Annotated in this window: 217 protein-coding genes, 2 tRNA genes, 7 pseudogenes and 1 riboswitch (2 of these 227 cut by a window edge); of the genes and pseudogenes, 104 read left to right on the forward strand and 122 right to left on the reverse strand. The window is 72.1% G+C overall.

Annotated elements, in window-relative coordinates; genetic code table 11:
* A protein-coding gene (locus IE237_RS06835) for a mechanosensitive ion channel family protein (protein WP_189800899.1) crosses the window boundary here: on the forward strand, positions 1-933 show its 3' portion. It extends 117 nt beyond the left edge of the window; 933 of the gene's 1,050 nt are visible here — the last part of the coding sequence; its start codon lies off the left edge, out of view; the stop codon is at positions 931-933.
* A gap of 73 nt (positions 934-1,006) precedes the next feature.
* Entirely contained in the window at positions 1,007-1,744 is a 738-nt protein-coding gene (locus IE237_RS06840; protein WP_189800900.1) for a VOC family protein, read from the forward strand.
* Positions 1,745-1,844: 100 nt separating this feature from the next.
* Here the strand turns inward: IE237_RS06840 and IE237_RS06845 are convergent.
* The 3 genes and pseudogenes from IE237_RS06845 to IE237_RS06855 form a co-directional block, all read right to left on the reverse strand.
* Positions 1,845-2,439, reverse strand: a pseudogene (locus IE237_RS06845) (sigma-70 family RNA polymerase sigma factor); the annotation flags it as partial.
* 65 nt (positions 2,440-2,504) lie between these two features.
* Complete coding sequence (locus IE237_RS06850) at positions 2,505-2,762, reverse strand: hypothetical protein (RefSeq protein ID WP_308433044.1); 258 nt, start codon at positions 2,760-2,762, stop codon at positions 2,505-2,507.
* A 132-nt stretch (positions 2,763-2,894) separates the two neighbouring features.
* Entirely contained in the window at positions 2,895-3,473 is a 579-nt protein-coding gene (locus IE237_RS06855) for a hypothetical protein (protein ID WP_189800901.1), read from the reverse strand.
* A gap of 293 nt (positions 3,474-3,766) precedes the next feature.
* Here IE237_RS06855 and IE237_RS06860 point away from each other — a divergent pair, with 293 nt between their 5' ends.
* The 6 genes from IE237_RS06860 (at position 3,767) to IE237_RS06885 (ending at position 18,320) form a co-directional block, all read left to right on the forward strand.
* Positions 3,767-4,642 (forward strand): DUF4132 domain-containing protein, encoded by an 876-nt coding sequence (locus IE237_RS06860; RefSeq protein ID WP_189800902.1) that lies wholly within the window; start codon positions 3,767-3,769, stop codon positions 4,640-4,642.
* Entirely contained in the window at positions 4,639-9,552 is a 4,914-nt protein-coding gene (locus IE237_RS06865) for a DNA-binding protein (protein WP_189800903.1), read from the forward strand. Before IE237_RS06860 ends, IE237_RS06865 begins: the two co-directional genes overlap by 4 nt.
* 208 nt (positions 9,553-9,760) lie before the next feature.
* On the forward strand, positions 9,761-10,915 hold the full coding sequence (locus IE237_RS06870) for an ATP-binding protein (protein WP_189800904.1): 1,155 nt from the start codon (positions 9,761-9,763) through the stop codon (positions 10,913-10,915).
* Entirely contained in the window at positions 10,912-14,757 is a 3,846-nt protein-coding gene (locus tag IE237_RS06875; RefSeq protein WP_189800905.1) for a DUF5682 family protein, read from the forward strand. Before IE237_RS06870 ends, IE237_RS06875 begins: the two co-directional genes overlap by 4 nt.
* Positions 14,754-16,697 (forward strand): SWIM zinc finger family protein, encoded by a 1,944-nt coding sequence (locus IE237_RS06880; protein WP_189800906.1) that lies wholly within the window; start codon positions 14,754-14,756, stop codon positions 16,695-16,697. Before IE237_RS06875 ends, IE237_RS06880 begins: the two co-directional genes overlap by 4 nt.
* Positions 16,698-16,859: 162 nt before the next feature.
* On the forward strand, positions 16,860-18,320 hold the full coding sequence (locus IE237_RS06885) for a catalase (RefSeq protein ID WP_189800907.1): 1,461 nt from the start codon (positions 16,860-16,862) through the stop codon (positions 18,318-18,320).
* Between the two features lie 119 nt (positions 18,321-18,439).
* Here IE237_RS06885 and IE237_RS06890 read toward each other — a convergent pair whose 3' ends face one another.
* Positions 18,440-19,192, reverse strand: a complete 753-nt coding sequence (locus IE237_RS06890) for an alpha/beta fold hydrolase (RefSeq protein WP_189800908.1) — start codon at positions 19,190-19,192, stop codon at positions 18,440-18,442.
* Positions 19,193-19,280: 88 nt separating this feature from the next.
* On the opposite strand from IE237_RS06890, the gene IE237_RS06895 reads away from it, so the two are divergent.
* Complete coding sequence (locus IE237_RS06895; RefSeq protein ID WP_189800909.1) at positions 19,281-19,808, forward strand: PadR family transcriptional regulator; 528 nt, start codon at positions 19,281-19,283, stop codon at positions 19,806-19,808.
* Positions 19,809-19,941: 133 nt separating this feature from the next.
* Positions 19,942-21,045 carry a glycoside hydrolase family 113 protein gene (locus tag IE237_RS06900; RefSeq protein ID WP_189800910.1) on the forward strand — a complete coding sequence of 368 codons (1,104 nt, stop codon included), beginning with the start codon at positions 19,942-19,944 and terminating at the stop codon, positions 21,043-21,045.
* Positions 21,046-21,114: 69 nt separating this feature from the next.
* Here IE237_RS06900 and IE237_RS06905 read toward each other — a convergent pair whose 3' ends face one another.
* The 5 genes from IE237_RS06905 to IE237_RS06925 form a co-directional block, all read right to left on the reverse strand.
* Positions 21,115-21,576, reverse strand: coding sequence for a hypothetical protein (locus tag IE237_RS06905; RefSeq protein ID WP_189800911.1), 462 nt, complete (start codon positions 21,574-21,576; stop codon positions 21,115-21,117).
* Positions 21,573-22,007, reverse strand: coding sequence for a MarR family winged helix-turn-helix transcriptional regulator (locus IE237_RS06910; RefSeq protein ID WP_189800912.1), 435 nt, complete (start codon positions 22,005-22,007; stop codon positions 21,573-21,575). The genes IE237_RS06905 and IE237_RS06910 overlap by 4 nt, the downstream gene beginning before the upstream one ends.
* A 106-nt stretch (positions 22,008-22,113) precedes the next feature.
* A complete protein-coding gene (locus IE237_RS06915; protein WP_189800913.1) occupies positions 22,114-22,728 on the reverse strand; it encodes a hypothetical protein in 615 nt (204 codons plus the stop codon).
* A gap of 151 nt (positions 22,729-22,879) precedes the next feature.
* Positions 22,880-23,476, reverse strand: coding sequence for an HDIG domain-containing metalloprotein (locus tag IE237_RS06920; RefSeq protein WP_189800914.1), 597 nt, complete (start codon positions 23,474-23,476; stop codon positions 22,880-22,882).
* A gap of 59 nt (positions 23,477-23,535) precedes the next feature.
* Entirely contained in the window at positions 23,536-24,192 is a 657-nt protein-coding gene (locus IE237_RS06925; RefSeq protein WP_189800915.1) for a TetR/AcrR family transcriptional regulator, read from the reverse strand.
* A gap of 145 nt (positions 24,193-24,337) precedes the next feature.
* Between IE237_RS06925 and IE237_RS06930 the strand changes: the two genes are divergently transcribed.
* Positions 24,338-25,348, forward strand: a complete 1,011-nt coding sequence (locus tag IE237_RS06930; RefSeq protein WP_189800916.1) for a glycoside hydrolase family 113 protein — start codon at positions 24,338-24,340, stop codon at positions 25,346-25,348.
* Positions 25,349-25,412: 64 nt separating this feature from the next.
* On the opposite strand, the gene IE237_RS06935 is transcribed toward IE237_RS06930, so the two are convergent.
* A complete protein-coding gene (locus tag IE237_RS06935; RefSeq protein ID WP_229842378.1) occupies positions 25,413-25,808 on the reverse strand; it encodes a hypothetical protein in 396 nt (131 codons plus the stop codon).
* A gap of 134 nt (positions 25,809-25,942) precedes the next feature.
* Between IE237_RS06935 and IE237_RS06940 the strand changes: the two genes are divergently transcribed.
* Entirely contained in the window at positions 25,943-26,332 is a 390-nt protein-coding gene (locus tag IE237_RS06940) for a hypothetical protein (RefSeq protein ID WP_229842379.1), read from the forward strand.
* A 66-nt stretch (positions 26,333-26,398) separates the two neighbouring features.
* Here the strand turns inward: IE237_RS06940 and IE237_RS06945 are convergent, their stop codons facing one another.
* The 6 genes from IE237_RS06945 to IE237_RS06970 all read right to left on the reverse strand — a co-directional run bounded on the left by IE237_RS06945 (position 26,399) and on the right by IE237_RS06970 (position 32,011).
* Entirely contained in the window at positions 26,399-27,070 is a 672-nt protein-coding gene (locus tag IE237_RS06945; RefSeq protein WP_189800917.1) for an alpha/beta hydrolase, read from the reverse strand.
* Between the two features lie 102 nt (positions 27,071-27,172).
* Positions 27,173-28,735 carry a hypothetical protein gene (locus tag IE237_RS06950; protein WP_189800918.1) on the reverse strand — a complete coding sequence of 521 codons (1,563 nt, stop codon included), beginning with the start codon at positions 28,733-28,735 and terminating at the stop codon, positions 27,173-27,175.
* A complete protein-coding gene (locus tag IE237_RS06955) occupies positions 28,735-29,412 on the reverse strand; it encodes a hypothetical protein (protein ID WP_189800919.1) in 678 nt (225 codons plus the stop codon). The genes IE237_RS06950 and IE237_RS06955 overlap by 1 nt, the downstream gene beginning before the upstream one ends.
* 283 nt (positions 29,413-29,695) lie before the next feature.
* The gene (locus IE237_RS06960; RefSeq protein WP_189800920.1) at positions 29,696-29,989 is read right to left on the reverse strand and encodes a hypothetical protein; all 294 of its coding nucleotides are present in this window, start codon (positions 29,987-29,989) and stop codon (positions 29,696-29,698) included.
* A 300-nt stretch (positions 29,990-30,289) separates the two neighbouring features.
* The gene (locus IE237_RS06965; protein WP_189800921.1) at positions 30,290-30,523 is read right to left on the reverse strand and encodes a hypothetical protein; all 234 of its coding nucleotides are present in this window, start codon (positions 30,521-30,523) and stop codon (positions 30,290-30,292) included.
* A gap of 249 nt (positions 30,524-30,772) precedes the next feature.
* Positions 30,773-32,011: a pyroglutamyl-peptidase I gene (locus IE237_RS06970; RefSeq protein WP_189800922.1), complete on the reverse strand. Its 1,239-nt coding sequence runs from the start codon at positions 32,009-32,011 to the stop codon at positions 30,773-30,775.
* A 247-nt stretch (positions 32,012-32,258) separates the two neighbouring features.
* Between IE237_RS06970 and IE237_RS06975 the strand changes: the two are divergent.
* The 3 genes and pseudogenes from IE237_RS06975 to IE237_RS06985 form a co-directional block, all read left to right on the forward strand.
* Positions 32,259-32,732 (forward strand): annotated as a pseudogene (locus IE237_RS06975) (SigE family RNA polymerase sigma factor); the annotation flags it as partial.
* 166 nt (positions 32,733-32,898) lie between these two features.
* Positions 32,899-33,297, forward strand: a complete 399-nt coding sequence (locus IE237_RS06980) for a hypothetical protein (protein ID WP_189800924.1) — start codon at positions 32,899-32,901, stop codon at positions 33,295-33,297.
* A 58-nt stretch (positions 33,298-33,355) separates the two neighbouring features.
* Positions 33,356-34,801, forward strand: coding sequence for a mannosyltransferase family protein (locus tag IE237_RS06985; RefSeq protein WP_229842382.1), 1,446 nt, complete (start codon positions 33,356-33,358; stop codon positions 34,799-34,801).
* 118 nt (positions 34,802-34,919) lie between these two features.
* Here the strand turns inward: IE237_RS06985 and IE237_RS06990 are convergent, their stop codons facing one another.
* Entirely contained in the window at positions 34,920-35,351 is a 432-nt protein-coding gene (locus tag IE237_RS06990) for a subtilase-type protease inhibitor (RefSeq protein ID WP_189800925.1), read from the reverse strand.
* Between the two features lie 434 nt (positions 35,352-35,785).
* Here IE237_RS06990 and IE237_RS06995 point away from each other — a divergent pair, with 434 nt between their 5' ends.
* Positions 35,786-37,102, forward strand: coding sequence for an eCIS core domain-containing protein (locus tag IE237_RS06995; RefSeq protein ID WP_229842385.1), 1,317 nt, complete (start codon positions 35,786-35,788; stop codon positions 37,100-37,102).
* Between the two features lie 142 nt (positions 37,103-37,244).
* A complete protein-coding gene (locus tag IE237_RS07000; protein WP_189800927.1) occupies positions 37,245-37,703 on the forward strand; it encodes a group II truncated hemoglobin in 459 nt (152 codons plus the stop codon).
* A 66-nt stretch (positions 37,704-37,769) separates the two neighbouring features.
* On the opposite strand, the gene IE237_RS07005 is transcribed toward IE237_RS07000, so the two are convergent.
* The 5 genes from IE237_RS07005 to IE237_RS07025 all read right to left on the reverse strand — a co-directional run bounded on the left by IE237_RS07005 (position 37,770) and on the right by IE237_RS07025 (position 42,830).
* Positions 37,770-40,187 (reverse strand): SpoIIE family protein phosphatase, encoded by a 2,418-nt coding sequence (locus IE237_RS07005; RefSeq protein WP_189800928.1) that lies wholly within the window; start codon positions 40,185-40,187, stop codon positions 37,770-37,772.
* A 105-nt stretch (positions 40,188-40,292) separates the two neighbouring features.
* Entirely contained in the window at positions 40,293-41,000 is a 708-nt protein-coding gene (locus tag IE237_RS07010; RefSeq protein WP_189800929.1) for an HAD family hydrolase, read from the reverse strand.
* Between the two features lie 17 nt (positions 41,001-41,017).
* Positions 41,018-41,341 (reverse strand): plasmid stabilization protein, encoded by a 324-nt coding sequence (locus IE237_RS07015; protein WP_189800930.1) that lies wholly within the window; start codon positions 41,339-41,341, stop codon positions 41,018-41,020.
* A 196-nt stretch (positions 41,342-41,537) separates the two neighbouring features.
* Positions 41,538-41,720 carry a CsbD family protein gene (locus IE237_RS07020; RefSeq protein ID WP_189800931.1) on the reverse strand — a complete coding sequence of 61 codons (183 nt, stop codon included), beginning with the start codon at positions 41,718-41,720 and terminating at the stop codon, positions 41,538-41,540.
* A gap of 174 nt (positions 41,721-41,894) precedes the next feature.
* Positions 41,895-42,830, reverse strand: coding sequence for an AraC family transcriptional regulator (locus tag IE237_RS07025; RefSeq protein ID WP_189800932.1), 936 nt, complete (start codon positions 42,828-42,830; stop codon positions 41,895-41,897).
* Between the two features lie 89 nt (positions 42,831-42,919).
* Between IE237_RS07025 and IE237_RS07030 the strand changes: the two genes are divergently transcribed.
* A complete protein-coding gene (locus IE237_RS07030) occupies positions 42,920-43,864 on the forward strand; it encodes an NADP-dependent oxidoreductase (protein ID WP_229842387.1) in 945 nt (314 codons plus the stop codon).
* 169 nt (positions 43,865-44,033) lie between these two features.
* On the forward strand, positions 44,034-44,609 hold the full coding sequence (locus IE237_RS07035) for a dihydrofolate reductase family protein (protein WP_189800933.1): 576 nt from the start codon (positions 44,034-44,036) through the stop codon (positions 44,607-44,609).
* 18 nt (positions 44,610-44,627) lie between these two features.
* Here the strand turns inward: IE237_RS07035 and IE237_RS07040 are convergent, their stop codons facing one another.
* A complete protein-coding gene (locus IE237_RS07040; RefSeq protein WP_189800934.1) occupies positions 44,628-45,746 on the reverse strand; it encodes an alkene reductase in 1,119 nt (372 codons plus the stop codon).
* 74 nt (positions 45,747-45,820) lie between these two features.
* On the opposite strand from IE237_RS07040, the gene IE237_RS07045 reads away from it, so the two are divergent.
* The 5 genes from IE237_RS07045 (at position 45,821) to IE237_RS07065 (ending at position 48,357) form a co-directional block, all read left to right on the forward strand.
* Complete coding sequence (locus IE237_RS07045; protein WP_189800935.1) at positions 45,821-46,183, forward strand: MerR family transcriptional regulator; 363 nt, start codon at positions 45,821-45,823, stop codon at positions 46,181-46,183.
* 167 nt (positions 46,184-46,350) lie between these two features.
* Positions 46,351-46,941 carry a YdcF family protein gene (locus tag IE237_RS07050; RefSeq protein ID WP_189800936.1) on the forward strand — a complete coding sequence of 197 codons (591 nt, stop codon included), beginning with the start codon at positions 46,351-46,353 and terminating at the stop codon, positions 46,939-46,941.
* A 163-nt stretch (positions 46,942-47,104) separates the two neighbouring features.
* On the forward strand, positions 47,105-47,353 hold the full coding sequence (locus tag IE237_RS07055; protein ID WP_189800937.1) for an antitoxin MazE7: 249 nt from the start codon (positions 47,105-47,107) through the stop codon (positions 47,351-47,353).
* Positions 47,354-47,356: 3 nt separating this feature from the next.
* Positions 47,357-47,737, forward strand: a complete 381-nt coding sequence (locus IE237_RS07060) for a toxin Doc (protein WP_189800938.1) — start codon at positions 47,357-47,359, stop codon at positions 47,735-47,737.
* A gap of 170 nt (positions 47,738-47,907) precedes the next feature.
* Positions 47,908-48,357 (forward strand): hypothetical protein, encoded by a 450-nt coding sequence (locus IE237_RS07065; protein WP_189800939.1) that lies wholly within the window; start codon positions 47,908-47,910, stop codon positions 48,355-48,357.
* Positions 48,358-48,424: 67 nt separating this feature from the next.
* On the opposite strand, the gene IE237_RS07070 is transcribed toward IE237_RS07065, so the two are convergent.
* The gene (locus tag IE237_RS07070; RefSeq protein ID WP_189800940.1) at positions 48,425-48,943 is read right to left on the reverse strand and encodes a pyridoxamine 5'-phosphate oxidase family protein; all 519 of its coding nucleotides are present in this window, start codon (positions 48,941-48,943) and stop codon (positions 48,425-48,427) included.
* A gap of 349 nt (positions 48,944-49,292) precedes the next feature.
* On the opposite strand from IE237_RS07070, the gene IE237_RS07075 reads away from it, so the two are divergent.
* Positions 49,293-50,462 (forward strand): DNA topoisomerase subunit B, encoded by a 1,170-nt coding sequence (locus tag IE237_RS07075; protein WP_189800941.1) that lies wholly within the window; start codon positions 49,293-49,295, stop codon positions 50,460-50,462.
* Positions 50,463-50,590: 128 nt separating this feature from the next.
* Here IE237_RS07075 and IE237_RS07080 read toward each other — a convergent pair whose 3' ends face one another.
* The 6 genes from IE237_RS07080 to IE237_RS07105 form a co-directional block, all read right to left on the reverse strand.
* On the reverse strand, positions 50,591-50,812 hold the full coding sequence (locus IE237_RS07080) for a helix-turn-helix domain-containing protein (RefSeq protein WP_189800942.1): 222 nt from the start codon (positions 50,810-50,812) through the stop codon (positions 50,591-50,593).
* Position 50,813: 1 nt separating this feature from the next.
* Positions 50,814-51,305 carry a DUF2975 domain-containing protein gene (locus IE237_RS07085; RefSeq protein WP_189800943.1) on the reverse strand — a complete coding sequence of 164 codons (492 nt, stop codon included), beginning with the start codon at positions 51,303-51,305 and terminating at the stop codon, positions 50,814-50,816.
* A gap of 176 nt (positions 51,306-51,481) precedes the next feature.
* The gene (locus IE237_RS07090) at positions 51,482-52,039 is read right to left on the reverse strand and encodes a hypothetical protein (protein WP_189800944.1); all 558 of its coding nucleotides are present in this window, start codon (positions 52,037-52,039) and stop codon (positions 51,482-51,484) included.
* Between the two features lie 79 nt (positions 52,040-52,118).
* Positions 52,119-52,646, reverse strand: a complete 528-nt coding sequence (locus tag IE237_RS07095) for a tetratricopeptide repeat protein (RefSeq protein ID WP_308433045.1) — start codon at positions 52,644-52,646, stop codon at positions 52,119-52,121.
* 24 nt (positions 52,647-52,670) lie between these two features.
* Entirely contained in the window at positions 52,671-53,315 is a 645-nt protein-coding gene (locus tag IE237_RS07100; RefSeq protein WP_229842389.1) for a hypothetical protein, read from the reverse strand.
* 98 nt (positions 53,316-53,413) lie between these two features.
* Positions 53,414-55,204 carry a lysyl oxidase family protein gene (locus IE237_RS07105; RefSeq protein WP_189800945.1) on the reverse strand — a complete coding sequence of 597 codons (1,791 nt, stop codon included), beginning with the start codon at positions 55,202-55,204 and terminating at the stop codon, positions 53,414-53,416.
* A 602-nt stretch (positions 55,205-55,806) separates the two neighbouring features.
* On the opposite strand from IE237_RS07105, the gene IE237_RS07110 reads away from it, so the two are divergent.
* The 3 genes from IE237_RS07110 (at position 55,807) to IE237_RS07120 (ending at position 59,860) form a co-directional block, all read left to right on the forward strand.
* Positions 55,807-57,084, forward strand: a complete 1,278-nt coding sequence (locus IE237_RS07110; protein ID WP_229842391.1) for an extracellular solute-binding protein — start codon at positions 55,807-55,809, stop codon at positions 57,082-57,084.
* Positions 57,085-57,339: 255 nt separating this feature from the next.
* Positions 57,340-59,055 (forward strand): amidohydrolase, encoded by a 1,716-nt coding sequence (locus tag IE237_RS07115; RefSeq protein WP_189800946.1) that lies wholly within the window; start codon positions 57,340-57,342, stop codon positions 59,053-59,055.
* A gap of 31 nt (positions 59,056-59,086) precedes the next feature.
* Positions 59,087-59,860 carry a helix-turn-helix transcriptional regulator gene (locus IE237_RS07120; RefSeq protein ID WP_189800947.1) on the forward strand — a complete coding sequence of 258 codons (774 nt, stop codon included), beginning with the start codon at positions 59,087-59,089 and terminating at the stop codon, positions 59,858-59,860.
* A 34-nt stretch (positions 59,861-59,894) separates the two neighbouring features.
* Here the strand turns inward: IE237_RS07120 and IE237_RS07125 are convergent, their stop codons facing one another.
* Positions 59,895-60,779: a hypothetical protein gene (locus IE237_RS07125; protein WP_189800948.1), complete on the reverse strand. Its 885-nt coding sequence runs from the start codon at positions 60,777-60,779 to the stop codon at positions 59,895-59,897.
* A 234-nt stretch (positions 60,780-61,013) separates the two neighbouring features.
* Between IE237_RS07125 and IE237_RS07130 the strand changes: the two genes are divergently transcribed.
* Complete coding sequence (locus IE237_RS07130; protein ID WP_189800949.1) at positions 61,014-62,264, forward strand: styrene monooxygenase/indole monooxygenase family protein; 1,251 nt, start codon at positions 61,014-61,016, stop codon at positions 62,262-62,264.
* Positions 62,265-62,293: 29 nt separating this feature from the next.
* Here IE237_RS07130 and IE237_RS07135 read toward each other — a convergent pair whose 3' ends face one another.
* From IE237_RS07135 to IE237_RS07145, 3 genes are all read right to left on the reverse strand, one after another.
* Positions 62,294-62,800, reverse strand: a complete 507-nt coding sequence (locus tag IE237_RS07135) for a DUF2716 domain-containing protein (protein WP_229842394.1) — start codon at positions 62,798-62,800, stop codon at positions 62,294-62,296.
* The gene (locus tag IE237_RS07140; RefSeq protein WP_189800950.1) at positions 62,797-63,588 is read right to left on the reverse strand and encodes a DUF2785 domain-containing protein; all 792 of its coding nucleotides are present in this window, start codon (positions 63,586-63,588) and stop codon (positions 62,797-62,799) included. Before IE237_RS07140 ends, IE237_RS07135 begins: the two co-directional genes overlap by 4 nt.
* Positions 63,589-63,715: 127 nt before the next feature.
* Positions 63,716-64,138 carry a MarR family winged helix-turn-helix transcriptional regulator gene (locus IE237_RS07145; protein WP_189800951.1) on the reverse strand — a complete coding sequence of 141 codons (423 nt, stop codon included), beginning with the start codon at positions 64,136-64,138 and terminating at the stop codon, positions 63,716-63,718.
* 163 nt (positions 64,139-64,301) lie between these two features.
* On the opposite strand from IE237_RS07145, the gene eno reads away from it, so the two are divergent.
* Positions 64,302-65,609 carry a phosphopyruvate hydratase gene (gene eno / locus IE237_RS07150; protein WP_189800952.1) on the forward strand — a complete coding sequence of 436 codons (1,308 nt, stop codon included), beginning with the start codon at positions 64,302-64,304 and terminating at the stop codon, positions 65,607-65,609.
* 134 nt (positions 65,610-65,743) lie between these two features.
* Here the strand turns inward: eno and IE237_RS07155 are convergent.
* The 3 genes from IE237_RS07155 to IE237_RS07165 all read right to left on the reverse strand — a co-directional run bounded on the left by IE237_RS07155 (position 65,744) and on the right by IE237_RS07165 (position 67,981).
* Positions 65,744-65,818, reverse strand: a tRNA-Trp gene (locus IE237_RS07155).
* 96 nt (positions 65,819-65,914) lie between these two features.
* Positions 65,915-67,456 (reverse strand): alpha/beta hydrolase, encoded by a 1,542-nt coding sequence (locus IE237_RS07160; protein ID WP_189800953.1) that lies wholly within the window; start codon positions 67,454-67,456, stop codon positions 65,915-65,917.
* A gap of 153 nt (positions 67,457-67,609) precedes the next feature.
* Complete coding sequence (locus tag IE237_RS07165; protein ID WP_189800954.1) at positions 67,610-67,981, reverse strand: hypothetical protein; 372 nt, start codon at positions 67,979-67,981, stop codon at positions 67,610-67,612.
* 114 nt (positions 67,982-68,095) lie between these two features.
* Here IE237_RS07165 and IE237_RS07170 point away from each other — a divergent pair, with 114 nt between their 5' ends.
* The gene (locus IE237_RS07170; RefSeq protein ID WP_189800955.1) at positions 68,096-68,587 is read left to right on the forward strand and encodes a GNAT family N-acetyltransferase; all 492 of its coding nucleotides are present in this window, start codon (positions 68,096-68,098) and stop codon (positions 68,585-68,587) included.
* Positions 68,588-68,643: 56 nt separating this feature from the next.
* Here IE237_RS07170 and IE237_RS07175 read toward each other — a convergent pair whose 3' ends face one another.
* Positions 68,644-69,414, reverse strand: coding sequence for a transposase (locus tag IE237_RS07175; RefSeq protein ID WP_189800956.1), 771 nt, complete (start codon positions 69,412-69,414; stop codon positions 68,644-68,646).
* A 159-nt stretch (positions 69,415-69,573) separates the two neighbouring features.
* On the opposite strand from IE237_RS07175, the pseudogene IE237_RS41790 reads away from it, so the two are divergent.
* Positions 69,574-69,973 (forward strand): annotated as a pseudogene (locus IE237_RS41790) (IS5 family transposase); the annotation flags it as partial.
* Between the two features lie 90 nt (positions 69,974-70,063).
* Here IE237_RS41790 and IE237_RS07185 read toward each other — a convergent pair.
* Positions 70,064-71,074 carry a quinone oxidoreductase family protein gene (locus IE237_RS07185; protein WP_189800957.1) on the reverse strand — a complete coding sequence of 337 codons (1,011 nt, stop codon included), beginning with the start codon at positions 71,072-71,074 and terminating at the stop codon, positions 70,064-70,066.
* A gap of 57 nt (positions 71,075-71,131) precedes the next feature.
* On the opposite strand from IE237_RS07185, the pseudogene IE237_RS07190 reads away from it, so the two are divergent.
* Positions 71,132-71,809: pseudogene (locus tag IE237_RS07190) on the forward strand (IS481 family transposase); the annotation flags it as partial.
* 67 nt (positions 71,810-71,876) lie between these two features.
* On the opposite strand, the gene IE237_RS07195 reads toward IE237_RS07190, so the two are convergent.
* Positions 71,877-72,692, reverse strand: coding sequence for a class I SAM-dependent methyltransferase (locus IE237_RS07195; RefSeq protein ID WP_229842396.1), 816 nt, complete (start codon positions 72,690-72,692; stop codon positions 71,877-71,879).
* Positions 72,693-72,931: 239 nt separating this feature from the next.
* Here IE237_RS07195 and IE237_RS07200 point away from each other — a divergent pair, with 239 nt between their 5' ends.
* Entirely contained in the window at positions 72,932-73,687 is a 756-nt protein-coding gene (locus IE237_RS07200; protein ID WP_229842398.1) for an acetyltransferase, read from the forward strand.
* Positions 73,688-73,893: 206 nt separating this feature from the next.
* Here the strand turns inward: IE237_RS07200 and IE237_RS07205 are convergent, their stop codons facing one another.
* Positions 73,894-74,886 (reverse strand): translation initiation factor 2, encoded by a 993-nt coding sequence (locus tag IE237_RS07205; protein WP_189800958.1) that lies wholly within the window; start codon positions 74,884-74,886, stop codon positions 73,894-73,896.
* A 139-nt stretch (positions 74,887-75,025) separates the two neighbouring features.
* Here IE237_RS07205 and IE237_RS07210 point away from each other — a divergent pair, with 139 nt between their 5' ends.
* Genes IE237_RS07210 through IE237_RS07220 form a run of 3 tightly spaced genes read left to right on the forward strand, consistent with a single transcriptional unit; the run spans position 75,026 to position 83,045 of the window.
* Entirely contained in the window at positions 75,026-79,519 is a 4,494-nt protein-coding gene (locus IE237_RS07210) for an ATP-binding protein (RefSeq protein ID WP_229842400.1), read from the forward strand.
* A 43-nt stretch (positions 79,520-79,562) separates the two neighbouring features.
* Positions 79,563-80,969: an esterase/lipase family protein gene (locus IE237_RS07215; protein WP_189800960.1), complete on the forward strand. Its 1,407-nt coding sequence runs from the start codon at positions 79,563-79,565 to the stop codon at positions 80,967-80,969.
* Between the two features lie 21 nt (positions 80,970-80,990).
* Positions 80,991-83,045: a pentapeptide repeat-containing protein gene (locus IE237_RS07220; RefSeq protein WP_229842401.1), complete on the forward strand. Its 2,055-nt coding sequence runs from the start codon at positions 80,991-80,993 to the stop codon at positions 83,043-83,045.
* 39 nt (positions 83,046-83,084) lie between these two features.
* On the opposite strand, the gene IE237_RS07225 is transcribed toward IE237_RS07220, so the two are convergent.
* Both IE237_RS07225 and IE237_RS07230 read right to left on the reverse strand, forming a co-directional pair.
* Entirely contained in the window at positions 83,085-84,023 is a 939-nt protein-coding gene (locus IE237_RS07225) for a sigma-70 family RNA polymerase sigma factor (RefSeq protein ID WP_189800961.1), read from the reverse strand.
* Between the two features lie 9 nt (positions 84,024-84,032).
* Entirely contained in the window at positions 84,033-85,223 is a 1,191-nt protein-coding gene (locus IE237_RS07230; RefSeq protein WP_189800962.1) for an NAD(P)/FAD-dependent oxidoreductase, read from the reverse strand.
* 275 nt (positions 85,224-85,498) lie between these two features.
* Between IE237_RS07230 and IE237_RS07235 the strand changes: the two genes are divergently transcribed.
* Complete coding sequence (locus IE237_RS07235; RefSeq protein WP_189800963.1) at positions 85,499-87,316, forward strand: glycoside hydrolase family 15 protein; 1,818 nt, start codon at positions 85,499-85,501, stop codon at positions 87,314-87,316.
* A gap of 45 nt (positions 87,317-87,361) precedes the next feature.
* On the opposite strand, the gene IE237_RS07240 is transcribed toward IE237_RS07235, so the two are convergent.
* A complete protein-coding gene (locus tag IE237_RS07240) occupies positions 87,362-88,150 on the reverse strand; it encodes an SMI1/KNR4 family protein (RefSeq protein WP_189800964.1) in 789 nt (262 codons plus the stop codon).
* Between the two features lie 101 nt (positions 88,151-88,251).
* Here IE237_RS07240 and IE237_RS07245 point away from each other — a divergent pair.
* A tRNA-Trp gene (locus tag IE237_RS07245) sits at positions 88,252-88,328 on the forward strand.
* A gap of 58 nt (positions 88,329-88,386) precedes the next feature.
* Here the strand turns inward: IE237_RS07245 and IE237_RS07250 are convergent.
* The 3 genes from IE237_RS07250 to IE237_RS07260 all read right to left on the reverse strand — a co-directional run bounded on the left by IE237_RS07250 (position 88,387) and on the right by IE237_RS07260 (position 91,028).
* Complete coding sequence (locus IE237_RS07250; protein ID WP_189800965.1) at positions 88,387-89,502, reverse strand: MerR family transcriptional regulator; 1,116 nt, start codon at positions 89,500-89,502, stop codon at positions 88,387-88,389.
* Positions 89,503-89,580: 78 nt separating this feature from the next.
* Entirely contained in the window at positions 89,581-90,078 is a 498-nt protein-coding gene (locus tag IE237_RS07255; protein ID WP_189800966.1) for a carboxymuconolactone decarboxylase family protein, read from the reverse strand.
* Between the two features lie 170 nt (positions 90,079-90,248).
* Positions 90,249-91,028 (reverse strand): NAD(P)H-dependent oxidoreductase, encoded by a 780-nt coding sequence (locus tag IE237_RS07260; protein ID WP_189800967.1) that lies wholly within the window; start codon positions 91,026-91,028, stop codon positions 90,249-90,251.
* Between the two features lie 139 nt (positions 91,029-91,167).
* On the opposite strand from IE237_RS07260, the gene IE237_RS07265 reads away from it, so the two are divergent.
* Both IE237_RS07265 and IE237_RS07270 read left to right on the forward strand, forming a co-directional pair.
* Positions 91,168-92,016 carry a helix-turn-helix transcriptional regulator gene (locus IE237_RS07265; protein ID WP_189800968.1) on the forward strand — a complete coding sequence of 283 codons (849 nt, stop codon included), beginning with the start codon at positions 91,168-91,170 and terminating at the stop codon, positions 92,014-92,016.
* Positions 92,017-92,103: 87 nt separating this feature from the next.
* Positions 92,104-92,493: a thiol-disulfide oxidoreductase DCC family protein gene (locus IE237_RS07270; protein ID WP_189800969.1), complete on the forward strand. Its 390-nt coding sequence runs from the start codon at positions 92,104-92,106 to the stop codon at positions 92,491-92,493.
* A 59-nt stretch (positions 92,494-92,552) separates the two neighbouring features.
* Here IE237_RS07270 and IE237_RS07275 read toward each other — a convergent pair whose 3' ends face one another.
* From IE237_RS07275 to IE237_RS07285, 3 genes are all read right to left on the reverse strand, one after another.
* Positions 92,553-92,969: a PPOX class F420-dependent oxidoreductase gene (locus IE237_RS07275; RefSeq protein WP_189800970.1), complete on the reverse strand. Its 417-nt coding sequence runs from the start codon at positions 92,967-92,969 to the stop codon at positions 92,553-92,555.
* A 196-nt stretch (positions 92,970-93,165) separates the two neighbouring features.
* A complete protein-coding gene (locus IE237_RS07280) occupies positions 93,166-93,798 on the reverse strand; it encodes a hypothetical protein (protein ID WP_189800971.1) in 633 nt (210 codons plus the stop codon).
* A 1-nt stretch (position 93,799) separates the two neighbouring features.
* Complete coding sequence (locus IE237_RS07285) at positions 93,800-94,423, reverse strand: hypothetical protein (protein ID WP_229842408.1); 624 nt, start codon at positions 94,421-94,423, stop codon at positions 93,800-93,802.
* 130 nt (positions 94,424-94,553) lie between these two features.
* Here IE237_RS07285 and IE237_RS07290 point away from each other — a divergent pair, with 130 nt between their 5' ends.
* Positions 94,554-95,681 (forward strand): sensor histidine kinase, encoded by a 1,128-nt coding sequence (locus IE237_RS07290; RefSeq protein ID WP_189800972.1) that lies wholly within the window; start codon positions 94,554-94,556, stop codon positions 95,679-95,681.
* Positions 95,678-96,388, forward strand: a complete 711-nt coding sequence (locus IE237_RS07295) for a response regulator (protein WP_189800973.1) — start codon at positions 95,678-95,680, stop codon at positions 96,386-96,388. Before IE237_RS07290 ends, IE237_RS07295 begins: the two co-directional genes overlap by 4 nt.
* Before the next feature lie 67 nt (positions 96,389-96,455).
* On the opposite strand, the gene IE237_RS07300 is transcribed toward IE237_RS07295, so the two are convergent.
* The gene (locus tag IE237_RS07300) at positions 96,456-97,043 is read right to left on the reverse strand and encodes a histidine phosphatase family protein (RefSeq protein ID WP_189800974.1); all 588 of its coding nucleotides are present in this window, start codon (positions 97,041-97,043) and stop codon (positions 96,456-96,458) included.
* A gap of 245 nt (positions 97,044-97,288) precedes the next feature.
* On the opposite strand from IE237_RS07300, the gene IE237_RS07305 reads away from it, so the two are divergent.
* Positions 97,289-97,909 (forward strand): phosphoribosylanthranilate isomerase, encoded by a 621-nt coding sequence (locus tag IE237_RS07305; RefSeq protein WP_189800975.1) that lies wholly within the window; start codon positions 97,289-97,291, stop codon positions 97,907-97,909.
* A gap of 44 nt (positions 97,910-97,953) precedes the next feature.
* Here IE237_RS07305 and IE237_RS07310 read toward each other — a convergent pair whose 3' ends face one another.
* Positions 97,954-98,487, reverse strand: coding sequence for a hypothetical protein (locus IE237_RS07310; protein ID WP_189800976.1), 534 nt, complete (start codon positions 98,485-98,487; stop codon positions 97,954-97,956).
* Entirely contained in the window at positions 98,487-98,732 is a 246-nt protein-coding gene (locus IE237_RS07315; RefSeq protein ID WP_189800977.1) for a helix-turn-helix transcriptional regulator, read from the reverse strand. The genes IE237_RS07310 and IE237_RS07315 overlap by 1 nt, the downstream gene beginning before the upstream one ends.
* A gap of 185 nt (positions 98,733-98,917) precedes the next feature.
* On the opposite strand from IE237_RS07315, the gene IE237_RS41600 reads away from it, so the two are divergent.
* Both IE237_RS41600 and IE237_RS07320 read left to right on the forward strand, forming a co-directional pair.
* Positions 98,918-99,010 (forward strand): putative leader peptide, encoded by a 93-nt coding sequence (locus IE237_RS41600; RefSeq protein WP_368858562.1) that lies wholly within the window; start codon positions 98,918-98,920, stop codon positions 99,008-99,010.
* 123 nt (positions 99,011-99,133) lie between these two features.
* A complete protein-coding gene (locus tag IE237_RS07320) occupies positions 99,134-100,537 on the forward strand; it encodes a sulfatase family protein (protein ID WP_229842409.1) in 1,404 nt (467 codons plus the stop codon).
* A 74-nt stretch (positions 100,538-100,611) separates the two neighbouring features.
* On the opposite strand, the gene IE237_RS07325 is transcribed toward IE237_RS07320, so the two are convergent.
* The 7 genes from IE237_RS07325 to IE237_RS07355 form a co-directional block, all read right to left on the reverse strand.
* Complete coding sequence (locus IE237_RS07325; protein ID WP_189800979.1) at positions 100,612-102,276, reverse strand: flavin monoamine oxidase family protein; 1,665 nt, start codon at positions 102,274-102,276, stop codon at positions 100,612-100,614.
* A 35-nt stretch (positions 102,277-102,311) separates the two neighbouring features.
* Positions 102,312-103,208, reverse strand: coding sequence for a dimethylargininase (gene ddaH / locus IE237_RS07330; RefSeq protein WP_189801601.1), 897 nt, complete (start codon positions 103,206-103,208; stop codon positions 102,312-102,314).
* On the reverse strand, positions 103,205-104,407 hold the full coding sequence (locus tag IE237_RS07335; protein ID WP_189800980.1) for an argininosuccinate synthase: 1,203 nt from the start codon (positions 104,405-104,407) through the stop codon (positions 103,205-103,207). Before IE237_RS07335 ends, ddaH begins: the two co-directional genes overlap by 4 nt.
* The gene (locus IE237_RS07340) at positions 104,404-104,985 is read right to left on the reverse strand and encodes a formyltransferase family protein (RefSeq protein ID WP_189800981.1); all 582 of its coding nucleotides are present in this window, start codon (positions 104,983-104,985) and stop codon (positions 104,404-104,406) included. Before IE237_RS07340 ends, IE237_RS07335 begins: the two co-directional genes overlap by 4 nt.
* Entirely contained in the window at positions 104,960-105,886 is a 927-nt protein-coding gene (gene yedA / locus IE237_RS07345) for a drug/metabolite exporter YedA (RefSeq protein ID WP_189800982.1), read from the reverse strand. The genes IE237_RS07340 and yedA overlap by 26 nt, the downstream gene beginning before the upstream one ends.
* Before the next feature lie 15 nt (positions 105,887-105,901).
* Positions 105,902-106,645 (reverse strand): 2OG-Fe dioxygenase family protein, encoded by a 744-nt coding sequence (locus IE237_RS07350; RefSeq protein ID WP_189800983.1) that lies wholly within the window; start codon positions 106,643-106,645, stop codon positions 105,902-105,904.
* A gap of 85 nt (positions 106,646-106,730) precedes the next feature.
* Positions 106,731-107,966 (reverse strand): 3-dehydroquinate synthase family protein, encoded by a 1,236-nt coding sequence (locus tag IE237_RS07355; protein WP_189800984.1) that lies wholly within the window; start codon positions 107,964-107,966, stop codon positions 106,731-106,733.
* A gap of 157 nt (positions 107,967-108,123) precedes the next feature.
* On the opposite strand from IE237_RS07355, the gene IE237_RS07360 reads away from it, so the two are divergent.
* The 3 genes from IE237_RS07360 (at position 108,124) to IE237_RS07370 (ending at position 111,308) form a co-directional block, all read left to right on the forward strand.
* The gene (locus tag IE237_RS07360; protein WP_189800985.1) at positions 108,124-108,801 is read left to right on the forward strand and encodes a response regulator transcription factor; all 678 of its coding nucleotides are present in this window, start codon (positions 108,124-108,126) and stop codon (positions 108,799-108,801) included.
* Positions 108,802-108,909: 108 nt separating this feature from the next.
* Positions 108,910-111,003 carry a histidine kinase gene (locus IE237_RS07365; protein WP_189800986.1) on the forward strand — a complete coding sequence of 698 codons (2,094 nt, stop codon included), beginning with the start codon at positions 108,910-108,912 and terminating at the stop codon, positions 111,001-111,003.
* A gap of 59 nt (positions 111,004-111,062) precedes the next feature.
* Positions 111,063-111,308: a hypothetical protein gene (locus IE237_RS07370; protein WP_189800987.1), complete on the forward strand. Its 246-nt coding sequence runs from the start codon at positions 111,063-111,065 to the stop codon at positions 111,306-111,308.
* 234 nt (positions 111,309-111,542) lie between these two features.
* Here IE237_RS07370 and IE237_RS07375 read toward each other — a convergent pair whose 3' ends face one another.
* The gene (locus IE237_RS07375; protein ID WP_189800988.1) at positions 111,543-112,766 is read right to left on the reverse strand and encodes a saccharopine dehydrogenase family protein; all 1,224 of its coding nucleotides are present in this window, start codon (positions 112,764-112,766) and stop codon (positions 111,543-111,545) included.
* 120 nt (positions 112,767-112,886) lie between these two features.
* Here IE237_RS07375 and IE237_RS07380 point away from each other — a divergent pair, with 120 nt between their 5' ends.
* Both IE237_RS07380 and IE237_RS07385 read left to right on the forward strand, forming a co-directional pair.
* Positions 112,887-113,609, forward strand: a complete 723-nt coding sequence (locus IE237_RS07380; RefSeq protein WP_189800989.1) for a TetR/AcrR family transcriptional regulator — start codon at positions 112,887-112,889, stop codon at positions 113,607-113,609.
* A gap of 96 nt (positions 113,610-113,705) precedes the next feature.
* Positions 113,706-114,104: a TOBE domain-containing protein gene (locus tag IE237_RS07385; RefSeq protein WP_189800990.1), complete on the forward strand. Its 399-nt coding sequence runs from the start codon at positions 113,706-113,708 to the stop codon at positions 114,102-114,104.
* A gap of 54 nt (positions 114,105-114,158) precedes the next feature.
* Here IE237_RS07385 and IE237_RS07390 read toward each other — a convergent pair whose 3' ends face one another.
* Positions 114,159-115,685: a PucR family transcriptional regulator gene (locus IE237_RS07390; RefSeq protein ID WP_189800991.1), complete on the reverse strand. Its 1,527-nt coding sequence runs from the start codon at positions 115,683-115,685 to the stop codon at positions 114,159-114,161.
* Positions 115,686-115,954: 269 nt separating this feature from the next.
* Between IE237_RS07390 and IE237_RS07395 the strand changes: the two genes are divergently transcribed.
* The 3 genes from IE237_RS07395 to IE237_RS07405 all read left to right on the forward strand — a co-directional run bounded on the left by IE237_RS07395 (position 115,955) and on the right by IE237_RS07405 (position 119,310).
* Positions 115,955-116,344 carry a TOBE domain-containing protein gene (locus IE237_RS07395; RefSeq protein ID WP_189800992.1) on the forward strand — a complete coding sequence of 130 codons (390 nt, stop codon included), beginning with the start codon at positions 115,955-115,957 and terminating at the stop codon, positions 116,342-116,344.
* 93 nt (positions 116,345-116,437) lie between these two features.
* Entirely contained in the window at positions 116,438-117,253 is an 816-nt protein-coding gene (gene modA / locus IE237_RS07400; RefSeq protein ID WP_189800993.1) for a molybdate ABC transporter substrate-binding protein, read from the forward strand.
* A 92-nt stretch (positions 117,254-117,345) separates the two neighbouring features.
* Positions 117,346-119,310: an ABC transporter permease gene (locus IE237_RS07405; RefSeq protein ID WP_189800994.1), complete on the forward strand. Its 1,965-nt coding sequence runs from the start codon at positions 117,346-117,348 to the stop codon at positions 119,308-119,310.
* Between the two features lie 101 nt (positions 119,311-119,411).
* Here IE237_RS07405 and IE237_RS07410 read toward each other — a convergent pair whose 3' ends face one another.
* Both IE237_RS07410 and IE237_RS07415 read right to left on the reverse strand, forming a co-directional pair.
* Entirely contained in the window at positions 119,412-120,557 is a 1,146-nt protein-coding gene (locus IE237_RS07410) for a molybdopterin molybdotransferase MoeA (RefSeq protein WP_189800995.1), read from the reverse strand.
* Between the two features lie 243 nt (positions 120,558-120,800).
* Entirely contained in the window at positions 120,801-121,220 is a 420-nt protein-coding gene (locus tag IE237_RS07415) for a TOBE domain-containing protein (RefSeq protein WP_189800996.1), read from the reverse strand.
* A gap of 740 nt (positions 121,221-121,960) precedes the next feature.
* On the opposite strand from IE237_RS07415, the gene IE237_RS07420 reads away from it, so the two are divergent.
* Complete coding sequence (locus IE237_RS07420) at positions 121,961-122,680, forward strand: methyltransferase domain-containing protein (protein ID WP_229842411.1); 720 nt, start codon at positions 121,961-121,963, stop codon at positions 122,678-122,680.
* Between the two features lie 7 nt (positions 122,681-122,687).
* Here the strand turns inward: IE237_RS07420 and IE237_RS07425 are convergent, their stop codons facing one another.
* From IE237_RS07425 to IE237_RS07485, 13 genes are read right to left on the reverse strand one after another with little or no spacing between them, the layout of a single operon-like run.
* Positions 122,688-123,488 carry a hypothetical protein gene (locus tag IE237_RS07425; RefSeq protein ID WP_189800998.1) on the reverse strand — a complete coding sequence of 267 codons (801 nt, stop codon included), beginning with the start codon at positions 123,486-123,488 and terminating at the stop codon, positions 122,688-122,690.
* A gap of 50 nt (positions 123,489-123,538) precedes the next feature.
* Entirely contained in the window at positions 123,539-124,081 is a 543-nt protein-coding gene (locus IE237_RS07430; protein WP_189800999.1) for an Rv1363c family protein, read from the reverse strand.
* A gap of 26 nt (positions 124,082-124,107) precedes the next feature.
* Positions 124,108-124,836, reverse strand: coding sequence for a hypothetical protein (locus tag IE237_RS07435; protein WP_189801000.1), 729 nt, complete (start codon positions 124,834-124,836; stop codon positions 124,108-124,110).
* The gene (locus IE237_RS07440; RefSeq protein WP_189801001.1) at positions 124,833-125,357 is read right to left on the reverse strand and encodes a hypothetical protein; all 525 of its coding nucleotides are present in this window, start codon (positions 125,355-125,357) and stop codon (positions 124,833-124,835) included. Before IE237_RS07440 ends, IE237_RS07435 begins: the two co-directional genes overlap by 4 nt.
* On the reverse strand, positions 125,354-126,628 hold the full coding sequence (locus IE237_RS07445; protein ID WP_189801002.1) for an MCE family protein: 1,275 nt from the start codon (positions 126,626-126,628) through the stop codon (positions 125,354-125,356). Before IE237_RS07445 ends, IE237_RS07440 begins: the two co-directional genes overlap by 4 nt.
* Positions 126,625-127,842, reverse strand: a complete 1,218-nt coding sequence (locus IE237_RS07450; protein ID WP_189801003.1) for an MCE family protein — start codon at positions 127,840-127,842, stop codon at positions 126,625-126,627. The genes IE237_RS07445 and IE237_RS07450 overlap by 4 nt, the downstream gene beginning before the upstream one ends.
* Positions 127,839-128,897, reverse strand: coding sequence for an MCE family protein (locus tag IE237_RS07455; RefSeq protein WP_189801004.1), 1,059 nt, complete (start codon positions 128,895-128,897; stop codon positions 127,839-127,841). Before IE237_RS07455 ends, IE237_RS07450 begins: the two co-directional genes overlap by 4 nt.
* Positions 128,894-129,943: an MCE family protein gene (locus IE237_RS07460; RefSeq protein WP_189801005.1), complete on the reverse strand. Its 1,050-nt coding sequence runs from the start codon at positions 129,941-129,943 to the stop codon at positions 128,894-128,896. The genes IE237_RS07455 and IE237_RS07460 overlap by 4 nt, the downstream gene beginning before the upstream one ends.
* The gene (locus IE237_RS07465) at positions 129,940-130,995 is read right to left on the reverse strand and encodes an MCE family protein (RefSeq protein WP_189801006.1); all 1,056 of its coding nucleotides are present in this window, start codon (positions 130,993-130,995) and stop codon (positions 129,940-129,942) included. Before IE237_RS07465 ends, IE237_RS07460 begins: the two co-directional genes overlap by 4 nt.
* Positions 130,992-132,245, reverse strand: a complete 1,254-nt coding sequence (locus IE237_RS07470; RefSeq protein WP_189801007.1) for an MCE family protein — start codon at positions 132,243-132,245, stop codon at positions 130,992-130,994. Before IE237_RS07470 ends, IE237_RS07465 begins: the two co-directional genes overlap by 4 nt.
* A 1-nt stretch (position 132,246) precedes the next feature.
* Positions 132,247-133,053: an MlaE family ABC transporter permease gene (locus IE237_RS07475; RefSeq protein ID WP_189801008.1), complete on the reverse strand. Its 807-nt coding sequence runs from the start codon at positions 133,051-133,053 to the stop codon at positions 132,247-132,249.
* Positions 133,054-133,058: 5 nt separating this feature from the next.
* On the reverse strand, positions 133,059-133,823 hold the full coding sequence (locus IE237_RS07480) for an MlaE family ABC transporter permease (RefSeq protein WP_030212814.1): 765 nt from the start codon (positions 133,821-133,823) through the stop codon (positions 133,059-133,061).
* The gene (locus IE237_RS07485) at positions 133,820-134,830 is read right to left on the reverse strand and encodes an ABC transporter ATP-binding protein (protein WP_189801009.1); all 1,011 of its coding nucleotides are present in this window, start codon (positions 134,828-134,830) and stop codon (positions 133,820-133,822) included. Before IE237_RS07485 ends, IE237_RS07480 begins: the two co-directional genes overlap by 4 nt.
* Before the next feature lie 620 nt (positions 134,831-135,450).
* Here IE237_RS07485 and IE237_RS07490 point away from each other — a divergent pair.
* The 4 genes from IE237_RS07490 (at position 135,451) to IE237_RS07505 (ending at position 140,237) form a co-directional block, all read left to right on the forward strand.
* Positions 135,451-136,080, forward strand: coding sequence for a hypothetical protein (locus IE237_RS07490; RefSeq protein WP_189801010.1), 630 nt, complete (start codon positions 135,451-135,453; stop codon positions 136,078-136,080).
* 160 nt (positions 136,081-136,240) lie between these two features.
* Complete coding sequence (locus IE237_RS07495; protein WP_368858563.1) at positions 136,241-137,830, forward strand: DUF6801 domain-containing protein; 1,590 nt, start codon at positions 136,241-136,243, stop codon at positions 137,828-137,830.
* Between the two features lie 39 nt (positions 137,831-137,869).
* The gene (locus tag IE237_RS07500; RefSeq protein WP_189801012.1) at positions 137,870-138,811 is read left to right on the forward strand and encodes a hypothetical protein; all 942 of its coding nucleotides are present in this window, start codon (positions 137,870-137,872) and stop codon (positions 138,809-138,811) included.
* Between the two features lie 214 nt (positions 138,812-139,025).
* Positions 139,026-140,237: a PucR family transcriptional regulator gene (locus IE237_RS07505; RefSeq protein ID WP_189801013.1), complete on the forward strand. Its 1,212-nt coding sequence runs from the start codon at positions 139,026-139,028 to the stop codon at positions 140,235-140,237.
* A gap of 28 nt (positions 140,238-140,265) precedes the next feature.
* On the opposite strand, the gene IE237_RS07510 is transcribed toward IE237_RS07505, so the two are convergent.
* Positions 140,266-140,748: a winged helix-turn-helix transcriptional regulator gene (locus IE237_RS07510; protein WP_189801602.1), complete on the reverse strand. Its 483-nt coding sequence runs from the start codon at positions 140,746-140,748 to the stop codon at positions 140,266-140,268.
* Between the two features lie 94 nt (positions 140,749-140,842).
* On the opposite strand from IE237_RS07510, the gene IE237_RS07515 reads away from it, so the two are divergent.
* Complete coding sequence (locus IE237_RS07515; protein WP_189801014.1) at positions 140,843-141,544, forward strand: SDR family oxidoreductase; 702 nt, start codon at positions 140,843-140,845, stop codon at positions 141,542-141,544.
* Between the two features lie 49 nt (positions 141,545-141,593).
* Positions 141,594-142,019, forward strand: coding sequence for a tautomerase family protein (locus IE237_RS07520; protein ID WP_189801015.1), 426 nt, complete (start codon positions 141,594-141,596; stop codon positions 142,017-142,019).
* Here the strand turns inward: IE237_RS07520 and IE237_RS07525 are convergent.
* A complete protein-coding gene (locus IE237_RS07525) occupies positions 142,013-143,506 on the reverse strand; it encodes a long-chain-fatty-acid--CoA ligase (RefSeq protein ID WP_189801016.1) in 1,494 nt (497 codons plus the stop codon). The genes IE237_RS07520 and IE237_RS07525 overlap by 7 nt on opposite strands.
* A gap of 145 nt (positions 143,507-143,651) precedes the next feature.
* Here IE237_RS07525 and IE237_RS07530 point away from each other — a divergent pair, with 145 nt between their 5' ends.
* Positions 143,652-144,818, forward strand: a complete 1,167-nt coding sequence (locus IE237_RS07530; protein ID WP_229842413.1) for a PucR family transcriptional regulator — start codon at positions 143,652-143,654, stop codon at positions 144,816-144,818.
* Between the two features lie 93 nt (positions 144,819-144,911).
* On the opposite strand, the gene IE237_RS07535 is transcribed toward IE237_RS07530, so the two are convergent.
* From IE237_RS07535 to IE237_RS07550, 4 genes are all read right to left on the reverse strand, one after another.
* The gene (locus IE237_RS07535) at positions 144,912-145,370 is read right to left on the reverse strand and encodes a DUF5709 domain-containing protein (RefSeq protein ID WP_189801017.1); all 459 of its coding nucleotides are present in this window, start codon (positions 145,368-145,370) and stop codon (positions 144,912-144,914) included.
* 45 nt (positions 145,371-145,415) lie between these two features.
* Entirely contained in the window at positions 145,416-145,583 is a 168-nt protein-coding gene (locus tag IE237_RS07540) for a hypothetical protein (RefSeq protein ID WP_189801666.1), read from the reverse strand.
* Positions 145,584-145,832: 249 nt separating this feature from the next.
* Positions 145,833-146,372, reverse strand: coding sequence for a hypothetical protein (locus tag IE237_RS07545; protein ID WP_189801018.1), 540 nt, complete (start codon positions 146,370-146,372; stop codon positions 145,833-145,835).
* A gap of 124 nt (positions 146,373-146,496) precedes the next feature.
* Entirely contained in the window at positions 146,497-147,765 is a 1,269-nt protein-coding gene (locus IE237_RS07550) for an NADH:flavin oxidoreductase/NADH oxidase family protein (RefSeq protein WP_189801019.1), read from the reverse strand.
* Between the two features lie 94 nt (positions 147,766-147,859).
* On the opposite strand from IE237_RS07550, the gene IE237_RS07555 reads away from it, so the two are divergent.
* From IE237_RS07555 to IE237_RS07565, 3 genes are all read left to right on the forward strand, one after another.
* Positions 147,860-148,483 (forward strand): TetR/AcrR family transcriptional regulator, encoded by a 624-nt coding sequence (locus IE237_RS07555; protein WP_189801020.1) that lies wholly within the window; start codon positions 147,860-147,862, stop codon positions 148,481-148,483.
* Between the two features lie 287 nt (positions 148,484-148,770).
* Entirely contained in the window at positions 148,771-149,883 is a 1,113-nt protein-coding gene (locus tag IE237_RS07560; RefSeq protein WP_189801021.1) for an ABC transporter substrate-binding protein, read from the forward strand.
* 412 nt (positions 149,884-150,295) lie between these two features.
* Positions 150,296-151,099: a hypothetical protein gene (locus IE237_RS07565; protein ID WP_308433046.1), complete on the forward strand. Its 804-nt coding sequence runs from the start codon at positions 150,296-150,298 to the stop codon at positions 151,097-151,099.
* A 28-nt stretch (positions 151,100-151,127) separates the two neighbouring features.
* Here IE237_RS07565 and IE237_RS07570 read toward each other — a convergent pair whose 3' ends face one another.
* On the reverse strand, positions 151,128-151,511 hold the full coding sequence (locus tag IE237_RS07570; protein WP_189801022.1) for a VOC family protein: 384 nt from the start codon (positions 151,509-151,511) through the stop codon (positions 151,128-151,130).
* A gap of 529 nt (positions 151,512-152,040) precedes the next feature.
* On the opposite strand from IE237_RS07570, the gene IE237_RS07575 reads away from it, so the two are divergent.
* Positions 152,041-153,534, forward strand: a complete 1,494-nt coding sequence (locus IE237_RS07575; RefSeq protein ID WP_189801023.1) for an IMP dehydrogenase — start codon at positions 152,041-152,043, stop codon at positions 153,532-153,534.
* Between the two features lie 297 nt (positions 153,535-153,831).
* Positions 153,832-154,320 (forward strand): hypothetical protein, encoded by a 489-nt coding sequence (locus tag IE237_RS07580; protein WP_189801024.1) that lies wholly within the window; start codon positions 153,832-153,834, stop codon positions 154,318-154,320.
* Positions 154,321-154,351: 31 nt separating this feature from the next.
* Here IE237_RS07580 and IE237_RS07585 read toward each other — a convergent pair whose 3' ends face one another.
* A complete protein-coding gene (locus IE237_RS07585; protein WP_189801025.1) occupies positions 154,352-155,098 on the reverse strand; it encodes an SDR family oxidoreductase in 747 nt (248 codons plus the stop codon).
* Positions 155,099-155,206: 108 nt separating this feature from the next.
* On the opposite strand from IE237_RS07585, the gene IE237_RS07590 reads away from it, so the two are divergent.
* The 4 genes from IE237_RS07590 to IE237_RS07605 all read left to right on the forward strand — a co-directional run bounded on the left by IE237_RS07590 (position 155,207) and on the right by IE237_RS07605 (position 157,864).
* Entirely contained in the window at positions 155,207-155,737 is a 531-nt protein-coding gene (locus tag IE237_RS07590) for an RrF2 family transcriptional regulator (RefSeq protein WP_189801026.1), read from the forward strand.
* A gap of 56 nt (positions 155,738-155,793) precedes the next feature.
* The gene (locus IE237_RS07595; protein WP_229842415.1) at positions 155,794-156,369 is read left to right on the forward strand and encodes a GNAT family N-acetyltransferase; all 576 of its coding nucleotides are present in this window, start codon (positions 155,794-155,796) and stop codon (positions 156,367-156,369) included.
* A 154-nt stretch (positions 156,370-156,523) separates the two neighbouring features.
* Entirely contained in the window at positions 156,524-157,114 is a 591-nt protein-coding gene (locus IE237_RS07600; protein ID WP_189801027.1) for a hypothetical protein, read from the forward strand.
* A 108-nt stretch (positions 157,115-157,222) separates the two neighbouring features.
* Positions 157,223-157,864 carry a CatB-related O-acetyltransferase gene (locus IE237_RS07605; protein ID WP_189801028.1) on the forward strand — a complete coding sequence of 214 codons (642 nt, stop codon included), beginning with the start codon at positions 157,223-157,225 and terminating at the stop codon, positions 157,862-157,864.
* A 49-nt stretch (positions 157,865-157,913) separates the two neighbouring features.
* Here IE237_RS07605 and IE237_RS07610 read toward each other — a convergent pair whose 3' ends face one another.
* Positions 157,914-158,891 (reverse strand): quinone oxidoreductase family protein, encoded by a 978-nt coding sequence (locus tag IE237_RS07610; protein ID WP_189801029.1) that lies wholly within the window; start codon positions 158,889-158,891, stop codon positions 157,914-157,916.
* 134 nt (positions 158,892-159,025) lie between these two features.
* On the opposite strand from IE237_RS07610, the gene IE237_RS07615 reads away from it, so the two are divergent.
* Positions 159,026-159,370: an ArsR/SmtB family transcription factor gene (locus IE237_RS07615; RefSeq protein WP_189801030.1), complete on the forward strand. Its 345-nt coding sequence runs from the start codon at positions 159,026-159,028 to the stop codon at positions 159,368-159,370.
* A 50-nt stretch (positions 159,371-159,420) separates the two neighbouring features.
* Here IE237_RS07615 and IE237_RS07620 read toward each other — a convergent pair whose 3' ends face one another.
* On the reverse strand, positions 159,421-160,149 hold the full coding sequence (locus IE237_RS07620) for a hypothetical protein (RefSeq protein ID WP_189801031.1): 729 nt from the start codon (positions 160,147-160,149) through the stop codon (positions 159,421-159,423).
* 163 nt (positions 160,150-160,312) lie between these two features.
* On the opposite strand from IE237_RS07620, the gene IE237_RS07625 reads away from it, so the two are divergent.
* Complete coding sequence (locus IE237_RS07625; protein ID WP_189801032.1) at positions 160,313-161,506, forward strand: MFS transporter; 1,194 nt, start codon at positions 160,313-160,315, stop codon at positions 161,504-161,506.
* A 39-nt stretch (positions 161,507-161,545) separates the two neighbouring features.
* Here the strand turns inward: IE237_RS07625 and IE237_RS07630 are convergent, their stop codons facing one another.
* The 4 genes from IE237_RS07630 to IE237_RS07645 all read right to left on the reverse strand — a co-directional run bounded on the left by IE237_RS07630 (position 161,546) and on the right by IE237_RS07645 (position 164,686).
* Positions 161,546-162,625 (reverse strand): sensor histidine kinase, encoded by a 1,080-nt coding sequence (locus IE237_RS07630; protein WP_189801033.1) that lies wholly within the window; start codon positions 162,623-162,625, stop codon positions 161,546-161,548.
* Positions 162,618-163,301, reverse strand: coding sequence for a response regulator transcription factor (locus IE237_RS07635; protein WP_189801034.1), 684 nt, complete (start codon positions 163,299-163,301; stop codon positions 162,618-162,620). Before IE237_RS07635 ends, IE237_RS07630 begins: the two co-directional genes overlap by 8 nt.
* 68 nt (positions 163,302-163,369) lie before the next feature.
* The gene (locus tag IE237_RS07640) at positions 163,370-164,074 is read right to left on the reverse strand and encodes a VanZ family protein (RefSeq protein WP_189801035.1); all 705 of its coding nucleotides are present in this window, start codon (positions 164,072-164,074) and stop codon (positions 163,370-163,372) included.
* 78 nt (positions 164,075-164,152) lie between these two features.
* Entirely contained in the window at positions 164,153-164,686 is a 534-nt protein-coding gene (locus IE237_RS07645; RefSeq protein WP_189801036.1) for a GNAT family N-acetyltransferase, read from the reverse strand.
* Positions 164,687-164,841: 155 nt separating this feature from the next.
* On the opposite strand from IE237_RS07645, the gene IE237_RS07650 reads away from it, so the two are divergent.
* From IE237_RS07650 to IE237_RS07665, 4 genes are all read left to right on the forward strand, one after another.
* A complete protein-coding gene (locus IE237_RS07650; protein ID WP_189801037.1) occupies positions 164,842-166,068 on the forward strand; it encodes a PP2C family protein-serine/threonine phosphatase in 1,227 nt (408 codons plus the stop codon).
* 105 nt (positions 166,069-166,173) lie between these two features.
* Positions 166,174-166,797 carry a histidine phosphatase family protein gene (locus IE237_RS07655; protein ID WP_189801038.1) on the forward strand — a complete coding sequence of 208 codons (624 nt, stop codon included), beginning with the start codon at positions 166,174-166,176 and terminating at the stop codon, positions 166,795-166,797.
* Positions 166,798-166,941: 144 nt separating this feature from the next.
* Entirely contained in the window at positions 166,942-167,328 is a 387-nt protein-coding gene (locus tag IE237_RS07660) for a VOC family protein (protein ID WP_189801039.1), read from the forward strand.
* Between the two features lie 123 nt (positions 167,329-167,451).
* Complete coding sequence (locus IE237_RS07665) at positions 167,452-167,937, forward strand: SRPBCC family protein (protein ID WP_189801040.1); 486 nt, start codon at positions 167,452-167,454, stop codon at positions 167,935-167,937.
* A gap of 110 nt (positions 167,938-168,047) precedes the next feature.
* Here IE237_RS07665 and IE237_RS07670 read toward each other — a convergent pair whose 3' ends face one another.
* On the reverse strand, positions 168,048-168,503 hold the full coding sequence (locus IE237_RS07670; protein WP_189801041.1) for an Lrp/AsnC family transcriptional regulator: 456 nt from the start codon (positions 168,501-168,503) through the stop codon (positions 168,048-168,050).
* 111 nt (positions 168,504-168,614) lie between these two features.
* On the opposite strand from IE237_RS07670, the gene IE237_RS07675 reads away from it, so the two are divergent.
* Genes IE237_RS07675 through IE237_RS07685 form a run of 3 tightly spaced genes read left to right on the forward strand, consistent with a single transcriptional unit; the run spans position 168,615 to position 170,830 of the window.
* Positions 168,615-169,232, forward strand: a complete 618-nt coding sequence (locus IE237_RS07675; RefSeq protein ID WP_189801042.1) for a LysE family translocator — start codon at positions 168,615-168,617, stop codon at positions 169,230-169,232.
* 51 nt (positions 169,233-169,283) lie between these two features.
* The gene (locus IE237_RS07680; protein ID WP_189801043.1) at positions 169,284-169,742 is read left to right on the forward strand and encodes a PaaI family thioesterase; all 459 of its coding nucleotides are present in this window, start codon (positions 169,284-169,286) and stop codon (positions 169,740-169,742) included.
* Positions 169,739-170,830: an MBL fold metallo-hydrolase gene (locus IE237_RS07685; protein WP_229842417.1), complete on the forward strand. Its 1,092-nt coding sequence runs from the start codon at positions 169,739-169,741 to the stop codon at positions 170,828-170,830. Before IE237_RS07680 ends, IE237_RS07685 begins: the two co-directional genes overlap by 4 nt.
* A 10-nt stretch (positions 170,831-170,840) precedes the next feature.
* Here the strand turns inward: IE237_RS07685 and IE237_RS07690 are convergent, their stop codons facing one another.
* Complete coding sequence (locus IE237_RS07690) at positions 170,841-171,803, reverse strand: SMP-30/gluconolactonase/LRE family protein (protein WP_189801044.1); 963 nt, start codon at positions 171,801-171,803, stop codon at positions 170,841-170,843.
* A gap of 127 nt (positions 171,804-171,930) precedes the next feature.
* On the opposite strand from IE237_RS07690, the gene IE237_RS07695 reads away from it, so the two are divergent.
* Positions 171,931-172,965: an ArsR/SmtB family transcription factor gene (locus IE237_RS07695; RefSeq protein WP_189801045.1), complete on the forward strand. Its 1,035-nt coding sequence runs from the start codon at positions 171,931-171,933 to the stop codon at positions 172,963-172,965.
* A gap of 15 nt (positions 172,966-172,980) precedes the next feature.
* Here the strand turns inward: IE237_RS07695 and IE237_RS40590 are convergent, their stop codons facing one another.
* Complete coding sequence (locus IE237_RS40590; protein ID WP_229842419.1) at positions 172,981-173,655, reverse strand: hypothetical protein; 675 nt, start codon at positions 173,653-173,655, stop codon at positions 172,981-172,983.
* A 65-nt stretch (positions 173,656-173,720) separates the two neighbouring features.
* Complete coding sequence (locus IE237_RS07705) at positions 173,721-174,140, reverse strand: hypothetical protein (RefSeq protein WP_189801046.1); 420 nt, start codon at positions 174,138-174,140, stop codon at positions 173,721-173,723.
* A 192-nt stretch (positions 174,141-174,332) separates the two neighbouring features.
* Between IE237_RS07705 and sigJ the strand changes: the two genes are divergently transcribed.
* Complete coding sequence (sigJ, locus tag IE237_RS07710) at positions 174,333-175,307, forward strand: RNA polymerase sigma factor SigJ (RefSeq protein ID WP_189801047.1); 975 nt, start codon at positions 174,333-174,335, stop codon at positions 175,305-175,307.
* A gap of 54 nt (positions 175,308-175,361) precedes the next feature.
* Here the strand turns inward: sigJ and IE237_RS07715 are convergent, their stop codons facing one another.
* The 3 genes and pseudogenes from IE237_RS07715 to IE237_RS07725 all read right to left on the reverse strand — a co-directional run.
* Positions 175,362-175,799 (reverse strand): glutaredoxin domain-containing protein, encoded by a 438-nt coding sequence (locus tag IE237_RS07715; RefSeq protein ID WP_189801048.1) that lies wholly within the window; start codon positions 175,797-175,799, stop codon positions 175,362-175,364.
* A gap of 57 nt (positions 175,800-175,856) precedes the next feature.
* Positions 175,857-176,717 (reverse strand): maleylpyruvate isomerase N-terminal domain-containing protein, encoded by an 861-nt coding sequence (locus IE237_RS07720; RefSeq protein WP_189801049.1) that lies wholly within the window; start codon positions 176,715-176,717, stop codon positions 175,857-175,859.
* 173 nt (positions 176,718-176,890) lie between these two features.
* Positions 176,891-177,010 (reverse strand): annotated as a pseudogene (locus tag IE237_RS07725) (heme-binding protein); the annotation flags it as partial.
* A 114-nt stretch (positions 177,011-177,124) separates the two neighbouring features.
* On the opposite strand from IE237_RS07725, the gene IE237_RS07730 reads away from it, so the two are divergent.
* From IE237_RS07730 to IE237_RS07740, 3 genes are all read left to right on the forward strand, one after another.
* The gene (locus IE237_RS07730; RefSeq protein ID WP_189801607.1) at positions 177,125-178,360 is read left to right on the forward strand and encodes a sensor histidine kinase; all 1,236 of its coding nucleotides are present in this window, start codon (positions 177,125-177,127) and stop codon (positions 178,358-178,360) included.
* Between the two features lie 157 nt (positions 178,361-178,517).
* Positions 178,518-179,738, forward strand: a complete 1,221-nt coding sequence (locus IE237_RS07735; protein ID WP_189801050.1) for a cytochrome P450 — start codon at positions 178,518-178,520, stop codon at positions 179,736-179,738.
* Positions 179,739-179,755: 17 nt separating this feature from the next.
* Positions 179,756-179,980, forward strand: coding sequence for a ferredoxin (locus IE237_RS07740; protein ID WP_189801051.1), 225 nt, complete (start codon positions 179,756-179,758; stop codon positions 179,978-179,980).
* A gap of 108 nt (positions 179,981-180,088) precedes the next feature.
* Here the strand turns inward: IE237_RS07740 and IE237_RS07745 are convergent, their stop codons facing one another.
* From IE237_RS07745 to IE237_RS07760, 4 genes are all read right to left on the reverse strand, one after another.
* The gene (locus IE237_RS07745) at positions 180,089-181,132 is read right to left on the reverse strand and encodes a metallophosphoesterase family protein (RefSeq protein WP_189801052.1); all 1,044 of its coding nucleotides are present in this window, start codon (positions 181,130-181,132) and stop codon (positions 180,089-180,091) included.
* Positions 181,133-181,329: 197 nt separating this feature from the next.
* Positions 181,330-181,602, reverse strand: coding sequence for a hypothetical protein (locus IE237_RS07750; RefSeq protein WP_189801053.1), 273 nt, complete (start codon positions 181,600-181,602; stop codon positions 181,330-181,332).
* A gap of 143 nt (positions 181,603-181,745) precedes the next feature.
* Complete coding sequence (locus IE237_RS07755) at positions 181,746-182,225, reverse strand: hypothetical protein (protein ID WP_189801054.1); 480 nt, start codon at positions 182,223-182,225, stop codon at positions 181,746-181,748.
* Between the two features lie 157 nt (positions 182,226-182,382).
* Complete coding sequence (locus tag IE237_RS07760) at positions 182,383-182,520, reverse strand: hypothetical protein (RefSeq protein WP_189801055.1); 138 nt, start codon at positions 182,518-182,520, stop codon at positions 182,383-182,385.
* 69 nt (positions 182,521-182,589) lie between these two features.
* Here IE237_RS07760 and IE237_RS07765 point away from each other — a divergent pair, with 69 nt between their 5' ends.
* From IE237_RS07765 to IE237_RS07795, 7 genes and pseudogenes are all read left to right on the forward strand, one after another.
* The gene (locus IE237_RS07765; protein WP_189801056.1) at positions 182,590-183,258 is read left to right on the forward strand and encodes a hypothetical protein; all 669 of its coding nucleotides are present in this window, start codon (positions 182,590-182,592) and stop codon (positions 183,256-183,258) included.
* Between the two features lie 742 nt (positions 183,259-184,000).
* Entirely contained in the window at positions 184,001-184,696 is a 696-nt protein-coding gene (locus IE237_RS07770) for a type 1 glutamine amidotransferase domain-containing protein (RefSeq protein ID WP_189801057.1), read from the forward strand.
* Positions 184,697-184,701: 5 nt separating this feature from the next.
* A complete protein-coding gene (locus IE237_RS07775; RefSeq protein ID WP_189801058.1) occupies positions 184,702-185,280 on the forward strand; it encodes a TetR/AcrR family transcriptional regulator in 579 nt (192 codons plus the stop codon).
* 80 nt (positions 185,281-185,360) lie between these two features.
* Positions 185,361-185,744: pseudogene (locus IE237_RS07780) on the forward strand (nuclear transport factor 2 family protein); the annotation flags it as partial.
* A 140-nt stretch (positions 185,745-185,884) separates the two neighbouring features.
* Complete coding sequence (locus tag IE237_RS07785; protein WP_189801060.1) at positions 185,885-187,372, forward strand: phytoene desaturase family protein; 1,488 nt, start codon at positions 185,885-185,887, stop codon at positions 187,370-187,372.
* Between the two features lie 60 nt (positions 187,373-187,432).
* Positions 187,433-188,590 carry a 2Fe-2S iron-sulfur cluster-binding protein gene (locus tag IE237_RS07790; protein WP_189801061.1) on the forward strand — a complete coding sequence of 386 codons (1,158 nt, stop codon included), beginning with the start codon at positions 187,433-187,435 and terminating at the stop codon, positions 188,588-188,590.
* A gap of 36 nt (positions 188,591-188,626) precedes the next feature.
* Positions 188,627-189,421, forward strand: a complete 795-nt coding sequence (locus tag IE237_RS07795; RefSeq protein ID WP_189801062.1) for a YqjF family protein — start codon at positions 188,627-188,629, stop codon at positions 189,419-189,421.
* Between the two features lie 47 nt (positions 189,422-189,468).
* Here the strand turns inward: IE237_RS07795 and ligA are convergent, their stop codons facing one another.
* From ligA to IE237_RS07820, 5 genes are all read right to left on the reverse strand, one after another.
* A complete protein-coding gene (gene ligA / locus IE237_RS07800) occupies positions 189,469-191,535 on the reverse strand; it encodes an NAD-dependent DNA ligase LigA (protein WP_189801063.1) in 2,067 nt (688 codons plus the stop codon).
* Between the two features lie 171 nt (positions 191,536-191,706).
* Positions 191,707-192,273, reverse strand: a complete 567-nt coding sequence (locus tag IE237_RS07805) for a DUF4291 domain-containing protein (protein ID WP_189801064.1) — start codon at positions 192,271-192,273, stop codon at positions 191,707-191,709.
* Between the two features lie 179 nt (positions 192,274-192,452).
* Positions 192,453-193,448, reverse strand: a complete 996-nt coding sequence (gap, locus tag IE237_RS07810) for a type I glyceraldehyde-3-phosphate dehydrogenase (RefSeq protein ID WP_189801065.1) — start codon at positions 193,446-193,448, stop codon at positions 192,453-192,455.
* 130 nt (positions 193,449-193,578) lie between these two features.
* Positions 193,579-194,535, reverse strand: a complete 957-nt coding sequence (locus IE237_RS07815; RefSeq protein WP_189801066.1) for a GlxA family transcriptional regulator — start codon at positions 194,533-194,535, stop codon at positions 193,579-193,581.
* A 105-nt stretch (positions 194,536-194,640) separates the two neighbouring features.
* The gene (locus IE237_RS07820) at positions 194,641-195,510 is read right to left on the reverse strand and encodes a poly(ethylene terephthalate) hydrolase family protein (protein WP_189801067.1); all 870 of its coding nucleotides are present in this window, start codon (positions 195,508-195,510) and stop codon (positions 194,641-194,643) included.
* A 311-nt stretch (positions 195,511-195,821) separates the two neighbouring features.
* On the opposite strand from IE237_RS07820, the gene IE237_RS07825 reads away from it, so the two are divergent.
* A complete protein-coding gene (locus IE237_RS07825) occupies positions 195,822-197,087 on the forward strand; it encodes a serine hydrolase domain-containing protein (RefSeq protein WP_229842421.1) in 1,266 nt (421 codons plus the stop codon).
* A 25-nt stretch (positions 197,088-197,112) separates the two neighbouring features.
* Here the strand turns inward: IE237_RS07825 and IE237_RS07830 are convergent, their stop codons facing one another.
* The 3 genes and pseudogenes from IE237_RS07830 to IE237_RS07840 all read right to left on the reverse strand — a co-directional run bounded on the left by IE237_RS07830 (position 197,113) and on the right by IE237_RS07840 (position 198,998).
* Positions 197,113-197,646 (reverse strand): GNAT family N-acetyltransferase, encoded by a 534-nt coding sequence (locus tag IE237_RS07830; protein ID WP_189801068.1) that lies wholly within the window; start codon positions 197,644-197,646, stop codon positions 197,113-197,115.
* A gap of 64 nt (positions 197,647-197,710) precedes the next feature.
* On the reverse strand, positions 197,711-198,139 hold the full coding sequence (locus IE237_RS07835) for a nucleoside deaminase (RefSeq protein WP_189801069.1): 429 nt from the start codon (positions 198,137-198,139) through the stop codon (positions 197,711-197,713).
* Positions 198,136-198,998: pseudogene (locus IE237_RS07840) on the reverse strand (LLM class flavin-dependent oxidoreductase). The gene IE237_RS07835 and the pseudogene IE237_RS07840 overlap by 4 nt, the downstream one beginning before the upstream one ends.
* Positions 198,999-199,092: 94 nt before the next feature.
* On the opposite strand from IE237_RS07840, the gene IE237_RS07845 reads away from it, so the two are divergent.
* On the forward strand, positions 199,093-199,557 hold the full coding sequence (locus tag IE237_RS07845; protein ID WP_189801070.1) for an Lrp/AsnC family transcriptional regulator: 465 nt from the start codon (positions 199,093-199,095) through the stop codon (positions 199,555-199,557).
* Positions 199,558-199,580: 23 nt separating this feature from the next.
* Here IE237_RS07845 and IE237_RS07850 read toward each other — a convergent pair whose 3' ends face one another.
* The gene (locus IE237_RS07850; RefSeq protein ID WP_189801071.1) at positions 199,581-200,573 is read right to left on the reverse strand and encodes a serine/threonine dehydratase; all 993 of its coding nucleotides are present in this window, start codon (positions 200,571-200,573) and stop codon (positions 199,581-199,583) included.
* A 162-nt stretch (positions 200,574-200,735) separates the two neighbouring features.
* Here IE237_RS07850 and IE237_RS07855 point away from each other — a divergent pair, with 162 nt between their 5' ends.
* Positions 200,736-202,154 (forward strand): tetratricopeptide repeat protein, encoded by a 1,419-nt coding sequence (locus IE237_RS07855; RefSeq protein WP_189801072.1) that lies wholly within the window; start codon positions 200,736-200,738, stop codon positions 202,152-202,154.
* 84 nt (positions 202,155-202,238) lie between these two features.
* Here the strand turns inward: IE237_RS07855 and IE237_RS07860 are convergent, their stop codons facing one another.
* Positions 202,239-203,453 (reverse strand): S8 family peptidase, encoded by a 1,215-nt coding sequence (locus IE237_RS07860; protein WP_189801073.1) that lies wholly within the window; start codon positions 203,451-203,453, stop codon positions 202,239-202,241.
* Positions 203,454-203,862: 409 nt separating this feature from the next.
* Here IE237_RS07860 and IE237_RS07865 point away from each other — a divergent pair, with 409 nt between their 5' ends.
* Positions 203,863-204,309 (forward strand): nitroreductase family deazaflavin-dependent oxidoreductase, encoded by a 447-nt coding sequence (locus IE237_RS07865; protein WP_189801074.1) that lies wholly within the window; start codon positions 203,863-203,865, stop codon positions 204,307-204,309.
* Between the two features lie 72 nt (positions 204,310-204,381).
* Here IE237_RS07865 and IE237_RS07870 read toward each other — a convergent pair whose 3' ends face one another.
* On the reverse strand, positions 204,382-205,308 hold the full coding sequence (locus tag IE237_RS07870; protein ID WP_229842423.1) for a DMT family transporter: 927 nt from the start codon (positions 205,306-205,308) through the stop codon (positions 204,382-204,384).
* A gap of 72 nt (positions 205,309-205,380) precedes the next feature.
* Here IE237_RS07870 and IE237_RS07875 point away from each other — a divergent pair, with 72 nt between their 5' ends.
* Complete coding sequence (locus IE237_RS07875; protein WP_189801075.1) at positions 205,381-206,256, forward strand: LysR family transcriptional regulator; 876 nt, start codon at positions 205,381-205,383, stop codon at positions 206,254-206,256.
* Between the two features lie 45 nt (positions 206,257-206,301).
* Here the strand turns inward: IE237_RS07875 and IE237_RS07880 are convergent, their stop codons facing one another.
* Both IE237_RS07880 and IE237_RS07885 read right to left on the reverse strand, forming a co-directional pair.
* Positions 206,302-207,135: a class II fructose-bisphosphate aldolase gene (locus IE237_RS07880; protein ID WP_189801076.1), complete on the reverse strand. Its 834-nt coding sequence runs from the start codon at positions 207,133-207,135 to the stop codon at positions 206,302-206,304.
* 39 nt (positions 207,136-207,174) lie between these two features.
* Entirely contained in the window at positions 207,175-208,098 is a 924-nt protein-coding gene (locus IE237_RS07885; RefSeq protein ID WP_189801077.1) for an SIS domain-containing protein, read from the reverse strand.
* 175 nt (positions 208,099-208,273) lie between these two features.
* On the opposite strand from IE237_RS07885, the gene IE237_RS07890 reads away from it, so the two are divergent.
* Both IE237_RS07890 and IE237_RS07895 read left to right on the forward strand, forming a co-directional pair.
* Positions 208,274-209,080, forward strand: coding sequence for a DeoR/GlpR family DNA-binding transcription regulator (locus tag IE237_RS07890; RefSeq protein ID WP_189801078.1), 807 nt, complete (start codon positions 208,274-208,276; stop codon positions 209,078-209,080).
* A gap of 157 nt (positions 209,081-209,237) precedes the next feature.
* On the forward strand, positions 209,238-211,262 hold the full coding sequence (locus IE237_RS07895) for a phosphocholine-specific phospholipase C (protein ID WP_189801079.1): 2,025 nt from the start codon (positions 209,238-209,240) through the stop codon (positions 211,260-211,262).
* A gap of 58 nt (positions 211,263-211,320) precedes the next feature.
* On the opposite strand, the gene IE237_RS07900 is transcribed toward IE237_RS07895, so the two are convergent.
* Entirely contained in the window at positions 211,321-211,947 is a 627-nt protein-coding gene (locus IE237_RS07900) for a DUF6197 family protein (RefSeq protein ID WP_189801080.1), read from the reverse strand.
* 381 nt (positions 211,948-212,328) lie between these two features.
* A riboswitch (cyclic di-AMP (ydaO/yuaA leader) is annotated at positions 212,329-212,487 on the forward strand.
* Between the two features lie 2 nt (positions 212,488-212,489).
* Here IE237_RS07900 and IE237_RS07905 point away from each other — a divergent pair.
* Complete coding sequence (locus tag IE237_RS07905) at positions 212,490-213,374, forward strand: LysM peptidoglycan-binding domain-containing protein (RefSeq protein WP_189801081.1); 885 nt, start codon at positions 212,490-212,492, stop codon at positions 213,372-213,374.
* On the opposite strand, the gene IE237_RS07910 is transcribed toward IE237_RS07905, so the two are convergent.
* The 3 genes from IE237_RS07910 to IE237_RS07920 form a co-directional block, all read right to left on the reverse strand.
* Positions 213,358-214,665, reverse strand: a complete 1,308-nt coding sequence (locus tag IE237_RS07910; protein ID WP_189801082.1) for a phosphoribosyltransferase family protein — start codon at positions 214,663-214,665, stop codon at positions 213,358-213,360. The two genes, IE237_RS07905 and IE237_RS07910, sit on opposite strands and share 17 nt — an antisense overlap.
* Before the next feature lie 145 nt (positions 214,666-214,810).
* Positions 214,811-215,407, reverse strand: a complete 597-nt coding sequence (locus tag IE237_RS07915) for an LURP-one-related family protein (protein ID WP_189801083.1) — start codon at positions 215,405-215,407, stop codon at positions 214,811-214,813.
* Between the two features lie 150 nt (positions 215,408-215,557).
* A complete protein-coding gene (locus IE237_RS07920; protein ID WP_189801084.1) occupies positions 215,558-216,322 on the reverse strand; it encodes an alpha/beta fold hydrolase in 765 nt (254 codons plus the stop codon).
* 232 nt (positions 216,323-216,554) lie between these two features.
* On the opposite strand from IE237_RS07920, the gene IE237_RS07925 reads away from it, so the two are divergent.
* From IE237_RS07925 to IE237_RS07935, 3 genes are all read left to right on the forward strand, one after another.
* Positions 216,555-219,086 carry a SpoIIE family protein phosphatase gene (locus tag IE237_RS07925; protein ID WP_229842425.1) on the forward strand — a complete coding sequence of 844 codons (2,532 nt, stop codon included), beginning with the start codon at positions 216,555-216,557 and terminating at the stop codon, positions 219,084-219,086.
* Positions 219,087-219,227: 141 nt separating this feature from the next.
* Positions 219,228-219,476, forward strand: coding sequence for a type B 50S ribosomal protein L31 (locus IE237_RS07930; protein ID WP_189801085.1), 249 nt, complete (start codon positions 219,228-219,230; stop codon positions 219,474-219,476).
* A gap of 130 nt (positions 219,477-219,606) precedes the next feature.
* Positions 219,607-220,443, forward strand: a complete 837-nt coding sequence (locus IE237_RS07935; RefSeq protein WP_189801086.1) for an NAD(P)H-binding protein — start codon at positions 219,607-219,609, stop codon at positions 220,441-220,443.
* A gap of 117 nt (positions 220,444-220,560) precedes the next feature.
* Here IE237_RS07935 and IE237_RS07940 read toward each other — a convergent pair whose 3' ends face one another.
* The 3 genes from IE237_RS07940 to IE237_RS07950 all read right to left on the reverse strand — a co-directional run bounded on the left by IE237_RS07940 (position 220,561) and on the right by IE237_RS07950 (position 222,073).
* Positions 220,561-221,058 (reverse strand): peptidylprolyl isomerase, encoded by a 498-nt coding sequence (locus IE237_RS07940; RefSeq protein WP_189801087.1) that lies wholly within the window; start codon positions 221,056-221,058, stop codon positions 220,561-220,563.
* 124 nt (positions 221,059-221,182) lie between these two features.
* On the reverse strand, positions 221,183-221,395 hold the full coding sequence (locus IE237_RS07945) for a hypothetical protein (protein WP_229842427.1): 213 nt from the start codon (positions 221,393-221,395) through the stop codon (positions 221,183-221,185).
* Positions 221,396-221,425: 30 nt separating this feature from the next.
* A complete protein-coding gene (locus IE237_RS07950; protein ID WP_189801088.1) occupies positions 221,426-222,073 on the reverse strand; it encodes a DUF6629 family protein in 648 nt (215 codons plus the stop codon).
* A 118-nt stretch (positions 222,074-222,191) separates the two neighbouring features.
* Between IE237_RS07950 and IE237_RS07955 the strand changes: the two genes are divergently transcribed.
* On the forward strand, positions 222,192-222,586 hold the 5' portion of the coding sequence (locus IE237_RS07955) for an AMIN-like domain-containing (lipo)protein (RefSeq protein ID WP_189801089.1). 127 nt of this gene lie beyond the right edge of the window; 395 of the gene's 522 nt are visible here — the first part of the coding sequence; its start codon is at positions 222,192-222,194; its stop codon lies off the right edge, out of view.

Raw genomic sequence — 222,586 nt, forward strand, 5'->3', positions numbered from 1 at the left:
CCTCTCCGGGGGTTGCTGAGGCGCTGCCGTACGCCGCTGTACGCCGTTCTGGTGTGCGCCGTGTTCCGCGCCTCGTACCGCGCGACGCACTGGCCTCCGCTCCTGGACCGCACCGTGGAACTGGACCACATCCTCCTGCTGTGCCTGATCGGCGCCGGCGCCTGGCTGACGGTTCGCGTCGTCTCGGCCGTCGCCGAGTCCGCGTACGCGCGGTACGCGGGACGTACGCGTGACGCGGCACGCCTGCGCCGCGTCCGTACACAGGTCACGCTGCTCACCCGGGTGGTGTCGGTGGCCGTGGGGGTCGTCGCCGCCGCCTTCGCGCTCGTCACGTTCCCGACGTTCCGGGGGCTCGGCACGTCTCTGCTCGCCTCCGCCGGGATCATCGGCATCGTGGCGGGCGTCGCGGCGCAGTCGACGCTCGGGAACCTTTTCGCCGGTTTCCAGATCGCCTTCGGCGACATGGTCCGCATCGGCGACACGGTCGTCGTCGACGGGGAATGGGGCACCGTGGAGGAGGTGACCCTCACCTTCCTCACGGTCCGGACCTGGGACGAACGCCGCGTCACCCTGCCCGTCTCCTACTTCACTTCACGACCCTTCGAGAACTGGTCGCGGGGCGGGAACGAGCTGACCGGAACGGTGTCCGTCCACTGCGACCACTCCACCCCCGTCGATCTGATGCGCACCCACCTGCGAGGCTTCCTCGACACCTGTCCCGGCTGGGACGGCCGGGCGTGGGACCTCGCCGTCACCGAGACCTCACCGACCGGCATCACCGTGCGCGCCCTCGTGACCGCCAAGGACCCCGACGACCTGTGGACGACGCGCTGCGCCGTACGGGAGGACCTGATCGGCTGGCTGGCACGAGAGCACCCGGGGGCCCTCCCCCGCATCGTCACCGCGCAGGCGGCCGACGCACCAACGCCCTGATGCGTCTTCGGCCGTGGCAGACCCCGGCATAATCGATCTTGTGGGAGTCTCGGCAGGCTCTAGGATCTGCGGCATGGCGACAAGACTCGTGCAGATCAACATGAAGGCCCACGACGACTCTGTGCTCGGCCGGTTCTGGGCGGAGGCACTCGGTTGGGGCGTCGACAGCGAGGGGCCCGGCGTGACCAACCTCGAACCGGTGGGATTCGTCTACCCCGACCCCGTGGCCGTCTGCATCGACATCGTCGCCCGCCCGGAACCCAAGACGGTGAAGAACCGGGTGCACCTCGATCTGGCCACCACCTCGACCGCCCATCAGGCGGAGTTGGTCGCGCGCCTGAAGGATCTCGGTGCGACGCTCGCCGACGTGGGTCAGGGCGACGTCCCCTGGACGGTCATGGCCGACCCGGAGGGCAACGAGTTCTGCGTCCTGGAGCCCCGGCCGATCTACCAGGACACCGGGCCGATCGCCGCCGTGGTGGTCGACTGCACCGACCCCCGGGAGATGGCCCGGTTCTGGGGCGAGGCGATGGACTGGACGCTGCACGAGGTCGCCGACGACCACGCGACCCTGCGCTCCTCCCAGGGCGTCGGCCCCTACCTGGAGTTCGTCCGCACCCCCGACACCAAGACGGTGTGGAACCGCGTCCACCTCGACGTCCGCCCCTACCCCGGTGACGACCTGGCGGCGGAGGAGGCCCGACTGCGTGCCCTGGGCGCCACCGATCCTGGGATCGACCAGTCCGCGATCCACTGGACGATTCTGGCCGACCCGGAAGGCAACGAGTTCTGCCTGCTCACGCCCAGCTGACCTCGGGCAACGGCTCAGGGCCGCTCAACGGAGGGTGAGTGGGGTCCGAGAGGTGACATGTGAGAGCTTGTCGCCGGCCTCTCTTACGTCCGCAACCCCGAGACAGCACGTCGAGGAGGCTCTGGGGGTTCCCGGTCTCGAGCGCGTGACGGAACGATTCCAGTGCTGCCCGGACCACGCTCGGGGGGACCGTCTCGCGAGGGCGCCGGGTGTCCACGTGCCGGCGGGCGCGGTGCGCGATCTGGCGGACGGCCACGGCCGTCTGTCGACGGCCGCGGCGATCTCGTCGTAGCCGAGGTCGAAGGCCTCGCGGAGGACGAAGACGGCGCGCTCGGTCGGCGACAGCGTCTCCAGGACGAGCATCATCGCCATCGACGCGCTCTCGGCGAGCTCCACGTCCTCGGCGACGTCGGGGGCGGTGAGCAGCGGTTCGGGCAGCCAGGAGCCGACGTACGCCTCCTTGCGCCGCTGCATGGTGCGCAGCCGGTTCAGTGCCTGTCGGGTCGTGATCCGGACCAGGTAGGCGCGCCGGTCGGCCACCTGGTCGAGATCGACCTTGACCCATCGCAGCCAGGTCTCGTGGAGCACGTCCTCGGCGTCGGCCGCGGATCCGAGCATCTCGTAGGCGACGGTGAAGAGCAGGTTGCGGGGGCGATGAACGCCTCGGTGGCGAGGCCGTCGGCGTGGTCGCTCATGTCCGGTCCTCCGGCTGTCCGAGTACGCATCCGGGTCAAGGTCCTTTGTGTCGAGGGACGTTCGGTCAAGCCGCTGCCCGCTGTGCTGCCGGCGTCTCGGGCTGCGCGGTCTCACGGGCCTGACCGGGCACCTCGACCTGCTCGGCCCGCTCCGTCTGCTTGGCCTGGAGCTGCCGCTGTCGTGCGGCGCCGCCCGAGACGCGGTGCAGGCGGTACCCGCCGGGCTTCTCCGCCTCGTCCGCCAGGTGCTTGACGACGCCCACGCACACGATCTCCCTGAGCTTCGCGCCCAGGCGACCGTCGATGTCGAACCACACGGCCACGTCGGACCGGTTGGCGAACTGGAAGATGCCGTCGCCCCGGCCCAGGCTGATGCACTGGGCGGCGAACGACTGGTTGAGGGTCTCGGGCGTCTCCTCGGCGGGACCGCCACGGTCGGTGTCGGGTCCGGCGTTTCACACGCGCCGGAGAACGGCTTCCTTGCCCCACTCCGAGCCGCCGAGGAGCAACGTGGCTCCCTTCAGCCTGAAGTCGATCTGCGCCTCGCTCCGGCACGTCTGCTGGGGATCCTCGGTGATGACCTCGTGAATGATCAGTTTCTCGGCCATGACGGCCACGAGGGTCAGTTCCCCCTTGCACGACGACACGGGCCAGTCGATCGTGCCGACCACCTGGCCTTCTCTCCCCGCCCGCAGACGCACGATGATCAGCTCCTCGTCATTGCTGGTGGAGCCGCGCCACGTCCCTGCCCAGCCTTCGGGGGTCCGGCCGCTGAGGGCCGGGGAGACGGGCGTCGCCGACGGGGAAGCACTCTCTCGGGGCGTCGTCGGTGCCTTCGGTTCGGAAGGTGGGGTGGTGCCCTCGGACGGTGAGCCGCCGCCGGTCCCGACCGCGGCCGGATCGCTGGTGCGCCGCTCGGCCGGTTTCGCCCCGTCGACCACCGGAAACAGCCACGCCAGTATCCCGACGACGATACTCAGAGCCGTGACACCCAGGCTCGCGAACACCGGCCATGGCGGCCTCGATTCAGCCACTCGCGTCTCCCCCGCTCGCTACGCACCCCTGATCGGGCCCACGGTGACCGATACCCGGATGTCCCGCCAGGGATGCTGACATCACGTCAGGCACGCGTGGGATCGACGGTCGAGCGCGGGTGTCGAACCCGCCGCGCACGAGGGCGGGTGCAAGGTCCCGGCACCAGGCTCGGTGGACCGGAGCCGTTGTCAGTGGCCCTCGTTAGTCTCCCCTCATATCGCAGCTCAGGGGCTTCGCCGCCCCTGGTTCCGGCTGCGCTGACATCTGACGGACTGGCGGAGGGGCACGGCACATGGCGTGGCTGGCAGCGGGTGAGGGGTACGAGATCACCCTCGAAGACGGGCGTGTGATCGCACGGCGCGTCGGGGGGCGGCAGTTGAAGACGCTGCCGAAGGCGTTGCGCGACAGTGCCGAGGCCGACCGGCTGCGTCAGCTCGCCGAGTGGCTGGACCGGCACGCGGCCTCGTGCGTGGCCCAGGTGGATGCCTGGATGGTGTCGTCGCTCCCGGTTCCGACCGAGCTGATCGCGCGGGTGTGGCCGGACGAGGCATGGCAGGCCGCGCTGCGGGACATGGCCGTCGTGGGCGACGACCCGGACGAGGTCGGCTTCCTGCGGGACGTCACGGCCGACGGGGAGCTCAAGGTCGTCGATCTCGACGGCGAGACCGTGCGGCTGTCGCCGCGCACGGTGACGCTTCCCCATCCTGTGCTCCTTCCGGACCTGGACGACGTACGCGACTTCGCGGCCGACCTCGGCATCACCCAGAAGGTGGAGCAGATCCACCGGGCCACCTGGACCAGGCCGGACGGGTCGCACGGGCCGGATGGCGAGCGTCCGGAGACGGCGACGGAGGTACGGGACTACGCGGGCGGCAAGTTCGCCTCGCGCTTCGGGCTCGCCGCGCGCGCCACGGGCCTCGGCTACCGGGTGTCCGGTGGCTACGCCACGTGCAAGGTGCGCGACGGGGGCCGCAGCACGGAGGCGTCGGTGTGGATCGGCGAGCCGTACTGGGACGGGGAGTCGGAGACCGGCGGGCTGAGCTGGCACGACGAGGACGGCCGCGCGGTGCGGCTGAGCGAGGTCGGGCCGGTGGCCTGGTCCGAGGGGATGCGCATGGCCGCTGCGCTGTACGCCGGCCGCACGATCGAAGAGGGTGGGGACGCGTGACCGGCACGGGCGAGAACGACAACAAGGGGCTGCTCGCGGCAGGGGCGGTGCTCCCGGCCGACGCCCGGGGAGCGGGACCTTCGGCGGTCGAGCTGACCGCACGGACCTACCGCCACGCGGTGTTCGGCGAGGACCGGGTCGTCGTGCGGCTGGCCGCGGCCGAACTCGGCGCCGCCGAGGACCTCGCCGCCGGGTTCCTCGGACTCGAGCCCCAGGGCGAGCCGGCCGTGGTCGGTCTCGGCCGGCGGCAGGAGCTCGGCTTCCCCGAGTGGGTGCTGGTGCACCACCCGGAGGACGGGCACCACGCCCTGGCCGTCGTGCCCGAGCTGGACCGGCTGGCCCGTCAGGCCAAGACCAAGCCCAAGGCCGCCCTGGACGCCTGCCACGAGCTGGCCGGGCGGCTCGCCTCGGCCGTCCCGCACTTCCTGCCCGTCTTCTACGAGCAGGCCGCGCGGGTCTTCCTCGCCGTCGAGAACACCACGTACGCCGGCCAGCTGTTCGGCCGCGCCCGCACGAGCGAGGCGCAGCACGGACTCACGGTAGACGAGGACCGTCTCGACGCCGTGTTCCTGGAGTTCGCCCTGGCCGGCGCGCTGCCGGTGAAGGTGCTGACCGGGTACGGCAAGGAGCTGTCGGCCCGGCTCGCGCCCGTGGAGGCGTACGAGCGGTTCCGGCGGCTGTGTGTGCGCCGGACCGCCGGGGGCCTGGCGCCTTCCGCCCAGGCCGCGGTGGAACTGAGGCGGCTCGCCCGCGCCGCGGACCTGTCCGGCAACGAGGCGGAGCAGGACTACCTCGCCGAACTCCTGCCGCTGCCGGCGACCCTGCGGGCCGCCACCGGGTGGTGGAAGTCGCATCGCGGCGCGCTGGTCGCGCTGGCGCGGCGCGTCGCGTCCGTACGGGGCACGCTGCTGTCGATGACCCCGCCCGGGGACAACGGGGACATGACCGAGCTGTGGCTCGGGCTCCTGGCCGAGTCGGGGGCGGACGCCGGTCTGACGGACTCGGGCCTCCCGCACGAGGAACGGTGCTCCGACGGGGCCGCGGGCTGGCTGGAGCGCTTCCACGCCGCCCGGCACCGCGGTTGGGGTCCGCGCCCCACGCCGTCCGCCCTGCTGGAGCTCGTGGAGCGGGCGGCCGGCCGGCTGCGCGCCGATCTGGCGGAGCGGCCCGAGGGCGGGCGGTTCCTGCGGATCGGTGTCGAGGACGTGAACCTGCTGGACCTCCTGCTCTCGCTGGAGATCGCGGTCGCGGACCCCGAGGAGAAGCCCGCTCGCCACCGGCGCGGCGACGCCCTGAACCTGTCGGACTGGGCGCGCGGCGAGGAGCGGCGGGACCTGGTCGCGCTGGCGGCCGACCTCCGCTTCCGGCCCGCGTTCCGGCGCGGGGCGGACAGCTACAACAGCGCGTCGGCCGGCGCGGACGTGATGCGGCGGCTCGCCGCCTCGCCCGGCGGCCGGCCGATGCTCGCCGACTGGATGCGTGACGTGGCCGGTGCGTCGGTGGCGGCCGGGCTCCCCGGGCTGCCGGGTGCGATCGACCGGCTGTCGTGGCTGCCCTCCGAGGCTCTCGCGCTCGCGCCTCAGGAGGTCGCGGCCGCGGCCGGCGCCGATCTCGGCGAGACCGTGGCACGGACCCTGCGCGGCGGCCTGTGGGAGGAGCTGCGCTGGCCGGCGTGGGAGGAGGCGGTGACGGAGCTGGCACCCGCACGCCACACCACGGAGGGCCTGACCGTCTCCGAGGCCTGGCCGTATCTGATCGTGGCCAACGCGGCGCAGGTGCGCGTCATCGACGCCGACTCCACCGTTCTCGTGCACGATCTCCGGGTGCCCCCCAACTCCGCGCGGCGGATGGGCTTCCACTACGTGGACGGCGCGCTGCTGGTGTTCTGGAGCGCGTACGGGCACGGCGAGCCGCAGGGCTACTGGCACACCGCGCCCGACACCGTCTTCGACATCGTCGGTGCCGACCACTGGACCATGCGTTCGGATCACCCCAGCCTGCAGCTGCCCGGCGGCGGGCGTACCACCGGCGGCGGCGTCCTGCACAGCGGCGACACCAAGCTGCCCGGGGAGCGCGCCCTGGTGTCCGACGGCACGTCGTACTGGGTGTGGCAGAACCGTGACGGGGAGGACGAGGGCGGCTGGCTCGAGTACGACCCGGTAGGGGGTGCCTATGGTCGGCGCTCGCAGCCCGGCTTCCTCGCGGACGCGCTGCGCCGCCACGCCCCCGGGGCGGCGTTGTCCGCCGGGGTGTCCTGGCTGCGGCCCGCCCCTGCGGTGGAGGGTTCGGCGCAGGGGACGTCCGCGGACGGACTGCTCGGCTGGCGTGTCGTACGGCTGCCCGACGGCGGCCACCACGGCGAGGACACCACCGGACGGACGGTCAGTCTCCCGAAGGGCTCGGACCAGCCGGTCGGCGCGCTGGTGTTCCCCGGGGACGACCGGCCGCGGGCACTGACCAGGCAGTGGCGTGAGCTGTCGCTGAGCGACCCGGAGGGTGTGGTGACGACCACGGCCCGGTGCGATCACCGCAACGAGCTGTACGGGACCGCGGGGCAGGCCCTTCCGCCGCTGCCGTACCTGTACATGCTGCGCGCGCGTGATCCGCAGGGGTCGGCGGCGCTGCGGGCAGCCGACGCGGAGTCGGCCGGCGTCCTGCTGAAGGCGGCCGTGCTGGCGGAGCGGGCGGCGGATCTGCCCGAGCTGGTGAGCGCCGCCCTGCCGCAGGTCTCGGCGCCCGAACTGATCGCCGGCGTGGTGAAGGTGCTGCGCTTCGCCGTGCACCAGCAGAGGGCGCTCGACGCCGTGGCGGCGCGGCTCGACCCGACCGCCGAGCAGGCGGAGCTTCGCGTCCAGGGGCCGAGCGACCAGCTCATCGGCAAGGCGCTGCACGGCATCGTCGGCGCCGGCTACTACCGCTACGGCGCGGACAGCGACGTGACCCACCGATACCTGGAGGAGCTGGCGGCCGTACGGGCGGACACCGCGGCCGTCGCGCTGCCGGGCCGCCTGCACTTCGACCTGCCGCCCCTGCCCTACACCGGGCTGCCGTTCGCGTCGCTGCTGGACGACCCTGCGGCGATCGCCTACCGGGCGGTCGCGCCCGGCAGCGACCCGGCGCACCGGGAGGCCCTGTTCGGTGTCCTCGACCGGATCGACGCCCTGGGCCTGGCATCGACGGCGGCCTCGGCCGGTCACTGGCGCCGGGTCCTGGTCCACCTGGCGACACCTCATCTGCACACGCCGGACGGACAGGAGCGGAACGCCTCGCACCGCAGTGTGCTGCCGCTGGGCGGCGGGGCGGCGCTCGGCATCACCGAGCACAACACGAGTGTCGACGACGGGCGGGAGTTCGGCGCGCTCCTGCACGATCCGAGCGGCCGGTTCGAGGTGCCCGGTCCCTACACGGTGCGCGGTGACGGACCGGTGGGCGACCGGGTGCGGGCGGCCGACTGGCTGACTCTGTTCCTGCGGGAGGCGCGCTCCCGTGCGGAGGCACCCTTCCGGCCGGAGGCCGCGGACGAGTTCAGCCGACTGACCGGTGCCTCCGGGGCACTGGCGCGGGTCGTTCTCGCGGGCATGCCCGACGTGGACAGCTGGGAGAACAACTTCCTGCCGACCGAGCTGCGCAAGACCCTCGGCCTGAAGGTGGCCGAGGCGGGACACGCCCGCGACGAGCTGCGCGCGCTCACGGTCGAGGTGCGCCGGGCGGTGCTCGCGGCCCTCCTGCCCGACGATCCGGCACGGCTGTGGACCGAGGGCCCGGACGTGGCATCCGCGGCGGCCGTGTGGAACGCGAAGGTGGGACGGCGCCGGCAGGTGCCCGACTGGCTCGCGGCGGAGGCCGCGCGTGGCGCGCGCGGCGGCTGGCCCGTCCACCGGGCGCTTCCGGCCCTGCTGGACCCGGCGTCGTCGCCGGAGCTCGGCGTCGACGTGGCCTGGCGCATCGAGGGCGACCGTCCGGCGACGGTGGCCCCCGCCGAGGCGCCGTTCACCTCGGCGGTGCTGGCCGGCTCGATGAGCCTGTCGGCGTGGCTGGCCCACCGGCTGCCCGCCGGCGATCCGGTGCGGGCGGCGCTGCCGAGTGCCCTGACCGCGGTACGGCAGCGGCTGGCGGCGCCCGAACTGCTGCTCTCCGTGGGGCACTACACGAGCCTCGCGGACTTCCGGAAGGTGGCCGGCGCTCCGACGGAGACGGCCCCGGACCACGAGCGGTACGGTGCGGTGCTCATGGCCACGCAGGACGGCCAGCCGCAGCCCGCCGTCAGGTCCGCCCTGCTGGACTCCACCGGATCCGACCCGTACCTGGTGGCGCTGCGCGGCGCGGATCAGCAACCGACCGCGGTCGAGACGGCACTGCGGCGCGTGCACGACCCGGCGTTCGCACGGCTGCTGGCCGACCCCGGCGCACCCGTGGCAGGAGAGACGGACGACGAGGGCATGTGGTGGCCGCAGGATCCGTCGCGTTCGGTACCCGAGCTGGTGACCGAGGTCGCCGGAACCCACGGCCTGGGCGCCGACGCCGCGACGCTGTACCTGATGCTGCTGGCCATGCCCGACCCGACGGACCGCACCACGGCGCGGTGGACGGGGTGGAAGCCGGCCCGTCTCAAGGCGGCGCGGGCCGAACTGGCGGAGACCGAGCTGGTGGTGTCGGCCGTACGGGCCCGGGCGGGACGCTCCCTGTTCCTCCCGGGTGCCTGGGCCGAGCAGTCCTCGCCGCTCCTGCCCGTCGAGCAGTGGAAGCTGCCGATGTACGGAGTGGTCACGGGCAACCGGCCGGCCCTCGGAGCCCTGGTGCCGACCGAACCGGCCGCGGAGCTGTTCGCCCGGGCGTGGCAGCGGATCCTCGACGGCGACGTCCCGCGGTTCGAGGAGCTGAAGGTCCGGCGTACGAGACGACGCCGGTGAGGCGCCGCCGCTGAGCCGCCCGATGAGGTGCCGCCGGTGAGCAACGGCCGCGGCGGCACCTCCATCGAGGCTCGCTCGACCGGCACCTGAGCCGCCGCTGACCGGCCGCCCCGTCGTCAGCACGGCGCGGCGCGCCCACCCCGGGTGCGCCGCGCCGCCCCGCCCCGCCCGTACACACGCATGCCGAACCACGACGAAGGAAACCCGAATGGCTGTCACCGAACAGACCGCCCCCGCCCGCCAGGGCCAGCCTGCCGAGGAACGCCACGCGATCGAGCTCGCGTTCCTCGCCGCCCAGGACCCCGGCCCGCGGCCGCCCGGCTGGGTACTCACCCCGCGCGCGGTCGTCACGTTCGTCTGCGGCAGCGACGGCGCGGAGCTGGCCCTGCCCGAGCGTCACGCGGAACTGCCGTCCAAGCTGGTGATCCCCCCGAAGTTCGTCGGCGAACGCGCGCTGGTCGAACGCTGCGTGGTCACCCTCGCCGGAGAGCGCGGGCTGCTGCTCACCGGTGAACCCGGTACGGCCAAGTCGATGCTGTCGGAGCTGCTCGCGGCCGCCGTCAGCGGGACCAGCGCCCTGACCGTGCAGGGGACGGCGGGCACCACCGAGGACGCGTTCCGCTACGGCTGGAACTACGCGCTGCTGCTCGCCCAGGGTCCCACCCCGCAGGCCCTGGTGGACTCCCCCGTGCTCGCCGCCATGCGGGCCGGGCGCGTGGTGCGGGTCGAGGAGATCACCCGCTGTCTGCCCGAGGTGCAGGACGCCCTCGTCTCCCTCCTGTCGGACCGGAGGATCAGCGTCCCCGAGCTGACCGCCACCGAGGACGCGGTGGTCCGCGCCGCCCCGGGCTTCACCGTCATCGCCACCGCCAACCTGCGCGACCGCGGCGTCTCCGAGATGTCCGCCGCGCTGAAGCGCCGCTTCAACTTCGAGACCGTGGACCCGATCGCCGACGCCGACGCCGAGGCCGTCCTGATCCGACGCCAGGCCGTCGCCGCCGTGCAGCGGGCGGGTGCGGCGTTCGCCGTCGACGACGCCGTCCTGGACGCCCTCGTCACCGTCTTCCGCGACCTGCGCTCCGGCCGCTCCACCGAGGGCTGGGACGTGGAGCGCCCGGGCACGGTCATGTCCACCGCCGAGGCCGTACAGGTGGCGGCCTCGCTGGGCGTCGCCGCCGCCTACCTGCCCGGCGGGGACGTGCTGGACCTGCTGCCGGGCCATCTGCTGGGCGTGGTCCGCAAGGACGATCCGGCCGACCACGCGCGACTGCTGGGCTACTGGGACGGCCCGGTGCGCCGCCGCGCCGAGACCGGTTCCGCGATGTGGCGCCGGCTCTGGGACCTGCGCGGGAGCCTGCGTTGACGACCGCCGATCCGCGAGCCGCCGTGGACGCGCTGGCCGCGTCGCGCGCGCCGTACCTGCTGGGAGTACGCCACCACAGCCCGGCTCTCGCCGCGGTGGTGCCCGCCCTGCTGGAGGAGGCGCGGGCCGAGGTGGTCTGCGTCGAGCTTCCGGCCGACTTCCAGCCCTGGCTGGAGCACCTGGCCGACCCCGAGACCGTCGCCCCGGTCGCCCTGGCCGGGGCGGGCGAGGACGGACGGCTGTCCTTCTACCCGTTCGCGGACTTCTCGCCGGAGCTCGCAGCGGTCCGCTGGGCCAGGGCCCGTGGGGTGGAGGTCGTGTGCTGCGACCTTCCCCTCGGCGACCCCGGCTGGTCGGCGGGGCTCGTCGGGACAGCGCGTGAGTCGGACGGGGACGCTGCCGTACACCCTGACGCCGACGCACCGGTGAGTGCCGGGGAATCTCTCCCCTCCGGTCCCGACGACGGTACGGCGCGGGGGCGCCGCTCGTACGCCGTGGCGCTCGCCGCCGCGGGGACCGGCCGGGACGGCGAGGACCTGTGGGACCGAGCGGTGGAGGTTCTGGCTCCGGGGTGCGCCCCGGAGGCCCTGCGCCGAGCGGCGCTGGGCGTGGGCTGGGCCCTGCGCGCCGACGGAGCCGTACCCGCCAGTGATCTGGTGCGGGAGGAACGCATGCGGCAGGTGATCGCCTCCGCCTCGGCGGGCGGGCGCCGGGTGGCAGCCGTGATCGGCGCCTTCCACGCGCCCGCGCTCCTCGCGTCCGTGGAGGTGGAGGCCGGAGCGGAGGCGGATGCCGGAACGGGGGTGGATGCCGGATCGGGCGCCGCCTTCGGGGCGGCCTCGGGCGCGTCTTCCGAGGCGCGCGACGAAGCCGCAGGGCCCGAGACCGGCTCGGTGACCGGCACCAGCACGGGGACCGGCACCAGCACGAGCACCAGTGCGCCGACTCCCGCCGGTACGGCCCGCGAGGGCTCGGCGGTGACCTCGCTCGTCCCGTACTCCTTCGACCTGCTCGACTCCCGGTCCGGCTACCCCGCCGGAATCCGCGACCCGTTGTGGCAGCAGGCCGTGCTCGCGGCGGCCGGCGACCCGGAACGGATCCGGGAGGCGGCTGCCGACGCGGTGACGGGTCTGTGCCGGGAGATGCGTCGTGCGGGGCACACCGCGGGCACCGGCGAAGCCGCCGAGACACTGCGCCTGGCCTGCGACCTGGCCGCTCTGCGCGGACTGCCCGCCCCCGGGCGCGGCGAACTGCTGGAGGCCGTCACCACCGTGCTCGGCCAGGGCGAGCCCCTCGGCCGGGGCCGGGCCCTGGCCCGTGCGCTGGAGGCCGTGTTCATCGGTACCGCGCGCGGACGGATCAGCCCGCACGCGCCCCGGTCCGGTCTCGGCCCCTCGGTCGAGGCCGAGCTCGCGGAGCTGCGGCTGCCCCGCCCGGACGACCCCGACCGCCGCGACCTGCGTCTCGACCCACTCCGTTCACCCCTGGACGGCCGCCGCGAGGTGCTGCTCCGGCGCCTGCTGGTCATCGGCGCCTCGTACGGCGAGCCCCTCTCCGTGGCGAGCACCGGCGACGGCACCGCGCTCGGCACCAAGTGGCGTCTGGCGTGGACGCCGTCCGTGCCCGCGCGCCTCGACCTCGCGGGCGTGCGCGGGGTCACCGCGGCCCAGGCCGCCGCCGGCACGCTCGCCGCGACCGCGCGCCGCGAGGCCGCCGAGGGCGGCCCCACACCGGACCAGATCCTGACCGGGCTGGTCGACGCCGCGCGCTGCGACCTGCCCGAGCTGGTCGACGCGCGCCTGCACGAGGCCTCCGCCGTACTGCCCGACAGCGCCGACCTGCCCGAACTCCTCCAGGCTCTGGACCTGTTGGAGGGACTGCGCCGTGGCCACTACCCCGGCACGACGCAGGACGCCCGCACGGCAGCCGGCGCGCTCACGGAGGAGCTTCTGGAAGCCGCCGTCCGGTCCCTGCCCGGTCTCGCCGGGAGCGACAGCGCCGCCGACGCCGGGGCGCTGGTGGCACTGGCGGACCGAACGGCCGCCCGTCACCTGGGCCTCCGGCTGGACCGGGCCCTCTCCGAGCTGGCCGCCGAGGGCTCCCCGCTCATCCAGGGCGCCGCCCTGGCCGTACGTGTGCTGCTCGACCTGGACGACGCGGCCGGGCTCGGCGACCGCACGGCCGGCTGGATCGACGGGGCCACGACTCCCGAGGCGCGCCGCGCGCTGTCGAAGCGTCTCGTCGGGCTGCTCACGGCCGCCGGCCCCCTCCTCCAGGCGTCACCGGACGCGCTCGCCCCGCTCATGGACCGGGTGGACTCCCTGGCCGACCAGGAGTTCCTCGACCGGCTCCCGGCTCTGCGCGGCGGTTTCGACGCGCTGACTCCCGCCGCTCGGGACCGTCTGCTCGCGACCGTGACGGAGCGGCTCGGGGACCGGCTCGACCTGTCGCTCGACGCCCCTTCCGAGCTGCTCGCCCTGTGGGCGGCGGCCGACGCGGCCGGATCGGCCGCGTTGAAGACCCTGGGCCTGTCGGGCACGGACGAGGCGTCCGTTCCCCGACCCGGGAACGCCCCCGAAGACCTCGCCTCCGGATCGGCGGACGAACTCCCTGCCACCGGATCCGCAGACGATGACCTCGCCTCCGGATCCGCGAGCGATGCGACCGCCGACGCGCCCGCGCCCGCGGCCGGAACCGCCCCCGCGAGCGACGCCGACCGGCGGCTGGGGCGTACCGATCGCTGGCGACTGCTGCTCGGCCGTCACAAGGAACGGCTCACGGGCGACGCGCGCCGCTACGCCCATGCCCTGGACGAGCTCTACGGCCGCGGGCGCGGCGAGGGTGCGCAGGACCTGGACGGCGGCGCGCCCGGTCAGGGAGGTGGTCAGGACCCGTCCTTCCCCACCGCCCGGGAGTGGGCGCAGGAGCTGGAGGCCCTCTTCGGCACCGACGTGCGCGAGGAGGTCCTCGCGGAGGCCGCCGACGCGGGTCGCGTCGACGTGCTCGGGCAGCTCGATCCGGCGGCGGTACGCCCGTCGGTGGAGCTGCTCAGTTCGGTGCTGTCGCTGGCCGGTGGCATGCCCGAGGCCCAACTGGCCCGGCTGCGTCCGCTGGTGAAGCGGCTCGTCGACGAGCTCGCCCGGGAGCTGGCCACCCGCCTGCGCCCGGCGCTCTCGGGTCTGTCGACGCCGCGTCCCACGCGGCGCCCCGGCGGGCGCCTCGACCTCGCCCGTACCCTCCGGGCCAACCTCGCGCACACCCGGCGCGCGGGGGACGGCCGGGTCGTCGTCGTGCCGGAGCGCCCGGTGTTCAGCACCCGGGCGAGCAAGGAGGCGGACTGGCGGCTCGTCCTCGTCGTCGACGTCTCCGGTTCCATGGAGGCCTCGGTGATCTGGTCGGCGCTGACGGCCGCGGTCCTGGGCGGGGTTCCGACCCTGTCCACGCACTTCCTGGCCTTCTCCACCCAGGTGATCGACCTGACCGACCGGGTCGAGGATCCGCTGTCGCTGCTGCTGGAGGTCCGGGTCGGCGGCGGTACGCACATCGCGGCCGGTCTCGCGCACGCGCGTTCGCTGATCACCGTACCCAGCCGGACGCTGGTCGTCGTGGTCAGCGACTTCGAGGAGGGCGCACCGCTCGCCGGGATGCTGGGCGAGGTGCGTGCCCTGGCGTCCTCGGGTGCCCATCTGCTGGGCTGCGCGGCGCTCGACGACACCGGCGCTCCGCGCTACTCGGTTCCGGTGGCGCGCCAACTCGTCGCGGCCGGCATGCCGGTGGCCGCCCTCAGCCCGCTCGCCCTCGCCCGCTGGGTGGGCGACCGCCTCCGTGGAGAACCTCGTTGAGCACCGGACTCCTTCCTCCCGTCACCCCCGACGTCCTTGCCGACGCCGTGGAGCAGCTCAGCGCGCGGCTGCGCAAGAAGCTCGACGCGGCGATCGCGGGCTGTGCCGACCGGGCCGCCGCCGCGGCGGACGGGTCGGTCGAGGTCCCCTTCGGCGAGGACGCCACGGTCACCCTGCGCCCGGGCCCGTCCGGCGCGGTCACGCACGCGGATCAGGCCGCGTGCACCTGTCTGTTGGCTCCTCGCTGCCTGCACAGGGCCGCGGTCCTGGGCGCGGCACCTCTCGTGGACGCGGAGGTTGACGCGTGCGGAGCTCACGACATGCTCGCGGACGAGGCCGCCGGCTCGGGCGCGGGCTCCGACGCGGGAGCGGGCCGCGGTGAGGACTCGCCCGCCGGCGGTCCGGCGAGCACCGGTTCCGGACAGCCCGTCGAGGCATCTGCGGGCGACCCGCGCCGTACGACCGGCACGGCTCGGGACCAGGCCGGAGCCGAGTCAGCCGCTCCGCCCGCCCTCACGACAGCGCAGGTGCGCGCCGCCGAGGCGCTCTGGGCCGCCGCCGCCGAGGCCCTGTCGGCCGGTGTCACGGCGAGTGGCGCGGTGGTGCAGGCCGAGCTGCTCCGCGCCGCCCACACCGCGCGGCTAGCCGGGCTTCCGCGGGCCGAGGCCGCCGCGCTGCGTGTCGTACGGGGCTTGAGAGCCGCACGGGAGCAGAGCCAGGGACAGCGCCTGGGCGACCTGGCGGAGGCCTTCCGAGAGCTGCTGGCCGGCGCCGCGTCGCTGAGCTCCGGGTCGGCCGACGCGGGTGTGGCGGGGTCCGCGCGGCGGGTCTACGAACAGGGCGGCAGTCTGCGGGTGTACGGCCTGTGCCGGGAGCCCGTGCTGTCCGCGACCGGGTACGCCGGAGTGACCACACATCTGATCGGTTCGGACAGTGCCGGGTACACGGTGTCCGACGTACGCCCCGGCGGCCTCGCCCGTGTGAAGGGCGCGGGGTCCGCGTCCGTGGCGCTGGGCGGCGCCGTCCTCGACCATGCCGGGCTGGCGCGCGGCGGTCTGCGGATCGTCGGCGCGACCGTCTCGGCGGACGGGCGGCTCGGCGCAGGGCGGGGCGTCAGTGCGACGCCGCTGCGCGGAGTGGACTGGTCCGAGGAGCCCGCCGCCGCGCTCTTCGCCCGGCCGGTGCGGGAGGCGATGGCCGCCGCCCTGGCCGCCGGCGCACCCGGGGCGGGCGAGCCCGGCGGGACGGCTACGCACCTGCTGGGCTGCGACGTCGAGGTGCTCGGGGCTGCCGGCGACAGTGTCGTCGTCCGCGTCTCCGGGGAGGGTCCGCTGCTGCGGCTCCGTCCCGCACACCTCCATCCGGAGCTGCCGCACGCCGCAAACCTGCGCCGGATCGCCCGGTACCCCGGGCTCGCGCTGCGTGTGCTCGGCCGTCCCGACCTGGACCGGGCGGCGACGCTTCGGCCGCTGGCGGTCGGGCCGGTGCCGGGGGCGTCGGCCACCCTGCGGCTGCCGGACGGGTGGAAGGGACGTGCCGATCTCGGCTACGACCGGCTCCAGGGTGAGCACTTCCCCGGGGGGACGGCGGGGTCTCCGGCCTCCGAGCCGGTGGCCACAGGTCCGGATCCGCTGGCGGACGCGCCCCTGTGGCGCGTGCGGCGCCTGCTGGAATCGGGCGTCGCGGGTGGTCGCCGTGCCGTGGCGGAGGCGGGCCGCGGCACGGACTCGGCCTCGCTCGTCACCCGGCTGACCCGAGCGGGACTCGGCGGAGCGGCGCACCTCGCCCAGGCCCTCACCGCGGAGGCCGGCCGCCGCCCCCGCGACGCCTTCGGCCGCCTCACCGACGCCTCGGCCGACGGCTACGCGCGGGCCTGGCTCGCCTCGGCCGTCCACCTGGCGGCGGCGGAACGATCGCTGGTGGCGTGGTCCTGGTCCTGAGCCACCGCAGGCGCCCACCGGATTCCCGGTGGGCGCCCGCGGCGCTTCTCGGGTCCCGCAGGGGCGCGCCCACGTGAGGGGCCGGGAAGGGGTGATGCCTCCGGTGGCAGCCTGAGGCGAATCGGCAGAGGGTGGGTCTGCGCGACGACGAAAGGCAGACCTATGTCCGAGAGCCGACCGGGAACGACGACCGACTCCGGGGCCCCGGTGGAGAGCGACGAGCATGCCCTGACCGTGGGGCCGGGCGGGCCGATCCTCCTCCAGGACGCCTACCTGATCGAACAGATGGCGCAGTTCAACCGGGAACGGATCCCGGAGCGCCAGCCGCACGCCAAGGGCAGCGGCGCCTTCGGCCGCTTCGAGGTCACCCACGACGTCAGCCGCTACACCCGGGCGGCCCTCTTCCAGCCCGGCGCCCGCACCGACCTGGTCGCCCGTTTCTCCACGGTGGCCGGCGAGCGCGGCAGCCCGGACACCTGGCGGGACCCGCGCGGCTTCGCGCTGAAGTTCTACACGTCCGAGGGCAACTACGACATGGTCGGCAACAACACGCCGGTCTTCTTCGTGAAGGATCCGATGAAGTTCCAGCACTTCATCCGGTCCCAGAAGCGCCGGGCGGACAGCAACCTGCGCGATCACGACATGCAGTGGGACTTCTGGACGCTCTCCCCGGAGTCCGCGCACCAGGTCACCTGGCTGATGGGAGACCGTGGCATCCCCCGGACCTGGCGCCACATGAACGGCTACACCTCCCACACGTACATGTGGATCAACGCGTCCGGGGAACGGTTCTGGGTGAAGTACCACTTCAAGACCGACCAGGGCATCGAGTTCCTCCCCCAGGACGAGGCGGACCGGCTGGCGGGGGCCGACGCCGACTTCCACATGCGGGACCTGTTCGAGCACATCCGGGACGGGGACTTCCCGTCGTGGACGCTGCACGTGCAGGTCATGCCGTACGCGGACGCGGCCGGCTACCGGTTCAACCCGTTCGACCTCACCAAGGTCTGGCCGCACGCCGACTACCCGCTCATTCCGGTCGGCCGGATGACATTGGACCGCAACCCGACCGACAACCACGCCGAGATCGAGCAGGCGGCCTTCCAGCCGAACAACTTCGTCCCCGGCATCGGGCCGAGCCCGGACCGGATGCTGCTGGGCAGACTCTTCTCCTACGCGGACGCCCACCGGGCGCGCATCGGCGCCAACTACCAGCAGCTTCCGGTGAACGCGCCCGTCGTCGACGTCCACACGTACTCGAAGGACGGCGCGATGGCGTACCGCAAGACCTCCGACCCGGTCTACGCGCCGAACTCCAAGGGCGGACCGGCGGCCGACACCGAGCGGTACGGAACCCCGCCCGGCTGGGCGGCCGACGGGGAGATCACCCGGGCGGCCTACGTCTCGCACCCGGAGGACGACGACTGGGGGCAGGCCGGCACGCTCGTGCGCGACGTGCTGGACGACGCCGCCCGCGACCGTCTGGTGGACAACGTGGTCGGCCACCTCCTCGACGGCGTGACCGAACCGGTCCTGGAGCGCGCCTTCACGTACTGGACGAACATCGACGCGACCGTGGGCAAGCGCATCACCGAGGGCGTCCGCACCCGGCAGGGCGCGTAGCGCCCCGGGAGACGGCGTAGCCGAACGGCTCGCCGGTCCAGGTGCCGTCACCTGGACCGGCGAGCCGTTCGGCGTGCGGGGCGGACGTCGGACGGTTCGCCGCCGCCCCGCCACACTCGCTAGCCGGCCACCGCGTGCGCGAAGGCGTCGGGGTTGTCGAACATGATGTTGTGACCGGCGCCGGGGACGGTCACGACGTCCACGCCGGCTTCCCGGAGCTCCTCCGCGCCCCGCAGCTCGCCACTCAGCTCACCCTGCAGGTAGACGCGCGGCACACGCGAGTGGAGGAACATCTCGCGCATCACCGGTTCGGTGCCCCGCACCAGATGGACGGAGGACCGGTGCAGGGCGAGCGGGTCGGCCAGGCGCATCGTGGCCGCCCAGGTGGGGCCGACTCGCTCCAGGACACGGGCGAAGCCCCCGCCTCGTACGAACTCCTCCTCCGTGTACGACGCGATGCCGCTGCTGCCCGCCGTGGGCGCCGGAAACGGATCCAGGTTCCCCTCGGTGATGACGAGCCGCCCCACCAGGTCGGGCCTGCGGTGGGCGAGGACGATCGCGACGGCGCCGCCCATGCTGTGCCCGGCGATCACCCCCTCACGCACCTGGGCCGCGTCGAGCGCGGCGGCCAGGGCGTCCGCGTGCTCCTCCAGCGAGTAGCCGAAGTCGGCGGGCCGATCGCTGATGCCGTGTCCTGGCAGGTCGACGAAGAGAACCCTTCGGCCGGAGAGCTCGGGCCGGGCCCCGATGTGCGCGTGGTAGACGGTCGCCGCGGACCCCAAGCCGTGCACGAACACCACCGCGGGGCCCGCCCCGACCGCCTCGGTCCACCGGATGACACTGCCCCGCTCGTCGAATCGCGCCTCGCGCACTGTCCGCTCCCCTCTCGAATACATCGGCATCACAGTACTACGCTATCGTAGTACTACGACACCGTCATTCATGAGAGAGAATGCGGGCATGCTGGAACTGTCGATCCTCGGTTTCCTCTACGAGACACCGCTGCACGGCTACGAGCTGCGCAAACGCATCACCGCCCTCACCGGCCACGTACGCCCGGTCGGCGAGTCCACGCTGTACCCGGCGATCAAACGCCTGGAGAAGGCCGGCCTGCTGGTCCGCGAGTCCCAGCCCGGCCCTGCCGCAGCTCCCCGCCAGGTCCTCACCCTCACCCCCGCGGGCCGGGACGAACTCCGGCGCCGCCTCGCCGACGCCGAAGGCCCCGACGTGACCGACGAGAACCGCTGGTTCACGCTCCTGGCCTTCCTGCGCCACCTCGACGACCCCGCCGCCCAGGCCACCGTCCTGCGCCGCCGCCTCGCCTTCCTGGAAGAGCCCGCCAGCTTCTTCTACGACGGCGAGCGCCCCTTGCACGCCGAGGACCTGGACGATCCGTTCCGCCATGGCATCCTCGCCATCGCCCGTGCCACCTCCCGGGCGGAACTCACCTGGCTCCACTCGACCCTCACGAGCCTGGAGAGTAGGTAGCGCGCTCTTCCGTGTCGTCGCGGGCGAAAGGTGACTCGTCACGTCGAAAGTCAGGCGCGGCAGCGACTTTGGTCGAAGGGTCCGAGCCCTTCGGCCGACGTGCCACCGGCACCACTCCCGAGAGAGTGGCGGCATGACCTCAGCACCCCTCGCCCGCCGGACCCTGCTCGCCGCCACCGCGGCCCTGTCCACCGCCTGCGCCGCGGGCACGGCGCGTCCCCGTACGACGCCGACCGACGCGGCGGCGTCGCCGCGAACCCCGGCCTCACTCACCTACAGGGGCGTCAACTTCGATACGGACCGCGAGGTCTGGCGGACGGAGTACGTGCGCCGGGAAATCGCCGCCATCAGGGAGCAGTTGCACGGCAATGCGGTCCTCTTGCTGGGTCACGACCTCGACCGGCTGACGGAGGCCGCGTCGATCGCGGCCGAGCACGGCCTGTTCGTCTGGTTCGAGCCACGGCGGTTCGACAAGGACGCGGAGCAGACCCTCGCGTTCCTCGCCTCGGTGGCGCGCGCCGCCGAGCGGCTGCGCAAGCGACATCCCGGCGTGGGCGTATCGGTCGGCACCGAACTGACCATCTTCATGTCCGGCCTGCTGCCGGGGAAGGACTACGACGAGCGCGGTCAGGCGCTGGCGCGCCCGGAGTCGGCGGGCTATCAGAAGAGGCTGAGCGCCTTTCTGGACCGGGCGCTGAAGACCGTACGGGCGCTGTTCGCCGGACAGGTCACGTACAGCTCCGGGGAGTGGGAGGAGGTCGCCTGGCACGGCTTCGACGTCGTCGGGGTCAACCTGTACCGGAGCGCGGACAACAAGGCCACCTACACCAAGAGGCTGCGCGCCCTGAAACGGCACGGCAAGCCCGTCGTCATCACCGAGTTCGGCTGCTGCACCTTCACGGGGGCCCGGGAGCACGGCGGGGCCGGCTTCAACGTGGTGGACTGGGAGCGGGAACCTCCGCTGGTCAAGGACGGCTATGTGCGCAACGAGCGGGAACAGGCCGGCGAGATCGGGGACCTGCTGGACCTGTACGCGGCCGAGCGGGTGCACGGCGCGTTCGTCTACAACTTCATCGCTCCCGACTCGCCGTACTCCCCGGAGCGCCGCCACGACCTGGACATCGCCAGCTTCGCGCTGGTCAGGACCTTCCCCACCGGCACGCCGCGCGGTTACGCGGAAACCGGGCGCTGGGAGCCCAAGCTGTCCTTCCAGACGGTGGCCGGCCGGTTCCGGTAGCACCTGCCGCCAGGTGGTTCCGTGCGGATCAGGCGTCGGCCCTGCGACCGGGCGAAGGCCCGGTCACGGTCACCGCGCCGCTTCCTCCCGGGGCCGCCCACGGCCGACGTCCTGCCACGGGAAGGGTGCGAGGTCGGGCTCGATCCAGTCCGCCTTCGCCTGCGCGGAGGCCAGCGTCGACGAACGGTAGAAGCGGGCTGTCAGGAGTCGCTTGTCGAGCAGGGCGGGGTGATGGTCGGCGAACGCGTCGAAGTCGTCTTCGCCGTGTTCGGCCGCATGGAAACCGACCAGCTCCACCCAGGCCCGGCTGACAGTGGCGTGGTACTTCTGGGGCGCGCCCGCATAGCGGGCGGTGCGCTGGATACCGTCGCTGACCAGGCCGATCGCGGCACGCACACCGACCCGTCGCACGGCCAGCCAGGTCAGGTGGACATGCTCCCGGTGACCGAACCGCCCGGTGGTCGCCATCACTTCGGCCAGCAAGGCGTCGAAGTCGGGTGCGTCGGCGGCGTGCGGGGGACGAACGGTCATGAGGGCACCTCGGTCAAGGCTTCCAGGCCGGCGCGCAGGCCTGCGATCGCGTCCGCCGACAGGCCGTCGAGCGCGCGACGCTCCAGATCGGCGATCGTCTGTCGAATCGTGGTGGCGGTCAGCTGCCCGGAAGCGGTGAGCTCGATGAGCACCGCGCGGCGGTCACCCGGCCTGGTGCCACGGGTGATGTGGCCGCGTCGCTCCAGGCGGTCCAGGACGCTGGTCAGCGTGGTGGGGCGGGTACCCACAGCCGCGCCGAGTTCGGACACGGTCCGGCCCCGGCCGTCGGCCAGGTTGGCCAGTGCGTTGATCTCGGAGGCGGTCAGGTCCATGTCGACGAGCCGTGCGGCAAGGACTTGCAGGGTGGCGTGGGTGGCCCGCTGCAGAGCAAGCAGGGCCGACCACTCGGATGGCACGGATTCGGATTTCACGATTTCGAACTATACGATTTCGTACTACCTGCCGGCAAGCGAGGCTGAACCCACGTACGGCATCCATCGGACAGCAGCCCATCGATGCGCGGTGGCAGCGACGTGATCAGCTGTCGAACCACACGACGAGGCGCACGTTGTCGTCACCGTGCTGCGCCGCGAGTGTCTCCATGGCCTTCCAGACGGGTTGCCACTCGATTTCGGGGACGGCTTCTCTGCGGCGGATGGTGACCGACCTATAGAGGGTATCCCCGACGAGCCACTCACTCCCTTCGGGCCACTCCCGTGCCTCGCCCGCTCTGAGACCCACAGCCTCGGCGAATTCACGGCTCCAGCCGGATTTGCCGCTGAACCTGAGTCCGTCCGGGGTCCGGCGGTACTGATGAAGTCGGCTGTCGGGCTTCTCTGCGGGCTCGTCCCAGTCGACCGCCTTCACCTCGGCCCACGTGATCCATGTGGTGTCGTGAAAGCCGTTCACGCCATACCACTCCGTCAGTTGCGCGGACCATACGCTCGCGGAACCCGATACGTCAGCGGGCAGGCCTCGATTCGGGGCCAAGGGGCGGAAGTTCGCATAGTTGCGGACGCCGAAGAGGCAGCCGAACGCATCATAGGAACAGCCCTCGTACAGGGACGCGAGATCGTCCGCGGCGCACCAGGCCGACCCCTGGCCGTCCTGTGCCGCTCGGTATTCGAGAAAGCCGTTGATGTCGGTAACCACGTCAAACACTTTGCCAGCCACGTCAACCGGTTATCCCTGCCCGGACCCAGGATCAGCACCTCTCAGCCAAGACGGCTTCCGGCAACTGCAGTGCGGGCAGAGCTGCCGATGGCCTCGTCCCACGGATCCCTGCCGGCGGGCGCCCGCCTTGTCAGGTCAGGTCATGGCCGTACGAAGCCGCCAGGCTCCCCAGTTCAGGGTCGCCGAAGTGCGCGCGCAACGCACTGAACGCCTCGACCTTGTCCTGACCGAAGCGTCCCACATACGCCGCATAGGTGTCCGGAGAGAGGAACCTCGGCGGTGCGGACTTGCTGTGGAACTTGTCCGCGTACATCACCAGCCGTTCTTCCGGCGTGACTGCGACATAGTCGGCAGGCGGCAGCGGAAGCCCCTGGTTGATCACATCCTCTTTGCTCAGCCCGACCCCGGTGTGGCACGAACAGAATCGGCACAACTCCGCCGGCATCCCCTCGGATTCCAGGATTTCATGCCCGAGCAGTCCGTGACGGATGTAGCTCAGTCCGTCGATCCGACCCTCGGCGTTGTAGAGGCGGTACACCCCGATGTCATGGAGCAGGCACCCGGCGCGCACCAGCTCTTCGTCAAAACCCCACCCTGAAAGGGAGATGACTCGCTCAGCCACCTTCCAGACGATTTCGCAGTGCGTGAAGACGAGTTCGAACACCTCGGCATTGGGGGCGTGTTTGAGGTGCAGCGCGCGAATTTCGTCCACCGAGGGAATCTCCATCCCCGCAGCATAGCCAGCCCTGCCCGGCGCACTGGAATGGTCTCCCACCTGCGAGCCCGCTACAGGCCGCCTTCGCGGGTGCGCCGCTCGGCGGCGTCGAAGGCCGGCGCCAGCGGGGCCAGCGTCGTGCGGAGGTGGTCGGGCAGGGAGCCGGCGGGCACCACCAGCCCCGCGGCGCCGACCGCCTCCGCGCTCCCCGCCGGCTGGAGCCAGTCTTCCAGCGCGATGCGCACCGCCGCGGCCACGCTTGCCGCGAGAACGCGCGCCGTGCGTGCTTCGGCGTCACCCAGACGTTCGGCGATCGCCGCCGTGAGAGGGGGCTCGATGTCGGCGGTGGCGTCGAGGAACGCGTCACGGAGTGCGGTCCGCGCGGTGATCAGCAACAGCGCCTGCTGTTCGCGCTCACCCGCGTTCGCGTACTGCTCGACCACCGCCTCGGTGACCGCGTCGGCCAGGCGCACGCCTGCCGGCCCGGCCGTGACCGCCGCCGCGATCCGCGCTTCCCTGTCCGCGGTGACAGCGGAGACGATCGCCTGCTCGCGACTGGCGAAGTAGTTGTTGTAGGTACGCGGTGACACTCCGGCCGCCTCGGCGATGTCCTCGACCCGCACCTGGTCCGGTCCGCGCTCCACGGCCAGACGCAGGGCCGCCTCGCGCAGGGCCTCCCGCGTGGCCTGCTTCTTCCGCTCCCGCAGCCCTGCCGGTGGTGTCGTCACGGCGCCAGCGTTCCACACCGTACTGCGCGCCCGCAATCTTGCGCGTACGCAATATTGCGGGCGCGCATCTTTTCTGACAACCTCGACCCGACCGAGCCCGACGGACGAGACCGACAGAGAGGCCGTCACCATGCGTGCAAGAGGAATGACCTACGACACCGGATTCGTCGTGCACGGTCAGACATCCCGAGAGGACTTCGACCCCACGGTCGTCCGGCGCGAGCTGGCCATCATCCGCGACGACCTGCACTGCAACGCGGTCCAGATCATCGGCGGCGACCCGGACCGCATCGAACTGGCCGCCGACGCCGCCGCGGAGCTCGGCCTGGAGGTCTGGTTCTCGCCCTACCCGCTGGAGCTGGATCCGGAGCAGATCCTCACGCTCTTCCGCGACTGCGCCGAGCGGGCGGAACGCCTCCGCCGGCAGGGGGCCGCGGTCGTCTTCGTCGCCGGGGTCGAGCTGAGCGTGATGAACCGCGGCTTCCTGCCCGGAGCGAGCCCCGAGGAGCGGGTCGAGCGGCTGATGAGCCGGCCCGAGCGGCGGGCCGACGCGATGCGGGAGCTCGGCGTGCGCATCAACGCGTTCCTCCACGACGCCGTGGCCACGGTCCGCGAGCGCTTCCAGGGCCGGCTCACGTACGCGTCCATCCAGTTCGAACAGGTCGACTGGACCCCCTTCGACCTGGTGACGTACGAGCTGATCCGTTCCGCCGAGGTCGCCGACCGGTTCCGGGATGCGGTGCGCACCCTGGCCCAGGTTCCCAAGCCGCTCGCCGTCACCGGGTTCGGCACTGCGGCCTACCGCGGCGCGGGAGACCGCGGTGGTCGTGTGCTGGAAGTGGTCGAGTACGACCCGGAGACGAAAGCCCCTGTGCGGCTGGACGGCGTGTACGAGCGGGACGAGGCCGGCCAGGCCGCCTATCTGGGCGAACTGCTGGAGATCTTCGAGTCCGAGGGCGTGGACAGTGCGTTCGTGTTCCTCTTCGCCCTGGCTGGCTATCCGCACCGCCCGGACGGCGACCCCAGGGACGACCTGGATCGGGCAGGCCTGGGCATTGTCGGACTCCTCGAAGGGCGCCGGGGTCAGACCTACCCCGACATGGAATGGGAACCCAAGGCTGCCTTCTCGGCCGTGGCGCAGCGGTATCGGAGGTGACATGCCCTGCGCACGGGCAGAGGGAGGCGGTACGTGCCGGAAGGCCCCATCGGGCGCGGGGCCCTCAGTCCGCGAGGTGCCGCCGAAGGAACGGCGCAACCAGGAGGACGAGCAGGGTGAAGACGGCGAGGCGTTGCAGTCCTGACTGAGCGTGCAGGCCGCTGTGCTGGATGCCGTACACCGCGTACCAGTTGGCGGTGATGTCAGTCGCCATGATCGCGCAGCAGAGGTCCATCCCTCGCCTCCTGCCGCTGATGAGCAGTCCGGCTGCGAGCGGATCGAGGAAGGCGAGCGAGGTCCAGTAGAGGTTGAGCCAGTTCGGTGCCCACTCATAAGGGCGCAGGCCGTGACGGAGGAGGTCGGTGATGTGGGAGACGGCACCGACGAACAGCAGGACAGAAGCAAGGGCGAGAGCCGTCGCCACCGCCCATCGCGGAGCCTGACGCATCCATCTGGTCACACCGTGGTCCCTCCTCGTTGTCCAGTGTCGCGATGGCTCTGACTCGCTCACTCACACCCACGCCCGGGAATCCGCTCGCCACGCCGTTCGACGTCATGGCAGCATGTGCCGCATGACGACGAACCCCAGGAGCCATGCCGCGTAGCCGGCCGCACCACATCCGAACCCGCGTCGCCCACCTCCCGCCGCGCGAGACGCAGCGGGTGATCGACGGCCTGTCCGCGAGCTCCCTCTCCGAGATCAACCGGCTGGAACTCGACCGCAACTATCTGCAGCCAGGAGACATCAGCGCGGCCCTGCGTCTGTGGCAGAACTACGTACGCCGTCCCGAGAGAGATCTCTGGTACGACTACGAGTGGGGCCATGTACACGAGGACTGCTGCGGCGACCCTTTCGAAGCCCGCGCTCTCCTCGACACCGTGATGCAAGCCCTCTCGCCTCACAGCGCCCGCCAACTGAGGCGGGTCATCAGCAGGTCCGACGCCCTCTGGAACGGAACCTCACCGCCGTACCTCGCGGACTAGGGTTCAAGTGCACCTCAGCGGTACGACACATGACCACCGGCCACGTCTCCACGAAGGACCGGACCGCTACCGGCCCCGCACAGCGGCGGCGTACCGCTCAAGCCAATCGGCCACCTCCCTCGGGCGGCTCAGCGGCAGGCAGTGCCCACCGTCGATCGCGTCGGCCTCGACACCCAGGCGGGCCTTGGCGACGCGGCGGCTCCACTCCTCGGGCATGAAGCGGTCGTCGCGGCCGATCAGTGCGCGGGAGGGGATGGAGGGCCACCGCTCCAGCGGCCAGGGCTGGTCCATCGGGGTCTCCTGTTGGATCCGCACACGGCGCTGCGCCTCGGCGGCCAGCTCGGGCGGGACGTCGTGGTAGAACAGCGCCTCCTCGTCCTCGCCCTCCCCCGGGGCGCGGACGAGCTCGGTGAAGCCGGTGCCGGTCCACCACTCGTTCGCGCTCTCGCCGGGCCGCGGGATCATGCCGGCGACGAAGACGATGAGGTCGGCACCCGTGCGCTCGGCCACAAGGGGAGCGGTGAAGCCGCCCAGGGAGTGGCCGACGACGACCAGGTCCGTCAGGTCACCGATCGCCTCGCCGACAGTGTCGGCGTACTCGTTCCAGGTCGCCTTGTCGTCCTCGCTGGGCAGGTCCACGGCCACCACGCCGTGCCCGTGCTCGCGCAACACCGCTTCCACCAGATGCCAGCTCCAGGCGCTGTCCTGGGCTCCATGGATCAGTACGAAGGTCGTCACAGAATGATCCCTTCCTCGACTCTGCCGCGGCGACACCTGGGGCCCGGACCGGTCACGGCCACCAGCGGCCGACGACGAGGATCGAATCAGTGATACGCCGGATCACGTCCCGCCGCCGAGCCGGGCGAGCGCGGGGGCGGCGTTCCTCAGGGCGAAGAGGTGATCGCTGCGGGAGAGCCGTTGCGTGGCCGCGCGCAGGAATGCCACGTACGACGTCGGCGTATCGCTCGCGATCGTCTCTCCGGCCCGGCCGACGAGTCCCGGCACCCCGAAGGGGTGGTGCTGAACGGTGACGAAGGCCAGGACGGGAGCCAGGAGACGGCCCGGCAGATGAGGGATCAGCTTGACGACGACCTCGGCCCGTTTGAGCGCATCGGTCATGGCGGCGGAGGCTTCCCATGCCTGCTCAGCCACGGCCGTCCGGCGCTCCGCGGGAAGCCGGTCGATCACCTTCAGCAGCCTCTCGGCGCGCCACTCCGGAGGGGCGGACAGCGCCCTCTCCAGGGATCGCTCGGGGTGCTCCAGCTCGTACACGGCACCGGTCGCGAAGAGTCGGGGTGCTGCCACCGACTCTCGATCCATCATGGTGCGGAGCTTGTCCAGCAGCTTCGCGCGGTCCTCCGGCCACGGGATTCCGTCGGCTTCGCACCACGCCCTCCGCAGGATGGTCCGGCGTCGCTCCGCGGAGAGGTACGGCACCAGATCGGCCCGGAACCGAGCGCGTCGACGCATGGTCGCCCGGCGGCGCAGGACGCCCGCTTCCGGTGTCGCCTCCAGCAGTCCCGGGTCCTCGATCCCCAGCAGGACCATCCTGTCGAACAGCGAGGGATCGATCAGGAGCAGGGCAGGCGTGCGCTCGTCGCTGATGGCCTCCAGTGCCTGGTCCGCCAGCGCGTTCCGGTGTTCCTCCGGGACGCTCGCGAGCAAGCGGGCGAGTGATCCGGCCCGGTCGTACCCGTCGGGGAGGGCGATGGCGTCCGCCAGCGTCCCTTCGAGCAGTTCCCGTGTGCGCCCTTCGCGGAGATCGCCCGAGAACAGGGCCTGAGAGGACAGGAGTCGGCCCAGCGCATGAGCCCTCGGAGGGACGTCGGTGATGGCGTCGATCATGTCGAGGACCTGGTCCGGCAGGGATTCCCGCCGTTGTTCAGGCAGGTGGCGCGCGGCAGCGGCCAGGGTCTCGACGCGGGAGGACGGGGAGGGGATCGACTCCGCGGCATCCAGGCACATCTCGGCCACCGCTCGCCGGTGTTCGGGCGCCACGTTCTCCATGAGCGCTTTCAGCGTGCGGACTTGAAGGTAGCCGGAGTCCACGCCGGCCATGATGGCCACAACCCGTCCGGCCAGGTCCAGCTGATGCGACAGGGCGGTGTGCCCGATCAGGTCGGTCACCGCCCCGGCGTCGTGGTGCCGCTGGTCGATGGCACCGGCCTCGGCCAGGAACCGTTCTGTCGCGGCTCGGCGGTGTTCCGGAGACAAGAGGTCGAGGAGCTCGGGCAGCATCTGGGCGCGCGCGTAACGGGAACCCGGCTTGTCGAGTTCCTCCACCAGCTGTTCGAGCACGGTGGGCAGATGCTCGGCCGGAAGGTGCTGGACCAGTCGCGTGCGATCGAGCAGCGTGTCCGGGTCGGTGACGGCTCCCGCCGCCTCCCGCAGGACGAGGTCCATCACCTTCTCCCGCTGCCCGGGGGCAGGCTCGGGGCCAGGTCGGCCAGCTCCCGCACGCGTGCGTTCTTGTTCACGATGGCGGTCGCGTCGTTCAGTGCCCGCGCCAGTACCTCCTGTCTGCGAGCGGCGGGAAGGTGGCGAGCCACGAGTCTCAGCGCCCGGACGCGCGAGGAATCCCTCAGGCGGTGCGCGGCCGAAAGTACGGACTCCGCCGGGAGCGACCCGCTCCCGGCGGGGAGGTGTTCGAGCAGCTCGGCCATCGCCCGTGCCCAGCTGCCGTATCGGTCGTCCGGGATGCTCACCACGGCCCTCCAGGCCCGCTCGACGGAGTCCGCCCGGAGGTGCTGCGGCAGCCGCTCGATCACACCGGTCAGTGCCTGCGCACGGGCAGCGGGGTGACTGATCCGCTCCGCGGCCAGCTGAGCCGACCGGACCATCCCCACCTGGTCTGCGGGCGGCACGTACTGGACCAGGTCGGTGAACGTCCCGGCGCGGGCCTGCGGATTCTCCAGGCCGGCCGCGATGCCCCGGACGTCACCCGCCACCGCCGGCCAGTGCCCGGCGGGCATGGAGGCGACCACCCTGACCAGCTCTCGGCCACGGAAATGGTCACTGGCGACGCCGGACACGGCGTGCAGTGCCGCCTCGATCACCTCCCGCTGCCCTTCGGCAGGCATGAGGGGGACCAAGGAGGAGAGCGCGTGTGCCCGCGTCTGGTTGCTCGTCAGCCTCCGAGCGAAGGCCAGGGGTGCCTCCGGCGCCGACCGCGCTCGCCGGACGCCTGCACCCGTATCGAATCTCGCCCCATGCCAGGACGGTAACGGTGCGGGCGCCGTGCGCGTGGAGCACTTCGCCGCATCTCCCCGATCGCGCCGCGCGTCCCCCGCCATCCACACGCCGATGCCCCGGACGTGGCGGGTCCGGGGCATCTGGCGAAGCTCAGACTCTGCCTGAACGCCCCTACCTGACGACGACGTTGTGCGCCGGAATGATCGTCGGCTGCACGTCGGCCTGGCCGAGGTCCTCCAGGATCGGGCCGAACGTCTTCGCGTGGTGCTCGAGGGCCTCGACACTCTCCCAGACCTCGGTCACGCGGAACCCACCGTCGACCGGCCCCGCCGCGTGAGAGATGAGGCCCGTGTTCGGCAGGTCTGCGAACTGCGTGAAGCCCCGCCCATCGGTCACCCGCTCGATGACCGTGTCATAGAGCTCCTGCCCGGCGCCGGAGAATTCGAAGGTGACGATGACAGCCATGGAGATGCCCCTTGCCTCGGTCCGTCCGCCGCACGGCTGCGGCAACGCCCCGCGATTCTAGCCGTACGTAACCAAGGGAATGCACAGAGCGACGAAACGCTCCCCGCTCCGACCAGGACCCGGATACATCGGACGGACTGATCGGGAACTCGGCCGACAGCCGAGGTGCTCCGGTTGCCCCCTGGCGAAGCAAGTCGGCCCGCCCTCGCGTGCGAGGGCGGGCCGTTGCCGCAGGCCGTGCGCGGTCACGGCACGCGCGGGTCCTTCAGAGCGGTGTCCGTTGCCGGACGTGACCGCAGGTCAGTGGGCGCCGAGGAAGGAACCCTCCGCGCCCTCTTCCCAACCCTTGTCCGAGCAGGAGCCGGTGAAGATCGTTCCGTACACGGACGGAACGCCGCTCACCGAACAGTGCGAGCTGAAGCCGGCGCCACCCTCGTCGAAGTACCCGATCCCGACGCCGTCGTTGGCGAGCGCGGCACCGGCGCCGCCCAGCAGAATCCCCACGGCCAGAACAGACGCGGCCAGAGAACGCATAGCTACTCCTCAATGTCTCCGTGTGACGTGCCAGAAAGTGGCCGTCGCGCGGTCAAACGCCGCACGGAGGCAACGAGACACGACGTCTCACTCCAATGCCGGACAGCCGGTCGCGGGGCCTTCCAGAGCGCAGAAACGTTGCCTTCCAGCCACCCCTTGAAAAATCGTGATCACCCCCGTGACCTGGGATTCACCACCTCGGCTCAGCGCCCGGGTCACTCGTTCGGCAGGTCCGACGCAGCGCGCGGACTACCGGGACCCGGCCGCCACGGCGACGATCGCCCGCACCTGGGCGATGATGTCGAGACGGTTCCGTACGAACTCCTCGTCCGTGACCGTTCCCGTCGCCGGGTCGGTGTTTCCGGGGCCGAACTGAAGGACCGGAGTGTGCACATGGCCGCCGGGCAGCCGCGTCAGGCCGAGGCGGTCGCGCAGCAGGGTGACCCGGTAGGCGATCTCGTTGGACAGATAGTTCCCGCCACCGCCCGCCCGGGCGGCGGAGCCGGGAGTCGGCCCGTCGGGGCGGACCACGGGAGTGTCGGTCCCGACCGGCAGCTCGGTCACCGAGGTGTTGTCGTACACCGGGAAGCGGCCGGTGGATGCCGCCGTGATCGCTGCGTACGGAAGGGTCGTCGACGTCCACTGGGGCTGCGTGGCCGCATCCGCGACGGGCACGGTCTCCGTGCGGGACAGGTTCTCGTTGTCGGGGAAGCCTCCGCGCCAGGCTCCGTTGGTCCGCTCGATGTCGAACCGTCCGGGCCGGCCCTGGCTCACCGTGGTGAAGAGATCCACCTTCGGCAGGTGCGGACGCAGGGTCCGCTCGACCGTGCCGTCGGCGAAGTCCTGCCAGCGGACGGGGAAGACGGCCGTCTCGACCCGCGCGAGTGAACCGTCGGACGTACGCAGCCAGGTGCCGTCCAGGGCGAGCGCGGTCGCTCCGGAGGGGTTGCTGATCCGGGTGTCGCGGTCGAGCGTGAACGGGTCGAAGCCGGTCAGCAGGATCCGCTTCACGCCCTTCCCCGCCGGGTAGCGGATCGAGTCCTGGCCGCGCGAGGAGCGTTCGAGGCGGTCGAGCAGCCGGCTCCGGCCCTCCTCCGTGATCCCGAATCCGGGTTGCCAGCTGCGGAGTTCACGGGTGAGCGCGAGTCGCGACCAGTACAGGGGCCGGTCGTCGTCCCGCGAGAGGTCGCCTCCCGCCGCTCCCCTGCCCTGGGCCCTGTCCACAGCGCGCCGCCAGAGCCCCGATCCGTACCGGGCGGCCGTCCGCTCAGCCGCCGCGAAGGAGTCGGTGTCGGCGAGCGCGTCGGCGAACTCCGGTGCCAGGGAGGCGAATCCACTGCGCTTCAGGATCTCCTGCGGTGCGGCCCGGTCGAGCCGGGCCTCCTCGACGGAGACCGTGGCCGGTGCGGCGGCCGAGGCGGGCGGGGTCGCCAAGGCCAGGGAGACGGCGGCGAGGGGGAGGGCGACTGCACTGCGTATCGAGGTCACTGGGGTCCTTTCGTACGAACGAGGTGTTCCGTGAGCAGTGGACCTTCGCCAAGGAACTCATGCCAGGGCGCACTCACCCCGCTGGCCGAAAGTGCCACCGTGCCTCGCGCGGAACCCGTCGCAAGACGTGTGTCGTCCGCGCGCAGCCGTGTGACCACCATCACCTTGGTTCACGGGATCCCGTGTCAACCGGGAGACCCACGGCAGGCGTATGCGGGGTGTATTCGGAGATCCAGGAGTGTGTTCGTTGACCGTCGAGGAGTTCGAAGAGTTCTACGCCCATGCGGTGGCGCGGCTCACGGGCCAGCTGTACGTCATGCTCGGCGACCTGCACGAAGCGCAGGACGTCGTACAGGAAGCCTTCGTCAAGGGGTGGAACCGGCGGCGGCAGCTGGACCGTGACGGGCAGCCGGAGGCGTGGATCCGTACCGTCGCCTGGCGCCTCGCCGTGAGCCGATGGCGGTTCCGTCGGCGCACGTCCGAGGCGTGGCGGCGCGGCGGGGCGCCCCCCGTGGTCGAGGGGCCGGAGCCGGACCACCTCGTGCTCGTCGAGGCGCTGCGCGGACTCCCGGCGCAGCAGCGGCGCACTCTCGCCCTCCACTACCTCTGCGACCTGAGCGTCGACCAGGTCGCCGCCGAGACCGGCCTTTCGACCGGCACGGTCAAGACCCATCTCTCCCGGGGGCGCGCGACCCTCGCCCAGCGCATGGACGATCCTCGCGCCCCCGGCACCGAGGCGGAGCCGCCTGTTCCTGGAGGCCATGGAGAACCGCGCGGAGCCCGGCCGCCCGCACGCCCTCGCGACCCCCGAGGCGACGGGTCGCGGCCTGACCACGACCGCGCCGACCAGCCCCGTACCGACCGTCCGACCGGCGAGGAGGCACCCGGTGAATGAGTCCCACGACCCGCTGAAGCCGCTCTTCGAGAAGGCCGCCGCAGCGGCCCGCGCCCAGGCCCGCTATGCGCCGGCCACCGAGATCAGCGCGCGCGGCCGACGTCTCCACCGGCGGCGCCTCGCCGTGCTCGCCGCCGGCGCCTGCCTCGTCGTGGGCGGCGGAGGAGCCGCGCTCGCCTCCCTGCTGGCCGGCCCCTCACAGCCCGTCGTTCCCGCTGTCTCCCCGTCGACGGGCGGCCCCGCCCCCATGAGCACGAGCACCACCCTTCCCACCTCGACGGAGATGCCGTCCGGCGGCACACGGACCTCCCCGCCCGCCTCCGTACCGCCGCAGGGCACGCCCACCAGTTCCTCCACGACGACGAACCCGCCCGGCGGCACCACCGGCTGAACCGCCTCCATCCCGCCCCCGGGACCGCCACGCACCACGGGCCGTCCCGCGCCCCGCCATGCCCTCCACGAGAATCCGGACGCTCTCCATGGCCCTGCCGAACCCGACTCCGTCCCCCGCACGGCCGACCGTGCCGGACACCCCGACCGCCCTCGCCTCGCCGGACACCCTGACCACCCTGGCCCCACCGGACACTCTGACCACCTCCGTACGGCCCTCCGCGCCGGACACCCCGCCTACCCCTGTACGGCCCACCGCGCCGGACACCCCGCCTACCCCTGTACGGCCCACCGCGCCGGACACCCCGCCCGCCCCCGCCTCGCCGAACGCCCTGTCGGACGGAACCGCCCCTCCGCCCGCGTGGCGTCGTCTCCCGCGCCTCGACGCGGTCGACCGTGACGTCCTGACGCTCTACCTGTTCACGCGCGTCGCGCTCGCCGTCGTCGCGTACTGCACCGCCTGGCTGTTCCCGCGCAGTCCCGAGGCCCACTCCCCCGGCCTGTTCACGGAGGTGGTCGGCCAGTGGGACTGGAGCCACTACCTGCACATCGCCCGCGACGGCTACTTCCCCGACGACCCCGCCGCCCGGCCCGCGGAGTGGGACAACCGGGAGGCCTTCTTCCCCGGCTTCCCGCTCGTACTGAGGGCCGTGCACCTCGTCGTACCGGAATGGACCGCGGCCGGCCTTCTCGTCTCGCTCGTCGCCGGTGCCGTCGCCGTCCTGGCGCTCGCCCGCATAGCCCGCCTCCATCTGCCCCGCGCCGCCGACGCCCGCCGCGCCGCGCTCCTGCTGCTCGTCTCGCCCTGCGCCGTCTTCCTCGCCGTCGGCTACACCGAGTCGCTCTTCCTCGCCCTCGCCCTCCCCGCCTGGCTCGCCGCCCGTCGCCAGGACTGGCGCGCCGCCGCGCTCCTCGCGGCCGGCGCCACGACCGTGCGTGTCAGCGGCCTCTTCCTCGTCGCCGCGCTCGTCGTCCACTTCGCCCTGGCGGCCCGCGCGCGCGGCACGCTGCGCGGCCTGCCGTGGCTGGCCGTGCCCGCGCTCCCGCCGTTTCTCTACTCCTGGTACCTGCACGCGCGCACCGGTGACTGGATGGCGTGGAAGCACGCCCAGGAACGCGGCTGGTACCGCGAGTTCCACGCGCCGTGGGAGGCCTGGGGGACGACGTGGGACGCCGCGTTCGGGCACGGCTACACCACGCCGTACGCGCTCATGTGGCAGGCGGAGCTGGTCGCCATGGCCGTCGGGGTGGTCACGGTGGCTCTTCTGGTCCGCGCCCGGCGCTGGCCGGAGGCCTGCTACATCGTGCTGAGTCTGTGGGCGCTCGGCACCTCGTACTGGTACATGTCCATCCCCCGCGCCACTCTCCTGTGGTGGCCCTTGTGGATCGGGATCGCGTCCTGGACGCTGCGCAGGCCCCGGTGGCTCGCCGCCTGGCTCTGTCTCTCGGCGCCCCTCTCCGTCGTCCTCGCCGTCACCTTCTTCTCCGGACGCTGGGCAGGCTGACCCTGCCGACCCCTGCCCAGCGCGGCGGACCAGTCGCGGGGGCGGGGGTCGCCCGCCCCCGCAGACCGGACGCTTCCCCCTCGCAGCGGCGTCGCGCCACCACGTCCTCCCGCGCCGGTCAGAACGCGAAAGCCGCCCCGCCGTTCAGAGTGGCGTCCATGGTGCAGGCGTTGGCGAAGGTGTACTGCCACGAGGTGCGGGATCCTTCCCACACTCCGTCCACGTTGATGGTGACGGGGTCGAAGTGCTGCGGGCACATCCGGTCCGGGGCCGGAGACGTCAGCAGCCCCTCGAAGGTGCCCCCCGGAGACGTGGCCTTGAGCTCGGCGCAGGCGTACTCGGGGGCGGGGTGCGTTCCGCCGGCGGTCGGGGCGCAGCTGAGCGTGACCGCGCGCAGGACGGTGGCCGAACCCGCGTCGGCGCCCTTGCCGATGCTCAGCACGACGGCGGAGGGCGCGTACAGGCTGTCGGTCCGGGCTTCCGCGATACCGGCGGTGCCGGCGAGACAGAGGAGAGCGGACGCGGAGACCGCAGTGGATCGGCGCAGCATAGCGGGGACCTGCCTTCGATTCGAAGAGATGAGGAGGAGTTTTCCTTTCAACTACCACCTCGATTGCGCTTCGGAGTGTGTCTGATACGGAGTGCGATCGCATCTTCGCTGTCACTATCCGGACATTCAGTTCCACATGGCGGTGATCGAAGGCTTGTTCAGCAGGTCAGGCCCGACGCCGGACCGGTTCGGCGAGGGTCCGCGTCCGTCGCGCTCCAGCGCCGCAGCGGCTGCCGTCCTGCTCATCGACGTGCCGGATTTACCGAACGGTCGTTCAGTACGACCGATTAACGACGCTGACCCGCATGCGAGGTCCGCCTCTCGCGCAGGTCTGCCCTTCCGGTCGGACGCGCTGCCCTCCCGTACCTCGCGGGAAGTCCGCTCCGTTCGGTACACCGGAAAGGCCGCATGCCCACACCCAGAGAGGCCTCCCCTTGCGCGACCACGACAAGGTCCCCCGGACCCACGGCCCGGCGCCGGCCCGCACTCCCACACCTCCGACCCCGGCGGCCGGGCTGCTCGCCCTGCAGAACTCCGCAGGGAACGCCGCCGTCGTCCAGATGCTCCGTGAAGCCGACCACGCCTGGACGCAGGACGCGCACCACCACGGTCCCGGCTGCGGACACCAGCGCACCGACCAGCCGGCGCCCGCGGTCCAGCGGTCGGCCGTCCCCGACGTGCTGCGCGCCTCCGGCAAGCCGCTGGACCCGGCGACCCAGGCGGACATGGGGGCGCGCCTGGGCGCCGACTTCTCCGAGGTCCGCGTCCACACCGACGCCGCCGCCAGGGCGTCCGCCGCCTCGCTCGGCGCCCGCGCCTACACCTCCGGCAACCACATCGTCATCGGCGAAGGAGGCGGGGACAGGCACACCCTCGCGCACGAGCTCACCCACGTCATCCAGCAGCGCCGGGGTCCCGTCTCCGGCACCGACCACGGAGACGGGCTGAGCGTCTCCGATCCTTCCGACCGTTTCGAGCGCGAAGCGGAGGCGAGCGCGACACGGGCTCTGGCGGGCAGGGCTCCGGAGCCGGCACGGCAGGATGTCCAGCGGGCTCCCGCAACCGGCTCCTCGCGGGTCGCGATACAGCGGGTCACCCAGGGACACAAGCAGGGCGAACACATCTTCAACGCCCTCGACGACCTGACGCAGAAGTGCTCGCGCATCCTCCTGGAGCTCTTGGACGAGCAGATCAAGCTGCTCCAGACGAACAAGGCGCCGACGGGCAGTCCCGCCTACAAGGCGTTGTGGGAGGCGCAGGCACAGGCGGAAGTCCTGTCGGATTACGCCGGCACGACGGGCCGGGACCGCAACAACGACGCTTTCAAGACAGCATCCCGTGGCGCTCCGCTGAACGACCAGGGGCAGGACCAGAACTCCATCGACTACAGCGCTCTGTCCAATCGAGCCAAAGATGCCATGGCCCTGTGCGGGACGACGGGCTGGGCTGCCGCGCTCGCCGGTCTGCGGACCATCGAAGGGACGCTCCCCGGCGCTATCACCGACCAAGTCGCCCATGACGTCAAGCGCGACGAAGACCTTCGTACGACAGACCGACCCGCCTTCGACACGTGGTTCACCACCACAGGGGCCGCCCTCAAGGGCGTGTTCACCGCCCTGATCCTCACCGGCAACCTCACGGACGCGGCCCTGCGCAACAGCGACCGGGCGGCGCTGGGGTACGAACCGGGCGATGAGGTCCCGGCCTTCCGCAAGCGGGCGCGGGCGGGGCAGGCCGCCGAGTACGCCTGACGACTCTCACTGTCCGGCCCGCCTCCTGGACCGAGCTCTCGCACCGGCCACGCCGGCCACGCCGCCCAGAGCGAACATCCTTGGATTCGGGACCTGTTGAGGGAAAGCTGGGAGGCCACATCACGGATCACGGAGGCCTTCCATGAGCGCCGAGCACACGAACACCCTGTACGAGGCCGTGGGAGGCGCCGACGCGCTGCGCCGCCTTTCCGAGACGTTCTACGAGGGAGTCCTGGCCGACCCCCTCCTGGCGCCCGTCTTCGCCGACTTCACCGCCACCCATGTGGAGCACGTGGCCGTGTGGCTGGCGGAGGTCTTCTCGGGACCGGCCGATTTCACCGCGGAGCACGGCGGGCATCAGGCCCTGCTCCGTGCCCATCTCGGGCTCGGCATCACCGAGGAACAGCGACTGCGCTGGATGGAGCTGATGACGGCGGCCGTGGAGAAGGAGCTGCCGGACGACGCGCTGCTGCGCCGCCGGGTGGTGGAGTACTTCGACTGGGGCACGCGGATCGCCAAGGACGTCTCGGCCTCGGCCCCGGGTACGGATCTCGGCGAGCCCGGCCCCACCCCGCGCTGGGGCTGGGACGGCCTGGCCTGATCCCACCACCGGGCCGGAGCTCGCGCTTGAGCTCCGGTCCGGTTCCGCATCCGGCGCCGGCGCCGATCAGGAATCGTCAGGGAGGTGGATGTCCAGGACGCAGATGTCGTCCCGGTTCTCCGACCGCAGCCCGGCGAGGGTGCGGGCGAGCATGGCGCCGCCGGCCTCCCCCAGGAGTTTCACCGCGCTCCCTGCCAGCCGCTCGAGGCCCAGCTCGATGTCCTCGCCCGGCTCCTCCACGAGGCCGTCCGTGTAGAAGAGCAGGTGGTCCCCGGGGAGCAGGTCGATCGCTTCCTGCCCGTACGTCGCATGGAAGGCGGCGCCCAGCAGGCAGCCCTCGGGTTGTGGCAGGAAGGTCGCCTCACCGCCGCGGATCAGCAGGGGCGGCAGATGCCCGGCGCGGACCCAGTCCAGGCGTCGGTCCCAGGGCTGGTAGCGCCCCATGACCATGGTCGCGGTGGCTCCGCCCCGATCCGTCGCCGTGTGGAGCAGGAGGGCGTTGAGCCTGCCGAGGACGTCGGGAAGCGCCGAACCGGTGACGGTCATGCCCTTCGTGTAGAACCGCAGCTGAGCCATGGTGCCGACGGCGGCCAGTCCGTGGCCTGAGACGTCCCCGACCACGAACAGGGCGCTCTGGTCGGGCAGTTCGATCGCGGAGTACCAGTCGCCGCCGACGTTGACCCCGCTGTCGGCCGGGACGTACGCGACGTCGACACACAGGCCCGCGAGTTCGAGCGACTGCTCGGGGACCGGAAGCAGCGTGTCCTGCAGCCGGGCTCCCAGGGCGCGTTCGGCCTTGAGCATGCCGCGCTGGACGAGGACGGCGCGTTCGCTCTCGACCAGGGCCAGTTCGGCGTCGCGCAGGGCGGTGAGGTCCTGGAAGAAGCCGTGGACCTCGACCGGGGCTCCGTCCGCGTCGGTCCGCACCTCCGCGACGATCCGCAGGTGGCGCACCCCGTTCGCCGTGTTGACGCGGAACGACTCGTCGACAGCCCGGCCGTCACCCAGCAGCCGTCGGACGGCCGAACCCAGCCTCGGCACGTCTTCCGCCACCAGATGGTCAGGCAGTTCCTCCATCCGTATGGGGCCCAGCTCGGGGTCGCGGTCGAAGACGGCGTACACGTGGTCGGACCAGGTGATCTCGTCCGTGACCAGGTTCCAGCCGACCCATCCGAGGTTGCCCAGACGCTGCAACTGGGCGAGCCTGCGGGCCTCGCGCTCGCTGGTGTCGTGTCGGATCCAGGACACCACCAGTCGCTCTCCCAGGCGGGACACCCGGACCGAGTACACCGACTGCCGCGGGACTCCCGCTGTCACTTCGTCGTAGGCGAAGGGTTCGCTCTCGTAGACCGTCCCGGTGGCCAGCGTCTCGCGGTACCCGTCCCACAGGGCGGTGCCCGCCACGGTGGGGTACGTCTCCAGGACCCGCCGCCCGACGAGTTCCCGGCCGCGTCGGCCGACCACATCGACCGACTCCGGCGCCGCTGCGTCGATCCGGTAGTCCTCCACCTCCCCCGCCTGCGACCTCAGGGGGGTGAGCAGGACCATCGGCCCGGGCATGGTGTCGAAGATCGTCTGAACGGCCTCGACGTCCCCGAGGCCCGCACCTGGTCCGGGAGGCTCCCAGGCTTCCCGGAGGGTGCCGCTGCAGAGCCTGACCGCCCGCCGCAGCAGGGTGCGGGTGGAAGGGTCGAAGGAGCCTGGCCGGGAGCGGAAGAACCCCACGACCGTCGTCGTCGGCGGGCTTCCCGGTACGGGGAGCCAGGCGCGCGAAGGCCATCGCTCGGGCGGATCACCGATCAGCAGGTAGTCGACCGCGTCCGCCTCCAGGTCTTCGAGCCACACTCCCTCGCGGGTGGCGGACGCCTCCAGCGCCGCCACGCCACTGAGCGGCGGGATGTGGCTCCATTGCTCGGCCAGCGCCGCGTCGATGCCGGCGTCCCCTGCGAGCTCCAGGCTTCCGGTGGGTGCCAGCCGGTAGATCATGACGGCGTCCACGTCCTCCTCGTCGCCGAGCACCGCCCGTAGCAGTTCCGCCACGTCGTCCGCGGAACGCACGCTCGCGAGGCCCTTGGCCAGCCGTGCCAGGAGCACCCGGCGCGCGCCCGGCCGGCGGTCACCGGGGCCGGAGCGGCTCGTACGGAGCGACGCGGAGTCCAGCAGGTCCACCGACTCGGACGACGCACCCTGTGGAACTGTCGGCGTCGGTCGCGAGCCGATCCGGCTCAGGATGATCCAGGACTCCTCCAGAAGGGTCCCCCGGCGCCGCTCCGCCCGGTCGAGCAGCAGCTGGTGCGCGGCGTCCGCCGAAACGCCGGCCTGGGCCATCAGCACGCCCTTGGCCCTCTCCACGACGGCCGCCACCGAGGCCACACCCTCAAGGTCGGCGACCTCGGCACGGAGCCGCGTCACGACCTTGGCCAGCGCCAGCACCTCGGGGGCCGTGCCGACGCCGGAGTCGGGACGTATGGAATCGCCTTCCATACACATGAGCATCCCACGCCGGGGAGGGGGCGGCCTGTTCCCCGGCGGTCTCCCCGGAGCGTTCGACGGCCTTGAGCGGCGAGCGTGGCCGCACGGAGCCGATCCTCACACAGTGTTCCGATCCGAGTTCGCGAAGTGACGGCCCCCGCGCCCGGTCTCTCCGAACGGACTGGCGTCGAGGTGGGCGAGGAGGTCGGCGGGGTTCCGGTACACCGCTCGGGCTCCGGCGTCGTCGAGGTCGCCGCGGGGTATGCCGCCGCACAGGAGCCCCACACAGATGACGCCGGCGCTGCTGCCGGCCCGCATGTCCCAGACCGTGTCGCCGACGAAGACGGATCCACGTGCGGGTGCGTCGGCGAGACCGAGGGCGTGGTGCACCGGATCGGGCGCGGGTTTTCCCTGCTCGACGTCGTCGGCGCTGGCCGTTGCGGTGACGGCCTCGTCGGCATCGATGGCCCGCAGCAGGGCGTCGAGTTCGGTCTGCCGCGCGGAGGTGACGAGCACCACGCTCCATCCGCGCCCGTCCAGCGCCCGGAGCAGGTCCGCGGCCGATTCCAGCGGCGGCAGCCGGTCGAAGTACGTTCCGTAGAGGGTGTCGTGCGCGGCGGACAGTGCGCCGTCCTCGTCCGCGTCGCGGTCCTCGCCCAGCAGATGGGCGAGGAGGTCCTCGCCCGGCAGGCCGATCGCGCGGTGGATGTCGTGCATGGCGACGTCGTGTCCGGCCTGCCGGAAGGCCTCCCACCAGCTCGTGACGTGCAGGTGGTTGGTGTCGGCGAGCGTGCCGTCGACGTCGAACAGCGCGGCCCTGTTCATTCGGGCCTCCCTGGTGTTCAGTGACCGAGCTTGCGCTTGAGCTCGGCTTTGTTCATGGAGGAACGGCCGTGCAGGTTGCGTCGCTGCGCCTCCGCGTAGAGCTGGTCGTACGTGGGTCCCTGCGCGCCGCTGTGGGAGCGCTGTCCACCGCGCTTGCCCGAGGACATGTCCTGGGTCGAGCTCTTGCTCGCCGTCCTGGACTCGCCCGCGCGGGCCCGTTCCTTGTTCACGGTCCGTGCCGCGATCTCCTTCGCCCGCTTCGGGCTCTCGCCGCGTTCTTCCGCGCTCTCCTTGATGTGCTCGTACTGCCGTTCCCGCTTGGGACTGGATCCTCGGGGCATGACGACTCCTTCGCCGGGAGGGGACCGACCGGGACACCGCGGTGCAGTGCGGTCGATCAACAGGGAACCTGTCGGGCGCCTACCCGCCCCGGCCCTTCGCACGCCTCGTGCCGTCGGTATTCCACGGAATCGGACGAGGTGACCGGCAGGCGTCTGCGGGCACAGTGTGCGCACTGTGCCCGCAGACGCCTGCCGGTCACCTCTTCTTCTCTCCCATCCTCCGCATCCGAGAGGCGGCGTCCGCCGAGGATTCCTCGACGCGTCCCTTGGCCTTCTCTGCCTTCCCCTTCATCTCCATGCTCTTGTCGTCGGTCATCGAGCCGATCTCTTCCTTCGTCTTGCCCTTGATCTGCTCGGCCTTGCCCTTCAGCTTGCCCATGGAGCCTGCCTCCCGGATGACGGGTACCGGCCGGTGCGGGTACCTACTGCCTGGCGGCTACCCACGAAAGGGGTCCTCATGCTGCGGCCTGCCGGAAGCCCCGGAACGGACGCCACCGGGATGGACACGGAGGTGGGCCATACTCGCCGGCCCGAGCCCGAGCGCCCCTCCGGATCAGCCCGTCCGCCGGTACTTCCCGGGGGCGGTCCCGTGCGCGCGTTTGAACGCGTGGGCGAAAGCGAACTCGGATGTGTACCCCACCTGCGCTGCGACGGCTCTCAACGGCGCGTCGGATGTTCGAAGCAGACGCGCTGCCGTGGTCATCCGCCACCAGGTCAGGTAGCCGAGCGGCGGCTGGCCGATCAGCAGGGCGAAGCGCCGGGCGAAAGGTGCCCGGGACAGCCCGGCTTCCGCGGCGAGCGTCGCCACCGTCCAGGGAGCGGACGGGTCCCGGTGGATGGCGTGGAGGGCGGCCGTGACCGACGGATCGTTCAGTGCGGCGGCCCAACCGGTGACGTCTCCTCGGTCCGGCTGCGCCTTGAACCAGATACGCAGGATGTACAGGAGGAGTGTGTCCAGGAGCGCGGGGACGACCGCGTCCGTTCCCAGCCGTGGGTTCTCCAGCTCGGCGGCGAGCAGTGCCACGGCTGCGCGCAACTCCGGATGGCGATCCGATCGCTCCGGCAAGTGGATGAGATCCGGGAGGGTCAGGAGAAGGGGGTGCGTGCGGGACGGGTCGAGCTGATAGGCCCCGCAGAGCACAACGGTGACCGGACCACCGTCCCCGCTCCGGTCGACGCTGTCCGAGGCGTAGGCGTCGTACGGCTCGTGGTCACCGGGCTCGCACGCGGGGGCTGTCACCAGACTTTCGGGGCTGTCGGCCAGGACGTGCCCACTGCCGCGGGGCAGGAACACCACATCGCCCGCGTTCAGTCGGACAGGCTCTGTGTGCGGGGACGACAGCCAGCAGGAACCCTGCAGGATCACTTGGAAGCCCGCCGACCCGGGGACGGCGGCGAACTCCTGTCCCCACGGGGCATGCCACCGCACGTGTGCCGACCGGGGCCGGCCGGTCCGCGTCACCGCGACCACGTCGCTGAGTAGGTCCATGAGCCGAGCGTAGGGGAGCGAGACGCATGCGCATGAAGGAGAGGTCCTGACACATGGATCGTCTCGATGTGCGCTCGTAGATTCGCGGCATGACGATGACGACGAAGATGATGAAGACCGCGCGCATCCACGAGTACGGCGACACCTCCGTGATCCGCTACGACTCCGTTCCTCGTCCGCGACCCGCCTTCGGTGAAGTGCTTCTCCGCGTCGCGGCGACCTCGTTCAATCCCACCGAGGCCGCTCTGCGCGCCGGGCTGCTCCACGCGTTCCTCCCCGTGGACCTGCCCTACACCCTCTGCTGGGACGTCGCGGGCACCGTGACCGAGGTCGGCCCTGGGGCGGAGGGGTTCGCGGTCGGCGACCGGGTCATCGGGCGGCTCGACGGCGGGGGTGCGGCTGCCGAGTACGTCCGGGCGCCCGCCGCACTCCTGGTCACGGCACCGAAGTCCGTCCCGCTGGCACACGCGGCGGCCCTTCCCGTGGCCGGCCTGACGGCCTGGCAGGCCGTATTCGAGCACGGCGAGGTAGCCGCCGGTCAAAGGGTGCTGGTCAACGGTGCGGGTGGCGGAGTCGGAGGCTTCGTCACGCAGCTCGCCCAGCGCGCGGGGGCGAAGGTGAGCGCCACGGCCAGTCCGCGGAGCACCGCGGCGGTCCTGCGGCAGGGGGCGGACCAAGTGATCGACTACACCGCCGGACCGGTGGACGCCGCGCTGGACGGTCCGGTGGACACCCTGCTCAATCTGGTCCCGCTGAGCCCGTCGGACGCCGCAGCGCTGGCGCCTCTGGTACGGCCGGGAGGGAGGATCGTCTCGATCGCGACCCCGATCGAGCCGACCGCGGGCACGGGGGTGAGCACGATGCACGTGGTCGCCCGCAACGACGTCGCCCACCTCGCGGCGCTCGTGGAACTCGTCGACGCGGACGCACTCGGCATCGACATCAGCGAGTCACGTCCCCTCACCGACCTCGCCGACGTCCATCACCTCAGCGAGACAGGCCGGATCCGGGGCAAGGTCCTCATCGTTCCCTGAACGCGCCGTCCCCGCGTCTCGCTCCACCGCATCGCCCGCACGTATCCACCAGAAGCCTGGGCGGAGAGATCCTCGCCCTGGATAGGGATCTGGGCGATCCCGCGAGCCGTGTGGGTTCGGCGGGCGTCGGCCGTCGTAGGGTCGGACCCGTTCCCGAGGAGGACTCCTGATGCGCGACGTGACCTACGCGATGAACGTCTCACTGGACGGCTACATCGTCGGGCCGGACGGCTCCTTCGAATGGACCGTGCCCGACGACGAGGTGTTCCGCTTCTGGATCGACGAGATCCGGGACGTCGGCGTCCACCTGTTGGGGCGACGGCTGTACGAGACGATGCTGTACTGGGAGACGGCCGACCAGGATCCGTCGCTCGACGACTCCCAGCGCGAGTGGATCTCGCTCTGGAATCCGCTCCCCAAGGTGGTGTTCTCCACCACCCTGTCGGAGGTGCAGGGCCATGCCCGCCTGGTCTCCGGCGGCCTGGCGGAGGAGATCGAGCGGCTGCGGGCCGAGCCGGGGGACGGCGACATCGCGATCGGCGGCGCGACTCTCGCCGCCGAGGCGGCGGCGCTGGGGCTGATCGACGAGTACCGGGTCATGCTCTACCCGGTGCTGGTCGGCGGTGGCACTCCGTACTTTCCCCGGCACGAGCGCCGGGTGGATCTCGAACTCGTCGAGACCCGCACCTTCAACTCGAAGGTCGTCTACCTCCGCTACCGCGTGGACCGCCAGGCCGTGCGCTAGCGACCGCCCCTGAATCCCTCAGGCGGAGGCGAGCGCCGGCGCGCGCAGGGTGGGGTAGTCGGTGTAGCCCGTCTCCCCGCCCGTGTACATCAGGTACTCGTCCCGTACGGCATTGAGCGGCGCACCGCGACGCAGGCGTTCGACGAGATCCGGGTTGGCCAGGAAGCCGCGGCCGAGGGAGATCAGGTCGGCTCCGGCGGCGAGCAGCCGTTCACCGGCCTCCCGGCCGCCGTCGGCGGGCAGGGGTCCTCCCCACCCGAGGACGGGGTTGGCGATCAGCGCGCCCGGCCAGGCCTTCCGGATCTCCTGGAACAGCGGCTGCTCCGGGTCGGCGAACACGACGTGCAGGTAGGCGAGCCCCCGGTCGGCCAGGGCGGCGACGAGAGCCGGGTAGATGCTGTCGGTGTCGCCCTCCTCGATGCCGTTGACGCCGACTCCCGGGGAGATGCGCACCCCGACCCGCTCGGGGCCGATCGCGTCCGCGACGGCCTGGACCACCTCGACGGCGAACCGGATCCGGTGCGCGACCGTCCCGCCGTAGGTGTCGGTGCGCAGGTTGGTGTTCTTCGCGAGGAACTGGTGGATCAGGTAGCCGTTGGCGGCGTGCACCTCGACCCCCTCGAAGCCCGCGTCGACCGCCCGTCGCGCGGCGGCGGCGAAGTCGGCCACGGTCGAGCGGATCTCTTCGACGGTCAACTCGCGGGGGACGACGGACGCGCGGCGACCGCCGGCGGTGTGGATCTCCTCGGGAAGCGCCACGGGTGAGGGGGCGACGGGGACGAGACCGCTGGTGTCGGGGTGTCCGACGCGCCCGCCGTGCTGCAGCTGCACGAACATCCGCCCTCCGGCCTCCCGTACGGCGTCGGTGACCCGTCGCCAGCCGGCGACGTGGTCGGAGGTGTGGAGCGCGGGGATGTTGGCGTAGGTCTGGCCGACGGTGTTCGGCGTGGTGGCCTCGGCGATGATCAGGCCGGCGGAGGCTCGCTGCGCGTAGTACGTGGCCATCAGCGGTGTGGGCACCCCGTCGTCGGCGGCGCGGTTGCGTGTCAGCGGGGCCATGACCAGTCGGTTGGGGAGGGAGAGGGGGCCGAGGCCGGCGGTTTCGAAGAGGCGGGATGCGCCTGCGTTGTTCGTCATGCCGGTACCGTAGAACTTGACACCGGTGTCAGATTCAAGAGCGAATCGCGGGACGGGACGGGACGGGGCGGACGATGCGGATCGGTGAACTGGCACGACGCGCCGGGGTGAGCGAGCGCTCCCTGCGCTACTACGAACAGCAGGGCCTGCTGCTCTCCGAGCGCACCCCCGGCGGCCACCGCTCCTACGGGGAATGGGCCGTGGACCGCGTCATCCGCATCCAGGCGCTCTACGCGGCGGGTCTGGGCAGCAAGAAGATCGCGCTTCTGCTTCCGTGCATGCGGGACGCGGACGGCGGCCCGACCGAGCGCACCACCGGCGAACTGGTCGAGGAACTGACCGCCGAGCGCGACCGCATCGACCGCATGATCCTCGATCTCGTCCGCTCCCGTGACGTACTGGACGAGGTCATCGACGCCGCGACCGCCAAGGCCTGAGGCCTGCCAGGACAGCCGGGCGATCCCCGGGCTGGCCGGGCTGGCCGGGTGGGCCGGGTGGGCCGGGCTGGCCGGGCTGGCCGGGCTGGCCGGAAATCTCGCTCTGCGGGAGTCGACGTCGGCGTCCAGCAGACGTTCCCTGTTGCTCGGACCTAGGATCCCTTCCCATGCGAGCGTGGACATTGCCGGCCGCCGGAATCGCGCTTCTGGTGTGGGGCGAGTGGTTGAACCGGCGTTGGTCCCGGACCCTGGTCACGGCCGACCGCGGGGGCTCCCGAGCCGTGGTCGTGCTCGGCTGCCGCAACCCGTCCGAGTCGATCAATCCCATCAACCGCTGGCGGGTCCGGGCCGGGCTCCGCTCCGTCGGTACAGGTGCCGGGAGCGACACCGTGGTCGTCTTCAGCGGAGGGCCGGTGGGCGGCGGCACCGCCGAGGCGCGGCTGATGGCCGAGTACGCACGGTCTGCTCTGCACTTCGAAGGCCGCATTCTCATCGAGGACCAGAGCAGGACAACGTGGGAGAACATCACCAACGTGGTGCCGCTGCTCGAGGATGCACAGCGCATCGCGATCACGTCCCAGCCGGCACACGCGCTCAAGGCCCGCGCGTACCTGCGGCGCCAGCGGCCCGACCTCGCCGACAGGCTGGTCCGGGCCGATGACTACCGCCTCGGCGAATGGACGCTGCTCAAGCCGCTGTTGGCGGCGTACGGCCTCTGGACACTGCGCGGTCTCACAGGAGCCGAACGCCGACAGTGACGCTCGCTCCCGGACACCCCGGTCGACGGGGCACGTCTGCGGCACCTGGTTCGCGGGAGCGGGAGGTGCGACGAGCGGCGGTTCCCGGCACGCCGGCAGGGTGGTCTCCCTGCGCCTTGTCCGACCCCTGGCCCCGCTGCATACTCTGCGGCATACTTTCCGTATGCCAGACACCAGTGTCAGGATCGACGAGACCACGCGGGACCGCTTCAAGGCCCTCGCCGACGCCGCCGGGCTGTCCGTGAAGGACTACCTGGAGCGCGTCGCCGACGAGAAGGAGCGCGAGCACCTCCTCGACACCGCCACGGCCGCCTTCCGCCGCGCCATCGGCGCCCCCGGTGTCGCCGGCCGCTTCGACGCCGACTTCGGCGGGCTGCCGCCGGCCAAGCACGCGACCGAGCGGGCGGCCTGACCCGTGCGGCTTCTCGTCGACGCCCGCTGGCTTCTCGACCGCCAGGAGGACATCCTCCGCAGGGACCTCACGGTCAGCGACTACTCGGTCCTGGCCGGCATGGCCGCCCGCCACCGCGTGAACACCCCGCACCTCGACCAGGCCGACCCGGACGCCTTCTGGCGCGCCGCGGTCTTCCTCCAGGAGTGCGTACTGCTCCGTCCGCTGCCCACCCGCAACGAGCTGTACGGATACGGCGTCGCCATCGCCTACCTGGAAGCCTCCGGGCACCGCGTCGACACCTCGTACGAGCCCTGGCGCGATCTCATCCGGGACATCCAGAGCCTGCGGCTCACGAGCTACGACACCGCCGACCGGCTCCGATCGTTCCAGCAGCAGTCCTAGGCCGAGGCCCACCGCCCGGACGAGGTCAACATCTTGACCGCGCGAGCTCCAACCGGCCTCGCGTACCGGTCACCGCGTCATGCGATCATCCTGGGGCGCAGGTTGCCTGAGGCAAGTCGGCCTGAGCACCCTTTTGATCATGGCTAAGCCCGAGTCGCAGGAGATGCCGCATGTGGGAGTCCCTCTCCGCCATCGTGCTCGTGGCGATCGTCGCCGAGCCGCTCCTTCGCCGGACACGGAATCGATGGCGCAGGAGGCGCGTGTCGCAGACCGTCGGCGCTCTCAGCCGTGGCCGAACAGTCCGCATCAAGTGCGCCGCGCGATTCCGTCACTCTGGCGGAGGCCGGCAGCGGGCTCACCTGACGGTGAGGGCAGAGGAGGCCTTCCTCTCGACCCTCGACGGTACCGTCTCGAAGGTCCAGCTCGGAGCTCCGGGCACCACACTCGAAATCATCGCTGAGCAGTCGATGATCGTGTGTGACGTCGCCGGACGACAGCTCGAGGTCTTGTTGCCGACCGGGGAGGAACAGCTTCTCCAAGCAGTGGCGACCCGCCTCTCGGACAGCGCCACGAACGCTCCGCAACCAGGAACGGGCGCCCAGCAGATCGCTTCAGGCTGAGGAGACGCGACGCATCACAGCAGGTGAATCAGCGCCGGGGCCCGTCGGCCGGTCAGGGCATGCCGGACTACTGACCCGGCCTGGTCCAGAACTGCCGCGGCGCATAGCCCTCGCGCCGTAGCCAGTGCTCGGTATAGACGATCCGCTCTGCCTCGACCACGACGAGAGGCCCGGACGGAGGTTCGTCGAGAGACCGCGACCGCTCGACATGGTCGGACTGCCAGCGGAACGCCGGCCAGTAGTGCGCGAAGTCCGCGTCCTCCTCCGACAGCACGCGCGCTCGCCCGAAGATCTGGGCCCCTCGGCTGCTGGCCTGCCCGACCAGTGGAGCGAAGATCCCCACCGATGCCCGCGGGTCGGCAGAGAGGTTCCTCATCTTCGGCGATGCGGGAGCCGTGCTGAACATCACCGCGAAGTCGAGGTGGAAGTACCGCACCGGCGTCGCGAGCGGCCCCTCCGGACCCGCCGTCGCGATCACGCACATGTTCTGCGACGACAGCAGGTTGAGTATGCGCTCTTCCAGATGCTCTCGATCGAGGCGCTTCTTCGGGGACGGGCCGGCCAGCCACGGGTTGGTTACAGACATGATCAATTGTCCCACGCCTCGAACTTGGCTCTGCGGAACCGGGGGTGAGCGAACACAGCCAGGACGCGCACCCGTCAGCTCTGGGATGAGGCAGTCGGGCACGGCATTCCTGTAGGCGTGTGACGCTCGGGAAATCAGTGACCTCAGCTGCGCCGGAATCAGGGGCATCCACAGCCCGCACGGGCCCGGAGACTTCCTTCGGGTAAGGCTCGCGACCCCTGGGCCGCGCGACTCCTGGCACTCTCCCAGCTGTACGTCCACGGCTTCGCCAGAAGGGCTCTGACCTGGCATTTTCCCGCGATCCCCCTAGGCTGATGGTTCTGCTGGACGCCTTCTGGAGGGGGACCTCATGAGCGACGCCACGAACCCGTACGACGCCAGCCACATCCAGGTTCTGGAAGGGTGCGAGGCCATGCGGAAACGGCCCGGCATGTACGTCGGCTCCACCACTGAACGCGGTCTGCATCAGATGGTGTTCGATCTCACAGGACGGGCGGTGAACGAAGTCCTGGCCGGCCGAGCGAGCTCCGTCGACGTCACTCTCACGCCCGACGGCGGCGTGTGTGTCACCGACGACGGACCCGGCATCTCCCTCGAGGCCGTCGGGGACGACGGCACTCCCGGCCTCGAGGAGTTCCTGACCCGTATGTATCCCGGGACATTGCCCTGCGGGCGCCACGCCGTGGCCATGAGTCTCTTCGGTATCGGGCCCTGCGTCACCAACGCCCTGTCGAGCCGCCTGACGGCCGAGGTGCGGCGCGAGGGAGTTCTCTGGTTCCAGGAGTACGCTCGCGGCGTCGCGCTCGCCCCGCCGGCCGCCACTGGGCAGACGCACGCAAGCGGGACCACGATCGCCTTCTGGCCGGACACGGACATCTTCGGGACGGCAGAGTGCTCGTTCGACGTCCTGTCCGAGCGCTTCAGGGAACTCGCCTTCCTGAACCACGGACTGGCGATCTCGCTCACCGACGAACGGCCCCAGGCCGGGCCCCGGTCAGTACGGTTCCGGTTCCCGGGCGGGGCCCGGGAGCTCGTCGCTCTCCTGGACGCCGAGGCGGCCCCACCCGTCCACCCGGATGTCATCGGCTTCGAGTGCGACGACCCGCGGATGGCCGGAACGGTCGAGGTGGCCCTTCGATGGTCCGGCTCCCACGAGGAACGGGTACGGGGCTACGCCAACAGCGAGCCCACCCCCGAGGGCGGCACGCACGTGGCGGGCTTCCGCGACGGGGTGGCGGCCGCGGTCAACTCGTACGCGCGGAGCAGCCGGCTCCTGGCGGAGGCCGCCCCCGCACTGAGCGCCGACCAGATCGGGCAGGGCCTGACGGCCGTCGTGTCGGTGAAGCTGGACCACCCCGAGTTCTCCGGCGCCACCCGCGGCATGCTCGGAGGCGGCACCACGGTTCAAGCCGGCGTGGAAGAGGCCGTGGTGGAACACCTCGGCAACTGGCTGGAACAGCACCCTGAGCAGGCCGCCGCCATCGTCGACCGGATCAGTCAAGGCGCCTGTCGGCACTGAGCGGAGCAGGGCGGCATCAGGCGACCCCGTCGCGGCCCCGGCTGCAACCGCTCGACGACGGGCCCCTGTCCTTCCGCGTGGAAGGACAGGGGCCCGTCGTCTCGGTCTCGCATGTGCGCCGGGGAACCTCACTCGTCGCCGGCGACCTCGGCCTCCCAGCGCAGCAGGTCGCCCGGCTGGCAGTCGAGCACCTCGCAGAGCGCGGCGAGTGTCGCGAAGCGGACCGCCTTGGCGCGACCGTTCTTGAGCACCGCCAGGTTCGCGGGCGTGATCCCTACCCGCTCCGCCAGCTCACCCACGGACATCTTCCGCCTGGCCAGCATGACGTCGATGTCGACGGTGATCGGCACGTCAGATCACCTCGTCCAGCTCAGCGCGCATCTCCGACGCTTCCACGTCGCGCGCGACAGCCTGGGCCAGCAGCATCCGCAGCACGAGCACGATGAGCGCGACCCCGAGGATGGCCACGCCCACCCCGCCCATGATGACGGTGACGCCCGGGTCCTCCCGCTGGCCCGGCGCGTTGACGGCCGTGACCGCGAACCACAGCAGGGCGGCCGCCACGATCGCGCCGATCACCCCGTCCACGTACCGGAAGGCGGCGTGGGAGAACACGGTTCCGCGCCGCACCATCGTCACCAGCCGCCATACACAGACCAGGGCCACCTGGGCGGTCGCCATGCCCAGGATCACGATCACGCGCAGCGGGGTGAGCGGGAGGGACCCGTCCTCCGGGTCGTTCCCGCTGACCAACACCCACACCATCAATGCCTGTACGAACACGGTGCCGGTGAGCACCACCGCGAGCACGGTGCGCAGCGCGCGCACTGTCAGCTTCCCCACGCCTCCTCCTTCCATCGAGTCACGATGGAAATCTATCGAGAATCGATAGATGGGGCAAGAGTCCGTGGCGTGCCCGTTCCAGGCGTGGATTCACTCGTGGACCGCACCCACGACGCGGCCGGTGGTCCGGTCAGCTCGGCCTCAAGCGGTCCGCCGCCACCGGGCGGTCGGTGGAATCATCGGCCGCGACGGTTCGCGGCACCTCGGCCCTGGCGGGCACGCGGGGGGCGCTGGCTGCGACGCGCGGCGGAGACCTCGTCGGCGTCGGTCGCCTGCGGGGAGGAGAAGATGGCCTGAACCGGCGCCGGCGGCGCGGGCTTGGTCGCCGCGGGAGCAGGGCTGCCGGGCTGTGCGGGAGCGCCTGGAAGGACGGTGGCGTTGACGATGTGAGGGGCGCAGGCCTGGCACACCTCGGTCAGGGTCCAGACGTCGCCCACGGCGCGGTTGTGGATGAGGACCAGCAGGGTTCGGCCGGTGCATGTCGTTCTGGTGGTGTGGTGGCGGCAGTCGGCCGCTCCGCAGGCGCAGGTGGCGTTGGGGCGCGGGGTGGCGGACCGTGCGTGGGCCTGGACGTGCTGGTGCGCGAAGCGGCGCAGGGCGTTGATGTCCTTGGACCGCGGGGGCATCCGGCAGGCCGCGGTGCTGCAGGCGACGGTGGCGGAGTGGTCCGGGTGTCCGGTGAGTCGGACGGTCCAGGTTCTGCCCGGCAGGCGTGATCCGGGGAGACTGCTCACTTCGTGTTTCCGTTCGATCGGGGGTGTGATGGATTGGTTCTACCCTCCCGAGGCGTGGGGGTCACGTCGGGGGCTGCTGTTACGGCGTGCCGTGGGCGCACGACGGCCGAATGCGGACCTTGCGCGGAGGCGCGGGCCGCCTGCGCGGGCGGGCGCCTGTCTGGCCGTGCCTCTGTTCACGAGAGCGGGTACGTGCTCCAGGCAGTGCCCGGTGGATCCTGTGACCAGGGACCGGAAAGCCCCCTGACTGGCACCGGGTGCTCGCCGCGCGCAGGGTGACTTCCTGAGGTTCGTGTTCCAGGCCCCGTTCGACGAGGCTCGCGGCTGCGGCGAAGGCACCTTGCTCGGCACGCACGTCCGCCAGGTCCAGGCAGAGGGACCCGTTGGCAGAGTCCAGGAGCAGGGCGGATTCGAAGGCGGCAGCGGCCTGATCCAGGTCGCCCCTCACACGCCAGGTGGCCGCTCGTGCGACGGCCGTCCACATGACCCGATCGACGGCATCGGCGCGGTCGCACAGCGCGAAGGACAGCGAGCCGCTCCCGCATCTCGTCGGTGGGACTGACTCCCGCTGCCACTGACTGGTCAGACATCGCCAGAGAATGCCCATGGCCAAAGGCTCACCAGACACTGCCTAGGTCTGTGGAATCGCGCGGACCTGGTCGGCCGAGAGATGGAGTTCGTACGGCAGGCAGCAATCGGAACAGAGGGTCGCGACGAGGGTGCCGCAGGCGCACAGCTGGTTCATGCCGCCATCCGGAGTCGCTCCGCAGCAGGCGGGGGAAGCATGGCGCAGGCTCAGTCCACGCGCATCATCCGGGTTGATGACGACATTGCCGCGAGGGCCTTGCGACACCAAGGGCTTTCCCTCCGCGTTCCGGTGCTCTCCGTGGCGCGGCATCACAGGCCCGGGCACGTCGGTGACCACCAAGGGCGCACCGTACGGCTCCGTCTCGATCGCGTAGAAGCCCGACGGCACCGTCGCCGGCGACGGGCCCGGTTCATCCGCGTCCCACCACGCGGAGAAGGGAGCCTCCGGAACAGCGGGCAGCCGCGTGAGTGCGGGTGTCAGCGCGGCTCCGCATGTCGCACAGGCGAAGACAGCCGTTTCGGTCTCCCTCTCGGACGCACGCCTGCGCGCCCGCTGCGCCTCCAAGGCAGCCCGCGCCGCGGCGGCCTCCCGCTCGACCCGCTCCGTCAGCAGGCGTACGCGAGCCTCCCGCTCCGCACCGGTCAGGCCCGTCAGGCCCAGCCTGGCGTCACGCTCCTCCTGAGACACAGCACCTTCCCTCTCTGCACGACGCGTAAGCGACCGAGCCGGCCCCGCTGGGCCGGCTCGGTCCTACTCTCCCACTCGGGACTGCGAGTGGCGGGTGATCAGTTCGCGTTCACGAGGTCGTGCGCGGGGACGGTGACGGTCCGGCTGCCGGGCGTGCCGCCGAGGACGACCTTCCGCAGGGCGCTGTTGTTGTCGAGGTTGGTTTCCTTCAGGCGCTTGGCGGGGTTGGCGAGCACCTGGATGTAGTAGGTGCCGTTGGGCACGTCCGTGATGTCGAAGGACTGTCCCGGCAGGTCCTGGGTGTAGGTGTCACCGGAGCCGACGTCCAGCACTTCGCGGACCGAGATGGAGTTCTCCTGGCCGCAGGCGGTGGACAGATCGGTGTTGTACGGGTGCCAGTTGGCGTTCTTCACGGTGTAGTCGACGGCGTCGGTGTTGGCCAGGCAGAAGGCCTCCTTGCCGCTCCGGACCGCTTCCTTCTTGTCGGCCTTCAGCAGCCGGTAGCTGGCGAAGTCCGTGAAGTGCCAGTGCACGTGGCCGGGACGCGGGTCCCACTCCATGGTGCCGGTCGGGGTGTAGCCGACCTGCTTGCCCCGGGCGTCGTAGAAGTACTGGTAGGCGTCCATCTTGGCCTTGCCGGGCGAGCGGAAGCCGTCCACCACGAGCTGGGCCGGTCCGGCGTTCCACACGTTGGCGCTGAAGGCCAGGTAGTCCTTGCCGGGGATGTTCTGGCCGCCGTCGCTGATGGTGATGCCGTACGCCGGCAGCGACCGCAGGTCGGGCTTGGGAACGTTCGGGACGGAAGGGGTCCCGGCGGGCCGCTGGGACCGCGGCGTGAGGGCCGGGGCCTTGCGCGAGCCGTCGGTCTGCCCGGCGGCGTCAACGGCGCCCTGCGCGTCCGCGCGCGCCGCCTGCTGCCTCTTCACCGCCCACGGCACCGCCGGAGGCGCGGCCTTCAGCGGTCCGTGGCCCACGTTGTACGAGGGTCCCGCGCCACTGGTCTCCGGTGCGCCGGCCTGGGCGGGCGTCGGAGCGTGTCCCGGTCCGTGTCCGGAGTGCGCCGCGGGGGCCTGGTGCGAGGCGCCGTGCCCGGCGTGGCCCGCAGGTGCCTGGTGAGCGGCTCCGTGCCCGGCGTGCTCCCCGGAAGCCGACCGCGCGGCGCGGGCGCCGGGACCGTCCTCCCAGCTGCGCTCCTGGACGGTGACCTTCACCGTCGCCGGCTTGTCGGCGATCCCGAAGAGGTCCCGGTACTTCTTGGCGACCCTGACCTTGGCCGTGTACGTGCCCGCCGCGAGCTTCACCGGCTGGGTGTAGGAACCGGCGTAGGTGTTGGCGGCCCACCCCTTCTCGACACCCCACACGGAACCGAGGGTGAAGGGGTTGGTGGGGCAGCTCTCCGGATACTTCGAGGTGGAGGGCGCGTCGGGCCGGACCCGTCCGCTGGCGTTGTTCGGGCAGAAGTTCTCCGCCCGGTTGGCGACCACCTTGCCCGTCCTGTCGGTGACGGTGATCTCGGCGAAGCCGGGCAGCCCGGAGAAGTCCTTCACGGTGCCCTGGGGCAGCGTCTTCGTCTTGGTCCTGCCACCCTCGAACACGGTCTGGGTGATGGTCACCGGGTCCTTGTAGGACTTCCGGGTCACCTTCAGCTCCAGCGGCGTTCCCTCCGCGGTCAGGTAGGTGCCCAGGTCCAGGTAGACGCCGGGCTCCTCCTTCCACGAGGTGAGCGTGACCGAGCCGGTCGCCGCGATGAGACTCAGCTTCGGCCCTGTCGCGGCCTTCGCCTGCTCCGGTGTGGCGGCCATGAAACCGACCGTCACGGCCATGGCGGCAACGGCCGTGGTCCCCGCGAGCAGCGGACGCCGTAGGCGGGTGGTGCGCGTATTGGTCATCGTTCCCTCGTCCTCCGATGCTGTGACAAGAAAGCGGCCGCGGCCCGACGGGACGGGACTGCCGTCCGCCCCGCGCCGTGTGGGGCACGCGCGCTGCGCTCGTGGTGTGAGAGGAAGGGACCGGATTCCTGGTTGTCCGGAGAGCCGAAATCGTCAGGATATTGGCCGGATGACGCCCCTGTGGTGGAGGACGAACAGGCCGCCGACGGCGCGCCTCACCTGGGGCTGGACAGGCAGACAGAAGCGATCCGCTCGACACTCCGTGGCCCAAAAGCGCGGGTTGCCACGAAAGGACTTTCCCGACACGCCGTCGGAGCTTCGCGCGTTGCCCCATCCAGAGCCATATCTGCAGGTATGGCTGTTTCGCGGTCAACACGGCACTGCCGCACAGCGCGCCTCCGTCAATGCGCCTCGGCGGAGTCGCCCTGGACGTGATGGAGAGTTCTACGCGCGATGAAATGCAGAGCGGTATATCGGAAAACACCATGCGGAATCTTCCCAGTTGGAGATAGGCCCACAACCCCTCAGTAGGGGGCGAAATGCGCCTCGACTCGGGAGATGATTTCGGACGCACTGTCCAAAAACTGCAAGAGGAACGACCCATGCGACCAAGACTCTTCGGGATGACCGCCTCCGTGGCCGCATTCGGACTCCTGGGATCCGCCATGACCGCCTGTGGCTCGTCCGAGAGCGACGCGACGACACTGCGCCTGGTGGCCCCCGAGTACGGCACCGGCCCTGCGACCAGTTCCAAGGCGTACTGGGACAAGCTGACCGCCGCCTTCACCGCCGCGCATCCCGGCAAGAAGGTCGAGGTGACGCTCCGGCCGTGGGCCGATGTCGACCGCGAGGTCACCCGCATGGTCCAGGAGGACGACGCCCCCGACGTGGCTCTGATGGGCGCCTACTCCGACTTCGCCGCGCAGGGCCGCCTCTACGCCGCCAGCGAGGTCATGTCGGTCCGGGCGGAGGCGAACTTCCTGCGGCCGCTCGCGGACGCGGGCTCGGTCGACGGCACTCTCTACGGCCTGCCCTTCGTGGCCAGCAGCCGACTGCTCTTCTACAACGAGAGGCTGTTCGACGAGGCGGGAGCGAAGCCGCCGAAGACCTGGTCGGACCTGAAGGACGCGGCCGAGGCGCTGAAGAAGGAGGGCGTCCTCTACCCGTACGCCCTGCCGCTCGGCCCCGAGGAGGCGCACGCCGAGGCCCTGATCTGGGAACTGAGCAACGGCGGCGGGTACACCGACGACAGCGGCGGCTACAACATCGCGTCCGAACAGAACGCCGAGACCTTCCTCTGGATCAAGAACAACCTGGTCACGCCGGCCCTCACCGGCCCGATCCCGCCCGCCGAACTCAACCGCCAGGACGCCTTCGCCGCCTTCCTGCGCGGCGATGTGGGCATGGTCAACGGCTATCCCTCCCTCCTTCACGAAGCGAGGGCGAAGGGCATGAAGGTCGGCACCGTCCGCATGCCGGTCTCGGACACTCTGGGCGACCAGAAGACCCCGCCGGCGGCGGGCGTCGCCGACTGGATGATGGCCTTCAAGCACGACGGCAACCGTGAACTCGTGAGCTCGTTCCTGAACTTCGTCTACGAGGACAAGAACCTCAGCGAGTTCGCGGGGCGCTATCACCTGTTGCCGTCGACGGTGTCCGCCACCGAGGCATCCCAGTACGCGGCGGCGGACCCCAGCGCCGAGCAGTTCCTCACCGCGCTGCGCGGTGCCGAGCTCTACCCGGTCGACGAACCGTCCTGGCTCCAGGTCAGCGACACCATCAAGCGGAACATCGGCAAGGCCGTTTCGCCCTCGGCCGATCCGAAGGCCGTGCTGGAGCAGATCGCCCAGCAGACCCGGGACATAGCTCAGCAGAGGTAGCCGCCGCTCTCCGATCTCGCCGGGGCACGTTCCCGCCCCTCCCCCGCCGCCGGTCTGATGCGTCGCTCGCGAGCACCCACAAGGTGCGCGGGCCTCGGCCGTCCCCATCCCGCGACAGCGGTCGGAGCTCCCAGGCCCCCAGGCCGCGTGCGTATCGGTGGGATGACCGATGTGCGGAGCGTGGGGGTCTCGCCATAGTCCTCGGGAGATCGTTCGCGGGTGCCGTGGCGCACCCGCTCTTCGGAGGGAACTTCTGTGGACACGTATGCGGACCTGGTGTTTCTCGGCGGACGGGTGGTCACCGTCGACGCGGAGTTCTCCGTCGCCTCGGCCCTCGCGGTGACCGGTGGGATCATCACCGCCGTCGGTGGTCGCGAGGACGTCGCGCCGCTCGTCGGACCCGGCACCCGCGTCGTCGACCTGCGGGGCGCGACGCTGCTTCCGGGCATCAACGACTCCCATCTGCACGGATGTGCCTTCGGCATGGCGACACCGCCTCTCTCGCTGGAAGTCGGCCATCCCGCCGTGTCCTCCCTCGCGGACGTGGCCCAGGCGGTACGGGACGCCGTCGGGCGGGTTCCGGGCGGGCAGTGGATCACCGGGCACGGCTGGGACACCGGCTACCTCGACGAGTGCGTCTCCGATCCGGCGCGGCAACCCTCACGGCACGACCTCGACGCCGTCAGCCCGGACCACCCCGTCGTCCTGTACTCCTTCTCCGGGCACGCCACCTGGGTCAACTCCAAGGCGCTGGAGCTCATCGGCATCGACCGGGACACCGTCGCGCCCCCCGGCGGAGCCATCGTCGTGGACGGGGCCGGGGAGCCGACCGGGCTGCTCCACGAGGGAGCCCAGGCCCTCGTGCAGAACGCGCTGCCGCCGCTCAGCCGCCAGGAGCGGACCGATGCGATCCGGTCGACGCTCGCCACGCTCGCCCGGCTCGGCGTGACCAGCTACACCGAGCCCGGGCTCGGCCCCGGCGGCGACGGCATCATGCGGGGAGCGCTCGGCGCGGAGACCCTGGACGTCTACCGCCGTCTGCTGGCCGACGGCGAACTGACCGCCCGCGTCGGTGTCCTGCTCCTCCCCACCGGCATGGCCGGCACCGCGGAGGAGTTCGCCCGCAACCTCCCCGCCCGCGGTGCGTCCGAGGCCGAGTCCGGCGACATCGATCCGCGCCGCCTCGCGATCCACGGGGTCAAGATCTTCGCCGACGGCATCGTCCCCAACAAGACGTCCTGGATGCACGATCCGTACATCGGCGGCGGCTGCGGCTCCCTGTGCGTCGGCGGCGAGACCGACGCCGAGCGGGTCGCCGAGATCGGAGCCATCGTCCGGCACGCCCACGCGACCGGGCACCAGATGGGCGTGCACGTCACCGGCGACCGGGCCTGCGACACGGTCGCGGACGCCTTCGCCGCGGCCATGGCCGAGCACCCGCGACCCGACGCCCGCCACTACGTCATCCACGGGGACTTCCTCACGGCGCACAGCATGAAGGTGCTGGCCGCGCACGGCTTCGGCGTCAACATGAACCCCACCATCAAGTGGACCGTCGCCGACATGGAGGAGGAGTTCGTCGGCACGGAGCGGGCGGCGTACGCATGGCCGTACCGCGATGCCATCGACGCCGGTGTACGGGTCGCGAGCGGGTCCGACGCCCCCGTCACCCACCCGGACTGGCGCCAGGGCATCGCCACCATGGTGCTCCGCGAGTCGAAGGCCGCCGGCCGGGTCAGCGGCCCCGAGCAGCGCATCGGCCTGGCCGAGGCGATCCGTACGTACACGATCGACGCGGCCTGGCAGGACTTCGCCGAGGACTGGAAGGGTTCCCTGGAGAAGGGCAAGGTCGCCGACCTCTGCGTGCTCGACGGGGACCTGCTCACCGCCGACCCCCGCGACATCCCGGAGATGCCCGTCGTCCTCACCGTGGTGGACGGACGGGTCGTGCACGACACGCTCGGAAATTGACGCCATACCGGCACATGATCATCCTTGGGGGATGGGAGCGGAACGGAGCACGGCGGACATCCTGGACGCGGCTGTCCACGTCCGGGAGGCCGCCAGGAGCGCCACGATGGGCACGGCCGGTGTCGACACGGTCCTGGCGGCGCTTTCGCAGGTGATGGAGTACGACCACGCCTCCCTGGCCCGCTGGGACCCTCGGCGCCGGTGTCACACCACCCTGGCCGGGAGCTACCCGGACGACGCCACGGCCTACATCGAGACCCGCCTCCACCAGGATCCCGTGTTCTCGGTGCTCCGCAGCCCGGCCCGAGGGGGTCTCTGGCTCAGGGACGTTCCCCGGCAGCTCCTGGCCGCGTCGCCGGGCTTCCAGGAGGTGCTCAGCCCCCTCGGGATCGAGGACGGCGTGGCCCAGTGCCTGTTCTCCGCCGACGGCCGGTACGTCGGCATGCTGAACGTCAGCACCCGCCGGCCGCGGAGCGCACCCGATCCGGCGCGCGCCGTGGTCACCCTCCTCACCGAAGCCCTCGCCGCGACCCTCGACCCCGGTGTGCGCCCGCCGGGTGAGGGGGCCGCCACGGACGCCCGGCCTCCTCACCCGGGCAGGCCGGGCGGACTCTCTCCGCGGGAGCTCCAGGTGCTGGCGGAGCTGACCGCCGGCCGTACCAACCGGGAGATCGCCGAGCGGCTGTACATCACACCGCGGACGGTCGGGACCCACATCGAGCACATCCTCGCCAAGCTCGACCTCCCCAACCGCGCAGCCGCCGCCGCTCGGGCCGCCGCTTGGGGCATCGGACCCGCCCGCTGAGCCCGGCAGCGCCCATCCGTGCCGACGTGGTCTTCTACGACCCTCCCTGCTCCAGGCGTTCCACCGTACGAGCGGCTCGTTGCGCAGCCCGGCGCGCCTGCTGAAGGTCACGTTCCGCGGTCGTCACCGCCTTGCCCGCGGTCGACGCGGCTCTCTGCGAGTCGAGCCGTGTCTGCCGGGCCTCCCGCAGTCCGGTCTCCAGGCGGCCGACTTCCGCGGCTGCTTCCTCCGCCTCCGCCGTCGCGGCCTGCCGCTGCCGCTGTGCCTCTTCGAGCTCCTGCTCGCGCCGGGCGACCTCGGCGTCGGCGTCCTCGGCCGCCGCGCGTGCACGCTCAACGCTCCGGCGATGCGTCGCTTCGCGGTCCGGTTCATTCGTGGGCTTGGGCTTCGGCTCCGGCCGTTGCCCGGTGGGAACCTGGGACAGTGCTGTCTCCTCCGGGGCGATCGCGGTGAAGCCGACAGCGGCCTCCGGCACCTTCGTGAGCCGCCCCCGCGACCACAGCTCGGCGACGTCCTGGTGGGCGAGCACACCGTGCAGGGTCTGCTCGACCTCGTGCACCACCGTCTCGCTCACCGGCTGCCCCGCCTCCCGGGCCAGCTCGGCGGCCGTACGGGCGAGTGCGGTGACGAGCCGGTGCTGCTCCCGGCTCGCCGCCCGCAACCGCTCGGCGTCGAGCGTCCGGTGCGCCTCGCGCAGCCTCTCCCCCAGCGTGAGGAAGCGCTGTGCCTCCTGCCGTCGTTCCCTGGCGAGCCGGTTCGCCGCCCACGCGGCGAGCGCCGGCTTCCGCAGCGCGGCGATCTCCTTCGCCGCCACCCCGTCCTTCGCCCTGCGTGCCTCGGCGACATACGCGTCGCGTGCCGCGACGAACTCGCCCGGCTTCAGCCCGTACAACTCCTCGGTGATCTGCTCGACATCCACACCGCCTACTCTCGCCGCTCGCACGGCCCGAGGCCCTCGTGCCCGTGACGGCTCAGCCGGATGCCCGGATCCGGTCACCCGAGCGGGCCCGGACCGTTGCTTCCACGAGCGTCGTGGAGAAGCCGCCGCGGGCGACCGAACCGTTGACACCGGCGCATTCACCACTCACCGCCCCACGTCACTCCGTACGACCATGGCAGCGCACACCGGATTCGGCAGATGAGGGGCGGCTTCATGCGCAGGATCGCGATCGTCGGGGCGGGACAGTCGGGCCTGCAGCTGGCCCTGGGGCTCCAGGCCGGCGGGTACGAGGTCACGCTGGTGTCCGCCCGTACCCCCGACCGGATCAGAAGCGGGCACGTCACGTCGACCCAGGCGATGTTCGGACCCGCGTTGCGTCTGGAGCGCGAGGCCCGGCTCAACGCCTGGGAGGACCGGGCGCCACGGGTGACGGGCATGGTGTTCACGCTCGCCACCCCGCCGGCCGGAACCCCGGCCCTCGCGTTCGGCGCACGGCTGGAGGGCGGACAGCAGTCGGTCGACCAGCGGGTGAAGACGGCCGACTGGCTGGAGCTGTACGAGGACAGGGGTGGGCACGTCGAGTACCGCGACGCGGGCCCGGAGGAGATCGCGCGCCTGGCAGAGGGCCACGACCTCACCGTGGTCGCCGCCGGCCGCGGTCCCGTGACGGACCTCTTCCCCCGCGACGCCGTCCGCTCCCCTTTCGAACGTCCCCAGCGGACGCTCGCGTGCGTCTACCTCCACGGCGTGGCGGCCCCGGAGGACATCCCGCACGAGGTCGTCCGCATCCACGCCGTCGCCGGGGGCGGGGAACTGTTCCTGCAGCCGGCGCTCACCCTGAGCGGCCCGTGCACGATCCTGCTCTGGGAGTCCCACCCGGGCGGACCGCTCGACGTCTTCGCGGACCGCCCCGGGCCGACCGCGATGCTGGAAAGGTCTCTCGGCCTCCTCCGCCGCCATGTGCCCTGGGAGTACGAGCGCTGCCGGGAGGCGGAGCCCACCGACTCGGGCAGCACCCTCTACGGGTCCGTCACACCCGTCGTACGGCACCCGATCGCGGCCGTCGGCGACGGCCGGCCACTGAAGGTCCTGGGTATGGCCGACGTCCTCGTCACCAACGATCCCGTGACGGGGCAGGGCTCCAACAACGCGGCCCAGTGCGCCGCCCGCTACCTGCGGGCCATCACCGAACGCGGCGAGGCCCCCTTCGACGAGGCCTGGATGCGCTCCGCTCACGCGTCCTTCTGGGATCACGCCCGCCACACCGTCGACTTCACCAACACGATGCTCGCCCAGCCCCTGCCCGACCACATCCAGCAGGTCATGACCGCCGCCGCGTCACGACCTGAGGTCGCCCACCGGTTCGCGAACGGCTACGCGAACCCGGCCGACCTGTGCGACTGGCTGCTCGACCCGGCCGCCACCGACGTCTACCTGGCCTCCACCGCCGAGAGGACGTCCTGATCCGGCTCCACCGCGCCCGGCGCAGGCCCTCAGCCGGAACAGCGGCGGATCGGCGGACCGAGGACGCTCTCGACCTCGGCCGACACGGCGTCGAGGAGTTCCTCGCCGAACAGACAGAGGGAATCCTCCCAGGGATGCCCGAAGCTGCCCGTGCGGAAGTCTTCCGAGAGGTAGATGTAGTAGTCGCCGTCGGGGACCGGGCTCAGCGGCCACGCCGGCTGCCCGGCACCGCCGACGTCCTGCGGGACGAAGCGGTACGACGTGTGCTGCCAGTCGAGCGCGTAGAGCGGGCCCCGCGGGCCCACGCAGGAGGCGAGCCCCCGCCTGACCACGTCGACCAGGAGGTCCAGCCGTTCGTAGTCCGGGTCGTCGGAAAGGGCCGCCAGGCTCCAGGTCACCGACGGGGCAGGCTCCCTGATGGCCGGCCACGTGAGCGGGCTCGTACTCGGCCGGAAGCCGAACTGCTCGTAGAAGCGGTCCCAGACGTGTCGGTACTCGGCCTCCGGCAACTCGACCACGGGGGTGTCGCCGCTCACCGTCGGACGATCCTGTCGAGGACCGTGGCGATGCCGGACTTGACCGCGTGGCCGTGGTGGAGGGGTTCCGCGGGCAGCTCGCTGGTGGGACGCACGCCCCGGTCGGCGAGGATGTAGAGCAGGCGCAGGGTGCGCAGGCAGTTGCTGAGGTGTGCGGGCACGGGAGTGCTGATGCGGTCGGCCCCGAAGCGGTCGGCGATCGGATCCAGCCAGCCGACGGCGTCGGCTTCGCTCAGGTCGGTGCGGGTGAGGACCCGGGCGATCGCCCGGGCCAACCGGTCGTCCTCCAACTGGTCGTAGACGTGGTCGGTGGGCGCTGTCAGCCGCGCGGCGGCGAGATCCAGCATCCGCACCGGCTCCGCCTCGGGATGGAGGCCGAAGCCGGCGAGCAGGTCCGCGCCGTGTGCCACCGCGTGGAGCCAGCCGAGGGTCTCGTCGTGGCCGCGCAGATCCTGTTCGGCCGGGTACCAGCGCGCGAAGGCGTCCACCCATTCGGCTTTGAAGTCGCCCGCCCCCACCAGCATGTCGAGGACGAGGGGCGCGAAGGTGCGGGCCTCGATGCGCGGGTCGGTGAACCGGGCGGCCATCTCGTCGCCCAGCTCCAGCCGGCGGGGCTTCTCGATCACCCCTCGGGCGATCCAGGTGGCGAGGACGGTGTAGGGCGCGCCGTCCCGGACCAGCGGATCCGGATCCGCCAGGGCACGGGACAGTTCGCGAACGAGGTCGTCCAGGGGCCGGTCGGCGGGCACGGCGCAGCCGGCGGCCTCGACGCTCTTCCAATCGATCATGAAAGGCAGAATAGATCTTGCTATTGGTACGCGCTTGCGAATTATGCCCAGCTCTGCGCCTCGAATCGCCGACTGCCGCTACCGAAGCGCGTCACCGAGGACGGACCAACGACCGGCGACGCAGCGACTAACGCGTGGCGAGCCGGTCCAGCAGGGCGGCGCTCCGCGCAAGCAAGGTCCGCTCCTCATCCGTGAGTTCGGCCTCGATGGCCTGCGCGAGCCAGCCGGCCCTGCGGCCGCGCTCGGCTTCGAGCGCGCTCCGGCCTTCGTCCGTCAGCTCGACCAGCGACTTGCGGCCGTCCGTGGGGTGCGCCCGGCGCGTGATCAGGTTCTGCTCCATCAGCAGCCCCACCGACCGGGCCATCGACTGAGGGCGTACGCGCTGATCGACGGCGAGGTCGCTGGTCGTCATGGCGCCGTTGCGGTCCAGTGCGCCGAGCACGGCGGCCTGGCCCAGAGGGATGCGGTCCTCGTCCTTGACGCGTCGGGTGAGCTTGCCCATCGCGGTGCGCAGTTCTACGGCGATGGCGGCGGCTTCCGAGGTGGGCATAGGGCACTTTACCCCGCTGACCAGCATTGCCGTGTACCTGACCTGTACAGCAAAACTGCACAGCAAAACTGCACAGCATTGCTGTATGGTTTGGTGTTGTCGGGCCCAGCGCCAGCGCTGTCGCAGCCGGGGCCACGGCACACGACAACGGGGAGGAACCACCATGTCCACCACGACAGCCGAGACCGTCGACGCCACCATCGAGACCGTCGCGGCCCGCCGCATCATCGACAGCCGGGGCAACCCCACGGTCGAGGTCGATGTCGTCCTCACGGACGGATCCCTGGGGCGCGCGGCCGTCCCGTCCGGCGCCTCCACCGGCGCCCGCGAAGCCGTGGAACTGCGCGACGGGGACTCCGCGCGCTGGCACGGCAAGGGCGTCGACCGCGCCGTGGCCCACGTCAACGGGGAGATCGCCGCGTCCGTGCGCGGCCGCGCCGCTTCGGACCAGGCCGGGCTCGACGCCTCGCTGATCGCCCTCGACGGCACCCCCACGAAGTCCCGGCTCGGCGCCAACGCGGTCCTCGGCGTCTCCCTCGCCGCCGCCAAGGCCGCCGCGGCGGCTCACCGTCAGCCCCTCTACCGCTACCTCGGCGGCGCCGACGCCCACCTCCTGCCGCTGCCGATGATGAACATCGTCAACGGAGGCGCCCACGCCGACAATCCGCTGGACTTCCAGGAGTTCATGATCGCGCCCGTGGGCGCGGACTCCTTCGCCGAAGCCGTCCGCATGGGCAGCGAGGTCTTCCACACCCTGCGCCGCGACCTCCTGGCCGCGGGTCACGCGACCGGCGTCGGCGACGAGGGCGGATTCGCGCCCGCGCTGCGTACCGCCGAGGAGGCGCTCGACTTCGTGACGGCCGCCATCGAGCGGACCGGCTACCGTCCTGGCGCGGACATCGCCCTGATCATGGACCCGGCGTCCTCGGAGTTCTTCCGCGACGGGGTCTACGACTACGTGGGCGAGGGGGTGCGGCGCACCCCCTCCGAGAACGCCGACTACCTGGCCAAGCTCATCGACGCCTACCCCATCGTCTCCATCGAGGACCCGATGGCGGAGAACGACCTGGACGGCTGGCGCGAGCTGACCGCCCGTGTCGGCGACCGCTGCCAGCTCACCGGCGACGACGTGTTCTGCACGAACGAGACGCTGCTCCGCGAGGGCATCCGTACCGGCGTCGGCAACTCGATCCTGGTCAAGGTCAACCAGATCGGGACCCTCACCGAGGCGCTGTCCGCAGTGGCCACGGCCCACGAGGCCGGCTGGACGGCCGTCATGTCGCACCGCTCGGGCGAGACCGAGGACACCACCATCGCGGACCTCGCGGTGGCGACCGGCTGCGGTCAGATCAAGACCGGCTCGCTCTCCCGCTCCGACCGAACGGCGAAGTACAACCAGCTGATCCGGATCGAGGAGGAGCTCGGCGACTCGGCGCGCTACGCCGGCCGCTCCGCCCTGCGTCAGGTGTGAGCGGCGGGCGCAGGAAGACGAGTTCGCGCTGCGGCGTGGATGCCGCGGGAGGGGGATCGGCTTCCTGAGCTCCGCCACCGGCCCGTGCCCGTGGTCCGTTCCCGTCCGTTCCAGTCTGTCGGCCGAGGGATGGGCGGAGCCGGCCGGAGTCGAACCGGCGTCCTCGCGATGTTGGAGACCGCGCGCGTCGACCTCTGCGCTACGGCCCCGCCCGGCCGATCGTACGACGGCATTCCTTCGGAACGGGCCGATCAAGGTCCCGGAGCCTGTCCCGACGAGTGCTCGCTGGGGACCTCCCGACGGGGCTACGCCTCGCAGGTGGGGTCGTGGGCGGGGAGCCGTCCCGTACGCAGGTACGCGTTGACGCGCTCGTCGACGCAGGTGCTGCCGTACTCGCCGTACAGACCGTGCTGGCGAGCGCCCTTCACCGTGAGGAGTCGGGAGCTCGGCCACTGCCTGCGTATGGCCTCGGCGCCGGCGTAGAGCGTGCGGGGGTCGCCGGTGGCGTTGACGAGCAGGGCGGGGACGTCGTTGTCGAGCACGGTCGGTGCCTCGACGGGCCGGTCCCAGAACTCGCAGGGGGTGATGTTGTTGGCCAGCGGCCCGACGAGGGGGTTTCGGTCGCGGGACTTCTCCACCGCGCGCCAGTAGCTGCCGACGCCGCGCCGCTCGGCGACGTCGCCGCAGATGATCGCGGTCATCTGGCTGGAGGGCGCCGAACCTGCCGAGGTCAGCAGGAACTCCAGCTGCCCGGCGAACGCTTCGGAGGGTTCGACCGGCTCGCGGTCCGCAGCACGGGCCAGGAGCCGTACGGTCCCCGCCAGGTCGGCGCGCCGCGCGTCGAGGTCGCTGCCGAGGCCGCCTACGAAGAGGGCGGGGAGGATGTGCTCGTCCAGCTGGAAGGTCCTCCCGATCCGCAGCGGCTTCTCAGCGGCGGCGGCGAGGACGTGCGTCACCGTTTCCAGGACCTCGCCGCGCGTGGTGCCGAGCCCGTAGGTGTCGTGCCGTGCGGCGGCCCACGACGCCCATGCGCGCAGGGCGGCTTCGTTGGCCCCTTCGGCGCCGCGGAGCAGGGTCTGGTTGTAGTACTCCGGGGAATTGACCCCGTCGAGCACCATGCGGTCGGTACGGCCGGGGAAGAGCTGCGTGTAGACCTCACCGAGGTAACTGCCGTAGGAGTAGCCGAGGTAGGAGAACGTGCTCTCGCCGAGGGCGGCGCGGATGACGTCCATGTCACGGGCGGTGTTGCGGGTGGTGACGTACGGCAGCACGTCACCCTGGGCGCGTTTGCACCGCGCCGCGAGCTCGCGTGCGACGGCGACCTCCTCGCGGTACGCCGCCCGGTCGTCGCCCGCGGAGCGGACGAGCGCGGAGCCGATGTCCCAGCCGCAGTCCAGCGGGGTGCTGCGACCGACGAAGCGCGGGTCCATTCCGACGAGGTCGTAGCGGTGGGCGACCTCGCCCATCACCTTCGACTTGGTCAGGGGCATGTGGAGGCTGGGGCCTGCCGGTCCCCCGTCGTTGAGCAGCAGCGCGCCGATGCGGTGGGCTGTGTCGGTGGCCTTCAGACGGGACACGGCGACGGTGATGGTACGACCGCCGGGGTCGGTGTAGTTGAGCGGGACGGTGATGTCGGCGCAGTCGGCACCGGCGGCGTCCAGCGCCCCGCCGAGTTCGTCGCCTTCGCCGAGGGCGCAGGCGTGCCAGTCGACGGACTGACTGTGGAGGCGGGCTAACGGGTCAGGGCCGGTGACGGCCGTGGTGGCGGCTGTGGCGACGGGCGTCGCGGTGGCGACGAGCACCACCGCGCACGCTGCGAAGGCCTTGATGCGTCGGGAAGTTGACATACCTGAACGCTAGGACGGCGCACACCTCGCAGCACTCCGGGAAAGCCCCGAAACTGGGTGGGGTTGTTCCCCGAGAAGACCCCAGGTCTCCTGTCAGGGTGTCCGTTACGTGTGGCACACCCGGGCCTCCATCGCGCCGCTGGCACGACCGACTCAACGGCCCTCTCCACAGCTCCCGAAAGCACGAATGACCCACTGATCCAAGCGGTTCCCGAAGTCCGAAGCGGAGGTGATGTCGGACGCAGGCAGGCAACCTGCGTCGTCGAGGTCGGCAATGAAGTCCACATCGGCCCAGCCGCCACGGAACATCACGACCGACAGCACGGCCTCCGCAGGACCGGATATGACCACGCCGACCGAGTCCGGATCACGAATGACGTCCCTGTCGGTCTCCAGTGGCTGGGGCCAGGGCGCCCGGGCGTCCCTCCAGGTCACCCGCCCGACGTCAAGCCCGGCCGATGTCCAGTCCCTGGCCCGATCGGCCAGAACGACTGCCACCTCGTCGAGATCGACAACTCGTTCCATGAGGGGATCCTCCCTTGGTCGCTTTGCACAGCCGTGAGCCTGGAGTGCGGGTCGTGGAAACGGCTTTGCCTCCGGTCTCGTCGGCGTGGATGCTGACGGCCGGAGGTACTCACGATGATGGACATTGTGCTGAAACCATCGGTCCGGGATCTGGTCCATGCGGACCTGGCGTCGTGCGGTTGGGCTGGGTCTGACCACCACTTGGTGGGCGTCGCCAGGCAGCTGGAACGTGCCCGGGCCGGCGCCGTCGACTACCTGGCGGTCTGCCTCGCCGCAACCGGCATCCCCGTGGCGAAGGGCGGCGTCGACTACCAGGTCGAGGAGGGTGCCGGCACGCTGTGGCAGCTGGCGGTCCACCCCGCGTTGCAGTCGTGTGGGATCGGCACGTTCCTTGTCGAAGCCGCAGAGGCGCGGATCAGAGGACGCGGTGTGCGGCGGGCCGAGCTGGCGGTCGAGGAAAGCAATCCCAGGGCCCGTGCGCTCTACGAACGACTGGGCTACGTCGCGTACGACCGCCGGCCGGACGCGTGGGACGAGCAAGCCCCTGATGGATCGTTGCACCGCTACGAAACGATGTGCACGTTGATGCGTAAGAAACTGTCCTAAAGGGTGTTGCAGAAGGTCCGCTCCGGGCAGGCCGGAATGGCGTTTGACCTGTTGTTTCATCGTGTCATGGCGAGGTTGTGCAGGGCGGCGACGGCCTGGACCGCGTGGTGGAGGCCGTCTCCTTTCTGGCGGCAGTCGCGCAGGATCTTCCAGTTCTTCATCCGGGCGAAGGTGTGCTCGACACGGGCCCTGACCCTTCGGTGCTCGGCGTTGTCCTCCTCCTGCCCGCGCAGGAGGGGGCGGCCGGCTCTCTTGCGGTGCGGGACGATCAGGCCGGTGCCGAGGTAGGCGCCGTCCGCGATCACGGTCGTGCCGGCCGCCAGGGCGGGCAGGTCCGACTCGCGCCACACGTGGGCGTCGGCCTTGTTGCCCGGCGCCGGCCGGGCCGCCGCGATGACCAGGCGGGTGTCCGCGTCGATGATGACCTGCACGTTCACCGAGAACCGGTAGTTGCGGGACGAGGCTCCGATCTTCCGGTCGCGGACCGGGATCAGGGTGCCGTCCACGATCCACAACCGTTCGGTGTCCGCCACCGGCCGCGGAGCCCGCTCGAGCGCCAGCAGCGGACGGAGCCGCTGGATGACCCGGCAGACCGTGGCGGGCGAAATACCGAACAGCGGTGCCAGCTGCCGCATGGTGAGGTTCGTCCGGTAGTACACGGCCACCAGCAAGACCCGGTCCGGCAGCGACAGACACCAAGGCCTGCCCCCACCCGGACCGTTCCCGCCCCGCTCCTTCACTACCTTCACCAGCTTCGCGAACCGGTCGATCCGCAAGCCCGTGAACGTCTCGACCCACACCGGCTCAGCCCGCAACACCCCACCCATACAGGCAAAATGCCCAGAACTGAGCCTTCTGCAACACCTTTTAGGGCCTGTGTCGAAAGTGGATCTTGCCCCGTGAATGATCTTCGTTCATGGGGCGGGGTGATCTCACTGTTGAACAGTGGGCGGTGTCGGAGCCGTTGTTGCCGATGGAGCCCGGAGCAGGGCAACCTTCAGAAGGAACCGCCGGGTGGTGTCTTCACCGAGCCCGTGATCATGGACTGGGACGCTCTCGTAGCAGGTTCACCACGACTCGCCGCAGTTCGAAGCCGTGCTGAGGAAGGTCCGCGTGCCCCTCATCGGGCCGGGCCGGCCGCGCGTCCGCCCCGATCGGGTGGGTGCTGATAAGGCGTACGCCTCCCGCCGGAACCGCGCTTACCTGGGTCGCCGAGGGATCCGCTGCACCATCCCGGACAAGGTCGACCAGGCGCGCCACCGCAAACAGCGCGGCTCTCGCGGCAGCCGGCCGCCGCAGTTCGACCCAGTCGACTGCCGTGAGCGCCACGCGGTCGAGTGTGGGATCACCCGTCTCAAGAGGCACCGCGCCGTCACCACGCGATACGTGCCTGGCGCTGTCGGGGATCTTGGCGATGGCGGTCGGCCATGCCCTCGACATCTCAGTCTCCAAGATCCCCGACCTCGTCACCCGCGATCAGCTCTGTGTCTCCTCGCGGCGTCCCATAGCGGCCGCATCGGGTACGACGAGCAGCTTGCCGGTGGTACGCCGAGCCTCCAGATCGCTGTGGGCCTGGGCGGCCTCGGACAATGCGTAGCGGCCCGTTACGGTGACCTCGAGCGCCTTGGAGCGCACCCACTCGAACACATCGGCGGCCCGTCGGAGCAGTTCGGACCGATCGGCGATGAAGTCCCCGAGGCTGGGCCGGATCAGGGTCAGCGAACCGCCGTGGGCGAGCCGAATCGGATCGAACGGCGGCACGGCACCACTCGCCGCGCCGAAGAGCACGAGATGGCCGCGGGTTCGCAGGCTGGCGAGGCTCGCATCGAAGGTGTGCGCGCCGACGCCGTCGAAGACAACCGGCAGTCCCTGACCGCCGTTGAGCCGCCTCACCTCGGCTGCGAGATCGTCGACTTCGGAGGAAAGGATCACCTCAGCGGCCCCGGCACGTTTCGCCAGCTCGGCCTTCGCCGTGGTCGACGTCGTGCCGATCACCCTGCCGCCGAGATGGGTGATGAGCTGGGTCAGAAGCAGCCCCATGCCACCAGCAGCCGCATGCACGAGCACCGTGTCGCCCCCCTGAACCGGGTAGGCGTCCTTGACGAGATAGTGCGCGGTCATGCCTTGGAGGAGTACGGCGGCGGCTTTCTCGAAGCCGATGTCGTCGGGCAGCGGCACCAGCCGGGAGGAGTCCACGACGGCCCGCTCGGCATACGTGCCGGGAATCTCCACCCAACCGACCCGGTCCCCGACTGCGACGTCAGCGACGCCGGCTCCCACTTCGACGACCGTGCCGGCGCCCTCAGCGCCCGGGGTGAAGGGCAGCGGGAGGCTGTACCGGCCTTCGCGGTGGTAGACGTCGAGGAAGTTGACCCCGGATGCGGCGACCTCCACGACAGCCTCGCCCGGACCCGGCCGCGGCTGGTCCACCTCGGCCTCCTGCAGCACCTCGGGACCGCCCACTTCGTACACCTGAATCGCTCGCATGACCCTCCAATTAACGGCTCATCCCCCACCAACCCCGTTGATGGCGCTCCGATTCCCGGCAAGCTGCTCGGCCTGGTCCCCTCGACCGTCCACCGCGTCCTGACCCGCTACCGGCCGGCCCGCCTGACCCACCTCGACCGCTCGACCGGGCACGTCATACGCCGCCACGAACGCGAGAATCCCGGCGAGCTCGTGCACGTCGACATCAAGAAGGTCGGCAACATCCCCGACGGCGGCGGACACGAGGTCCTGGGCCGGCAAGCGGGCCGCAAGACCCGCAGGAACGCCGACCACAGCTACCTGCACACCGCCGTCGACGACCACTCCCGCCTCGCCTACAGCGAGATCCACGCGGACGAGAAGAAGGAGACCTCCACCGCCTTCTGGCAACGGGCCCACGCCTTCTTCACCGGCGCTGGGATCACCGTCGAACGGGTTCTGACCGACAACGGCTCCTGCTACCGCTCACGCGACTGGCGCGACAGCCTGGCGGCGGCCGGGATCACCCACAAACGAACCCGGCCCTACCGGCCCCAGACCAACGGCAAGATCGAACGCTTCAACCGCACCCTGCTCGACGAATGGGCCTACGCCCGCCCCTACCGGTCAGACATCGAACGACGCGAAGCGTTCCCCGGCTGGCTCCACTCCTACAATCACCACCGCGGACACACCGCACTCGCGGGCAAACCACCCGCAAGCCGCGTCCCCAGCCTAACGAGGCAATACACCTAGAGCCTGTCCGATGGGTCGCGTGACCCCGGTCGAGCTCGACTCACGCCCACCCCGGGCGACGGCGCATCTACGTTCGGACCGTCGCCGCGCGGAAGACGTACGCCGACATCGGGGCGGTGACCGGCCCCGGACCCAGCCGCACCGTCATCTCCTCGATGACGGTGGCCCGGACGGCCGGTCCGCCCCCGCGCTCCTCGACGGCCATGCGCACCGGTGTCCCGGTGAGGTACCCGGTGGCGAGGTCGGCGGTCGACGCAGCCCGGCCCTGCAGCGTCAGTTCCTGCTCGTCCTCGACCGCGAACCCCGCGGCCACCAGGTCGGCGGCAACGACAGCGGGGTCGGAGTAGCCGTGCGGAACCGCAGAGAGGAACCGCGGCGGGTCGACCGGAAAGGCTCGCTCCAGCCCGGCCTGCAGCGCAACCTCGAAGGTGTGCGTCCTGAGCGGGCCCCAGGTGCTGAACAGGAATCGACCGCCCGGGGCCAGTACGCGGCGGATTTCGGTGAAGGCCCCGGTGCGGTCGGGGAAGAACATCACGCCGAACTGGCAGACCACCAGGTCGAAGCTCTGGTCTGGGAACGGCAGCCGCTGGGCATCGGCTTGCCGCCACACCGCGCCCGGGGCCCGGGCGGACCCGAAAGCGACCATGGCCTCGTTCAGGTCGGTGGCCGTCACCTCGGCCGAGGGTGCCGCTGAGAGCAGGGTCGACGTCAACACGCCTGTTCCCGCGGCAAGTTCGAGGACTCGACCAGGGTGGAGTGCTGCCGCCCGGGCGCTCAGGTCCTCCGCGAAGGGCCGGAAGACCACCGGCACGAGGTACTGCTCATAGGCCGCCGGCATGGACGCGGACCATCGCCGCTCGGCATCGATTCCGGTCACGTTCATGACGGTACCGCCATGCCGGGAAGCCGGTTCCCCGCCGCGCCGCCATGCGCCCTGGAGCCGGCACCGCCTGGCAGAACGGGAGGGCCAACGTTCTCGACTCGGCCGTGCGGCGTGGCGGGTACTGCCTCGTCTCGCGTAAATCCCTTGGGTGAAGGGCACATGTATCGGTCAGGCGTTCGTCGTGATCGGGGGGAAGCGTGCCGCGCAGGATCAGGATCGGTCAGCAGGTGCGGCCCGGGGTGCTTGTCGGGCGTCGGCTGACCCGGCCTCCGGCACGGACCGGCGTCGAGCTGCTGGTCGTCGGTGCCGGCGGCATGGGGCGGGCCGTCGCCTCGATGTGCGCGCAGGATGTCGACCGGGCGGGGCGTGCGCGGTGGAACGTGCTGGGCTTCATCGATGAGGACGTGGCTCTTCACGGTTCGCTCGTGGACGGCCGGCCCGTGCTCGGGGGTCTGCGGGCCGTCGCCCGGTACCCCGCGGCGCGTCTGGTCGTCTCGGTCTGCCACGTCGACCACCACGGGGCGCGGCGCAGGATCGTCGAGGCCTTGGGGCTGCCCGCCGAGCGCTATGCGACGGTCGTGCACAGGACGGCCGTGATCGATCCGAGTTGCAGGATCGGGCGTGGTGCGGTCGTGATGCCGATGGTGTGCGCCCTGCCCGGAGGCACGATCGGTGACCACGTGATCGTGCGGCCGCAGACGATGATGGCGGCCGACGTCGCGCTGCGGGACTACGCCACGGTCGGGGCTCAGGTGTTCCTGGGGCGTGGTGCGACGGTGGAGGAGAACGCCTACGTCGGGGCCGGTGCCGTGGCGCGGGAGCGTGTGCGTGTGGGGCCGTGGGCCGTCGTCGGGATGGGGTCGCTCGTGCTGGACGATGTGCCCGGGCATCAGGTGTGGGCGGGCAGGCCACCGCGGTTCCTCGGGTCGGCGGCCGTGGAACGTGTGCGGGTGGGGGGCGGCGGGGAGTTCGGGAGGTTCGCCGCCTGCGAGTGAGTGGCGACCATTTGCCCACGCCCTCGGGGCCTCCCCCGACCTCCCAGGCTTCCCGGGCTTCCCCAGCGGCCCCCGACCTCCCAGGCTTCCCAGGCTTCCCCAGCGGCCCCCGACCTCCCCCGCCTCTCCGGACCGCGTTTCCTCCCCGTGCGGGCCCGCTCGTACCCGTACCGACACGGGCGGGCCCGACGGGCCCTACTCGCCCCTCAGAGGTTCCTGGTTTCGATGACCTCCTGTTCGGCCCTCTCCACCGTGAAGCGTGCGGCGGGGTCGCCCCCCGCGCTGCGTACGGCGGCGCGTACCAGCGCGAGGTAGAAGAGGGCCGGGGCGCAGGGGGTCCAGCGCTCCTCGGGCTGGTCGGCGATGAAGCCGAGGACGGAGGCCGGGTCGGCGGGTACGAACTCGAAGCGGTCGTGCTCCCACTTGTCGGCGACGCCCCGCGTCCAGCGCAGCCGCAGGGTCTTCTCGTCGAGCTCGGGCAGGACCGCGCGGAAGAAGCCCGCCCACTGGTGGTTGTCCAGGTCCAGTCCGAAGCCGAGGAGTTCGAGGTCGAGGGCATCGGTGGCGTGGACGGCGAGTTCTTCGTGCAGGGCGCGGCGGGCGACGGCGTGCAGGCTGATGGGGCGGTGGTCCTCGGGGAGGTCGTGCTTGCGGGCCAGGCCTTCGTTGGCGGAGGAGTTCCACCGTCGGCTGTTGGGTCCGGCGACGTGGCTGCTGCGCCGGGAGAACAGCATCTTGCCGTCCTTGCCCGTCTCCACGGCGACGTTGACGCCGAAGCTGCAGTTCATCCAGGCCGGTGCGCGGGCGGGGTCCTGGCTCTCCAGGTACTGCTCGCGCAGGGTCTGGCCGTTTTCCTGCCGGCGTTCCAGGTTGAGCGAGGTGGTGAGGAAGTCGTAGTAGTCGGCGTCCTGGAGGGCCAGGGTGACGACGGGTTCCTCGTCCAGGTGGGTCCGTGTGAGGACGACCCGTTCGACGGCGAAGCGGTCGTTGTTCCAGCGGTGCGGGAGTCCGCGGGCCGCCTTGCGCTGCTCCTCGGCCTCGATGGCGTACCGCCATGCGCCGATCTCCGCCGGGAACTCCACCCGCTGCGGACGGTACTTGACGCGGATGTTGTCCTCGAGGATGGGACGGGTCCCGTCACCTTCGTAGATGTGGCAGCCGGTCTCCCGGGAGACCACGGTGAACCTGTCCCTGTTCATCGTCAACTTCCCCTCTTGTACGCTTCATTGACTGATCATCAGAACCTTGGCCGCAGACAGCTTCATGATACGGAGTGATGTGGGCACCGACTTGTCTCATGTCCGGTCCGCGCGGCGGTCCTCGTCGCTCGTGGGCACCGTGGCGGTGTCCGACTACGCGCATCCCGACGAGGCGAGGCGGCACGAGCTGAGACGGCCGCATCTGGCGGGCGTCCGCGACGAGTTCGGTGAGATCACCCGTGACCGGCTGGGTTTCGGGGACCACAGGCGCCTCGACGAGGCGGGGGCCGGCCGTCGGCAGCTCTGGGGCGCCCTGGAGGACTTCCTCGCCCACGACGCCGAGCGGAAGATCCTGTACTGGACGGGGCACGGTGTCCACCGGGGGCCGGAGGGGTACTTCCTGGCCTGCGCCGACTCCTGGGTGTCCGGGCGCTTCGTGCCCGGACAGGCCGTCGCCCTGACGGATCTGGTGGACCGTCTGCTGCGCCCCGACTGCGAGACCGACACGCTTCTGGTCATCGACGCGTGTTCCTCCCACGACCATCTCACCGCCGCCCTGCGTCACGCGCTGGACCTGGAGCACCGGAGTGTGACGTGGGCGCGGCACAACCGGCGGTCGGGGTTCGCCGTCATCGGCACTTCGGGGTTCGACGCGCAGGTCGCCGAGGGCCGCTGGGTGCGATGGTTGAAGGAGGCTCTGACCAAACCGGAGTTCGTGGCACCGGACCACGCCCGCCCGTTCGAGCCGTCGGCGCTCTATCTGCCCCTGCCCTATCTGCGGGACGCCGTGGACGCCGAGGCCGCGGCCTCCGGTCTCGACGAGCCGGCGCAGCGCCCGGGGTTCACCGAGGTCCGGGCGCTGCCGAACGGGTTCCTGCTCAACCCTCACTTCCGGGACGGCGAGCGTCGCATCTACACGCCCGCGACGCTGGTGGGGCGCACGCCGTGGGCCGAGGCCGAACCGTTCGGGCTGGAGAAGGACGGCCATCTCCGGCGCCACTTCGCGGGCAGGCAGGGCGCCCTGGCGCGGATCGTGCGATGGATGGACACCCACCCCAGGGGGCTGCTCGTCGTGACGGGCCTGGCGGGGGCGGGGAAGACCGCTCTGCTGGGGCGGCTGGCCCTGGCCTCGACGCCGGAGCGGCGCGAGACCCTGGGGGCCGGGGTCGATCCGTCGACGCTGCCGAGGACGGGCACGGTGCATGCCGCCCTGAGCTGCCGGGGTCACTCGGTCCACTCGCTGGTCACGGCGCTGTGGCAGGTGCTGTCGCACTTCGAGGAGATGGAGGCCCTGCCCGAAGGGTCTGTCACCGCGGAGCAGTGCCGCACTGCCGTCGACCGCCTCGTCTCCAGGGTCGGCTCCCTGAACCTGCTGTTCGACGCGCTCGACGAAGCGCTGGCGGACCAGGCCCACGACATCGCCCGGCACCTGCTCAACCCTCTGGCCGCGCTCTCGGGTGTACGCGTCGTCGTCGGGACCCGGGCCCAGCCCCGCCGGCGTACGACCGCGCCTTCCGAGGAGGAGTCGCTGCTCGACACGCTGGACCAGAGCGTGGGCGCCGTGGTCCTGGGGGACGACGAGGAGGCACGGCGGAGCATCTCCGGCATGGCCCTGTCGGTACTCGACGTCGAGGGTTCCCCGTACGCGGGGCGGGAGGCGGCCGACGTCCGTGACCAGAGTGCCCGGCTGATCGCGGCGGGCAGCCACGGCTCGTTCCTGGTCGCACGGCTCGCCGCGGCGGAACTGGCCCGCCGGCCCCTGGCCGTCGGCGAGGAGGAACTGTCGTCCTGGATGCGTTCGGGCGGCATGGACCTGCACGAACGCCTCGCCGAGGAGGTACGGCATCTACGGGGGCAGCGGGGTGCGGAGCGCGCGCACGAGGTGCTGCGTGCGCCGGCCGTGCTGCAGAGCTCCGGCCTGCCACCAGGACGGACCTGGCTGGCCATGGCCAACGCCCTGCGGGACCCGGGGACGCCCGAGCTCGGTCTCGGTGATCTGCGGCAGGTGTGCGGGAGCGCCGGCGGTGGCATCGTCGCCGCCCAGAGGCCCCGGCACGGGGACGGGGCGGCGTACACGACCTATCAGCTGGCCCATCCCAGCTACGGCGAGTTCTTCCTGGCGGGTGCCGGGCTCGACACGCAGGCCGCTCACCAGCGGGTCCTGGAGGCCCTGCGTGCCCAGAGCGCGCGTGACTGGAGCGACGCGGACGCGTACACCTGCGGGTATCTGGGCGCCCATGCCGCGCAGGCGGGGCCGCGGGAACTGCGCCGGCTCTTCGAGGACGTGGACTTCCTGCTGCGGACCGACCCGGACGTGATGCTCCCGCTCGCGGCCGGACTCGCACGCGACTGCGACGAGGCGGCCCTCTACGGGCGGGTGGCGGGCTTCTTCGGCGCGGCCGCCTTCCCGATCTCCGCGGACGCCCTGGCGTCCCGCAAGGCGCTGTTGAGGGCCACCGCCTTCGTCTCGCACCGGGAGGGGGCCTACCGGACGCTGGCGGGCAGGGAGGGCTTCCTGCCGTGGCAGGAGTACTGGACGGACCGGAGCCCGGATCCGGTGGAGTGGCGGCGGGCGGCCCCCCTGGGCGGGGCCATGGCGCTGAGCTGGCGTGCCGGTACGGGGGCGGGGGCGGGTCTCGTGCTCGGCGACACGCTGACCGCGGGCGGGCGCGGGGAGGTCCTGGTCCTGCATCCGGAGTCCGGCACCAGGCTGCTGACCCGCCGGACCCGCGGCTCTTCGGACGGGCGGGGCAGTGCCCTGACCGAGGTGCGGGAGGTGGGGACGGGTCCGCACCGGACCACTGTCGCCCGTGACGAGGGGGCCGTGTACTTCTGGGGCTCCGGATCCCGCCTGCCGGATCACGTGTATCGCTGGGGTGGTGCGGTGGGGGCGCTCGCCGCGGCCGAGAGGGCGTCGGGGACCGTCGTTCTCGCCGCGGACGGGCGGCGCATGTGGATGTGGTCCTGGAAGGGTGACATGCCCCGGCAGGGAACCCCGCTGACGGACATCCGCCGCATGAACGTCGACCGGCTGGCAGCCCTGCCGATGGGATCCCGGCTCTTCGTGCTCGCCGCCGGAGCCCGTGCCGAACTCCTCGAAGTGCACCCGGGCCTCAGCGGAGCCGACCGCCTCGGGGAGACACGCACGGACCTCGGTGAACTCGCCGCGCCCGCCCAGGCCGCCGCCGCGTTCTCCGAACCGGCGCGTCCGGGCGCGGTGCACTCCTCCGGGCCGGCCGTCTCCGAGGGCGGGGACGGTGCGGCGGCGCAGAGGCCGGGCGACGTACGGCACGGCTGGATCGCCGTGGCCGACGGCCGGCGCATTCGTGTCTGGCACTGCGAGACCGACCCGGCGGCGCCTCTCGCGCCGCCCACGGTACGGCTCCTCCGGGAACTCGACTCCCCCGCCCGGGGCCTCGCCTTCGGCCGTCACGGCGGCGAGCTCCTCCTCGCGGGCTACGAGGAGGTCACCGTCCGCGTCTGGGCCCTCGATCCGCCCCACCGGGAAGCGGTCTTCCAGCTCACCGCGCCCCGGGACGGAGCCATGGCCTTCGAACCGGGCGGTCGAGGAATGCTCGCCGTCGCCGACGGCCCCGACATCCGCATGCTCGACGTGGCCTCCGCGCTGAAGGCCGGACACGGCACCCGGCGGCGACCCGGCAACCAGACGCCCGCCCTCGCCCTGGCCCAGGCACCCGACGGGCCGCCGCTGCTGTGCCGGACCTGGGGCGAGCAGATCCTGGTCTCCCGCCCGGGGCCGGGCGCGTCCGCCTCGGACCCGCTCACGGTCCTCACCCACCAGAAGCTGGTGACCGCCGTGGCGGCGGTGCACACAGCGGGCGGCTGGGCGGTGGTCGCCGCCGCGGAGCGCACGGTCCGCATGTGGCGGCTGTCCGAGGACGGCCTGTCCGTCGAGGCTCGGCACGACCTCCGGCTCCGCGGCGACGCGGGCGAACGCGTCCCGTCCCTCGGCCTCGCCGTCGACTCCTCCGCGACGAGGCTGCGGGTCTGCGTCCCGGACGCGGGCAGTGTCGTCCACGCCGACATGCCGGCCGACGGCTCCGACGGCTGGAGCGAGGGCAAACCGACGTGGGCGGGGCTGCAGTGCTGTGGCGTCGACGCCCGCGTCATGCGGGACGGAACGTACTGGCTGGCCACCGACCTCAGCGACGGACTGCGCCTGTGGAAGCACGGTGAGGAGCGCCGCTCGACGGAGCACCCCCTCACGTCCATGCGCCCGGCCCATCTGACGCTGGGCGAACGGTACGACCCCGAGGACGAGGAGTCCTTCCCCGTGCTGGCCTGGGTGGACGGCGGCATCTACGTGAAGGACTGCTCGGCCGGATTCGCCCTGGCTCCCCGACGGCTCCCGGGAGACGCCGACGGGGTGACGGCGCTGGCGTTCGCGGGTCCGCCCGAGCGGCCCCTGCTGCTGGTGTGCGGCGAACGCACGGCACTGCGGATCTGGGACGTGACGGCCCGCGGCTGGCTCCACGAACAAGGCGTCCCCTGGCGCGGATACACCGTGCACGCGGTGGACGCCGCCCTGGACCCGGCGGGCCTGGTGGTGGCTCTCCAGGGCATGGACCGATGTGACCTGATCCGGCTGCCCGGCGCCTTCTTCGCGGGGTAGGAACTCTCGTGCCGCGTGGCGGCCGTGACATGAGGAGGACGTGGTGGAGCACGATCTCGTGGTTTTCGTACCGGGGTTTCTCGGCACTCGGCTGACCAAGGACGGCCAGGACCTCTGGGGCGAGTACAGCGAGGCCCTGCTCGGGAGCGGGCCGCCGGCCCCGGCCCCGGCGGGGCTCGTCCTTCCTCCGGGCCTCGGCGACGGGATGCCGGACGCGCGCTTCCGGCCGGCGGCGGACGAGTTGCTCATGGTTCCGGACGCGATGCCGGGGCTGCTGTCCTGCATGGGGTACCCCGACATCCGGGCGGCCCTCGGTGATCCGGTCGAGGGCCAGTTCGTCCCCTTTCCCTACGACTGGCGCCTGTCCCACCGGCTGACCGCCGACCTTCTCAAGGTGCGGGTGGAGCGAGAACTGGCCCGGTGGTCCGAGCAGGTCGACAGCCACTATCCCGACCGCCCGGACGACCCGAAGGTCGTGCTCGTCTGCCACTCCACCGGAGGACTCGTCGGTCGCCACTACCTCGAATGCTCGGGCGGACGGGAGACCGCCAGGACTCTGGTCACGCTCGGCACGCCCCAGCAGGGCCTGGCCCAGGCCGTCCGGCTCCTGACCGGCAACGCCGTCGGAGAAGACGAGGCCCCGGGCGCGGACGCCCGGCCGCTGAACGAGGCCCTGCGCGACCTCGCCCTCAGCTGGCCGTCGGTGGCCCAGCTGCTGCCCGTCTACGACGCGGTCCGTGTCGAGGGAAAGAGCCGCCTCCGTACCCTCGACGACCACCGCTACCCCGTCCCCGACCTGCCCACCGCCCTGGTCGAGGACGCCGTGTCCTTCCACAGCGTCTTTCAGCAGGCACGCGAGGCGCACCGCCACACCGACGCCGGCGGCCGCCTCCCCTACGAGGTCCTCTGTGTCGGCAGCACCGCCTTCCCCACGGAGCGGACCGTCGGGCTCACCCCCGACGGCACCCGGCTGCTCGCCCGGCGCGACGAGAGCCTCCTCGCGCCGGGCGACGGAACCGTACCCGGCGAGTCCGCCGTCGCGGAGTGGGCCCTGCGGGACACCACGGCCATGCACTGGACCGAACACCGCCACGCCGACCTGGCCGGCGCCGCCGCGGTCGGCGAGGTGCTCACGGCCGTCCGGAAGGGCGAGCCGGCCGGTGGCATGCTCGCCGGCGACGAGCAGATCTCCGTCTACGCCCCCGAATCCGCGACCGCGGACAAGCCGTTCGCCGCGTCCGTCGTGGGAACCGGCCTGCGCGAGCGGAACGTACAGGCCCACATCTGGCGCATCGGTCGGCCCACCAAGGAGCCGGTCGTCTTCACCGCGACGGGGTCTGAGCTGTACCGGGCGGAACTCCGGGCCGGGCCCGGCAAATGGGTGGTGGAAGCCACGGCCGACGGGCCCCACCGCTCCGACCGCAAGGTCATCATCCTGTACAGCAACTGACCGGCGCGACCTCTCCGGTGCGTGGCCGGGGGGACGTGTCCCGGAGCCGAGGGAACAAGGAGTACGGACATCATCTCGCCATCGAACGCCGCGGCGTCCGAAGTCCCCGACTGGCCTCCCTGCGACCACCACGGTGCCGCGGGGCGCTGCCGCGGCCGGAGGACCGAACCCCACACCGCGTGCCTGGCGCACCTCGGCGCGGCCCAGCGCGCCGCGTACCACGCCTCCCTGCTGCCGGGCGCCGACCTGGACCACCGGGGCACGCCCTTCACCCAGACCCTTCTGGACGAACTGCTCGGCGCCCTCGTGGACCCGGTGAGCGGGCGGCACCTCGTGGGGCGCGCCGAGTTCGACGAGGCGCGGTTCAGTGGCGACGTGCGGTTCGACCGGGTCGACTTCACCGGTGTGGCGTCCTTCGGGCAGGCGCGCTTCGACGGCGGTGTCCGCTTCCGCGCGACCCGGTTCGGGTCGGACGCCCGCTTCGGTGAGATGGCGGTCGCGGGGGATGTCCGGTTCGACGGGGCGGATCCGCACGGCGGGGTGCGGATGCGCGGCGGAGTCTGGATGGCCCGGGCCACGATCGGTGGAGCTCTGCGGTTCCAGGTCGAACGGGTCGACGGTCGCGCCGTCTTCGACGGGCTGAGCACCGGCGGGCGGGCGGAGTTCACCGGGGTCGTGTTCGGGGAGGTGGCCGCCTTCACCGGCCTGGCCGTCGCGGGCGAGGCCTGGTTCGACGGGACGGAGTTCCTTCAGGACGCCCGGTTCACGGAGGCGGCGTTCTCCCGCAAGGCCTGGTTCGACGGGGCGGTGTTCCACCGGGGCGCCGACTTCGGCGGTGCCACCCTGGGGCAGGACGTCTCCTTCGGCGACGCCCACTTCGGAACGGGCGCCGTCTTCACCGGGGCGGTGATCACCCGCGACGCGGAGTTCCACCGGGCTGTCATACGCGGAGACGTCTCCTTCCGGAAGGCCACGTTCCAGCGCACGGCACGACTCGGCCCCCTGGTGCTGCCGGGGCTGCTCGACCTGTCCGAGGCCGGCTTCCAGTCCGCGGTCACCATCGAGGCGGCCACCACGGCCGTACGCTGCCGACGGACGCGCTGGGGGTCGACCGCGGCGCTGCGGCTCCGCCACGCCACCCTGGACCTCGGCGACGCCGTCCTGGAGTTCCCCGTGAGCGTCTCGGGCCGCTCCCGCCCGTTCGTCACCGACGACGGCACCGAGGCCGAGGAGGACGGGCTCACCGATCCGCGGGTACGCGTCGTCTCCCTGCGGGGCACCGACGCGGCTCACCTGCTCCTCGCCGATGTCGACCTGACCCAGTGCCTGTTCACCGAGACCGTGCACCTCGACCAGCTGAGACTGGAGGGGCGCTGCCCACTCCCCCAGGCCCCTCCGGGGATACGTCTCCGCCGATGGCGGCCGGTGCGCTGGACGCGCCGCCGCACCCTCGTCGAGGAGCATCACTGGCGGGCCGCCAGAGCGCACACCACCGGATGGACCCACGCGCCGGCAGGCACGGACGTACGCGAGGCCGCGGCGCTCGCGCCGGTCTACCGACAGCTGCGCAAGGCGCTCGAAGACGCCAAGAACGAGCCCGGAGCCGCCGACTTCTACTACGGCGAGATGGAGATGCGGCGCCACGACCACGAATCGCCCTGGAGCGAGCGGGCACTGCTCCACCTGTACTGGGCGGCCTCGGGGTACGGCCTGCGCGCCATGCGCGCCCTCGGCTGGCTGCTGCTGGCCATGAGCGCCACGGTCGTGGCGATGATGCTGTGGGGCATACCGAAGGACGACCCCCTGCCACGCAGCACCGGCCACATCTCCGGCACGGCCATCAGCCTCACGACCGACAAGGCCGACCCCGTCAACCCCGAAGGCGCCTACGGCCGTCGCATGTCGGACGAACGGTTCGACAAGGCCCTCAAAGTCGTCATCAACTCCGTCGTGTTCCGCTCCTCCGGCCAGGACCTCACCACGACCGGCACCTACGTCGAGATGGCCTCGCGCATCCTCGAACCCACCCTGATCGGCCTGACCGCCCTCGCCGTCCGCAACCGGGTCAAGCGCTGAAGGGCCGCCACTCCGACCGCCGGACCGTGCCGGTCCCGGTCACCACGTGCTGATGGCCGGCTCGTCGGGTACGTGGTGCCGCCAGGCCTCGTTGAGGCGCGCGAGCCGTCCCTGTGCGGCGATGCCGCACAGGGACGCGATCCGCCCGTCGCTCACCTCGAACGCCACGGCGCCCACGACCCGGTCGCCGACCACGGCGACGGCGGCCGGGGAACCGTTGACCAGCACGATGTGGAACGCGGGCGTGCCGCCCGCCAGCCGCCGCTTCGCCTCGGTCGGCCTGAACCCGGCCCGTACGGAGGAGGCGATGCGCTCGCGCGTCGTGGCCCGCAGCAGTCGCCTGGCCAGTCCGGCACCGTCCGAGACCGCGGTCGCGTCGGCGGTGAGCATCGCCACCAGCCGTTCGGTGCGCCCCGACGCGGCGGCGGCGAGGAACTCCTCGACGATCCGGCGCGCGGCCGCGGGGTCCACCTCGGCGCCGCCGCGGCGCTCGGCGGTGATCCGGCGCCGGGCCCGGTGGACGTGCTGCTGGCTCGCGGACTCGGTGATGTCGAGGATCCCGGCGATCTCGGCGTGGGGGTACGAGAAGGCCTCGCGCAGGACGTACGCGGCCCGCTCGGGCGGCGAGAGGCGCTCCATCAGGGTCAGTACGGCCAACGAAACCGATTCGCGCTGCTCGAAGGTCTCGGCGGGGCCCAGCATCACGTCGCCGTCGAGGAGTGGCTCGGGCAGCCAGTCCCCGGCGGCGCGCTCGTGGCGTGCCTGTGCCGAACGGAGCCGGTCGAGGCAGAGATGGGTGACGACCTTGGTCAGCCACGCCTCCGGCACCTCGATGTGGTCCCGGTCCGCGGCCTGCCAGCGCAGGAACGCGTCCTGTACGGCGTCCTCGGCGTCGGCCGCGGAGCCGAGCAGACGGTAGGCGAGCGAGGCCAGCCGGTCCCGGCCGGCCTCGAACCGTGCGATCACCGCGCTGTCCATGCGGGCAGCCTAGGCGGCGGCCGTGGGACGGGCCGCGACGGGCGCCGCGACCAGTCGCCGCCGACGCCCCGGCGCGCCGAAGGTCGGGTGGCCGACGCTCCACGCGGCCGACCGGACGATGCCCGACTTGAGTCGCGCGGCGGCCCGGCCGCCCAGGTACCAGGACTTCGACCGGGCTTGCCCGTCCACCATCTGGAAGATGGCGTCCCGGCGGCCGAGGCTGATGTGGTTGCCGTAGTACTTCATGCCGACCTCAGGGAGCTTGGCGCCCGTCAGGCGGGCGACGATCGCACCGGTCGCCTGCATGGCGGTGAAACCGGCCGAGGCGCAGGACATCGGCAGCGGGCGGCCGTTCTCGCCGATCACGTGGGCGCAGTCACCGGCCGCGTAGACGTCCGGGTGGGAGACCGAGCGCATGGTGCCGTCGACGACGATCTGGCCGGTCCCGGCGACCTCAAGGCCGCTCGCTGCCGCGAGGGGGTGCACGGCGAACCCCGCCGTCCACACCGTCACGTCGGCCGGGATGGACCTGCCGTCGGCGGCGACCGCCCCGGTCGGCCCGACGGCTTCGATGCCGGTGTGCTCGTGAACCGTGATGCCGAACCGGTCGCAGGCTCGCCGCAGGTGGCGGCGGGCCTGCGGGGAGAGCCACGCGCCCAGCTCACCGCGAGCGGCCAGCGCGATCGACAGGTCCGGCCGGGACTCCGCGAACTCGGTGGCGGTCTCGATGCCGGTGAGCCCCTCGCCGACGACCAGGACGGTGCCGCCCTCGCCCAGGCCCGCGAGACGCTCGCGCAGGCGCAGCGCCGAGGACGGGCCGGCCACGTCGAAGGCGTGCTCGGCCACGCCGGGGACGGCATGACGGGCCACGGAGCTTCCGAGCGTGTAGAGGAGCGTGTCGTACCCGAGCTCGTCGTCACCGTCGTCGCCGGTCACGGCGACCGTCCCGCGCTCCGGGTCGACGCCGGTGACGCGCGCCAGGCGCAGCCGTACGCCGCTGCCGGCGAAGACGTCGGCGAGCCGGCGGACCGCGAGGTCCTGACCGCTCGCGAGCTGGTGGAGCCGCATCCGCTCGACGAACTCGGGCAGGGCGTTCACGACGGTGATCTCGACGTCGAGGGGAGAGAGCCGACGGGCCAGGGTTCCGGCGGCGAAGGCCCCGGCGTATCCGGCGCCGAGTACGACGATACGGTGCTTCATCTCGTTGCTCCTGTCTCGTTCACGTGCACCCTGAACGAGACAGCGGCCCGATCCCTGACAGGATCTCCCTGTGACCTGGGTCACCGGGCGAAGAGGTCGGACGGCGCGGCTCATGGGTCGCGCTGCGGACGCGGTGCCGCAGCGGGGCGCGGTGCGATCCGCCGACGCCGGCTCGTATCCCCTGTTCGGCGCAGTTCCGATGGCCCGGATCACCGGCCGGCCGGAGGGTGATGGGGAGGGCCGTCCACCACCCCCAGCCCACGAGGACCGTGCCGATGCACCGCTACCCGCCCATCGCCGACCACGGACTCATCGGAGACCTGCAGACGTGCGCGCTGGTGTCCGCCGAAGGCGTGGTGGACTGGTTCTGCTCGCCCCGCTTCGACTCACCGAGCATCTTCGGCAGGCTGCTGGACCACCAGCGCGGCGGCCACTTCTCGATCACCGTCGACACGCCGGGCACGACGGTACGTCAGCTGTACCTGGCCGACAGCGCGGTGCTCCTCACCCGCTTCCTCACCCCCGACGGGGTCGGCGAGGTGGCCGACTTCATGCCGCTCGCCGCCGACCCGACGGTGGCCTCCGACCGGCACACCCTGATCCGGGTCCTGCGGGTGGTGCGCGGCACGGTCCGCTTCACCGTGGAGTGCCGGCCGCGCTTCGACTACGGCCGGGAACGGCACGGACTGGTCCTCGACGGCACCACCGCGCATTTCACGGGCGCCACGGCCACCACGCACCTCCAGGTCCTCGGCGCCGTCGAGCTGCGGCGCGACGGCGACGACGTCCACGCCGAGGTCGTCCTGACCGCCGGTCAGCGCGCCGCCGCCGTACTGACCCTGGACGCGCCCGGTGCCCCGCCGCCCCCGCCGGCGGACGAGGCGAGTCTGCGCGCCGAATTCGACAAGGTCCGCTCCTTCTGGCACGAATGGATCGGCCGCTGCCGCTACCGGGGCCGCTGGCAGCAGCAGGTCAACCGCTCGGCGATCACGCTGAAGCTCCTCACGTACGCCCCGAGCGGCGCACCGGTCGCCGCGGCCACCATGGGCCTGCCCGAGCAGGTCGGCGGCGAACGCAACTGGGACTACCGCTACACCTGGATCCGGGACGCCTCGCTGTCGGTCCGCGCCATGGTCGATCTGGGGTTCACCGAGGAGGCGGACGCCTTCCGCCGCTGGCTCGGCGCGCGGCTCCGGGCCGGTGGCACGGTCAGCGGCGAGCCGTTGCAGATCATGTACCGGGTGGACGGCGACCCGCACCTGCACGAGGAGGTACTGGACCATCTGGAGGGCTGGCGCGGCTCGGCCCCGGTCCGCGCCGGCAACGGCGCCGCCGACCAGCTCCAGCTCGACATCTACGGCGAGGCCGTCTTCGCCTTCGCGCAGGCGCGCGACCTGGCCCAGATGGCGGGCTACGACGGCTGGCTGCGCTTCGCCGCCACGGTGGACTGGCTGTGCGACAACTGGGACCGCCCCGACGAGGGGATCTGGGAGACGCGCGGCGGCCGCCAGGACTTCACGTACAGCCGGATGATGTGCTGGGTCGCCTTCGACCGCGCGGTACGGATGGCCGTCGGGCTCAGCCGCCCCGCCGACCTGGCCCGCTGGACCGCCGCCCGGGACGCGGTGCTGCACCAGGTGATGGAACACGGCTGGTCCACCGAGCGGCGGGCCTTCGTGCAGCACTACGGAAGCGAGGTGCTGGACGCGTCACTGCTCCTGATGCCGATCTCGGGCTTCATCGCTCCGCGCGACCCGCGCTGGCTGTCCACCCTGGACGCGATGGACAGCGAACTGGTCTCCGACAGTCTGGTCTACCGCTACGACCCGGCCGCCTCCCCCGACGGCCTGCGCGGCTCCGAGGGCACCTTCTCCCTGTGCAGCTTCCTGTACGTGGACGCCCTCGCCCGGGCCGGCCGCCTGGACCAGGCCCGGTACGCCTTCGACAAGATGCTCACCTACGCCAACCACGTCGGCCTGTTCGCGGAGGAGATCGGCCCGACCGGCGAACAACTGGGCAACTTCCCGCAGGCTTTCACCCACCTCGCCCTCATCACCGCGGCGATGACCCTCGACTCGGCCCTGGACCGCTGAGCCCGTGGCACCGCCTCGGCGGGAGCAACAGAAGGAACCCGTTCCTCACCGGCCGAGGATCTGCGCGTTGGGTGCGAAGGACGTCCTCTCGTCCTGGTCGACCGGGTCGTCGAGGTCTGTGAAGTAGTACGACGACGTCGTGCCGGCCACCACGTCGAGGAGGAACCGGCTGCACGAGGCCGCATGGGCCTCCCACAGAGGACCTCGCCCCTCGTTGAGGACGACCGTCCATTCCTCCGGCTCGACACCGGGCCGGACCAGCCAGTAGAGGACGTGTCCGGCACCCTCCACGTACCCCCAGGGCACCAGCCTGACATCACCCCGGAGCTGTGGAGGCCTGTCCTCGCCCGCTGCCCAGAGTTCGGCAAGGATCTCCTCGCGTTCCGCGGTCTGAGCCACCAGGTCGTACATCGCGTCCGGGCAGTCGGGCTCCAGCAGCCAGAGCGCACCTGCGAAGACTCCACCGCCGTACATCTCGACCAGCCGTTTGTAGTCGGCCGGCAGAGCGACGCCCAATGCCTCCTCCACGACGGCCCATTCAACGGTCCGACCTGGTGCGGGAGGAGGGCAGAGGCGCGTCAGCGGTTCCGTATGGCGCAGGCTTCGGGCCACACGGACGTCGCTCGGCAGAGCGCTCAGCCGGGGCGGAGTCCTCGTGGCATCCAGTACGACTGCGCGCATCCGGTCCCCGACCGCCGCACGGGGAGCCTCGGACCACCACGAGGGGTGCTTGGCCTGGTCGATGAAGCCTTCGTACGCGTCCGCCCGGACAACGATCCCCACGGAGGCCACGGCCGTGACGACCACGTCGAGTTCTTGATGGTCAGCAAGCATGACCTCCACTCTGCCCCATGCCGGCAGGGCGGCCTCACGGCCCGTCCAGGAAATCGATTGGCGCTCGGCTCCACCCTCGTGCCAAGCTGCAGGCACACCGAAGGGGTGTAGCTCAGATGGCCAGAGCGCCGGTCTCCAAAACCGGATGTCGCAGGTTCGACTCCTGTCACCCCTGCCAAGGCGAGTCCCCGGTCCGTGTGTCCTTGCGACCTATGCGACCTACGCCCCGCGGCAGTTCACGCCACGAGAAGGCGGAGTCCGAGCTCCGCCGCGTCGAGGCCCACGAGCTCGCGGTTGCGCTCGGCCCACCGGCCGGAGGCGAGGTCCTCCCGGAGCCGCTCCACCGCCCGCCGCTCGGCCTGTGGCCCGACCCGGGTCCATACCGAGACCGCGCGGCGCACATGCTCCTCCACGTACGCCTCGGGGCGGCGCCAGTAGGCCTCCAGGAAGCCGTCGGCGCAGTCCCACGGGATGAGCACCGGCTCCAGACGGGCCCCGATCGCGTCGGCCAGTCGGTCCACCGAGGGCCGCCCGGCGACCAGGCCCGCGACTTCGGGCAGGTAGTCCCGGGTGAGCCAGAACCGATGAAGCCAACCGGTCTCGCTGTCGTCGTGCGTGAACACCACCACGCGCCGGGCCACCCGCCGCATCTCGCGCAGCCCCGCGATCGGGTCCTGCCAGTGGTGCACGGTGCTGAAGGCCATCGCGGCGTCGAAGGACTGGTCCGCGAACGGCAGGTTCTCCGCCGTGGCGGCCACGCACGGCGCCGCGCCCGCGGGACGCTGCGCCCGCATGACCGCCGACGGCTCCACCGCGGTCACCTCGCGGTCCGGGGGCTCGTACGAGCCGGTGCCGGCGCCGACGTTCAGTACCGTCCGCGCGTCCCCGAGCGCGTCCCAGACCTTCGCGGCGATCCGCGGCTCGGTCCGTCGCGTCGCCGGGTACGCGGAGCCGATGGCCTCGTACAACTGAGCCCCGAATACTTCCAGTTGCTGCTGCGGTGTCGTCCTGATCCCCATCGCGCGTGCCTCCAGCTCCCTGTCGATGGCCGTGACCATGGCGGCCGCGCGGTCGCGCTGGTCCAGCAGCAGGCCTCGCAGCCTGTGCAGGTGCGCGACCGCGTCGGTGTGCGGATCGTCGACGAGATCGGCGATCTCCCGCAGTCCGAAGCCCAGCCGCCGGTAGGCGAGCACCTCCCGCAGTCGCTCCACGTCGCCCGCCGAGTAGGCCCGGTATCCGGCGGAGGTCCGCGCGGACGGTAGTACGAGACCGATCTCGTCGTAGTGATGCAGCGTGCGGACGCTCACGCCCGCCAGCTCGGCGACACGTCCCACGGTCAGGTGTTCCTCCATGCCACCGACCATGCGGCATCACGCCACGTGAGGGTCAAGCGGGTCTCCCCCGGCCGCGTTCGGGGCCCGGGTCGTTCGTCAGTCCCACTGCTGGTCGGCGAGGGACTCGACGGGCTGCGGCTTGCCGATCACGGCGAGGGCGATGAAGAAGTTGATCTGGCCGATCGCGATGGTGAGGGTGGCCAGCGCCTTGTCGTCGTAGTGCCGGGCCGCCTCGGCGTACACCTCGTCCGTGACCCGCTCACGGCCGTGCGGGGCGGGCTGGAGGGTGGCCTCGACCAGTGCGAGCGCGGCGCGCTCGGCGGGGGTGAAGTAGGGGGCGTCCTGCCAGGACGCGACCGCGGTGATCCGCGCCTCGGACTCCCCCGCCTTGCGGAGGAAGCCCGTGTTCAGGACGGTCAGGTAGGTGTTGTGGACGATCTGGCCCGCCCGCAGGTGCATCAGGTTGATCGTCGTACGGGGAACGGATCGGTTGCCGGTGGCGCGGAAGAGCGCGGCACTGACGTCGGCCAGCTCGGGCACGAACTCGCCCGGGTTCGGCATGCGGGAGATCGAAACAGCGGCGGTGTTCGTCATGACAGGGACTCTCCGTCTTCCAGTGGGTCGGTACCTCCGGCACGCTCGCCGGCGGCTGCACAGCACTGACGGAACAGCCGGGAGGAACGTGACAGGAGCGGCGGGCCGTGGGGCGTTCTGGGACAACGCCCGAGACCGCCTCCCCGGCCCGCCGGCCCCGGCGTCCGTGGTCAGCCCCGCACGTGCAGCCCGAAGCCCGTGCGGCCCGTCGGTTCCAGGCCCTCCTTCAGGTGCAGTGAGGGGATCTCGTAGTCGCCGAAGTTCTGCGGTCGGAACGCGATCGGCTCGGTCGAATCCAGGCTGAGCAGGCGCTGCTCCCAGGCCTTGGCGACCTCCGGGTAGGCCTCGTCGGTCAGCCGGTCGGTGCCGTGCAGCACGAACGGGGGCAGCACCTCGATGCCCGGGTAGTAGAGGATGCCGTGGTGGAACGGGAACAGCAGGTCCTCGATGGGGCCGTTGATCCCGCGTGCGGAGTAGTGCGACGCCGGACCTCCGACGGTCACCGACAGCAGAGCCCTCCGGCCCGCGAGGGTGCCTTCGCCGAAGCGTTCGCCGTACTTGGTCTCGCTGTGCTCGCCGACCCCGTACGCGAACCGGTAGGTGAACACCCGGTCCACCCAGCCCTTGAGGATCGCGGGCATCGTGTACCACCACAGCGGGAACTGGAAGATGATCGTGTCGGCCCACAGCAGCTTCTCCTGCTCGGCGCGGACGTCCGGGGTGAGCGTCCCGGCCTCGAAGGCCCGGCCCGAGTCGCGGGCGACCCTCAGCGGACTCGACGCCTCCGGGCCGTAGTCGGCGGCGTCCACGACCGCCTTCCAGTTCATCGCGTAGAGATCGCTCACCCGCACCTCGTGCCCGGCGGCCTCCAACGTGGAGACCGCGAGGTCCTTCAGCGAGCTGTTGAGCGACTTCGGCTCCGGGTGGGCGTGGACGATCAGCGTCTTCATGGCAACTCCTCGGGATCGGATGCCGTCGACTCTGCCCGCCGCGGCGTGCGGTGTTCAGGGGCGCCGCTTCCGTCGGACCGGCGTTCCTGGTACTGGCAGGGCCACCTTCACGGGGCGCCGGCGAGGCCATACTGGGGGCATGGACGATCTTGCGGGTTTTCTGCGGACCCGGCGTTCCCGGGTCGATCCGGCAACGGTCGGCATCCCCACCGACAGCCGCCGCCGGGTCGAAGGGCTGCGCCGTGAAGAGGTGGCGCACCTGTCGGGAGTCAGCGTCGACTACTACGTACGCCTGGAGCAGGGGCGCGCGACCCAGCCGTCCGAGCAGGTCCTCGACGCGCTCGCCCGTGTCCTCGGTCTCGACGAGACCGAACGCGGGCACCTCTACCGGCTCGCCCGGCAGCGCCGCCGCCCCGCGAAGGCACCGGGCGGACGCCTCCGGCCGGAGGTGCTGCGCGTCCTCGACCTGGTCGCCGACGCACCCGCGCTGATCATGAACCAGCGACTGGACGTCCTCGCCGGCAACCGTCTCGCCCAGCTCCTCTACGGGCGGCCGATTCCGGGCCTGAACACCGCCCGGCACATCTTCCTCGAAGAGACCGAGCGCGGCCTCTACGCGGACTGGGAGTCATGCACCCTCGACGTGGTCGGACACCTCCGTCTGGCCGCCGGGAAGCATCCCGACGACCCGCGTCTCGCCTCGCTCATCGGCGAGCTCGCGATGGGCAGCGAACGGTTCCGCCGTCTCTGGGCCCGCGCGGACGTCCGCGCCCGCACCCACGGCCGCAAGGCGTACCGGCACCCGCTGGTGGGGCTGCTGGAACTGCACCAGGAGAACTTCGCGCTGCCCGACGAGTCGGGCATGGAGCTGCTGGTGCTGTCGGCGGCGCCCGGCAGCCCCGCCGAGGACGGGCTGCGCCTCCTCGCCGGCCTGGGCGCGGACAGTGACGCCGCGCGTCCCGCGGCCGACGCCCACGCCCGGGAGTGACCGGACGACCGCCCGCCCGTCCCCACGCTCGACGTCGCGGCGAGCCCCTCCCTGACCGCCGGGGTGCGGACGCGGCATGATGGATGCATGCGGACTCGGCCTGTACTTGTTTTCGATGGGGACTGCGGCTTCTGCACCACCTCGGTGAGATTCGCCGAGCGGCGCATTCGTCCTCGTTGCGAGACGACGCCCTGGCAGTTCGCGGATCTGGACGCTCTGGGCATCACAGCGGCGCGCGCCGAACACGAAGTGCTGTGGGTGACGCCCGGCGGCGTCGTGTACGGGGGCGCCCAGGCTGTCGCGAAGGCACTGCTGAGCGCGGGTGGCGGGTGGTCCCTGGCGGGAGCGCTGCTCACGCTGCCGCCCGTACGGTGGGTCGCCCACGGTGTGTATCGACTGGTGGCCGTCAACCGTCACCGCATGCCGGGAGGCACCGCGGCCTGCGCGGTGCCCAGCCGTCGGGCCGTCGGCCTCTAGACAGCGTCCGGCCGATCATGTGGCTGTCGGATTGGCAGCCCATGACTCGCCGGACAGAACTAGGCGGTCCTGGTGGCGTTGCCGAGGATCTTGGTCGGGGTGATGCGGACGACCACTCGAACCTCTTCCGGCGGGGCCTCCAGGTACTCCTTGCCGCCACCCGGGCCGAGGTATTCCTCGGCGATGCGGACGGCCACCGCGCGGTCGGCGTCCTCGGTGACGGTGGCCGTGCCGCGGATCTCGACGTACAGGTAGGGGTTGGCGAGGTCGAAGACGGTCAGGCCGACGCGTGGGTCGCGGAGTATGTTCCGTTCCTTGCGCCGGCCCTGCTCGGTGGAGATCAGCAGCTCGCCGCCGTCACGGCTCACCCAGACCACCGAACTCTGCGGGCTGCCGTCAGGGTTGAGGGTGGACAAGACGGCCGGGTGCGGTACGTCGAGCAGGCTGCGCACGGTGTCGTTCATCTCAATGGGCATGTCGAGGAGGCTAACCGGGCTCTCTGGTGTGGCGCGCCGGAATGGATTCCCGTCGTACCGGATCGCCCAGGTGGGGCCCTCAGGCCCCCCTGCCGGCGCCCGGACAGGGAAGCGCCGCCCAGGGGATTCTTGGCGCGCCGGCCCTGGTGGAACGGTGACCGGTGGGTATCCAGGAGCGCGAGCGCAAGGCGCCGTCTCATCGGGGCGCCACGCCGGCCACTGTCGCGGCGGGCCGGGGCCTGTGCCCCGCACGGCGCCGCCAGTAGGCGACGGTCAGCCAGCCGAGCAGAGGGCCCCACAGCAGGAGCGGCGCGTAGGCGGCGGCCATCAGCGCCGAGTGCCAGTCGTGCAGGGTCATCGGGTTGTCGGGCGGCAGCGGCCGCCAGTCGGCGGTCCGGCCGAAGGCCTCGGTGACGGTGGCCCAGCTCCACATCGCGGTCAGGATCGTTGCACCGAGCCCCGCGGGAATCACGGCCGCGAGCACCGGGACCGGCCGGCCTCGCAGGCGCGGGATCCAGCGTGGCCACACCTCGCCCCAGCCCGCGATCAGGCCGAAGGCCGGCAGCGCCAGCGCTTCGGACAGGACCGAGATCAGGAGGACGTAGAACTCCATCGGCAGCCAGGCCGGAACCTGCCCGCGCCCCGGGTGCAGACCGCCGTCGAGTGGCAGGTGGAAGGTGATCCCGGCGATCCGCCAGATGCTCGCGGGAAGCACGGTGAACGGGATGACGGCGGCCATGAGGCGGGTACCGCGCGAGACCCCCGCCACGGGGGTGTGGAAGGCGGCCCAGGCGGTCCGGAGCCGCCCGTGAGGCGCGGGCTCGCTCATCTCAGCGTCCTTTCGTGGTGGTGCGGCGGCGGTAGTAGGCGTGGGTGACGGCGCCGAGCAGCACCGGCCAGGCGACCAGCGGCAGGTAGCAGGCCACGAACAGCGCCTGTGACCAACCGCTGACCTCCAGGTGCGAGGTCGCCGTCCCCTTGTCACCGATCGACGGCGTGAAGTGGATGTGGAAGAGGACGGGGTTCAGGAAGAAGTACGCGACGAGCAGCATCAGCAGGGCCGCGCCGACGGTCGCCGGGATCACCGCCGCCTTGATCGCGACGCGGCGTCCGCCCAGGAGGGGTATCCAGCCCGGGAAGACCTCGCCCCAGGGCTTGACCAGACCGAGGGTCAGCAGCGCGAGCCCCTCGGAGACCACGGACAGGAGGAGGACGTAGAGGTAGTCGCTGAGCCGGGAGTGGTAGCCCGGGTTGGCGGAGTGGTCGGCCCCGGACACTCCGGCGGCCAGGAGCAGCCGCCAGATGCTGGAGGGCAGCACCACCAGCGGGACCGCGTGCGCGGCGAGCTGAGCCCAACGGGGGGTGCCAGGGACGTACTTCGGCTTCGCGGAGCCCCGCTTCGTGCGCTCGGACGTGGGGGCGGTGGTCGGTGGGGCCGACGGGATCGCTGTCATGCCTCAAGCGTGGTCGGGCCGCCACCCGTGCGGACATGTGCCGTTGGGCACCGAGATCGCGGGCGGGCCGGTCGCGGCCGTGCCGAAAGACACAGGCGCACACGGTGCCCGCACGCGTACCGTCGGGGTTGTGTTGATCATCACGGTCCCAGCCGTCCTGTCCGGCGCGGCAGCGCTGTTCGTCTTCGCGGGCCGGTCGCGGTCGCGTCCGCTGATCGCCTGGGCGACCGGAGCCGCCGCCGCGGTGTCGCTCGTCGTGACGGTCGCTCATCCGTCCGGAGCGACCGGCCCCGGGCCGGGCACGGTGGGCACGCTGGAAGCCGTCGCGCTGCTCGCCGTGCTGGTGCCGGTCACACGCCACGCCCCGCCGCCGCAGGCGATCGCGGCCGGAACGCTGGCCCACGTCGCGGTGACGCTGTGGGTGCTGCGCGCCTGGAGCATCGACTCGGTCCGTGGCATCGTCGGCGCCTGTGTCTTCTGGTCGTTGCTGGCGACCGGCGCGGCGGCGGGCGGGGTGTATCTGCGGGTGCTGGACGCCCGGCGGGTCAGCTCGGTGGCCGAGGCCCGGCGGCGGCAGCGCCAGGATCTGGCCCGGGACCTGCACGACTTCGTCGCCCACGACGTCAGCGAGATGGTCGCGCAGGCGCAGACCGGGCGGTTTCTCGGGTCGGACGATCCGGGTGTCGCGCTCGATGCGCTGCGGCGGGTCGAGGAGGCCGGGCTTCGGGCTCTGGCCGCGATGGACCGCACCGTGCACATGCTCCACGACCAGCGGGACGGCGATCCCCGACACACGGTCAAGGGCCTGGACGAGGTGCCGGAACTGGTCCGGCGCTTCCGCGAGTCGAGCGCGGGCCGGATCGAACTCGCCATCGCCCCGGGCCTGCTCGACCAGGTCGCCCGCGAGGTCTCCGGCACGGGGTACCGGATCGTGGTGGAGGCGCTGACCAACGTGCGTCGCCATGCGCCGGACGCCGACGTGACCGTGACGCTGGACCGGTCGGCGTCCGGACTCACCGTCGCCGTCAGCAACAGTGCCGCCGCCGGCCGGTCGCGGCAGCAGGGCGACCGGGCCGGTGGGCTGGGGCTGCCCGGCCTGGCCGAGCGGGTGACCTCGCTCGGCGGATCGCTGACGGCCGGGCCCCGCCCCGGCGGCGGCTGGCACCTGGCGGCCGAGCTGCCGCTCGCGGGCGACCGAGGCACCCGCCGCCCCTCCCTTCCCGCCCTCTACCGCCCCGGAAAGGCCCAGCCCCGATGAGCGACACCTCGACGACCACGGCACCGCCCCACACCGGCCCGATCCGCGTCCTGCTCGCCGACGACCAGGAGAGCATCCGCAGTGCCTTCCGGATGGTCCTCGACGCCCAGCCGGACATCCAGGTCGTCGGCGAGGCCGCGGACGGCGGCGCCGCGGTCGAGCTGGCCCGGCAGTTGCGGCCGGACGTGGTCCTCGCCGACATCCGCATGCCGCGCATCGACGGGCTCGAACTCACCCGCCTGCTGGCCGGCCCCGACGTGGCCGCCCCTCTCCGGGTGGTCGTGGTGACCACGTTCGACCTGGACGAGTACGTGCACGCCGCGCTCCGAAACGGCGCCGCGGGTTTCCTTCTCAAACGATCGGGTCCGACCCTGCTGATCGAGGCGGTCCGCGCGGCGGCGGTAGGGGACACCCTGATCAGTCCGCAGGTCACGGTCCGGCTGCTGCGCGAACTCACCGCCGGTCCGACCGCGACGGACCCGGACGAAGGAGCGGAGCCGCTGACCGACCGTGAGCGGGAGATCGTGACGCTGCTGGCCGGCGGCGGCACCAACGCAGAGATCGCGGCGCGGCTCTTCATCGCCACCGGGACGGTGAAGAACCACGTGGCGAGCGTCCAGCGCAAGCTGGGAGTGCGCAACCGGGTCGGCATCGCCGCCTGGGCCTGGGAGCACGGGGTCTGCCGGCCCTCACCCGGCCACCTGTGATCGAGCCGCCCCGGCCATGATCCGCCGGACAGGTCCCGGCCGGACCTCGCGTCCCGGTGTGCCCTTGCTACGGGACGTTCCAGGCGGAGAGGAACGGCTGCCCGTCCTCGATCGCCAGGAAGCCGAGCGTGCCCGGGTGCGGGTGGCCGAGCAGGCGACTGGCCGAGGCGTCGAGGCCGAGCCAGCGCACGGTGAGCACCCGTGCCAGATGACCGTGCGCGACGACGGCGACGTCGCCGCCGCTCAGCAGCGGGCGAATCCGGTCCAGTACGGCGTCGGTGCGGGCGGCCACCTGCGCGAGCTCTTCGCCGGGATGGTCGGCGTCGCCCGGGACGACGCCGTCCCGCCACAGGTCCCAGCCCGGCCTCGACGCGCGGATCTGCTCGGCGGTCAGGCCCTCGTAGCCGCCGTAGTCCCACTCCAGCAGGTCCGGATCGGGCTTGACGCCGGTCAGACCGGCCAGCTCGGCGGTCCGCATGGCGCGGCTCAGCGGACTGCTGAACACATGGGCCGGTCGGTGGCGGGCGAGCCTCGGCGCGAGAGCCCTGGCCGCGGCCTCGCCCGCGTCCGTCAGCGGAACGTCCGTCCGGCCGGCGTGCCGGCCCGAGAGGCTCCACTCGGTCTGACCGTGCCTGATCACTATCAGCTCACCCATGGCCGGGCACGCTATCCGATCTTGCGCGGAGCCGAGATGGATTCTCCACCACCGCCTTCGCCGTCCCTCACGTGCCACGGGCGGAAACCGGCCGACCGGAGGCCTCACGGAGGTCGGACCGGGCCGTTGTCCCCACGGCGCGCTCCCGGCGCCGGGTCCGGCAGGCGGCGTCGATCCGTGTCCGGCTCGCCGCCGGAGGTGAGTAGGCTCGGGGTGCCACGCCGGGGTCAGCAGAGGAGAGACACGTGTTCGTGAAGGTGTGCGGGCTCGGGACGGTCGCCGACATCGATGTGGCCGTCGCGGCCGGGGCCGACGCCGTCGGTCTGGTCGTCAGCGGGACCAGCGTGCGCGGGCTCGACCCGGAACGGGCCGTACGGCTCGCCGCTCATGTGCCGCCCGGCGTCCTGTCCGTGCTCGTGGTCAACGACACCCCCGCCGTCGACGCCGCCCGCATGGCCGGAGACCTCGGCATCGGCGCGCTGCAACTGCACGGCAGGGCCTATCGCGAGGAGGACTTCGCGGCCGCCGCCGAGGTCTTCCCCCGGCTGTGGCGGGCCACGTCCCTGAGCGACCGTCCCGACACGCGGGTCGGTGCCTACGGCGAGGAGGTCCTCCTCCTCGACTCGCCCCGGGCCGGTTCCGGCGAACCGTGGGACCTGTCCCTGCTCGAGACGGCCCGGCCCGAAGGCGCATGGCTGCTCGCCGGTGGGCTCGCGCCGCACAACGTCGGCGAGGCGATCGGCCGGGCCCGGCCCTGGGGGGTCGACGTGTCCAGTGGCGTCGAGTCGGCGCCGGGCGTCAAGGACCACGAGCTGATCCGTGCCTTCGTCACCGCCGCGAAGCAGGCCGTCCCCCGGGGAGCCTGACCCGGCCGGCGGGGCCTGCCACCGGATGCGGCAGGCCCCGGGCCTCAGGCCCCGGCCCCGACTTCGCCGATGTCGCCCATGTCGTCGACCAGGTCGTCCTTGACCCGCAGCCCCGCCACCCACAACGGCATCATCCAATGCGCGGCGAGCACACCGACGAGGACCGGGGTCACGGCCGCCCGCAGGGGCTCGTCCGTCAGGACACCGTAGGAGCCGGCTGCGACCACCACGGCCACGAGCAGCCACAGGGTGATGCGGTGGGCCAGGGCGCGGACCTGGTCGCGTTCGACGAGCTGGCGCTCGTCGAGCATCCGGCCGCGCAGTTCGAGCAGTCCGCGCGTGGAGCCGTTGAGCATGCCGGTGAGCAGCACCCAGGGCAGCAACAGCACGGCGACCACGATCGCCGGGCCGTATCCGGGCCCGAAAACCGTGCCGATCCAGGCGGCCACGCCGGCGACGGTGAGGACGACGTGCGCCCCCACCAGCACGCGGCGCCGGGTCACGGTGGCATAGACCGCCGCCGCCCGTCGGTCGTTCATCACGGCGTACATCCGTCGGTCGTAACGCGTCGCGGTCATCACTGCTTCCTCCCGTAGACCTCGTCGGTGAGCGGCTGGAACGGCTCCAGGGAGAACAGCGCCTCCACCGGCAGTCCGAAGAACCGGGCCACCTTCAGGGCCAGGTCGAGGCCGGGGTTGTACTGGCCGCGTTCGATGTAGCCGATGGTCTGGTAGTGGACTCCCACTGCCTCGGCCAGTGCCTGTCGCGACACTTTGCGCTCTGCCCTGACAACGGCCAGCCTGTTGTGCACCTGCTCGCTCATGTATAAGAAGTACTACATTCGAATGCAGGAGCACAACATCCCCAGGGCTTCCGCCTGACGGTTCGACAGTCGGCCGCACGCGGCCCCGCAAGGATTTCTCCGGCGTTTCGATCATGCGAACTACGCGCGTCAACCAGCCCGTTCGCCGTTGACGGCCCCTTCCGGCTCGACGAGACTCCTGCCTCATGCAGCCCTCGTGTGACCACTCGGTCACCCTCGTCCAGCGCCGGCACGTGGACCTCGTCCGTGTCGCGAGCGCCGTCTGTCGCTGCGTCTGACGGCCGGTCCGCTCACCCGCCGTACCCCCACGCTCCTCCGCCCGCCCCGCCCGCGGCGCCGTCCCCCGCCCGCCGGGCCCCGGAGGCATGCCCGCACGTCCGCACGCCCTTCTGGAGTCCCGTATGTCCACGCCCCTGTCCCGCCGCGCCCTCGGCGGGGTCGCCGCCGGTGCCGCCGCCGCGGCCGCCCTCGGCGCCACCGCGCCCGCCGCCCAGGCGGCCCCCGCGACCGACGCGCAGGAGCGTCCGTTCCGGGCCGCGCACCCGCGCCGCCACTCCCGGCGGCCCAACATCCTCTTCATCCTGGGCGACGATCTCGGCTGGGCCGACCTCTCCTCCTACGGCTCCCCCCACATCCGTACGCCCCACCTCGACCGCCTCGCCCGCGAGGGCGTCCGCTTCACCGACGCCTACTCCGGCTCCGCGACCTGCTCCCCCACCCGCTTCAGCCTCTACACCGGCCGCTACCCGGGCCGTACGAAGGGCGGGCTCGCCGAGCCGATCGCCGACAAGTCCGTCGGCCTGGAGCCCACCCATCCCACGCTCGCCTCGCTGCTGCGGGACTCCGGCTACGCGACCGCCCTCATCGGCAAGTGGCACTGCGGCTACCTGCCCGACTACTCGCCCACCCGTTCCGGCTGGGACGAGTTCTTCGGCAACTTCGGCGGGGCCCTGGAGTACTACTCCAAGCTCGGCCTCGGCGGCGAGTACGACCTCTACGAGGGAGACGCCGAGTACAAGGACCTGCGCTACTACACCCGGATCCTCACCGAGCGGGCGAGTGAGTACGTCAACCGCGACCACGAGAAGCCCTGGCTGCTCAACCTGAACTTCACCACCCCGCACTGGCCCTGGATCGCCGACGGCGACAAGGAGGCGAGCGACGAGATCGTCCGCCGCATCAAGGCGGGTGACCGCTCGGCCCTCTGGCACCAGGACGGCGGCTCCGTCGAGAAGTACAAGGAGATGGTCGAGGACCTCGACCGCTCGATCGGGCAGGTCCTCAAGGCGCTGAAGCGTTCCGGTCAGGAGCAGGACACCCTCGTCTTCTTCGCCAGCGACAACGGCGGCGAGCGCTTCTCCTACAACTGGCCGCTCGCCGGCAACAAGGGCTCCCTCCAGGAGGGCGGCATCCGCGTCCCCTCGATCCTGCGCTGGCCCGCCCGGATCGACGGGGGCCAGGTCAGCGACCTGCCCGTGTTCTCGCCCGACTGGACCGCGACCCTGCTCGACCTGGCCGGGGCCCGCCCCCACCCCGCGTACCCCCTCGACGGCACCAGCCTCGCCGGGCATCTGCTGCGCGGCGCCGAGGTGCCCGAGCGGGACCTCTTCTGGCGGGTGCGGGGTGAGCGGGCGCTGCGGCGCGGCGACTGGAAGTACTACCGGGGCAAGTCCGGTCGCGACCAGCTCTTCCGCCTGACCGGGGACGCGCGCGAGCAGGCGGACCGGGCGCCGTTCGAGCAGGCCCGGCTCGCCGAACTGCGGTCCGCCTGGGAGCGGATCGACGCGGGGCTGCTCCGCTACTGACTCCCGTTCCGCCCCGGCCCGCCGTCCTCCCGGACGGGGGGAGCGGGCCGGCGTGCGGAACCCTTCGTGTCGCCTCAGACCAGGCCCTGCGTGAGGGCGACGGAGTCCGGGACGGTGATCACCTCCCGGACCGTCCGGGGCATCACGCCCAGGATCTGCTGGGTGACGTACTGGGCCGACATCATCGCTCCCTCCTGCCAGCCCGGCAGCGGGGAGATCTGGTCGCCGGTGACGTAGAAGACGTCACCGCCCTCGGGCTGGAGGAGTTGCCGGTAGGCCGTGCGGTGGTCCTCGCGGTCCGGGTTCCATTCCGGCCAGCCGCCGAGCTGGTAGGGGACCTTGTGCCAGGCGAGGGTGATGCCCTTGTCCTGGGGGACGAGGGTGTCGTCCGCGAACTCGGGGTGCAGTTCGGTGGCCCCCGCGCGGGCCAGCGCCAGTCGTTCGCCGGTGGACAGGCCGCCGAAGTACTCGGCGTCCGCGCCGAAGTTGTAGGCGCCGGTCAGCGTGCCCGTGGCGGAGAAGTAGCCCGTGGACGGGTACCAGATCTGCGTGATGGTGTGCGAGGTCCAGCTGATGCCCCCGTACACGCATGCGCCGTCGTCCTCCCAGAAGCGCCGGTTGGCCTGCCAGCCCGCCTTGCAGGTCTTCTCGAACTCGACGACCCGGACGGCGGACTCGAACGCCGGCGAGAAACCGGTCCGGCCGACGCCCCTGAGCACCGGTACGGGGATGCTGCTCACGCAGTGGCGGGCCTCGGCCCGGAAGGTCCTGCCGTCCCTGCGGTAGGTCACCCGGGCGCGGGGCAGGTCCGTGCCCGCCGTGATGGCGATGTCGGTCACCTCGGCGCCGAGCACGATGTCCGCGCCCGCGCGCCGGGCCTGCCGTGCCAGCGCCTCGACGATCCGGTCCATGCCGCCGGTCGGCTGGAACATCGACGGCTGCCACGGGTGGTCGAGCGGCTGGTAGAACCGCGTCTTCCAGAATCCGGACTCGATCAGCTCCTCAAAGGTCAGTGGCGGTACGGGAACCGGGAACGGCTCGCCCTCCGCCGGATCGTGAAGATGGCCCGACCGCTGGGCCACGGAATACTTGCCGTCGTCGTCGAGCGCCCCGAACACCCGCAGCAGATCACGGACCTCGCGGGTGAACGCGTCGTCCGTCGTCAGCGTCTCCGCGAGCTTCGCCGCGAGGTGGCCGCGCGTGTCGTTGGCCACCCGGCGGTGGGGCAGGGCGTGGGCGAGGTGCGGCGGACGGACGAGATTGGCCGTGGTCTCCATGACGTACGGCTCCAGCTCCACCTGGAACGCACGGCAGTACGAGAGCACCCTGCGGTGGTGGTACGGGATGCGGCCCGGGCCCATGTCGAGGTACAGCCCGTCGTCGAACGCGCAGGTGTGGGTGCGGACGGGGACGCCGGACCGGTCGTCGATCTCGTACAGCTCGTCGCCCCTGCGCACCGTGCGGCTGCGTCCGCCGATCCGATGCGCCGCCTCCAGGACGGTGCAGTCGTAGCCGAGCCGGCTCAGCTCGTACGCCGTGGTCAGGCCGGCGACTCCGGCGCCGAGGATCAGCACCTTCTCGCCCGGCCGCAGGGGCTCCGGGAGCCGCGGCGGGCCGATCCAGCCGGTCGCGCCCGGGCCGGCGGCCCCGGTCATGGCATGGTGGAGCGCGCGTGCGGTGGGTTCCGCGGGGATCGGCGGTGGGACCGTCCGCTCGAATCGGTCGTTCTCGGGGAGCATGTCTTAACCTCTTCTCCGTGGTGCAGGGGGCGGGCTCAGCCCGGACGCAGCTCCAACGTGCAGCACTTCACGCTGCCACCCGCCTTCAGGAGCTCGGACAGATCGACCCCGATCGGCTCGAAGCCGCGCGCCGCGAGCACCCCGGCCAGGCGGGTCGCGGCCGCCGGCAGCAACACGTGCCGGCCGTCCGAGAGCGCGTTGAGTCCGAAGGCCGCCGCGTCCTCGGCCTCCGCCAGGACCGCGTCGGGGTACAGGGTCTCCAGGAGCGCGCGGCTCCCCTCGGAGAACGCCGGCGGGTAGTACATGATCTCGGTGTCGGAGAGCACGCTCAGGGCCGTGTCCAGGTGGTAGTACGCGGGGTCCACCAGGGTGAGGGTGACCACCGGGAGGCCGAAGAACTCCTCGGCCTCCTCGTGCGCCCGGGGCTCCGTGCGGAAGCCGGTCCCGGCCAGGATGGTCCGGCCCACGAGCAGGTAGTCGCCCTCGCCCTCGTTGACGAAGCGCGGGGCGCGGATCGTCCCGTAGCCTCGGTCGGCGGCCTGCTCGGCGAACCAGGACAGGTACGCCGGTCCTTCCGCGGCCCGCTCCGGGTGGCGGAAGCGGGCGCCGAGCACCCGGCCACCGATGACGGTGGCCCCGTTGGCGGCGAAGACCATGTCCGGCAGCCTCGGGTCGGGGCGGATCTCCTGGACGGTGTGCCCGAGCCGGCGGTACAGGTCGCGCAGCCCGGCCCACTGCCGCAGGGCACGCGACGGGTCGGCGCCCTCCTCCGGCCTCATCCACGGGTTGATGGCGTAGGTGACGTCGAAGTGCGTGGGTCTGCACATCAGGAACCGGCGCGGGGTCGCGGTCCTCGGTGCCCGGCGGCTCGCCGGTACGCGCTCGGCCAGGGGCCGCGGCGGCCGAGGGGCCTTCACCGGTGCGTGCTTCATGTCCATGACGCGCCTCCTCGGCGCAGGCCCGCCACCCGGGCGGGCATCGACCAGACGTAGGAGAATCCATCGCCCGCCCGCTGGTCGTAGCCGTTGTCCGCCTCGTACGAGGCGAAGTCCGGGTGGTACAGCGAATGCGGGGAGGAGCGGCCGACCGTGGTGGCCGAGCCTTTGTAGAGCTTCACCGTCACCGTGCCGGAGACGTGTTCCTCGATGTCCTCGAAGAACGCGTCGAGGGAGGTGCGGAGCCTCGTGAACCACTTGGCGTCGTAGACGAGCTGGGCGTAGCGACGGCTCATGCCCGCCTTGTACTGGAACAGGTCGCGTTCGAGGACCAGGTTCTCCAGTTCCCGGTGCGCCTCGTAGAGGACCGCGGCCGCGGGGCTCTCGTACACCCCGCGCACCTTCAGGCCGACCAGCCGGTTCTCCATGATGTCGATCCGGCCGACGCCGTGCCGCCCGGCGCGTTCGGCGAGGCGCTCGACCAGCTGCACCGGGCCCAGGGCTTCGCCGTCGAGGTGGGTGGGGATCCCCCGCTCGAAGGTGACGCGCACCAGCTCGGGCCGGTCGGGGGCGGACTCGGGCGGCACGGTCGCCGTGTAGACCTCCTCCGGCGGGGCGAGCAGCACGTCGTCCAGCGGGCCGCATTCGACGCTGCTGCCCCACAGGTTGGTGTCGCGGCTGTACGGGCTCGATGTGAAGGCGGGGGTCTGGACGCCGTGTGCGCGGGCGAAGGCGATCTGGGCGGAGCGTGTGGTCAGGTCCCATTCCAGGACGGGCGAGATGATGCGCATGGCCGGGTCGAGGGCGGTGATGCCGGCGTAGAACCGGACCTGGTCGTTGCCCTTGCCGGTGGCGCCGTGGGCGACGGCCTCCGCTCCCTCCGCGCGCGCGATCTCGACCAGCCGCTTCGCGATCAGGGGCCGGCTCAGCGAGGCGGCCATGAAGTACTTTCCCTCGTAGACGGCGTCGGCGCGCAGCGCCCGGAAGGCGTACCGGGTGAGGAACTCGTGACGCAGGTCCTCGACGTACACCTTGGCCGCGCCGTTGCGTTCGGCCCGGGAGCGGACCTCGGTGAGGTCCTCGCTCTGCCCCAGGTCCGCGCAGAAGGCGATGACCTCGGCGCCGTAGGTCCGCTGGAGCCAGGCGAGCGCCAGGGAGGTGTCGAGTCCGCCCGAGTAGGCGAGGACGATCTTCATGACGGCCCCCTCCGGGTCGTCGTGCGGAGCTTGTGGAGCATGGCCCTGGTGTAGAGCCGTTCGCCCCACTGTTCTTCGGAGGCGGGTAGTTCCCGTCCTGCCGCGATCATTCCGATCACCTCGTAGAAGAGGACCAGGCAGTGGGCGGCGGTGCGGGCGCTGAGCGAGGCCGCGGTCTCGCCGGGGGCGATGGGGAAGCGGTTGACCTTGACGATCGGGCCCGCGTCGATGCGGGGCACGATGTGGTGGCTGGTGGCGCCGAACTCCGTGCCTCCTTCGAGGAGGACGAAGTCGTAGCCTCCGACGCCGCGGAACCGGGGTGTGGCCGGGTGGAAGTTGAGGGCGCTGACGGCGGCCCGTGCGAGGGTCTCGGGCTTCAGGAGGAGGTCCGCCTTGAAGCAGAAGATGTGGTCGCCGTGCCAGGTCTCGTGGACGCGGGGCGGGGGGTCGCCGTGGTCCCACAGGACGAGGGAGACGTGGCCGAAGACGTCGCGCAGGTGGGCGGCGGCCAGCCGGCTCCAGTGGGAGGTGTCCCCGATGAAGAGGACCTTCCTACTGGTCGTTCGTGTCGCGCACATCGTGGAGCTTCCTTCCTTGGAAGATGAACCGGACGGCGAGCAGGACCGCCGCCACGGCGAGCACGGTCAGGACGCTGACGCGCTCGGAGAGGATCCAGGCGCCGAGCAGCACGGCCACGGCCGGGGTGACCAGGGTGTAGCTGGTGGCGATGGAGGTTCGGACGGCGGTCAGCAGGTACATGTACGCGCTGTAGGCGAGCAGCGATCCGAAGACGACGAGGTAGCCCCATGCCCACAGCGCCGCCGTGTCCGGCATGTGCTCGACGCGCTCCCCGGCGAGGAGTCCGGCGAGGCTGACGAGGGTGCCGCCCGCGAGCATCTCCCCGGCGTAGGCCATCGGTCCGCGCGGCAGGTCGAGGTGCTGGCTGAGCACGGAGCCGAGCGACCAGCTGATCGCGGCGGCGATGATGACGGCCGAGCCCTTGGCGCCGCCGCCGAGGCCTCCGTCGAGCGCGAGCAGCACGACTCCGGCGAGGCCGAGCGAGATGCCGTACACCTCCAGGCGGTTGGGCCAGCGGCGGGTCGCGACGCCTGCCATGAGGGCGGTCCACACCGGGACGGTGGCGATGCCGACCGAGGCGAGTCCGCTGGAGATGGACCGCTCGGCGATGGCGATGCCGCCGACGCAGCCGCCCTGCATGAGTCCGCCGACGAGGGCGCAGTTGAGCCACTGCCGGCGGGTCGGCAGCCGGTGTCTCCGGGCCAGCAGGAACACCGCCAGGACGATGCCGCCCGCGAGGAAGCGGGTGCCCGTCATGAGCAGGGGCGGCATGGTGTCCAGGGTGTAGTCGATCGCGAGGTAGGTGGATCCCCAGACGACGTACACGGAGACGAGGCAGAGGATCACGGTCGGGGTGAGGGTGGACGGGGTGGACCGGGTCTCCCGGGTTTGCGTTGTCACGTCCGCGCCTCCCTTTCAGTCGCTCGCGCGGAGTCCGGGCGAGCAGGTGAAGCCGAGGATGAGGATGTCCCGGGTGGCCGGCCTGCCGGGGTCCACCGGGGCGGTGGGCGAGACGGAGTGCAGGACGTCGCGGTCGGACCAGAACATCGTGTCGAGGGGGTCTTCGAGCCGGAACTCGGCGATCACGTCTCCCGTTTCGCTGTGCACACGGGAGTCGCCGCCGCGCGTGTTGACGCGGTCCATCAGGTGGATGGCGCCGAAGTCGATCTCGTCCCGGTGGATGCCCTCCGGGGTGGGTTCGCCGGCCTCCCGTGCGGTGGCCCGGGTGCGGAACTGGTGGCAGGCGACCTCCCAGGGGTGGTCGAGGGCCTCCTCGTCGACGGGGAACCGGGAGAAGTCGAAGCGGATGAGCTCGCCCAGGAGCGGGTTGGCGACGGAGGTCCGGGTGACGGGGGCCACCTCTCGGTGGATGCCGCCCGCGTACCGGTTGGCCTCGGTCGACTGGAAGTACGCCCGGTGGGTGAGGAGTTGGACGGCGCGGGTGCGCGGCAGATACCGGAAGCGGGCGTAGCGGCGCTCTCGGAACGTGGCTCCGTCCTTGAGGTAGCGGTCGGGTTCCAGCCGGTTCCATTCGTCGGCGAGGGCCGGCCGCGCGGCCCGGGCGGTGGGGTCGACGGCGAGGTCGGCGCCGCGGACGAGGGCGTAGCCCCGGTGGCGCAGTGCGCCGGTGGTGGGGTTCGACCAGGTGATCCTGGGCATGTCGGTTCTCCAGACATTCGGTTCGGGACGGGGGGTTCGGGACTTCGGGGTCGGCTGTTCTTGTTCGACCCGGGGTCGTGTCCTGTCATCGACTCTCGGGTGCCTGGCGCCCCAGGGGCATGAGCGCGCGGTCCTGTCCCGGTCCCTGTCCCGGCCCTTGTCCCAGTCCCGGTCCCGACCCGTGTCCCGGTGCGAAGGTCTCGAGCGCGGCGCGCAGGATGCCGGTGTCCACGGGGGTGAGGGCGCGGCCCCGCTCCAGGTGCGGGGCGCCCAGGTCGTCGAGGAGGACCAGGCGTACGCGGTCCGCGCCGGTCCGGGCGGCCCGCTGGCGCGGCGGGCGACGCCCGGCGGAGCCTGACAGGAGTGCCGCGAGCACGTCCTCGGCGTCGGTCCCGGGAGGCAGGGCGGAGGGGCCGCCCGCCCGTTCCACCAGCTCGGCGTGGGCCAGTTCGGCGGAGACGCCCTGGAGCCCGGAGAGGCGTGCGACGCGCGCGGCGACCAGCAGGCCGAGCAGTGCGTCGGCGCCGTGGGGCAGGGTCCCGTGGCGGGCGCTCGCGCGCAGGGCCCGCGCCAGGGCCCGGCCGTAGTGCAGGGCCGCCGCCGGGCCGGTCTCCAGCGGGTCGTAGGTCAGCAGCGCGGCGCGGACCTCCAGGCACAGGGAGAGGAACCCGGCGACGGTCTCCGGGGCGTAGCGGCCGTCGCGCAGGAGCCGGCCGGCCACCTGGTCGTACGATCCGGGGGCGACCGCGAGCACATCGCGCACGACCGCGCACACCCCGGCCCGCAGCGCCCCGGTGTCCAGGGTGTCCAGGAAGTCGAGCCACTCCAGGACCAGGACGGGTGCGGGATGCGGACCGGCGACGGGATCGACCAGGCCCGCGACGGAGAGCGCCGCGTCGGACATGGCACGCAGGGTGGTCGGCAGGCGAAGCAGCGGGGGGCGTGTCCCGTCCGGACGGGCGAGCCGGTCGGCGGCCCGGACGACCCGGCCGCCGCCGAGGGCCACGACCGCCGCGCCGTCGGGTACGACGCCCGGTTCGGCCGTGTCCCGGGGTGAGGCGGGCAGCTTGCGCACCTCGGCGGGCGCGACGGTCTCCACGAGGCGCAGCACCCGGTCGAGGTGGGCCTCCGGCAGCGAGGCTTCGGTGAGGACGACGATCCGGTCCGCGCCTGTCCGCCGTACGGCGAGGGGCAGTTCGTCCGTCGGACCGGCCCCGAGCCGCACCTGGACGGGCACGTGCAGGGGCCCGGCCTGGAGCGACCGGTCGAGGGTGAGGCCGCGGCGGAGGCCGGGGGTGAAGGCCGATGCGAGGGGGCACATGACGGATCGGGCTCCGTAGATCGGGAGGGGTTGCCCCTGCCACGATCCGTGGCCCTCGCTCCCAAGCGCATGAGATGGTCGCCCCGTTCGCGCCCTGCCCTTCCGAAGGACACGATCACTACCGTACGTAACGAATGGTTACTGATAGTGTCGGCTTGTGCGCGAAGAAGACCGCCCCGTGCCCCGCGTCCTGATCGTCGATGACCATCCGCTCTTCCGTGAGGGGCTGAGAGCCGCCCTGGAGAGCAGTGGCGGTGCGGTGGTCGTCGCCGAGGCCACCACGGGTGGCGAGGTGCCGGAGTCCGTCGACCGACACCAGCCGGACGTGGTCATCATGGACCTCTCCCTGCCCGACATCTCGGGCATCGAGGCCACCCGCCGGCTCACCGAGGACCATTCCGGGCTCCCGGTCCTCATCCTCACGATGTCCGACGACGACGCCAGTCTCCTCGCGGCGCTCCAGGCCGGTGCGCGCGGCTACGTCGTCAAGGGCGCGGGCTCGGACGAGGTCCTGCACGCGCTGCGTACGGTCGCCGCCGGGGGTGCGGTCATCGGATCCGAGATCGCCGCCAGGCTCTCCCCGCTGCTCTCCGGGAGCCGGCAGCGGGACGCGGAGCAGCTCTTCCCCGCGCTGACCTCCCGTGAGGTCGAGGTGCTCGAACTGATCGCCCGCGGCCACGACAACCGGCGCATCGCCCGTGAACTCGTCCTGTCGGAGAAGACCGTGCGCAACCACATCACGCACGTCTTCGAGAAGCTCCAGGTGACCTCCCGCGCCGAGGCCGTCGCCCGTGCCCGCGACGCGGGCCTCGGCGAGGACACCGCGGGGAACTGAGACCCGTCGGGACCAAAGCGGGGGCCGGTCCGGGACAGGCGGCTCATGCGCCCGGGACCACGGGCGCACGAACCTGGGAAGCACCGCCGAGCCGGTGAGGAGGCCGATATGCGCGCAGGCCGTCGAGAGGCCCGGGACGCCCCCCGGTTGAGACCGGAGATGGTGCCCGCCTACGCGGTGTGCGTCCTCACCATGCTCGCCGGTGTCGTCTGGGCCGGGGTCACCCTCACCCGGCTGCACGATCCCGCGCTCCAGCACGTACGGCTGCATCTGGCCGCCGACCACGTCCTGCTCGGTCTGGGCCTCGCCCTCACCGGCATGGTGTTCGCGACCCGGCGCTCCGCCCGCGCCCTCGGCCGGCTGCTGCTCGGAGCCGGCTGCGCGCTGACCCTGGCGCAGACGCTCTCCCTGGTGGCCGTGGTCGCCGGGGTCGGTGCCGGGGCCTTCGCCGCCGTGCTGCTCTTCGCCCTCTTCGCGTACACCCTCCTCGGCGTCGTCATCTTCCCGCTCCCCCTGTGGCTGCCCGGGGGACGGCTGCCTGCCGTCTGGGGCCGCGCCTACGTGGCGGTGGTCGCGGCGTGGAGCGCCCTCCAGCAGTTCTACGCCTTCGCCCACCCCGGTTTCGTGTACTACGGGCGGCCCACCCCTCTCACGGGCGGCGCCTGGACCTGGCTGGAGGACCTGCTGACCCCCTGGATGGACACCGCCACCCTGTGGGTGCCGCCGGCCCTGGTCGCCCTCTCCGTCCTCCTCATGGCCGCCCGCTGGCACCGCACGCCGAAGCGGGAGCGGACGTACGCGGTCCTCGTGATCCCGTACGGGCTGTGGATCACCGTGCTGTACGTGCAGCGGTTCGCGGACGCCCCCGAGGGGTTCACCGTCATCGCGTTCTACGTCGCCGCGGCCGCCTGGCCCGCGACGCTCGGCTACCTCCACGCCCGGGAGCGGACCTGGGCCCTCGACCGGGCGGGGCGGCGGATCCTGACCAGTTTCGTCCTCACCTTCGTGCTGTTCATGGCGTACGTGGGCGGCGGCTTCGTCCTGTCGTACTTCGCGCCGGGCACCACGACGCCGAAGTCCGCGCTGATCGCCTCCGCCGCCCTGCTCGTGGGCGTGCTGCTGCGCCCCACCTCCCGCTGGGCCTCGCGGATGGTCGACCGCTACTACTACGGCGAGCGCGCCCAGCCCTACCAGGCGGTGCGCCAGCTCGCCGACCGACTGGGGCACGCCCTCGATCCCGGCGACATGCCGCGGCTGCTGTGCGACACGGTGGTCCACACGCTGCGGCTGCCCGGGGCGCGCCTCGTCATCAGCACCCGGCACGGGACGCGCGAGCTGGTCCGCAAGGGCGACCCGGGCATCGGCCAGGAGGAGTTCCCGCTGGTGTACCAGGGGGACGTCATCGGCCACCTCATGGTCCCGCCGCGCCACGGTGAGCTCGCCCTCGACCACCAGGACCGCGAGGCGGTGCGCCTCCTCGCGGACCACAGCGCGCCGGCCGTCGCCTCCCTGCGGCTCTACGAGGAGCTGCAGACGAGCCGCGAGCAGATCGTCCTGGCCCGGGAGGAGGAGCGGCGGCGCCTCCGGCACGACCTGCACGACGGTCTCGGTCCCGCGCTCTCGGGGCTGCGGCTCCAGGTCGACGCCGTCAGGTCGGCCATACCGGCCGAGCCCACGGCGCTGCGCTCGCTGACCGCCGTCTCCGAGGGCATCGGGCGGGCCATCGACGAACTGCGCCGGATCACCGTCGGTCTGGCTCCGGCCGCCCTCGACACCGCCGATCTGCCGCGGGCGCTCGAGCGGCTCGCCGAGCAGCTGGGCCGCACGGTGCGGATCACGGTGGGGCTGTGCCCGGAGCCCTTCCCCCGGCTTCCGGCGGCGGTGGAGGTCGCCGTCTACCGGATCGCGGCCGAGGCGCTGAACAACACGGTCCGCCACGCGCACGCCGACCGGGCCGAGGCGACGGTGGTCCTGGCGGGCGAGGCGGTGACCGTCGAGATCCGTGACAACGGGGACGGCATCCCGGCGGAGCGCGGCGAGGGCGTCGGGCTCTGCTCGATGGCCGAGCGGGCCGAGGAGCTCGGCGGCTCGTTCGAGCTGGTCGACACGGGTGCGGGCACGCTCGTGCGGGCGGTCATGCCCTGCGGGCAAGCCGGGACACATGTGGGACCTGAGGATCAGGCGTCCGGGACAGGCTCCTGAGCAGACTGAGGTATGTCAGTACGGCCCGACCGGCCGCCCCCACCACCTGGAGGACCGACATGCCCCCGGCCAAGTCCGCTCTCCGCACGACAGCGAAGGCGCTCATCGCGCCCGCCGTGATCGCGGCCGCCTTCGCGGCCTTCCGGAAGTTCCCGGGAGGCGGCACCCCGAACGCCACAGAGGCGGCCCGATTCCCTGGCGGCGGTACTCCCACCGCCACCGAGGAGGCCCGGTTCCCGGGTGGTGGCACCCCCACCGCCGACGGCGAGCAGCGCCGCTTCCCGGCCGGCGGAACGCCGACGTGACCTTCGCTCCGCACGACCGAGCCCCGGCCCGCACTCGGGCCGGGGCTCCCGTGTCACGGGTCCGGGTCGCCCGGGACTCCCTCCCGGAACCAGGCCGTCCTGCTGGACGGGCCATCCGCTCAGTGGACCCTGAAGGCCCGACGCCGACCGACGCTCCCCTCGGTGTGGCGGCCCCGGCGGCGGAGACCGCGGCACGAAGCCCGTCCCGCCACGACAGCCCACGGGGCGGCCCGCTCAGATCTCCTCGCGCAGCCCCCACGGGGATCCGTACGCGCCGAGAAGGTCGAGGAACGGGCGGGGCGGCAGGGCTTCCGGGCCGAGGACTCCGCTCGCCTTCCATGTGCCCGCGGCGATCAGTTCCAGGGCGATCACCGGGTTGAGGGCGGTCTGCCAGACGACCGCCTGGGAGCCGTACTCGCGCATCGTCCACTCGTTGTCGACGACGTGGTAGAGGTACACCTCGCGCGCCGCGCCGTCCTTGGTTCCCTTGACCCACGTACCCGCGCAGGTCTTGCCCTTCATGCGGTCGCCGAGCGTGGCCGGGTCGGGCAGGCAGGCGGCGACCACGTCGCGCGGCGAGACCTCGACCGGCCCGTCCGCGCCGGGGACGGTGACCTTCGCCGTGGAGTCGAGACCCAGCTCGTGGAGGGTCTTGAGCTTGGCGATGAAGTCGTCGCCGAGGCCGTACTTGAACGTCACCCGGCGCGCGTCGACCCAGCGGGGCATGAGCAGGACCTCCTCGTGCTCCACGTTCACGCACTCGACCGGGCCGATGCCCTCGGGGAAGTCGAAGACCTCCGGCTCGCTGAAGGGCGCCGTGGTGAACCAGCCGCGGTCCTTCTCGTAGATCACGGGCGGGTTGAGGCATTCCTCGATGGTGGTCCAGATGCTGAAGGAGGGGGCGAAGTCGTAGCCCTCGACGGTGAGGTTCGCGCCGTCGCGGACGCCGAGCTCCTCGATCTCGTCGAAGAGTTCATCGGCCGCGTAGCGTGCGAACACGTCCGAGAGGCCCGGCTCGACACCCATGCCGACCAGGGCGAGGCGGCCGGCCTTCTCCCAGTCGTCGGCCCGGGCGAACTGCTCGTCGCCCAGCTTGACCCCGCACTGCTCGTAGGGGGAGGTCGGGTGGGGCACGGACAGCGACATCGCCATGTCGACGTAGTGCGCGCCCGCGGCGAGCGCCGCGTCGAACAGCGGCATCACGAACCTGGGGTCGGTCGCGTTCAGCAGGACGTCGCAGTTCTCCTCGGCGAGGAGGCCACGGACCGCGGCCTCGTCGGAGGCGTCGATGCGGCGCGCGCTGAACCTGCCCGCCCGGTCGTCGAGCGCGGCGACGGCGGCCTCGGCGCGGGCCGGGTCGTAATCGGCGACGACCATGTGGGTCAGGAAGTCACGGCGAGCCGCGATACGGGTGACGGCGGTTCCGACGCCGCCCGCACCCACGAGAAGTACACGCATGTCACACACCCTGTCGTCGAGTCCTTCCCGGTGATGAATGCCCGGGAACACCTCGATCGAACACGACCCTGACCGTTAAGGTCTACAGCGTTGGCATAAGGACGGCGAGGTGGTGGCGCGATGCCGAAGAAGGTGGTTCCGGAGGGGGAACGGCGCAGACGGCGGCCGACCCGGCAGGGCACCGTCCTGTCGGAGAAGCTGATCGTGGAGACCGCGCTGCGGATGCTGCGGGAGCACGGCGGTGCCGGACTCACCGCGCGCCGGCTCGGGGCCGCCCTCGGTGCCGACCCGAGCACCGTGTACCGCTACTTCGCCGGCCTGGACGGTCTGACCAGGGCCATCGGCGAGGAGCTGATGGGGCGGGCGCTGGACAGCTGGACGGCCACCGGGGAGTGGCGTGCCGACCTGCGGTCCCTGGGCCTGGCCGTCCACGCCTCCTACCTCGCCCACCCCCAGGCCGCGCTGCTGACGGCGAGCCGCGTCACCGGCCGTCCCCGGGAGATCGAGGTGGACGAGACGATCCTCGGGATCCTGCGCGGTGCGGGCTTCGGCGACGCGGACGCCGTCGGGGTGTACCACGCCTTCATCGACCTGGCGCTGGCCTTCGCCGCCCTGGACGCGGGCGCGCTGGCCATCAAGGACGAGGTCAGGGAGGCCGACGAGCACATGTGGACCTCCACCTATGCCCGGCTGCCCGCCGAGACCCATCCGCACATCGCCGCCACGGCGCGTCTGCTGGCGGAGCGGATGAACGACAGCGCCTATCCGGTCGTCCTCGACACGCTCCTGGGCCGGGCGGAGGGGCAGCTGGCCGCGACCCGGAAGCGGGCCGCGGCCCCGTGAGTCCCCGTGCCGGGCGCGTGCGCCGCCCGCGACCATCGCGGCGGCGGCGTCGCGGCCGGACGCGTGGGTCCGGGGGCCGTGGCCTAGAGTGCCGGTGTGCCGTCGTACAGCATTGGGCAGGCCGCGCAGCTGCTCGGAGTGAGTTCGGAGACCGTTCGCCGGTGGGCGGACGGCGGCAAGCTCGGCATGGAACGCGACGGTTCCGGCAAGCGCACGATCGACGGGGTGGCGCTGGCCCGCTTCGCGGCGGAGCGCGGGGCGGGGCTGCACGCCGTGCCCGAGGACGACGTGCCGACGTCCGTGCGGAACTCGTTCGTCGGGATCGTGACCGCGGTACGGGTCGACGACGTCGCGGCGCAGGTCGAGGTCCAGTCCGGGCCGCACCGTCTGGTGTCGCTGGTGACGCGCGAGGCCGTCGAGGAGCTGGCTCTGGAGGTCGGTGTCACGGTCACCGCGCGCGTGAAGTCGACCAGCGTGCACATCGACCTTCCCTGAGACCTCCGCCTCCCCGTCCCGCGCCTCCCTCGGGGCGGAACACCGACCTCCCTCTCAGCGGCAGAGCAGGGCCGCCCTCAGGTCGAGTTTGTGGTCCAGGCGGGAGAGGTCCCGGCCGGTCAGGGCCTGGATGCGGTCGATGCGGTAGTGGACGGTGTTCACGTGCAGGTGCAGGGCCTCCGCGGTCCTGGCCCAGGAGCAGTTGTGCGCCAGGAAGACCTCCAGGGTCTCCAGGAGGGTCGCGTTCGAGCTCCGGCCGGCGCGCAGGAGCGGGCCGAGGACGGTGTCCAGGTACACCGCCCGCACGTCGGCGGGGATGCCGGCGAGGAGCGTCCTGAGGTCGGCGAGGTCTCCCAGGCGTGCCACCCCCGCCGCCGGTGCCGTCGAGCGGGCGCCGGCGAGGGCGTAGCGGGCCTGGGCGAGGGCGCCCCTGAGGTCGGCGGGCCTGCGGACGGGGTCGCTGACGCCGGCGTGCAGGGCGGCGCCGGGGCGGCAGGCGTGGAGCAGCGGCCACACCTCGCGGAGCCGTGCCGCCACCTGCCCGCCCGGGTCCGGCTCGTGCGCGAGCACCGCGACGGCTTCCCCCTCCGCGCGGCCGGCGGCGGCGAACGCGACCGCCCTCTGGTGGCGCAGCGCCTCGGTGAGGGCCGCGGCGGCGTCGCCCCGGTCCTCCGAGTTTCCCGAGGACGCGACGACCACGGTGTACGCCGGGGCGTCGGCGAGGCCGCACGAACGGAGCGCCTCCTCCAGCGCGTTCACCTCCCCGTACGCCGCGCTCACCCGGGTCACGAGCTCCTCGTGAGCCTCTCTGCGGGGTGCGGTCCGCCGGTCCTGGCGGCGGCGGTGACGGCCGACCAGCTCGCCGATCTCGTGCAGGATCCGGGGCGGCACGTGGTCGTCCTCCGGCAGGTGCAGGTACCAGGTGTCGAAGACGCTGTCGTCGGCCTCGATCCGCACGCTCGTGCCGTGCCGGCCGCGCAGCGCCTCCACGGCGCGCCGCGCCGGGAGTTCCGGCGCCGTCGCGGTCCGGGCGACCGTCCGCCCGCTGCCGGTGAGCAGGTGGCAGGCGGGCGTGCCGAGGTGGGCGAAGGCGAGGTCGAGCAGTTCGGCCGCCGCCGCGCCGCGTTCCAGGGCTCGGTCGAGGTCGACGCGGACGTTCTCCGGCAGCGCGTAGTGGTCCGTGGGGCGACGGCTGAGCTCGCCCCACTGCCGCAGGTAGACGGCCTCGGTGATCGCCCGGAAGCTGGTGTGCGCCGGGACGGCGAGCAGGGCGATCCGGTGGCTGCGGCAGGCGTCCGCGAGCTCGGCGGGCACCTCGCCGTGGGTCTCCTCCCCGGCGAGCAGGGCCACCGCGCCGGCCTCGCGCAGGGCGGAGACGAACCGTTCGGTCTTGGCCGGATCGCCGTCGCGCGCCCACCAGACGAGGCCGCTGAGCACGATCTCACCCGCCTGGAGAAACCTCGCCGGGTCCTCGAGATCGGTCGCCGTCACGCCGCCGATCTCCTGGCCCAGCAGCGCCTCGTCTCCCCAGACGAGGGAGAGGTCGAGACGGTCGAGGCGTAGAAGGTGATCGACCTGCATGGGGAACTCCTTGTGTGCTCACGGACGAGGTCCGCCCTTCACATTCACCAGGCGAATGCGAGACGCATCATCGTAGATGCCAAGCCAGGGCGACGAAATACCTCTCGGATGTTCCCCCAGGAACGGACGCTCGGGGATGGAGGATCTTCACGAGCCTCGGCGGTCTCCCCGCTTCCCCTCGTACTTTCCTCCGAGCGCCCTCTCATTCGCGATGGAGGGTCGTACGGGCTTGTTGCAGATGAGAGGCAGAGCGCCCTACGGTGTGGCACATGCAGTCCTACACGATCGGGCAGGCCGCACGGTTGCTGGGCGTGAGCCCCGACACCGCGCGGCGCTGGGCGGACGCCGGCCGGGTCGCGACCCACCGCGACGAGAGCGGCCGGCGCGTCATCGACGGCAAGTCGCTCGCCGCGTTCTCCATGGAGATCGCCCAGAGCGGCGACGACGACGCGTCCTACACCTCGGCGCGCAACGCCTTCCCGGGCATCGTGACCGGGATCAGGCTCGGTGACATCGCGGCCCAGGTCACCATCCAGGCCGGACCGCACCGCCTGGTCTCCCTCCTCACCCGTGAGGCCGTGGAGGAGCTGGGACTGGAAGTCGGCATGCAGGCCACCGCCCGCGTGAAATCGACCAGCGTGCACATCGACCGCACCTGACCACCCCTCACGCAGTACCGCAGGAACTTCGGCCGTCGGCGCGGCCGGCCTCCCACCGCACTTTCCGTTCGTCCCCAAGGAGATCAGACCCTCATGTCCCTCACCCTCACGCCCGCCAGACGCCGTACGGCCGCCGCCGTCCTCACCGCGGCCCTGCTCGTCCCGCTCGCGGCCTGTTCGAGCGACGACACCAAGAACGACACCAACGGTTCGACGGCCTCCGGCTCCGCGAGCGCCGCCCCCCAGGCGAACCTCACGGTCCTCGCCGCGGCCTCCCTCACCGACGTCTTCAAGACGGCCGGCGCCGCCTACGAGAAGTCCCACCCGGGCACGAAGGTCACCTTCTCCTTCGCCGGCTCGCAGGAGCTCGTCGCCCAGGTCGCGCAGGGCTCCCCCGCCGACGTCCTGGTCACCGCCGACACCAAGAGCATGGACAAGGTGAAGGCCGACACCGGCACCCCGGCGATCATCGCGAAGAACCGCCTCGTCATCGCGACCGGCAAGGGCAACCCCTTCAAGGTCGACGAGCTCAAGGACCTCGCGGACACCAAGCTCAAGGTCGTCCTCGCCGCGCCCGAGGTGCCGGCCGGCAAGTACAGCAAGAAGGTCCTCGACGCCCAGAAGATCACCGTGAAGCCGGTCTCCCAGGAGCCGAACGTCCGCGCGGTGCTCAGCAAGGTCGAGCTCGGCGAGGCCGACGCCGGACTCGTCTACAAGACCGACGCCGAGAGCGCCAAGGACAAGGTCGCGGCCGTCGAGATCCCCGACGCGCAGAACGCGATCGCGCAGTACCCGGCCGCCACGCTGAAGGACTCGAAGAACGCCGAGGCCGCCGCCGCGTTCGTCGCCTGGCTGTCCTCGCCGGAGGGCCAGAAGATCCTCCAGGACGCGGGCTTCCAGAAGCCGTAACGTCCAGGGTCGTTCGGATCGCGAGGGGCTGTCCGTCTCGGGGGAACGGACAGCCCCTCGTCCTCATGTCTCCATCTCTGCGGGGTCGCTCGATGAAAGAAACAGGCACGCGTAGGACGGGTGCCCGTCCGCCGCTGACACTGATCGTGCCCGCGTTGCTGGCCGTGGCGTTCCTGACGATGCCCCTGATCGGGATCCTCGTACGGACCGAATGGGGCGAGCTCGCCGGGCATCTGAGCTCACCGGGCACCGTCCAGGCTCTGAAGCTCTCCCTGCTCGTCTCCTTCTGGGCGCTCGGGCTCTCGCTGCTGCTCGGGGTGCCCCTGGCGTGGCTGCTCGCCCGCGTGCGGTTCCCCGGCAAGGCGCTCGTGCGCTCGCTCGTGCTGCTGCCCATGGTCCTGCCGCCCACCGTCGGCGGTGTCGCGCTGCTCCTCGCCTTCGGCCGGCGCGGTCTCCTCGGGCCGTGGCTGGAGTCGACGTTCGGGATCACCCTCCCGTTCCACACCTCGGGTGCCGTCCTCGCGGCCACGTTCGTCGCCATGCCGTTCCTGGTCATCAGCCTGGAGGGCGCGCTCGGCGGACTGCGGCCGCGGTACGAGGAGACGGCCGCCTCGCTCGGCGCCTCGCCGGTGCGGGTGTTCTTCACCGTCACGCTGCCGATGGTGGCCCCAGGCGTCGTCGCCGGAGCCGCCCTCACCTGGGCGCGGGCGCTGGGCGAGTTCGGCGCGACCATCACCTTCGCCGGCAATCTCCCCGGCACCACCCAGACCCTTCCCCTCCAGGTCTACCTGCTGCTCCAGGACGAACCCGAGGCGGCCACCTCCGTCTCCCTGCTCCTGCTCGCCATCGCCATGGGTGTGCTCATCGCCCTGCGCGGACGCTGGACCGGCACCCCCGTCGAGCGGAGGTCCCGGCCCGCCCCCGAACCCGCCGCCGGCACAGCGGCCGAGCCGGCCTTCGCGGAGCCGTCGTCCGACTCCCCCTCCCCCTCTCCGTCCCCCGAGACGGACGTGGCCGGGGGGCGCTGGTCCCTGCATGCCGAGGTCACCGGCTTCACCCGCCTCACCCTCGACGCCGAACCGGGCACCACCATCGCCGTCGTCGGCCCCAACGGCGCCGGGAAGACCACACTGCTCCGGGCCCTCCTGGGCCTCACCCCCCGGGCGCACGCGGACCTCACCCTCGGCGGCACCGACGTCACCGGCCTGCCGCCGCACCGGCGGCGCGTCGCGTGGGTGCCGCAGGACGGCGCCCTCTTCCCGCACCTGTCGGCGCTCGCCAACACGGCGTACGGCCTGAGGGCGCAGGGTGTCGCCCGCGCGGCGGCGCGGCGCGAGGCGCAGCGCTGGCTCGACCTGCTCGGCGTCGGCCACCTCGCCCATCGTCGGCCCGGCCAGTTGTCCGGCGGTCAGGCCCAGCGGGTCGCGCTCGCCCGGGCGCTCGCCGCCCGCCCGCGGCTCCTCGTCCTCGACGAGCCACTCGCGGCCCTCGACCAGACCACCCGCGGCCATGTACGCCACACGCTGCGCACCCACCTCACGCGGTTCGGCGGTGTCTGCCTCATCGTGACGCACGACCCCGTCGAGGCCGTCTCGCTCGCCGACCGCGTCCTCGTCCTCGACGAGGGCCGTGCGCTCCAGGACGACAGCCCCGCCGAGGTGACGCGCCACCCGCGCTCCCCCTGGGTGGCGCGCATGCTCGGCCGCAACGCCTGGCCCGGCACCGCCACTCCGGACGGCCTCGCGCTGGAGGACGGCGGCACCCTGGTCGCGGCGGATCCGCCGCCGGCCGGCACCCCGGCGCTCGCGATCGTGGCGCCCGAGGCGGTGTCCGTCCACCGCGAGAAGCCCGCAGGCAGCCCCCGTAACGTCTGGCCCGGAACCGTACGCGAGATCACCGCGAGCGGCAGCCGGCTGCGGGTCCTGGTCACCTCCGACGCCGCCCCCGACCTCGTCGCCGAGATCACCCCGCAGGCCGCCGCCGAACTCGGCCTCGCCGACGGGGTGTCCGTCTGGACCAGCGTCAAGGCGACCGAGGCGACGGTCGTCACCCTCTGACCGTCCCGGCACGGGCGATCAGACGGTGCGGCCCGACAGCCGCGACCGCGCGCTCGGGGGAGCGCCGGCAGCGGCGCCGGCTCCGGTCCCGACGCCCGTACTCACGCTCCCGGAAGGAGGAGCGGTGCAGGGTCGCCGTCGGCCCAGTCCGGAGGGAGCGCGGCGAGCGCGTCACCCACGGCCGCCCCGCGCAGGAACGCGGCGCGATGACCGGCGACGATGCCGCACTCGCCGCCGGACCACGCGACGGGCACCAGCCGGGTGTGCCCCGGCATCGCCTTCGCCCGCCCGCGCACGGGCATCAGGGGAAGACGGGCGAGCGGACGTCCCGACAGGCCCGCCATCAGCGGACCCAGGAGGGTCCGGGCCGCGACGAGGGCCGCGTACGGATTCCCGGGGAGCCCCACCACCCAGCGCGCGGTGGGCAGTTCCGCGAGGAGCATGGGGTGACCCGGCCGGCAGGCGACGGTGTCGACCTCCCTGCGGGCGGCGCTGTCGGCGAGCAGCCGGCGCAGCTGGTCGGTGCGGCCGACCGAGGTCGATCCGGTGACGACGACGATGTCGGCGTTCCCGATACGCCGGAACTCCCCGGCCAGCCGGTCGGGGGCGTCCGGCACGTGACGCAACGCGACCGTCTCGCCTCCGAGTTCGGCGACCAGAGCGGGGAGAAGCGGCCCGAGGGCGTCCCGTACGCGCCCCGGGGCGGGGGTTCCGGCCCGGTCCAGTTCGTCTCCCGTGACGAGCACGGCGACGCGTGGTCGCGGCCGTACGGCGACGGTGTCGTGTGCGCCGGTGGCGGCCAGCCCGATGAGCGCCGGTCCGATCCGGGTCCCCGTGGGGGCCAGGCAGTCACCCGCCTCCGCGTCCTCTCCCGTCCGCCGGATGTGCCGGCCGGGCGAGGGCACCGGTCCGGTCACCCGGTCGTCCGTGCGCGCGGCCCGCTCCAGCGGGAGCACCCCGGAGGCGCCGGGCGGGACGCGTGCGCCGGTGGAGATCTCGACGCAGTCGCCCGGCCGGAGCGCACCCGGCCACGCCCGGCCCGCGCGGGCGGTCCCCCGGAGGCGCCACGGCCCCGGGCCGGCCACGGCGAAGCCGTCCATGGCCGCCGTGTCGAAGGCGGGAAGCGGGTGGCGGGTGCGCAGGTCCTCGGCGAGGGTGAGGCCGACGGCGTCCGCCGGCGCGACCTGTCGCACGGCCATGGCCCGGGCGGCGCTGTGGGCCCGTACGCGGGCTTCCTCCCAGGTCACGGGCCGGTGAGGCGGCGATGCGGTGGATGCGCACAGGGGTGTGGCCATGGCTGTGTGGGGCGCGGGAGGCATTGCCTCACTGTCGGGTGGCGGTGTTTCGGGTCGTCTCCGGCCGGATGTCCGGAGCACGGCGGTCGGTTCACACGCGGTGCGGGCCGCCTGTGAGCCCGCGCGGGGCGCGTGGATACACGCGAGGGCCGCGTCGCCCGAGCGGGCCGCGACCCTCGTGTGCGGAACGTCCGGTCAGGCGGCGGCCAGGGAGATCTCGGTCGACTTGATCAGGGCGACGACGGAGGTGCCCGCGGCCAGGCCCAGGTCCTCGACGGCGTCCTTGGTGATCGCGGCGGTCAACTCCCCGCCCGCGACGGAGACCTTGACCGAGCCCATGGCGCCACCGGTCGACACCTCGGTGACGGAGCCGGCGAGCTGGTTGCGGATGGAGATGCCCTGGACGGGGCCGGTCGCGAGGGCGACCTCGGTGGACTTCACCAGGGCCTTGACCGCGGAACCCTCCGCCAGGCCCAGGTCCTTGACGGCGTCGGCGGTGATGGCTGCGGTGATGTCCTGACCGCCGTCCAGGCGCACCTTCACGGACGCCATGGCCTCGCCCGTGGTGACGGCGGTGACGGTACCGGGGAGCTGGTTGCGAATGGACAGAGTCATGGAACACGCCTCACATAGCCGAAAAAGAGCAGTCGTCACTTCTGTGACCCGCACTACGGCCGACGCTACCGGAGGCGGAAATTCCTTTCCGGACGCGCGTCGCACCCACCAGCCGAATGGGCGCATTGCCCTGGCGGATTCCAGGAGCGTCTCCCGCGCCGCCCTCCTCCCTCGGCTCTCGGACTGCGCCTCCGACCGAGGGCGGAGTCACCTAGGTGATCCGCGGGAGCGAGACACCGTCGCAGCCTCAGCTCGCAGATGTGCCCCTCGGAGGGCCCTTGCCCTCTTGGATGATCCACTGTGAACGCCCCGCCCATAGGCATCCCCTTTCTGTGTCTGCGTCCAATGGCCCCCTGCGGCCGGAGACTGCTTGACTGACCGCACCGGCCGACGCGGAGGAGTGGCTCTCGCCGCGGCGGGACAGCCGGACAGGAGGGCCCTGCGCACCGCTCGCGGTGTTCGGTGCGCAGGGGCCCCCACGCGCGCGCGGCCGCTACACCCGCACGGGCTTCGCTCGCGCACGACCGGGCCGATTCCCTGTCCGCACCTCCAAATCGGCGCATCACATATGCCACTCGATCTGGCTGATCCACCAAGTATTCATGAGGTTATTGCGGAACTCGGCACCGCAAATGCAGGATGAAGACGTGCCCGCCGACGCGGCGGCGCCGAGCGAGGGCGGCTCCGCGGGGGCCTCCGATCGCCACCGCTGTTCCTGCTCACGAGGCGAGGTAAGGCAAGTGACGACCCGTACGCACGACGGCAGCGCCGGTGACGTCGACCACGGCGCGACCAGCACCGGCGACGCCTTCTTCCGCCGGCCCGACGAGCGCATCGCCCGCTTCATCGCCGGGTCCCTCGGTGAAGCGCGGTCGGTCCTCCACGTGGGTGCGGGCGCCGGTTCGTACGAGAACGTCGTCGGTGCGGTGACCGCCGTCGGACCGTCCGAGGATCTTCCCTTCGCCGACGGCGCGTTCGACGCGGCGATGACCCTGTTCAGCGTGCACCAGTGGAGCGACGTCACCGCCGGCCTGCGGGAGATGCGCCGTGTGACGCGCGGCCCGGTGACCGTCCTGACCTGCGACCCCGCGCTCGTGCGGGACTTCTGGCTGTACGCGTACGCCCCGGAGGTCCTCGACACGGAAGCCCGCCGGTTCCCGCCCGTCGCCGAGATCGCCGCCGCCCTGGGCGGCACGGCGACGGTCGCGGCCGTACCGATCCCGCTCGACTGCACCGACGGCTTCAACGAGGCGTACTACGGCCGCCCCGAGCTGCTGCTCGTTCCCGCCGCCCGCCAGGCCTGCTCCGCCTGGAGCTTCGTCGACGACCGGACCCGGGAGCGTTTCGACCGGACACTCCGCCACGACCTGGTCTCCGGCGCCTGGGACGCCCGATTCGGTCATCTGCGCGCCCAGGCGACCTACCGGGGCTCCCTCGTCGTCGTCCGCGCCGTGCCCTGAGGGGGGATCAGCGGCCGAAGGTGTCGATGTTCTCGACGAGCCAGCGGCCGTCGCGGCGCACGACGTCCAGGGCGAACATGGCTCCCGCGTAGACGCCCTGATCCTGCGTCTTCGGCTTCTGCTTCCCCCCGCCGGCCTTGCCGTTCCCGGCCGTGCTCACGCTGCTCTGGTCGGCGTACACCAGGACCCTGGCGCGGTCGCCGTCGATCCGCTCGACCGCGCTGTCGGTGACGGTCGTGGTGATCACCGTCTTCTGCCGTGCGGCCTGGGACAGCACCCCGGAGAACAGCGTCCGGTGCTGCTCCACGGCCCTGCCGGTGAGGAGGGTCTTTCCGGCGCGTTCGAAGGGGCCGGTGTCGGCGTGGTCGTACGAGAAGAGTGCGGCGACGGCCGCCGCGGTCTGTCCCTTGATCTCGCTGGTGCGGGCGAGGTCGGTCAGGGCCGTGTTGCCGCGCGCGGGGTCGTCCCTCAGTTCTCCCGCCCTGCTGTGCGCCCACCCCGCGAATCCGCCGAGGAGAAGGGTCAGCAGGCAGAGGATCACCAGGGGTGCGAGGTGACGGCGCCCCGCCCTGTCCGTCTCCGGACGAGCGGGGGCCACGGTCTCCTCCGCGCGTGCGCCGCCCGCGGTGTCCTCCTTCGCCGCTCCCCTTGCCTCTCGTACGGGCTTCGCCGCCGTTCGCCGCCCTGGCGCCGAGTCGGGCTCGGACAGGAGACCGACGGGCGAGTGGGTCCTCGGCGCGGGGGCCGGCTGGTCGGCGAGGGCCTGGCGGCGGCGCTGGCGGTTGAGGTGGTGGCGGGGCGTCGGCATCGTGCGTGTCCTTTCGGGTGCTGGCGGCTCTCGTGGGCGGGACGGTCCGGTCAACCGGTCGCCGTGCCGCCCACGGGGGCCTGCCCCAGAGCGCTGAGCTTCCACTGGCCGTCGGTGCGCGTGAGTTCGCCCAGCATCCGGCTGTCCTTCTCCGTGCTCTTGCTGTCGGGCGTCGTGACGGTGATGCGCAGCGCGACGAGCAGGCGGGCCCGCCCCGCCCGGTCGTCGAGTTCGGTGACCGCGCCGGACAGCACCCGGGCCGTGGTCACCGTCTTCGCCGTCTTCACCTGACTTGTGAACTCCGTGCGTCCGTCGACCAGTTGCTCGTGCAGCTCGCCCGTCGTCGAGGTCTCCCAGAGGTCGAGCCCCTGGTCCACGCGCCGGTGGTCGAGCGTGTTCAGGTTCTGCACGGCCTGCTCCCCCGCCGCGAGGGCCCGGTCGCGCTGCGCCGCGTACGCCGCGGAGTCGTCGTGGGCCGCGGCGTACCAGCTCCGGCCTTCCCAGGCCGCGAATCCCCCCGCGACCAGAGTGAGCACGAGGGCCACGGCCAGGGCCGGCCGGTTGCCCGCCGAGGCGCGGACCTGGCGTGTCATGGGGTTCTCCCGTCTCCCGCTCATCGTCAGCGGGCCTTGATGTCGACGATCAGCCACCGGTCGCCCTGGTACTTCGCGGTGACGGTGAGCTGTGCCGCGGCCGTCGAGGCGGCCGCCTTGTCCCGCCGTGAGGTCTGGTCGAGGAACACGAGGAGCCGCGCGCTGTCCCCGTCGAGTTCGATGACGCCGGTACGGACGGCCTGGGTGGACAGGGTGATGCGCTGCTCGACCAGGTTCGCGCGGACCTGGGCGAGCAGGTCGCTGTACTGGCGGGCCGCGCGCCCCGACAGGACGGTGCGGGCGGACCGTTCGGCGGCGTCGGTCTCGGCCGGCGTGTACGAGAAGACCCGGGCCAGGCCTTCGGCGACATCACCGCTGACGCGGGTGGTGCTCCCGGTGTCGGTGAGGGCCTGGTTGCGCGCCGACGGGGTCGAACGGAGCTGGTGGGCGGTGTGGAAGAACCAGCCCCCGCCGAGGAGGAGGACGATGAGGACGACGGCGAGGGCGCTCTTGCGCCACGCGGGGGTGAAGCGGCGGGTGCTGACCGCGGGGCCGGTCCCGTCTCGGTCCGCGGAGCCGGTCCCGTCTCCGTCCTCGCCAGACCCGTCTGCGGCTTCGTCCTTGTTCGCGGCCGCCTTGTCGTCCTTCTCCGTGGCCTGGGGCGCTTCCGGCTGCCGGTCGTCCCCGACCGCGTCCGGCGCCTCCTCGTCGGTCCCGGCGTCCGCGCCGGTCGTCTTCCGCAGCAGTCGCGTCACTCGTCCCCGCCCTCCTCGCCCTTTTCCGCTCCTGCCACGGGCACCGCGCTCAGTGCCGCGACCCGCCACGTGTTCTCGCCGGTGCGCGTCAGGACGGCCTCCAGGCGTTTGCGGTCGGTGGTGGCGGTGGCGGCTCCGCGCGGGGTGACGTCGACGCGAACCGTCGCGATGAGCTTCGCCGTACCGGCTCGCACGTCGAGCGCGGTGAGCGCCGCCTCGGTGACCGTGGCGCGTGCCGAGGCGCCCACCGTGGCTTCGGTGCGGCCGAGTTCGGTGCGGAGCGGTCCGGTGGAGGCGTCGCGCCAGGCCCGGATGCCCGCAGCGGCGCGTTCGCGGGTCGAGGCGTCGAGCGTGTTCAGGACGGTGATGCGGTTCCGGCCCTCGGCGAGCGCGGTGTCGCGTTCCCGGCCGAAGGCGAGCTCCTCGTCGGTGCGGGCCTGGGCGTAGGTCCAGGCTCCGGTCCCGCAGAAGCCGAGGGCGACGACGAGGGCGGCGACGCCCAGGGCCTGGGCGCGCTTCATCGGCTGCCCCCGGTGTTCACAAGGAGGAGACCGGCCATGTCCGTCGGGCCGCCCGCCTCGCCGGGCAGGGCGAGCGCACCGGGCAGGCTCTGCTGCGTGCCGGTCGTGGTGCGCGTGCTGCCGGAGGGGAGGGAGCCGGGTCGGGCCGGGGTGGGCACGGCGCGGGTCCCGGGGGCGTGGGCCGAGCCGCGCACGTTGACCCCGGTGGAGGCCGGGGAGGTGCAGGAGGCGCCGGAGTTGAGGGCGGGCGCGGTCCCCAGGTCCAGTCCGTTGCGGTAGCGCGTACCGCCGTATCCGGAGGTGCAGGGCAGCGGCTTGAAGAAGGTGACGGCCATGCCGAAGTTCACGTGTCCTCCGTCGACGGTGGTGGCTCCCGCCGAGACGGCCGCCGGGAACTTCACGAGGAGTTCCTCCGTGCCGCGCTGGCGGGTGACGGCGATCTCCGAGGTGGTGAGGAGGTTGGCGAGGACGACGCCGAGGCTCGGGTCGAGGTCGCGCAGCAGGCCGCTGACCTGGCCGGTCGCGTCGGGCGTGACGGCCAGGAGGCGCCGCAGGTCGGCGTCGGAGCCCTTGAGGGTGGCGGCGAGGTCGCGGGCGCCGGTGGCGAAGTCGCGGATGGCGCGGCTCTCGTCGGCCTGGGTGCGCAGGACGACCTCGCCGTCGTCGATGAGCCGTGTGGTGGCCGGCAGGGACCGGTCGGCGGCCTGGACGAATCGGCTGCCGTTGTCGAGGAGGACCTGGAGGTCGTCGCCGTGTCCTTCGAAGGCCTTGCCGAGTTCGTCGACGACCGTGCGCAGGGAGTCGAGGGGTACGGAGCGGGTGAGGTCGTTCATGCTCGCGAGCACGTCGGTGACGGGGGCCGGCACGTCGGTGTCGGTCTGTTCGATGCGGGCGCCGTCGGCGAGGAAGGGGCCGCCGTCGCTCTCGGGGCGGAGGTCGATGTACTGCTCGCCGACGGCGGAGAGTCCGGCGACGACGGCGCGCGCGTCGGCGGGGATCCGTGGCGCGGACTTCTTGATGCGCAGTTCGGCCACGACGCCGTCGGCGGTGAGGTCGATGGCTCCGACGCGGCCGACGGAGACGCCCCGGTAGGTGACGTCGGAGTGGGTGAACAGGCCTCCCGTGCGGGCGAGGTGGACGCGGACGGTGTAGTGGTCGGCGACTCCGGCGTAGCGGCCGAGGTCGGCGTAGCGGACGCCGACGAAGCCGAGGACGAGTACGGCGATGACGAGGAACGCGAGGTTCTTGAGCCGTACGGTGCGGGTGATCACCGCTTCTCGCCTCCGTCCTTGGGTGTGGTGGCGGGTGCCGGTGGGGTGCCCGTCGAGACGGGGGGCAGCGGGAGTGCCGAGGGGGCGCCGTTCGCTCCCGCTCGTCCGCGGGCGGTGGAGCCCGGAGACGACGGGGAGGGGCTCGGGGTGGGGTCCGCCTTGGGGATCAGGGGCGGGATCACCTGGGTGCCCGGGGCGGCGGCGAGGTGCAGATAGGTGTTGAGGTAGTCGCCCTTGATGCCGCGCATCACCTCGTCGGTGAAGGGATACGTGAGGAGCACCTGGAGCGATTCGGGGAGGTCGGCACCGGCGTCCGCGAGGGCCGTCAAGGTCGGCGCGAGGGCCTTGAGGTCGGCGATCATGTCCTTCTTGCTCGCGTCGATGGTGCTGACGGCGACTCCGGAGAGGGTGTCCAGGGCGCGCAGCATCGTCAGCAGGGAGCCTCGCTGGTTCTCCAGCGTCTTGAGGCCGGGTGAGAGTCCGGTGAGGACGGTGTCGACGTCCTTCTTGCGGCCGGCGAGGGTGGCGGAGAGGCGGTTGACGCCGTCGAGGGCGCGGGTGATGTCGCCGCGGTGCGCGTCGAGGTTCGTCACCAGGGTGTTCACGCGGTTCAGCATCGAGCGGACCTCCGGCTCGCGTCCGCCGAGGGCGGCGTTGAGTTCCCGGGTGATGGTCTTGAGCTGGTTGACTCCGCCGCCGTTGAGCAGCAGGGACAGTGCGCCGAACACCTCCTCGACCTCTGTGTTGCGGCCGGTGCGTGCGAGCGGGATGACGCTGCCGTCGGTGAGGTGTCCGCCGCTGTTCTTCTGCGGGGCGACGAGCTGGATGTACTTCTCGCCGAGGAGGCTCGACTGTTCCAGGCGTGCCCCGGCGTCGGCGGGGAGCCGGACGTCGCCGTTGATCTTCAGGGTGACGCGGGCGGACCAGGTGCCGGTCCCCAGTTCGATGGCGGTCACGCGGCCGACGGCGACGTCGTTGACCTTGACCGCGGACTGCGGCACGAGGCTCAGTACGTCGTCGAGCTCGGCGGTGACCGTGTAGGGGTGGGAGCCGAGGTCGGCGCCGCCGGGCAGCGGGAGGTCCTCGATGCCGTCGAAGCGGACGGGGTGGGCGGGGATCGCGCCGAGGACGACGGCGAGTCCGAGGCCGAGCGCGACGGCTCCGGCGGCTCCGGCCCCGACGGCCTTGCGGGAGGGCAGGGTGTCTCGTCTCACCGCTCCCCCTCTCCGGTGCGCGTCGAGGGGCTGCCCGTCCCCGGGGTTCCGGTGCCGGAGGAGGCGCCGGTCACGGGCAGCGGGAGGAGGGGTCCGCCCATGCTGATCTCGTTGAGGTTGGCGCGGCCGTCGAGGGTGCGGGTGTCCTTGTTGTAGGCGTTGACGACGTTGCTCGCGGCGAGCGGGGCGACGTCGAGTGCCTCCGCGAGGGAGGCCCGCTGGTCGACGAGGGTCTGGGTGAGGGGGACGAGCCGGTCGATGTTCTTCTTCAGCTCGCCGCGGTTGTCCTTGATGAACGTCTTGACCTGGGCGAGGGCCTTGCCGAGTTCCTTGAGGGCGCCGGCGAGGTCGTCCTTGTTCTCGGCGAAGTAGCCGACGACCTCGTCCAGGCGTTCCTGCGCGGTGCGGACGTCGCCGTCCTTCTTCTTGAGCATGGTGGTGAAGGTCTGGAGCTGGCTGAGGGTGGTGAACAGGTTCTCGCTGCTGCCGTCGAGGGTCTTGGCGGCCTTGCCGAACTGTTCGATGGAGGTGCCGATGGCCGTGCCGTTGCCCTTGAGGTTCTTCGCTCCGGTGTCCAGGAGTTCGGAGAGGGCTCCGGTGGAGTTGGCGCCGTCGGGGCCGAGGGCGTCGCTCAGTTCGGTGATCGAGTCGTAGAGCTGGTCGATCTCGACGGGGGTGCGGTTGCGGGCGGCGGGCAGCTGGGCGCCGTCCGAGAGGGCGGGGCCGGTGCTGTAGGCGGGGGTGAGCTGGACGTACCGGTCGGCGACGATGCTCGGGGCGACGACGAGGGCGCGTGCGTCGGCGGGGACGCGTACTCCTCCGTCGAGCCGGAGTTCGACGCGGACCCGGGTGCCCTGCGGCTCCACGGATTCCACCTCTCCCACCCGGACGCCGAGGACGCGCAGGTCGGATCCGGCGTAGATGCCGACGGCCCGGTCGAAGTAGGCGGTGACGCGGATGCCGTCGTCGTCGAGGACGCGGACGGCGACGAGGCCGCAGGCGGCGAGCACCGCGAGGGCGAGGCCGGCGACGAGGGGCTTTCTGGGCTTGGTCATCGTTCACCGCTCCCCTTGGCCGTCGCCGTCTGTTTCGGCGGCAGGCATCCGGTCCTGGGCTGCGAGGTCTCGGGCAGATAGGTGCGGGGCACCACACCGCACAGGTAGCTGTCGAACCAGCGGCCGCTGCCGAGGGTGTTGCCGACGAGCCGGTAGTACGGGCCGATGAGCGCGAGCGTCTTGTCGAGCTGGCCGCTGTTCTTCTCCAGGACGCCGGTGACGCGGCTGAGGGCCTTGAGGGTGGGGCCGAGCTGCTTGTTGTTGTCGCCGACGAGGCCGCTGAGCTCGGTGCCCAGGTCGCGGCTTCCCTTGAGCAGGGCGCGGATGGCATCGCGGCGCTTCTTGAGCTCGCCGAGCAGCGATCCGCCGTCCTCGATGAGGATCTCGAAGCTGGACTTCTTGTCGTCCAGGGTCTTGGTGAACTTCTTGCTGTTCTCCAGGAGCCGGGCGAGCTGGGTGTCGCGCTTGGAGACGGACTTCGACAGTTCGGAGAGGCCGGTGGCGGCGTTGCGTACGTGCGGCGGCGAGTTCTTGAAGGTGTCGGAGATGGTCCGGAAGCTCTCCTCCAGCTTCTCGGTGTCGATGGCGTCGACGGTGCCGCTGAGGTCCTGGAAGGCCTGAGTCACGTCGTACGGGGACGTGGTGCGGGACCGGGGGATGCGGGTGCCGGGGTCCTGCGGGGCGGAGCCCAGCGGGTCGAGCGCCAGGTACTTCTCGCCCAGGAGGGTCTTGATGGCGATGGCGGCGGTCGACCGGTCGCCGATCCAGGCGTCGCCGATCTCGAACGTCACCTTGACCTTGGGTCCGTCGAGGGCGACCTCGGTGACCTTGCCGACCTTGACGCCGGCGATGCGGACCTCGTCGCCGGCGTCGAGTCCGGCGGCCTCGGTGAAGTCGGCGCTGTAGGCGGTGTCGCCGCCGACGAGGGGGAGCCGTTCCACGTTGTACGCGAGGACGGCCAGGAGGGCGAGGACCAGGAGTCCGACGAGGGCCACGGCGACGGGGTTGCGTTCCTTGACCGGCTTGAGCCGGCCGCGCGGGCTCATCCGCGGCACCTCGTCTCGGTCACGGCGATGCCGGTCGGAGGCTTGGAGCCGTCGGAGGTTCCCACGCCGCTCACGCGCGCCTCGCAGAGGTAGAGGTTGAACCACGATCCGTACGAGGACAGCCGGGCGAGGGCCGACATCTTGCCGGGGGTGCGGGCGAGGAAGGCCTCGATGTCCGGGGTGTGGTCGCCGAGGGTGCCCGAGAGCCGGCCGAGTTCGCGGATGTCCTTCTTGAGGGGGGCACGCCCCTCCTGGAGGAGTCCGGCGGTCGTCGTGGTGAGGTCGCCGATGGCCTTGACCGCCTCGCCGAGGGGCTTGCGGTCGGTGTTGAAGCCGGTGACGAGCTTCTGGAGGGTGACGACGAGGTCCCCGAAGGCGGCCTCGCGGGTGTTGAGGGTGGTCAGGACGGTGTTGAGGTGGGTGACGACCTCGCCGATGACCTTGTCCTTGGCCGCCACCGTCCTGGTGAGGGAGCCGATGTGCCGGAGGAGGCTGTCGACGGTGCCGCTCTCGCCCTGGAGGACCTGCACGAGCGAGCCGGCGAGATCGTTGACGTCCGCGGGTGAGAGGCCCTCGAAGAGTGGCTTGAATCCGTTGAACAGCAGGGTCAGGTCGAGCGCGGGGGTGGTGCGGTCGAGGGGGATGGTGTCCCCGGCGTCCAGGGTGCCGGTGAGGTCGCCGGTTCCCCGGCCGAGGGAGACGTATCGCTGCCCGACCATGTTGAGGTACTTCACGGCGGCGGTCGCCGACCGGGGCAGGGAGCGGTCCTCGCGGACCGAGAAGGTGACCTGGGCGGTGCGCCGTTCGACGACGCGGACGTCGGTCACCTCGCCCACCTTCACTCCGGCGATGCGCACGGAGTCGCCCTTGACGAGCCCGGTGACGTCGGTGAACAGCGCCTTGTACGAGCGGGTGGCGGAGCCGACACCGGTGTTGGCGATGCTGAAGCCGAGGACGGTGGTGGCCAGCGCCGTGACCAGGACGAACGCGAGGGACTTCAGGACGGTCCCGGTCAGACCGCGGCGTCGCGTGTGGGTGGGCCTCGTCGTCATCGGAGCGTCACCTCCGCTCCGCGGAAGGCGGGGCCGGCGAGGAGGCTGCTCCAGTCCGGCAGGTCGCCGGGCCGCTTCTTCGCCGCGGGTGCGAGCAGTTCGTTGACGAGGTCGTTCTCCTGCGGGGAGTTGGCGGGTCCGAGGTTCTGGTCGGCGGCGGCGGACGCCCGTGCGGCGGGTGCGGCCGGAACGCCGAGGTAGGGCACGGGGTAGCAGTGCGGGCCGCCGCCGGAGCCGTACGAGGGTGTGTCACGGCCGGGGACGTAGGCACCGCGGGAGGGGACGGTGGTCACCTCGACGTGCAGTCCCGGCTGGTCGGTTCCCTTGCCGAGTGCCTTGTCCATCGCGGGTACGAACTGGGCGAGGGTGCGCAGGGTGCAGGGGAAGGACGGGGAGTACTCGGCGAGGAGTCGCAGGGTGGGCCTGCTGGTGGCGCTGAGCCGGATGATGTTGTTCTTGTTCTGCCGCAGGAAGGCGGTCAGGTCCTGCGCCGTCCGGGTGGTGGCGCCGAGGGTGCCGGCGAGTTCGTCCTCCTTCGCGGCGAGGGTGCCGCTGGTGGTGGTGAAGTCGGTGAGCGCGGTGACGATGTCCGGGGCGGCGTCCGCGTAGAGGTGGCTGACCTTCACGAGTTCTTTCAGATCGCGGGTGAGGGCGGGCAGGTGGGGGTTGAACTCGCGCAGATGGGCGTCGAGTTCGGCGAGGGTCTCGCCGAGCTTGTCGCCGCGCCCCTCCAGGGCCCGGGAGACGGCGGACAGCGTCGCCGACAGTTTCTGCGGCTGGACCGCGGTGAGCAGGGGCAGGACGTTGTCGAGGACCTGCTGGAGTTCGACGGCGTTGCTGGAGCGGTCCTCGGGGATGACGTCTCCGGGGCCGAGCGGCCGCGTGGAGGCGTTCGCCGGCGGCACGAGGGCCACGAACCGCTCGCCGAAGAGCGTCGTGGGCAGCATCTGCGCGCGGACGTCGGCGGGGACGTGGCGCAGGGTTCCGGGCCGCATGGCGAGGGTGAGCCGGGCTCCGCCTTCGGTGGCGTCGATGGCGCGGACCTCGCCGATGACGACGCCGCGCAGCTTCACCTCGGCGCCGAGGTGCATCTCGTTGCCGACGCTGCCGGTCTCGACGACGATCGGGTCGGTGTCGGTGAAGCGTTTGTCGTAGACGGCGACCGCGAGCGAGGCGAGCAGGACGGGCACCAGCAGGAAGACGACGCCGGCGAACCGGCGGCGGAGGGTCTCGGCACGTGAGTCGCTCATCTCACCCCGCCACCTTCACGGTCGTGGTCGCGCCCCAGAGGGCCAGCGACAGGAAGAAGTCGGTGACGCTGATCAGCACGATGGCGTTGCGTACGGAGCGGCCGACGGCGATGCCGACGCCGGCGGGGCCGCCGGAGGCGCGGAAGCCGTAGTAGCAGTGGGCGATGATCACCATCACGCTGAAGATCAGCACTTTCAGCACCGAGAGGAGGACGTCCGTCGGTGACAGGAAGAGGTTGAAGTAGTGGTCGTAGGTGCCCTGCGACTGGCCGTTGAAGAGGACCGTGACGTAGCGCGAGGCCAGGTAGGAGGAGAGCAGGCCGATCGCGTAGAGCGGGACGATGGCGACGACGCCCGCGATGATCCGGGTGGTGACCAGGTAGGGCATGGAGCGGATGCCCATGCCTTCGAGGGCGTCGACCTCTTCGTTGATGCGCATGGCGCCGAGCTGGGCGGTGAATCCGGCGCCGACGGTCGCGGACAGGGCGAGTCCGGCGACGAGCGGGGCGATCTCGCGGGTGTTGAAGTAGGCGGAGACGAAGCCGGTGAAGGCGGCGGTGCCGATCTGTTCCAGGGCCGCGTAGCCCTGGAGGCCGACGACGGTTCCGGTGAACAGCGTCATCGCGATCATGACGCCGATGGTGCCGCCGATGACGCCGAGGCCGCCGGAGCCGAAGGCGACCTCGGCGAGCAGCCGTTGCACCTCCTTGAGGTAGCGGCGCAGCGTGCGGGGGATCCAGAGGAGGGCTCGGACGTAGAACAGGAGCTGGTCGCCGGACCGGTCGAGCCACACGAACGGGGAGGCCATCGGTCTCAGCCTCCCTTCGGCGGGACGATCTGCAGGTAGATGCCCGTCAGCACCATGTTCACGAAGAACAGCAGCATGAAGGTGATGACGACGGACTGGTTGACGGCGTCGCCGACCCCCTTGGGTCCGCCGCGGGGGTTGAGTCCCCGGTAGGCGGCGACGATGCCGGCGATGAACCCGAAGATCAGGGCCTTCAGTTCGCTGATGTAGAGGTCGGGCAGCTGGGCGAGGGCGGAGAAGCTGGAGAGGTAGGCGCCGGGGGTGCCGCCCTGGAGGACGATGTTGAAGAAGTAGCCGCCGAGCGTGCCGACGACGGAGACCATGCCGTTGAGGAGCACGGCGACCGCCATGGTGGCGAGGACGCGCGGGACGACCAGTCGCTGTACGGGCGAGACGCCCATGACCTCCATCGCGTCGAGCTCTTCCCGGATCTTGCGGGAGCCGAGGTCGGCGCAGATGGCGGAGCCGCCGGCGCCGGCGATCAGGAGGGCCACGATGAGCGGGCTGGCCTGCTGGATGACGGCGAGGACGCTGGCACCGCCGGTGAACGACTGGGCTCCGAGCTGCTGGGTGAGCGAGCCGACCTGGAGGGCGATGACGGCGCCGAACGGGATGGAGACGAGCGCGGCGGGCAGGATGGTGACGCTCGCGACGAACCAGAACTGCTCGATGAACTCCCGGAACTGGAAGGGTCGCCGGAAGACGGCCCGGCTCACCTCGGCGGCGAGGGCGAAGAGGCGGCCGGTCTGCCGCAGCGCGCCGGTGATCACGAGCCGCTCCCGGTGGCCGGCATGGTCAGGGTGGGCGCCGCGGCGCTTCGCGCGTAGGTGTCGCGGATGGCGGCGCGGGCTGCGGGGGGCAGCTGGTCGAGCATGCCGAGGACGCGTTCCCGTCGCCGTGTGACGGCGGCGCGGGGCGGCAGGCCGGGTGAGGGTTCCAGCTGCGGGACGATGACGCGGGGTTCCGTGGACCGGTCGGCGGGGGAGACTGCTTCGGCGGCGAGCAGTGCTGCGTCCTTCTCCTCGGACATGCCGATGGGGCCTTCGCGGCGGCCGGCGAGGAACTGGGTCACGACCGGTTCGTCGCTGGTGAGGAGCACCTCGCGGGGGCCGAAGGTGACGAGCCTGCGCCGGAAGAACATGCCCATGTTGTCGGGGACGGTGGCGGCGATGTCGAGGTTGTGGGTGACGATCAGCATCGTCGCGTCGATCCGCGCGTTGAGGTCGATCAGCAGCTGGGACAGGTAGGCGGTGCGGACGGGGTCGAGCCCGGAGTCCGGTTCGTCGCACAGGACGATCTGCGGGTCGAGCACGAGCGCGCGGGCCAGTCCGGCGCGTTTGCGCATGCCTCCGCTGATCTCGCCCGGCAGCTTGTCCTCGGCACCCAGCAGGCCGACGAGTTCGATCCGCTCCATGACGATGCGCCGGATCTCGGACTCCCGCTTGCGGGTGTGCTCGCGCAGCGGGAAGGCGATGTTGTCGAAGAGGCTCATGGAGCCGAAGAGGGCGCCGTCCTGGAACATGAGGCCGAAGAGTTTCCGGGTCTCGTAGATGTCACGTTCGGGGCTGCGGACCATGTCGACCCCGTTGATGAGGACACGGCCCTGCTGGGGCTTCAGCAGTCCGATGAGCGATTTCAGGAAGACCGTCTTCCCGGTTCCGGAAGGGCCGAGCATGACGCTGACCTCTCCGGCCGGCAGGGTCAGCGACACGTCCTGCCAGATGTTCTGCTTGCCAAAGGACATGGTCAGCCCCTCAACGACTACTTCGATTCCCATCCCACCTCCAGCAAGCGTGTGTCGGGTGTGCGCTGCGGGCGCACGGTAAGTCGGTCCGGATCATCCGGACAATAGGCGGGTGCCACTTTTCTTGATCCGCTCCCGTATTTGTCACCGCGGAGACAAGGTCGGGATCGGCACTTGTCTCCGTGGAGACACAGAGCTGCGCCGACCTGCGACGGTGCGCCGCCCCGGGAACGCTACGGCCGAGTAACCTCTCGCGGCAATAGCCGATTCCGAGTTTTCCGGGTGCGGAATCAAACACCGAGGCATTTATCAGGCAGGAGATAGTTCCGCCGCGCCCCTTGTCACCGCCGGAGCAAATACCGGCCTTGCCGGGGCGGCCCAGGAGTCCGAATACCGACCCTCCTCTCAACCTCGGCCGATCGATCAGAATTGTCGACATTACGCACCCCGGAACCAAGAGGATTCTCGCCATCGCTCACCCACTTGACAGGCAATGCGAGATCTCCAAAGAATCTTGGACTCCGCCATTGTTCAGCTAAGTTTCCCGCAAGTAACGTCTGGTTTCGCGGCCGAGAAATGACGGGCCGCCGGCCGCTCGACCCCCACCGCGGCCACCCCTCTGCCGGTCAATCCCCAAGGAGAGTCCCAGAGCCATGAACAAGCCCATCAGAAAGCTCGCCGTCGTCGCCGGAGCCGCCTCGGCCGCGTTCGCCCTCGCGGCGGCGCCCGCCTCGGCGGTGCCCTCGACGGTGTGGACCGTCAACCCCACCCCGGCCGGCTTCACTGCGGCCAACAGCGGGAACGTCGTCCTCAGCGTCAACGGCATCGCCATGACGTGTACGAAGTCGACGGCCTCGGGCACGATGGCGAGCGCCACCGGCAACCCCGCCACGGTCGCCTCCATCAGCGCCATCGCGTTCGGTGCCACGGGCGCGCCCTGCACCAGCGTCCTCGGCAACGTGAGCACGGTCGCGACCACGCCGTGGACCGTGGTGGCGCAGGACTACACCGCGGCGACCGGCGTCACCAAGGGCTACGTCGGCAACGTCGACGCCAAGGTGACCGTCGGCGCCTGTGTCTTCCGCGTGACGGGCAAGGCCTCCGGCACGTACACCAACTCGACGGGCGCGCTGGCCGTCAACAGCGTCGCGGGCGAGCTCACCGTCGTCTCGTCGACCAACTGCGGCTCCGCCGTCCCGGTCGGCGCCAAGCCGACGTTCAAGGGCACCTACCTCGTCAAGTCCGGCACGGTCATCCCGACGATCGTCGGTTCCAACCCGTAAGGACGCAGGACCCGCGTCCGCCCGGCCGGCGACCCCGGCCGGGCGGACGCGGCCTGTCCGCGTCCTTCGCCGGCCCCCTTCCCTCGCCGGCGCACGAACGACCCGAGCGGAGCAACAGATGAGAGGCCCCGGGCCCACCCCTCGATCCTCCCGCGCCCGCGTGCGCGGCGCGACGATCGCCGCGTTCGTGGCGCTCGCACCCCTGCTCCCGGCGGCGGCGGTCGCCGTGGGAACACTGAAGGTCGACGCCTCGCTGCCCTATGTCTGCACGCTGCCCTCGGGACAGCAGCCCGCGACGGTACGGATCACGGCCGCCTTCCCCGAACGGGCGGTCCCCGGCGAGGAGATCCGGCCCACCGACGTCACCACGACGGTGGAGCTCCCGGCCGCGGCCGTGGCCGACCTCACCGCGCTCAAGGCCTCCACGGTACGGGCGGAGACCCTGCTCACCGTCGGCGCGGGCCAGAACGGGCAGCGCACGGAGGCCTCGTGGCGCGGCACGGCACAACCGCTCGGCGTACCCGCCGAAGGCCCGCTCACCCTCACCACGAGCGGCGACGTCCCGACCCTGACGACGGACGCCGCCGGCGACCTGACGCTCACCGCCGAGGGCCTCGCCGTCGACCTCGCCCCGAGCACCGCCGACGGCGCGCCGACCACCCCCGCGTCCCTCTCCGTCAGCTGCGTCCCCGGCCAGAACGCGGGGGACCGTACGCTGCTCGCCACGGTTCCGGTCGGCAGCGGCACACCCTCCCCGGAGCCGAGCGGACCGCCCTCGTCGTCGGCCACGCCCGAGTCCCCCTCACCCGGCCCGCACGTCCCCCGGCCGCCGCTCCCGACGGGGCTCAACGCCCCTCCGAGGACGGGGACCACGCGCGGCACGGGCGAGGTCCCGACCGTGCCCGGGTCCGGAGCGCGGAAGGACCGGGGCCTGACCGCGGCCGACGAGCCCGGTGCTCCGGCGGCCCGGCCGGCCGCGCCGCCCTGCGTGACCGAGAAGCCGACCCCGACGTCGCTGTCGGCGTACATCACCGGCTACTCCAACGTGCGCAAGCTGAACGGCGCCAACGTCATCCCGGTGTCCTGCGTCCTGATCGAGCAGGGACAGCCGGAGTTCGTGGTCCTGCCGGACGGCAGCATGCACCTGTTCCAGACGTCGACCGGCGCTCTCTCGCACGGGGGACGCCGGCAGACCCCGCCCTTCAAGGCCACCTTCCTGACGTTCGGCTTCGCCCCGACGACGGCGACCCTGGTCCTGGAGCAGGCGGGCCCCATGACCGTCACGTCGGACGTCCTCCTGGTCTTCCCCGACAACCTCGCCGAGACCTACATCCGGGTCCCCCTCGTCCTGCGCGTCCTCGATGTCGAGGTCAACGGCACCCGGCTGGACGTCGGCCCCTCCTGCCGTACGGAGAAGCCGCTCAGCTCCCCGGAGCCCACCCCCGCCAAGTACCCCGGAGACCACCTGGTCCTCCTGGGCAAGGGACAGCTCCTCAACGGCACCGACGCCACCGGCTACCTCCTCACCAGTGGCGGCCCGCTCACCGGTGAGGTGACGATCCCCGCCTTCAAGGGCTGCGGCGCCGGCGGCGAGAACCTCGACCGGCTCCTCACCGCCTCCATCTCGGGCCCCGGCAACCACATCAAGCAGATCCAGGGCCAGACCTGCTCCGTGGGCGTCGAGACGCCCCCGCCGGACCAGTGCACCGAGGACCGCCAGCCCCTCGTGGTCCCCAAGCCCGCACGCTGAACCGCCCCACCCCCCCTCTCCCGACGGAAGGCATCCGCCATGTCCCTCGTCTCCTCCCGTACGAGACTCGCCACCCTCTCCGCGCTGACCGCGCTCGGCGCCTTCGCCTCCATCGGCACGGCGACCGCGTCCTCCCCCCAGCTGAACGGCAGCTGGGCGCCGTTCGACCGCTGTCCCGTCGACGCGCCGGCGATGCTCGCCACCGACGGCCTCGACCAGTCGCCGCAATGCGTCTCCTCCAGCTCGGTCTCCGGCTCCATCAAGCTCGGGAACACGACCGTCGTCACCGGGAGGACGAACCTCCAGATCGGCGTGATCCAGAACGCCGACGGCACCAGCTCCGTCGTCGCCCCGCCCGCCGGCTCGATCATCGCCGACTCCGCCACCGTCCCCGGCGGCCTGCTCGGGCTGATGTGTCCGAGCGACATCCCGTTCATCACCGACATCTGCCGGCAGCTGTCCGACGCCAAACTCAACAAGATCACCGCCACCATGGAGTCGGTGGGCACGCCGTCGGACTTCGACCAGATCGCGGGCGTCCTCACGGACATGCCGATCGTGGCCATCCCGGTCCGCATCCACCTGGAGAACCCGTTCCTCGGCAGCAACTGCTACATCGGCAGCAAGTCCAACCCGATCATCCTGCGCCCCAGCAACAAGACCGCGCCCGACTTCGCCGTCGAGCGCTCCAACGGCGACGGCTCCCCGAACGAGGAAGGCGACATGAGCCGCCTCAACCTCCTCGGCTCCACCCAGGTCGACACCACCTTCGCCGTCCCCGGCGCCAGCGGCTGCGGCCTGGGACTCGGCCTGGTCAACGGCGCGGTCAACCTCAAGACGGGGCTGCCCTCCGCCGCCGGCCGCAACAGCCTCACGCTCAACAACACCCAGACCTATCTGACCGGTCTCTACGCCCCCGGAGTCGTCGCACCCGACGCCGGAAAGGTGCTCTCCCAGAACTGGCACTCGGCCGTCAAGTAACGGCCACCCAGGGGCGATTCCCGGCCTGTTCCGGCGGCTCACGGGCCTCCGGACCACCAACTCTTGCGCAAGTTGTGTACAGCACACAGCAGTTGATTTAGCTTCAGCAGTCCCCGTTGGTACGCACCTGACGGCCACGGCGGCGTCCGCCTCCCGAGGAGGACGCCGCACCGCCGCTCCCCACCGGTCGCGCAGGAGAGCAAGGGATCGGTCCATGCCCGCAATCGCACAGTCCCCGAACATCGGCGAGCCGCTCGACCCGCTCCCCAGGGAGTTCGCCGACCTGATGAGGCCGGAGATCCCGGGCCTCATCAAAGAGATCGGCATGGAGGTCCAGCGGACCTATCCCGTGTACGCCCACCTCTTCAACGGACCGCACTCGGACGCCATCCGCCAGGGCGTGGAACAGGCCCTGGCGGCCTTCGTGGAACGGGTCGCCGCCCCGGGGACGAAGTCGGCCCTCCGGGACGAACTCCTGCGCAAGTTCGGCCGCGTGGAGGCCTACGAGGGACGTGACCTCGAATGCCTCCAGGGCGCCTACCGCCTCGGGGCACGCATCGCGCTGCGCCGGGCCAAGAGCATCGGCCGCACCTACAACCTCTCACCCACCCTGATCCTGGCCTTCGCGGACGCCCTCTTCGCCTATGTCGAGGAGCTCGAAGCCCTGTCCCGCGAGGGCTACGTGATGGCCCAGGCCCGTGCGGTGTCCGACGTGGCGGCGCGGAGACGCCAGTTACTCCACCTCGTCGTCGCGGGGCCGCCACTGCCCCGGGCGACGATCGCCGAGCTCTGCCAGGAGGCCTCCTGGCAGCTCCCCGCCGCATGCACGCTGGTGGCACTCCGTCCTCCGGTCGCCGAGCTCATCCAGGCCGGTCTCGACCGGGACGTCCTGGCCGACCTCACCCTCCCCCAGCCGCACCTGCTCATCCCCGGCCCCCTCACTCCGCAGCGGCTCGCGATGCTCGACTCCGCCCTGGCCGGCACCCGCGCCGTCGTCGGCCTGACCGTGCCGCCCGTGCAGGCCGCGCACTCCATCCGCTGGGCGCGGCGCGTCCTGCAGCTCATCGACGACGGCATCGTGCCGGACGCACCCCTCGTGCACAGCGAGGAGCATCTGACAACGTTGTGGTTATTGTCCGATCCGGCCCTCACGGCTCACCTCGCCGCACGCGAACTGGCCCCGCTCGACGAGCTGTCCGGCACCCGGCGCGAGCGGCTGATCGAGACCCTGCGCGTCCACATCTCCACCCGGGCCCCCGCCGAACAGGTCGGCGAGATGCTGGGCGTCCACGCCCAGACCGTGCGCTACCGCCTAAGGAACCTGGACAACCACTTCGGCGACCGGCTCCTCGATCCCGACCACCGGTTCGCCCTCGAAGCGGCCCTGCGCTCGCTCCACCTCCACGGCAGGAAGCGGGCGGACTGAGCCGCGTACGCCTCCCCGCACGCGAGGGTCAGTCGCGGCGCCAGTCGGGGTGCAGGCGGATCTCGATGTCGTCGGAGGACGGATCCGGTGCCGTGTCCGCGGTCACGCGGACACTCAGCGGGCGGCCGCTGTCGGCCTCGACGAAGTCCAGGGGCGGGCGGCCGTCCTGGAGGTACGTGTCGCCCCACCGGACCAGTGACAGGAAGACCGGCAGCAGGTCCTCGCCGGCCCGGGTCAGCCGGTACTCGTCACGGGCCCGCTTCCCCGGCTCCTGGTAGGGCGTGCGCACCACGACCCCGGCCGCCTCCAGCTGCTTGAGCGCGCGGGAGACCGAGGGCGCGGACGTGCCGATCCTCGTCGCGAAGTCCTCGAACCTGGTCGTGCCGTAGAAGCACTCCCGCACGACCATGAAGACCGTCCGGGTGCTCAGCAGGTCGAGCACCCGGCCGGCCGAGCACCCGTCGCCGATCGACCACGCGTCCCGGTCGCTCAATCGCTTCTCGAACCTCATCGTCACCCTCCCATTGTAACTAATGCTTGCGTTACCCAGCCCCGGCGTGCTTGCATCTGACTAACGAAGTCGTTATCCAGATCGGGAGTGTGCTGTGGTTACGGTGGCGGGCAAGGTGGTCGTGGTGACCGGCGGACGGCGGGGCCTCGGCGCCGCCCTGGTGGACGAGGTGCTGGCACGCGGCGCGCGCAAGGTGTACTCCACCGCGCGCTCGGAGTACGCCGACGACCGGCCGAACGTGGTGACCGTCGCGCTGGAGGTCCGCTCGGCCGTGTCGGTCGCCGCCCTCGCGGAGCTCGCGACGGACGCCGAGATCGTGTTCAACAACGCCGGGGTCCTGCTGCCCTCGCCCCTGCTCACCGGCGACCTGGAGCAGGTGAGCGAGACCTTCGACGTCAACGTCCTCGGGCCCTTGCGGGTGGCGCGGGCGTTCGCCCCGGTCCTCGCCGCGAACGGCGGCGGAGCGCTGGTGAACATGCACTCCGTCCTGTCATGGCTCGCGGGCAGCGGGGCGTACGGGGCCTCCAAGGCGGCGGCCTGGTCCGTCACGAACTCGCTCCGGCTGGAACTCGCGCCTCAGCACACCCACGTCGTCGGCGTGCACGCCGGATTCATCGACACCGACATGGTCTCCGCCCTCGACCGGAGCAAGGCGAAGCCCGCCGACGTGGCCGCACGGATCGTCGACGGCCTGGAGGCCGGCGACGCGGAGGTGCTCGCCGACGACGTCAGCGTCACCGTCAAGTCCGCGCTCTCCGGGCCCGTCGAGCACCTGGCCTTCTCGGCCGCCGGCTGAGCCCACCCCCGCGATTCCTCGAACCTCACCGAAGGAGCGACCCACCGCCATGCCCCTGTGGACCTTTCACCACACGCCCGGCATCTTCTCCGCCGACGAGAAGCACCGGCTCGCCGCGTCCGTCGCGGACCACTACGAGAAGGTCGGCCTGCCCCGGTTCTACGTGGTCACCCTCTTCCACGAGACGCCGCCGGAGGACTTCTACGTCGGTGGGGAGCCCGCCCCGGTCGGAGTCCGCATCACCATCGACCACATCGCCCGGCGCAACCCGGACCAGGACAGCAGGCGGAGGACCGCCCGCTGGATCAAGGACATGCTCCAGCCCCACCTCGAACGGCACGCCGGACTCCACTGGGAGTTCCACGTCGACGAGACGAGCGAGGAGCTCTGGATGATCAACGGCCTCGTCCCTCCGCCCGGCGGCTCCGAGACGGAACGGCTCTGGGCGGAGGAGAACAGGGCGACCGCCTACTGATCGACCGCCGGCACGGTGATCTCCCTCTTGAGGATCTTGCCGCTCGGCCCCAGCGGCAGCTGGTCCACGAGCCACACCCTGCGCGGGTACTTGTAGGCCGCCACGCGGTCCTTGACGTACTCCCGCAGCTCCTCGGGGGTCGCTCCGGCCGACGGGCGCAGCACGATCGCGGCCGCGACCTCCTCACCCAGTTCGGGATGCGGGAATCCGACGACGGCGGCGAGGGCGACGGCCGGGTGCTCGTGGAGGACTTCCTCGATCTCGCGCGGGTAGACGTTGTAGCCGCCGCGGATGATCATGTCCTTCTTCCGGTCGACGACGTAGAGGTAGCCGTCCTCGTCCGCCCGGGCGAGGTCGCCGCTGCGCAGCCAGCCGTCGGGGATCGCCGCCTCCGTCTCCTCGGGGCGGTTCCAGTAGCCCTTCATCACATTGGGCCCCCGGACGGACAGTTCGCCGATCTCTCCGGGGGCCACGTCCTGGCCCTTCTCGTCGAGGAGCCGCACCTCGACGTCGCGGATGGGGGTGCCGATGGAGCCGGCCTTGCGGGGCCGGTCGGGGTGGTTGAACGTGACCACCGGGCTGGTCTCGGACATGCCGAAACCCTCCAGGACCGGACAGCCGAAGCGCCGCTCGAAACCGTGCAGGATCTCCACCGGCAGCGAGGCGCCGCCCGAGATGCACATCCGCAGCGTCGACACGTCCGCGTCCGAGGGGGACTGCAGGAGCGCCGCGTACATGGTGGGGACGCCCTCGAAGACGGTGGCCCGCTCACGCGCGATGGCGTCCAGGACGGTCTTCGGGTCGAAGCGCGGGACGAGGACGAGCGAGGCGCCGCTGCGGACGGCCGCGCTCATGGTGCAGATCTGGCCGAAGATGTGGAACAGCGGGAGGCAGCCCACCACCACGTCGTCCGGCGTCATCTCCTGGATGTGGACGCTGTTGACCTCGGTGTTGTGCCGCAGCCCGGCATGAGAGAGGACGGCGCCCTTGGGACGGCCTGTGGTGCCGGAGGTGTACAGCAGGACCGCCATGTCCTCGCCGTCCGTGTCCGCGACCTCCGGCAGCGGCTCGTGGCCGGCCAGCGCGGCCGCGAACGCGGCGGGTTCGACGGCCGTGTGGCGCACTCCCGCGGCGGCGGCCCCCTGAGCGCCCTCGCCGGGCGCCTGGTGCCACTCGAAGAGCCGCACAGCGCCGGAGTCGGCGAGGTGGAACTCCGTCTCCCGCGTCTTCAGGAGCGGGTTCATCGGGACGACGACCGCCCCGGCCCTCAGGACGCCGTAGTACAGCACGACGAACTCGGGAACGTTCGGCAGCATCAGCGCGACCCGGTCCCCGGGACGGACGCCCTCGGCCCTGAGCAGGGCGGCGGCGCGGGCGCTGTGTTCGTCCAGCTCCGCGTAGCTGATGACCCGCTCCCCCAAGCGCAGCGCGGGGCGCTCGGGCTGCCGCCCCGCCGTCTCCACGAGGAACCCTGCCAGATTGGCCATGACCCGCCTCCGTTACACGGCATCATCGAATGTTTACATCGCCGACATCTTGCAGCCGTGTGCCGCCCGGGCCTATGGCCGGTGGGACAACACAGGACCCGTCGGATTGTCGCTGAGGACAATCCGGCGTGGATAAGCTGCGCGGATGATCCTTTCGGGTGTGGCGGCGGCGCTTCAGGAGAGGCTTCCGGAACTGGGCGAGCGGATGGCGCTGCGTATCCGTGCGGACGTCGAGGCGTACGAGGCCGAGGCGTTGATCCCTCTGGATTCGCTGCGCCGCTCCTGCACCGCCAACGCGGGCCTGATCCTCGCCCACCTCCGCATCGGCGGCACTCCGGACGCGAGTTCGGCCCGCGAGACCGGGCGGCTCCGCGCGGAGCAGGGGGTTCCGCTGGCGGACACCTTGCACGCGTACCGGATCGGCTCGCAGTTCCTCTGGACGGAGATCCTCACCGAGGCCCGCACCCGTCCCGAGGTGTCGGTCGATCTCCTGCTGTCGGAGTCGACGGAGTTCTGGGCGTTGTCCGGTCTGTACGCGGAATCGGTGGCCGTGGCATACCGGGAGGCGGCCGCCGAACTCACCTCGCAGGGACAGGCACGCCGTTCCGCCCTGGTGGAGGCGGTGTTCACCGGCATCGTCACCGACCGCACGCTGTGGGAGGCCGCCCGCGAACTGGAACTGCCGGAGCACGGGCCGTACGCCGTCGCGGCGGCGAAGGCCGGCACTCCCGGCGAGGAGCCGCTCACGGGAGCGGAGGCGGCGCTGCGCCAGGCGAACCTGCCCTCCGCCTGGAGGCTCCTGCCGGACCAGCAGCTCGCTCTGATCGCCCTGCCCACGGATGCGGCGGAGACCACCTGCCTGCGCATCCTCCGGCGGACGCGCGCCCGTGTGGGCTTCAGTCCGCGCTTCCACTCCCTGCGGGACACGCCTCAGGCGCTGCGTTTCGCCCGTCTCGCCCTGGCCGGCCTCGAAGGCGCGGGCCCGGGCGTGGCCCGCTTCGACGACAACCCGCTGGCCATGGTCGTCGCCGCGGCTCCGGCCGAGGCCGCGCACCTGATGGAGGTGGCCCTCCGGCCCGTGCTCGACCTTCCGGCCGCGGAGCGATCCCGGCTGCTGCGCACGCTGGAGCACTGGTTCGCCGCCGCCGGATCGGCGGGCGACGCGGCTCGGACCCTGTTCGTCCACCCCAACACCGTCCGCTACCGCCTGCGCCGCGTGGAGGAACTGACGGGCCGCTCCCTCTCCGATCCGCGTACGGCGGCGGACTTCGGCGCGGCGCTCCTGGCGGTCCGTGGTCCGGGGGCGGGCTGAAGGGACCCGGCCCTTGGCCGTCCCGCCACAGCCGATCCGGCGCTCACCCCGGTGGAGTTCGGCGGACTCGACGCCTTTTGGCGAGTCGTCCGGTCACTCCTCGTCGACGATGTGCATCGCGGCTTCCTCGGCGGACGCGGCACCGCCGTCGAGGCCGAGGTCGCGGGCGTTCAGTTCCGAGGTGATGGAGCGCGTGCCCTCGTCCTCGGACATCAGGCGGCCCGCGCGCCGGCTGCCGACCTGGTCGTCCAGGAGTTCCCCGTCGGTGTCCGTCGAGTCGCCGAGGCCGTCGCCGTCGCCGTCGAGGGAAGGAAGCTCGGGCTCCTCCTCCGCCAGGCGCTCGTCGAGGGTCTCGCCGCGCTGCCGTTCGGCGGCGGTCACTCCCGTGTGCTCGGCCCCGAGGGGCCGTTCCGGTGGTGAGTACCCTTCGTCGAGCGGGTCGCCGAGCGGTCCCTCGAGGGTGTCCTCGTAGTCCAGGACACCCACGTCGTCCTGGACCTCGCTGCCGTCGGGCTGGTAGACGTCATCGCCCCACGTTTCCGCTCCGGTCATGTGGAACCCCGCTCCTTCCCAGGTCCACGACGGCTCTCCCCGGGTTCACTCCTCTCGCTCGAAGTCGGCCTCCGCACGCTCGGCGTCGAGGTCGGCCTGGGCCTTCGCGTACAGGTCGTGCACGAAACTCCGGGCGTCCTCGGGCAAGATGCCGACGCCCATCCGGAGCAGCCGACCCGTCCAGTAGCCGAGCGGATCCTCGGGTTCGGTCATGGCGCCTCCTGAAGGGAGTGCCGTCGATGCCGGCCGTCCCGGACGCGTCGAGCGCCGGGGGCCGGACATCCCTGGTGCGGGGCGCCTACGAAGGCGCGGAATCCCTGTTCTTCATTCCATCGTCCCCGCCTCCGGTGCAAACGCAACCCGATGTGTCCGGGGCGGCGGCCGGCAGGCCTCGGCGCCGCTCCGCACCACGCGCGACGGGAGTCGCCGGGCCCCACGAGGCCCTGATCCGGCAGACAGGCCCTACAGCGTGTCCGGCCCCACCCAGCGTCGCAGCAGCTCCTCCCGCTGGGTCGTGCGAGGAGACCCGCCCTCCCACGCACGACCCCACTCCGACATCGCCGCCAAGGTGGTGGCCATCGTCGCGGCGCCCTCCGTGAGGCGGGACAGCAGGGTGCGGGAGAGCTCGACCTCAGCCGAGGAGTAGCCGACGGCCGCGGCCACATAGGCCTGCAGCTCGTGCTCTCCGTCGTGCGACTCCAGCTCCAGCGTCATCATCGGCGGCGCCTCGCCCGTATAGCCCGGGCCCAGGGTCATGGCCAGGTTCATCACCACGTCCAGGGCCACTTCCGCGGCCACGCCGACCTGCCGCTTCAGGGACTTCACGGGCACGTCCCGCACGGTCAGGGCCCGCACGTCCTCCCACAGGTGCAGGCCGGACTGCCCGTCACCGAGCGCCACCACGCCATCGGGGGTCAGGCGCACCCCGGGAGCCGATCCGGACGGCTTCGCGCCCACGTACACATCGCCCTCGGCGATCCAGAACAGGCCCACCATGGCCATGGGTTGCTCACTTCCCCCGACGGCGGCTCACCGCCGCCGTGTCACACATCAAACGATCTGGTCGCCCTCCGGAACGTGCGAAGGAGCCGGTAAGTTCCCAGCTCCCGGCTCCCTTGGGCGGCCCTCAACCCTGAACGGCGGCTCCCCGTCCGTCCCCGGTCCGGGACGCGGACAGCCAGGCGCGGTAGCCGCGCAGGGAGGCTCGCTGCTTCCGGTGTTCGGAGAGGAGCGCGATCGCCGGGTGGGTACCGGGCCTGGTGTTGCCGCCGCGGGCGAGGCGGCGCATCTGGTGACGTACCTTCGCCATCCCGGCGGCCGACGCGAGGGCCTTGTCGGACCAGGTCACCGGCGCCATCTGGCGGTCGGCCTCGCGGTGGCCCCGCCAGCGGTCGGGCAGATCCGGGGTCACGGCGAGGGCGGTGCCCATCCCGACGACGGCCACGCCGCTGTCGAGGACCTTCTCGGCCGTGGCGCGCCGGGTGATGCCGCCGGTGAGCATGAGCGGGACGGGGCTGGTCCCGACGAGTTCCTCGGCCAGGTCGAGGAAGTAGGCCTCGCGGGCCTGGGTGCGGTCGTCGGCGGGGCGGCCGGTCATCGCGGGGCTCTCGTAGCTGCCGCCGGAGAGTTCGACCAGGTCGACGCCGAGCGGTTCGAGCATCGCGATGACCTGGCGGGCGTCGTCGGCGCCGAAGCCGCCGCGCTGGAAGTCGGCGGAGTTGAGCTTCACCGCGACCGCGAAGGACGGGGAGACGGCGGCGCGCACGGCACGGACGACGTCCAGCAGCATCCGGGCCCGGTTCTCCAGCGACCCGCCCCACCGGTCGGTGCGCTTGTTGACCAGCGGGGACAGGAACTGGGACAGCAGGTAGCCGTGCGCGGCGTGGACCTCGACGCCGTCGAAGCCCGCCTGCTCGGCGCGGTGGGCCGTGACCGCGAACCGGGCCACGGTGTCCTCGATCTGCTGGGGGGTCATGGCGGTCGGCCGGCCGAAGCGGCTGCTGTGCCGGCCCAGGTCGACGCCGATGTCGGACGGGCCCCACACGACGCCGGGCATGTCGGAGCCGACCTGGCGGCCGGGGTGGTTGATCTGCATCCAGATCGCGCCGCCGCCGGACTTCCCGGCCTCGGCCCACGCGGCGAACGGCTTCAGGGGCGCGTGTGCGTCGAATACGACTCCGCCGGGGCCGGTCAGCGCCTCGGCGTGCACCATCACGTTGCCGGTGATCAGCAGACCGGTGCCGCCGGCGGCCCAGCGCCGGTACAGCGTCAGCAGCCGCTGGTCGGGAAGCTGGCCGTCGCCGGCCATGTTCTCCTCCATGGCGGCCTTCGCGATCCGGTTGTTCAGTGTCTGCCCGGAGCGCAGGGGCAGCGGCGAGAACAGCTCACTGGTCATTCCGGTTCCCTCTCTCGATGTCCCTCACCTACGATGTGTGCACCACAAACATAAGGCCCCATGTAAGCAGCGCAAACATAAAAGAGTGTGACCTATGCCGCAGAACGGCACGTATCATCACGGCGATCTCCGCGTCGCCTGCCTCCGCGCCGCGCGCGAGCTCCTGGAGGAGGACGGCAGCGCCGGACTCTCGCTGCGCGCGGTGGCCCGCCGGGCGGGCGTGTCGGCCACGGCTCCCTACCGTCACTACGCGGACCGTGACGCGCTCGTCTCCGCGGTCGCCGCCGAGGGATACCGCGAGCTCGCCCAGCACCTGGCCGCCGCCCACCCCGCGCCCTCGACGCCCGAGGACCTGGCCGCCGTCGCCGTCGCCTACGTGCGGTTCGCCCTCGACCACCCCGCCCTCTTCCGGGCGATGTTCGCGGAGCCCTGCGACCCGACCAGCGAGGAACGGGTCGCCGCGACCGCCGTCATCAAGGAGTACGTCGAGGGCATCGTCCGGGACGCGTTCCCCGGCGCGGACGGGACGGGCGCCCTCGCGACCACCGTGTGGGCCCTGGTCCACGGCCTGGCGTTCCTGCACCTCGACGGCAAGCTCGACGCCTCCTCCCCCGAGGTCGTCGCCACTCAGGTACGGGCCGCCGTGCACGCCCTGTTCACCGCCGCCCCGGGCCTCCGGGCGGCCGGCGAGTCACCCGAGCCGCCGGCGGCCGGGTAGCCCTTCGCCCCCGGGGACGGACGAGGCCGCGCCGGGCCATGGGTCCTCCCCGGCGACGACCCCGGCACTCCGCATCGCCCCGCCGAGCGATCGCGAGGACGGAGCGGCCTGGTGGTCCGCCAGCGAAAACCCGCTTGCCAGGGCGCGACGGCCGTGGTTCCAATGACCGTCATGATCACCCGGGCGCACCCGCTGCGGCGAGACGCGGAGCATGCGAACCGCCCTCCTCGGCCGGCGTGTGATCCGGGCGGACCGCGACCGCATCGCCTCAGGGAGACACCACCCCGATGAACACGCCACCATCGCCCTCCGGATCCCGCCACAGTGACACGTCGCCCGTCCGCCTGGGCGCTCTCGTCCCCCTGACGCGGCCCGGCTGGGTCGAGGCGGGCCGACACCTGCTCGCGGGCCTCGAACTGGCCGCGGGCGAGGTCAACGACGCGGGCGGGATCGACGGCCGCCCCCTGGAACTGCTGGTCCGGGACACCGCGGCCGATCCCGAACGGGCCGCGGCGGCCGTGGAAGAACTCGCCGGCCTGGGCGTGGCCGCCGTGGTCGGCGAGTACCACAGCGTCGTCGCCCGCGCCGCCGCCGCCCGGGCCGACGCCCTCGGCGTGCCCTTCCTCTGCTCGTCCGCGGTGCTCGACGCGCTCGCCGAGGAGCGGACGGACCGGGTCGCTCGTCTGGCCCCGGCCCAGTCCCACGGCTGGCGGATCTACGCGGACTTCCTCCTCGCCGCCGGGCGGGACCGGATCGCCGTGGTCACCCAGCCGAGCGTCTACTGGGCGACCGGCACGCGGCTCCTGCGGGAGCACCTCGCGCCCCGAGGCGGCACCGTCCTCGAACTCGACGCGAACGCGCTCACGCCCGAGGCCCTGTGCGACGCGCTCGTCGACCACGGCGCCTCGGCGCTGCTCCTGCTCGTCGGCAGCCCGGAGCCGGCCGTGCCCTTCGTCAGGGCCGTACGGGACGACCGTCGGCTCGCGGACTTGCTGATCGGCGCTCCGGCCGGGCAGCCGGAGTTCGCCGGGTGGGCCGCTTCGCTGGGCGAGGACGGCGCGGGAATCCCGTTCCTGCGCTACCTGCCCGAGCGCCTCGGTCCGCTCGGCGACCGGGTAGCGAAGGAGCTTCGTGAGCGGCTGGGCGAAGCACCTTCCTTCGTCGCGTTCGAGGGCTGGGACAGCGTCACCGTCCTCGCCGCGGCGCTGCGTTCCCACGGCACGGACCGGGCGGCCGTCGCCGCGTCCTGGTCACGGATCGCGGTCGAGGGCACGCGCGGGCCGATCCGGTTCTCCCGCGCGCCGGGCATCGGGGTGTGGCAATGGACGTGGGCGCCGATCCAGGTCGTCGACCGGGACCCGTCGGAACATGGCCGCTTCAGGGTCCTCCACGCGGGCTGAGAGTGCGGGCCGTTCGGGCCCGGCCGACGGCCGGGCCCGAGAGCGCGTAGGCGTCGTTCACTACGCGACCGTTCCGGCGCCGGCGAGCGCGTCGTCGGAACCACTCGCCCCGGTGGTGTCGAAATCCGGTGGACCCGCAGGTGTGGGGCGAGGCACGATCCCTCGGGAACGGGGCGAGGGGGAGCTTGTCTGGACGTGTTCGTGTGTGCCGGGTGCGGCACCGAATTGACGGCGCCCCTGTACCGGGTCGCCCTCCCCGTCCACGCCCACCACGGAAGGTGGGAGGAACTCCACCCTCCGCTCATGGCGCCCACGACCTACGCCCGTCGACCCCCTGCCCGCCGGACCGCCCTGGCGGTCGTGGGAGGAGGTCGGAGAAGAGGCGGCCGCCCTTCAGGGCGTCCACGCGCCGGTGCACTCCGTCCCCTACGGCGCGCGGAACAGGATCGTCGTCGCCCCCGGCGACTCCCGGTCCATGACCCTGATCCCCGACAAGTGCGAGGGATACTGCCGTGGTGTGGACGGCCGGAACGGCCCCAACCTGGCCTGCGAGGGGTGCGGGCAGGCCGTGGCGACCCGCGTGGACGACTGCGGGCAGTGGCAGGCCGTGCGGCTGGAGCCCGATGCCGTCGGACGCCGCCTTTCGGCGCTCCCCGCCGGTCCGACACCCGGCTGGGACGACCTGGAGCGTGCCGAGCACCGCGTCCCGCCCGTCGAACCCGACGGTTCGTGGAGTCGCAGATGGGAGGCGGCGGTCGGGGTCGCGCCGGCCCACCTCGTGGTGGCCACCGAGGGCCGCCCGGTGGCCCTCCCGTCCGGGCCCGTCGCCGAGTTGCTCGGCCACGCCGTCGGCCGGTACCTGCCGGCAGCCGGGCCCGGTGCCCGGTCCCTGGCGTTGGCCGGTCCCGGGATCCGCGCGCCGCGGCCGCGACCCGATGTCCTGCTCGTCCCCCGCCACCCCCTGACCGGCGCCTCCTGGCGCCCGCCAGGTGACGAGGGCGCCGTGGTGCCGATGGACAGCGGGGTCTGGGCGTACCTCGTCCACCCGGGCGAGACCTCGCCGATGCCCGCGACCGGGGTGCGCGACGACTACGCGCTGCCGCCGCGCCCCTGGTACCCGCTGACGCCGCATCACCGCGCCTTCGCGCACACACTCGCCCGGCTCCCCGCCGTACGCCTCCCCGGGCTCCGCGGTTTTCGCGACGCGTGCCGGTAGACGGGTGACACCCGGGCGGCGGGTGGCGTCAGGGGGTCGAGCCCGCTCGGTCGGAATCGCTGCGCAGGACGCAGAACTCGTTGCCCTCGGGATCGGCGAGAACCGCCCAGCCCGAGCCGTCGGGGTTCCGGTGATCGGAGACGAAGGTGGCCCCCAGGCCCACCAGCCGCTCCACCTCCTGATCGCGGGAGGTCTCGGGACGCAGGCAGAGATGGAGCCGGTTCTTGGTCGTCTTGGCCTCGGGCACCTGGTTGAAGTAGAGCACCGGGCCCTCGGCCAGCATGACCTGCGTCTCCCGGGCGCCCGGCCTGTCCTCCGGATGCAGCGGACGACCCGTCACACCGCTCCAGAAGCGCGCCAGCTCGTAGGCGTCCGCGCAGTCGATCGCCACGTTCTGCAGTACTGAAAACATGCGGGCGAGCCTTCCTGATTTCCGTGCGTGTCGCCACCGGGTTGTTCTTGTTGATCGTGCGGGGCCCCTGCGTGAGGATCGGCCCATGAGCCGGCGCGTGTTCCGTGCGGGTCTCGCCCTGATGGAGCTCCACACATCGGAGATCCCAGGCGCCGAAGGCGAGGGAGAGGACGCCGTACGCACGACTCGGTACACGAACGGTCCTGAAGTGAGCTGAATCACGCACGACTTCGCCCATTCCGCTCTCAACTGGGCATACACAAAACAGTGCACGCGCGCAGTGCGCTAAGATCACGTATGGCGTCATGGAAGTCAACGCCTGTGCGACACGGTCGGGATGGAATCTGTCCGGCATTCGCCGTCGATTCGCCGCGCGTGTGTGCACTGCCCCGCCGGGCGCGCCCGCTCTCGCTTTCGCGAGAGTGCCTTCTTCCACCCGCGCGCTCCCGGCCGGCATCGATCCGCACTGCCCGTACGAGCCTCGCCGTTCTGTCGTTGATCGGTGTGCAGGCTCCTTGCTGGAGACGATGTGAAAATCCTTCCCGAGATCTCTCGTACGCTGAGTGAGTACCTCCTCATTCCCGGCCTGACCACAGAAGACTGCACACCGGAGAATGTGGATCTCGGGGCGCCGCTGGTGCGTCACCGGGTCGGCGAGGAGCCGGGAATCCGGATCGCCACCCCGATGGTGAGCGCCATCATGCAGGCCGTGTCGTCGCCGACGCTGGCGGTGGCACTGGCGCAGGTCGGCGGGGTGTCCTTCATCCATCAGAACCAGCGGATCGAGGACCAGGCCGCGGACGTCCGGGCGGTGAAGCGGCACAAGGCCGGCTTCCGGAGCGGCGAGGTCACCGTGGCCCCGACGACGCCCCTCGGCGAGGTCTCCCGGCGGCTGGCCGACACCGAGCAGGGCGTGGCCGTGGTCACGCAGAGCGGGGAAGCGGACGGCGAGTTCCTCGGGATCATCAGCCTCGACGACTTCCATCTGGAGCGTCACGGGGCCTTCGAGACCGCCGGCAACAGGATGCGGGGCCGCGACGGCCTCGTCACCGCGCCGGCCACGGTCTCCCTGTCCGAGGCGAACGAGCTGATCTGGCAGCATCATCTGGATGTTCTTCCCGTGCTGGAGGACGGCCGGCTCGCCTCCTTGGTCCTCAAGCGGGATTACCAGGCCCACAAGACGTACCACCGGGCGTCGGTGGACGGTGAGAAGCGTCTGCGTGTCGGCGCCGGCATCAATTCCCGGGATTTCAAGGACCGCATTCCCGCTCTGGTGGAAGCCGGTGCGGACGTGCTGTGTCTGGACTCCTCCGACGGCTATTCCGTCTACCAGGCGAGGACCGTCGAATTCGCGCGGGAGGAGTACGGGGACGACGTCCATGTCGGTGCGGGGAACGTCGTCGACGGGCGGGCCTTCCGTTATCTGGCGGACGCCGGCGCGGCCTTCGTGAAGGTCGGGATCGGCGGCGGGGCCATCTGCACCACCCGGGCGCAGAAGGGCATCGGCCGGGGACAGGCCTCCGCGCTGCTCGACGTGGTCGAGGCGCGCGACGCGTACGCCCAGGAGACCGGGGTGTACGTGCCGCTGTGCTGCGACGGCGGCCTGCTCAACGACTCGCACATGGCGATGGCGCTGGCCATGGGGGCGGACTTCATCATGCTCGGCCGCTACTTCGCCCGCCTCGACGAGAGCCCGTCGCGGAAGCTGCAGATCGGCGGCCAGTGGTACAAGGAGTACTGGGGTGAGGGCTCGCGGCGCGCGCAGAACGAGGCCCGGTACGGTCAGCGCGGCCAGATGGTCTTCGAAGAGGGCGTCGACGGCTACGTGCCGTACGCGGGGAGCCTGTACGACAACGTGGAGCGGACCCGGGCGAAGCTCACCTCGACGATGATCAGCTGTGGCTCCACGAACCTGCGGGACTTCCACCGCGATGCCGTGCTCGTACCGGTGTCCGCGGAGTCCTTCAAGCAGACCGGCGCCGAGGTACAGCTGCGCCGGCCGACCGTCGACTCCGGCGAGTGAACTGACCGGACCGGACGAGACCGGCCCGCTACGGCCCCGCGCCGGCCGACCCTGATGAGGGTCGGCCGGTGCGGGGCCGCTCGCCGTCGGGAGGCCTCCGGGGCTTCAGGGCCGCGGCCGTTCATCGGCCGGACAGCATAAGGGGTGTCCGGTCCGGAGCCGTTCATCGGCCGGAAAGCATAAGGGGTGTCCGGTCCGGAGCCGTTCATCGGCCGGAAGGCTGCGGGGCGTGAGGTGATCGGCAGGACGCCGAAAACTCCTGACGCACCACGGCATCCGTCCTGCAGCATGGTCGCCATGAGTTCCTTCTTCGACGCGCCCGAGCCCCGTCGGGTCCTGCCCGGCGACTACCCGCTCTGGGACGAGGCCCTCGCCCTCGTCAACCGGGATCTCGCGGTGACCTTGCCGGAGCAGCGCCCTCTGCGCCTGCTGGGACTTCCCGCGTACGACGGGGGCGAGGGCGAGAACGTCTACGTGGCCCTCGCCGACGGCGAGTGGCACGGCAACTTCCTGGAGCCCGCCCCCGCCGACAACCTGGCCGTCGCGCTGTCCGCCGTCACCGAAGCCGCCCAGGACACTGTCACCGAGCTCCTCTGGCAGGCATGGCCGCTGTGCGAGGAGCACCGCCTCGGCATGCATCCGCGCGAGGAGGACGGCCGGCTCTCCTGGTGGTGTGCGGGTGCGGCCGCCCGGCGCGAAGCGGCTCACATCCGTGCGGCCGTGGGCGGTCTCGACGCCCTCGTCCGCCCGCACCGGCCGAACCGCAGGCGCCGGAGCCGAGGCTGAGCAACGGTCCGCCGAGGCCCCCTCGGTACCGTCAGCCGGCCAGGGTGGCGTTCAGCCAGTCCCGGTAGTGGGTGGGGGCCAGGCGGGCGCCGGGGCCGCCGACGAGGACGTCGCCGCGGACGGTGGCGAACATGCCCGCCCGGTCGTCGGTGACGACGCGGCGGCCGTCGTCGTGGGCGGCCAGGGTGATCCGGCCGATCTCGTCCAGCGCGAGGAGATCCGGTCCGGCGACGTCGAGCGTGCCGCCGAGGGGCGTCGCGACGGCGACGTCGGCGAGGGCCTGGACCACGTCCGCGGACGCGATCGGCCGCAGGGGGGTGGCGGGCAGACGGACGACGCCGTCGACGGCGGTCCAGGACATCACCGCGTCCATGAACTCGAAGAACTGGGTGGCGCGGACGATCGAGTACGGCGTGGGCCCCTGGCGCAGCAGGTCTTCCTGGAGCACCTTGGCCCGGTAGTAGTCCAGCTCGGGGACCTGGTCCACGCCGACGATGGAGAGGGCGACCTGGTGGCGTACGCCGGCTCGCTCCCCCGCGCGCAGCAGGTTGTTCCCGCTCGTGCGGAAGAAGTCGAGGGACTGCTCGTCGAAGGTCGGGGAGTTGGTCACGTTGACGACCGTGTCGGCGCCGGCGAGCGCCTCGTCCAGGCCGGCGCCGGTGAGCAGGTCGACCCCTGAGGACAGCGACGCGGGGACCACGTCGTGGCCGGCGTTCCGAAGAGTGGCGACGAGCTGGGAGCCGATGAGGCCGGTGCCGCCGATGACGGTGATCTTCATGGTGTGCCTTCCTTCGTGGGCCGGTCGGCCCCCGGGACGCAAACTCGGATACCCGATGTCCGAGATAATACTCGGATACTCTATATCCGAGTCAAATGGGGAGGCGGCATGAAACTGTCCGGTGGCGTGGAGTGGGCGCTGCACTGCTGTGTGGTCCTGACGGCCGCGAGCCGACCGGTGCCCGCGGCCCGCCTCGCGCAGCTGCACGACGTGTCGCCGAGCTACCTGGCGAAGCAGATGCAGGCACTGTCCAGGGCGGGTCTGGTGCGGTCCGTCCAGGGCAAGACCGGCGGATACGTGCTGACCAGGGAGGCCGCCGAGATCACCCTGCTCGATGTGGTGCAGGCCGTCGACGGACCCGATCCGGCGTTCGTCTGCACCGAGATCCGCCGACGAGGCCCCTTGGCGACCCCGCCGGAGAAGTGCACGAAACCGTGCCCCGTCGCCCGGGCCATGGGAGCCGCCGAGGCCGCGTGGCGGGCCTCCCTCGCCGCCATGACCATCGCCGACCTCGTCACGTCCGTGGAGGGCGACAGCGGGCCGGAAGCGCTCCCGGCCGTCGGCTCCTGGCTGACCGCGGGCACCGACGGCCCTGCGGCCACCGGCACGTCCGCGGGGACGGGCAGCCCCTCGGCGTAGCGGCCGACGGCAGCACGCGACCCGGCCCGACACACGGGATGACTAGGCTGACGATCATGACGCCGGCCATGCCCCCTGACGCGACCCCTCAGCCCGCCGTCCTCGACGCCGTGGAACTGACCTCCGATCCGGCCCTGCGGGACCGGTTCGCGGAGTCGGCCCACCGGATCCTGGCGGACCTGGTCGACGGGGGTGCGGCGCTGGGCTGGGTCGAACCGCCGTCGCCGGACGAGGTGGCGGACCTTCTGGCCCACGTCGTCTCCGCCGTACGGGCCGGGGACGCGGCCCTCCGCGCCGCCTACCTCGACGGTCGGCTGGTCGGTCTGGGGTACTGGCTCCGCTACGCCCGGCCGACCCACCGGCCGCACGCCGACCTCGAGAAGATCGCGGTGGACTCCGCGGCCCAGGGGCTCGGCGTCGGCCGAGCGCTGACCGCCGCTCTGATCGCCGACGCCCGGGAGGCGGGGATCGAGGTCCTCACCCTGGACGCCCGGGGCGACAACACCCACGCCCTGCGTCTCTACGCGTCGCTGGGCTTCACCGAGTACGGCCGCCTCCCGGACTTCGTCGCCGTCGGCGAACGCCGCTACGACAAGGTCTTCTGCATGCTGGACCTCCGCCGACAGGCCTGACCCCGACCTCGGGCCCGCACTCATCCCACCGACGTGACCCCCTACTCGGGTACGAGGCCGGGTTTGGCTCTGTGGTGTGAGGTGGTGGACGGTGACCTCTCCCTACCCTCCGGGCGTCGGCAGCGGCCGACGTTCAGAGGAACGGGGAGAGGCCATGATATTCCTTGCGTCGCGACGCACCCGGGACGAGAGGCACCGGGGGTCGGGTTCGCCCGTCGTCCCGGCGCGTTTCGCGAGCCGGGTGGGGTACGCCGCCGCGTTGCTGCCCGCCGCCGTGGTGACGCTCGGCGCGCTGGCCGCCGGGCGTGCGGAGCGGGCGGGTGCGTGGTGGGCGCGGGCAGGTGAGCAGGACCCGACGACACGGGCGCCGGAGCGGCGACCCGGCGCGTGGCGCCTGGTGGCGCACGCGCTGGTGTGCGTACCTCTCGGACTGCTGGCCCTCGTCCCCGTGGGCATCGAGGTCCTGTTCGTCCTTCGCGGTGTGCTCTACCCCCTCGTCGACCACGGCCCCTACGACCACTCCTGGGGCGGCCCGAGCATGGCCGGGGCGTGGGCCGTCCACTTCCTCGCCGCTCTGCCGTTCGCCGCCGCCGGCCTGGGCGCCCTCTGGCTGCTGGCCCGGCTGCACACCCGTCTCGCGGGCCGGCTGTGGGGCCGCCGGGCCGGAGCGGGTCCGGTGCTCGCCCTGCTGGTCTCGTCGGTCGCCGGCGTCCTGTTGGTCATCGCCTGGATCCACCAACTGTGAATCCGTACGACGCCGAGCGGGGCGCGGGAGAATTCGGTGTCGTGGTCGTCCCGATCCCGCGATCATGGCTCGGTCACCGCCACCGAGCCGCTGAAGGAATCGTTCGCCATGCCTGTGCCTGCCGACCCCACCGTCCTCCACCCGATGCCCGGTCAGCCGCGGGTGGTGCTGCTCCGCCCCCTGGTGAAGTCGCCGCTGATCGAGGTCGGCGAGTTCTCGTACTACGACGACCCGGAGGACGCGACCGCGTTCGAGACGCGCAACGTGCTCTACCACTACGGCCCGGAGAAGCTCGTCATCGGCAGGTTCTGCGCGCTCGGCACCGGGGTGCGGTTCATCATGAACGGCGCCAACCACCGTATGGACGGGCCCTCGACCTTCCCCTTCCCCACCATGGGCGGCTCGTGGTCCGAGCACTTCGATCTGCTCACCGGTCTGCCGAACCGGGGGGACACCGTCGTCGGCAACGACGTCTGGTTCGGCCACGGCACGACGGTGATGCCCGGCGTACGGATCGGCCATGGCGCGATCATCGGCTCCGGGGCCGTGGTCACCGCCGACGTACCCGACTACGGCATCGTCGGCGGCAACCCGGCCCGCCTCATCCGAACCCGGTACGACGAGGAGGACGTCGCGCGGCTGCTCGCGGTGGCCTGGTGGGACTGGCCCGTGGAGCACATCACCGAGCACGTGCGGACGATCATGTCGGGCAGCATCGCCGAACTGGAGGCCGCCGCACCACGCGCGTGACGCGGCCCCCGGCGGGCACGCCGGCGTCCCTCGGGTCGGGCGGGCGCCGTCAGTCCTTCACGCGCAGCAGCAGCTTGCCCGTGGAGCCGCGCCCGCCCAGGAGCCGGTGCGCTTCGGCCGCGTCGGCCAGGGGGAATTCGGCGGTGACGGGGAGGGTCACCGTCCCCTCGGAGACCGCGCGCAGGGCGCGCTCGGTCAGGGCGCGCGCGGCTGCGGGTGCCGTCTGGGCGAGCGACAGTACGGAGAAGCCCGAGACGGAGTGGCCCTGGCCGTACAGTTCGGGCTGACCGACCTGCCACGGCGCGTCGCCGCCGGCGTTGCCGAAGGAGACCAGGCGCCCGAAGACGGCCAGGGACTCCAGGCCGCGGCGCAGTGTGTCACCGCCCACCGGGTCGAGGACGAGGTCGACTCCCCTGCCACCGGTGGCCCGCCGGACGTCCTCGGCGAAGGTGTCGGGCCGGAACACCTCGTCGTAGCCGTACTTCAGGGCGTACGCGGCCTTCGCCTCGGTGGAGGCGACGCCGTACACCGCCCCCGCGCCCGCCGCACGGGCCAGTTGGCCGACGGCGGTGCCGATGCCTCCCGCCGCGCCGTGCACCAGCACGCTCTCGCCCGCACGGAGTCGCCCCACCTCGTGGATCAGAGCGTGTGCGGTCGGCAGGACCGTGGGAAGGGTCGCCGCGGTGCGCAGGTCCAGTCCGCGGGGAAGCGGGTGGACGGCCTCGGCGTCGGCGAGGACGACCTCGGCGTAGGCTCCGCCGCCGACGAGGGCGGCGACCTCCTGGCCCACGGCGAGACCTTCGACGCCTTCGCCGACGGCCTTGACGTGGCCGGAGACCTCGAGGCCGGGACGGTAGGGCAGCCGGTCGACCCGGTAGCCCTCCGCGCGCGCCTTGACGTCGGCGAAGTTCACGCCCGCCCAGGCGACGTCGATGGCCACCTGCCCGGGTCCCGGCCGGGGGGTGGTGGCCTCGACGAGTCGCAGGACCTCGGGACCGCCGTACTCGTGGAACTCGATCGCGCGCATGGGCGAAGCACCCTTCAGGGAGTGGTCGGGCGGGGAGCCCGAACAGAGTGTTCAATGGAAAGCGAACACTCGCACTGTATGATGGTCATCGAACATTGAGCAAGCGACCGAGGCGCGACGAAGGAGTGAGCGGGATGCCGGAGCAGGCTGCGGGCACGGGTCACCGTGCGGCCCCCGTGCACACGCACCCCGACGACGTCGCCCTCCTCACCGCGCTGTCCGCGCTCGCCGACCCCGTGCGCATCCAACTGGTCCGCGAGCTGGCCGCCCAGCCCGACTGGACGCTCAGCTGCAGCAACTTCGACGTGCCGGTCGGCAGGGCCGCCAAGAGCCACCACTTCACCGTCCTGCGCGGCGCCGGCCTCGTCGAGCAGCGGGACCAGGGGCCCAAGCGGCTCAACCGGCTGCGCCGCGAGGAGTTCGACGCCCGCTTCCCCGGCCTCCTCGAACTCACCCTGCGCGCCGACGACCTGGAGTAGCCCGCACGGCCGCGGGAGCGGTGCGGCCGCCGGGCGATGTCCGTCCGGCGTCAGCCGACGCGGTCGGTCGCCGCGACCCGGTGGACCTCCAGGCCGGGCGTGGCGAGCAGGTCGGTGATCAGTTCCTCGGATCCGCAGACGTAGGTGCTCACCAGGTCGACGTCACCGCCGACGCACCACGCGCGGTCCTGCGGCCACCACAGGTCGGGGAGTTCGGCGAACTCGTCCAGGATTCCGGGGGAGACGGCGTCGGCCAGGCTTCCGGACAGCAGGATCTCGTCCCGCTCCGGGGTCGGGAACGTGGGGATCCCCTCCCAGTTCCAGCGGCCGTACCCCTCCCACAACCCGTACCAGCAGTGTTCCGGCGTGTCCGTGTGCCGTGCGAGGACGGGGATCAGGGCGCGCGCGACGCCGCCGGGCGTGGGGCCTTCGGCGGGATGCTCGTCCCACACGCCGGGCAGGCCGTAGTCCGACAGATTCTGGTAGAACCGCTCCGCGCCGATCACCTCGTACCAGTCCGTCAGCGCCTCGACCCGCCGGCCGTAGGCGGCGGCGACGGTGTCCCAGCGGACCGGCCGCTCGTCGAGGTCCGCGGGGTGCAGTACGCGCGCGTACGCCGGGAAGCCGGGCGCGGCGACGCCGGCGACGGTGCCGAAGTCGCCGTGCCCGGGTTGGCGTTCGGTGAGCCAGCCTGCCGGTCCGAGGTCTGCGGTCTCGACGCTGAGGCGTCCGTACTGTGCGGGGCCGGGCTCGTCGCCCGATCGGGTCCATCCGTCCATGCGCACAGTCTGCCCCGGTCGGCGGCGACCGCCCCCGCCGCGCGGCGGGCCGCCGGGCTCCCGTGGCGCCCCTCGGGCCCTCCTTGGTCCACCACGGTCGATGAGCCGGTCACGGGCGTCGCGTTGCCGGGCGGGGACGCGCGGCGGGGTTACGGTCGGCGTCATGGTTGGTGATCGTCAAGGATGGCTCCGGTGTCTGCTCGCCGGGGCCGTGTTCGTCGTGGGGATGACCGGCACCACGCTGCCGACGCCGCTCTATCCCCTCTACCAGGAGAAGTTCGGCTTCTCCGAGCTGACGGTGACCGTCGTGTACGCCGTGTACGCCTTCGGCGTCATCGGCGTCCTGCTCCTCGCCGGCAATGCCTCGGACACGGTCGGCAGACGGCCGACGCTGCTGTGGGGGCTCGGCTTCGCGGCGGCAAGCGCCGTCTGCTTCCTGTCCGCCGACGCACTGGCATGGCTGTACGCCGGCCGACTGCTCTCGGGCCTGTCGGCCGGCCTGTTCACCGGGGCCGCCACCGCGTACGTCATGGACCTCGCCCCGCCCGGCGGCCAGTCCCGGGCGACGCTCGTGGCGACGGCCGCCAACATGGGCGGACTGGGCTGCGGACCGCTGCTCGCCGGCCTGCTCGCGGAGTACGCGCCGGAGCCCCTGCTGCTCCCGTTCGCCGTGCACCTGGCCCTGGTGGCCGTGTCGGTCCTCGTCCTCCTGCGGCTGCCGGAGACCGTGCGGGACCCCGCGCCCCTGACCGCCGTACGGCCGCAGCGCCCGGCCCTGCCCGCGCAGGTCCGCCCGGTGTTCGTGCCGGCGGCCATCGCCTCCTTCGCGGGGTTCGCCCTGTTCGGGGTGTTCACCTCGGTCAGTCCCGCCTTCCTCGGCCGCTTCCTGCACGTCGACAACCACGCCGTGAGCGGCCTGATCGTCGCGCTGGCCTTCTTCGCCTCCACCGCCGGGCAGCTGGCCGTCGGCCGCTTCGGCGTCTCCCGGTCCCTCCCGCTCGGCTGCGCCGTGCTCTTCGCCGGCCTGTGCTTCCTGGCGGGGGCGCTCTCGGCGGAACTCCTGGTGCTGGTGGTCCTCGCCGCCGTCGTGGGCGGCGTCGGGCAGGGCCTCTCCTTCCGGGCGGCGCTGTCCGCCGTCGCCGCGGCCGCGCCGGTGGAACAGCGCGCGGCGGTGATCTCGACGCTTTTCGTGGTCGCCTACACGGGAATCTCGATCCCGGTCATCGGCGTCGGCCTCCTGGCCGGACCGCTCGGACTGGAGCAGGCGGGCCTGGTGTTCACCGGCTGCATGCTCCTCCTGGTGACCTCGGCCGCCGTGTACCTGCTGCGGCGGCCGGTGAGAACGGAAGCACGGTAGGAGCGAGGGGGGCTTCCGCTCCCCCGTGGACGACGCCGCCTACGGAGTGCCGGGAAGCCGGACCGTGACGAGGAGGCCGCCGTCGGGGCGGGGCACGAGATCGAGGGTCCCGTCGTGGGCACGGACGACGCTGTGCACGATGGCGAGGCCCAGGCCGACGCCGGCGTGTTCGTCGGTGCGGACGCGTTCAGTTCCGCGCTGAAAGGGCTCCGTGAGGGTCGGAACCAGCTCCGGCGGCAGCGGAGGGCCCGTGTTCTCGACCCGCAGGACGCTCGCGTCGTCGTGCGCCTCGGTGTGGACGGTCACGGTGCCGCCCTGGGGCAGGTTGTGGACGACGGCGTTCTGGACGAGGTTCGTCACCATCCGCAGCAGGAGCTCCGCGGAGCCGCCGGTCCGGGCCGGCACGCCGGTGACGTCGAGCCTGATCCCGCGCTGTTCGGCCAGGGGGAACAGCGTTTCGGCGGCTTCCTCGGCGACGAGGGAGAGGTCGACGCTCTCGTGGGTGATGTTCCCGCGGTCGCTGCGGCTGAGCAGGAGGAGGGCCTCGGTGAGGTCGATCGCGCGCGAGTTGACGGCCTGGAGGCGCTCGACGAGTTCGCCCCGGTCGCGCGTGGGGTCCTTGTGGGCGACGTCGAGCAGCGTCCGTGAGATGGCCAGGGGGGTGCGCAGTTCGTGGGAGGCGTTCGCGGCGAACCGCCGCTGCTCGGCGACGTGCGACTCGAGTCGCTCGAGCATGGTGTCGAAGGCGTCGGAGAGTTCGCGGAACTCGTCCTGGCGGCCTTCCATCCGGATCCGGTGGGACAGCGATCCGCTCCCGGCTGTCCGTGCCGCTGCCGTGATCCGGGTCAGGGGTGCGAGCATCCGGCCGGAGAGGACCCATCCCCCGGCGAGGCCGAACACGAGCAGGAACAGCATCGCGACGGCCGCGGCGGGGGCGAAGGTGCGGACGAGGAGGTACCGGTTGGGCGCGATCCCGAGAAGGCCCTGGGAGTTGTCGGGTACGTAGCGCAGCAGGAAGCCCCACACCACGGCCAGCAGGAGGGCGCCGGCGACGGCGAGGAATCCGGCGTAGCTGAGGGTGAGCCTCAGTCGGACGCTGAGCCCCTGGCGTCTAGCCACGGGTACTGCCGGGATCGGTGCCGTCGATGCGGTAGCCGACGCCGGGCACCGTGGCGATGATCCATGGTTCGCCGAGCCGTTTACGCAGGGCGGAGACCGTGATGCGGACGGCGTTGGTGAAGGGGTCGGCGTTCTCGTCCCAGGCGCGTGCGAGGAGTTCTTCGCTGCTGACGACCCCGCCTTCGGCGGCCACGAGGACTTCGAGCACGGCGAACTGCTTGCGGGTGAGCGCCACGTGGCGCCCGTCGCGGAAGACCTCCCGCCGGAAGGGGTCGACCCGCAGGCCCGCGATCTCGCGGACAGGGGGCCGGGCGTACGCGCGTCTTCGGTCGAGAGCCCTCAACCGAAGGACGAGCTCCCGCAGCTCGAACGGCTTGGTGAGGTAGTCGTCGGCGCCGAGCTCGAATCCGGAGGCCTTGTCGTCGATCCGGTCGGCGGCGGTGAGCATCAGGATCGGGATGCCGCTCCCTGAGGCGACGATGCGCCGGGCGACCTCGTCGCCGGAGGGGCCGGGGATGTCGCGGTCGAGGACCGCGAGGTCGTACGAGTGGAGGCCGAGCAGTTCCAGGGCGGAGTCTCCGTCGCCGGCGATGTCGGCGGCGATCGCCTCCAGCCGTAGACCGTCACGGACGGCCTCGGCCAGGTAGGGCTCGTCCTCCACGATCAGTACACGCATGCCGGAAGCCTAGACAGCGCACCGTATCGCCGACGTATGCGAGACGTCGGCACGGCGGCGGACGGGACTCAGCCGGCCGGTGCCGGCACGGGGCGGGGACGATCGGACTTCGTCCGCGCCGTGGTGCGCCACCAGCGGCGCGAGGCCAGGGCGGCGAGCACGGCACCCGCGGTGTTGACGAGTACGTCGTCCACGGAGGACACCCGGTCGAGCCGCAGGAGGTACTGCGCGGTCTCGACCAGGACCGAGCAGCCCGCCCCGAGCGCCAGGATCCGGGGCAGGGAGGCCGACGCCGCGAACCTCATGGGCGCGAAGAATCCCAGGCTCGCGAAGACCAGCAGGTTGCCGACGATCCCGAGCGGCCCCATCGTGACCAGGTCCCGGAGCGGCACCAGGCTCACCCGGCCGGGTACGGTGCCGGCCCCGGCGCCCGGCATCATCGTCAGCCACAGGAACGGCAGCGTCCCGTGGACCATCCCCACCTCGGCCAGCGACGTCCGCCACGCCGCCGTGCCTCCGGCAGCGCGCCGGCGACGCGCCAGAAGCCACACCACGAGCACGGCCGGCGGCAGCGCGACCAAGGTCATCAGCACCACGCCGTTGAACGTGTCGAAGCAGCCGTGCCACCGCCCGGCCATGCACCTCGGAGCGGACATCAAGAGCGGCCCCCGTACGACGTACAGGGCGCTCGCCGGACCGAGGGTCGCGAGGCCGAGGAGCACGATCCCGCGGGTGCGGGACGGCGGCGCTGACAGGGATGCGTCGGAGTCCATGCTCCCATTGCAGACGGTGAGCCGTTGCAGCCGCGTATGCGGTTCCCGATACGCCGGCGATATGCACGTACCCCGCGGTCACATGGGGAGCGAGAGCAGGCGGACCTCTCCGTCCGGCCAGTCCGCGTCGTCGCGGAGGGGCGTCCACATCGTCCGCAGCGGCATGATCACGGGCCCGTCGGGCTGTTCCACGTGGACATCCCGCTCAAGGGCCCGCCAGCCGAGCCTCTCGTAGAGGGCGACGAGCGCGGGGCGGCAGAAGAGCAGTCCGTACCGAGGTCCCAGCGTCCGCGCGTGGTCGACGGCAGCCGACACGACCGCCCGGGCCAGTCCCTGGCCCCGCAGGTCGGGAGCGACGGCGACGCCGCCGACGCCCATCACCCGGGTGTCGACGCCGCCGATCGACACGGGGAGCGCCAGCAGACCGGCGTGCGCGACGAGGCGGCCGTCCTGCCTGATGCCGAAATGATCCTTCTTGGGCAGCCAGGTCAGTCCGGCGTCGGCGACGCCGAAGGGGTCCGTGCTGTCGCCGAGTATCTCGGTCTGGTCGGTCTTCGTGTACTCCGCGAGGCGCACCACGGCCGGGGGCGCGGAGGAATGGCGTTCTGTCATCCCGCCATGATCCCTTCGGGCCGGCACCTGAAGGCGTCCGGGGGCGGGCCTCACGCTATCGCGGGAGAGAACACGTCCGGAGGCCCTTCTCCCCGGTCGCGCCTATGGTGGGGGCAGGCTCCTGGCTGGACCCGCGGCGCACGGACAGGTGAAGGGTGAACGGACCCGGGATCGACTACGAAGCGGTGTTCCAGGCGCTGCCGGGTGCCGTCGCGCTGCTCACCCCGGGGCTGGTCTACGCGGATGCCAACGAGACGTTCCTGTCGATGTCCGGCCGGACCCGTGAGCAGGTCGTCGGCCGCTACCTCTTCGACGTCTTCCCCGACAATCCGGAGGATCCGACCGCGAGCGGCATGCACAACCTGCGCGCCTCCCTGGAGCGCGTCGTGGCCACGGGCGAGCGGGACTCCATGGCGCTGCAGCGCTACGACGTCGAGTCCCCGGACCGGCCCGGGGTGTGGCAGGAGCGGTACTGGAGCCCGGTCAACGTCCCCCTCCTCGCCCCCGACGGCACCGTGGCCCTCCTGCTGCACCGCGTGGAGGAGGTCACCGAGCTGATGCGGGCACGGGGCGCCCGCGCCGGTGACGACCGTGCCCGGGTCCTGGAGTCCGAGCTGTACACCCGTGCCAAGGAACTGCAGGAGGTCAACGACCGCCTCCGCCGGGCCCACGCCCGCGAGCGCGAGGTGGCCATCCACCTCCAGAAGGCGATGCTGCCCCCGCCGAGGCCCCTCGGCCATCACCCCGCCGCCGTGCGCTACCGGCCCGCCATCGGAGCGCTCAACGTCTGCGGCGACTGGTACGACCTCGTCGATCTGCCCGGCCGCACCGCCGTGTCCGTCGGCGACGTCGTCGGACACGGTCTGCGCGCGGCCGGCGTCATGGGGCTGCTCCGCAGCGCCCTGTCGGCCGCGTCACGTGTCGCCGCGGGCCCCGCCCAGGCGCTCGAAGTCCTCGATCTGTACTCCCGTGACGTCGACGGAGCCGAGTCCACCTCCGCCGTGTCCGTCGTGATCGACTGGGAGAGCCGCGTCCTCACGTACAGCAGCGCCGGCCATCCCCCGCCCGCCCTCTGTCACCCCGACGGCAGGGTGGAGTTCCTCGACCGGGCCACCGATCCCCCGCTCGGTGCCCGCCCGGAGCACGGGCCCCGGCCGCAGGCCGAGACCGCCTTCACCGACGGCGCGGTCCTCGCCCTCTACACCGACGGCCTCGTCGAGCGCCGGCGCGAGGACATCGACACCGGCCTGAACAGGCTCGCGGACGCCCTCGCACGGAACCGGACCGCCGCCCCGGAGGCCCTCGCCGACATCCTCCTCACCGAGCTCACCCCACCGGCCGGCAACACCGATGACACGGCTCTGGTGCTCATCCACCTCTGACAGGTTCGTCGGGGACTCCCCCGCCGGCGGAACCGCGCGGCACCGGACGACGTCCGTCCACACGTTCGCATCTAAAGATCATGAGCCCCGCCCGAGGAGCCGAGCATGACGGAGACAGCCGCCCGCTACCTGTACCTGGCGCGTCACGGTGAAGCGTCCGAGGACGAGAGCACCTTGACGGACAACGGCCGCCGTCAGGCCGTCCTGCTCGGGCAGCGGCTCCGGAAGGCCCCGCTGACCGCGATCCATCACGGCCCGCTGGCCCGTGCGACGGAGACGGCTCGACTGGTCGGCGACCAGCTCGACGGCGTCCCCCTGCGGATGTCCCCGGCGGCCGGTGACTACATCCCGTACGTACCGCGTCGGGAGGAGCTGCCCGCGGAGTCGGCCGACGCGATGCTGGGATTCCTGGCGCAGTTCCCGGCGGAGGAGCGTGAGCAGGGCCCCGGGCTGGCCGCCGAGGCGCTCGCGCGGTTCACCGGTCCCGTCGACGGTGACCGGCCGCTCCACGAACTGATCGTCACCCACAACTTCCTCATCGCCTGGCTCGTCCGGGAGGCGCTGGAGGCCCCGAAGGCCCGCTGGATGGGCATCAACCACGCCAACGCCGGACTGACCGTCATCCGCTACGCACCCGGCCGGGCCCCGGCCGTCCTCTTCCTCAACGACACGGGCCACCTCCCCGACGATCTGCGCTGGACCGGGTTTCCTCCCGAGCTCCACATCTGACGGCCCACGGAGGACGTCCCGGACGGAGCCGCGGCCCGGATCCGTCCGGTCCGGATCGTGGCCGCCCGGGGCACTTGATCAGGGCCTCCGCAGTCACCATGATCATCAGGAAGAGACCCATCTCGGAGAGGTACTGGGACCATCATGCGAGTCAAAGCCTTCGACCACCTCGTGCTCAACGTGACCGACGTCGACAGGGCGCTGGAGTTCTACACCGGCGCCCTGGGCCTGGAGCCCGAGCGGGTCGAGGAGTGGCGGGCCGGGAAGGTGTCGTTCCCGTCCGTACGGATAGACGAGAGCACCGTCATCGACCTCTTCTCCCGCCCGCGGGGCGAGTCCAACGTCGACCACATCTGCCTGGTCGTGGACCCCCTGGACTGGCAGGAGGTCATCGGCTCCGGCCGGTTCGACGTCCTGGAGGGGCCGGTCCCGCGCTGGGGCGCGCGCGGCTCGGCCCAGTCGGTCTACGTGAAGGACCCCGACGGCAACACCGTCGAACTGCGCTGGTACCCGCAGGACGTCGAGAGCTGAGCGACCGAGCCCTCTCCCGGTCGGCCCCGCCCCGCGAACCAGCGACAGGCGGCCCCCGCGAGCGCTAACGTACCGGCGAGTAGCCAGGTGGGGCGGTCCCACACGGTGCGAGGGGAGCGGGCCATGGATCGACAGTGGAGCCTGGAGGAGAGCACGGTCGTCGACGCACCGCCGGAGGTCGTCTACCGGCTGGTCTCGGATCTGCGGAACATGGGGCGGTGGAGCCCGGAGTGCCGGTCCGTGTGGATCCTTCGGCCTCCGGCGCGCACGGGGACCCGCTTCGTCGGGTTCAACCGGCGCGGCCCCTTCCTCTGGCCGACGCTGGGGCGGGTGACCCGGATGGTTCCGGACAGCGAGTTCGTCTTCGACGTCGGCGTCTTCGGACTGCCGATCGCCCGCTGGGGCTACCGGTTCGAGCCGGAGGGCTCGGGGACGCGGCTCACCGAGTTCTGGCAGGACCTGCGGACCAGCGGGTACCGGGCCCGGGCCGCCGACCTGCTGGGCACGCTCTTCGCCGGGACGAACCCCGCCCGCCGGGTCGCCCTCAACCGGGCCGGGATGCGCACCACCCTCGCACGCATCGCCCGCACCGCGACCGCCGGGACCTGAGCGACGGCGCCACGAAGCCGGGGCCGAGCGACCCCGTCCGCCACCCCGTCCGCCGCCGCGGACGGGGTCGCGGCGTCGGTGAGCCCGGTCCTCGCCTGTCCTGCACGCGGCTACCCCTCGGGCAGCGGGCGCTCGGCGATGACGTTCTTCATGACGAGAGTGGACGTCAGGCGCTGGACGCCGGGCAGCTTGGCGAGCTGCTGGTCGTAGAGGTGCTGATAGGCCACGAGATCGGAGGTGGCGACGCGGAGGAGGTAGTCCGGTTCGCCGAAGAGCCGCTGGGCCTGGATGACCTGCGGGATGGCGGTGACGGCCTCCTCGAAGGCCGTCACGGTGTCACGGTCCTCCCAGCGCAGCGTCGCGAAGACGAGGGCCTCGAAGTTCAGACCGACGGCGGCCGGGTCGACGACGGCGCGGTAGCCGCGGATGGCGCCCTCACGCTCCAGATCGCGCAGGCGACGGTGGCAGGGCGAGACGCTCAGCTGGACGCGGGCGGCCAGTTCCGTGACCGTCAGACGGCCGTCCAGCTGCAGCTCGGTAAGAATCTTCCGGTCCAGGGCGTCCATGGAGAAGATTCTCCCTCACCTGCGCCCCTCACGGGGCAAGCACGCAAACACTTTCGGGCATATCCCGCCTAATCTTCCCTCGCGCAGCACGGATACGAGAGGGATCGATCGATGGACACGACGACGGTGGCGGCTTTCCTGGCAGTGGATCTGCTGCTGGTGTTCACCCCGGGCGCCGACTGGGCCTACGCCATCTCGGCGGGGCTGCGGGACCGCTCGGTCGTCCCCGCCGTCGCCGGACTGGTGGCCGGATACGCCGGGTACACCCTGCTCGCCGTGGCGGGCCTCGTCGTGATCGTGGCCGGCTCGACGGCCGTGCTCACCGCGCTGACCGTCGCCGGGGCCGCGTACCTGATGTGGCTGGGGTGGGGCGTGCTGCGCCGGCCGGCCGACCTGGGCGCGGGTGAGGAGGCCGTCGCCTCCTCACCCGGGCGGATCATGCTCAGGGGCGTCGGGATCAGCGGCCTGAACCCGAAGGCGCTGCTGCTGTACTTCGCGCTGTTCCCCCAGTTCATCGACACCACCGGCGGCTGGCCCGTCGCCGCGCAGACCGGGCTCCTCGGCACGCTCCACATGACGGCCTGCGCCGTGGTCTACCTCGGCGTGGGCGTCCTCGCCCGTACCGTCCTGAAGACGCGGCCCACGGCGGCCAGGGCCGTCACCCGCGCGTCCGGTGCCATGATGATCGTCATCGGCGGGTTCCTGCTGGCGGAACGCCTCATGGTGTGACGCGGCCCCCGCCCGGTGACCGTGATGTCCGTCGAAGGCGAAGGAGAGCACGTGCAGGACCCGACGCAGCAGGAACAGGCGAGCCCCGAGGTGCGCGAGCGCGTCCGGGCGAGCTTCGACCGCCAGGGGCTGATGGCACACCTCGGCGCGCGGATATCCCACATCGGCCCCGGCAGCGTGCGCATCGTGCTCCCGGCCCGTCCCGAGGTGACCCAGCAGCACGGCTACTTCCACGCCGGCGCCACCAGCGCCGTCGCGGACAGCGCCGGCGGCTACGCCGCGTACACCCTGTTCCCCGAGGGCACCGAGGTGCTCACCGTCGAGTACAAGCTCAATCTCCTCGCGCCGGCCGTCGGCGACCACATCGAGGCGGTCGGAACCGTACTGAAGTCCGGCCGCACCCTGACCGTGTGCCGGCTCGACGTGTTCGGGGTCCGCGGCGACGGAGAGCGGAAGCTCGTCGCCGCCGGACAGCAGACGCTGATCCGCGTGAACGGAGCAGAAGGGTGAGCCCGCAGACCGGAGCGGAGCGCTCGCCGGCCCGGCCCACGAGCCCCGAGGCCGCAGCGGCACCTCCCGTGAGTCCCCGGACCGGAGCGGCCCGCCCCACGAGTCGGCGGTCGGACTCCCCGCCTTCGCTGCCCACCTGGGCGATCTGGTGGCAGCGGCCGTTCCCCGACGCCAACACGCTTCTGCTCCCCGGGAGGCAACCGGCCCTGATCGACTCCGGGTTCGTCGGCCACGCCGCGCAGACCGCCGAATGGGCCCGCGCCCGGGCCGGCGGGATCGACCTGGTCGTGAACACGCACTGGCACTCCGACCACGTCGGCGGCAACGCCCTCCTCCAGGCCGACGGCGCGGGCATCGCCGCCGGGACCCCCGAGGCCGAGGCGATCTCCCGCCGGGACCCCGGCTGCTGCGCCGCCGAGTACCTCGACCAGCCGGTCGCCCCGTACACCGTGGACCTGCCGCTCGACGACGGAGAGGTCCTGCGTCTCGGAGACACCGACTGGGAGGTCGTCCGCACACCCGGTCACACACCCGGCCATCTGTCCCTGTGGCAGCCGGAGGAGCGGCTGCTCGTGGTCGGCGACGCGCTGTCGGACTACGACGTCGGCTGGGTCAATCTCGCTCTCGACGGGCCCGGCGCGGCCCGCACCGCGCTCGACTCCCTCCAGCGGATGGCCGACCTCGACGCGCGGGTGATCCTTCCCTCCCACGGACCGGTCCCGGCCGACACCGGGGCCGCGTTCGCCGCCGCCCTGCGTCGCGGACGACGGCTCGTCGACGACCCCGACGGGGCCGTCTGGTACGGCATCCGCCGGATCTTCGCCTTCGCCCTCATGATCCGCGACGGCATCCCGGCCGAGGAGGCCGAACCGTACCTCCACGCGCGCGCGTGGCTGACCGACGCCGCACGCCTCCTGCGCCGCACGCCGGAGGCGCTCGCCGAGGAGCTGGTGACCTCCATGCTCTCCGGCGGCGGGATCGTCCTGCGTGACGGGCGGCTCCACGCGGCGACCGGCCACACCCCCGTGGCGGCCGAGTCGCTGCGTGTGCCCTACCCGCGCGCGTGGCCCGCTGCGGAGCCACGCTGACGCGCGGGGGTCAGGGGGTGTCGTGGCACGTCGGGTCGTCGACCGCGCTCACTGTGTACGGGGGCCGGCCCGGCGGCTCGTCGAGCTGGCTGTTGACCACGTAGAGGCGGCAGCCGTGCCTCGCCAGGGTCGTCGGCAGGTCGAAGGGTCCGTCCGTGAGGCGGTGGGTCACCGTGCCCGTCCGCAGCTCCTCGTCGAGCCGGGCGATGTACACGCCGTGCGGAGCACCGTAGTTGAGCACGGCGTACAGCGTCCGGCCGCGCAGCACCATGCCGTCGGGGCCGAAGGACTGGTCGCCGAGATCGAGCCGGCCGACCTCCTTGTCGGCGGTGTCGACCCGCCAGACGGCCTCGGTGCCGTTCGACGCCACCAGGAGGGTGCTGCCGGACGCGTCCGCGACGATGCCGTTCAACAGCCAGTACTGGGCGGGGAACTGCGGGAACGCGGCACGGATGTCGAGCCACGGTTCGAGGGGTCCGAGGGAGGAGCCCCGGATCTCCGCCCGGTGAATGACGGGGTTGGCCCAGTCGGTCACGTACACCGCGTCCTCCGTCACGACCAGGTCGTTGAGGCGGGGTGCGCCGAGCGGTCCGCCACGGGCCGTACGGGCGGCGAGGAGCCGTCCGTGGCGGTCGTGGACGGTCAGGCTCGCGCCGCCCACCGAGAAGACCCGGCCGCGCCGGTCGGTGTGCACGCCGAGGCTGCTGGGCCGGTTCTCCAGGCCTCGCGCCGGAAACGGCTTCAGCTCCGGGTCGCCGATCCGGCCCCGGTAGAGGGTGCCCCGGCCGTCCGAGGAGACGTACAGGGTGCCGTCCGGGGTGACCGCGATCCCCTCGGGGAGCACGCCCGGGTCCCGGGAGACGACATAGGTGTCGGGCAGGTCCCGTGCGCTCGCCGGTCCGGGAGCACCGGCGAGGGTGGTGAGCAGCAGCGTGGCTGCGAGGCAGGCTGTTCGGACGGGGATGCGGCGCATCGGCACGGCCTCCGGCGGGAATCGGCGAGTGGTGAGGGGGACAACGGGAGCGTGCGGCCTCGCCGCGCGGAACGCATTGCCTTTCACCCCTGGGTGAAAGGGTCCGCCGGGCCGATAATCGGTCGGCATGATCCGCCTTCACTTCACGTCCGCCGATCTGTGCCGGATCACCCTGGCCCCGGCGGCCAACGCCCTCTCCGAGACCGTCCTCGGGCTGCGGCTGAGTCTGCGTCTGGGCCGTGCACGGGAGGGCGTCGGGCGCGGTGCCGGTGCGTCACACCGTGTGCGGCCCGCGGCCCGGCAGTGGCACCACTCCCTGCGGGGAGGTGCGGTCGCCCGGGCCGGGGTCCTCGCCGAACTGGTCGCCGAGAACGGCTTTGTACCGGACTTCCTGCTGCAGCCGTCGGCTCCCGACTTCACCGACGCCCTCGACGCGGCCGCGTCGACGCCCGTGGAGCGCCTTGCGTTCGATCTCGGGATCCCTGAGGCATCCGGCTGGAACGGCGGTCTGGCCCGGCCGGGCCGGTGGGCCCACGAGCTCGCCCAGGGGTCCCCGGCCGCACCCCGCGCCCTGTTCGACGACGCACGACGCTACTTCGAGACGTCGGTCGAACCGCTCTGGCCGCGGATCCGCCGCGACGCCCTGACCGATCGTGCGCTGCGGTCCGAGATGCTTCTTCGCGGGGGCGTCGACGCCCTGCTGACCACCCTGGGGACGACCTGGCGCTGGCAGCCGCCGACGCTGCACCTGCCCTCCGCGTCGACGTACGACATCCCGCTGTGCGGGCGCGGGCTGCTGCTCGTGCCCTCGTGGTTCGCGACCGGGCCGATGGTGATGTACCGCCCCGAGGCGGCGACGGTCCTCGTCTACCCGATGTACGACGGTGACGACGGGGTCCCCGCCGGTGCCTCGGGCTCGACGGACGACCGGCCGGAGGCCCTCGCGGCCCTGCTCGGCCGCACGCGGGCGCGCGTGCTCACCCTCCTGCGCTCCCCCGCCACCACGACGGCTCTCGCCGCACGCGCCTCCGTCTCCCTGGCGGCGGCCAGTCAGCACGCGGGCGTGCTGCGGGGCGCCGGCCTGGTCGACACCGTACGCACGGGCACGGCGGTGCTCCACAGCCTCACCCCCCTCGGGCACTCCCTGCTGGCCGGGATCTGAAGGCCCTGGGCGCCGTCACCAGTCGATGTGGGCGGCGATCCACGCGTCCAGGGCGTCCTCGTCCTCGGCGGGCGGCAGTTCGGGTCCGCAGGAGAGGGGGGTGGAGGACAGCTGGAGGTGGGTGAGGTAGCCGTACGGGCCGTTGTCGGCGGCCGGTCCCAGCACCAGGGCGTGGGTGGCGGTGCGCCAGACGCGGTGCGTCAGGGGCGGCCCGGTGACCAGGGTGTCGGAGGACAGGACCGTCCGTTCGGGCGCCGTGCCGAGGTGCTCGGCCACCACGCGCGCGGCCCCCGCGAGGACGGCCTCGCACTCCTCGACGGTACTCGGCCGGCTGCCGGTCCAGCCGGGCTGCTCCTGCCAGTGGTCGACGAGGCCGTACAGCCAGGCGGCGTTGGTCATGTCCTCATCGTGCGGGTCGACGGGGTACACCTCTCCGAAGACCAGGAAGGTCCGCGCCTCCCCGCATCCGAAGGGGCTGACGACGTCCGTGCAGAGCACGTGACCGTGCGCGGTGCGGAAGGACTCGCAGACGAGCCCGTCCTCCTCCCAGGCCCAGCCGCGGAGACGAACCTCCTTGTCGACGGCGTCGAAGTCGTCCGGGACGGAGGGCACGGCGGGCAGCGCCACGAGCTCGGCGACGGCCTCGGTCGTCAACGGCCGGTGGGCGAGGGCATGAACGGGAACAGACATGCGGATCACCCTAGAACGTGCCGGAGAGTACGAGAGCGGCCGGGGAGGCGCTGCCCCGGTGTCGGCTACCGCTGGTGCACGCCTGCGCGTTCCTGCCGCTGGGCCGTGAGGATCTGCCCCAGTGCCAGCACGCTCAGGCCGAACATCAGGACTCCCAGCGGGACATGGAGGGACGGCTCGTGCGCGATGCCCAGCACCACCTGTACCGAGGCGAGGACGAGGAAACCTGTCGAGTAGAGGATGGGGCGGGGCGAGCCGCCGCCCGGCCGCCAGGCCAGGATGGCCGCCAGCACGTACAGCATGGTCGCGCCGTACATCACGCGCGCGCCGACGCTGTGCAGCACCTCGCCGTGCGACGAGGACAGCAGCAGGCCGGCGGTGGACGCCTGGAAGAAGAGGGAGAGCGTCTGCAGGGCGATCGAGACCTGGTGGAAGGTGCGGATGCCGGTGCCCTGCGCTGCCGTGGTCTGTGCGGTGGTGGCCATGACTCGGTCCTCTTCTTCTGCCTCGCGGCGGTGGCTCGGTAGTGTCTCGCCTGTCCGACGACGCAGGCCCGTGAAATGTGAGGCGAGGCGCCGAATTTCTTTCCGGCCTCCTTCCGGAGGGGTGAGTTCGTCGCGCGGGCACGGGGCCGAGACACGTCATCGGCCGAGACGAACCAGGGGGCAGACGCGATCATGGGCACCAGCACCGAACCCAGACACGGCCGGTCCGAGCCGGGACACGACCGGTCCGAGCCGGACCTGAGCGTGGTCGTCGGCGAGCGGCGCCGGTTGATCAACCTCGGCTACCGGCTGCTCGGTTCGCTCGCGGAGGCCGAGGACGCCGTGCAGGAGACGTACGCCCGCTGGTACGCGATGTCGCCGCGTCAGCGCGAGGCCGTCGACTCGCCGGGGGCCTGGCTGACGACGGTGGCCGGCCGCGTCTGTCTGGACATGCTCGGCTCGGCGCGGGTGCGGCGGGAACGCTACGTCGGGTCGTGGATACCCGAGCCGCTGCCCGACCGTGCGGAGTGGTCCAGCGTGCGTGCGGACGGCGACCGGTCCGGGCCCGCCGATCCCGCCGACCGGATCACCCTGGACGAGTCGGTGAACATGGCGTTCCTCGTCGTACTGGAGTCGATGACACCGGCCGAACGGGTGGCGTTCATCCTCCACGACGTCTTCCGGTACCCCTTCTCCGAGGTCGCCGAGATCGTCGGCCGGTCCCCCGCGGCCTGCCGGCAGCTGGCGTCCTCGGCCCGCCGGCGCGTCGACGCCTCGCGGACTCCGGCCGTTCCGGCGGCCGGACGGGCCGCTCTGGTACGGGACTTCAAGGAGGCGTGGGAGGCCAAGGACATCAAGGCCCTCGTCGATCTGCTCGACCCCGACGCCACGATGACGGCCGACGGCGGCGGCCTGGTCGGCGCCGCGCTGCGCCCGGTCGAGGGCAGCAGGCTCATCGCCCAGTACCTCATCCACATCGCCGACAAGGCCCCCGGGCTCACCCTGCTGGAACGGACGGTCAACGGTCTGCCCGGCCTGGTCGCCCAGAACGCCGGGGTCACCGTGACCGTGGCGGCGTTCGACCTCGTCGACGGCCGTGTCACCCGCATCTGGGCGGTCCGCAACCCGGAGAAGCTCCGTGAGTGGACGGAGGACGGACCGAGCTGACCTCAGGCGCGGGCGGGGTGCGGGCGTTCCCGGCTCCCGACCGGTGGTGGCGTGTCACGCGGAGGGCGTGAGCTTCTCGCGCACCCACCCGGGGTCGGGGTTGGTGAACGGCTCGCCCGCCACGACCACGGTCGGCACGGTCTCGTTGCCGTCGTTCGCCGCCCTCACGACCGCCGCCCCGTCCGGGTCGCGCCAGATGTTCACCCAGTACGCCCGGTGGGCGTCGCGGCCCAGCCGGAAGCGCAGCCGCAGACAGAACTGGCACCCCGGCCGCCAGTAGACGATCGGCCGGCCGTCGACCGCACTGCGGCGCCGGGCTTCCACGGCGCCGATCGACCTCGGAAAGACCAGGGGCGAGTTCAGGCCGGCGAGCAGGACGAACAGCAGGAGGAGGAGCACACCTTGGCCGGGCTTCCCGCCGGCGAACACACCGGCCGCGACGAGAGAGCCGGTGAGCACGAACAGCATCGGCAGTAACCACGCACGCATCATGGTGACGCAGGTTACCGATGTGAGGTGGACGCGCAGTCGGCGGGCTCGGCCTTCGGGTCAGGGCGTGGCGACGAGCCGGCCGAGGCGCGGTGCGAGCCAGGGCCTGCGGCCGCCGGCCCGCATCCGGCCGAGGGCGACCTCCTTCCAGATCGGGGTGCGCCGGAAGGAGACCAGCAGGAACGCGGTGGGCGACACGGTGAGCCGGCAGTCGTAGGCGCGCGGCGGGGCGTCGCGGGTGACCGTCATCGCGCCGTCGTCGACGACGACGGCGAGTCGCGGGCCGCCCTTGACCACGAGGTCGAACGCGATGCTGACACCCCGCGCCTTCGCCGGGTCCAGGGCCGCCGCCATCATCGTCGGCATCGACTGCCCGAGCACCAGACGGGCCTCGGCGGCGCCGATGTGCCAGGGGAGTCCGGCACCGCGCGCGATGTCCAGGCCGTGGACGAGCGTCTCATTGAGCATCAGGCCCGTCACCGTCGCGAGCGTCAGGGGCAGTTGCTCCCCGTACCAGGGCGCGGCGACCGGGGTGTCGTGAGCGAGGCCTTCGGTGATCCGGAGGAAGATCTCGCCGCGTTCGGCGAGGAAGTCGCCGAGGTGAGCGCGCTCGTCACCGGTGACGAGGCCGATGGACATGGCGTTCATGGCGGTGATCCGCTCGACGAACGGCGCGTCGCCCGGCAGGAGGATGCCGTCCCAGTTCATGGAATCGTCGGCGGAGGCGACGGCGGTGTACGCGAGGTACACGGCCGCGAGGTGCGCGCCGACGTCGCCGACCGACCAGTCCGGGACACCGGAGGCCGCGTCCAGGTCGGGCACCTCGCGCAGGAGCCGGACCAGCCGCGGGACGGCGGCGCCGAGGGCGGCGCGTGCCTTGGCGTGCTCGGTGACGGGATCAAAGCGTGTAACGGTGCCCATACCACTCCCCCATGCTGCGGACGGGCCCGCAGATTACCGCCGGGTAGCACCGCTGCGACAGGGCTGAGTCACGGCGCCTTTCCGCCCATGACGAAGACCGGCGGCACGCGGACGGGGAGCCGGGTGCCGCCGGGGTCTGAGGGGTGTCGCTTCGCGGGGGTCACTTCGCGAGGGAGCGTGTTGCCGTTGCGGTCGACGACCGCGACGGACACCCGCTGGTTCTCCTTCTCCGCGGCGTCCAGCGTCGCCTGCGCGGCCTTCGTCGCGGCCTCGATCGTCAGGTGCGTCGACGTCATCGTGTTGCCGCCGGACAACACGGGGGTCAACCGATCGGTCGATGCGGAATGATTTCGTCCGGATAGCCTGGGCTCGGGAGAACGGTCGGCGGCGAGGAGTGGGCGGTGCGGATGGACAGGTGGTCGCCGATCGACACGGAGGCGGTCGATCCGGACGCCGGCTGGCTCGCCACCGTGATGCACGTGGCGTTCTTCGTCCTGCTGTGCTCGTCGCTGACCCGGTACCTGATCGTCCACCCCGGCGCGCGGAGCACGCCCTGGGTGATCGTTCTCGCGGTCGTGCTGGCCCTGCTGTACGTACTCGGCCCGGTTCTCGGCCCCCGCCAGGCCGACGGGCCCCGCACCGCCCCCACCACCGCCCACGGGTTCTGGCTGGCCGCCGTCATCGGGACCTGGCTCGCCCTCGTGGCCCTGGCACCGAGCTTCGGCTGGTGCGCGGTGCCGCTCTTCTACACGGGCCTGCGCTCCCTGCGTACCCGGTCCGCGATCATCCTCGTCGCCCTGCTCACCGCCATCGTGGTGGGCGCCCAGGTGAAGCTGAGGCTGCGTTTCGGCTTCGACCCGAACCTGATGTTCGCGCCGCCCGCCGTCGCGGCGGTGGCCACCGCCGTCTTCATCTACTCCCAGCGACAGGCCGACCGGCTGCGGACCGTCATCATCGACCTCGTCCGCGCCCGCCGGGAGCTGGCCGCGACCGAGCGCCGCGAGGGCACTCTCGCCGAGCGCCAGCGGCTGTCCATGGAGATCCACGACACCCTCGCGCAGGGCCTGTCCAGCCAGCAGATGCTGCTCCAGGCCGCCGACCGGCTCTGGGACTCGGATCCTGGCGCCGCACGCCGTCACATCCGTACGGCCGAGTCCATCGCAGAGCACAACCTCGCCGAGGCCCGCCGCTTCGTCCATGACCTCGCCCCCGCCGACCTCACCGGGGGCGGCGGGCTCGACCGTGCGCTGCGCACCCTGGCCGAACGGGAGTCCTCCGACACCCTCCAGGTCCTTTTCCACCAGGACGGCACGCCCACCGCCGCCCTTCCCGACCGCGTACAGGCGGCGCTGCTGCGGATCGCCCAGGGCGCCCTCGCCAACATCCGCGAGCACGCCGGCGCCGGGACCGCGGCCCTGACCCTCAGCCACCTGGACGACCAGGTGGTCCTGGACATCGCCGACGACGGCCGCGGCTTCGACCCCGTGGAGAGACCCGGCGGTGTACGGGGCCACGGACTGCCCGCCATGCGCGCCCGTGTCCAGCAGCTCGGCGGCGCCCTCACGATCGAATCGGCACCGGGCGAAGGAACGGTCCTGACCGCCGTCATCCCCCTGTCGCCGCCGTCCCGACAGGGCGCGTGACGCGTGCACCCCGCCACGGGGCGCTCGACGGGCCGATCCGTCGGTCCCTGCGGATCAGCCCCCGCCGGATGGGCCTCGCCCGTTCCGGTGGATTGGCCGAACTGTGCGTAGACCAGATAGGTGCCTGAGGCATGTAGTGGAGACGGCACCACAGTCCATGCCAGCGATTCGCCCTAGCGAGGCCCCCGTGACGAAAGCCGTGGCGTTCCCCCAGGACCGGACCTGCCCCTACCACCCGCCCACCGCCTACCCCCGGACCGAGGAGGAGAGCCCGCTGACGCGGGTCACCCTGTGGGACGGAAGAGCGGTCTGGTTCGTCACCGGACACGCCGCCGCCCGCGCGCTCCTCGCGGACCAGCGCCTATCCACGGATTCCACCCGCGCCGACTTCCCCATGCCGACGGAACGCGCCACGGCCCTGCGCAGGCGACGGCGCGCGGCGCTGCTCGGCTGGGACGACCCCGAGCACAACGCCCAGCGGCGGCTGCTGATCCCGAGCTTCACCCTGAAGCGGGCCGAGACCCTGCGGCCCCGGATCCAGGAGACGGTGGACCGGCTCCTCGACGCGGTGGAGGCGCAGGGGCCGCCGGCCGAGTTGGTGAGCGCGTTCGCCCTGCCGGTGCCGTCGATCGTCATCTGCGACCTGCTCGGCGTGCCGTACGAGGACCACGACTTCTTCGAGGAGCAGTCGCGCCGTCTGCTGCGCGGCCCGACGGGCGCGGACACCGAGGACGCGCTGGCCCAACTGGAGGGCTACCTCGGCGACCTGATCGACCGCAAGCGCCTCAAGCCCGGCGACGGCGTCCTCGACGACCTGGTGACACGAGAGGCGGGAGACGGCGGACCCGATCGCGAGGAGCTCGTCCAGCTCGCCACGATCCTGCTGGTCGCGGGGCACGAGACCACGGCGAACATGATCTCCCTGGGTACGTACACGCTGCTGCGGCACCCGGAGCGGCTGGCCGAGCTGCGAGCGGATCCCGGACTCGTACCCGCCGCGGTGGAGGAGCTGCTGCGGTTCCTGTCGATCGCCGACGGGCTGCTGCGGGTCGCGCGTGAGGACATCGATGTCGCGGGGACGGTGATCCGGGCGGGCGAGGGCGTGGTCTTCTCGACGTCGGTCATCAACAGGGACGCCGCCGCGTACAGCGATCCGGACAACCTCGACTGGGCCCGGTCCGCCCGTCACCACGTGGCGTTCGGCTTCGGCATCCACCAGTGCCTGGGGCAGAACCTCGCCCGCGCGGAGCTGGAGATCGCGCTCGGCACGCTGCTGCGCCGGCTGCCGGGGCTGCGGCTGGCCGCCCCCGCGGAGGAGATCCCGTTCAAACCGGGCGACACGATCCAGGGGATGCTCGAACTCCCCGTCACGTGGTGAGAGGAGCAGTGCGGAACATGGCCGAGGAAGCGGTTCGCATCTCGATCGACGGAGACGTGTGCATCGGCGCGGGGCAGTGCGCCCTCACCTCGCCCGACGTCTTCACGCAGGACGACGACGGCTTCGGGACGGTCGTCCCGGGCCGGGAGGACGGGACCGGGACGCTGGTCCGCGAGGCGGCCCGCGCCTGCCCCGTACAGGCGATCGCCCTCGATGTCCCGGCCGACGAGGCGCGGGCGTGACAACGGCCAGGGGGTGGTGAGGAGTCGGTGAGGAGTCGGCGCCGCCGCACCGGCGGTGCCGACTCCTGCTCGCGCGGTGCGACGTCCTCGGCGGAGTGGGCCGTCCGGTCAGATCCGTGTCGACAGCGGGACCGTGATCTGCTTCAGCCAGTTGCCGGCGGCGAAGTCGCGCGCCTTGACGACGACGCGGTCGCGGAAGACCTCCACCTGGAGCCCCTGGTTGAAGGTTCCCGGCACGGAGACCTCGCCGCCCTTGCCGTCGTCGGTGTATCCCGTCTGCACGGCACCGGTGTTGACCACCGAGAAGCCGTCCAGGTTCGCGGTGCCGGGGACGACCCTGCGGACGTACCAGTCCGAGAGGCCGAGGTCCCAGTGGGTGTGCCCGCAGAAGAGGAAGACGTCCCGGTGGCGTCCGAGGATCGCGAGGAGACGGTCCGCCTGCAGGTAGTCCCGCGAGTACAGCTGGTTGTGGCTGCCGGAGACGGTGTTGGGCAGCGGGTGGTGCGTGACGACCATGACGGGCTTGCGCCGGCGGGCCCAGTACGCGAGGCGGTCCTCCAGCCACCTGAACTGGTCCTCGCTGAGCCACACCTCGTCCCAGAGCTTCGGGTCGTGGAAGTGCATGTACTTCTCGGTGCCGAGGCTCAGCACCGGGATCCCGCCGAACGAGTGCTCCGCGTAGACCGTGTTGCGGCCGGAGAAGTTGTAGAAGCTCCTGAAGAGCGAGTCCTCGGTGGTGCCGTTGGGCCACGTGTCCTGCGCGAGGGTCGAAGGGTCGCGCCACTTGGGGACGTAGAACTCGTGGTTGCCGATGGCCCAGGCGACCGTGTGCGTGTGGGTGTGGCGCCCGAGTTCGGCCGTGACCGCCGCATACTCGGCGTCGTACCCGCGCGGCGTGATGTCACCGGCGACGGCGAGGCCCGAGCTCGCGGGATTGGTCCGGTGCATGTCCTCCAGGGCCACACCGAGGTCACGGAGATCGCCCTGGATGTCACTGATGACGTTGAACGTGGTGACCGGCCGCCCCGCACCTGCCGGCGAACCGGCGTGCCCGCCGGGGTGCGCGAGGGGCGCCGCGCTCACCGGCATCTGGGAGGCGGCGACGGCGCCCACCGCCCCTGTCGCGACGGTGAGCAGAGACCTGCGATCCACGGAGACTTCCTCTCGGGTGCGGCGGTGACCACGAGCGAGCCCCCGACCGCACGCTTCCGCGGGCTCGGGCCCGGCGGACTCCCGTCCTGGATCACCGCGCTTCGAACTAGACCCGTTATGGATACGCAACCTGATCGACGGGCAGCCCGGTCCGGGATGTATGCAGCGTGAACGCATTCCGACCGACGTGTCGAGAGTCAGGCGCTGCGACGGGCCTGGAGGAAGCGGACCCCCTTCAACAGGATGGCGAGTCCCATCAGGGCCAGGCCGACGACCCCGACAGGGAGATGGGCGAAGCCGAGCCCGGCCAGGAGCAGGAAGCCGCTGACGGAGTCGAGCACGTCGATCCTCGCGTCCACGCGCTGTGCCGGCTCGGCAGCGCGCAGCCGGCGCAGGACGGTGAGGAGAGAGACCAGTTGGAGAACGGCCAGGGCGAGGAGCACCCAGCGGAAGGCGGTAGGTATTTCCACGTCCGACAATGTATGCGTCAACGGATCGTTGTGGATGACCGGACAGTGATCTGCCCACGGCTTCCGGGCAAACGCCCCTGCCTCGTCGGTGCGATGGGGCCGTGCAAGGGACGACAGCGGGGCCAAGCGGCCTCCCGACCGCCTCAGTCGAGTCGGTCGGCGTGCCGCAGGCGGACACTCGCCGCGTGCCGGACGCGGCGGGTACGCCCCTGCGTGGTGAGCACCCTCAGGGCCTCAACCGACGTGACCGCCTCGGTACTTGTCACCTTGCGCTGGAGCCAGTCGGACGCACCGGTAAGACTCTCGGCGTCCCACGGGCCGCCCAGGGCGATGGTGTGCAGCAGGGTCCACTCCCGGAGCCGGAGGGTGAGGAACTCGCGCTGCGTCATCACCTCGGCGAGGGCCTGCGCCCATGCGGTGAACCGGGGGCCGGCCAGGAGACCGGCGGCCCGGCGGTCCAGGTGACGGAGGACCGCGCTGTTCGCCATCGCGGCGTCCTCGTCGCGCAGGACAGCGGCCACCAGCTCGGCCTCGGACTCCTCGGCCACGGCCTCCAGAGCCTGCAGGTGACGCGCGAAGCGCCGGTGCTCGGCGGGTTCCTCGTTGACATACGGGGAGTTCATGCCGTGGATTGTGCACACGACGCCGCCGGCGCGTTCAGGCAGGATGGGAAAGAGGCGAATTCATGCGGATGTTCAGGAAGCTCCTGGCCCGGCGGGCCGGAAGCGGTGACGACGCCACGCCTCACGCCTTCACGCCCGCTCTCGCCGAACCCTCCGGTCAACAGTCCCCGCAGGACCCCGTCGTGGCCGAGTACACCATCCGTACCGCGGGAGGGAACGACTGGCCCGCGTTGCCCTCATCGTCGCGGAGCCGGCGCAGCAGCTCGGTGAGGCGTCCGAGGAGACCGCCGTCCACGACAGGGTCATCGGCTGGGCGCCGGGCCGGGAGGGTCCGGGCGGGCCGGTCCTGGTAGAACAGTGACCGATGGGTCTTCAGGAGCGCGAACGCAAGATGTACCGGCCGCTGCGGCGGGCCGGCCTCGAGGTGATCCCGGACGCGGTACCGGACGGCACGATACCGTTCGTCTTCGGATCGCGTCCCGAGGACGTCGTCGGCCGTTTCTCCCACCCGTACGAGACCCCACGGCTCGTCGAGCGACTCAACGAGGACTGGTACGAGCTCGCGGTCTCCACGGGCCTACTCGACCACCGGCGTGAGTTCCTCGTCATGCTTCCCCACGGCACCCACACGCACCAAGCCGTCCTGCATAAGCGGAACCAGCACTATGGCCGCCGTGCCGCACCGGCGGTCTGGGCCCGGGTCCGGCTCCTGGACCGCTGGGACATCATGGGCCGGGGCGCGGGATCGGCGTTCCTCGGCATCCGCGCGGGCCACCCCGGCTTCGGCATGCTGGCTCTCGACAGCAGCGTGTACATCAGTTGCTCGACGGGCGAGGCGGGCGTCGACGTGGTCGCGGTGGGCCATCCGGACCGCTCGGAGAACGTCCTGCGGGATCTGGAATGGCGCGCGCAATGGGACAGTCCGTACAACAACCGCGAGATGCGGGAGCGGATCACCGTCTGGCTCGCGGGCCGCACACGACGCGCCGTCAGCCCCTCAGGCGACTCGGGCGACGAAGGTGGCCGCCCATGAACGCCGACACCGACCGGCCGACCTTCTCACTGGTCCACGGAGCATGGCACGGAGCCTGATGCTGGGACTCCGCACGCGCGGAGCTCGACGCGGACGCCATCCGGGACAGCCTCCGGCGCATCGACGGCCCGGTGATGGTGATCGCCCATTCCCACGGAGGCGTCCCCGCCACGGAGGAGCGTCGGGTCCTTCACGGAGCGGGTGACGACGGCGGGACGGCGCAAGGTGCCCAACGGCCACGTCGTCTGCGACCACGACCGGCCGCTCGAACCGTCCCGGCCACACGAGCTCGCCACGCGCGCCGATGCCGTCCACCGACCGCCGAGCAGCCACTCGCCGATCCTCTCAATGCCCCGTCGACGGGCCACCCTCCTGACCGGGATCGCCACGTCCCCCGCCCCTTGGCGATGATTCGCCACGCCCGCCCGTGGCAGGGTGCCCGGTGTGGATCGACCGACGCCGGTGTTGTCGGCGGCACGCGCGGCGAGGCCGTACGCCTGGCTACCCGCTGAAGGCCTCCGACTCACCGTTACCCCGGCCTGCCCCTATTCCAGGCTGGGCCATTGGGATGCCTATGGCAGACATTGGCTTCTTCATTGGATACCTATGGGTCGCCGACCTACTGTCGAGGACATCGCCGCACTGACGATCTCGCCGCAGAACGTCACTCGGACCAGAGTGTCAGTGTGCGCCCGCCCGACTCCGGGCCCCGACCGGGCCCGCCATCCCCTGGAGCTCCCCCATGTCGAAGATCCTTTTCGTGATGACCGGTGTCGACCACTGGACGCTGGCCGACGGCACCAAGCACCCCACCGGTTTCTGGGCCGAGGAGGCCGTCGCGCCGGCCGAGGCGTTCAAGGCCGCCGGGCACGAGGTCGTCGTCGCGACGCCCGGCGGTGTCGTCCCGACCGTCGACGCGGGCAGCCTCGCTCCCGAGGTCAACGGTGGGCAGGAAGGCGCGGACAAGGTCGCCGCAGCGCTCGCCTCCCTCAGCGAGATCAAGAACCCCGTCAAGCTGGAGGACGTCCGTCCGGCCGATTACGACGCCGTCTTCTACCCCGGCGGCCACGGCCCCATGGAGGACCTCGCCGTGAACCCGGTCTCCGGCAGGCTGCTGGTCGACACCCTGCGGTCGGGCAAGCCCCTGGGCGTGGTCTGCCACGGCCCGGCCGCGCTCCTCGCCGCCACGGACGCCGACGGCTCGAACGCGTTCGCCGGCCGCAAGGTCGCCGCCTTCACCAACGCCGAGGAGACCCAGGCCGGTCTCGCCGACAGGGCGAAGTGGCTGTTGGAGACCCGCCTCGTCGAGGCCGGCGTGGACGTCCAGGTCGCCGAGCCGTGGGCCCCGCACGTGGTCGTCGACGGCAACCTGGTCACCGGCCAGAACCCCGCCTCCTCCGCGCCGCTCGCCGCGGAGCTGCTCAAGAAGCTGGCCTGACCCCCATGAGTACGGACCGGCTCGACGAGGTCCTCGACGCCACGTACGACTGCCTCACGCGGTACGGCGTACGGCGCACCACGATGGACGACATCGCCACCACCATGGGCGTGTCCCGGTCAGCGGTCTACCAGTACGTCCGCAGCAAGGACGACGCCTTCCGCCGGCTCGCCGAGCGCCTGCACGACCGGGCGCTCGCGCGGGCCCGGCGCTCGGCGGCCGACGAGGACGCCCCGCACGCGGAACGCATCCGGGGCGTCCTCGCCGCCAAGCTCGACCTCGTCCTGGAGCTCAGCGGGGCCTCACCGCACACCGCCGAGCTGATCGACACCAAGGCGCGCCTCTTCGGCGGCATCTGCGGCGGTTTCACCAAGGACCTGCGGCGGCTGCTCGTCAGCCTGTTCACCGAGGCCGGTACGTCCGGGGACATCGAGCCCGCCGAAGCGGCCGACATCGCGATCGCCCTCGTCGTCGGCCTGGAGAGCGCACCCGAGCCCCGGCAACTCCTCGGCCCGGCGACCGAGGCACTCCTCGCGGGGCTCCTCGGCCGAACCACCCCTCCGCCTATACAAATAGTTGTATAGCCAAACCCTGGACACGGCCACCCCTCGTCACTAGCCTCCTCCTCACCTACTCACTTAGTTGACTAGCTGCGGAGCTGCATATGAAGTCCTTCCGTCAGGCCGTCGAGGCGAACGACCACGCGGCGATCGAGGCCCTGCTCGCCGAGGATGTCGTCTTCACCAGCCCCGTCGCCTTCAAGCCCTACCCCGGCAAGGCGATCACGGCGGCCATCCTGCGCGGAGTCTCCCGCGTCTTCACCGACTTCCGTTACGTCCGGGAGATCACCGGCGAGGACGGCCGCGACCACGCCCTCGTCTTCGAGGCGCGCGTCGGCGACCGCGCCATCACCGGCTGCGACTTCCTCCACCTGAACGAGCACGGCCTCATCGACGACTTCATGGTCATGGTCCGGCCCCTCTCCGCCGCGCAGGCGCTGGCCGAGGCGATGGGGGCGCAGTTCGGCCGCATCGCCGCCGAAGCCGCTCAAGCAGCCGAATCCGCCGAAGCCACAGGAGCCGCAGGAGCCGCAGGAGCCACAGAAACCGCAGGAGCCGCAGGAGCCGCAGGAGCCTCCGAATCCGCAGGAGCCGCGGAGGCCGCCGGCGCCGCGCAGGCGGACCGGGCGTGAGCGGCGACTACGACGCGATCGTCATCGGCGCCGGAAACGCCGGCCTGACCGCCGCGGCCACACTCCAGCGGGCTGGGGTACGGACCCTCCTGGTCGAGCGGCACAACGTACCGGGCGGCTGCGCCACCTCCTTCCGGCGCGGGCGGTACGAGTTCGAGGTGGCCCTGCACCAGCTCTCCGGCATCGGGGCGCAGGGCCAGGCGTTCTCGCTGCGCGGCCTCTTCGAGGGGCTCGGCGTCGCCGACGAGCTGGACTTCGTACGGGAACACGACCTGTACCGGGCGGTCGTGCCAGGTCGGTACGACGTGACCCTTCCGGCGGAGTGGGGGGCCGCGACCGACGCCCTGGAGCAGGCCTTCCCCGGGAACCGGGCCCGCGTCGAGAAGTTCTTCGACCTCGTGCGGAACGTCGCCTTCTGGCAGGTCGCGGCGATGCGCGGCACTCCGGCCGAGCAGGTCGACCCGGTGCTCTTCCGGCAGGCCCTGCGGCCGGTCGAGGACGTCCTCGACGAGCACTTCACGGACACGGACCTCAAGTCCGTCCTGTCCCTCTACTGGACCTACGTCGGCCAGCCCCCGTCACGGATGGCCTTCCAGGACCTGGCGATGGTGCTCTTCGCCTACTTCGAGTTCAAGCCCTGGCACGTGCGCGGCGGTTCGCAGGCCATGTCCACCGCGATCCTGGGCGCTTTCCTCAGGGCGGGCGGCGAGGTGCGTTTCCACACCGCTGTCGAGGCCGTACTGACCCGCGGCGGGCGCGTCGTCGGCGTGCGCCTCGACGACGGCGAGGAGGCCGGCGCAGCCGATGTCGTCTCCAACGCCTCCCTGCCCGTCACCTACGGCATGCTCGAAGGGACCGACCTCCCCGGCGCCGTCCGTACCGACCTCGCGAGCCGCCGCCTCGGGGTCTCCGGCTTCGTGCTCCACATGGGCCTCGACGCGACTCCGGCCGAGCTCGGATTCACCACCAGCACCAGTTTCGTCAACGTCGACACCGACCACGAGCGCACCTACGCGTCGACGCGCTCCCTGGAGCCCGCCCGGGGCATCTGCGTCAGCTCGTACGACGTGGCTCCCATCGGCTTCGCCCCCGCCGGTGCCACGCACGTGAGCCTGATGACCCTGCAGTACGCCGACGTGTGGGACGGCGTCCCTGCCGATGCCTACGCGCGCGTGAAGTACGACTACGCGCAGACGCTCCTCGACCTCGTCGAGCACATCACTCCGGGGATCCGCGACGCGATCGAGGAGGTGGACGTGGCCACGCCGCTGACCATGGCCCGCTACCTCGGCCACCCCGGCGGGGCGATCTACGGCTACGACCAGGACGTCACCGACACCTGGCAGTTCCGGGACAACGAGCGCCGCAGCCACGTGCCCGGACTCCACCTGGTGGGCTCGTGGTCCTCCATGGGCGGCTTCCAGCCGACCCTCGAAGCGGGTGCGCGCGTGGCCCGCCGTCTCCTCCGCGCCCGGGCCGCCTGATCCCCCTTCCGACAGCACCCCCCTGCCTTCCTGTAGCCCCCAAGGATCACGGAGACCACCGTGAAGCACCCTCTGGCCGACCTCTTCGACGGCGCCGAACAGATCGAGAACGAGATCGCGTCACGTGAGGCGGACACCGCCGCACACGATGCCGGCGCCGCCGACCCCGTCCTGCGCACCCGCCGCGCGATCGACACGTACCACCCGAAGCGCCTCGCTCTCACGGTCTCCGAGGTCATCGAGGAGACGCCCAGCACCCGCACCTTCCGGCTGCGGCGCACCGACGGCGGCGACCTGCCGCCGTTCCTCGCCGGGCAGTACGTGGCGGTGTACGCGGACGGCACCAGCCGCCCTTACGCTCTCTCCTCCAGCCCCGCGCGGCTCGACCACTACGACCTGACGGTGCGCCGGGTCGCCGGTGGCCGGATCAGCAACCACCTGGTCGACACCCTTGCCGCGGGCGACCCCCTGACCACCAGCGGGCCCCTCGGCACCTTCCACCACAACCCGCTCTTCCACGGGGACGACCTCGTGTTCCTGGCCGGCGGCTCCGGTGTCGTCCCCGCCATGAGCATGATCCGCGAGATCGTCGACCGCGGCCTGGGGCGCCGCTTCCACCTCCTCTACGGCTCACGTGACCTCGGCGACATCGTGTTCCGCGAGGAGCTCGACGCGCTCGCCGCCGACGACCCCCGCATCAGGGTCGACCACGTCCTCCAGGACCCGGGCGCCGACTGGGCGGGGCCCACGGGATTCCTCACCGCCGGACTGATCAGCACGCTGACCGGTCCACTCGGCCGGCGCACGGTGTACGTGTGCGGGCCCCAGGCCCTCTACCCGTACGCCCTCGACCAGCTCACCGCCCTCGGCCATCCCCGCCGCCGGATCCGCTTCGAGGCCAACGGAGCCCCGGCCGACCCCACCCGGCAGCCCCACTGGCCCGCCGACACGGATCCCGCCGAGGAGGTCGCCGTCACCGCCCGGGGGATCACCTTCCCCACCCGGCGCGGCCGCCCCCTGCTCGACGCCCTGGAGGACGCCGGCGTCCGCCCCGAGGCCGCGTGCCGCTCGGGCGAGTGCGGGCTCTGCCGCATCAGGGTGGTCAAGGGCGCCGTCCACACCGCCGAGGAGGCCCGGCTGCGCCTGTCGGACCCACCGGCGGGCTACACCCACTCCTGCGTCGCCTATCCGCTCACGGACGTCGAACTCGAGGTCTGACCCGACCCGGCCCCGCCGATCCTGGATACTGCTGCGATGCCGCAGACGCCGCCCGCCGTGGAGCCCGAACCCATATCGGCCGACCCGCCGCACCGCACGGACCTCACCCTGCTCACCCAGTCCTGGCTCGACCTGGCCTTCCTGCACTGGGCCGTGGATCCCGCCGAGGTGGCCCCGCTCCTTCCGGCCGGGACCGTGCCCGACACCCTCGACGGGGTCACCTACGTGGGCCTCGTCGCGTTCCGGATGCACCGCGTCGGCTGGTTCCGCCTTCCCGGGGTCCCCTACCTCGGGAGCTTCCCCGAGACCAACGTGCGCCTGTACTCCGTGGACGCCCACGGGCGCCGCGGTGTGGTGTTCCGCTCGCTCGACGCGTCCCGCCTCGTCCCCGTGACCGTCGGGCGGTGGGCGTTCCGCATCCCCTACGTGTGGTCGAAGATGACCGTCCGGAACGACGGCTCCACGCTGACGTACACCAGCAGGCGGCGGTGGCCGGGGCCGCGCGGGGCCCACAGCGCGATCAGCGTGGACATCGGCGAGCGGGTCGAGGAGCCGACGGCCCTGGAACACTTCCTGACCGCCCGCTGGGGGATGCACAGCTCCTTCCGCGGGCGCCCTCTCTACCTCCCGAACACCCACCCCCGCTGGCCGCTGCACCGTGCCCGTCTCCTCGCCTGCGACGAGAGCCTCCTCGCGGCCGCCGGGCTGCGCCGTCCCGTCGGGGAGCCCGTGAGCGTGCTGTACTCACCGGGCGTACCGGTCCGCTTCGGCAGCCCGCCACGGCTCCCCCGTACGGCGGCCGTCCCCCGCCCGAGGAACGGCGGCGCCTGACCCCCGCCCTCGCGTTCGGCCCGTACCGTCGCCGGCGGGCGTGCGGCTCAGTCCACGTACGCGGCCACCAGCGTGGCGAAGTCCTCCGGGGTGAGGACCTCGACGCCCAGCTCCTGGGCCTTGACGGCCTTCGAGCTCGGCTTGCCGCTCGCGGACGGCGCCGCGACCAGGTACGTGGTCCTGGAGTTGACTCCGCTGCCCAGGCGTCCCCCGGCCTTCTCGATGAGCGCGCCCATCTCGGAGCGCCCCCAGCCGTCCAGCGGACCGGTCATCTTCCCCGTCACGACGACGGTCTTCCCGCTCAGCGGGCCTTCGGCCGCGTCCTCGGCCTCCTCCTGCCGCGGCTCCGTCATGCCGACGCCCGCCGCGATCAGCTTGTCGATCACCGGGGCGAGCACGGCGACCTGCTCGACGATGACCGGCGCCTTCTCCGGGCCTATGCCCTCGACCTCCTGCAGGACGTCCGCGTCGGCCGCGCGGATGGCTTCCATCGTGCCGAAGTGCGCGGCGATGCGCCGGGACATGCTGCGGCCGGTGCCCGGCACGCCGAGCGCGCAGAAGACCCGGCTGAGCGGACGGGACTTGGCGAGCCGGATCTGCTCGGCCAGCTTCGCGCCGCGCTTGGCGCTGCCGGAGGCGGTGGTGAGCTGCTCCTCGGTGAGGGTGAAGAGGTCCGCGACGTCGCCGACGGCCCCGGCGGCGATCAGCGCGTCGACGTACTTCCTGCCGAGACCGTCGATGTCGAGGATGTCCCGCCCGGCGACGTACTCGATCAGCGGCGCCAGAGCACAGGCGGTGCCCTTCGCGCAGCGCCAGCGCTCCTGGCTCTTGTCGATCTCCCCGCCGCAGTGGGGGCACGCCTCGGGCAGGGGGACCGGCACGGCCCCCTGCGGGCGGAGCTCGACGACGGCCGCCTCGACGCGCGGGATGATGTCGCCGGCCTTGTGGACGGTCACGGTGTCACCGATGTGGAGGTCCCGCCGGAGGATGTCGGCGGGGTTGTGCAGGGTGGCGCGGGTGACGGTGGACCCGTCCAGCTCGACGGCGGCGAGCACGGCCGTGGGGGCGAGCACACCCGTACGGCCCACTTCCCAGAAGACGTCTTCCAGGACCGTCTGGCGCTCGACGGCCGGAAGCTTGTAGGCGATCGCCCAGTACGGGAACCGGCTGCCGAAGCCCGCCGTCGCCTGCTCGCCGGCGCTGTCGGCCTTGATGACGACGCCGTCGATGCCGAACGGCAGGGCCGCGCGCATCGCGGCGATCGCGTCGACCCGCTCCTGGGCCTCGGCGAGACCGGTGACCACGTGGAGCCCGGCGGGAGTGTCCGCCGTGGTCCGCACCCCCGCTGCCGCCACGGCGGCGAGCGTCTCGGCGTGACCGGCCCCGGCGGGCAGGAACGCCACGCCGTCCAGCTCGACGGCGCCGTACGCCCAGAAGGTCATCGCCAGCCGGTAGGGCCGGTCCTTCGCCCGCAGCGTGCCGGCGGCTCCGTTGCGCGGATTGGCGAAGACGTCCCCGCCGTGCGCGATCCGTGTCTCGTTCGCGGCCTCGAACTGCTCCTGGGTGAAGAGAACCTCGCCGCGCGCCTCGAAGGTGGCGGGCACGGGCAGCTGCTCGGGGAGGCCCACGATCGTCCCGATGACGTGGCTGACGTCCTCGCCCCGCGAACCGTCGCCACGGGTGATGATCTGCACCAGGCGTCCGTCGCGGTATCGGGCGGCGACGGCCGCGCCGTCCATCTTCGGCTCGACGGTGAAACCCCCGGCCGGCTCGTGTCCCAGACGTCGTTGGAGCGAGGCGCCCCAGGCGACCAGTTCCTCGGGCGCGAAGACGTTGTCGAGGCTGAGCAGCCGGGTGGTGTGCGGGACGTCCCCGGCGGGGGCGGCTCCGTCGGCGACCTGATCGGCGGGCGAGTCCGGGGCGATGTCCTCGGGGTGCTCCGCCTCCCAGGCCAGCACGGCGAGCCGGAGCCGGTCGTACGTGGCGTCGTCCACGACGCTGTAGCCCTCGCCGTAGTACGTGCGGGACGCCTCGCGCAGGCGCGCGATCGCGGCCTCGTACGCGGCACGGTCGGACAGGCTGAAATGCGCCTCTACGGCGGGCGTTGTCGTCATGCCCACCATCCTGTCGCAGGGCACTGACAACGCCCTCTCGCGTGACCGCCGCAGCGAAGGAGCGGGCGCCTGACGGGTGTTCGTGTCGAGGGCCGGTAGGTGGCCCGAGCTTCGCCACGGTGCGGTGTCCGGTCGGGCCGGCGGCTCCCGGAGAGCCCGACCGTCCGCTCGTCATCCCCTCGGATACAGGCGGCCTTCCAGCGTCGGGGACAGCGGGTACGCGCGCTCGGTGGGAAACAGCGCCTGTGCCGCGGCCGCACGTCCGCTGCGCATCAGCGTCGCGGCCTTGCGGACCTGGGGAGTGACGTCGGTGAGGCTGACGATCCAGTCGTCGTTGAACGCGCGGATCAGGTGGCGGCTGATCCCCACCTGGATGCTGTAGTGGTTCAGCGCCGCCCCGCGGGCCGAGCGCTCCGGGTCCCACTGGACGTGCACGGCCGCCTGTGCCAGGGCCGCCGGGTCACCGGTCGTCAGCACGGCCCGGGACAGGGCCTCCTCCCATCCCTCACGGGTGATCCGCACCGCGAGGATCCTCTCCTGGCCTGACTTGCGGGCCCAGTTGCTGCGGTGCATCAGCCAGAGGAAGGACGGCTTGATCCACGTCATCCGCTGGAACGAGAACGGAGCGACGAAGCGCCCCGCGCGCAGCGCGGCGTCGGCGATGGCGGGCGAGTAGGCCTGGTGGACCACGATCGTACGAGCGTCGTGGTCGGCACGGATCTGGTACTGGGGTGCCATGCACCGCACCCTGTCACCCGGCCCGCGGGCGGTGCGAGCGGTTTTCCGGTCGGGTGAGGTGACCGGACGCGCCGAGGCCCGTCCGGGAACACGTCACACGCCGACTCCCGTGCGGTCGGAGTCGGCGTGTGAGGGGCCCGCTGCCACCGCGCGGGTGGAGCCGGTCGTTCGTGCGGTCGTCAGCCGGCGAGCAGCTGGAGGGAGTCGATCACGCGGTTCGAGAAGCCCCACTCGTTGTCGTACCAGGCGACGACCTTGACGTGGCGTCCCTCGACGCGGGTGAGGGCCGAGTCGAAGATCGACGAGTGCGGGTTGCCGACGATGTCGGCGGAGACCAGCGGGTCCTCCGAGTACTCCAGGACACCGGCCAGCGGGCCCTCGGCCGCCTTGCGGTAGGCGTCCAGGACGTCCTCGACGGTCACGTCGCGGGCGACGGTCGTGTTGAGCTCGACGATCGAGCCCACCGGGACGGGCACGCGGATCGAGTCGCCGGACAGCTTGCCGTCCAGGTTCGGCAGCACGAGGCCGATGGCCTTCGCGGCGCCCGTGGAGGTCGGCACGATGTTGACGCCGGCGGCGCGGGCGCGGCGCGGGTCGCGGTGCGGGCCGTCCTGCAGGTTCTGCTCCTGCGTGTAGGCGTGGACCGTCGTCATGAAGCCGTGCTCGATGCCGGCGAGGTCGTCGAGGACCTTCGCGAGGGGCGCGAGCGCGTTGGTCGTGCAGGAGGCGTTCGAGACGATCGTGTGCAGTTCGGCGTCGTACGCGTCGGTGTTCACGCCGTACGCGAGGGTGACGTCGGCGCCGTCGGCGGGCGCGCTGACGAGCACCTTCCTGGCACCGGCGTCGAGGTGCGCGCGGGCGGCCTTGGCCGAGGTGAAGCGGCCGGTCGACTCGAGGACGATGTCCACGCCGAGCTCGGCCCAGGGGAGGTCCGCCGGCTCGCGCTCGGCGAGCACCTTGATGCGGCGGCCGTCGACGACGAGGGTGTCGCCGTCGACCGTCACCGGACGGCCGAGACGGCCCGACGTGGAGTCGAAGGCGAGGAGCCGCGCGAGGGCGGTGGGCTCCGTCAGGTCGTTGACGGCGACGACCTCGAGGTCGGTGTCGCGCTCCAGGAGCGCACGCAGCACGTTGCGTCCGATGCGACCGAAACCATTGATGGCGATGCGAGTCATGAGCGGTGTCCCTTCCGACCTTCCGATTCGCCACCCAGGTTCGCGCGGAACGCACGCCTCAACCAGCGGCGTGATCGCCATGGTCCGCAAGTATCGCGCCAAGGACCCCTTCCGCTCCCGACAAGGCGGTCTATTCCCCCTGTGCGAAGGTGCGCCGGTAGTCACTCGGCGTGGTGCCCAGGATGTGCTGGAAGTGCAGGCGGAGGTTGGCTCCGGTGCCCAGGCCGACGTCGGCGGCGATCTGCTCGACGCCCCGCTCGGAGCGTTCGAGCAGTTCACGGGCCATGTCGATGCGGGCGCGCATGACCCACTGCATCGGTGTGTAGCCGGTGTCCTCGACGAACCGGCGCGAGAACGTGCGCGGTGACACGGCCGCGTTCCGGGCGAGGATCTCCAGGGTGAGGGGTTCGCCGAGCCGGTGCAGTGCCCATTCGCGGGTGGCGGCGAACCGCTCGCCGAGCGGCTCCGGCACGCTGCGCGGCACGTACTGCGCCTGGCCGCCGCTGCGGTACGGGGCGGCGACGAGGCGCCGGGCCGCGTGGTTCGAGGCGGCCACGCCGAGGTCCCCGCGCAGGATGTGGAGGCAGAGGTCGATGCCGGAGGCGGCGCCGGCGGAGGTGAGCACGCTGCCCTCGTCGACGAAGAGGACGTTCTCGTCGACGTCGATCAGCGGGCGCATGGCCGCGAGTGCCCGCGCGTAGTGCCAGTGCGTCGTGGCGCGTCTGCCGTCGAGGAGGCCCGTGGCGGCCAGGGCGAAAGCTCCCGTCGAGATGGCGGCGAGCCGTGCCCCGCGCGCGTGGGCGGCGATCAGCGCGTCGACGACGGCGCGCGGCGGGTCCTCGCGGTCGGGATGGCGGTAGCCGGGGACGAAGACGATGTCGGCCCAGGCGAGTGCTTCCAGACCGTGGGCGACCTGGTAGGACAGGCCGTCGCCGCCGGCCACGACCCCGGGTTCGGCGCCGCAGACCCGTACCTCGTAGGGCATGCTCGCCCGGGTCGTGAACACCTGCGCGGGGATTCCGACGTCGAGGGGTTTCGCGCCTTCGAGGACGAGGACGGCGACGCGGTGGAGACGTGAAGCTGACACGTCCACGAGGGTACGCGGCCGGGTGTCCGCGCTGGTCAGCGGCGCCGGAGCGGACCGAAGCCCGCTCCGGCCCGGACGGAGCCCGTCGTACGGGGTGGCCTGCCGTCAGGCCGTGGGGCCCGGGATCTGGAGTGCCCGCGTGTTGCGGTCCCAGCCGGACCACAGCTCGCTGTCCGTGCAGGAGCCGCAGCCCGGCCCGAAGAACGTCCCGCGGGCGTTCTCGTCGCCCATCAGCCAGAACCGCAGCCAGGCCGTGGTCGGTGCGCGGAAGTCGCCGCCGTCCCCGATGGAGCTCAGGTGCCCGGCGCCGCGGACCTCGCCGTAGACGGCGGGGACGTGGGACGAGTCCCGGTACAGCGCCTTCACGAGGGCCGGCCACACCGTCAGGTCGCGCTGGCCGGCCAGGTAGAAGACGGGCTCGTCCATCAGGTCGGGGTCGGTCAGCGGTCCCGGCTGGATGGGGACGGCGGTGTCGACCCGGGGGTCGAGCGCGGCGTTGACCGCGGCCGCGCCGCCCTGCGAGTGGCCGGCGGAGCCGATGTGTTCGAGGTCCACCTTCCGGTAGAAGGGGCTGGAGCTGTCGGCGTTCCGCTGCTCCAGGACGTCGATGCCGGCGCGCATGCTGATGGCGAAGTTGGAGGTGGGGGTGTTGGCGGCGGCGACGATGAAGCCGTGGCTCGCCCAGTGGCGCAGCAGCGAGCTGTAGATCCCGGGCACGGCGCCGGTGCCGTTGCCCCAGATCACCACCGGGTGCAGCTCTCCTCGCTGTCCCATGTCCTTCGGGTGGTAGAAGGTGTGCACCACCTCGATGTCGACGGCGACCTCGTACGGCCCCGGCTGGTCCCAGGCGGTGCCGACCGACGGGATCCGGCCGGTCGCCGCCTCCGTCGCGCCGGCGGTGCCCGGCCCGGCGTACGCCGCCATCAGGAGGGCGAGCAGCAGGCCGCCGAGTGCGCGGCCCCATCTCCGATTCATAGGAACTCCTTCTCGTGTGCCGCACGTTGCGCGTCCTCGCAAGCGTGACCAGCGCAATGATCGAGCTCTCCGGGGCGGTTGTCTGTCGGCAGGAGCCCAGTCCTGCCGGGGTCGCGCTGGGCAGTCGCCCAACAGCGGGACGGAACTAGGCCGTCCGGAAGTCGTCGCCCGTGTCGGGAACCGTTCGCCGACGGCGGGACTCATGATCGGTGAACACAGGGGGCCACGCGCGACCGCACGCGGGCCCCGCCCCGCGGCCCACCCCCGCCGAGTGCCGCACCTGATGATTCGGAAGAAGTCGAGGAACCGCCGTGCCTCTGTCGTCGCACCGCCGGATGGCCGTGAGCGCCACCCTGATCGCCGCGCTCGCGGCGGGTGTCGTCCCTGCCACCAGTGCGTTCGCCACTCCCCTCTCTCCCGCCGCGACGGCCTCGCCCGCGGCTCCCACCCCCGACATGGCGGGCGTGGTCGCCGCGCTCGACTCGGCCATGGCCAACGGCGCACCGGGGGCGATGGCCCGGTTCACCGGCCCCAAGGGCGTCCAGAGCCGGACCGTCGGCGTCCAGGACCGGACGTCGGGGGCGCCGATGGACATCCACGCGCGCTTCCGTATCGGCAGCGTCAGCAAGACGTTCTCCACGGTCGTGCTCCTGCAGCTGGTGGAGGAGGGCCGGCTGGAACTCGACTCTCCGGTCAACCGGTACCTGCCCGGACTGCTCCCCGACGATCGCATCACGGTCCGCCACCTCCTGACCCACCGCAGCGGGCTCGCCGACTACACGGACGCGATGTTCAACGACACCGTGCCGGGCTTCGAGGCCGTGCGGAACCGGGTGTTCGGCTACCAGGAGCTCGTCGACCTCTCCCTGAGCGAGCCCCGCACCACGGAGCCGGGCGTGGCGTACAAGTACTCCAACGCCAACTTCGTGGTCGTCGGCATGCTCATCGAGAAGCTCACGGGCCGGCCGGTGTCCGACGCGTACGAGCGCCGCATCTTCAAGCCGCTGAAGCTGACCAAGACCTCGTACGTCCACCCCGACACGCGCATCAAGGGCCTGCACGTGCGGGGTTATCTGCACCCGGACGCGGAGGGCGACCCGCTCGTGGACTCCACGGAGCAGACCGTGTCCTGGGCGCAGTCGGCCGGTGCCGTCATCTCCAGCCCCGCCGATCTGAACACCTTCACCAGCGCGCTCATGCGCGGCCGTCTGCTGTCCCCGGCGATGCTGGAGGCGATGACGACGGTCACGCCGACGGACACGACGAACACCCGGTTCTACGGTCTGGGCCTGCGCCGCTACGACCTGTCCTGCGGCACTCAGGTGTACGGGCACACCGGCACCGTGCAGGGCTTCTACACGTACGCCTTCTCGACCCGCGACGGGCGGCGCAGCCTGTCCGCCCTGGCGAACACCTCGAACCACGGCGCCGCCAACACCGCGCTCGGCGGCACCCTGGAGGCGGCCTTCTGCGGCAAGAAGCCGGCGGTGGCGCCGTCCTCGCGCGCCTCCGCCTCGCCCGCGGCCGGTGACTTCTCGTCGCTGCCCGCGGAGCGGGACCTGCCCGAGCGCCACTGACGGCGCTCCGGCCGGGCCCCGGTGATCACGCCTGGTACTCGGTGAGGTCGATGGCGTAGAGCCGCAGGGGAACGCCGAAGACCGGGTGGTCCGTCTCGCGCTCCGGCGTCATGCCGAGCTTCCGGATGACGTTCTCGGAGGCCCGGTTGCCGATGTGCGTGATGGCGACCACCCGGTCGAGCCCGCGGTCCTGGAGGGCGAACTCCAGGACCGCGTGGGCGGCCTCGGAGGCGTACCCCTGGCCCCAGAACTGCCGGCCGAGGCGCCAGCCGATCTCCACGGCGGGCAGCACCTCCGGCAGGAAGTCCGGCACGGAGAGCCCCGCGAAGCCGATGAGCTCGCCGGAGCCGAGGAGCTCGACGGCGAAGAGCCCGAAGCCCTCCTCGTCCCACTCCTCCTCGCACCGCTCGATGGCCTCGGCGGTCTGCTCCAGGTCCCGCACCGAGCCGTCCCCGATCCACCGCATGACCTCGGGGTCGGCGTTGATCTCCGCCATCGGGACGAGGTCGTCGTCGCTCCAGCGGCGGAGCAGGAGCCGGGGGGTGAGGATCTCGGTCATGTCCCCATCCTGACGCATCCGGGGTCGCGTCTCGCGGCGGAGCGGTGGGGGCCGCCGTCGCGGGTCAGCGGTAGTAGCCCTGGACCACGGCCCGTACCTCGTCGAGCAGTGCGGGTCCGTCCTGCGGTACGGGCGGGCGGCCGCTGCCGGGGCGGATGTCGAGAAGCTGTTCGTTGGACAGCGCGTACACGACCCGGCGGAGGCCCGCCTGCCGGATGGCCGCTTCGCACATGCCACACGGCTGGCAGCTGGTGTACATCGTGGTCTCGGCCGCCGTGGCGGGGTCCAGTTCCCGGGCCGCCCACCGTGCGAGCTTGAGCTCGGGGTGGGCGGTGATGTCCCGGTCGGTGAGGGTGGTGTTGTGTTCTTCGGCCAGGATCGTTCCGTCCGGTGCCGCGAGGAGCGAGCCGAACGGCGGGTCGCCGCCGTCGCGTGCGGTGGCCGCGAGGGCGATGGCGCGGCGGAGGAGGGTGTGGTCGTCTGCTGTCGTCATGACGGCTCCGTTCGGGTGTGGTGCGGGGAGAGGTGGGCGGCGACGGTGGCGAGTGCCTGCCAGGCCGTCTGCGGGTGGGTGGTCTCGTTCGGGTCCCCGCCGTACGGGTCGAGGACGACGGTGTCGGCGCCCATCAGCCGCAGTCGGTCGAGGTCGTCCATGATCTGTTCGATCGTGCCCTCCCCGGCGAGGCGGTCCGGTCCGCCGACCGGTGCCGTGGTCAGCCTGAGGGCGATGCGAGGCGCCAGGGCGGGCGTGGGGAGCCGCTGCTCGTCCGCGTGCTCCCGCATCCTCGCGGCGCCTTCGCGCAGCTGCCCGAGGGTGCGGCGCAGGGGGTGCCAGGCGTCCCCGAACCGCACGGCGCGGCGCAGTCCCGCGTCACTGTGGCCGCCGATCCAGACCGGAATCGGGTGGTCTCCGTAGGCGGCGGTGTCGGCCCAGGCCTCGCGCAGGGCGTGGAGGTGCTCGTCGGTGAGCCGTCCTCGCCGTTCGAACGGGATGCCGAGGGCGGCGAACTCCTGGCGTGCCCAGCCCACTCCCACTCCGAGGACGAGCCGCCCGCCGCTGAGGGCGTCGAGGTTGGCCGCCATGCGGGCGGTGAGGAGCGGGTGCCGGTAGGGGGCGATGAGGACGGTCGTGCCGAGCCGGACGCGGGTGGTGACGCCGGCCAGCCACGACAGGGTGGTGAACGGTTCGTAGAAGGGGCCGGGTAGCGCTCGGCGACGTCGGGGGTGATGGCGATGTGGTCCGAGACCATCAGCAGGTCGTAGCCCAGGCCTTCGACGGTCCGGGCCCAGTCGCGCAGGATGCCGGGATCGGCGCCGGGGCCGAAGTTGAGGATGTTGACTCCGATCTTCACGCGGCACAGGCTAGCCAGGCATGAGGGGCGGTCTGAAGTGATTCCCGCCTGTTCAGGGGCCGTTCGGCCGTGGATCCGCCGGTAATCTGATCAGATGACCGAGAGTCTTGACGTGACGGACTGGGCGATCCTGACAGAGGTTCAGCGGGACGGCCGGATCGCGTACACGGAGCTGGCACGGCGGGTGAACCTGAGCGCCTCGGCGACGAAGGAGCGGGTGCGCCGTCTGGAGGAGTCCGGGGTGATCACGGGCTACCGGGCGGAGGTGGATCTGGAGCGGATCGGGTACGCGGTCCTCGCCGTCGTCCGGCTGAAGTACCCGGGGACCCGGCACGAGCCGCTGCGCCGGCTGCTCGGCGAGCGTGCGGAGATCCTGGAGTGTCTCCGTACGACCGGCGACGACTGCTACGTCCTGAAGGTGGCGGCCACGTCGATGGCCCATCTGGAGCAGATCGTCGACGCGCTCGCGGAGTTCGGCAGCACGACCACCAATCTCGTCTTCAGCCGCCCGCTGCCGCTCCGCGGCCCGAGCGAGCCGTCGCCGTCCGTCCGGCCCTGAAGTCCTGTCCGACGGGCGATCCCTCAGCGGGTTCCGGTGGTCGGTGCCGGCCGCGTGAGGTCCGCGGCGTCGGTGTTGGCGCCGCAGAGGACGACGCAGATCTTCTCGCCTGGTGCCGGGCGGTAGGCGGGCCCGGCGGTTCGGCCGTCGGACGCGGCGGTGAGGGCGGCCAGGGCCGTGGCGGCGGCGTGTTCGACGGCGAGGCGGCGGTCGTCCCACAGGGTCCGGCGGGCGCGGACGATGTCGGCGTCCGTGACGAGGACGGAGTGAACCCCTTCCTCCTGGGCGGCGCTCACGGCGAGGGAGGTGGCGCGGCGGGCGCCGAGGGCGTCGGCGGCGATCGAGTCGACCGTCACGTCGACGGGGTGACCGGCCCGGACTGCGGCGTCGAGGGCGCGGCAGTTCTCGGGTTCGACGGCGACGGTGCGGATGCCGTGGTGCCGGGCGGCGGTCGCGACACCGGCGAAGAGTCCGCCGCCGCCGACCGAGACGACGACGGTGTCGAGGTCCGGGATCCTCCGGTGGATCTCGTCGAGGAGGGTGCCGGCCCCCGCGGCGATCAGGGGGTGGTCGTAGGCGTGGGAGGCGAGCGCCCCGGTGTCGGCCGCGAACGCCTCGCAGGCGGCGAGCGCCTCGGCGTACTCCGTGCCGACGAGCCGTACGTCGGCGTCGTAGCCGCGCAGTCTGTCGACCTTCACCCGGGGTGCGGTGGCGGGGAGGAAGACGGTCGCCCTGACTCCCTGCCGGCGGGCCGCCCAGGCGCAGGCCAGGCCCGCGTTGCCGCCGGAGGCGATGGTGACCCCGGCGGCCGGGAGGGTGCCTTCCTCCCGGTGGGCGAGGAGGAAGTTCTGCGCGCCGCGGGCCTTGAAGGAGCCGGTGTGCTGCATGAGCTCCAGCGCGAGGTGGAGTTCGTACGGCTCGCTCGCGGGGTCGGCGGGGGTGACCGTGACGGGGCGGACGTGGCCGCCGATCCGGTCGGCGGCGGTCTTGACGTCGTCGTACGCGAGGGTGTGCACCAGATGCTCCTGAAGGGGCCGGAACCGGGCGGTCGTATCGACGATCTTCCCTCACCCTCGCCCCCGAGCCCTCGGAACCCGGTTGACCAGGGATTCCGTCGCGAGCGATAGTGACGCCTCTTGGCCGGGAACCTTCGGCCGAAACATCAGGGGTGGGGACTCTTGCACAGCGAAGAAGACGCCGCGTCCGCATGCGCTCACGCGGCCGCGCTGATCGCCGCCGGCCGGTACGCGGAGGCGCGGAAGGCCGCGGAAGCGGCCCTGGAGACGGACGGTCCCGAACCGCAGCTCCTCCTCGTCCTCGCCCGCGCGCACATGGCCGAGGACGAGGACGACCATGACGACGACGCCGAGCGGGTCTTCCGCCGGGCCCTCGACACCTTCCCCGACCACGTCGATCTCCTCGCCGGGTACGCCGAACTCTGCCTGCGCTCCGACGCCCTGGACCGGCCCGGCCGCCACGCACGCGGCCCCGCCCTCCTGGAGCGGCTCCGGGAGCTGGCGCCCGACTCCCCGCAGCTGCGGCGGGCCGCCGCGTCGACCTCGGTCCTCGCCGCGGCCGCGGGCAAGGGACCGTCGGCCGCCCGGGTGCAGCGTCATGACGTCGTCCAGGCGCTCACGACCGCCGCCTCACCGGAGGCTGCGGAGAAGGAGGCCCGGCAGCAGGCGGCCCTCGCGCCGCACGACCGCCGGCTTGCGGTGCTGGACGCGACGCTCACCGCCCTGGCCCGCCCCGGCCGGGCACCGCTGCGCCTCCTCGTCCGCCGCACGCCGAAGTATCTGTTCGTCGCCTCACTGGCCGTCGCCGCGCTCCTGCTCGCGCGACATCTGCTCGGCCCGTTCCCCTTCTGGATCCCGTGGGCGGTCGGCCTGCTCCTCGACCTTCCGCTCCTGGCGCTGCGGCTGCTCCTGCGCGGAGCGCGCGCCCGTGGCGGCGAGCGGGCGTCGGGCGCGGTGGACGCGGGGCCCGTCCCCGCCGAGTCGTCCTTGTCCGCCGTACCGCGGTACGCGCGGCGCGAACTGGCCCTCATCGGCGCCGGTGCCGCCGTCACCCTCGGCGCCCTCGTGACGACCGTCGTCCTGACGCACGCCGAGTACACCGCGTATCCGCGGTACGAGGCGGTCGCCCCGTACGGCTTCCGCGGGATGACGCGGATGGACATGGGCGAGGGGCTCGGCGCCGCCGCGGCGGGCGCCCCGGGCGGGCGGATCGAGGCCGCGTTCACGCACTATTACACGGGCGGCGCGGGCGACGGGTCCGAGCTCACCGTCACCGCGTCCATCGGCGACTTCCACGACGCCTCCGCCGCCCTGGTGCGGGACAGTCACACGCTCCTGTCGGAGACGCCCGGCGTGACCTCGGCCGATGACACCTGGACGGCGGACGCGGGCGCGTACGGCGGCTGGATGCAGTGCTCCCGGTACGTCGAGGACCTCACGGGGACGCCGAAGGCCATCTGTTTCTGGGCGGACAAGGGGAGCATGGGTTCGGTGACGTTCAAGGCCTCGGACATGCCGCACGCCGACATCGAGCAACTGGCCCGGATGACACGGCAGACCGTGCTGCGGCCCTCGTCCTGACCCGACGCGGCGGAGCTCCACGTCACGAGAGGGGGAACCGCCCCGGAGGCGCCGGCTGCCTCCGGGGCGGTTCCGTGTCCGTGGCTACGGGACGATCCTCAGGAGGCGGTTCGGGGAGCCGCTGCCCGGGCTGGTCACCTTGTTGGGCGTGGCGCCGTTGACCAGGGCGGTGGCGACCTGGGCCGGGGTGGCGGAGGTGTGGCCGGCGAGGTAGATCGCGGCGGCGCCGGCCACGTGCGGGGTGGCCATCGAGGTGCCCGAGATGGTGTTGGTGGCGGTGTCGCCGGTGTTCCAGCCCGCGGTGATGGAGACGCCGGGGGCGAAGAGGTCGAGGACCGAGCCGTAGTTGGACCAGCCGGCCTTGGCGTCGGTGCTGCCGGTGGCGCCGACCGTGATGGCGGCGGCGACGCGGGCGGGCGACGAGGAGGAGGCGTTGACGCCGGAGTTGCCCGCGGCGACCGCGTAGGTGACGCCGTCGGCGATGGAGTTCTTCACCGCGTTGTCGAGGGCGGTGGAGGCGCCGCCTCCGAGGGAGAGGTTGGCCACGGCGGGGGCGCCGGCGGTGTGGTTCGCGGTGACCCAGTCGATGCCCGCGATGACACCGGCGGTGGTGCCGGAGCCGTTGTTGTCGAGGACGCGGACGGCGACGATCTTCGCCGACTTGGCCACGCCGTAGGTGGAGCCGGCGATGGTCGTGGCGACGTGGGTGCCGTGCCCGTTGCCGTCCTGGGCGACGTTGTCGCCGTCGACGGCGTCGTAGCCGTTCACGGCGCGCCCGGCGATCTCGGAGTGGGTGATCCGCACGCCGGTGTCGATCACGTAGGCGGTGACGCCGGCGCCGGCGCTGTCGGGGTAGGTGTACGTGCCGGACAGCGGCAGGCTGGCCTGGTCGATGCGGTCCAGGCCCCAGGGCGCGTTGGACTGGGTCGCGTCGGCGCGGACGACCTGGTTCTGCTCGACGGAGGCGACGGCCGGGTCTGCGGCGAGGCGGCGGGCCTCCGTCGCGCCGAGGGTCGCCGTGTAGCCGTTGATGGCGGAGCCGAAGGTCTTGCGGACCGTGCCGCCGTAGCCGGCTATGAGGTTCCGGCCCTTGGCCGAGGCGGCCTTGAAACCCGCACCGTGCTTGAGGGTGACGATGTAGCTGCCGGGGATCGCGTCGGCCGAGCCGGCGGCGAGGACGGTGCCCTCGGCGGGGGCGGCCTGGGCCGGGACGGCGGCGAAGGTCCCGAGCAGGGCGGCGGCGGTCGCGGCGGAGGCCGTCACGGCGAGGCGGGTCTTGTTGCTCTTCGGGAGTGCCATTGCGAGGGAGTCCTCCTCATGGGCGTCGCGCCCGAAGGGTGGGGCGGCGCGACTGTGGGGGGGTGCACGTGGGGCCACGTACACGGTCGGGACCGGTGTGTCCGGTCCCGGCGTGATCAGCAGCCTGGCCGCTCCACGGGCGTGGTCTCAAGGGAGTTGGGGTCTTGTCATGCATCCGCCATACGCCTGCAACGGAACCCGCGTCGAAGCCGGAACAGGTGGCCGGAAGAGGCGCTTCCGTGGCCGGGAACCGGGGCCGCCGGATCCTCGGCCGAGCACGCGCGGCGCGGGCGGGGCGGTAGGGGCGACGCTCCGGCGGAACGTCTCCCTCCGGAGGCGCGAGCGGTCGGATAGCGTCGGGGGCAAGCAGGCCGGCGACGCCGGACGTCATCCGAAAGGACGCACACCCATGCCCCTAGAAGGCGAGTACGAGCCCAGCACGACGAAGTGGGTGCGCGACCAGGTCGAGCTGTACGAATCATCAGGCGGCACCCGGGGCACGACGATGCGGGGCCTCCCCGTCGTCCTGGTCACGAACCTCGGCGCCAAGAGCGGCAAGCTCCGCAAGACCCCGCTCATGCGGGTCGAGCACGAGGGCGCGTACGCACTCGTCGCGTCCAACGGCGGCGCGGTCAAGCACCCCGTCTGGTACCACAACCTGGTCGCCACCCCCCTGGTCGAACTGCGCGACGGCACGCGCGCGTGGGACATGAAGACCCGCATCGTCACCGGCGAGGAGCGCCAGGCGTGGTGGGAGCGGGCGGTCGCCGCGTTCCCGGACTACGCCGACTACCAGCACAAGACCGACCGGGAGATCCCCCTCTTCGTCGCCGAGCCGGTCGTCCAGGACGCGTAGGGCTCGCCTTCCGACCCCGTGCGGCTGTCGCCCGTCGGCGCGCAGGCCTCCCTTGGAGGGAGCACGACCGTGTCACGGTCGCACGGGGGACGTCCCGGCCGGCTCGTCGGCCGCGGACGGGGCGGGGCACCCGGTGGGCCGCGTCCGGGTGCGGGTCAGGCCCACGCCGACGAGGACGACCGCCATGCCCGTCAGCACCCGGGCGGTCAGCGGTTCGTGGAGCACCAGGGCGCCCAGGGTCACGGAGACCACCGGCAGCAGGTAGCCGACGGTGGCGGCGCTGATGGGGCCTTCCTCGGCGATCATCCGGTAGTTGAGGTGGAAGGTGAGCCCGGTCGCGAAGACGCCCAGGACGAGGAGCGCGAGCAGTCCCGTCGCGGTCACCCTCTCCGGGCCGCCGGCCGCCAGGGCGGGCGTACTGAGGGCGGTCGCCGTGAGGAGTTGCGCGGCGGAGAGGGCCAGGGGTGCGGTGCCCCGGTCGGTGAGCCGACGCGCCATGTACGCGAAGGCCGCCGCGTAGCTCACGGAGGCGCCGAGGAGCGCGAGCGCTCCCCAGGTCATGAGACCGGCGCCGGCGCTCCAGGGCGCGAAGATCAGCAGGACGCCGGTGAAGCCGAGGGCGAGTCCGCCGAGCCGCGCGGGGCGCAGCGGACGTTCCGTACCGAGACCGAGGCCGATGAGGAGGGACCAGAGCGGGGTGGTGGCGTTCAGGACGCCCGCCACTCCGCTGTCGACGGTCTGCTCTCCGACGGAGAAGAGCAGGAAGGGCAGCGCGTTGCAGAGGAAGGCGGCGATCACGAGGCGCCCCCAGGTGCCGCGGTCCCGCGGCAGCCGCTGCCCGGCTCCGTGCGCGAGCGCGAGGAGGACCCCCGCGCCGAGGAGGCACCGTACGAAGGTGATCCACCCCGGGGTGAGGCTCTCGTTGAGGGAGATCTTGATCCAGAGGAAACCGGAGCCCCAGAGCAGGGCCAGTACGCCCATGCGTATCGCCGAAGTCATGCCCTCCACGGTCCCGGTCCCGAGCCGACAGGACAAGCGAAGGATCGTTCATCGAGCGTTAAGCTCTGCTACATGCTGGACGTGAGACGCATGCAGGTGCTCCGGGCCGTCGTCGCCAGTGGCTCCGTGACGGCCGCCGCCGGCCATCTCGGCTACACCCCCTCGGCCGTGAGTCAGCAGATCGCCGCACTGGAGAAGGAGGCCGGCATCGAGCTGCTCGAACGCTTCGGCCGGGGCGTACGGCCGACCGCCGCCGGGCGGCTGCTCACCGAGCACGCCGCCGTCATCGGGCGTCAGGTCGCCGAGGCGGAGACGGCGCTCGCCGATCTCAGGGCGGGCCGCACCGGGCAGATCGCGGTGCGCTACTTCGCCACCGCGGGCGCCGACCTGGTCGCGCCCGCCCTGGCCCGCTTCCGTGCGGAACACCCGGGCGTACGGGTCGACCTGAGGATCGGCGACGGCGCCCCCGACGCGGAGGCGGACCTCACCCTCCTCGTGCGGCCCCGGGGCGGCCCGGAGACGTCCGGCGACGGTCTCCGGCTCGTCCATCTGGTCGACGACCCGTACCGCGCCGTGCTTCCCAGGGGCCACCGGCTCGCCGGCCGTCGGGGCGCCGTCGACCTGGCGGACCTGGCCGCGGAGCCATGGGTCGGCAGCGAGCGCGCGGGCCCCTGCCTCGACGCCGTGCTCGACGCCTGCGCGGCGGCGGGGTTCACCCCGGACATCGCCGTGGAGTGCGAGGAGTACGCCACCGCGCAGGGCTTCGTCGCGGCCGGTCTCGGGATCAGTCTGATCCCTCTGATGGGCCTCGGCAGCCGCCACCCGAACGTGGTGGTCCGCAAGGTCCGCGGCCCCGAGCCGGTCCGCGCGATCCACGCCGCGGTACGGGAGTCCTCCCTGGCCCTGCCCGCCGTGCGGGACCTTCTGACGGCGCTTCAGGAGGTCTGAGCGGGCGGGGGCCGGACCCGGACGGGCGTCACGCCCGCGGGCCCGTCACGGCGACAGGACCGCCAGGAGGTGGGCGACCTCGTGGGCCACGGCCGCGCGGGCCGGGTTCAGGTAGTGGCGCGGGTCGACCGTGGTGGGGTGCTCGGCCAGGTGGGTGCGGACGGCCTGGGTGAAGGCCTTGTTCAGGTGCGTGGACACGTTCACCTTGGTCATGCCCGCCGTGACCGCCTCGGTGAGGTGCGGGTCCGAGACGCCCGAGGAGCCGTGCAGGACGAGCGGAACGTCCACCGCCGCCCGCAGCCGGGCGATCAGGTCGAGGTCGAGGACGGCGTCGCGGGTCACCATCTGGTGGGCGCTGCCGACCGCCACCGCGAGGGCGTCGACGCCGGTGGCGGCGACGAAGGCGCGGGCCTCCTCGGGGTCCGTGCGCACGCCCGGCGTGTGGGCGCCGCCCTTGCCGCCGACCTCTCCGAGTTCGGCCTCGACCCAGACTCCGTGGCTGTGGCAGTACTCCACGACCTCGCGGGTGGCGGCGACGTTCTCCGCGTACGGGAGCTTCGAGGCGTCGAACATGACCGAGCCCAGGCCGAGGGCGACGGCCTCGCGGACCAGATCGGGGTTCTCGGCGTGGTCGAGGTGCACGGCGACGGGTGTCTTGGCGGCGCGGGCGACGGCCAGGGAGGCGAGCGCGACCGGCTCCAGGGCTCCGTGGTAGCGGACGGTGTTCTCGCTGATCTGGAGGACGACCGGCCGGTCGGCGTTCTCGGCGCCGGCCACGATGGCCTGGGCGTGTTCGAGCTGGAGGACGTTGAACGCCCCCACCCCCGTGCCCGCGGCGCGGGCGCGGCGGACGATCTCGTCGGTGGGCGTCAGCGGCATGATGCTTCTCCCGGGTGGTGAACGGGTGCGGGGCGGAGGTCAGGCATGGACGTCGGTGAGGACGACGGAGCGGGTGAGGTTCCGGGGGGTGTCCGGGTTCAGCCCCTGGGCCTCGGCGACCGCGACGGCGAGACGCTGGGCGCGGACGAGGTCGGCGAGCGGGTCGAGGTCGCTCTCGGCGAGGGTGCCGCCGACCTTGCGCACCTCGTCCGCGAGTCCGGCGGGCAGGGCGCCGAAGCCCCAGGTCACCCGGCCGGGGCCGGTGATGCTGATGGGGCCGTGGCGGTACTCCATGGCGGGGTACGCCTCGGTCCAGGCGCCGGCCGCCTCGCGCATCTTCAGACCTGCCTCCAGGGCGAGTCCGTAGGTCCAGCCGGTGCCGAGGAAGGTGAACTGCTCGGCCGTGCGCACGCTCTCGTCGAGCGGGGAGATGAGGGCCTGCTCGGCGTCGCGGGCGGCGTCCTCGACGGAGGCGAGTCCCTCGGGGAGGGCGTCCTCGGACTCCAGGTGCGCGCGGAACAGCGCGAGCACGGTGGTCGCGAAGCGGGTCTGGACGACGGACTCCTCGTCGGCGAAGTCGAGGACGGCGACCTCGTCGGCGAGGTCCATCACCGGGGTCGTGGGGTCCGCCGTGATCGCGCCGGTGGGGACCGTGCCGCGGAGCCGGGACAGGACGGCGAGGACCTCGCTGGTGGTGCCGGAGCGGGTGATGGCCACGACCCGGTCGTAGCGGCGGCCGTAGGGGAACTCGGAGGCCGCGAAGGCGTCGGTCTCGCCGTGGCCGCCGGACTCGCGCAGCTCGGCGTAGGCGAGGGCCATGAACCAGGAGGTGCCGCAGCCGATCACCGCGACCCGCTCGCCTCGGCGAGGAAGGGCCGCGACGTGCTGGGACAGGGTGCGGGCCGCCTGGCGCCAGGTCGCCGGCTGGGAGGCGATCTCCACGGCGGTGCGGGTGGTGGTCATGCCGATCTCCTTGCAAGAAGAGTGCGCGATGATGATGGAAATTGCTTGAAGACACGCCCATTCAAGCAGAAACAAGCATCCTCTTGCCAGATCCCGCACCCGCCGACGGCTAGAATCGGACGCGCGCACGAGCGGGGTGGTCATGCGGGCGCGCCCCCGACGGAGGGAGGGACCCATGTCCAAGCACGAGCGGTGGAACACGCTCCTGGAGCTGCTTGCGGCCTCGGGGAAGCTGGAGGTCGAGGAGGCGGCGACGGCCCTCGACGTCTCCGCCGCCACGATCCGCCGGGACCTCGACGAGCTCGCCGAGCAGCAGCTCCTCGTACGGACGCGGGGCGGGGCGGTGGTGCACGGGGTCTCGTACGAACTGCCGCTGCGGTACAAGTCGACGCGGCACGCGCCGGAGAAGCGGCGGATCGCCGAGGCGGTGGCGGATCTGGTCGCACCCGGCGAGGTCGTCGGACTCAACGGGGGGACGACGACGACGGAGGTCGCCCGGGCGCTCGCGCTGCGGTTCGCGAGCGGCAGGGCCGAGGCCCCGGGAGCTGCGGTGTCGGCCGGACCCGCGCTGACCGTGGTCACCAACGCCCTCAACATCGCGGGCGAACTCGCGGTGCGCCCACAGATCAAGATCGTCACCACGGGGGGTGTCGCCCGCCCCCAGACGTACGAGCTGGTGGGCCCGCTGACGGTCGGGGTGCTCAACGAGGTCGTGCTCGACGTGGTGGTGCTCGGGGTCGACGGGGTCGACCCCGAACTCGGCGTGATGGCGCACCAGGAGGACGAGGCGAGCATCAGCCGGCTCTTCGCGGAGCGCGCGAGCCGGGTGGTCGTGGTGACCGACTCCTCGAAGATGGGCCGCCGGGCGTTCGCACGGATCTGCGGTCTGGACCGGATCGATCTGCTGGTGACGGATGCGGGCATCGCCCAGGAGACGGTTGCGCAGCTCACCGAAGCCGGAGTGAAGGTTCTCACCGTCTGAATCATTGGTCTGAAGTCGGACCAATCGATGGCCCGGTATCACAAGGCCTCTGCGTGTTCACACACTAATTACCGCGCGGCTGTATACCTTTAAGCTCCTCTCCCCCATCATGTCTCCGACGTGCCGTTGGGGCACACCGTGACAGGAGAGGCGGGGCATGATTCCCATCAGCCGCAGGGGATTCGTCGGGATCGGCGCGGGGCTCATGGCGGGGGCCGCGCTGCCGCCGGTCCAGGCGTCGGCCGCCGCGCGCACCGCGACCGGCACGCTCACGGACGTGAAGCACGTGGTGATCCTCATGCAGGAGAACCGCAGCTTCGACCACTACTTCGGCACGCTGCGCGGCGTACGGGGCTTCGCCGACCGCGCGGCCGGCAACATCCCCGGCGGCTGGGGCATGTTCAACCAGCCCAACTGGGGCGGCCGCCAGTACCCCTGGAAGCTCAGCGACACCCCGCCCGCCGGCGGCGTCGACGGCGAGACCCTCGCGCAGTGCAACGGCGACCTCCCGCACAGCTGGACCTCGCAGCACGCCGCCTGGAACAAGGGACGCCTCGACAACTGGGTGACGGGCGTGGGCAACACCCGGTCGCTCGGGCACCTCGACCGCGGCGACATCCCCTTCCACCACGCGCTCGCCGACCACTACACGATCTGCGACGCGTACTTCTGCTCCACGCTGAGCGCCACGGGCCCCAACCGCACCTTCCTGTGGAGCGGGAAGATCGACGGCTCCAGCAAGGACGGCGGCGACGAGTCGGGCCTGACCTGGGAGACGTACGCCGAGGCGCTCCAGCGCGCCGGGGTGAGCTGGAAGGTCTACCAGAACGCCCAGGACAACTACGGCGACAACGGCCTCGCGTACTTCAAGAAGTTCACCGACGCACGGCCCGGGGACCCGCTGTACGACCGGGGCATGGGCTCGGTCCCCAAGGTGACCGGCTCGACGCCGGACGACATCGCCGCGGCGATCCGGGCCGACGTCGTCGGCGGGACCCTGCCCCAGGTGTCGTGGGTGGTCGCCAACGAGGCCTTCTCCGAGCACCCGTACGCCCCTCCGGGCGACGGCGCCCACTTCGTCGATCTCGTCTACCGCGCGCTGGCCGCCGACGCCGCGGTGTTCGACTCCACGGTGCTGTTCCTCAACTACGACGAGAACGACGGCTTCTTCGACCACGTGCCGCCGCCGGTCGCCCCTCCGGGCACCGCCGGGGAGTACCTCGACGGCGTGCCGATCGGCCTGGGTTTCCGCGTCCCCATGATTGTCATGTCCCCGTGGACCCGGGGCGGCTGGGTGAGCTCCGAGGTCTTCGACCACACCTCGGTGCTGCGCTTCATGGAGACCTGGACGGCGGCCCTCGGCACCCCGGCCACCTGCCCCAACATCAGCGCCTGGCGACGCAAGGTCACGGGCGACCTGACCGGGGTCTTCGACTTCGCCCACCCGGTGTACGGAGTGCCCGCCGGCCTCCCCTCCACGGCGAAGGTGATCGGCCAGGCCACCTGCGGCCCGCTGCCCAACCCGGCCCCCCAGAACAACGCGCTGCCCGCGCAGGAGGCCGGCACCCGCCCTGCGCGCGCCCTGCCGTACCAGGTGAACGGCAACCTCGACCGGTTCGAGTTCGGCGCCGCGGGCAAGATCCTGGCCTGGTTCTCGATGACGAACCAGGGCGCGGAGGCCAAGCGGCCGGCGCACTTCTCGATCCACCCGCACCAGTACCGGGACACGGCCGCCTGGCAGTACACCGTCGATCCCGGCGGCACGGCCTCCGACTACTTCAACATCGGCCTGGGGTCGGGGTCGGGGAAGTACGACATCTCGATGATGGGCCCCAACCGCTTCCTGCGCCGCTTCATCGGGGACGCCTCCAAGGCCGGCAAGGCCGTCGAGGTGACCGCCCGGTTCGCGCCCGAGACGGGGACGGGCAAGACGGCCCTGTGGTTCAGGATGACCAACACCTCGGCCGGCCCGGTCACCTTCACGATCCGCTCGAACGCCTACCGCTCGGACGGTCCGTGGACGTACACGGTGCCGGCGAACTCCAGTCGCGAGGACTTCTTCAACGCGGTGGCGTACAACGGCGGCTGGTACGACTTCACCATCCTCGCCGACATCGACGGGACCTGGTCGCGCCGGTACACCGGCCACATCGAGACCGGAGCCGCGAGCGTCAGCGGCTGACCGTTCCCCGAGCGCCGGGCGGCGACCCTCCGGTCGCCGCCCGGATCGGCTCACGGCGTCAGCGGCCGGCGTGCGCGGCACGGCGGACCGTGGCGTCGAGGAGGGCCACCGCGTCGGCGGCCGTACGCCCGGGGGCCCGGTTCCACGGCCCGATCAGCCCCTGCCACCCCCGTGACCGGAGCTCGGTCATGATCCAGGCGGCCGCCTCGTTCATGGTGTCCGCGCCGCCGTAACCGAGCCGGTGGGTGGCGAGGAGGGCCCCGCAGACGCACCGGGCGCCCCGCGCGTCACGCAGCTTGTACGGGGCGTTCTGCCAGCCCCACTCGGTGAGCACCAGGCGCGCGTAGCCGAGATGGACCGAGGGGCGCAGCTCGGCCTGGCCGATGCGGCGCCAGGAGTGCAGCCGGTCGGGCAGGACGGCTCCGAGCCGTCCCGGGATCCCGCGCTCGGCGGGGAGCTCCGGCGGCAGGGCGGCGAGCGCGTCGGCCACGAGCCGGTCCACCGGCACGCTGAGCAGCGCCCGCCAGCCCTCCTCCGCCGGTGCGGGCCGCCCGGGGGCGGGCGGCACCGGCACTTCCGGGGCGGTCCAGTCCGTGACGATCCGCTGCCAGGTGGCGCTCTCGAAGAGGGCGGCCGCCTCGCGGTCGAGGGAGTCGGGGCTGAGCAGGGCGGCGGAAGGCGGCATGGGGTCTCTCCTGGGTCGACTCCCTCCATCTTTCAAGAAGAATGTCTGTTTTGCGACTTTTGACCTCGCTCGGAGCGTCACACCCTCCAGGGCGCCATGGCGGGGATTTCCGCCCCAATTACCTTCTTCGGAATTACAGCCCATATTCGGACATTGCACTCCGGGTGACGCGACTCACTCGTCCGCCCCGGCCACCCGGCCACACGCTCCCCCACCCCGTACCGGGCAAGGAAGTTCAACGCCCCGCGCACTGCATCGATCTTGAATTCCCTGAATTCCGTGATCCATTTCCGGATACCCGCGACCCACTCCCCTTGTTATCCGTCGCATTACTGGCCTACGGTCACCTCCATTCGAGCGGAACGCCCAATCCTGCCGCCGCTCGGTAAACCTCCCTTTTCACCCGACGGCAGGAGCGGGGGACCCACGAATACGCCGGTCCGGAATCCGGAACGGCTCGGGGTGAAGCCGCGTGCGCGCGGCCGGACATCTCCCGTCCGAACCCGACAGCTCACCCCGCAGGCGCCGGAGAGGAAACCGTCATGCCTGCTCACGGTAAGCACCGTCGCCCCCGCCTCGGCCACGTCTCTCGCGGCCTCGCCCTGGTCGGAACCGGTGGCGCCGCACTGACCCTGCCGCTGATCGCCCCGGCCGTCGCCGGCGCCGCGCCCGCTTCCGGCGCCCCCGAGATCGCCGTCCAGACCTTCGCCGCTCCCGCCGCGCCGGTCGCGGCCAAGGCTCCCGCCGCCCCGGCCGCCGCGCGCACCTACACCGTCGTGCAGGGTGACTCGCTTTCCCTGATCGCCCACAAGAAGGGAATTCAGGGCGGCTGGAAGAGCCTTTACCACGCGAACAAGAGCACCGTGGGTGACAATCCGTCACTCATTCACCCCGGCCTCGAACTGACCATTCGTCAGGGTTCCGCGAAGGCCGTCCCCGCGCAGGCGAAGGCCAAGAAGTCCGCGACGACCGAGCGGGCGAGCCGCTCCGAGCACCGGTCGGCCACCCCTGCCGTCGCCACCGGCACGGGCGCCTCCGCCGCCGCGGCCGTCGCCGCCGCCCCCGCCGCCGCCGTCAAGGCGGCCCCGATCGCCGCCACGAACTACGCCGACAACCTCGACGGCTGGATCCGGGAGTCGCTGGCCATCATGGGCCAGCACGGCATCCCCGGTTCCTACGACGGGATCCACCGCAACATCATGCGCGAGTCGTCCGGAAACCCCCAGGCCATCAACCTGTGGGACTCCAACGCCGTCGCCGGCACCCCCTCGAAGGGCCTGCTCCAGGTCATCGAGCCGACGTTCCTCGCCTACCACGTGCCCGGCACGTCCATGGACCTGTTCGACCCGGTCGCCAACATCACCGCCGCCTGCAACTACGCGGCCGACCGCTACGGCTCCATCGACAACGTCAACTCGGCCTACTGATCCCTGACGCACGCCGGAAGTGCTCGGCGAACCAGGAGGTGGCGAGGTCCGCCACCTCCTCCAGGGCGCCGGGCTCCTCGAAGAGGTGTCCGGCGCCTCCCACGACGGCGAGCCTGTTCTCACAGCGCAACATGGCCAGGGCCCGCCGGTTGAGGTCCAGGACCAGCGCGTCCGCGCCGCCCACCACCAGGAGCGTCGGGGCTCGCACCGCGGCCAGGTGCTCGGCCGCGAGGTCCGGCCTGCCGCCGCGCGAGACGACGGCGCCCACCGGGGACGCGGGATCGCCCGCCGCCCACAGCGCGGCGGCCGCGCCGGTGCTCGCGCCGAAGTACCCGAGCGGGAGACCGGTGCTCTCGGGGCGCCCGGCCAGCCACTCCGTGGCCCCGGCCAGCCGCCCGGCGAGAAGCGGCGTGTCGAAGACATGGGCCCGGTCCGTCGCCTCCGTCTCGGTCAGCAGGTCGAAGAGCAGCGTCCCGAGGCCCGACCGGTTGAGCGCCGCGGCGACCGCCCGGTTCCGGGGACTGTGGCGGCTGCTGCCGCTGCCGTGCGCGAACAGGACGATGCCGCCCGCGTCCTCGGGCACCGCGAGCCGCCCGCCGAGGGTGACGTCGGCGACCGGGATCCGCACGTCCACGTCCTGCACGACCGGGACCCGCGCGGCCCTGTTCCGCTCCAGACAGGCGATGACCTCGGCGTCCGGGGTCTGCGAGAAGTCCCGGTAGAACTGCCCGATCGCGAAGAAGAGCTCCGGCGCGTGCACACTGACGGTCTCGTCGGCCTCGCCGCCCAGCCGGGCCGTCCAGCCACGCGGTGCCACCGGGACCGCGAGGACGATCCGCGCCGCGCCCCGGGCCCGTACCACCCGGCAGGCCGCCAGCGCCGTCGCACCCGTGGCCAGCCCGTCGTCGACCACGACGACCGTCCGCCCGTCGAGGGGCACGGACGCCCGGCTGCCCCGGTAGCGGAGTGCGCGCTGGTCGAGCTCGGCGAGCTCCCGCTCCTCCACGGCGGCGAGGTCACGATCGCCCACGCGGGTCTCCCGGAGCACCCGCTCGTTCAGCACGCGCACACCGCCCTCCCCCAGCGCTCCCATGGCGAGCTCCGGCTGGTGGGGCACGCCGAGCTTCCGTACGAGACAGATGTCGAGAGGAGCGTCGAGGGTGCCGGCGACCTCCGCCGCCACCGGCACGCCACCCCGTGGCAGCCCGAGGACCACGACGTCATGGCCCTTGAGGTGGTCGAGCCGGGCGGCGAGCTGCCGCCCCGCGTCGGTGCGATCGCTGAAGAACATGGTCCGCCGCCCTTCCGCCTGCGCGGCTCGGGCGCGGGAGGAACGGTGTGCCCGTCCCGGCCCGTCTCTCCAGGGTAGACGGGTCGCCTCGGTCGACGGACCTCCCCGACCCGACGGGCGCCACCGCCGGCCCGTGGCGGCCCGGTCAGCGGGACTGCAGGGCGTCCAGGGCCACGGCCTGGGCTATGGCGAGGCGCCGGTCGAGCTCCGGGTCGGCTATGTCGAGCACGTACCGGTCCCTGATCCCGAACAGCTTGTCGACCGACATGACGGAGCGCCCGCCCTCGGCGAAGTCGAAGTGGTACGGCACGATGAACGGAACGAAATCCGTGAAGGGCAGGAACTCCCAGGCCCGCCGGAGCAGCGCCACGGCCTCGTTCCGCTCCTGCCCCGTGGCTTCCCGCTCCTCGCCCGCCCGGCTCAGGTGCCAGGTGCTGCGCAGCAAGGACGCGCCGAAGTTCTTCCGGAAGCTGCCCAGTCGGGTGCCGGAGGCGCCGACCACGTCGTACGTCGCGCCGAGGTCGATGACCTGACGGGCCTTGAAGGTGAACAGCACCTGGCGCTGGGACTCGTCCGTGTAGAAGGTGACGTGCTCCTTGAAGGCCATCCTCTTCTGGTGGGCGAAGGCGACGAGTTCGGCCTCCTCACCGTCCGGGCCCACGGTGTGCACCAGGTAGCGGTTGGCCATGAGCGTCACCTTCTGCCGGACGAGAAAGCGGTGCTGCGACTGTGCGAGGCCCATCGGTTGTGCTCCTGCCGGTCGTGGACGGTCCCTGGAAGCCGTCCCCTGAGGTCGTGAGCACGAGGATCCGTTGCCGAGGGGCCCCACCGCAGTCCTCGAAAGTCGTCCCTTCCGTCGACCTTCGGATATGACCGGCCGGCCTCGACGGCCTCAGGCGCCGAGGAAGGCCTCGATGGCCTCGGCGAGGGCCTGTGGGGTCTCCTCCGGGGCGTAGTGACCGGCGTCCTTGAGCACTTCGAGGCGCGCGTTGGGGTACCAGCGCAGCCAGGTGGCCTCCATCGCCTCGGTGCCGAGCGCGGGGTCGTGGGCGCCGACGACGAGCAGGACGGGGGTGGGGTTGTCGCGGACCCGCTCGTGGAAGTCGGTGCGGGACCAGGAGTCGAGGTAGGCGCGGAAGGCCGTCGCGGAGGAGCGGGTGAGGGAGCGGTCGACCAGCGCGCTCAGCCAGGCGTCGTCGTAGCGGCCGCCGGTGGTGTTGTCGATGATCGTTCGCCGGTTGGCCGGTTCCTCGGCGGCTCCGGCGAAGAGCTCCCAGGTCTCACCGTCGAGCGGGAAGCCGGCGGCGGAGACCGGCGAGACGCCGATGATCGAGCGGACCCGGTCGGGGGCGTCGAGGAGCATCAGCTGGGCCGCCTTGCCGCCCATCGAGTGGCCGATGACGGAGAACGAATCCCAGCCGAGGTCGTCGGCGACCGCCAGGGCGTCGGCCGCGACCTCCTCCATGGTGTACGCGCCCGCGTGGTCGAGGGCGTCGCCGTAGCCCCGGCAGTCGACGAAGGCGTACGTGCCGACGGTGCCGTCCAGGTGGGCGCGCAGCGGAGCGAAGCTGGTGCGGTCGCCGAACCAGTTGTGGAGCACGAGGGCCCTCCCGGGACCTTCGCCGTGTACGTCGTACGGAAGAACCTGGCCCGTCATCGTGCCCCCTGCTCGCGAGGTCGTGCCGCCGGCGCCGGTGGCGGCGGTCGACGACCGAGTGTGACGGCGCGGGCGCATGGGGTCAACACCGTCGGCCGGGGCGCGCGGGAGCGTGTCGGGCCGGAGGCACGCCCTCGGCGGGTCCGCGCTCCGGGTGCGAGCCGAGTCCGGGATCCAGGACCGCGTCAGGCCCGGGATGCGGGTGCTTTCGCATCGGGGGCATGCTGGCTGTGTGACCTCGCACGGCGCGTCCGGCCCCGGCCCGACGGGCGGCACCGGGCGTCCGTCCGGGAACGCAGCCGACCGCGGGCCGGCTTCCGGCGCGCTGACCTGGGCCCTCGCGGAGGCGGCGCTCGGCGCGGTGGACGATGTCGGGGGCTACGCGGGCGGGGTGTATCTGCGCTCCGGCACCCCGGGCCTGCTGCGGCTGGCGGTCCTGGTGGGGCTGCCGGGGCCGTTGTTCCGCCCGTGGTGGCGCATGCACGCGAACCGGCCCTTCCCCATCGCGGAGGTGCACCGCTCCGGGCAGTCCGTCCACCTCGCCGACGTCGAGGAGGCCATGAGGCGCTTCCCCCAGCTGGTGGCGAGCCTGCCCTTCCCGTTCTCCTCGCTGTACGCACCGGTGGTCGCCGGCCGTGAGCGCTTCGGCGTGCTCGTGGCGCTGCGCGCGCCGACCCCCGGGGTGCCGGTGGAAGCGCGGGACCGAGGCCGGATGACCCGGGGCGGGCTCCAGCTCGGCGAGGCCCTGGCCGACCTGTCCCGGCAGGGGACGAGGGTCGAGTGGCCCGACGACCCGGTGTGCGTGCAGCTGCCCACCGGTTCGGGGCCGCCGGTCCGCTTCGGCTCCTTCGCCTGGGACCTGGACACGGGCATGGTCACGCTGGACGGCGGCCTGCTCACTGTCCTCGGGGCGGGTGTCTCCTCGCCCTGCTCGATCGAGGTGCTGACCTCCCTGCTGGATCCCGAGGACGGCTACGCCCTGTGGGCGGCGGCCCGGCATGCGACGGGGAAGGACGGGCGGCCGACGGTCCGCCGGATCCGCCTGAAGGGTCCGGACGGCGGCCTGCACCTCCTCGAGGTGTCCACGCGGGCCCGGCGGACCTCGTCGGACGACGGGTCCACGAGCGGGGCACGGCTGGAGGGCACACTCGTCGACCTCGGTACGGGTCTGGTCGGCTCGGACGCCACGGACCGGCTGCCGCGCGCCATCCTGGCCGCCGACCGGCTGGGGCGCGTCACGTACGTCAACGAGCGCACGGAACGCCTGCTGGGCCGGCCGCGAGCGGCGCTGGCGGGGCGGACGCTCTGGGAGGCACTCCCCTGGTTCGGCAACCCCCTCCACGAGGATCAGCTGCGCGCCGCCCTGCTCTCCGGCGAATCCGTCCATTTCCTGGCCCATCCCGAGCACGGCCGGTGGCTGTCGGTCTCGCTCCACCCCGGCCGGGACGGGGTGACGATGGTGCTGGTCCCGGAGGAGGATCCGGCTCCGCTCGCCCCGGCGTCGCCGAGCGAACAGCGCACGGAGCACGTCCTGTCGGCGCCCGGCGACCGGGCGGCGGCGCTGTACCGGCCGGTGGCCCTGGCGATCGCGCTGTCCGAGGCGGTGACGGCGCGCCAGGTGTCGGCGGTGGTGACGGAGGAGCTGCTGCCGGCGTTCGGCGGACGGCAGTTGGCGATCTACCTGCTCAGCGACCGGCGTCTCTACCTGGCCTGGGAGACGGGCTTCCCGCCGGGATTCCTCGAACCCTTCGACGGCGTGGCCCTGGACGCCCATGTGCCGGGCGTGGAGACGCTGACGACCGGCAGGCCGCTCTTCTTCGAGTCCATGGAGCAGCTGGGCCGGGCGTATCCGGACCTTCCGATGGACGCGCACTCGGGCGCGCGGGCCTTCCTCCCCCTGATCGCCTCGGGCCGGCCGGTGGGGTCCTGCATCCTCGGCTTCGACTCGCCACGGGGCTTCAGTCCGGAGGAGCGGACCGTCCTGACGGCGCTCGCGGGGCTGATCGCGCAGGCGCTGGAGCGGGCGCAGCGGTACGACACGGAGTCGGCGGTCGCGCGGGGGCTGCAGGACGCGCTGCTCCCGCACCGGCTGCCGGTGCGGGACGGTGTGGACACGGTGGGCCGCTATCTGCCGGGCACGCAGGGCATGGACGTGGGCGGCGACTGGTACGACGTGATCGAGACGGGCCGGGGACAGCTCGCCCTGGTGATCGGCGACGTGCAGGGCCACGGTGTGGCGGCCGCGGCCACGATGGGGCAGCTGCGCAGCGCCGTCCGGGCGTTCGCGTTGGGCGGTCATCGGCCGCAGGACGTGATGCGGGGCACCAACCGGCTCCTGATCGATCTGGACCCCGGCCAGTTCGCGAGCTGTTGCTACGTCCTCCTCGACCCGGAGACGGGTGAGGCGCGCGCGGTGCGGGCGGGGCACCCGCAGCCTCTGCTGCGGCGGCCGGACGGGACGACACACGAGGTGGACCTGGCGGGCGGGATGGTCCTGGGGGTCGATGCCCGGGCCTCGTATCCGGTGACGCGGCTGCGGCTGGCGCCGGGCGCCGTCCTCGCGCTGTTCACGGACGGTCTGGTGGAGCAGCCGGGCAAGGACATCGACGAGGGCATCGAGCGGTTGAGCGGTGCCTTCGCCGCGACCGGTGAGCTGGCGCTCCCGGAGACGGCCGACCGGCTGATCCGGGAGGCCCGGGCCGCCACGTCCCGGCCGGACGACATCGCCCTGCTGCTCGCGGCCCGGTGGGCGGAGAGCGGCTGAGCGGCCCGCGCGGGCGGGGCGGCCCCGGGGCCGTCACCCGGTCGGCCCCGTGGCGCTGGTCGGGGGCCATGGGCGCGGGGAGGCTGGAGGTGCCGTGCCGATCAGGCCGGACGAGCCAGGGCGGCAGCCCGAGGAGGACACGTGCAGCAGGACAAGCAGCCCGAGTACGGCCCCGTGGTGTTCCGTGACCGCTCGGCGGGGTACGCGTTCCTGACCCGGTCCACCGCGACCAGCGAGCGGACCATCGAGTGGGACGACGGCAACACGTATCCGGTGATCGATGTCGAGATCTCCTCCGAGAGCCACCCGTTCTACACGGGCACGGCGCGGACGGTGGACTCGGAGGGCCGGATCGCCAAGTTCCAGCGGCGTTTCGGCGAGGAGGACTGAGGCTCCGGAGCATCACGGGAGAGCCGCTTCCGAAACTGGCCAGGAGATGGCCAGTTCGCCTTCCAGGATGAGGACACGAAGACGGCGGGGCGCTCGCGCTCCGCCACGGACTCCCTGGAGGGGAACAGCTGTGATCGTGGTGACCGGAGCGACCGGAAACGTCGGACGAGTGCTGGTGGAGCTGCTGGCCCGGGCCGGCGAGGAGGTCACGGCGGTGAGCCGTCGTCCTGCCGAGGGGCTGCCGGCCGGTGTGGCGCACCGGCAGGGGGACCTGGCGGATGTCGACGGCCTCAAGGGGCTGTTCGAGGGCGCCGAGGCCGTGTATCTGCTCGTCGGGGGGCTCGGTGACGAGCTGCGTCCACGCGAGATCGTGGCGGCGGCGGTGGCCTGCGGGGTGCGGCGGATCGTGTTCCAGTCCTCGCAGTTGGTGGGGACGCGGACCGATTCGGTGTCGCACGAGATTCTGCGGGCGTTCGAGGCGGCGGTACGGGAGTCGGGCGTCGCCTGGACGGTGCTGCGGCCGGGCGGCTTCGCGTCCAACGCCTTCCTCTGGGCGGAGCCGGTGCGATCGGCCCGTACCGTCATGGCTCCGTTCGCCGATGTGGCGCTGCCCGTGGTGGACCCGGCGGACATCGCCGAGGTCGCGGCCGCCGCGCTGCGGGACCCGGCGCACGCGGGGCGGACGTACGTCCTGACCGGCCCTGCCCCTGTCTCTCCCCGCGAGCAGGTGCGGGCGCTGGCCGACGCGCTGGGCGCTCCGGTGGAGTTCGTGCCGCAGAGCGCGGGCGAGGCCAGGGCGCAGCTGGTGCGGTTCCTGCCGGAGGAGGCCGTCGACGGGATGCTGTCGGTGATGGGCGAGCCGCGTGCCGAGGAGCAGCGGGTGAGCCCGGACGTGGAGCGGGTGCTCGGGCGGGCGCCCCGGCCCTTCTCGGCGTGGGCGGAGCGGAACGCGTTCGCCTTCGCCTGAGTCGGCACCGTCGGGCCGGACGGCGGAGGCGGGGAGGCGCGTCCGATGGATCGCGCTCCCCGCCCCGGCCGGCTGGGTGAGCGGGGCGCACGGCCCTCACTCGGCTCGGAAAGGCGATCAGGCCTTCACGATGCCGGACTCGGCGACCTTGATGGTGGCCTTGGTGGCGCCGGAGGAGGAGCCGAGGCCCTCGATCTTCTTGACCAGGTCCTGGCCCTCGACGACCTCACCGAAGACGACGTGCTTGCCGTCGAGCCAGTCGGTGACGATCGTGGTGATGAAGAACTGCGAGCCGTTGGTGTTCTTGCCGGCGTTCGCCATGGAGAGCAGGAACGGGCGGTCGTGCTTCAGCTTGAAGTTCTCGTCCTCGAACTTCTCGCCGTAGATGCTCTTGCCGCCGGTGCCGTTGCCCCGGGTGAAGTCGCCGCCCTGGAGCATGAACTGCGGGATGACGCGGTGGAACGGGGAACCGGCGTAGCCGAAGCCGTGCACGCCGGTCGCGAGCTCGCGGAAGTTCGTCGCCGTCTTCGGGACGACCTCGTCGAACAGCTTGAAGACGATACGGCCCGCGGGCTCGTCGTTGATGGTGATGTCGAAGTAAACGTTGTCGCTCATGGGGACATCCTGTCATTAGTCCTGCACGGCGCGCGCACGGGCCGCCTCTTCCCGGGTCACGGCGTGCCGGTGCCCCGCGCTCCCTGGGGAGCCCGGGGCACCGGTCGCCACCTGGGACACGGGGTCAGAGCAGTCCGCCGCCCTGCTGCTGCTGGAGGGCACCCTCGGCGCCCTCGACGGTGTCGTGGAGGACGGTCGCGGTCTCGTCGCTCTGCAGGAGGCCCGTGGTGCCGGCCAGGGGGCTCTCCGTGGCGCTGGCCTGCGGCGGCGGGGTGACGAGGGCGGTGACGACGCCTGCGGCGAGGGAGGCGATGGCGAGCATGCTGCGCTTCTTCATGCCCTGGTCAACTACTGAGAGGCCATCGGGTTACGGTCGACCGGGCTCGGATCCGCCGGCGGACGCCACCGGTCGCCGCCCGCGCACCCAGACGAGCAGCAGCAGCGAGGCCACCGCCGCGAGGGCGCACCAGGTGGAGACGAACTCGGTGCGCCACAGAAGGGCGCAGACGGCCGCTCCGAGGCCGGTGAGCAGTCCGAGGATCCGCAGCAGGCGGTCGCGGGCGAGGAGCAGGGCGCCGACGGTGGCGAGCAGGTAGCCGGCGAGGACCAGCGGCGCGTGCGGCAGGTCGACGGCGTAACCGAGGGTGTGGCCGCGGATCTCGGCCGAGACGGGGCGGGTGGCGAGGCGGTACGCGAGGACGGCGGTGGTCGCGAGGCCTACGGCGAGGGGTACGAGCAGGCGCGGCCGGTCGGCGGGGCGGGCGGCGGTCAGGACGCCGAGGGGCACCCAGAGGGGCAGCAGGGGGAGGGCGATCACGGCCCAGGCGAGGGTGGCGGGCCCGGTGCCGCCGCCGGCGTGCCAGACGGCGGCCTCAACGATCTGGTGGGCGCCGAGGAGCAGGGGCAGGGCGGCGAGCGGTACGTCCCCGGGGCGACGCACCGAGGCCAGGGAGGCCACGCCGACGGCGCTGATCCCGAGACCCGCCCAGAGGTCGGCGGCCGCACTCCAGCACATGACGAATTTTTACCCAGAATCCGCAATACACCTCATATCAGGTGGAACCATACGATTACCTCAGATGTCTCTGCCAGTGACACCTCTGTCCCCGGAACAGCAGAAATTGGGGGACGTCATGCATCACCGCCACACCCTCGCGGCCGTCGCCGCGGGAATCCTGCTGACCGCCGGGATCGGCGCCACGATCCCGGCAGGTGCCGCCAACGCCCCGACCCTGAGCACGTCGCCCCCGGCCACGGCCCTGGTCGTCAACGCCCGCTGGGGCGGCCACACCACCTTCGACCGGCTCGTGATCGACGTCCGGGGCAAGATGCCCCCGGTCACCGTCCATCAGGTCCGCTCGCTGCACTACGACGGATCGGGAGAGAGGGTCCCGCTGGCAGGGAAGTACTTCCTGGAGATCAGGCTCTCCCCCGCCGCGGCCCACGACGACGCCGGCCGGTCCGTCTATCACGGCCCCCGGCTGGTGAAGATCCATCTGCCCGCGCTCAAGGGGGTCGCGCTCACCGG

Source organism: Streptomyces tanashiensis (assembly GCF_014648895.1).
GTDB lineage: Bacteria > Actinomycetota > Actinomycetes > Streptomycetales > Streptomycetaceae > Streptomyces > Streptomyces tanashiensis.

Coding starts and splice junctions, on each gene's coding strand:
- IE237_RS07265 (WP_189800968.1), top strand. CDS start 91,168: ATGGACGATCTTGCGGGTTTTCTGCGGACCCGGCGTTCCCGGGTCGAT.
- IE237_RS06955 (WP_189800919.1), bottom strand. CDS start 29,412: ATGCCTGCCGAAGGGCAGCGGGAGGTGATCGAGGCGGCACTGCACGCC.
- IE237_RS06900 (WP_189800910.1), top strand. CDS start 19,942: ATGACCTCAGCACCCCTCGCCCGCCGGACCCTGCTCGCCGCCACCGCG.
- IE237_RS06990 (WP_189800925.1), bottom strand. CDS start 35,351: ATGCTGCGCCGATCCACTGCGGTCTCCGCGTCCGCTCTCCTCTGTCTC.
- IE237_RS06840 (WP_189800900.1), top strand. CDS start 1,007: ATGGCGACAAGACTCGTGCAGATCAACATGAAGGCCCACGACGACTCT.
- IE237_RS06985 (WP_229842382.1), top strand. CDS start 33,356: ATGCCCTCCACGAGAATCCGGACGCTCTCCATGGCCCTGCCGAACCCG.
- IE237_RS07690 (WP_189801044.1), bottom strand. CDS start 171,803: ATGCGCCGCATCCCCGTCCGAACAGCCTGCCTCGCAGCCACGCTGCTG.
- IE237_RS07880 (WP_189801076.1), bottom strand. CDS start 207,135: ATGCCGCTGACGCCCACCGACGAGATCGTCCGCCGCGCCCGCGCCGCG.
- IE237_RS07770 (WP_189801057.1), top strand. CDS start 184,001: ATGTCGAAGATCCTTTTCGTGATGACCGGTGTCGACCACTGGACGCTG.
- IE237_RS07425 (WP_189800998.1), bottom strand. CDS start 123,488: ATGCCGACGCCCCGCCACCACCTCAACCGCCAGCGCCGCCGCCAGGCC.
- IE237_RS07335 (WP_189800980.1), bottom strand. CDS start 104,407: ATGAAGATCGTCCTCGCCTACTCGGGCGGACTCGACACCTCCCTGGCG.
- IE237_RS06960 (WP_189800920.1), bottom strand. CDS start 29,989: ATGGCTGTCATCGTCACCTTCGAATTCTCCGGCGCCGGGCAGGAGCTC.
- IE237_RS07455 (WP_189801004.1), bottom strand. CDS start 128,897: ATGACCAAGCCCAGAAAGCCCCTCGTCGCCGGCCTCGCCCTCGCGGTG.
- IE237_RS07340 (WP_189800981.1), bottom strand. CDS start 104,985: ATGTGCGCGACACGAACGACCAGTAGGAAGGTCCTCTTCATCGGGGAC.
- IE237_RS07550 (WP_189801019.1), bottom strand. CDS start 147,765: ATGACCAGTGAGCTGTTCTCGCCGCTGCCCCTGCGCTCCGGGCAGACA.
- IE237_RS07020 (WP_189800931.1), bottom strand. CDS start 41,720: ATGGGCAAGCTGAAGGGCAAGGCCGAGCAGATCAAGGGCAAGACGAAG.
- IE237_RS07165 (WP_189800954.1), bottom strand. CDS start 67,981: ATGGAACGAGTTGTCGATCTCGACGAGGTGGCAGTCGTTCTGGCCGAT.
- IE237_RS07110 (WP_229842391.1), top strand. CDS start 55,807: ATGCGACCAAGACTCTTCGGGATGACCGCCTCCGTGGCCGCATTCGGA.
- IE237_RS07365 (WP_189800986.1), top strand. CDS start 108,910: ATGCGCGCAGGCCGTCGAGAGGCCCGGGACGCCCCCCGGTTGAGACCG.
- IE237_RS07025 (WP_189800932.1), bottom strand. CDS start 42,830: ATGGACCTACTCAGCGACGTGGTCGCGGTGACGCGGACCGGCCGGCCC.
- IE237_RS41600 (WP_368858562.1), top strand. CDS start 98,918: ATGCAGCCCTCGTGTGACCACTCGGTCACCCTCGTCCAGCGCCGGCAC.
- IE237_RS07230 (WP_189800962.1), bottom strand. CDS start 85,223: ATGAAGCACCGTATCGTCGTACTCGGCGCCGGATACGCCGGGGCCTTC.
- IE237_RS07905 (WP_189801081.1), top strand. CDS start 212,490: ATGCCTGCTCACGGTAAGCACCGTCGCCCCCGCCTCGGCCACGTCTCT.
- IE237_RS07030 (WP_229842387.1), top strand. CDS start 42,920: ATGACGATGACGACGAAGATGATGAAGACCGCGCGCATCCACGAGTAC.
- IE237_RS07610 (WP_189801029.1), bottom strand. CDS start 158,891: ATGCGCGCGATCGAGTTCCACGAGTACGGCGGTCCCGAGGTCCTGCGA.
- IE237_RS07055 (WP_189800937.1), top strand. CDS start 47,105: ATGCCAGACACCAGTGTCAGGATCGACGAGACCACGCGGGACCGCTTC.
- sigJ (WP_189801047.1), top strand. CDS start 174,333: ATGGGCACCAGCACCGAACCCAGACACGGCCGGTCCGAGCCGGGACAC.
- IE237_RS07430 (WP_189800999.1), bottom strand. CDS start 124,081: ATGACACGCCAGGTCCGCGCCTCGGCGGGCAACCGGCCGGCCCTGGCC.
- IE237_RS06920 (WP_189800914.1), bottom strand. CDS start 23,476: ATGGAGATTCCCTCGGTGGACGAAATTCGCGCGCTGCACCTCAAACAC.
- IE237_RS07225 (WP_189800961.1), bottom strand. CDS start 84,023: ATGGACAGCGCGGTGATCGCACGGTTCGAGGCCGGCCGGGACCGGCTG.
- IE237_RS07835 (WP_189801069.1), bottom strand. CDS start 198,139: ATGACGACAGCAGACGACCACACCCTCCTCCGCCGCGCCATCGCCCTC.
- IE237_RS07170 (WP_189800955.1), top strand. CDS start 68,096: ATGATGGACATTGTGCTGAAACCATCGGTCCGGGATCTGGTCCATGCG.
- IE237_RS07275 (WP_189800970.1), bottom strand. CDS start 92,969: ATGCCCATTGAGATGAACGACACCGTGCGCAGCCTGCTCGACGTACCG.
- IE237_RS07010 (WP_189800929.1), bottom strand. CDS start 41,000: ATGAACAGGGCCGCGCTGTTCGACGTCGACGGCACGCTCGCCGACACC.
- IE237_RS07075 (WP_189800941.1), top strand. CDS start 49,293: ATGAGCGACGCCACGAACCCGTACGACGCCAGCCACATCCAGGTTCTG.
- gap (WP_189801065.1), bottom strand. CDS start 193,448: ATGACTCGCATCGCCATCAATGGTTTCGGTCGCATCGGACGCAACGTG.
- IE237_RS07635 (WP_189801034.1), bottom strand. CDS start 163,301: ATGCGTGTACTGATCGTGGAGGACGAGCCCTACCTGGCCGAGGCCGTC.
- IE237_RS07765 (WP_189801056.1), top strand. CDS start 182,590: ATGGGTCTTCAGGAGCGCGAACGCAAGATGTACCGGCCGCTGCGGCGG.
- IE237_RS07260 (WP_189800967.1), bottom strand. CDS start 91,028: ATGAAGACGCTGATCGTCCACGCCCACCCGGAGCCGAAGTCGCTCAAC.
- IE237_RS07870 (WP_229842423.1), bottom strand. CDS start 205,308: ATGACTTCGGCGATACGCATGGGCGTACTGGCCCTGCTCTGGGGCTCC.
- IE237_RS07320 (WP_229842409.1), top strand. CDS start 99,134: ATGTCCACGCCCCTGTCCCGCCGCGCCCTCGGCGGGGTCGCCGCCGGT.
- IE237_RS06940 (WP_229842379.1), top strand. CDS start 25,943: ATGCCGCGTAGCCGGCCGCACCACATCCGAACCCGCGTCGCCCACCTC.
- IE237_RS07525 (WP_189801016.1), bottom strand. CDS start 143,506: ATGGCCAATCTGGCAGGGTTCCTCGTGGAGACGGCGGGGCGGCAGCCC.
- IE237_RS07065 (WP_189800939.1), top strand. CDS start 47,908: ATGTGGGAGTCCCTCTCCGCCATCGTGCTCGTGGCGATCGTCGCCGAG.
- IE237_RS07475 (WP_189801008.1), bottom strand. CDS start 133,053: ATGGCCTCCCCGTTCGTGTGGCTCGACCGGTCCGGCGACCAGCTCCTG.
- IE237_RS07625 (WP_189801032.1), top strand. CDS start 160,313: ATGGTTGGTGATCGTCAAGGATGGCTCCGGTGTCTGCTCGCCGGGGCC.
- IE237_RS06950 (WP_189800918.1), bottom strand. CDS start 28,735: ATGGACCTCGTCCTGCGGGAGGCGGCGGGAGCCGTCACCGACCCGGAC.
- IE237_RS06885 (WP_189800907.1), top strand. CDS start 16,860: ATGTCCGAGAGCCGACCGGGAACGACGACCGACTCCGGGGCCCCGGTG.
- IE237_RS07555 (WP_189801020.1), top strand. CDS start 147,860: ATGCCGCAGAACGGCACGTATCATCACGGCGATCTCCGCGTCGCCTGC.
- IE237_RS07675 (WP_189801042.1), top strand. CDS start 168,615: ATGGACACGACGACGGTGGCGGCTTTCCTGGCAGTGGATCTGCTGCTG.
- IE237_RS07535 (WP_189801017.1), bottom strand. CDS start 145,370: ATGACCGGAGCGGAAACGTGGGGCGATGACGTCTACCAGCCCGACGGC.
- IE237_RS07095 (WP_308433045.1), bottom strand. CDS start 52,646: ATGGGCATTCTCTGGCGATGTCTGACCAGTCAGTGGCAGCGGGAGTCA.
- IE237_RS07540 (WP_189801666.1), bottom strand. CDS start 145,583: ATGACCGAACCCGAGGATCCGCTCGGCTACTGGACGGGTCGGCTGCTC.
- IE237_RS07235 (WP_189800963.1), top strand. CDS start 85,499: ATGCACCGCTACCCGCCCATCGCCGACCACGGACTCATCGGAGACCTG.
- IE237_RS07045 (WP_189800935.1), top strand. CDS start 45,821: ATGCGGATCGGTGAACTGGCACGACGCGCCGGGGTGAGCGAGCGCTCC.
- IE237_RS07310 (WP_189800976.1), bottom strand. CDS start 98,487: ATGACCGCGACGCGTTACGACCGACGGATGTACGCCGTGATGAACGAC.
- IE237_RS07440 (WP_189801001.1), bottom strand. CDS start 125,357: ATGAAGCGCGCCCAGGCCCTGGGCGTCGCCGCCCTCGTCGTCGCCCTC.
- IE237_RS07865 (WP_189801074.1), top strand. CDS start 203,863: ATGCCCCTAGAAGGCGAGTACGAGCCCAGCACGACGAAGTGGGTGCGC.
- IE237_RS07415 (WP_189800996.1), bottom strand. CDS start 121,220: ATGACTCTGTCCATTCGCAACCAGCTCCCCGGTACCGTCACCGCCGTC.
- IE237_RS07040 (WP_189800934.1), bottom strand. CDS start 45,746: ATGACGAACAACGCAGGCGCATCCCGCCTCTTCGAAACCGCCGGCCTC.
- IE237_RS06895 (WP_189800909.1), top strand. CDS start 19,281: ATGCTGGAACTGTCGATCCTCGGTTTCCTCTACGAGACACCGCTGCAC.
- IE237_RS07640 (WP_189801035.1), bottom strand. CDS start 164,074: ATGGACTCCGACGCATCCCTGTCAGCGCCGCCGTCCCGCACCCGCGGG.
- IE237_RS07285 (WP_229842408.1), bottom strand. CDS start 94,423: ATGACAGCGATCCCGTCGGCCCCACCGACCACCGCCCCCACGTCCGAG.
- IE237_RS07300 (WP_189800974.1), bottom strand. CDS start 97,043: ATGGGTGAGCTGATAGTGATCAGGCACGGTCAGACCGAGTGGAGCCTC.
- IE237_RS07945 (WP_229842427.1), bottom strand. CDS start 221,395: ATGAAGAAGCGCAGCATGCTCGCCATCGCCTCCCTCGCCGCAGGCGTC.
- IE237_RS07395 (WP_189800992.1), top strand. CDS start 115,955: ATGCAGTCCTACACGATCGGGCAGGCCGCACGGTTGCTGGGCGTGAGC.
- IE237_RS07295 (WP_189800973.1), top strand. CDS start 95,678: ATGAGCGACACCTCGACGACCACGGCACCGCCCCACACCGGCCCGATC.
- IE237_RS07380 (WP_189800989.1), top strand. CDS start 112,887: ATGCCGAAGAAGGTGGTTCCGGAGGGGGAACGGCGCAGACGGCGGCCG.
- IE237_RS07510 (WP_189801602.1), bottom strand. CDS start 140,748: ATGAGGTTCGAGAAGCGATTGAGCGACCGGGACGCGTGGTCGATCGGC.
- IE237_RS07195 (WP_229842396.1), bottom strand. CDS start 72,692: ATGAACGTGACCGGAATCGATGCCGAGCGGCGATGGTCCGCGTCCATG.
- IE237_RS07160 (WP_189800953.1), bottom strand. CDS start 67,456: ATGTCAACTTCCCGACGCATCAAGGCCTTCGCAGCGTGCGCGGTGGTG.
- IE237_RS07350 (WP_189800983.1), bottom strand. CDS start 106,645: ATGCCCAGGATCACCTGGTCGAACCCCACCACCGGCGCACTGCGCCAC.
- IE237_RS07140 (WP_189800950.1), bottom strand. CDS start 63,588: ATGATCGATTGGAAGAGCGTCGAGGCCGCCGGCTGCGCCGTGCCCGCC.
- IE237_RS07490 (WP_189801010.1), top strand. CDS start 135,451: ATGAACAAGCCCATCAGAAAGCTCGCCGTCGTCGCCGGAGCCGCCTCG.
- IE237_RS07560 (WP_189801021.1), top strand. CDS start 148,771: ATGAACACGCCACCATCGCCCTCCGGATCCCGCCACAGTGACACGTCG.
- IE237_RS07130 (WP_189800949.1), top strand. CDS start 61,014: ATGCGCAGGATCGCGATCGTCGGGGCGGGACAGTCGGGCCTGCAGCTG.
- IE237_RS07730 (WP_189801607.1), top strand. CDS start 177,125: ATGGACAGGTGGTCGCCGATCGACACGGAGGCGGTCGATCCGGACGCC.
- IE237_RS07720 (WP_189801049.1), bottom strand. CDS start 176,717: ATGGGCACCGTTACACGCTTTGATCCCGTCACCGAGCACGCCAAGGCA.
- IE237_RS07375 (WP_189800988.1), bottom strand. CDS start 112,766: ATGCGTGTACTTCTCGTGGGTGCGGGCGGCGTCGGAACCGCCGTCACC.
- IE237_RS07775 (WP_189801058.1), top strand. CDS start 184,702: ATGAGTACGGACCGGCTCGACGAGGTCCTCGACGCCACGTACGACTGC.
- IE237_RS07015 (WP_189800930.1), bottom strand. CDS start 41,341: ATGCCCCGAGGATCCAGTCCCAAGCGGGAACGGCAGTACGAGCACATC.
- IE237_RS07035 (WP_189800933.1), top strand. CDS start 44,034: ATGCGCGACGTGACCTACGCGATGAACGTCTCACTGGACGGCTACATC.
- IE237_RS07615 (WP_189801030.1), top strand. CDS start 159,026: ATGCCGGAGCAGGCTGCGGGCACGGGTCACCGTGCGGCCCCCGTGCAC.
- IE237_RS07735 (WP_189801050.1), top strand. CDS start 178,518: ATGCCAGCGATTCGCCCTAGCGAGGCCCCCGTGACGAAAGCCGTGGCG.
- IE237_RS07740 (WP_189801051.1), top strand. CDS start 179,756: ATGGCCGAGGAAGCGGTTCGCATCTCGATCGACGGAGACGTGTGCATC.
- IE237_RS07655 (WP_189801038.1), top strand. CDS start 166,174: ATGACGGAGACAGCCGCCCGCTACCTGTACCTGGCGCGTCACGGTGAA.
- IE237_RS06905 (WP_189800911.1), bottom strand. CDS start 21,576: ATGACCGTTCGTCCCCCGCACGCCGCCGACGCACCCGACTTCGACGCC.
- IE237_RS07695 (WP_189801045.1), top strand. CDS start 171,931: ATGATCCGCCTTCACTTCACGTCCGCCGATCTGTGCCGGATCACCCTG.
- IE237_RS07940 (WP_189801087.1), bottom strand. CDS start 221,058: ATGAGCGACAACGTTTACTTCGACATCACCATCAACGACGAGCCCGCG.
- ligA (WP_189801063.1), bottom strand. CDS start 191,535: ATGACGACAACGCCCGCCGTAGAGGCGCATTTCAGCCTGTCCGACCGT.
- IE237_RS07185 (WP_189800957.1), bottom strand. CDS start 71,074: ATGCGAGCGATTCAGGTGTACGAAGTGGGCGGTCCCGAGGTGCTGCAG.
- IE237_RS07505 (WP_189801013.1), top strand. CDS start 139,026: ATGCCCGCAATCGCACAGTCCCCGAACATCGGCGAGCCGCTCGACCCG.
- IE237_RS06930 (WP_189800916.1), top strand. CDS start 24,338: ATGACCTACGACACCGGATTCGTCGTGCACGGTCAGACATCCCGAGAG.
- IE237_RS07050 (WP_189800936.1), top strand. CDS start 46,351: ATGCGAGCGTGGACATTGCCGGCCGCCGGAATCGCGCTTCTGGTGTGG.
- IE237_RS07485 (WP_189801009.1), bottom strand. CDS start 134,830: ATGGGAATCGAAGTAGTCGTTGAGGGGCTGACCATGTCCTTTGGCAAG.
- IE237_RS07070 (WP_189800940.1), bottom strand. CDS start 48,943: ATGTCTGTAACCAACCCGTGGCTGGCCGGCCCGTCCCCGAAGAAGCGC.
- IE237_RS07645 (WP_189801036.1), bottom strand. CDS start 164,686: ATGACAGAACGCCATTCCTCCGCGCCCCCGGCCGTGGTGCGCCTCGCG.
- IE237_RS06965 (WP_189800921.1), bottom strand. CDS start 30,523: ATGCGTTCTCTGGCCGCGTCTGTTCTGGCCGTGGGGATTCTGCTGGGC.
- IE237_RS06860 (WP_189800902.1), top strand. CDS start 3,767: ATGGCGTGGCTGGCAGCGGGTGAGGGGTACGAGATCACCCTCGAAGAC.
- IE237_RS07715 (WP_189801048.1), bottom strand. CDS start 175,799: ATGATGCGTGCGTGGTTACTGCCGATGCTGTTCGTGCTCACCGGCTCT.
- IE237_RS07465 (WP_189801006.1), bottom strand. CDS start 130,995: ATGACGACGAGGCCCACCCACACGCGACGCCGCGGTCTGACCGGGACC.
- IE237_RS07820 (WP_189801067.1), bottom strand. CDS start 195,510: ATGAATCGGAGATGGGGCCGCGCACTCGGCGGCCTGCTGCTCGCCCTC.
- IE237_RS07280 (WP_189800971.1), bottom strand. CDS start 93,798: ATGAGCGAGCCCGCGCCTCACGGGCGGCTCCGGACCGCCTGGGCCGCC.
- IE237_RS07915 (WP_189801083.1), bottom strand. CDS start 215,407: ATGGGCCTCGCACAGTCGCAGCACCGCTTTCTCGTCCGGCAGAAGGTG.
- IE237_RS07175 (WP_189800956.1), bottom strand. CDS start 69,414: ATGGGTGGGGTGTTGCGGGCTGAGCCGGTGTGGGTCGAGACGTTCACG.
- eno (WP_189800952.1), top strand. CDS start 64,302: ATGTCCACCACGACAGCCGAGACCGTCGACGCCACCATCGAGACCGTC.
- IE237_RS07705 (WP_189801046.1), bottom strand. CDS start 174,140: ATGGCCACCACCGCACAGACCACGGCAGCGCAGGGCACCGGCATCCGC.
- IE237_RS07895 (WP_189801079.1), top strand. CDS start 209,238: ATGATTCCCATCAGCCGCAGGGGATTCGTCGGGATCGGCGCGGGGCTC.
- IE237_RS07545 (WP_189801018.1), bottom strand. CDS start 146,372: ATGGCCATGGTGGGCCTGTTCTGGATCGCCGAGGGCGATGTGTACGTG.
- IE237_RS07580 (WP_189801024.1), top strand. CDS start 153,832: ATGAGTTCCTTCTTCGACGCGCCCGAGCCCCGTCGGGTCCTGCCCGGC.
- IE237_RS07830 (WP_189801068.1), bottom strand. CDS start 197,646: ATGACCGAGATCCTCACCCCCCGGCTCCTGCTCCGCCGCTGGAGCGAC.
- IE237_RS07920 (WP_189801084.1), bottom strand. CDS start 216,322: ATGACGGGCCAGGTTCTTCCGTACGACGTACACGGCGAAGGTCCCGGG.
- IE237_RS07270 (WP_189800969.1), top strand. CDS start 92,104: ATGCGGACTCGGCCTGTACTTGTTTTCGATGGGGACTGCGGCTTCTGC.
- IE237_RS07570 (WP_189801022.1), bottom strand. CDS start 151,511: ATGTTTTCAGTACTGCAGAACGTGGCGATCGACTGCGCGGACGCCTAC.
- IE237_RS06870 (WP_189800904.1), top strand. CDS start 9,761: ATGGCTGTCACCGAACAGACCGCCCCCGCCCGCCAGGGCCAGCCTGCC.
- IE237_RS40590 (WP_229842419.1), bottom strand. CDS start 173,655: ATGTCTGTTCCCGTTCATGCCCTCGCCCACCGGCCGTTGACGACCGAG.
- IE237_RS07670 (WP_189801041.1), bottom strand. CDS start 168,503: ATGGACGCCCTGGACCGGAAGATTCTTACCGAGCTGCAGCTGGACGGC.
- IE237_RS07950 (WP_189801088.1), bottom strand. CDS start 222,073: ATGTGCTGGAGTGCGGCCGCCGACCTCTGGGCGGGTCTCGGGATCAGC.
- IE237_RS07405 (WP_189800994.1), top strand. CDS start 117,346: ATGAAAGAAACAGGCACGCGTAGGACGGGTGCCCGTCCGCCGCTGACA.
- IE237_RS07250 (WP_189800965.1), bottom strand. CDS start 89,502: ATGGAGGAACACCTGACCGTGGGACGTGTCGCCGAGCTGGCGGGCGTG.
- IE237_RS07600 (WP_189801027.1), top strand. CDS start 156,524: ATGATATTCCTTGCGTCGCGACGCACCCGGGACGAGAGGCACCGGGGG.
- IE237_RS07120 (WP_189800947.1), top strand. CDS start 59,087: ATGGGAGCGGAACGGAGCACGGCGGACATCCTGGACGCGGCTGTCCAC.
- IE237_RS07910 (WP_189801082.1), bottom strand. CDS start 214,665: ATGTTCTTCAGCGATCGCACCGACGCGGGGCGGCAGCTCGCCGCCCGG.
- IE237_RS07755 (WP_189801054.1), bottom strand. CDS start 182,225: ATGAACTCCCCGTATGTCAACGAGGAACCCGCCGAGCACCGGCGCTTC.
- IE237_RS07585 (WP_189801025.1), bottom strand. CDS start 155,098: ATGAAGATCACCGTCATCGGCGGCACCGGCCTCATCGGCTCCCAGCTC.
- IE237_RS07875 (WP_189801075.1), top strand. CDS start 205,381: ATGCTGGACGTGAGACGCATGCAGGTGCTCCGGGCCGTCGTCGCCAGT.
- IE237_RS07520 (WP_189801015.1), top strand. CDS start 141,594: ATGCCCCTGTGGACCTTTCACCACACGCCCGGCATCTTCTCCGCCGAC.
- IE237_RS07900 (WP_189801080.1), bottom strand. CDS start 211,947: ATGCCGCCTTCCGCCGCCCTGCTCAGCCCCGACTCCCTCGACCGCGAG.
- IE237_RS07105 (WP_189800945.1), bottom strand. CDS start 55,204: ATGACCAATACGCGCACCACCCGCCTACGGCGTCCGCTGCTCGCGGGG.
- IE237_RS07885 (WP_189801077.1), bottom strand. CDS start 208,098: ATGACCACCACCCGCACCGCCGTGGAGATCGCCTCCCAGCCGGCGACC.
- IE237_RS07005 (WP_189800928.1), bottom strand. CDS start 40,187: ATGGAAGGCGATTCCATACGTCCCGACTCCGGCGTCGGCACGGCCCCC.
- IE237_RS07355 (WP_189800984.1), bottom strand. CDS start 107,966: ATGTGCCCCCTCGCATCGGCCTTCACCCCCGGCCTCCGCCGCGGCCTC.
- IE237_RS07890 (WP_189801078.1), top strand. CDS start 208,274: ATGTCCAAGCACGAGCGGTGGAACACGCTCCTGGAGCTGCTTGCGGCC.
- IE237_RS07390 (WP_189800991.1), bottom strand. CDS start 115,685: ATGCAGGTCGATCACCTTCTACGCCTCGACCGTCTCGACCTCTCCCTC.
- modA (WP_189800993.1), top strand. CDS start 116,438: ATGTCCCTCACCCTCACGCCCGCCAGACGCCGTACGGCCGCCGCCGTC.
- IE237_RS07470 (WP_189801007.1), bottom strand. CDS start 132,245: ATGAGCGACTCACGTGCCGAGACCCTCCGCCGCCGGTTCGCCGGCGTC.
- IE237_RS07000 (WP_189800927.1), top strand. CDS start 37,245: ATGAGCGCCGAGCACACGAACACCCTGTACGAGGCCGTGGGAGGCGCC.
- IE237_RS07595 (WP_229842415.1), top strand. CDS start 155,794: ATGACGCCGGCCATGCCCCCTGACGCGACCCCTCAGCCCGCCGTCCTC.
- IE237_RS07795 (WP_189801062.1), top strand. CDS start 188,627: ATGCCGCAGACGCCGCCCGCCGTGGAGCCCGAACCCATATCGGCCGAC.
- ddaH (WP_189801601.1), bottom strand. CDS start 103,208: ATGAAGCACGCACCGGTGAAGGCCCCTCGGCCGCCGCGGCCCCTGGCC.
- IE237_RS07255 (WP_189800966.1), bottom strand. CDS start 90,078: ATGACGAACACCGCCGCTGTTTCGATCTCCCGCATGCCGAACCCGGGC.
- IE237_RS07205 (WP_189800958.1), bottom strand. CDS start 74,886: ATGAACAGGGACAGGTTCACCGTGGTCTCCCGGGAGACCGGCTGCCAC.
- IE237_RS07460 (WP_189801005.1), bottom strand. CDS start 129,943: ATGAGCCCGCGCGGCCGGCTCAAGCCGGTCAAGGAACGCAACCCCGTC.
- IE237_RS07530 (WP_229842413.1), top strand. CDS start 143,652: ATGATCCTTTCGGGTGTGGCGGCGGCGCTTCAGGAGAGGCTTCCGGAA.
- IE237_RS07845 (WP_189801070.1), top strand. CDS start 199,093: ATGACCGAGAGTCTTGACGTGACGGACTGGGCGATCCTGACAGAGGTT.
- IE237_RS07240 (WP_189800964.1), bottom strand. CDS start 88,150: ATGCTTGCTGACCATCAAGAACTCGACGTGGTCGTCACGGCCGTGGCC.
- IE237_RS07325 (WP_189800979.1), bottom strand. CDS start 102,276: ATGCTCCCCGAGAACGACCGATTCGAGCGGACGGTCCCACCGCCGATC.
- IE237_RS07620 (WP_189801031.1), bottom strand. CDS start 160,149: ATGGACGGATGGACCCGATCGGGCGACGAGCCCGGCCCCGCACAGTAC.
- IE237_RS07660 (WP_189801039.1), top strand. CDS start 166,942: ATGCGAGTCAAAGCCTTCGACCACCTCGTGCTCAACGTGACCGACGTC.
- IE237_RS07500 (WP_189801012.1), top strand. CDS start 137,870: ATGTCCCTCGTCTCCTCCCGTACGAGACTCGCCACCCTCTCCGCGCTG.
- IE237_RS07665 (WP_189801040.1), top strand. CDS start 167,452: ATGGATCGACAGTGGAGCCTGGAGGAGAGCACGGTCGTCGACGCACCG.
- IE237_RS07605 (WP_189801028.1), top strand. CDS start 157,223: ATGCCTGTGCCTGCCGACCCCACCGTCCTCCACCCGATGCCCGGTCAG.
- IE237_RS07805 (WP_189801064.1), bottom strand. CDS start 192,273: ATGGCACCCCAGTACCAGATCCGTGCCGACCACGACGCTCGTACGATC.
- IE237_RS07590 (WP_189801026.1), top strand. CDS start 155,207: ATGAAACTGTCCGGTGGCGTGGAGTGGGCGCTGCACTGCTGTGTGGTC.
- IE237_RS07145 (WP_189800951.1), bottom strand. CDS start 64,138: ATGCCCACCTCGGAAGCCGCCGCCATCGCCGTAGAACTGCGCACCGCG.
- IE237_RS07315 (WP_189800977.1), bottom strand. CDS start 98,732: ATGAGCGAGCAGGTGCACAACAGGCTGGCCGTTGTCAGGGCAGAGCGC.
- IE237_RS07370 (WP_189800987.1), top strand. CDS start 111,063: ATGCCCCCGGCCAAGTCCGCTCTCCGCACGACAGCGAAGGCGCTCATC.
- IE237_RS07860 (WP_189801073.1), bottom strand. CDS start 203,453: ATGGCACTCCCGAAGAGCAACAAGACCCGCCTCGCCGTGACGGCCTCC.